This window comes from Streptomyces sp. NPDC005955 (genome assembly GCF_042871255.1).
In the GTDB taxonomy this organism is placed as follows: Bacteria; Actinomycetota; Actinomycetes; order Streptomycetales; family Streptomycetaceae; genus Streptomyces.
In genome coordinates this window covers 57672-284996 of the sequence record NZ_JBIAIF010000006.1, presented here as the reverse complement: position 1 = coordinate 284996, position 227325 = coordinate 57672, and the positions used below count along the sequence as shown (strand labels likewise).

At 72.5% G+C, this 227325-nt stretch carries 201 protein-coding genes, 9 tRNA genes, 1 other RNA gene, 3 pseudogenes and 1 CRISPR repeat array (2 of these 215 running past the window's edge); of the genes and pseudogenes, 96 read left to right on the top strand and 118 right to left on the bottom strand.

The annotated features are described in order from the left end of the window. The 8 genes from ACFYOU_RS17670 to ACFYOU_RS17635 all read left to right on the top strand — a co-directional run. On the top strand, positions 1–712 hold the 3' portion of the coding sequence (locus tag ACFYOU_RS17670; RefSeq protein ID WP_391306631.1) for a glycosyltransferase. The gene continues 632 nt to the left of window position 1, outside the view; only the last 712 of its 1344 coding nucleotides appear in the window; its start codon lies beyond the left edge, outside the window; it ends in the stop codon at positions 710–712. Positions 713–924: 212 nt separating this feature from the next. Then, positions 925–2334, top strand: a complete 1410-nt coding sequence (locus tag ACFYOU_RS17665; RefSeq protein ID WP_391306830.1) for an exopolysaccharide biosynthesis polyprenyl glycosylphosphotransferase — start codon at positions 925–927, stop codon at positions 2332–2334. Positions 2335–2337: 3 nt separating this feature from the next. Further along, positions 2338–3723 carry an O-antigen ligase family protein gene (locus ACFYOU_RS17660; protein WP_389764835.1) on the top strand — a complete coding sequence of 462 codons (1386 nt, stop codon included), beginning with the start codon at positions 2338–2340 and terminating at the stop codon, positions 3721–3723. Positions 3724–5426: 1703 nt separating this feature from the next. Continuing rightward, positions 5427–7175: a lipid II flippase MurJ gene (locus ACFYOU_RS17655; protein WP_391306829.1), complete on the top strand. Its 1749-nt coding sequence runs from the start codon at positions 5427–5429 to the stop codon at positions 7173–7175. Next, positions 7165–8094 (top strand): polysaccharide deacetylase family protein, encoded by a 930-nt coding sequence (locus ACFYOU_RS17650; protein ID WP_391306629.1) that lies wholly within the window; start codon positions 7165–7167, stop codon positions 8092–8094. Before ACFYOU_RS17655 ends, ACFYOU_RS17650 begins: the two co-directional genes overlap by 11 nt. Beyond that, complete coding sequence (locus ACFYOU_RS17645; protein ID WP_391306627.1) at positions 8091–9257, top strand: glycosyltransferase; 1167 nt, start codon at positions 8091–8093, stop codon at positions 9255–9257. Before ACFYOU_RS17650 ends, ACFYOU_RS17645 begins: the two co-directional genes overlap by 4 nt. A gap of 106 nt (positions 9258–9363) precedes the next feature. Beyond that, positions 9364–10020, top strand: coding sequence for a lipopolysaccharide biosynthesis protein (locus tag ACFYOU_RS17640; RefSeq protein ID WP_389764829.1), 657 nt, complete (start codon positions 9364–9366; stop codon positions 10018–10020). Beyond that, on the top strand, positions 10017–11243 hold the full coding sequence (locus tag ACFYOU_RS17635; protein WP_391306625.1) for a GNAT family N-acetyltransferase: 1227 nt from the start codon (positions 10017–10019) through the stop codon (positions 11241–11243). The genes ACFYOU_RS17640 and ACFYOU_RS17635 overlap by 4 nt, the downstream gene beginning before the upstream one ends. 119 nt (positions 11244–11362) lie before the next feature. Here the strand turns inward: ACFYOU_RS17635 and ACFYOU_RS17630 are convergent, their stop codons facing one another. After that, a complete protein-coding gene (locus tag ACFYOU_RS17630) occupies positions 11363–12826 on the bottom strand; it encodes a glycosyl hydrolase (protein WP_391306624.1) in 1464 nt (487 codons plus the stop codon). A 161-nt stretch (positions 12827–12987) separates the two neighbouring features. Here ACFYOU_RS17630 and ACFYOU_RS17625 point away from each other — a divergent pair, with 161 nt between their 5' ends. Genes ACFYOU_RS17625 through ACFYOU_RS17615 form a run of 3 tightly spaced genes read left to right on the top strand, consistent with a single transcriptional unit; the run spans position 12988 to position 16041 of the window. Then, complete coding sequence (locus tag ACFYOU_RS17625; protein WP_391306622.1) at positions 12988–14229, top strand: ATP-grasp domain-containing protein; 1242 nt, start codon at positions 12988–12990, stop codon at positions 14227–14229. Then, entirely contained in the window at positions 14229–15503 is a 1275-nt protein-coding gene (locus ACFYOU_RS17620; RefSeq protein ID WP_389764822.1) for an NAD(P)-binding domain-containing protein, read from the top strand. The genes ACFYOU_RS17625 and ACFYOU_RS17620 overlap by 1 nt, the downstream gene beginning before the upstream one ends. A 37-nt stretch (positions 15504–15540) precedes the next feature. Further along, positions 15541–16041, top strand: coding sequence for a tetratricopeptide repeat protein (locus tag ACFYOU_RS17615; RefSeq protein ID WP_389764820.1), 501 nt, complete (start codon positions 15541–15543; stop codon positions 16039–16041). 43 nt (positions 16042–16084) lie between these two features. Here the strand turns inward: ACFYOU_RS17615 and ACFYOU_RS17610 are convergent, their stop codons facing one another. From ACFYOU_RS17610 to ACFYOU_RS17600, 3 genes are all read right to left on the bottom strand, one after another. Next, entirely contained in the window at positions 16085–17278 is a 1194-nt protein-coding gene (locus ACFYOU_RS17610; protein ID WP_391306620.1) for a chaplin family protein, read from the bottom strand. A 135-nt stretch (positions 17279–17413) separates the two neighbouring features. Continuing rightward, positions 17414–17671, bottom strand: coding sequence for a chaplin (locus tag ACFYOU_RS17605; protein ID WP_389764958.1), 258 nt, complete (start codon positions 17669–17671; stop codon positions 17414–17416). A 364-nt stretch (positions 17672–18035) separates the two neighbouring features. Further along, positions 18036–18446, bottom strand: a complete 411-nt coding sequence (locus ACFYOU_RS17600; protein ID WP_385484632.1) for a rodlin — start codon at positions 18444–18446, stop codon at positions 18036–18038. 371 nt (positions 18447–18817) lie between these two features. Here ACFYOU_RS17600 and ACFYOU_RS17595 point away from each other — a divergent pair, with 371 nt between their 5' ends. Further along, a complete protein-coding gene (locus ACFYOU_RS17595; protein ID WP_391306618.1) occupies positions 18818–19300 on the top strand; it encodes a hypothetical protein in 483 nt (160 codons plus the stop codon). A gap of 162 nt (positions 19301–19462) precedes the next feature. After that, entirely contained in the window at positions 19463–19873 is a 411-nt protein-coding gene (locus ACFYOU_RS17590; protein WP_389764813.1) for a rodlin, read from the top strand. A gap of 132 nt (positions 19874–20005) precedes the next feature. On the opposite strand, the gene ACFYOU_RS17585 is transcribed toward ACFYOU_RS17590, so the two are convergent. Then, positions 20006–20305: a hypothetical protein gene (locus ACFYOU_RS17585; RefSeq protein WP_389764812.1), complete on the bottom strand. Its 300-nt coding sequence runs from the start codon at positions 20303–20305 to the stop codon at positions 20006–20008. Between the two features lie 159 nt (positions 20306–20464). Between ACFYOU_RS17585 and ACFYOU_RS17580 the strand changes: the two genes are divergently transcribed. The 5 genes from ACFYOU_RS17580 to ACFYOU_RS17560 all read left to right on the top strand — a co-directional run bounded on the left by ACFYOU_RS17580 (position 20465) and on the right by ACFYOU_RS17560 (position 25328). Next, a complete protein-coding gene (locus tag ACFYOU_RS17580) occupies positions 20465–20872 on the top strand; it encodes a rodlin (protein ID WP_389764956.1) in 408 nt (135 codons plus the stop codon). Between the two features lie 134 nt (positions 20873–21006). Next, positions 21007–22131: a helix-turn-helix domain-containing protein gene (locus ACFYOU_RS17575; protein ID WP_391306617.1), complete on the top strand. Its 1125-nt coding sequence runs from the start codon at positions 21007–21009 to the stop codon at positions 22129–22131. Between the two features lie 63 nt (positions 22132–22194). Next, the gene (locus ACFYOU_RS17570) at positions 22195–22518 is read left to right on the top strand and encodes a DUF6191 domain-containing protein (RefSeq protein WP_389764809.1); all 324 of its coding nucleotides are present in this window, start codon (positions 22195–22197) and stop codon (positions 22516–22518) included. Positions 22519–22579: 61 nt separating this feature from the next. Continuing rightward, positions 22580–24382, top strand: coding sequence for a prolyl oligopeptidase family serine peptidase (locus tag ACFYOU_RS17565; protein ID WP_391306615.1), 1803 nt, complete (start codon positions 22580–22582; stop codon positions 24380–24382). Positions 24383–24488: 106 nt separating this feature from the next. Then, positions 24489–25328, top strand: a complete 840-nt coding sequence (locus ACFYOU_RS17560) for an SURF1 family cytochrome oxidase biogenesis protein (RefSeq protein WP_391306614.1) — start codon at positions 24489–24491, stop codon at positions 25326–25328. On the opposite strand, the gene ACFYOU_RS17555 is transcribed toward ACFYOU_RS17560, so the two are convergent. The 7 genes from ACFYOU_RS17555 to ACFYOU_RS17525 form a co-directional block, all read right to left on the bottom strand. Next, entirely contained in the window at positions 25301–26599 is a 1299-nt protein-coding gene (locus ACFYOU_RS17555; protein WP_391306612.1) for a hypothetical protein, read from the bottom strand. The two genes, ACFYOU_RS17560 and ACFYOU_RS17555, sit on opposite strands and share 28 nt — an antisense overlap. Positions 26600–26724: 125 nt before the next feature. Further along, complete coding sequence (locus ACFYOU_RS17550; protein ID WP_391306610.1) at positions 26725–27393, bottom strand: SigE family RNA polymerase sigma factor; 669 nt, start codon at positions 27391–27393, stop codon at positions 26725–26727. 386 nt (positions 27394–27779) lie between these two features. Beyond that, entirely contained in the window at positions 27780–28832 is a 1053-nt protein-coding gene (locus ACFYOU_RS17545; RefSeq protein WP_389764799.1) for an aspartate-semialdehyde dehydrogenase, read from the bottom strand. Continuing rightward, complete coding sequence (locus tag ACFYOU_RS17540; RefSeq protein ID WP_385484678.1) at positions 28829–30112, bottom strand: aspartate kinase; 1284 nt, start codon at positions 30110–30112, stop codon at positions 28829–28831. Before ACFYOU_RS17540 ends, ACFYOU_RS17545 begins: the two co-directional genes overlap by 4 nt. 305 nt (positions 30113–30417) lie before the next feature. Beyond that, a complete protein-coding gene (locus tag ACFYOU_RS17535) occupies positions 30418–31077 on the bottom strand; it encodes a DUF5063 domain-containing protein (protein WP_385484680.1) in 660 nt (219 codons plus the stop codon). Beyond that, on the bottom strand, positions 31070–31669 hold the full coding sequence (gene recR / locus ACFYOU_RS17530; RefSeq protein ID WP_385485175.1) for a recombination mediator RecR: 600 nt from the start codon (positions 31667–31669) through the stop codon (positions 31070–31072). Before recR ends, ACFYOU_RS17535 begins: the two co-directional genes overlap by 8 nt. 141 nt (positions 31670–31810) lie before the next feature. Beyond that, entirely contained in the window at positions 31811–32152 is a 342-nt protein-coding gene (locus tag ACFYOU_RS17525; protein WP_385484683.1) for a YbaB/EbfC family nucleoid-associated protein, read from the bottom strand. Between the two features lie 424 nt (positions 32153–32576). Here ACFYOU_RS17525 and ACFYOU_RS17520 point away from each other — a divergent pair, with 424 nt between their 5' ends. Next, a complete protein-coding gene (locus tag ACFYOU_RS17520; RefSeq protein ID WP_385484686.1) occupies positions 32577–33335 on the top strand; it encodes an SLATT domain-containing protein in 759 nt (252 codons plus the stop codon). 351 nt (positions 33336–33686) lie between these two features. Here the strand turns inward: ACFYOU_RS17520 and ACFYOU_RS17515 are convergent, their stop codons facing one another. Continuing rightward, positions 33687–34502 (bottom strand): NAD(P)H-binding protein, encoded by an 816-nt coding sequence (locus tag ACFYOU_RS17515; protein ID WP_391306608.1) that lies wholly within the window; start codon positions 34500–34502, stop codon positions 33687–33689. A gap of 86 nt (positions 34503–34588) precedes the next feature. Here ACFYOU_RS17515 and ACFYOU_RS17510 point away from each other — a divergent pair, with 86 nt between their 5' ends. Continuing rightward, a complete protein-coding gene (locus ACFYOU_RS17510; protein WP_385484691.1) occupies positions 34589–35005 on the top strand; it encodes a winged helix-turn-helix transcriptional regulator in 417 nt (138 codons plus the stop codon). Here the strand turns inward: ACFYOU_RS17510 and ACFYOU_RS17505 are convergent. The 3 genes from ACFYOU_RS17505 to ACFYOU_RS17495 form a co-directional block, all read right to left on the bottom strand. Further along, on the bottom strand, positions 35002–35652 hold the full coding sequence (locus ACFYOU_RS17505; RefSeq protein ID WP_385484694.1) for a hypothetical protein: 651 nt from the start codon (positions 35650–35652) through the stop codon (positions 35002–35004). The genes ACFYOU_RS17510 and ACFYOU_RS17505 overlap by 4 nt on opposite strands. 127 nt (positions 35653–35779) lie before the next feature. After that, a complete protein-coding gene (locus ACFYOU_RS17500) occupies positions 35780–36517 on the bottom strand; it encodes a GntR family transcriptional regulator (RefSeq protein ID WP_385484697.1) in 738 nt (245 codons plus the stop codon). Between the two features lie 163 nt (positions 36518–36680). Beyond that, positions 36681–38081: an aminotransferase class III-fold pyridoxal phosphate-dependent enzyme gene (locus ACFYOU_RS17495; protein ID WP_391306606.1), complete on the bottom strand. Its 1401-nt coding sequence runs from the start codon at positions 38079–38081 to the stop codon at positions 36681–36683. Between the two features lie 287 nt (positions 38082–38368). On the opposite strand from ACFYOU_RS17495, the gene ACFYOU_RS17490 reads away from it, so the two are divergent. Both ACFYOU_RS17490 and ACFYOU_RS17485 read left to right on the top strand, forming a co-directional pair. Continuing rightward, the gene (locus tag ACFYOU_RS17490; protein WP_391306604.1) at positions 38369–38995 is read left to right on the top strand and encodes a DJ-1/PfpI family protein; all 627 of its coding nucleotides are present in this window, start codon (positions 38369–38371) and stop codon (positions 38993–38995) included. After that, complete coding sequence (locus tag ACFYOU_RS17485; RefSeq protein ID WP_391306603.1) at positions 38988–39551, top strand: MarR family transcriptional regulator; 564 nt, start codon at positions 38988–38990, stop codon at positions 39549–39551. Before ACFYOU_RS17490 ends, ACFYOU_RS17485 begins: the two co-directional genes overlap by 8 nt. Positions 39552–39613: 62 nt before the next feature. Here the strand turns inward: ACFYOU_RS17485 and ACFYOU_RS17480 are convergent, their stop codons facing one another. Together ACFYOU_RS17480 and ACFYOU_RS17475 are read right to left on the bottom strand one after the other, a co-directional pair. Next, positions 39614–39904, bottom strand: coding sequence for a hypothetical protein (locus ACFYOU_RS17480; RefSeq protein ID WP_385484711.1), 291 nt, complete (start codon positions 39902–39904; stop codon positions 39614–39616). Positions 39905–40068: 164 nt separating this feature from the next. Further along, on the bottom strand, positions 40069–41352 hold the full coding sequence (locus tag ACFYOU_RS17475; RefSeq protein ID WP_387003444.1) for an adenylosuccinate synthase: 1284 nt from the start codon (positions 41350–41352) through the stop codon (positions 40069–40071). Positions 41353–41536: 184 nt separating this feature from the next. Between ACFYOU_RS17475 and ACFYOU_RS17470 the strand changes: the two genes are divergently transcribed. Next, on the top strand, positions 41537–42382 hold the full coding sequence (locus ACFYOU_RS17470; protein WP_391306601.1) for a diacylglycerol kinase: 846 nt from the start codon (positions 41537–41539) through the stop codon (positions 42380–42382). A gap of 143 nt (positions 42383–42525) precedes the next feature. Continuing rightward, a CRISPR array of direct repeats spans positions 42526–43103; the repeat unit is 29 nt; unit sequence GGGTCCATCCCCGCGTGCGCGGGGAGCAG. A gap of 922 nt (positions 43104–44025) precedes the next feature. On the opposite strand, the gene ACFYOU_RS17465 is transcribed toward ACFYOU_RS17470, so the two are convergent. From ACFYOU_RS17465 to ACFYOU_RS17430, 8 genes are all read right to left on the bottom strand, one after another. After that, the gene (locus ACFYOU_RS17465) at positions 44026–44904 is read right to left on the bottom strand and encodes a glycosyltransferase (protein ID WP_391306599.1); all 879 of its coding nucleotides are present in this window, start codon (positions 44902–44904) and stop codon (positions 44026–44028) included. 71 nt (positions 44905–44975) lie between these two features. Then, positions 44976–45779 carry a nucleoside phosphorylase gene (locus tag ACFYOU_RS17460; RefSeq protein WP_391306597.1) on the bottom strand — a complete coding sequence of 268 codons (804 nt, stop codon included), beginning with the start codon at positions 45777–45779 and terminating at the stop codon, positions 44976–44978. Then, positions 45776–47578: a radical SAM protein gene (locus ACFYOU_RS17455; protein WP_391306595.1), complete on the bottom strand. Its 1803-nt coding sequence runs from the start codon at positions 47576–47578 to the stop codon at positions 45776–45778. The genes ACFYOU_RS17460 and ACFYOU_RS17455 overlap by 4 nt, the downstream gene beginning before the upstream one ends. A gap of 15 nt (positions 47579–47593) precedes the next feature. Continuing rightward, a complete protein-coding gene (locus ACFYOU_RS17450; protein WP_391306593.1) occupies positions 47594–48802 on the bottom strand; it encodes a DegT/DnrJ/EryC1/StrS family aminotransferase in 1209 nt (402 codons plus the stop codon). A 42-nt stretch (positions 48803–48844) separates the two neighbouring features. Further along, on the bottom strand, positions 48845–49351 hold the full coding sequence (locus ACFYOU_RS17445) for an RpiB/LacA/LacB family sugar-phosphate isomerase (protein WP_391306591.1): 507 nt from the start codon (positions 49349–49351) through the stop codon (positions 48845–48847). A gap of 291 nt (positions 49352–49642) precedes the next feature. Then, on the bottom strand, positions 49643–50251 hold the full coding sequence (locus ACFYOU_RS17440; RefSeq protein WP_391306589.1) for a hypothetical protein: 609 nt from the start codon (positions 50249–50251) through the stop codon (positions 49643–49645). Between the two features lie 39 nt (positions 50252–50290). Further along, the gene (locus ACFYOU_RS17435) at positions 50291–51544 is read right to left on the bottom strand and encodes a helix-turn-helix domain-containing protein (RefSeq protein ID WP_391306588.1); all 1254 of its coding nucleotides are present in this window, start codon (positions 51542–51544) and stop codon (positions 50291–50293) included. Between the two features lie 256 nt (positions 51545–51800). Continuing rightward, on the bottom strand, positions 51801–52295 hold the full coding sequence (locus ACFYOU_RS17430) for a GbsR/MarR family transcriptional regulator (protein WP_389764767.1): 495 nt from the start codon (positions 52293–52295) through the stop codon (positions 51801–51803). Positions 52296–52390: 95 nt separating this feature from the next. Here ACFYOU_RS17430 and ACFYOU_RS17425 point away from each other — a divergent pair, with 95 nt between their 5' ends. The 3 genes from ACFYOU_RS17425 (at position 52391) to ACFYOU_RS17415 (ending at position 55926) form a co-directional block, all read left to right on the top strand. Continuing rightward, the gene (locus ACFYOU_RS17425; protein ID WP_391306586.1) at positions 52391–53302 is read left to right on the top strand and encodes an ATP-binding cassette domain-containing protein; all 912 of its coding nucleotides are present in this window, start codon (positions 52391–52393) and stop codon (positions 53300–53302) included. Next, positions 53299–54921, top strand: coding sequence for an ABC transporter permease (locus ACFYOU_RS17420; protein WP_391306584.1), 1623 nt, complete (start codon positions 53299–53301; stop codon positions 54919–54921). The genes ACFYOU_RS17425 and ACFYOU_RS17420 overlap by 4 nt, the downstream gene beginning before the upstream one ends. A 75-nt stretch (positions 54922–54996) precedes the next feature. Beyond that, positions 54997–55926 carry a phosphotransferase gene (locus tag ACFYOU_RS17415; protein ID WP_391306583.1) on the top strand — a complete coding sequence of 310 codons (930 nt, stop codon included), beginning with the start codon at positions 54997–54999 and terminating at the stop codon, positions 55924–55926. A gap of 41 nt (positions 55927–55967) precedes the next feature. On the opposite strand, the gene ACFYOU_RS17410 is transcribed toward ACFYOU_RS17415, so the two are convergent. The 5 genes from ACFYOU_RS17410 to ACFYOU_RS17390 all read right to left on the bottom strand — a co-directional run bounded on the left by ACFYOU_RS17410 (position 55968) and on the right by ACFYOU_RS17390 (position 61140). Then, positions 55968–56633, bottom strand: coding sequence for a response regulator (locus ACFYOU_RS17410; RefSeq protein WP_385484743.1), 666 nt, complete (start codon positions 56631–56633; stop codon positions 55968–55970). Next, positions 56630–57949, bottom strand: a complete 1320-nt coding sequence (locus ACFYOU_RS17405) for a histidine kinase (protein WP_391306581.1) — start codon at positions 57947–57949, stop codon at positions 56630–56632. The genes ACFYOU_RS17410 and ACFYOU_RS17405 overlap by 4 nt, the downstream gene beginning before the upstream one ends. Before the next feature lie 144 nt (positions 57950–58093). Then, positions 58094–59014, bottom strand: coding sequence for an alpha/beta fold hydrolase (locus ACFYOU_RS17400; RefSeq protein WP_391306579.1), 921 nt, complete (start codon positions 59012–59014; stop codon positions 58094–58096). Between the two features lie 406 nt (positions 59015–59420). Beyond that, on the bottom strand, positions 59421–59876 hold the full coding sequence (locus ACFYOU_RS17395) for an NUDIX domain-containing protein (protein ID WP_391306826.1): 456 nt from the start codon (positions 59874–59876) through the stop codon (positions 59421–59423). 31 nt (positions 59877–59907) lie between these two features. Next, positions 59908–61140, bottom strand: coding sequence for a helix-turn-helix domain-containing protein (locus ACFYOU_RS17390; protein ID WP_391306578.1), 1233 nt, complete (start codon positions 61138–61140; stop codon positions 59908–59910). 236 nt (positions 61141–61376) lie between these two features. Between ACFYOU_RS17390 and ACFYOU_RS17385 the strand changes: the two genes are divergently transcribed. Genes ACFYOU_RS17385 through ACFYOU_RS17365 form a run of 5 tightly spaced genes read left to right on the top strand, consistent with a single transcriptional unit; the run spans position 61377 to position 64739 of the window. Beyond that, positions 61377–62351, top strand: a complete 975-nt coding sequence (locus ACFYOU_RS17385) for a radical SAM protein (RefSeq protein ID WP_391306577.1) — start codon at positions 61377–61379, stop codon at positions 62349–62351. Continuing rightward, positions 62351–62986 (top strand): dTMP kinase, encoded by a 636-nt coding sequence (locus ACFYOU_RS17380; protein WP_391306575.1) that lies wholly within the window; start codon positions 62351–62353, stop codon positions 62984–62986. The genes ACFYOU_RS17385 and ACFYOU_RS17380 overlap by 1 nt, the downstream gene beginning before the upstream one ends. Beyond that, positions 62979–63488 carry a hypothetical protein gene (locus tag ACFYOU_RS17375; protein WP_391306573.1) on the top strand — a complete coding sequence of 170 codons (510 nt, stop codon included), beginning with the start codon at positions 62979–62981 and terminating at the stop codon, positions 63486–63488. The genes ACFYOU_RS17380 and ACFYOU_RS17375 overlap by 8 nt, the downstream gene beginning before the upstream one ends. Next, entirely contained in the window at positions 63485–64276 is a 792-nt protein-coding gene (locus ACFYOU_RS17370; protein WP_391306571.1) for an STM4013/SEN3800 family hydrolase, read from the top strand. The genes ACFYOU_RS17375 and ACFYOU_RS17370 overlap by 4 nt, the downstream gene beginning before the upstream one ends. 22 nt (positions 64277–64298) lie before the next feature. Beyond that, positions 64299–64739 (top strand): NUDIX domain-containing protein, encoded by a 441-nt coding sequence (locus ACFYOU_RS17365; RefSeq protein WP_391306570.1) that lies wholly within the window; start codon positions 64299–64301, stop codon positions 64737–64739. A gap of 48 nt (positions 64740–64787) precedes the next feature. On the opposite strand, the gene ACFYOU_RS17360 is transcribed toward ACFYOU_RS17365, so the two are convergent. Then, the gene (locus tag ACFYOU_RS17360; RefSeq protein WP_389764753.1) at positions 64788–65099 is read right to left on the bottom strand and encodes an EthD family reductase; all 312 of its coding nucleotides are present in this window, start codon (positions 65097–65099) and stop codon (positions 64788–64790) included. Positions 65100–65291: 192 nt separating this feature from the next. Here ACFYOU_RS17360 and ACFYOU_RS17355 point away from each other — a divergent pair, with 192 nt between their 5' ends. Beyond that, positions 65292–65585, top strand: a complete 294-nt coding sequence (locus ACFYOU_RS17355; RefSeq protein ID WP_391306824.1) for a winged helix-turn-helix transcriptional regulator — start codon at positions 65292–65294, stop codon at positions 65583–65585. Between the two features lie 153 nt (positions 65586–65738). Here the strand turns inward: ACFYOU_RS17355 and ACFYOU_RS17350 are convergent, their stop codons facing one another. The 3 genes from ACFYOU_RS17350 to ACFYOU_RS17340 are packed head-to-tail and all read right to left on the bottom strand — an operon-like array spanning position 65739 to position 66734. Then, complete coding sequence (locus tag ACFYOU_RS17350) at positions 65739–66305, bottom strand: GNAT family N-acetyltransferase (protein WP_391306568.1); 567 nt, start codon at positions 66303–66305, stop codon at positions 65739–65741. Next, positions 66298–66525, bottom strand: a complete 228-nt coding sequence (locus ACFYOU_RS17345) for a hypothetical protein (RefSeq protein ID WP_391306567.1) — start codon at positions 66523–66525, stop codon at positions 66298–66300. The genes ACFYOU_RS17350 and ACFYOU_RS17345 overlap by 8 nt, the downstream gene beginning before the upstream one ends. Beyond that, positions 66522–66734: a hypothetical protein gene (locus ACFYOU_RS17340; protein WP_391306566.1), complete on the bottom strand. Its 213-nt coding sequence runs from the start codon at positions 66732–66734 to the stop codon at positions 66522–66524. Before ACFYOU_RS17340 ends, ACFYOU_RS17345 begins: the two co-directional genes overlap by 4 nt. A gap of 630 nt (positions 66735–67364) precedes the next feature. Here ACFYOU_RS17340 and ACFYOU_RS17335 point away from each other — a divergent pair. From ACFYOU_RS17335 to ACFYOU_RS17325, 3 genes are all read left to right on the top strand, one after another. Then, positions 67365–68204: a Scr1 family TA system antitoxin-like transcriptional regulator gene (locus ACFYOU_RS17335; RefSeq protein ID WP_391306822.1), complete on the top strand. Its 840-nt coding sequence runs from the start codon at positions 67365–67367 to the stop codon at positions 68202–68204. Then, positions 68201–68410 carry a DUF397 domain-containing protein gene (locus tag ACFYOU_RS17330; RefSeq protein ID WP_391306564.1) on the top strand — a complete coding sequence of 70 codons (210 nt, stop codon included), beginning with the start codon at positions 68201–68203 and terminating at the stop codon, positions 68408–68410. The genes ACFYOU_RS17335 and ACFYOU_RS17330 overlap by 4 nt, the downstream gene beginning before the upstream one ends. Before the next feature lie 170 nt (positions 68411–68580). Beyond that, positions 68581–69219 (top strand): DUF6518 family protein, encoded by a 639-nt coding sequence (locus ACFYOU_RS17325; RefSeq protein WP_391306562.1) that lies wholly within the window; start codon positions 68581–68583, stop codon positions 69217–69219. Between the two features lie 114 nt (positions 69220–69333). Here the strand turns inward: ACFYOU_RS17325 and ACFYOU_RS17320 are convergent, their stop codons facing one another. The 9 genes from ACFYOU_RS17320 to ACFYOU_RS17280 form a co-directional block, all read right to left on the bottom strand. Then, a complete protein-coding gene (locus ACFYOU_RS17320; RefSeq protein ID WP_391306560.1) occupies positions 69334–70542 on the bottom strand; it encodes an aminotransferase class V-fold PLP-dependent enzyme in 1209 nt (402 codons plus the stop codon). Then, positions 70539–71489, bottom strand: a complete 951-nt coding sequence (locus ACFYOU_RS17315; RefSeq protein ID WP_391306559.1) for a tryptophan 2,3-dioxygenase family protein — start codon at positions 71487–71489, stop codon at positions 70539–70541. Before ACFYOU_RS17315 ends, ACFYOU_RS17320 begins: the two co-directional genes overlap by 4 nt. Before the next feature lie 184 nt (positions 71490–71673). Next, positions 71674–72087, bottom strand: a complete 414-nt coding sequence (locus ACFYOU_RS17310) for a DUF3151 domain-containing protein (protein WP_389764734.1) — start codon at positions 72085–72087, stop codon at positions 71674–71676. Between the two features lie 209 nt (positions 72088–72296). Continuing rightward, positions 72297–73319, bottom strand: coding sequence for a class II fructose-bisphosphate aldolase (gene fbaA, locus ACFYOU_RS17305; RefSeq protein ID WP_385484776.1), 1023 nt, complete (start codon positions 73317–73319; stop codon positions 72297–72299). A 216-nt stretch (positions 73320–73535) separates the two neighbouring features. Further along, positions 73536–74084 (bottom strand): orotate phosphoribosyltransferase, encoded by a 549-nt coding sequence (gene pyrE, locus ACFYOU_RS17300; protein WP_391306556.1) that lies wholly within the window; start codon positions 74082–74084, stop codon positions 73536–73538. A 59-nt stretch (positions 74085–74143) separates the two neighbouring features. Further along, positions 74144–74944, bottom strand: a complete 801-nt coding sequence (locus ACFYOU_RS17295) for an aldose 1-epimerase (RefSeq protein ID WP_391306555.1) — start codon at positions 74942–74944, stop codon at positions 74144–74146. Positions 74945–74966: 22 nt separating this feature from the next. Continuing rightward, a complete protein-coding gene (locus ACFYOU_RS17290; protein ID WP_391306553.1) occupies positions 74967–75947 on the bottom strand; it encodes a carbon monoxide dehydrogenase in 981 nt (326 codons plus the stop codon). A 91-nt stretch (positions 75948–76038) separates the two neighbouring features. After that, a complete protein-coding gene (locus ACFYOU_RS17285; protein ID WP_391306551.1) occupies positions 76039–77712 on the bottom strand; it encodes a polyamine aminopropyltransferase in 1674 nt (557 codons plus the stop codon). 113 nt (positions 77713–77825) lie between these two features. Continuing rightward, positions 77826–78344, bottom strand: a complete 519-nt coding sequence (locus ACFYOU_RS17280) for a DUF2617 family protein (RefSeq protein WP_387003355.1) — start codon at positions 78342–78344, stop codon at positions 77826–77828. A 565-nt stretch (positions 78345–78909) separates the two neighbouring features. Between ACFYOU_RS17280 and ACFYOU_RS17275 the strand changes: the two genes are divergently transcribed. From ACFYOU_RS17275 to ACFYOU_RS17265, 3 genes are all read left to right on the top strand, one after another. After that, on the top strand, positions 78910–79053 hold the full coding sequence (locus tag ACFYOU_RS17275; protein WP_389764725.1) for a hypothetical protein: 144 nt from the start codon (positions 78910–78912) through the stop codon (positions 79051–79053). 200 nt (positions 79054–79253) lie between these two features. After that, positions 79254–80531, top strand: a complete 1278-nt coding sequence (locus ACFYOU_RS17270) for an aminotransferase class I/II-fold pyridoxal phosphate-dependent enzyme (RefSeq protein ID WP_391306548.1) — start codon at positions 79254–79256, stop codon at positions 80529–80531. Positions 80532–81014: 483 nt separating this feature from the next. Beyond that, positions 81015–82334 carry a hypothetical protein gene (locus ACFYOU_RS17265; protein ID WP_391306546.1) on the top strand — a complete coding sequence of 440 codons (1320 nt, stop codon included), beginning with the start codon at positions 81015–81017 and terminating at the stop codon, positions 82332–82334. A 43-nt stretch (positions 82335–82377) separates the two neighbouring features. On the opposite strand, the gene ACFYOU_RS17260 is transcribed toward ACFYOU_RS17265, so the two are convergent. The 4 genes and pseudogenes from ACFYOU_RS17260 to ACFYOU_RS17245 form a co-directional block, all read right to left on the bottom strand. Then, the gene (locus tag ACFYOU_RS17260) at positions 82378–82923 is read right to left on the bottom strand and encodes a YbjN domain-containing protein (RefSeq protein ID WP_385484796.1); all 546 of its coding nucleotides are present in this window, start codon (positions 82921–82923) and stop codon (positions 82378–82380) included. A 230-nt stretch (positions 82924–83153) separates the two neighbouring features. Continuing rightward, positions 83154–85748, bottom strand: a pseudogene (gene clpB, locus ACFYOU_RS17255) (ATP-dependent chaperone ClpB); the annotation flags it as partial. 228 nt (positions 85749–85976) lie between these two features. Continuing rightward, positions 85977–86324, bottom strand: coding sequence for a hypothetical protein (locus ACFYOU_RS17250; RefSeq protein WP_385484798.1), 348 nt, complete (start codon positions 86322–86324; stop codon positions 85977–85979). Then, a complete protein-coding gene (locus ACFYOU_RS17245; protein WP_391306544.1) occupies positions 86321–86566 on the bottom strand; it encodes a hypothetical protein in 246 nt (81 codons plus the stop codon). Before ACFYOU_RS17245 ends, ACFYOU_RS17250 begins: the two co-directional genes overlap by 4 nt. Before the next feature lie 181 nt (positions 86567–86747). Here ACFYOU_RS17245 and ACFYOU_RS17240 point away from each other — a divergent pair, with 181 nt between their 5' ends. After that, positions 86748–87704: a helix-turn-helix transcriptional regulator gene (locus tag ACFYOU_RS17240; RefSeq protein WP_387003328.1), complete on the top strand. Its 957-nt coding sequence runs from the start codon at positions 86748–86750 to the stop codon at positions 87702–87704. Positions 87705–87761: 57 nt separating this feature from the next. Here the strand turns inward: ACFYOU_RS17240 and ACFYOU_RS17235 are convergent, their stop codons facing one another. From ACFYOU_RS17235 to dnaK, 5 genes are all read right to left on the bottom strand, one after another. Further along, complete coding sequence (locus ACFYOU_RS17235; RefSeq protein WP_389764713.1) at positions 87762–88739, bottom strand: LuxR C-terminal-related transcriptional regulator; 978 nt, start codon at positions 88737–88739, stop codon at positions 87762–87764. Between the two features lie 518 nt (positions 88740–89257). Then, a complete protein-coding gene (locus ACFYOU_RS17230; RefSeq protein WP_389764952.1) occupies positions 89258–89707 on the bottom strand; it encodes a heat shock protein transcriptional repressor HspR in 450 nt (149 codons plus the stop codon). Positions 89708–89721: 14 nt separating this feature from the next. Next, positions 89722–90915 carry a molecular chaperone DnaJ gene (gene dnaJ, locus ACFYOU_RS17225; protein WP_391306541.1) on the bottom strand — a complete coding sequence of 398 codons (1194 nt, stop codon included), beginning with the start codon at positions 90913–90915 and terminating at the stop codon, positions 89722–89724. A 33-nt stretch (positions 90916–90948) separates the two neighbouring features. Then, the gene (grpE, locus tag ACFYOU_RS17220; RefSeq protein WP_389764709.1) at positions 90949–91683 is read right to left on the bottom strand and encodes a nucleotide exchange factor GrpE; all 735 of its coding nucleotides are present in this window, start codon (positions 91681–91683) and stop codon (positions 90949–90951) included. Next, positions 91680–93530, bottom strand: coding sequence for a molecular chaperone DnaK (dnaK, locus tag ACFYOU_RS17215; protein ID WP_391306539.1), 1851 nt, complete (start codon positions 93528–93530; stop codon positions 91680–91682). Before dnaK ends, grpE begins: the two co-directional genes overlap by 4 nt. A gap of 351 nt (positions 93531–93881) precedes the next feature. Here dnaK and hrpA point away from each other — a divergent pair, with 351 nt between their 5' ends. The 3 genes from hrpA to ACFYOU_RS17200 all read left to right on the top strand — a co-directional run bounded on the left by hrpA (position 93882) and on the right by ACFYOU_RS17200 (position 98486). Further along, positions 93882–97889, top strand: a complete 4008-nt coding sequence (gene hrpA, locus ACFYOU_RS17210) for an ATP-dependent RNA helicase HrpA (protein ID WP_391306537.1) — start codon at positions 93882–93884, stop codon at positions 97887–97889. 170 nt (positions 97890–98059) lie between these two features. Beyond that, positions 98060–98134 (top strand) — tRNA-Asp (locus ACFYOU_RS17205). Positions 98135–98297: 163 nt separating this feature from the next. Further along, positions 98298–98486: a DUF6274 family protein gene (locus tag ACFYOU_RS17200; RefSeq protein ID WP_391306535.1), complete on the top strand. Its 189-nt coding sequence runs from the start codon at positions 98298–98300 to the stop codon at positions 98484–98486. Between the two features lie 878 nt (positions 98487–99364). On the opposite strand, the gene bldC is transcribed toward ACFYOU_RS17200, so the two are convergent. Beyond that, a complete protein-coding gene (bldC, locus tag ACFYOU_RS17195) occupies positions 99365–99571 on the bottom strand; it encodes a developmental transcriptional regulator BldC (protein ID WP_003949541.1) in 207 nt (68 codons plus the stop codon). A gap of 757 nt (positions 99572–100328) precedes the next feature. Further along, a complete protein-coding gene (locus ACFYOU_RS17190; protein WP_391306533.1) occupies positions 100329–101243 on the bottom strand; it encodes a hypothetical protein in 915 nt (304 codons plus the stop codon). A 144-nt stretch (positions 101244–101387) separates the two neighbouring features. Between ACFYOU_RS17190 and ACFYOU_RS17185 the strand changes: the two genes are divergently transcribed. The 3 genes from ACFYOU_RS17185 (at position 101388) to ACFYOU_RS17175 (ending at position 103453) form a co-directional block, all read left to right on the top strand. After that, positions 101388–102476: a Glu/Leu/Phe/Val dehydrogenase dimerization domain-containing protein gene (locus ACFYOU_RS17185; RefSeq protein ID WP_391306531.1), complete on the top strand. Its 1089-nt coding sequence runs from the start codon at positions 101388–101390 to the stop codon at positions 102474–102476. A gap of 378 nt (positions 102477–102854) precedes the next feature. Next, positions 102855–103115: a DUF3073 domain-containing protein gene (locus tag ACFYOU_RS17180; RefSeq protein WP_385484818.1), complete on the top strand. Its 261-nt coding sequence runs from the start codon at positions 102855–102857 to the stop codon at positions 103113–103115. A gap of 191 nt (positions 103116–103306) precedes the next feature. Then, positions 103307–103453, top strand: coding sequence for a hypothetical protein (locus ACFYOU_RS17175; RefSeq protein ID WP_391306529.1), 147 nt, complete (start codon positions 103307–103309; stop codon positions 103451–103453). Positions 103454–103483: 30 nt separating this feature from the next. Here ACFYOU_RS17175 and purM read toward each other — a convergent pair whose 3' ends face one another. The 10 genes from purM to purS form a co-directional block, all read right to left on the bottom strand. Beyond that, entirely contained in the window at positions 103484–104560 is a 1077-nt protein-coding gene (gene purM, locus ACFYOU_RS17170) for a phosphoribosylformylglycinamidine cyclo-ligase (RefSeq protein ID WP_391306527.1), read from the bottom strand. A gap of 52 nt (positions 104561–104612) precedes the next feature. Continuing rightward, positions 104613–106139 carry an amidophosphoribosyltransferase gene (gene purF / locus ACFYOU_RS17165; RefSeq protein ID WP_389764696.1) on the bottom strand — a complete coding sequence of 509 codons (1527 nt, stop codon included), beginning with the start codon at positions 106137–106139 and terminating at the stop codon, positions 104613–104615. A 66-nt stretch (positions 106140–106205) separates the two neighbouring features. Further along, positions 106206–107129: an META domain-containing protein gene (locus ACFYOU_RS17160; RefSeq protein ID WP_391306525.1), complete on the bottom strand. Its 924-nt coding sequence runs from the start codon at positions 107127–107129 to the stop codon at positions 106206–106208. A 98-nt stretch (positions 107130–107227) separates the two neighbouring features. Beyond that, entirely contained in the window at positions 107228–107779 is a 552-nt protein-coding gene (locus ACFYOU_RS17155; protein WP_391306524.1) for a DUF3515 family protein, read from the bottom strand. A 60-nt stretch (positions 107780–107839) separates the two neighbouring features. Further along, a complete protein-coding gene (locus ACFYOU_RS17150) occupies positions 107840–108631 on the bottom strand; it encodes a sterol carrier family protein (RefSeq protein ID WP_391306522.1) in 792 nt (263 codons plus the stop codon). A 166-nt stretch (positions 108632–108797) separates the two neighbouring features. After that, on the bottom strand, positions 108798–109754 hold the full coding sequence (locus ACFYOU_RS17145; protein ID WP_391306521.1) for a peptidoglycan DD-metalloendopeptidase family protein: 957 nt from the start codon (positions 109752–109754) through the stop codon (positions 108798–108800). 32 nt (positions 109755–109786) lie between these two features. Beyond that, positions 109787–110425 carry an ArsR/SmtB family transcription factor gene (locus ACFYOU_RS17140; RefSeq protein ID WP_391306519.1) on the bottom strand — a complete coding sequence of 213 codons (639 nt, stop codon included), beginning with the start codon at positions 110423–110425 and terminating at the stop codon, positions 109787–109789. Between the two features lie 182 nt (positions 110426–110607). Then, positions 110608–112863: a phosphoribosylformylglycinamidine synthase subunit PurL gene (gene purL, locus ACFYOU_RS17135; RefSeq protein WP_391306516.1), complete on the bottom strand. Its 2256-nt coding sequence runs from the start codon at positions 112861–112863 to the stop codon at positions 110608–110610. Next, positions 112860–113552, bottom strand: a complete 693-nt coding sequence (gene purQ / locus ACFYOU_RS17130) for a phosphoribosylformylglycinamidine synthase subunit PurQ (RefSeq protein WP_387003278.1) — start codon at positions 113550–113552, stop codon at positions 112860–112862. Before purQ ends, purL begins: the two co-directional genes overlap by 4 nt. Further along, positions 113549–113860 (bottom strand): phosphoribosylformylglycinamidine synthase subunit PurS, encoded by a 312-nt coding sequence (gene purS / locus ACFYOU_RS17125; protein ID WP_389764685.1) that lies wholly within the window; start codon positions 113858–113860, stop codon positions 113549–113551. Before purS ends, purQ begins: the two co-directional genes overlap by 4 nt. A 325-nt stretch (positions 113861–114185) precedes the next feature. Between purS and ACFYOU_RS17120 the strand changes: the two genes are divergently transcribed. The 8 genes from ACFYOU_RS17120 (at position 114186) to ACFYOU_RS17085 (ending at position 119738) form a co-directional block, all read left to right on the top strand. Beyond that, positions 114186–114515 (top strand): histone-like nucleoid-structuring protein Lsr2, encoded by a 330-nt coding sequence (locus ACFYOU_RS17120; protein WP_391306514.1) that lies wholly within the window; start codon positions 114186–114188, stop codon positions 114513–114515. A gap of 547 nt (positions 114516–115062) precedes the next feature. Further along, positions 115063–115134 (top strand) — tRNA-Gly (locus tag ACFYOU_RS17115). 79 nt (positions 115135–115213) lie between these two features. Then, positions 115214–115286 (top strand) — tRNA-Gly (locus ACFYOU_RS17110). Positions 115287–115554: 268 nt separating this feature from the next. Beyond that, entirely contained in the window at positions 115555–116649 is a 1095-nt protein-coding gene (locus ACFYOU_RS17105) for an ATP-binding cassette domain-containing protein (RefSeq protein WP_391306512.1), read from the top strand. An 86-nt stretch (positions 116650–116735) separates the two neighbouring features. After that, positions 116736–117479, top strand: coding sequence for an ABC transporter permease (locus ACFYOU_RS17100; RefSeq protein ID WP_391306820.1), 744 nt, complete (start codon positions 116736–116738; stop codon positions 117477–117479). Positions 117480–117577: 98 nt separating this feature from the next. Beyond that, entirely contained in the window at positions 117578–119017 is a 1440-nt protein-coding gene (locus ACFYOU_RS17095) for a histidine kinase (protein WP_391306818.1), read from the top strand. Next, complete coding sequence (locus ACFYOU_RS17090; protein ID WP_391306510.1) at positions 119014–119643, top strand: response regulator; 630 nt, start codon at positions 119014–119016, stop codon at positions 119641–119643. Before ACFYOU_RS17095 ends, ACFYOU_RS17090 begins: the two co-directional genes overlap by 4 nt. Before the next feature lie 22 nt (positions 119644–119665). After that, positions 119666–119738: transfer RNA gene (locus tag ACFYOU_RS17085), tRNA-Gly, on the top strand. Positions 119739–119828: 90 nt separating this feature from the next. On the opposite strand, the gene ACFYOU_RS17080 is transcribed toward ACFYOU_RS17085, so the two are convergent. From ACFYOU_RS17080 to ffs, 6 genes are all read right to left on the bottom strand, one after another. Then, positions 119829–120728 (bottom strand): phosphoribosylaminoimidazolesuccinocarboxamide synthase, encoded by a 900-nt coding sequence (locus ACFYOU_RS17080; protein WP_389764677.1) that lies wholly within the window; start codon positions 120726–120728, stop codon positions 119829–119831. A 108-nt stretch (positions 120729–120836) separates the two neighbouring features. Then, positions 120837–122405: a N,N-dimethylformamidase beta subunit family domain-containing protein gene (locus ACFYOU_RS17075; protein ID WP_389764675.1), complete on the bottom strand. Its 1569-nt coding sequence runs from the start codon at positions 122403–122405 to the stop codon at positions 120837–120839. Between the two features lie 250 nt (positions 122406–122655). Next, on the bottom strand, positions 122656–124647 hold the full coding sequence (locus tag ACFYOU_RS17070) for a hypothetical protein (RefSeq protein WP_391306507.1): 1992 nt from the start codon (positions 124645–124647) through the stop codon (positions 122656–122658). Between the two features lie 378 nt (positions 124648–125025). Beyond that, positions 125026–126279: a phosphoribosylamine--glycine ligase gene (gene purD, locus ACFYOU_RS17065; protein ID WP_389764673.1), complete on the bottom strand. Its 1254-nt coding sequence runs from the start codon at positions 126277–126279 to the stop codon at positions 125026–125028. Positions 126280–126475: 196 nt separating this feature from the next. Then, positions 126476–128716, bottom strand: a complete 2241-nt coding sequence (locus tag ACFYOU_RS17060; protein ID WP_391306505.1) for a DNA polymerase III subunit gamma and tau — start codon at positions 128714–128716, stop codon at positions 126476–126478. Positions 128717–128777: 61 nt separating this feature from the next. Next, an RNA gene (ffs, locus tag ACFYOU_RS17055) (signal recognition particle sRNA small type) lies at positions 128778–128874 on the bottom strand. 72 nt (positions 128875–128946) lie between these two features. On the opposite strand from ffs, the gene ACFYOU_RS17050 reads away from it, so the two are divergent. Further along, positions 128947–129034 (top strand) — tRNA-Ser (locus tag ACFYOU_RS17050). Between the two features lie 63 nt (positions 129035–129097). On the opposite strand, the pseudogene ACFYOU_RS17045 reads toward ACFYOU_RS17050, so the two are convergent. Continuing rightward, positions 129098–130122: pseudogene (locus ACFYOU_RS17045) on the bottom strand (tyrosine-type recombinase/integrase); the annotation flags it as partial. A gap of 413 nt (positions 130123–130535) precedes the next feature. Between ACFYOU_RS17045 and ACFYOU_RS17040 the strand changes: the two are divergent. Then, complete coding sequence (locus ACFYOU_RS17040) at positions 130536–130841, top strand: HAD hydrolase-like protein (protein ID WP_391306503.1); 306 nt, start codon at positions 130536–130538, stop codon at positions 130839–130841. Positions 130842–130980: 139 nt separating this feature from the next. Here the strand turns inward: ACFYOU_RS17040 and ACFYOU_RS17035 are convergent, their stop codons facing one another. Together ACFYOU_RS17035 and ACFYOU_RS17030 are read right to left on the bottom strand one after the other, a co-directional pair. After that, a complete protein-coding gene (locus ACFYOU_RS17035) occupies positions 130981–132102 on the bottom strand; it encodes an RNA-binding domain-containing protein (protein WP_391306501.1) in 1122 nt (373 codons plus the stop codon). 96 nt (positions 132103–132198) lie between these two features. Next, complete coding sequence (locus ACFYOU_RS17030) at positions 132199–133326, bottom strand: hypothetical protein (protein WP_391306499.1); 1128 nt, start codon at positions 133324–133326, stop codon at positions 132199–132201. Between the two features lie 719 nt (positions 133327–134045). Between ACFYOU_RS17030 and ACFYOU_RS17025 the strand changes: the two genes are divergently transcribed. Next, positions 134046–134309: a hypothetical protein gene (locus ACFYOU_RS17025; protein WP_391306497.1), complete on the top strand. Its 264-nt coding sequence runs from the start codon at positions 134046–134048 to the stop codon at positions 134307–134309. 244 nt (positions 134310–134553) lie between these two features. Here the strand turns inward: ACFYOU_RS17025 and ACFYOU_RS17020 are convergent, their stop codons facing one another. The 3 genes from ACFYOU_RS17020 to ACFYOU_RS17010 all read right to left on the bottom strand — a co-directional run bounded on the left by ACFYOU_RS17020 (position 134554) and on the right by ACFYOU_RS17010 (position 136465). Next, positions 134554–135039 carry a hypothetical protein gene (locus ACFYOU_RS17020; RefSeq protein ID WP_391306496.1) on the bottom strand — a complete coding sequence of 162 codons (486 nt, stop codon included), beginning with the start codon at positions 135037–135039 and terminating at the stop codon, positions 134554–134556. Continuing rightward, entirely contained in the window at positions 135036–135362 is a 327-nt protein-coding gene (locus ACFYOU_RS17015) for a hypothetical protein (protein WP_391306494.1), read from the bottom strand. Before ACFYOU_RS17015 ends, ACFYOU_RS17020 begins: the two co-directional genes overlap by 4 nt. A gap of 71 nt (positions 135363–135433) precedes the next feature. Further along, positions 135434–136465, bottom strand: a complete 1032-nt coding sequence (locus tag ACFYOU_RS17010) for a helix-turn-helix domain-containing protein (RefSeq protein WP_391306492.1) — start codon at positions 136463–136465, stop codon at positions 135434–135436. Between the two features lie 138 nt (positions 136466–136603). Between ACFYOU_RS17010 and ACFYOU_RS17005 the strand changes: the two genes are divergently transcribed. Then, a complete protein-coding gene (locus ACFYOU_RS17005; RefSeq protein ID WP_391306491.1) occupies positions 136604–138061 on the top strand; it encodes an erythromycin esterase family protein in 1458 nt (485 codons plus the stop codon). Here ACFYOU_RS17005 and ACFYOU_RS17000 read toward each other — a convergent pair. Together ACFYOU_RS17000 and ACFYOU_RS16995 are read right to left on the bottom strand one after the other, a co-directional pair. Then, positions 138058–139395: an MFS transporter gene (locus tag ACFYOU_RS17000; protein ID WP_391306488.1), complete on the bottom strand. Its 1338-nt coding sequence runs from the start codon at positions 139393–139395 to the stop codon at positions 138058–138060. The genes ACFYOU_RS17005 and ACFYOU_RS17000 overlap by 4 nt on opposite strands. Next, positions 139392–140630, bottom strand: a complete 1239-nt coding sequence (locus ACFYOU_RS16995) for an aminotransferase class V-fold PLP-dependent enzyme (protein WP_391306486.1) — start codon at positions 140628–140630, stop codon at positions 139392–139394. Before ACFYOU_RS16995 ends, ACFYOU_RS17000 begins: the two co-directional genes overlap by 4 nt. A 95-nt stretch (positions 140631–140725) precedes the next feature. Between ACFYOU_RS16995 and ACFYOU_RS16990 the strand changes: the two genes are divergently transcribed. Both ACFYOU_RS16990 and ACFYOU_RS16985 read left to right on the top strand, forming a co-directional pair. Continuing rightward, positions 140726–141001 (top strand): CopG family transcriptional regulator, encoded by a 276-nt coding sequence (locus ACFYOU_RS16990; protein ID WP_389764660.1) that lies wholly within the window; start codon positions 140726–140728, stop codon positions 140999–141001. Continuing rightward, positions 140998–141423 carry a hypothetical protein gene (locus ACFYOU_RS16985; RefSeq protein WP_391306484.1) on the top strand — a complete coding sequence of 142 codons (426 nt, stop codon included), beginning with the start codon at positions 140998–141000 and terminating at the stop codon, positions 141421–141423. The genes ACFYOU_RS16990 and ACFYOU_RS16985 overlap by 4 nt, the downstream gene beginning before the upstream one ends. A gap of 33 nt (positions 141424–141456) precedes the next feature. Here the strand turns inward: ACFYOU_RS16985 and ACFYOU_RS16980 are convergent, their stop codons facing one another. From ACFYOU_RS16980 to ACFYOU_RS16955, 6 genes are all read right to left on the bottom strand, one after another. Next, entirely contained in the window at positions 141457–142179 is a 723-nt protein-coding gene (locus ACFYOU_RS16980; RefSeq protein ID WP_391306482.1) for a type I-E CRISPR-associated protein Cas6/Cse3/CasE, read from the bottom strand. Beyond that, positions 142176–143051, bottom strand: a complete 876-nt coding sequence (gene cas5e / locus ACFYOU_RS16975) for a type I-E CRISPR-associated protein Cas5/CasD (protein WP_391306481.1) — start codon at positions 143049–143051, stop codon at positions 142176–142178. The genes ACFYOU_RS16980 and cas5e overlap by 4 nt, the downstream gene beginning before the upstream one ends. Beyond that, on the bottom strand, positions 143048–144421 hold the full coding sequence (locus tag ACFYOU_RS16970; protein ID WP_391306479.1) for a type I-E CRISPR-associated protein Cas7/Cse4/CasC: 1374 nt from the start codon (positions 144419–144421) through the stop codon (positions 143048–143050). Before ACFYOU_RS16970 ends, cas5e begins: the two co-directional genes overlap by 4 nt. Continuing rightward, positions 144418–145017, bottom strand: coding sequence for a type I-E CRISPR-associated protein Cse2/CasB (casB, locus tag ACFYOU_RS16965; protein WP_391306478.1), 600 nt, complete (start codon positions 145015–145017; stop codon positions 144418–144420). Before casB ends, ACFYOU_RS16970 begins: the two co-directional genes overlap by 4 nt. 2 nt (positions 145018–145019) lie before the next feature. Beyond that, on the bottom strand, positions 145020–146537 hold the full coding sequence (locus tag ACFYOU_RS16960; protein WP_391306476.1) for a type I-E CRISPR-associated protein Cse1/CasA: 1518 nt from the start codon (positions 146535–146537) through the stop codon (positions 145020–145022). 230 nt (positions 146538–146767) lie between these two features. Further along, entirely contained in the window at positions 146768–146944 is a 177-nt protein-coding gene (locus tag ACFYOU_RS16955; protein ID WP_387009370.1) for a hypothetical protein, read from the bottom strand. Positions 146945–147107: 163 nt separating this feature from the next. On the opposite strand from ACFYOU_RS16955, the gene ACFYOU_RS16950 reads away from it, so the two are divergent. Then, the gene (locus tag ACFYOU_RS16950) at positions 147108–150848 is read left to right on the top strand and encodes a hypothetical protein (RefSeq protein WP_391306474.1); all 3741 of its coding nucleotides are present in this window, start codon (positions 147108–147110) and stop codon (positions 150846–150848) included. On the opposite strand, the gene ACFYOU_RS16945 is transcribed toward ACFYOU_RS16950, so the two are convergent. After that, complete coding sequence (locus tag ACFYOU_RS16945) at positions 150827–151816, bottom strand: helix-turn-helix domain-containing protein (RefSeq protein WP_391306472.1); 990 nt, start codon at positions 151814–151816, stop codon at positions 150827–150829. The genes ACFYOU_RS16950 and ACFYOU_RS16945 overlap by 22 nt on opposite strands. Positions 151817–151887: 71 nt before the next feature. Between ACFYOU_RS16945 and ACFYOU_RS16940 the strand changes: the two genes are divergently transcribed. Together ACFYOU_RS16940 and ACFYOU_RS16935 are read left to right on the top strand one after the other, a co-directional pair. Then, positions 151888–152220, top strand: coding sequence for a cupin domain-containing protein (locus tag ACFYOU_RS16940; RefSeq protein ID WP_389764645.1), 333 nt, complete (start codon positions 151888–151890; stop codon positions 152218–152220). 135 nt (positions 152221–152355) lie between these two features. Further along, on the top strand, positions 152356–152991 hold the full coding sequence (locus ACFYOU_RS16935; protein WP_391306469.1) for a lipoprotein: 636 nt from the start codon (positions 152356–152358) through the stop codon (positions 152989–152991). A gap of 7 nt (positions 152992–152998) precedes the next feature. Here the strand turns inward: ACFYOU_RS16935 and ACFYOU_RS16930 are convergent, their stop codons facing one another. Both ACFYOU_RS16930 and ACFYOU_RS16925 read right to left on the bottom strand, forming a co-directional pair. Then, on the bottom strand, positions 152999–153595 hold the full coding sequence (locus ACFYOU_RS16930) for an HAAS signaling domain-containing protein (protein ID WP_391306468.1): 597 nt from the start codon (positions 153593–153595) through the stop codon (positions 152999–153001). Next, positions 153592–153963 (bottom strand): PadR family transcriptional regulator, encoded by a 372-nt coding sequence (locus ACFYOU_RS16925; RefSeq protein ID WP_389764639.1) that lies wholly within the window; start codon positions 153961–153963, stop codon positions 153592–153594. Before ACFYOU_RS16925 ends, ACFYOU_RS16930 begins: the two co-directional genes overlap by 4 nt. Before the next feature lie 196 nt (positions 153964–154159). Between ACFYOU_RS16925 and ACFYOU_RS16920 the strand changes: the two genes are divergently transcribed. The 3 genes from ACFYOU_RS16920 (at position 154160) to ACFYOU_RS16910 (ending at position 157883) form a co-directional block, all read left to right on the top strand. Beyond that, the gene (locus ACFYOU_RS16920) at positions 154160–155533 is read left to right on the top strand and encodes a hypothetical protein (RefSeq protein WP_391306465.1); all 1374 of its coding nucleotides are present in this window, start codon (positions 154160–154162) and stop codon (positions 155531–155533) included. Between the two features lie 134 nt (positions 155534–155667). After that, positions 155668–156153 (top strand): hypothetical protein, encoded by a 486-nt coding sequence (locus ACFYOU_RS16915; RefSeq protein WP_391306464.1) that lies wholly within the window; start codon positions 155668–155670, stop codon positions 156151–156153. 593 nt (positions 156154–156746) lie between these two features. Then, the gene (locus tag ACFYOU_RS16910) at positions 156747–157883 is read left to right on the top strand and encodes a hypothetical protein (RefSeq protein ID WP_391306462.1); all 1137 of its coding nucleotides are present in this window, start codon (positions 156747–156749) and stop codon (positions 157881–157883) included. A 19-nt stretch (positions 157884–157902) separates the two neighbouring features. Here ACFYOU_RS16910 and ACFYOU_RS16905 read toward each other — a convergent pair whose 3' ends face one another. Beyond that, positions 157903–158289, bottom strand: a complete 387-nt coding sequence (locus ACFYOU_RS16905) for a hypothetical protein (protein ID WP_391306460.1) — start codon at positions 158287–158289, stop codon at positions 157903–157905. A gap of 39 nt (positions 158290–158328) precedes the next feature. Next, positions 158329–165882 carry a tetratricopeptide repeat protein gene (locus tag ACFYOU_RS16900; RefSeq protein WP_391306458.1) on the bottom strand — a complete coding sequence of 2518 codons (7554 nt, stop codon included), beginning with the start codon at positions 165880–165882 and terminating at the stop codon, positions 158329–158331. A gap of 285 nt (positions 165883–166167) precedes the next feature. Here ACFYOU_RS16900 and ACFYOU_RS16895 point away from each other — a divergent pair, with 285 nt between their 5' ends. Beyond that, entirely contained in the window at positions 166168–168372 is a 2205-nt protein-coding gene (locus ACFYOU_RS16895; RefSeq protein WP_391306456.1) for a CHAT domain-containing protein, read from the top strand. Here ACFYOU_RS16895 and ACFYOU_RS16890 read toward each other — a convergent pair. Next, the gene (locus tag ACFYOU_RS16890) at positions 168363–168680 is read right to left on the bottom strand and encodes a DUF6980 family protein (protein WP_391306455.1); all 318 of its coding nucleotides are present in this window, start codon (positions 168678–168680) and stop codon (positions 168363–168365) included. The genes ACFYOU_RS16895 and ACFYOU_RS16890 overlap by 10 nt on opposite strands. A gap of 71 nt (positions 168681–168751) precedes the next feature. After that, the gene (locus ACFYOU_RS16885) at positions 168752–172009 is read right to left on the bottom strand and encodes a BTAD domain-containing putative transcriptional regulator (protein ID WP_391306454.1); all 3258 of its coding nucleotides are present in this window, start codon (positions 172007–172009) and stop codon (positions 168752–168754) included. Between the two features lie 317 nt (positions 172010–172326). Between ACFYOU_RS16885 and ACFYOU_RS16880 the strand changes: the two genes are divergently transcribed. From ACFYOU_RS16880 to ACFYOU_RS16870, 3 genes are all read left to right on the top strand, one after another. Continuing rightward, on the top strand, positions 172327–173133 hold the full coding sequence (locus tag ACFYOU_RS16880) for an SDR family oxidoreductase (protein ID WP_391306453.1): 807 nt from the start codon (positions 172327–172329) through the stop codon (positions 173131–173133). Further along, positions 173123–173743 carry an NAD(P)H oxidoreductase gene (locus ACFYOU_RS16875; RefSeq protein ID WP_391306452.1) on the top strand — a complete coding sequence of 207 codons (621 nt, stop codon included), beginning with the start codon at positions 173123–173125 and terminating at the stop codon, positions 173741–173743. Before ACFYOU_RS16880 ends, ACFYOU_RS16875 begins: the two co-directional genes overlap by 11 nt. Positions 173744–173925: 182 nt before the next feature. Further along, positions 173926–175515 (top strand): MFS transporter, encoded by a 1590-nt coding sequence (locus tag ACFYOU_RS16870; protein ID WP_391306450.1) that lies wholly within the window; start codon positions 173926–173928, stop codon positions 175513–175515. Between the two features lie 81 nt (positions 175516–175596). Here ACFYOU_RS16870 and ACFYOU_RS16865 read toward each other — a convergent pair whose 3' ends face one another. Then, positions 175597–175929 (bottom strand): antibiotic biosynthesis monooxygenase, encoded by a 333-nt coding sequence (locus ACFYOU_RS16865; protein ID WP_391306448.1) that lies wholly within the window; start codon positions 175927–175929, stop codon positions 175597–175599. A gap of 309 nt (positions 175930–176238) precedes the next feature. Here ACFYOU_RS16865 and ACFYOU_RS16860 point away from each other — a divergent pair, with 309 nt between their 5' ends. Continuing rightward, positions 176239–177123, top strand: coding sequence for a glycosyltransferase (locus tag ACFYOU_RS16860; protein ID WP_391306446.1), 885 nt, complete (start codon positions 176239–176241; stop codon positions 177121–177123). A gap of 25 nt (positions 177124–177148) precedes the next feature. Here ACFYOU_RS16860 and ACFYOU_RS16855 read toward each other — a convergent pair whose 3' ends face one another. Next, positions 177149–177469: a hypothetical protein gene (locus tag ACFYOU_RS16855; protein ID WP_391306445.1), complete on the bottom strand. Its 321-nt coding sequence runs from the start codon at positions 177467–177469 to the stop codon at positions 177149–177151. Between the two features lie 238 nt (positions 177470–177707). Between ACFYOU_RS16855 and ACFYOU_RS16850 the strand changes: the two genes are divergently transcribed. After that, complete coding sequence (locus ACFYOU_RS16850; protein ID WP_391306443.1) at positions 177708–178022, top strand: 4a-hydroxytetrahydrobiopterin dehydratase; 315 nt, start codon at positions 177708–177710, stop codon at positions 178020–178022. Here the strand turns inward: ACFYOU_RS16850 and ACFYOU_RS16845 are convergent. The 6 genes from ACFYOU_RS16845 to ACFYOU_RS16820 all read right to left on the bottom strand — a co-directional run bounded on the left by ACFYOU_RS16845 (position 177976) and on the right by ACFYOU_RS16820 (position 183862). After that, positions 177976–178500: an ion channel gene (locus ACFYOU_RS16845; protein ID WP_391306441.1), complete on the bottom strand. Its 525-nt coding sequence runs from the start codon at positions 178498–178500 to the stop codon at positions 177976–177978. The genes ACFYOU_RS16850 and ACFYOU_RS16845 overlap by 47 nt on opposite strands. Before the next feature lie 89 nt (positions 178501–178589). Further along, positions 178590–179582, bottom strand: a complete 993-nt coding sequence (locus ACFYOU_RS16840; RefSeq protein WP_391306440.1) for an FUSC family protein — start codon at positions 179580–179582, stop codon at positions 178590–178592. Next, complete coding sequence (locus ACFYOU_RS16835; protein WP_391306438.1) at positions 179579–180970, bottom strand: M20/M25/M40 family metallo-hydrolase; 1392 nt, start codon at positions 180968–180970, stop codon at positions 179579–179581. The genes ACFYOU_RS16840 and ACFYOU_RS16835 overlap by 4 nt, the downstream gene beginning before the upstream one ends. Before the next feature lie 4 nt (positions 180971–180974). Further along, the gene (locus tag ACFYOU_RS16830; RefSeq protein ID WP_389764599.1) at positions 180975–181412 is read right to left on the bottom strand and encodes a hypothetical protein; all 438 of its coding nucleotides are present in this window, start codon (positions 181410–181412) and stop codon (positions 180975–180977) included. Then, the gene (locus tag ACFYOU_RS16825; RefSeq protein WP_391306436.1) at positions 181409–182950 is read right to left on the bottom strand and encodes an amino acid permease; all 1542 of its coding nucleotides are present in this window, start codon (positions 182948–182950) and stop codon (positions 181409–181411) included. Before ACFYOU_RS16825 ends, ACFYOU_RS16830 begins: the two co-directional genes overlap by 4 nt. Positions 182951–183049: 99 nt before the next feature. Continuing rightward, complete coding sequence (locus ACFYOU_RS16820; RefSeq protein WP_391306434.1) at positions 183050–183862, bottom strand: TetR/AcrR family transcriptional regulator C-terminal domain-containing protein; 813 nt, start codon at positions 183860–183862, stop codon at positions 183050–183052. A gap of 95 nt (positions 183863–183957) precedes the next feature. Between ACFYOU_RS16820 and ACFYOU_RS16815 the strand changes: the two genes are divergently transcribed. Together ACFYOU_RS16815 and ACFYOU_RS16810 are read left to right on the top strand one after the other, a co-directional pair. Continuing rightward, positions 183958–186297 carry an ATP-binding cassette domain-containing protein gene (locus ACFYOU_RS16815; RefSeq protein WP_391306432.1) on the top strand — a complete coding sequence of 780 codons (2340 nt, stop codon included), beginning with the start codon at positions 183958–183960 and terminating at the stop codon, positions 186295–186297. A 113-nt stretch (positions 186298–186410) separates the two neighbouring features. Further along, entirely contained in the window at positions 186411–187145 is a 735-nt protein-coding gene (locus tag ACFYOU_RS16810; RefSeq protein WP_385484971.1) for a siderophore-interacting protein, read from the top strand. A 114-nt stretch (positions 187146–187259) separates the two neighbouring features. Here ACFYOU_RS16810 and ACFYOU_RS16805 read toward each other — a convergent pair whose 3' ends face one another. Both ACFYOU_RS16805 and ACFYOU_RS16800 read right to left on the bottom strand, forming a co-directional pair. Continuing rightward, positions 187260–187844 carry an HhH-GPD-type base excision DNA repair protein gene (locus tag ACFYOU_RS16805; RefSeq protein WP_389764590.1) on the bottom strand — a complete coding sequence of 195 codons (585 nt, stop codon included), beginning with the start codon at positions 187842–187844 and terminating at the stop codon, positions 187260–187262. Between the two features lie 63 nt (positions 187845–187907). Then, on the bottom strand, positions 187908–189458 hold the full coding sequence (locus ACFYOU_RS16800) for a helicase HerA-like domain-containing protein (RefSeq protein WP_391306430.1): 1551 nt from the start codon (positions 189456–189458) through the stop codon (positions 187908–187910). 130 nt (positions 189459–189588) lie between these two features. Here ACFYOU_RS16800 and ACFYOU_RS16795 point away from each other — a divergent pair, with 130 nt between their 5' ends. Both ACFYOU_RS16795 and ACFYOU_RS16790 read left to right on the top strand, forming a co-directional pair. Beyond that, the gene (locus ACFYOU_RS16795; protein ID WP_003949502.1) at positions 189589–189885 is read left to right on the top strand and encodes a type II toxin-antitoxin system VapB family antitoxin; all 297 of its coding nucleotides are present in this window, start codon (positions 189589–189591) and stop codon (positions 189883–189885) included. A 114-nt stretch (positions 189886–189999) separates the two neighbouring features. Continuing rightward, positions 190000–190668, top strand: coding sequence for a LytR C-terminal domain-containing protein (locus tag ACFYOU_RS16790; protein WP_391306428.1), 669 nt, complete (start codon positions 190000–190002; stop codon positions 190666–190668). Between the two features lie 82 nt (positions 190669–190750). Here ACFYOU_RS16790 and upp read toward each other — a convergent pair whose 3' ends face one another. Next, positions 190751–191386 carry a uracil phosphoribosyltransferase gene (gene upp / locus ACFYOU_RS16785; RefSeq protein ID WP_387009299.1) on the bottom strand — a complete coding sequence of 212 codons (636 nt, stop codon included), beginning with the start codon at positions 191384–191386 and terminating at the stop codon, positions 190751–190753. 117 nt (positions 191387–191503) lie between these two features. On the opposite strand from upp, the gene ACFYOU_RS16780 reads away from it, so the two are divergent. The 10 genes from ACFYOU_RS16780 to ACFYOU_RS16735 all read left to right on the top strand — a co-directional run bounded on the left by ACFYOU_RS16780 (position 191504) and on the right by ACFYOU_RS16735 (position 197766). Next, positions 191504–191707: a hypothetical protein gene (locus tag ACFYOU_RS16780; protein ID WP_389764584.1), complete on the top strand. Its 204-nt coding sequence runs from the start codon at positions 191504–191506 to the stop codon at positions 191705–191707. A 364-nt stretch (positions 191708–192071) separates the two neighbouring features. Beyond that, entirely contained in the window at positions 192072–192614 is a 543-nt protein-coding gene (locus ACFYOU_RS16775; RefSeq protein WP_391306426.1) for a hypothetical protein, read from the top strand. Positions 192615–192734: 120 nt separating this feature from the next. Further along, entirely contained in the window at positions 192735–193166 is a 432-nt protein-coding gene (tadA, locus tag ACFYOU_RS16770) for a tRNA adenosine(34) deaminase TadA (protein ID WP_385484986.1), read from the top strand. 73 nt (positions 193167–193239) lie between these two features. Further along, positions 193240–193324 (top strand) — tRNA-Ser (locus tag ACFYOU_RS16765). Between the two features lie 291 nt (positions 193325–193615). Beyond that, complete coding sequence (locus ACFYOU_RS16760; RefSeq protein ID WP_387009293.1) at positions 193616–193855, top strand: type II toxin-antitoxin system Phd/YefM family antitoxin; 240 nt, start codon at positions 193616–193618, stop codon at positions 193853–193855. Then, entirely contained in the window at positions 193852–194298 is a 447-nt protein-coding gene (locus ACFYOU_RS16755; protein WP_391306816.1) for a PIN domain-containing protein, read from the top strand. The genes ACFYOU_RS16760 and ACFYOU_RS16755 overlap by 4 nt, the downstream gene beginning before the upstream one ends. Before the next feature lie 353 nt (positions 194299–194651). After that, positions 194652–194825, top strand: a complete 174-nt coding sequence (locus tag ACFYOU_RS16750; protein WP_385484989.1) for a hypothetical protein — start codon at positions 194652–194654, stop codon at positions 194823–194825. A 55-nt stretch (positions 194826–194880) separates the two neighbouring features. Continuing rightward, a complete protein-coding gene (locus ACFYOU_RS16745) occupies positions 194881–195174 on the top strand; it encodes a Dabb family protein (protein WP_389764581.1) in 294 nt (97 codons plus the stop codon). 626 nt (positions 195175–195800) lie between these two features. Continuing rightward, positions 195801–196604: an RNA polymerase sigma factor SigF gene (locus tag ACFYOU_RS16740; protein WP_389764946.1), complete on the top strand. Its 804-nt coding sequence runs from the start codon at positions 195801–195803 to the stop codon at positions 196602–196604. A gap of 244 nt (positions 196605–196848) precedes the next feature. Further along, positions 196849–197766 (top strand): RNA polymerase sigma factor SigF, encoded by a 918-nt coding sequence (locus tag ACFYOU_RS16735; RefSeq protein WP_389764579.1) that lies wholly within the window; start codon positions 196849–196851, stop codon positions 197764–197766. A 192-nt stretch (positions 197767–197958) separates the two neighbouring features. Here ACFYOU_RS16735 and ACFYOU_RS16730 read toward each other — a convergent pair whose 3' ends face one another. Then, entirely contained in the window at positions 197959–198171 is a 213-nt protein-coding gene (locus tag ACFYOU_RS16730) for a hypothetical protein (RefSeq protein ID WP_391306423.1), read from the bottom strand. Positions 198172–198489: 318 nt separating this feature from the next. Here ACFYOU_RS16730 and ACFYOU_RS16725 point away from each other — a divergent pair, with 318 nt between their 5' ends. Together ACFYOU_RS16725 and ACFYOU_RS16720 are read left to right on the top strand one after the other, a co-directional pair. Then, entirely contained in the window at positions 198490–198969 is a 480-nt protein-coding gene (locus ACFYOU_RS16725) for a MarR family winged helix-turn-helix transcriptional regulator (protein ID WP_389764577.1), read from the top strand. A 62-nt stretch (positions 198970–199031) separates the two neighbouring features. Further along, positions 199032–200732, top strand: coding sequence for an MFS transporter (locus ACFYOU_RS16720; RefSeq protein WP_391306420.1), 1701 nt, complete (start codon positions 199032–199034; stop codon positions 200730–200732). Between the two features lie 33 nt (positions 200733–200765). Here the strand turns inward: ACFYOU_RS16720 and ACFYOU_RS16715 are convergent, their stop codons facing one another. From ACFYOU_RS16715 to ACFYOU_RS16680, 8 genes are all read right to left on the bottom strand, one after another. After that, the gene (locus ACFYOU_RS16715; RefSeq protein ID WP_391306419.1) at positions 200766–201596 is read right to left on the bottom strand and encodes a TetR/AcrR family transcriptional regulator C-terminal domain-containing protein; all 831 of its coding nucleotides are present in this window, start codon (positions 201594–201596) and stop codon (positions 200766–200768) included. 110 nt (positions 201597–201706) lie between these two features. Beyond that, positions 201707–203335, bottom strand: a complete 1629-nt coding sequence (locus ACFYOU_RS16710) for an MFS transporter (RefSeq protein WP_391306417.1) — start codon at positions 203333–203335, stop codon at positions 201707–201709. A gap of 159 nt (positions 203336–203494) precedes the next feature. Next, positions 203495–204232, bottom strand: coding sequence for a response regulator transcription factor (locus ACFYOU_RS16705; RefSeq protein ID WP_389764570.1), 738 nt, complete (start codon positions 204230–204232; stop codon positions 203495–203497). Between the two features lie 118 nt (positions 204233–204350). Further along, on the bottom strand, positions 204351–205316 hold the full coding sequence (locus tag ACFYOU_RS16700) for a DUF2797 domain-containing protein (RefSeq protein WP_391306415.1): 966 nt from the start codon (positions 205314–205316) through the stop codon (positions 204351–204353). Positions 205317–205416: 100 nt separating this feature from the next. Continuing rightward, the gene (locus ACFYOU_RS16695; RefSeq protein ID WP_391306414.1) at positions 205417–207570 is read right to left on the bottom strand and encodes a tetratricopeptide repeat protein; all 2154 of its coding nucleotides are present in this window, start codon (positions 207568–207570) and stop codon (positions 205417–205419) included. Then, positions 207555–207977: a hypothetical protein gene (locus tag ACFYOU_RS16690; RefSeq protein WP_391306412.1), complete on the bottom strand. Its 423-nt coding sequence runs from the start codon at positions 207975–207977 to the stop codon at positions 207555–207557. Before ACFYOU_RS16690 ends, ACFYOU_RS16695 begins: the two co-directional genes overlap by 16 nt. Before the next feature lie 435 nt (positions 207978–208412). Beyond that, a tRNA-Arg gene (locus tag ACFYOU_RS16685) sits at positions 208413–208485 on the bottom strand. 282 nt (positions 208486–208767) lie between these two features. Further along, positions 208768–208858 (bottom strand) — tRNA-Ser (locus tag ACFYOU_RS16680). A gap of 313 nt (positions 208859–209171) precedes the next feature. Between ACFYOU_RS16680 and ACFYOU_RS16675 the strand changes: the two genes are divergently transcribed. Together ACFYOU_RS16675 and ACFYOU_RS16670 are read left to right on the top strand one after the other, a co-directional pair. Further along, positions 209172–209651, top strand: a complete 480-nt coding sequence (locus tag ACFYOU_RS16675) for an SSI family serine proteinase inhibitor (protein ID WP_391306410.1) — start codon at positions 209172–209174, stop codon at positions 209649–209651. 249 nt (positions 209652–209900) lie between these two features. Next, entirely contained in the window at positions 209901–214388 is a 4488-nt protein-coding gene (locus ACFYOU_RS16670; RefSeq protein ID WP_391306409.1) for a PAS domain-containing protein, read from the top strand. Between the two features lie 90 nt (positions 214389–214478). On the opposite strand, the gene ACFYOU_RS16665 is transcribed toward ACFYOU_RS16670, so the two are convergent. Then, positions 214479–216116 carry a long-chain-fatty-acid--CoA ligase gene (locus ACFYOU_RS16665; RefSeq protein ID WP_391306814.1) on the bottom strand — a complete coding sequence of 546 codons (1638 nt, stop codon included), beginning with the start codon at positions 216114–216116 and terminating at the stop codon, positions 214479–214481. A gap of 386 nt (positions 216117–216502) precedes the next feature. On the opposite strand from ACFYOU_RS16665, the gene ACFYOU_RS16660 reads away from it, so the two are divergent. Further along, positions 216503–217165: a SigE family RNA polymerase sigma factor gene (locus tag ACFYOU_RS16660; protein ID WP_391306407.1), complete on the top strand. Its 663-nt coding sequence runs from the start codon at positions 216503–216505 to the stop codon at positions 217163–217165. 112 nt (positions 217166–217277) lie between these two features. After that, positions 217278–218156 (top strand): bifunctional DNA primase/polymerase, encoded by an 879-nt coding sequence (locus tag ACFYOU_RS16655; RefSeq protein WP_389764561.1) that lies wholly within the window; start codon positions 217278–217280, stop codon positions 218154–218156. 42 nt (positions 218157–218198) lie between these two features. Here ACFYOU_RS16655 and ACFYOU_RS16650 read toward each other — a convergent pair whose 3' ends face one another. Continuing rightward, the gene (locus tag ACFYOU_RS16650) at positions 218199–218858 is read right to left on the bottom strand and encodes a histone deacetylase (RefSeq protein ID WP_391306405.1); all 660 of its coding nucleotides are present in this window, start codon (positions 218856–218858) and stop codon (positions 218199–218201) included. A gap of 161 nt (positions 218859–219019) precedes the next feature. Between ACFYOU_RS16650 and ACFYOU_RS16645 the strand changes: the two genes are divergently transcribed. Further along, positions 219020–219598 carry an NUDIX domain-containing protein gene (locus ACFYOU_RS16645; RefSeq protein ID WP_391306404.1) on the top strand — a complete coding sequence of 193 codons (579 nt, stop codon included), beginning with the start codon at positions 219020–219022 and terminating at the stop codon, positions 219596–219598. Here the strand turns inward: ACFYOU_RS16645 and ACFYOU_RS16640 are convergent. Next, positions 219531–220547 carry a zinc-binding dehydrogenase gene (locus ACFYOU_RS16640; RefSeq protein WP_391306402.1) on the bottom strand — a complete coding sequence of 339 codons (1017 nt, stop codon included), beginning with the start codon at positions 220545–220547 and terminating at the stop codon, positions 219531–219533. The two genes, ACFYOU_RS16645 and ACFYOU_RS16640, sit on opposite strands and share 68 nt — an antisense overlap. 93 nt (positions 220548–220640) lie before the next feature. Between ACFYOU_RS16640 and ACFYOU_RS16635 the strand changes: the two genes are divergently transcribed. Then, positions 220641–221057 carry a winged helix-turn-helix transcriptional regulator gene (locus ACFYOU_RS16635; RefSeq protein ID WP_389764556.1) on the top strand — a complete coding sequence of 139 codons (417 nt, stop codon included), beginning with the start codon at positions 220641–220643 and terminating at the stop codon, positions 221055–221057. 95 nt (positions 221058–221152) lie between these two features. Here ACFYOU_RS16635 and ACFYOU_RS16630 read toward each other — a convergent pair. Further along, positions 221153–221239: transfer RNA gene (locus tag ACFYOU_RS16630), tRNA-Ser, on the bottom strand. Between the two features lie 43 nt (positions 221240–221282). Further along, positions 221283–222992: a trypsin-like peptidase domain-containing protein gene (locus ACFYOU_RS16625; protein ID WP_391306400.1), complete on the bottom strand. Its 1710-nt coding sequence runs from the start codon at positions 222990–222992 to the stop codon at positions 221283–221285. Between the two features lie 303 nt (positions 222993–223295). Between ACFYOU_RS16625 and ACFYOU_RS16620 the strand changes: the two genes are divergently transcribed. From ACFYOU_RS16620 to ACFYOU_RS16610, 3 genes and pseudogenes are all read left to right on the top strand, one after another. Further along, the gene (locus ACFYOU_RS16620) at positions 223296–224144 is read left to right on the top strand and encodes a glycerophosphodiester phosphodiesterase family protein (RefSeq protein ID WP_391306398.1); all 849 of its coding nucleotides are present in this window, start codon (positions 223296–223298) and stop codon (positions 224142–224144) included. 198 nt (positions 224145–224342) lie between these two features. Continuing rightward, positions 224343–224864: pseudogene (locus ACFYOU_RS16615) on the top strand (ATP-binding protein); the annotation flags it as partial. A 364-nt stretch (positions 224865–225228) separates the two neighbouring features. Next, positions 225229–226200: a DUF5926 family protein gene (locus ACFYOU_RS16610; RefSeq protein ID WP_391306396.1), complete on the top strand. Its 972-nt coding sequence runs from the start codon at positions 225229–225231 to the stop codon at positions 226198–226200. Between the two features lie 1046 nt (positions 226201–227246). Here the strand turns inward: ACFYOU_RS16610 and ACFYOU_RS16605 are convergent. After that, positions 227247–227325 carry the end of a bifunctional DNA primase/polymerase gene (locus ACFYOU_RS16605; protein WP_391306395.1) on the bottom strand. It continues 584 nt past the right edge of the window, so 79 of the gene's 663 nt are visible here — the last part of the coding sequence; its start codon lies beyond the right edge, outside the window — the gene reads right to left on this strand; it ends in the stop codon at positions 227247–227249.

Sequence of the window (227325 nt, the reverse complement as noted above, 5' to 3'; positions counted from 1 at the left end):
CGACCCCGCGCCCCCTTCGGCGGAGCCGTCCCCTTCGGCGGAGCCGTCCGCGGCAGCGGGGCCGACGGTGTCAGCGGGTGTGTTGCCCGCGCCCCGGGGCACGCACGACCTGCGTCGCGCGCTCCCCGCGCTGGCGGACACGGCTCCCGACGCGCCCCTCGTGGTGTGCGTGGCGCGGCTGTGCCGGCAGAAGGGGCAGGACGTCCTGCTCCGGGCGTGGCGGGAGGTGGCACGGGTCGTCCCCGAGGCCCGACTCCTTCTTGTGGGGGACGGCCCGGACAGTGCCGCGCTCCGCGCCTCCTCACCCGAAGGGGTGATCTTCGCGGGCGCCGTCGACGACCCGCGCCCCTGGTACCGGGCCGCCGACCTGGTCGTCCTCCCCTCCCGGTGGGAGGGCATGGCCCTCGCCCCGCTGGAGGCGATGGCCTGCGGGCGCCCGGTGCTCCTCACCGATGTGGACGGCGCGCGCGAAAGCCTGCCGCCCGGTCACGCGCCGTACTGTCTCGTGCCTCCCGGGGACCCCGGCGCGCTGGCGCGCGCGACGGCCCGGCTGCTGCTCGACGCGCCGCGGCGCACGGTGCTCGGCCAGGAGGGTCGCCGGCACGTCCTCACCACCCACGATGTGCGGCAGTCCGCCGACGCCGTCGCGGCCGTGTACCGCGAACTGCTCGGCGTGGAGCGCACCCAGTGCAGGGAGTCCATCAACTCGTGACCGCGGACAGCATCGTTCCTCCGCCCGTGGGACAGCCACGGGCGGGACGCGGCGTCACCTCCCCACCGCCGCCCACCCCGTTCCGACCGACGGCCCCGACCCAGCCCACGGCCCCCACCCGCCCCACGGCGACCACCCGATCCACCACGTCCGTCCGATCCACCACGTCCACCCGGTCCACGGCGTCCGCCCGGTCCACGGCGTCCGTCTCGGTGCTCGCCCCGCGGCAGCCCGGCGGCGGCGGGGTCAGCAGCAAGACGGGTACCGGAACCCGCCGCGCACGCCCCCGCCTGGACGTTCCCCTGCTCGCGCTCGACGCGGCGGCGGGCCTACTGGCCTCGTTCGCGCTCACCGCACCGCAGCGCCACCCCCTGCTGGTGGCGGGGCTCGCCCTCGGGATCGGCGGCTGGCACGCGCGCACCGCACTGCGCCGGCGCGCGGTGACCGTACCCGCCGTCCTGGCGGAAGCACCCGCGCTGGCCGGGCGGACCCTCGTCGGCTGGGCGCTCCTCGGGGCGTTCCTGGCCGCGCTCTCCCCCGGACACGCACTGACGCTCGGCGCCCTCACCCTCGGGTGCACCGGGCAGGCGCTGGTCTCCTGCGCGGGGCGTGCCGTCGTGTACGCGCGCCGTCGCGCACAGCTCGTGCGCCAGCCGCACGCCGCCCTCGTCATCGGGGACGGTCACACCGTGCGCCGGGTGACCTCGGCCCTGCTCCGGCAACCGGGCTGCGGGGTGCGCCCGGTCGGGATCGTCGCCGCCGGACCCGTACCCGCGTCGGAGGAGCCGGAGGCGGAGGCCGCGACGGGGCCCCCGGTCCTGACCACCACCGAGGAGGTGCGCCGGGCCCTCGTCCAGAACGGGGTGCGCCACGTGCTGATCGCCGGGCCCGAGGCGCACCGCACCCACGCCCCGCTGCTGCGGACGCTCACCGGACTCGGCCACCGGCTCTGGTGCGTCGCCCCCGACGCGGACGCCCCCGGGCGCACCGGCCCCCGACTCGCCGGCTTCGTCTGCGCCCCGCTCCCGCCGGGCGGCGCCCGGCGCGTCCCCGTCCGCAAACGCGCCCTCGACATGACGGTGTCCGGTGCGCTGCTGCTGGCCGGTTCACCGGTCCTGGCGGTGTGCGCGGCCCTCATCCGGATCACCGACGGCCCCGGCGTGCTGTTCCGACAGGAGCGGATCGGCCGCGGCGGACGACCCTTCACCCTGCTGAAGTTCCGCACCCTGCGCCCCGCCGACGCCCGGGAGGCGGCGACCCGGTGGAGCGTCGCGGACGACAGCCGGGTGGGCGCCCTCTGCCGGTTCCTGCGCCGCACCTCGCTCGACGAACTCCCCCAACTGTGGAACGTGTTCCGCGGGGACATGAGCCTGGTCGGCCCGCGCCCCGAACGCCCCTACTTCGTACGGCAGTTCTCCCGTACGTACGAGGGGTACGCGGAACGGCACCGGATGCCGTCCGGGATCACCGGCCTCGCCCAGGTGGAGGGGTTGCGCGGGGACACCTCCATCGAGGACCGGGCCCGCTTCGACAACGCCTACATCGACACCTGGTCGCTCTGGCAGGACGTCTGCATCCTGCTGCGCACGGCGGCCGTCCTCGTCCGACCGACGGGGAGCTGACCCGTGACCGAGACCACCGCCCTCGCCACCGCCCGGGGCCCCGCCCCCGCCGTGCCCGGGCCCTCCCCCGCCGCCGCGTTCCTCGCCCTGCTCGGCCGGTACGCACCCGTGCTGCCGGTGCTCGCCCTCATGGCGCTGCTCACCCTGCCGGTGTCCGGTGCGGGGACCGCCACCGCCGGGCGGGGCGGCGACGGGTGGACCCCCGCCGACGCGATGTCCGGGGTGCTGGTGCTGATCGCCGTCCTCGGCGCCGTCCGACGCGCCCGGCGCCCCCTGACCCGGACCGCCGCCCTCGTCCTCGGGCTGCCGGTCGTCGCGATCGCGGTCGCCGCGACCGGGGCGGCCGACGTCACGGCGGGCGTCACCGGACTCGGGCGCTACCTCCAGGTGTTCGTCCTGGTCCCGCTGGCGGTGCTGCTGCTGGTCCGGGACCGGGCCGACCTGCGGGTGGTCGCCTGGGCGTTCATCGGGCTCGCGCTGTTCCAGGGCGGGATCGGGGTCCACCAGTACGCCACCGGGACGGGCGCCTCGTACATGGGCGCGGACGTCCGGGCGGTCGGCACCTTCGGCCCGACCGATGTGATGGGCATGGCGACCGTGGTCTCCTACGGGGTGCTCTGCGCGGTGGGGCTGGCGCTCGACGCGGGCCGGGACCCGCGGGGCGCGGCGGCCCGGCGGGGGGTCGCGCTGCTGTGCGCGGTGCTGCTGCTGGTGCCGCTGGCGCTGTCGTTCAGCCGGGGCGCGTGGATCGCCACCGCGGCCGCGGTCACCGCGCAGTTGCTGTTCGCCGGGGTGCGGCGGGCCCTGGCGGTGTTCGCCGTGGTGACCGCGACCGCGATCGTGCTGGTCGGCGGGGCGGGGCTCGGCACCGCGATGCTCCAGGAGCGGGTCGGCAGCATCACCCGGGTCGCGGACGCCCCCGACCAGTCGGTGACCGACCGGTACACGATGTGGGCGGCGGCGGTCGGCATGTGGCGCGAACGGCCGGTGACCGGGGTCGGGCTGAAGAACTTCCCCGCGCACCGCGACAGCCACGCCTCGCTCGCGCTGTCCTCCGGTAGCGACACGGCGGGCGCGGGCTCCGCGTATCTGCGTCAGCCGCTGCTGTCCCCGCACAACATGTACCTGCTCGTCCTCAGCGAACAGGGGTTGCTGGGGCTGCTCGCCCTGGTCGGCGGCTGGGCCGCGCTGCTGGTGCTGACGGTGCGGCGGTTGCTCGCCGCGCGGCGGCGGGGGCGGGTCGCGGACTGCGGGTTGCTCGCCTGCGGGCTGCTGGTCTGGCAGTTGGTCGACTTCGGGTACGCGGACATCGGTGGGCCCTCGACCGTGCTGACCGCGGTCGCGCTGGGTGTCGTCGCCTGGTGGGCGCTCGGGGCTGACGCCCGGTGACCCCACCCACCGGTCCCGTGGGGCCCACGGGATCGGTCAGCCCGGTGGGGCCGGTGGGACCGGTCGGTTCGGTCGGCCCGGCTGGTTCGGTCGGCCCGGTCGGCCCGTCGGGCCCGGACGGCACGGTCAGCCCCTCGGAGCCGGACGGCACGGTCAGCCCCTCGGGGTCGGTGGGACCCGTCGGTCCGGTGGGACTGGTGGGACCGGCAGGGCCGGTCGGACCCGTTGGACTAGTGGGACTGGTGGGCCACCTGGGACCGGTCAGTCCGGTGGGACCGGCGGGCCCGGTTGGGTCCTCGGGACCGGTCAGCCCCCTCGGCACGGTAGGCCCTTCGGGCCCGGGCAGCACGGTCAGCCCCTCGGAGCCGGTGGGTCCGGTCGGTCCGGTCGGTCCGGTGGGTCCGGTGGGACTGGTCAGACCCGTTGGACTGGTGGGACCGGTAGGCCATCTGGGACCGGTCAGTCCGGTGGGACCGGTGGGCACGGTCGACCCTTCGGGCCCAGGCAGCACGGTCAGCCTCGTCGACCCGCTAGGCCCAGTCGGCCCGGTGGGGCCAGTGGGCCACGTGGGCCTGGTGGGACCGGTCAGTCCGGTCAGCCCCGTCGGACCCGTCGGACCGGTGGGACCGGTGGGACCGGTGGGACCGGTCAGCCCGGTCAGCCCGGTCAGCACGATGGGACCGGCGGGCCCGGTTGGGCCCTCGGGACCAGTCAGCCCCGTCGGACCGGTCAGCCCGGTTGGCCCCGTTGGCCCCGTCGACCCGGTAGGCCCGGCGGGACCGGTTGGCCCGGCGGGACCAGTCAGCCCGGTTAGCACGGTTGGCCCGGTCAGACCCGTCGGACTGGTGGGCCCAGGCGGTCCGGCGGGCCCGGTGGGTGTGGTGGGACCGGTCGGCGGCGGAACGGGCCCGGCCGGCGGCGCAGTAGGCCCTACCGGTGTGGTGGGCCCGGTCCAGCCCGCCGGGGCCGTCGGCTCTGCCGGAACCGCGGTCCCCGCCGGACCAACCGGACCCGCCGGAAGGGTTCCGCTGGTCGAACCGGGCGGATCCGGGACGGCCGTACCCGCCGGGACCGCCGCGACGGTCGGGCCCGCCAGGGTGCGCCGGACCCCGGGACAGGCCGGAACAGGCGGACGGGTCGGACCCGCCGCGACGCCCGGCACCGTGACGGCGGTCGGGACCGTGGCGACGGCCGGACCCGCCGGGGCGAACGGAACCCCCGGACGAGCCGCAGCAGTCGGACCCACCGGACCCGGGACGGTCGGACCCGCCGGAACGGTCGGGACCGTAGCCGCGGTCGGACCCGCCGGGACGGCCCCGGCCTGGGGACGAGCCGAATCCGCCACAGCAGCCGCAGCAGCCGCACCCGGACCGCTGGCCGGACCCGCGGGGACCGTCGGGGTACCCGGAGCCACCAGTCCCGCCGGGGCGAGCGGGACCCCGGAGCGGGCCGGACCCGTCGAGCCCGCCGGACCCGCGGAGTCGGTCGGGACCGCCGAACCGGTCGCCCCGGCCCGACCCGTCGGACCCGCGGGGCCGGACCGACGTGAGGGCTTCGGCGGGCCACCCCCCGGACCCCCACCGGCACCACTGGTCCCACCAGCACCGCGGACACCCGCCGACCCCCAGACGCGCCCCCCGACGCGCCCGGCGCCACCCCCCGCCGGGCGCCCCGGCGGCGGGTTCCTGGCCCGGGCGGCGCTGCTGACCGGAGTGCTCACCGCGGCGGGCGCCCTGCTCGGACTGTTGCGGGACCAGACCCTGGCCCACCTCTTCGGCGCGGACGGGTCCACCGACGCGTTCCTGGTCGCCTGGACCGTCCCGGAGTTCGCCTCGACGCTGCTCATCGAGGACGGCATGGCCCTCGTACTCGTCCCGGCGTTCAGCATGGCGCTGGCCCGCCGCGCGCGGGGCGCGCACACCGGCGCCGACCCGGTGCGTGCGCTGGTGCGGACCTCCCTGCCCCGGCTGGGCCTCGCGCTCGCCGCGGTCTCGGTGCTGGTGATCGCGGCGGCACCGCTTCTGGTGGACCTGCTGGCACCGGGGCTGCCCGATCCGGGACTCGCCGTGGACTGCACCCGGCTCACCGCGACCTGTCTGCTCTCGTTCGGACTGAGCGGCTACTGCGGCGCCGCCCTGCGCGCCCACGGACGCTTCCTGGTGCCGGCGGCCATCTACGTCGCCTACAACACCGGCATCATCACCGCGATGTTCGTGCTCGGCGGCCACTGGGGGGTGCGGTCCGCCGCCGTGGGCGTGGCCGTCGGCGGGCTGCTGATGGTCGTGGTGCAGGCACCCTCGCTGTGGCGCCGACTCCGGGACGTCCCGCCCCCCGGACGCCCCCCACAGGACCCGAGCGCCCCGGACACCCCACACGCACTGGGCACCCCGACCACCCCCCACACACCGGACACCCCGGGCACCGCACACGCGCCGGGCGCAGACGCGGGCGCGCGGTTGGCGGGGGGCGCCCTCATCGCCTCCGTCCTGCTGTTCGGCGTGTTCCGACAGTCCCAGGTCCTCATCGAACGATTCCTCGGCTCCTCGCTGCCCGCCGGCGCCATCTCGCACCTCAACTACGCCCAGAAGGTGGCGCAGATGCCGATGGTGCTGTCGTTGATGCTGTGCACCGTCACCTTCCCGGTGGTGGCGCGGGCCCTCGCCGACGGCGACACCGACACCGCCCGGCGCCGCGTGGAACGCGACCTCACCCTCGCTGCGACGGTGGTCCTGTTCGGGGTCGCGGCGCTCGTCGCCTGCGCCCCCGCGCTCGTCGCGCTCCTGTTCCAACGGGGCGCGTTCACCGCCGACGACACCGCGGCGACGGCGGGCGTGATGCGGGTGTACGCCCTCGGGCTGCTCGGGCACACCCTGGTCGGCGCGCTGGTCCGCTCCTACTTCTCGGCCGGGCGCGCCACCTGGTACCCGTTGGCCGCCATGGTCCTCGGGGCCGTGGTGACCGCCGTGCTGGGCGCCCTCGCCGTCGGGCCGCACGGGGTGCGCGGGATCGCCGCCGCCAATGCGACCGGCATCAGCCTGACCGCCGTGCTGCTGCTGTGCGGAACCGGGGAGCGCAACGTCCCGGTGCGCCGGTGCCGGATCGCCCGGCAACTGGCCCGGACGGTGCTCGCGGCGGGCTGCGCGGCCGGGGCCGGGGCGCTGTGCGCCGCCTGGGCCGAGGGGCCGCGCGCCGCGATCGGCGGGACCGGCGGGGCACTGTTCGCCGTGCTGGCCGCCTCGTTGACGGTCGCCGCGGTGTTCGCCCTGGCGTTGCGGCTGCTGGGGGGCCTACCGGGGCACGAGGACGGCGCCCCGCCGTCCGAGCGGCCCGCCGCCTCCCAGGCACCGCCCGCCCGGACCGACCCCGCCCGCCCGGACGGGCACCGGGCCGCCCGGGCCGTCCGCACCCTCCGTTCCGTCACCCGCACACGAAAGGGCACCGATGCGCGCTGACCCGACCCGTCCCCGGCCGAACCCCCCGCGCCGCACCGCACCCGTGGCCCCCGGCGCGGCCACCCTCGCGGCCCCCCGTCCCCGTCCCGGCCCCGCCACCCTGCTGCGGGCGCCCGAGTGGATCGCGATGTACCACTCGGTCACCCGCGTCGGCGACGACCCGTACCGGATCACCGTGACCCCCGAACGGCTCGACGACCAGCTCGCCCGGCTGCGTCGACGCGGGCTGCGGGGCGTCTCCGTACGGGAGTTGATGGCCGCCCGGGCGGCCGGCCGGGCGCGCGGGCTGGTCGCGCTGACCTTCGACGACGGGTACGCCGACTTCCTCGACCACGCACTGCCCGTACTGCGCCGCCGGGGGTGCGGGGCCACCCTGTTCGTCCTCGCCGGACGGCTCGGCGGCGACAACGCCTGGGACCCGCTGGGCGTCCGCAAGCCGCTGCTCACCGCGGACGGGGTGCGCGAGGCGGCGGCGGCCGGCGTGGAGATCGGCTCGCACGGGCTGACCCACCTCGACCTGACCCGCGTCGACGACGCCACCCTGCACGCCGAGACCCACGACAGCCGCGTCCGGCTGCGGGAGCTGACCGGGACCGAGGTCTCCGGCTTCTGCTACCCGTACGGGACCCTGGACGCCCGGGTGGTGGCGGCCGTCCGCACCGCCGGGTACCACTACGGCTGCGCCATCGCACCCGGCGCCCTGGCCGGCGAACTCGCCCTGCCCCGGGTGCACATCGGGCAGGAGGACACCGGGCTGCGACTGGAGCTGAAACGTGTCCTCAGCCCACTGCGCCGCCCCATGCCGTCCCCGGAACCGGCGCCGGTCCGCGCCGGCAGACCCGGGGCCCCGCGCAGGGCCGTCCCCCGCACCGGCGCCCGCCGGGCGCCCGCCGCCCCCGTCCCCCCGGAGTCACCGTGAAGGCGCTGCACATCATCACCGGCCTGGGCATCGGCGGCGCCGAACAACAGCTACGCCTGATGCTCCGTCACCTCCCTTTCCCCTGCGACGTGGTGACCCTCACCAACCCCGGGCCCGTCGCGGAAGCCCTCACCGCGGACGGGGTCCGCGTCACCCACCTCGGCATGACCGGCAACCGCGACCTGCGGGCGCTGCCCCGGCTCGTCGCCCACATCCGCGCCGGCGACTACGACCTCGTCCACACCCACCTCTACCGGGCCTGTCTGTACGGCCGGATCGCCGCCCGGATCGCCGGGGTGCCGGCCGTGGTCGCCACCGAACACTCCCTGGGCGACGGGCAGATGGAGGGCCGGGCACTCACCCCCGGGGTCCGGGCGCTGTACCTGGCCGGCGAACGCCTCGGGCACGCCACCGTCGCCGTCTCCCCCACCGTCGCCGACCGGCTGCGCCGCTGGGGGGTGCCCCGGCAGCGCATCCACGTGGTGCCCAACGGCATCGACCCGGACGCCCTGCGCTACGACCCCGGGGCCCGGCGGCAGGTGCGCGCCCGGTACGGCCTGCCCGAGGACGCGTACGTCGTCGGCGCGGTCGGCCGGCTGGTGCGCGGCAAACGCTTCGACCAGCTGGTCACCGCGCTCGCCGCGCTGCCCCCCGACGTCCGGCTGCTGATCGTCGGCGCCGGCCCCGAGGTGACCGCGCTGCGCCGCACCGCCCTGCGGGCCGGGGTCGCCGACCGGGTGGTCCTCACCGGCGAGGCCCGCCCCGCCGCCCCGGACGCACCCGCCGCGTCCGCCGTGTACGGCGGCGCCCCGGACGGCGCCGGCACCTGCGAGCCGCCCGCGCTACCGGCCCTGCTGTCCGCGATGGACGTGCTGGCCTCCCCGTCGCCCGAGGAGGCGTTCGGGCTCGCCGTACTGGAGGCCCTGGCCGCCGGCCTGCCCGTGCGGTACGTGAACTGCCCCGCACTGGACGACCTGCCGCCCGGCTCGACGGGCGACGCACGACGCCTCGCCCCCGGCGCCGGGTCCTTCGCCGCGGCCCTCGGCCGGCTGCGGGACGCGGGCCCCCGCGAACGGACCGTCCCCCCGGCCGTCGCGCACTACGCCATCGCCCGCAGCGCCGAACGCCTCGCCGGGGTCTACGCCTCGGTCGTCCGCCCCTGACGCTCCTGACGCTCCTGACGCCCTTGACCGCCCCGACCACCCCCGTGGCCGTTGTCCACCCCGCCCCCGGGCCCCGCCCGGGCACCGACCCCCTACGGAGACACCGATGACCGACACCCCCGGCGACGACCAGACCGCCCGCCGTCCGCGGCGGCTCACCCGACTGCGGTGGCTGCCCGCCTGGCTCCTGCTGCCCGGCTGCGTCCTGGCCGGCGCGGCGGCCGGCGGCGCGTACGGCAAGCTGAAGCCGCCCGAGTACACGGCCACCAGCTACGTCATCGCCGTACCGACCGAGAAGTCCGACCCGGCGACCGCCCTCGGTTTCGCCCAGGCGTACGGCCGGGTCGCCACCCAACTCGCCGTCCTCGGGGACGCCCAGGTCGCCGCCCGCGTCCCGGTCGCCGAACTGCGGCGCAGCGTCCGGGCGGCGACCTCGCCGGACGCCCCGATGGTCGCGATCTCCGCGACCGCCGGCCGACCCGCGCGGGCCGCGGACATCGCCAACGCCGTCTCCCGGGCCCTGACCATCAACGCCAACCAGACCGAGGACCGCACCCACGTCCAGCTGCTCCAGTTCACCCGGGCCATGAAGCCCGGCGCTCCCAGCTCGGCCGGCCCGATCGTCACCACCCTGGTCGGGGCCAGCGCCGGCGGACTGCTCGGCGGGCTGGCGCTGCTGGTGCGTCCGCGCCGGCGCGCTCCGGAGCCCGTGGTGACCGTGCCCGTCCCCGCCCCGGCCCCGGCGGCGGACCTGAAGCGGTGACCCCCGCAGCCGAGGCGCCCGCCGCCCCCGTCCCCCCGGCCGCCCCGCCGCGGGCGGCCGGCCCGGCCACCGACCCGGGGCCGACCGTCGAACTCTGCCGCGACCCGGACGCGTTCGCCGCCCTCGCCGGCGCGTGGCAGCGACTGTTCGACCGCTGCCACGCGGCCACCCCGTTCCAGCACCACGCCTGGTTGCACTCCTGGTGGCAGTCGTACGGCCGGCCCGGGCGGCTGCGGGTGGTGCTGGTGCGGGAGGCCGGGGAACTCGTCGGGGCGGCCCCCCTGACCCTGGTCCGGCACCCGTTCCCGGCGCTCGTCCCGCTCGGCGGCGCCCTCGCCGACCACGGCGACGTCCTGCTCGACGACGCCCGGGCCGCCCCCGCCGCGAGCGCCCTGGCCCGCGGCATCGCCGGAGCGGCCCGGGGCGCCGTGGTGGACCTGCGCGAGGTCCGCCCCGGCGCCGCGGCCGAGCAGGTGTACGCGGCCTGGTCGGGACCGAAACGGCGGCTCGCCGACTCGGTGTGCCTGGAGCTCCCGGCGGCCCCGCTGGAGGAGCTGGTCGGACGGCTCGCCCGCCCCCGCGCCCAACGGGTCCGCGCCAAGCTCCGCAAGCTCGACGCCCTCGGCGTACGGAGTCGGGTGGTGACCGCCGGGGAGGTCCCCGGGGCACTGGCCGCCCTGGTCGCCCTGCACCGCCTCCAGTGGCAGGGCCGCAAGGTGACGCCGGAACACCTGCGCCCCCGGTTCGCCGCGCACCTGGAGCGCGCCGTCGTGCCCATGGTCCGGTCCGGCCACGCGGCGGTCACCGAGTTCCGTCTCGACGGGGAGGTGGTCGCCGTCGACGTGACGCTGCTCGCGCCCGGGTTCGCCGGGGCCTATCTGTACGGGGCGCACCCCGGGTTGCGGGAGCGGAAGGCGGACGTGGCGACGATGCTGCTGCGCTCCGGCGCCCGGCTGCCGACCCGGGACGGTACGGGCGGCCCCGGGGTGCTGAGCCTGTTGCGCGGCGACGAACCGTACAAGCACCACTGGCGGCCCACCCCCGTCGTCAACCAGCGGTTGTTGTTGGCCCGCCGGCGGGGCGCCCCCTGGTTGACCACGGCACTGGCCGACGCCGGGGCGCGCGAACTGGTGCGCCGGGTGCGCCGGGCCCACCGCGAACGCGCCGGGGCGCGGGACGGTACGGGTGGTGGAGGGGGCGCACATGACGGCGGCGGCGCATGACGGCACCGCCGCCGTGCACCGCCGCCCGGCCAGCCCGGCCAGCACGGCCAGCCCGGCCAGCACGGCCAGCACGGCCAGCACGGCCAGCTCGGCGGGGCCGGCCAGCCCGGCCGGTAGTGCTACGGGCGCCGCGCCCAGCCGACCAGATCGGTGAGCCCGGGCGGACTCCACGGCCGGGAACCGTCCCGCGGCGCCAGCGGATGCCAGGGCTCCGCCGGCGCTGCGGACCGTGCGGGTTCCGCTTCACCGCCGCCCTGCGGGACGCACAGCCCGTCCAGCCACTTCCCGAGCACCCCGCCGAGGCCCACCGGGGTGCACTCCGACGCCGCCGGCGCAGGGGCCGCGGGCGCCTCGGCGGGCCCCGTCGCACTCGGCTCGACCGGCGCGACGGGCTCGGTCGGCTCCACGGGCACCGCCGGCTCGACGGGAACCACCGGCTCGACCGGCTCGGGCTCCAGCGGCAGCTCGGTCGACGGACCGTCCGACAACAGCTCCCGGTAGACCGCCGCCGCCTGCGGATTCGCCCCGCACTGCCACACGCCGTGCGGGCAGTAGTCGGAAATCGTGTGGTAAACGGGCCGGTGCCGTTCCACCCACTGGATCATGCGCCGCATGTAATCGGCATTGTCGCCGTTTCGGAACAGCCCCCATTCCGGATACGAAATAGGCTTGCCGTGGGCCCGTGCGAAATCCACGTGATGCTGGAGACCGTACGGTTCACTCACCTGCTCGTCGAAGGTGAGACCGCTCGGCTGGTCATACGAATCCATTCCGATGATGTCGACCGAGTCGTCACCCGGATAGCACGCCGTCCACCCGATGGCGTCCTTCCCTCGACTCGGCGCGAAATCGAAACGGAACTCCTGACCCGACACGGAACGCATGGTGGTGACGATCCTCTTCCAGTACCTCTTCCACGCGCCCGGGTCCGGCGCGCAGCGATGGCTGTACGTCGTCCCGTTCATCTCCCAGCCGAGGACCAGGACGGTGTCCTGGAGCCCGAGCCGGACCAGCCGCTCCGCGAGCTTGCGGAAGTGCCCGTCGTACCAGCCGAACGCACCGCGCCACAGGTCCGAGCGGACCTGGAAGTCGCTGAGCCGCTGCTCGTTGCGGGCGGACATCGGCACGTTCAGCACGAACATCCGGTCGCGGTCGGCGCTGCGCCAGCCCGCCCAGTCCGCCAGGAAACCGACCTCGCCCTCGATACCCGCCCAGCTGTCCCCGGGCAGGTAGCTGTGCCCCACCTTCAGCTCCGCGCCGCCGAGCCACCGGCTCAGCTCCGCCATCCGCTCCACGCCCCGCGGCCCGTAGTCCAGGTACGCCCCGAACGGCGACCGCTCACCCGCGGGCGCGGGCTCGACCTCGGGCACCGGCTCGGGCACGGCCCCGGACGCGGGGTCGGGAGCCGGTTCGGCGGCGGGTTCGGTGGCCGCCGGGGCGGACGGTACGGGGTCCGCCTCCGGCCCGGCGGCGTGCGCCGTACCGGAGACGAACGCCACCCAGGCGACGGCCGACACCGCCACCGAACGGAAGCGTCCACGGGCCGCCCGTCCTCGAACCGTCCGGCATTGCTGAGGGACCATGCGCCGCTCCTAGCGAATTCGTCTTAGCGCGCCTTCCTTGACCTTCTCGACCCTGTCGCCCGAGAAACGGGGTCACAAGTATCCCTAGTGCGCCGAACGGGGGTTCAACCCCCTGCGCGCGACCGTCCGCCCACTTGGGTGAGTGAATGTGGAGGCGTTCCGTGTCGATATTGGACCCCGGGGTTCCCGCCGTTCTGCTGCGCATCGACCCGAACCCGTTCCACCACGGCACCCTCGGAGCCGTACGGTCATTGGGCCGGGCGGGTGCCGAAGTGCACGTCATCGCGGAATCCGCGGCGAGTCCCGTACCGACGTCGCGTTATCTGCACCGCACGCACCGCCCGCCGCCGCCCGACGCGGACCCCGCCGCCGTCACCGAGGTGCTGCACCGGGTCGCCGCGCGGATCGGCCGGCCGGCCGTGCTCGTCCCGCTGGACGACGCCGGTGCCATCGCCGTGAGCCGGGCGCACCGGGACCTCACCGGGCCGTACCTGCTGCCGGGCCGCCCCGGCGCGCTCGCCGAACGGGTCGCCGACAAGGCCCGGCTCGCCGAGGTCTGCCGCACCCTCGGCATCCCGCACCCGCGGACCGTGCAACCCGACAGCCCCGAGCGGGCCGCCGCCGCGGCCGAACGGCTCGGACTGCCGGTGGTCGCCAAGTGGAGCCGCCCCTGGCTGGTGCCCGCGGAAGCCGGACTGCGCTCCACCCTGCTGCTGCGCTCCCCCGCCGAGGCCGCCGCCCTGCACCGCCGCTCGGCGGAGGCGGGCAGCCCGCTGCTGCTCCAGGCGTACCTGGCGCCCGGGCCGCGCCGCGACTGGTTCTTCCACGGTTACGCCGACCGCAACGGCACCGTGCGCGGCGGCGGCTCCGGGTGCAAGGACCGGGCGTGGCCGCCGGGCGCCGGGCTCACCGCGGTGGGCCGCTGGGCACCCAACCCCCGACTGCACGAGACGGCCCGCGAACTGGTGCGGGTCCTCGGCTACCGCGGCGTCCTCGACCTCGACTTCCGCCACGACCCGGGCACCGACGCGTACCACCTGCTGGACTTCAACCCGCGGCCCGGGGCGCAGTTCCGGCTCTTCGCGGACGGCCACGGCATCGACGTGGTGCGCGCCCTGCACCTGGACCTGACCGGCCGTCCGCTGCCCGACCCGCGGCCGCTGCCCGGGCGCTCCTACGTGGTGGAGAACTACGCACCGCTGACCGCCCTGGTCGCCCCGTGGCGCTCGGCTCCCCACGAACTCGCCTGGTGGGCCCGCGACGACCCCGGCCCCGGCCGGGCGATGGCCCGGCTGTGGCCCCGGCACGCGGCGCTGCGCGCCCTGCGCCGACTGACCGACCGTCGCCGGCGAGCCGGCACCGACACCCCCCACGATCCGCACGAGAAAGCGAGCAGCCGCTGATGGACGACCTCTTGGTGGTGGGAGCGGGCCCCTACGGCCTGTCGATCGCCGCGCACGCCGCCGCGGCCGGAATGGACCTGAGGGTCTTCGGCCGCCCGATGGCCTCCTGGCGGGACCACATGCCGCCCGGCATGTTCCTCAAGTCGGAGCCCTGGGCCTCCCACCTCAGCGACCCCGACCGCCGGCACGGCCTGGACGCCTACTGCGCGTCCCGCGGCCTGCCCGCCCGACACGGCGTGCCGCTCCCGGTGCGCACCTTCGCCGAGTACGGACTCTGGTTCGCCGAACGGGCGGTGCCCGCGGTGGACGAACGGTCCATCGGCTCGGTCACCACCTGCCCGGGCGGGTTCCGGGCGGTGACCGAGGACGGCGAGTCGCTGTACGCCCGCGCGGTCGCCCTGGCCGTCGGGGTGCTGCCGTTCGTCGACGTGCCGGCCCCACTGCGCGGCCTCGGCCCCGAACACGTCAGCCACAGCAGCCACCACGCCGAGCTGACCCGCTTCCGGGACGGCGACGTGACGGTGATCGGGGCGGGGCAGGCGGCCCTGGAGACCGCCGCGCTCCTCGCCGAGCAGGGCACCCGGGTACGGGTCCTCGCCCGGGCCGGGGCGCTGGCCTGGAACGGTCTGCCCCCGGCCTGGGAACGCCCCTGGTGGCAGTCGGTCCGCGCCCCGCACAGCGGCCTCGGCCCGGGCTGGCGCAACTGGTCGTACAGCGAACTGCCGGGCGCGTTCCGCCGGTTGCCGGAGGCCACCCGCTCCCGGGTCGCGAAGACCGCGCTGGGTCCCGCCGGCGCGTGGTGGCTGCGGGACCGGTTCGAGCCGTCCGTGGAGGTCCTGCTCGGCCACGAGGCGGTGGGCGCGCGCACCGCGGGCGGTCGGGTGCGGCTGGAGGTGCGCGGCCCGTCGGGCGTGGTGGAGCCGCTGCTGACGGACCACGTGATCGCCGCGACGGGGTTCCGCGCCACCTGCGACCGGCTGCGGGTGCTCGCCCCCGACCTGCGGGCGGCCCTGCTGCCGTGCGCGGACGGTTCGCCGGACGTGGGACGGGACTTCGAGTCGAGCTGGCCGGGGCTGTTCCTGGCGGGTCTGGTCACCGCGTCCGCGTTCGGCCCGTCGATGCGTTTCGTGCACGGGGCTTCCTACACGGCGGACCGGCTCGTCCGGGGCGTGCGCCGGCACCTGCGGCAACGGCCCCTCGTCGAGCCGGTGGTGGTCCCGGCGCCGGGCGGTCCGGTCACGGCCGCCGCGGTGAGCGGGACCCTTCCGCGCTGAGCCGGGCGGCGGGCGGTCCACCTGCGAGAATGCGCCGGTGAACGACGAGACGCGCAACCGGTTGTTGGCCGCGGCGGTCGCCCTGCGCGAGGGCGGCCGTCGTGAGGAGGCCCGCGCCCGGCTGGTGGAACTGGCCGCCGCCCGCCCGGACGACGCGGAGGTCGCCTACCAGACGGCGTGGGCCCACGACGTACTGGAGTTGGAGGCGGCGGCGGTGCCGCACTACGAGCGGGCGCTCGCCCTGCCGGGGCTCACCGAGGAGGACCGCCGGGGCGCCTTCCTGGGCCTCGGCAGCACGTACCGGGTGCTCGGCCGCTACGAGGAGGCCGTCGCGACGCTGCGGACGGGCACGGACGCGTTCCCGGCGGACGGCGCCCTGCGCACCTTCCTGGCGATGGCGCTGTTCAACACCGGCGCCCACCACGAGTCGGCGCGCCTGCTGTTGGAGCTGGTCGCCACCACCAGCGAGGACCCGTCGGTACGGGCGTACCGGCGGGCCATCCAGCACTACGCCCAGGACCTCGACGCGGTGGTCTGAGGTCCTGGGCGCGGTCCTGTCCCCTCCGGGGGGCCGGGGGGTGTCAGCGGCGGGCGGCGCGGGCGGCCCGCCGGTACAGCACGCCGCCGCCGACGAGCAGCGCGGCGGAGGCCGCGGCGATGCCGAGCGTCGCCGCCCCGGCACCGGTGTCCGCGAGGGCGGGGGCGCCGGGCGTCGCCCGGTGTTCGTGCGCGGGGGCGATGCGCGGCGGGGAGGTGCTCTCCGGCGAGCCGGGCCGGCCGGGTGCACCGGGGTGTCCGGGCGTCCAGGGCGAGCCGGGCGTCTGGACGTGCGGCGCCTCGCGCGGCGGGGTGACGGACACCGAGGGGCCGGTCGGCCGCTGCGGCGGGACGGTCACCCGGGGCGGCGGGTTGTGGGTGGCCCCCGCGGTGTTGGCGCAGACGGTGCCGAACACCGGGTTCAGCAGGGCGATGACGTTGACGGTGTTCCCGCACAGGTTGACCGGGACGCTCACGGGGAGCTGACCGAGGTTGCCGGCGAGGACGCCGGGCGAGCCCACGGCCGCGCCCTCGGCGGAGCTGCCGCCCGCCCGGGTCACGGGGGGCACCGAGCGCAGTCGGTCCGCGGGGGCGTTCGCCGCGTGTTTGGCCGTCTTGGCGTGCTTCCCGGACTTGGCGGGCTTCGCCGCCTTGGCGGGGGTCGCCTTCGCCGGGGTGCCCTTGGCGGAACCGGCCTTCGCGGGGGCGCCCTTGCCGGGGGCCGCGTGCTTGGCGGACGCGGCGTGCTTGGGCGCCGTGCGCTTGGGAGCGGCGTGCTTGGCACTCTGCCCGGACTTGCCCGACCCGGCGGAACGGGCGGGGGCCGACTCGGGTGCGGGCGCCGACCTGCTGGTGGGCTCCGCGGGCGCCCGGGCCGGACGGTGCTGGGGGGTGGCGGGAGCGCCGCCGGGCCCGCCGGTGGCGTACGGGTCGTACGGGGAGCCAGCCGGGTAGTCGACGGCCGCCGGGTGCGGTGCGTCGGCGACGGAGCCGTGCCCGGTGGTGTTGGCGGCGCCGTTCCCGAAGGTCGGGTTCAGCAGCGAAGCGCCGTTCACGCTGTTGCCGCTGACGTTCACCGGCACCGTGATCGGCGCGGAGACGGTGTTCCCGGAGACGACCCCGGGCGAGCCGACGGCCGCGGCGTCCGCGTCGGCGGCGAGGGCCTGACCTCCTGGCAGGGACAGGATGCTCGTCGCGGCTGCCGCCGTGAGCATGCCCTTGCTGAGGGCCTGTCGCATGGGAGGGGTCTCCTGTTCGCCGTAGGGACGGGGCGCACTCGGCACCCGCAAGAGGGGCGCCGGCCCCGGGCCCGTCGACGGACGGTCCCGGGGGCCGGCACAGGCACGGTCCCGCGAGGGTCCGTGCCGAGCGCGTCAGTTGTTGACGCAGACGTTGCCGAAGGTCGGGTTCAGCAGCGCGATGATGTTCACGCTGTTGCCACAGACGTTGATCGGGACGTGGACCGGCACCTGGATCACATTGCCGGAGAGCACCCCGGGGGAACCGATCGCGGCACCGTTGGCGCCCGCGTCGGCGAGCGCCGGCGATGCGGCACCCAGGGCCAGGAGCACTCCGGCGACCGCGGCCGCCGTCTTCTTGAGCTTCACGCGTTTTCCCTTCTCTGCGGTCAGGCCGAGGTGTCGGTAGGAACCGAGCGGGTCCGGTTCTCGGGACCCGCGCCATGACCGGTGGCCTGTCAAACGACCACGGCCGGGGGAAGAAACCGAGAGCCGCGCTCTTTCCTCCGGCATTCACCCGAACAACCTGAATCACCCGGACCGCGGAAGGGATCTCGGGAGCTGTGGGAATCGGATGGCCCCCATCGGTTCGAGGGAGGAGAACCGGTGCGGGAGAAGGAGGGGGAGAAAGGGGGGAATTCCCCTGGACGGCCGGTGGAACGGTCCGTACGGCCGGCCCGGGCGGCCCCGCTCACGAGGAGCGGGAGGGGGGTCGCCCGGAGCCGTACGGACCGTGCGGTGACCGTGCCGGGGCCGGTCAGCTGTTGCCGACGCCGTTGCCGGACAGGACCGGGATGTCGCTGAGGATGTGCGACAGCGGCTCGTCGCCCTTGATCTGCGAGGAGTTCTCGGCGCACTGCTGGTTCTGCGGGGAGGACAGGACGTTGACGTCCTGGACGGTGATCGGGATCAGGCCGATCAGCGAGCCCACGTTCGCCTTGACGGGAACGCCGAGGCAGAGCTTGTTCAGCGACCCCTGGACGGCCCCGAACTGCGGGCTGCCGTCACCGTGGGTCTTGGCGTTGCCGTACGCCTGGGTCGAGCCATTGCCGTTGACGGTGGTGGTGCCACCGTCGTTGCCAATGGCCATCGCGGGAGCGGCAGCGGCGGCGGTGAAGCCGACCACGGAGGCAGCGACACCGGCCGCGGCCATGACCTTCTTGAGCATGCGAGAGTTCCTTTTCTGACCAGGTTGCTGGTGCCTGCTGGACAACTGCCGCGCGCCGAAATGGTTGCGGGTCTTCACCCGGTCGGCTCGTGTCGCCCGCCCGGGGCAACGGATCGGCGTCCGCGGGGTCGTGCAGCGGGTTGACCACGGAATGCGGAAACCCGCGCGTCAGACGCCCCGCACGGTGAGTATCTGATTATCCTTTCGGCCCGGTTCTGTTCAGAACACTGCGCCGCCCGGACGCCTTCTCCCTGGGCTCGGAGTACAGGGAGTACACGAAGTACACCGAGCACACCGAGTACTCGGGGTTTCTCCCGGACCACCGGGGGCGTTCCTCCCGCGGCGGGCGCTGAAAGGATTCCGTGAAGCGCGTGATCAGCAAGCCCGACCAGCCCAGCGGACCCGAAGACGACAGCGGTCGGGTCGCCGTCCGCCCGCCGCGCGCGTGGTCGGAGCGGGAACTACGGCTCGTGGACCGGCTCGCCACCGTCCACGAGGAACTCGACGCACTGCACCGGGAGCGGGCCGCCCTCGTCGCGTACGTGTCGCGGCTGCACGCGGGCCGGGTCACCGCCCCCGATGCGACGGGCCGACGGACCGTGCAGGTGGACACCGCGGTGGGCCGACTGAGCTGGCGGATCTCCCCCGAGGACGTGGACCTCGTCGTCGAGGACGGGAGCGGCGGGCGGGGCGGGCGCGCAGCGGGCGCCGGGGACCGGGACACCGTCACCCGGCTGTCGTTCCTGCACCTGCACCGCCGCCCGAACCGTCCGACGCGGCTCGCCCCGCGGCGGCGCGCCCGGGGTCAACACCCGGACGCCGTCGCACCGGGTGCGCTTAACCCGTCGGAGTGAAGCGCAGCAACCAAGACCTGCGGCGGCAGTTGGGCAGGGCGCTCCGGGACGGGCAGAGCGCCACGGGACCGGCGTTTCCCGGGGAGCCGCCCGCACGGGCATCCCGGGGAGCGACACAGCGAAAAACGCCGCACAGCAAGCGAAGTACGAAGGGGATATCCCGTGTTCAAGAAGGTCATGGCCGCCGCGGCCATCTCCGCCTCCGTCATCGGTGCCTCGGCTGCCGCCGCCGCTCCCGCGATGGCGATCGGCAACGACGCCGGCACCACCACCGTCAACGGCAACGGCGCCACCCAGGCGTACGGCAACTCCGCCACGCACGGCAAGTTCAGCCCGCAGTTCGCGCTCATCCAGGGCTCGCTGAACAAGCCCTGCATCGGCCTGCCGGCCAAGGTCAACGCCGGCTCGCTGATCGGTCTCATCCCGATCACCGTCCAGGACATCAACGTCCTGTCCTCGCCGCAGAACCAGCAGTGCGTCGAGAACTCCTCCCAGGTCAAGGGCGACGAGCCGCTGTCGCACCTGCTCAGCAACATCCCGGTGCTCTCGGGCAACGGCGTCGGCAACAACTGATCCACCGCACCACCCGGCGGTGCCCTCCGGGGCGCCGCGACGAACGGGCCGCCGTGACTCCACGGCGGCCCGTTCCGCGTGTCCGGGCCTGCGGACCACCGGACCGGGCCGCCGGGTCACCGATTCACCGGTTCACCGGGGCCAGATCTCGCGCCGCACCAACGACTCCCACTCCGGGTCGGGACGGCCCGGCACCGTGCGGCCCTCGCGCCGCCAGGTCTCTTCGAGCCGCCGGTACTCGGGCTCCGGGGCGCCCGTGTAGCGGGGCGTCGGCCCGGCGGGCCCCGGAGCCGGGCGGCCGGGCGCCCGGCCGCCCGGCGGACGCCCGGCCGGGACGTCCCCGCGGGCGGTGCGGTCGGGAGCGCGGTCGGGGGCCCGCCGGCTCACCGGAATGAATCCCTGTCTCTTCCAGCCACCCTGTGCGTCAGCCATGTCCGGTCCAACGCCCGGACCGGCGTCCCTGTCATGGGCAGCGCTCCCACTGCGCCCGAGCGCTCCGCCATTCGGGTCAACTGCCGCAACCCCCGGCTCGAACACGCAGTTGATCATCATGCGGTTCCACCACGGGAGCCCGCTTTCGAAAGGGTGAGAATCATGAAGAAGCTGTGGGCAGCCGCGGCTGTCGCCGCCTCCGTCGCCGGAGTTTCGGCCGCCGCCGCCCCCGCGATGGCGATCGGCAACGACGCCGGGACCACCACCGTCAACGGCAACGGCGCCACCCAGGCGTACGGCAACTCCGCCACCCACGGGGACTGGAGCCCGCAGTTCGCGCTCGTTCAGGGTTCGCTGAACAAGCCGTGCATCGGCCTGCCGGCCAAGATCAACGCCGGCTCGCTGATCGGTCTCATCCCGATCACCGTCCAGGACGTCAACGTCCTGTCCTCGCCGCAGAACCAGCAGTGCGTCGAGAACTCCTCCCAGGTCAAGGGCGACGAGCCGCTGTCGCACATCCTGGAGGACATCCCGATCCTGTCCGGCAACGGCGCGGGCAACAACTGATCGACCCCCCATCCGGGGCCGCGAAGGGGCCGACCGACGTACCGGTCGGCCCCTTCGTGCTGCCCGCCGTCCGACGGGTCCGTCACGCCGATGCGTTAAAAAGGCGTCAAGGATTCATCGATACGGGGGCGCCCATGACGGACGAGAACGCGACCGCGTACAGGGCACCCGCCCCCGCCGCGGCCGACGACGCACGCGGCGGGATACCCGCCCACCTGCTCGACCTGGACGGATACGCCCGCACCCTCGCCGACGTCGCCGCGACCGGCCGGCGGCTGACCCGGGACGAGCTGGGCCGGCGGCGGGCCCTCGGCGAACAGGCGGCCGAGGCGGGCTTGCGGATCAGGCCGCTGATCTCCGCGCACCTCGCGGCCACCCGCGAGCACTGGCCGCTGGCCACCGGATCGCCGGACCGGGTCCTCGCCGCCGTCGAACAGGCCGTCGACGCGGTCGCCGAGGGCCACGAACGGGCCCAGCGGATCGCCGTCCGGCAGGAGGCGGCGGCCCGGCGCGAATTCGTCGACGACCTGCTGTACGGGCGCAGCGACGTGGGACGGCTGGCCGCCCGGGCGGAACGTTTCGGACTGCGGTTCTCCTCCGCCCACGCGGTGGCCGTGGCGGCCGGCCCGACCGCGTACGAAGAGGGCGACACCGTGCCCCGCCGGGTCGAACAGGCGCTGATCGCCCGCTTCGGGGACCGCACCGTGCTGGTCACCACCAAGGACGGACTGCTGGTGTGCGTGGCGCCCGGCGACCAGGACGACGCGCTGACCTACTTCGCGAAGCAGGCGTACGCCGCCACCGGGGGCTCCCGGGTCGCGGTGGGGCGCCCGCAGCCCGGGGTGGGCGGCGTGGTGCACTCGTACGAGGAGGCGCTGAACGCCCTTGACCTCGCCGAGCGGCTCGGCCTCGAAGGCCCCGTGCTGCGCGCCGCCGACCTGCTGGTGTTCCCGGTGCTGACCCGGGACCGGCAGGCCATGACCGAGCTGGTGCACCACACCCTGGGCCCCCTGGAGCAGGCCCGGGGCGGGGCGCGTCCGCTGCTGGACACGCTGACCGTCTACTTCGACGCCGGGTGCGTCACCGCCGAGGCGGCGCGGCGGCTGTCGCTGAGCGTGCGGGCGCTGACCTACCGGCTGGCCCGCATCCACCAGCTGACCGGCGCGGACCCGGCCGACCCGGTGCACCGGTACACCCTCCAGACCGCGGTGATCGGCGCCCGGCTGCTGGACTGGCCGGCACGCCCGACCACCCCCTGACCCACGCGAACGATCACGACCGAACTCACCCGCTCCACACGGATGTTCGTGCACACTGGGGGAATGGAGTTCGTCTTCTTCGCGACCTTGCCGGGGCTGGTCGTCCTGCTGACCGCGATCGCGATCGTGGACCAGGTGCTGCTGCACGCCGGGCGGGCCGGCATCCTGCCCTGGCGCGGCCCGGGCCGGGCGGGCCAGGTCTCGGCGACCGGGTTCGAACAGCTCCACGGCGCCCTGTCCCCGGGCAAGCAGCACGAGCTGAAGGAACGGGCGTCCGCCCTGGTGCTGCGCGACGACGAGGAGGACGGCGCCCCGCCGAACCGCACCCGGGTCGATCTGGACGGCGGCACGGCGATCGTCCGGCTGCCCGCCCGGGGCGGTCGCTGAACCGTTCGACCAGGCCGGGCCGGACCGGGCCGTACGGCGCCGGGCCCGCACAATGGGCAGCATGACTGACGAGATGCCCGACTGGGAGAAGCGGTTTCGTGCGGCCCGGGTTTCGCTGCCCGAGTGGGCCGAGGATGCTCCACAGCGGTCACTGTTCGCCTCGAACGCCACGGGGACGTTCGAGCTGTACGCCTGGGACCGGGACTCCGGGTCGCAGCGCAAGGTCACCGAGCGGGCCAACGGGACGACCGACGGGGTGCTGTCGCCCGACGGCGAGTGGATCTGGTGGTTCGACGACAAGGACGGGGACGAGTTCGGGATCTGGCGGCGGCAGCCGTTCGCCGGGCACCCCGAGGGGCACACCGGGCCCGACGCACCCGCGGTCCCCGGGCTCGACGCCTCCTACCCGGCGGGCCTCGCGATCGGCCGGGCCGGCGGGCCGGTCGTCGTGGGCCGCTCCACCGACGACGACGGCTCCACGATCCATGTGGTGGGCGCGGACGGCACCCCGGTCGAGGTGTACCGGCACCGCCAGTCCGCGGGCGTCGGCGACCTCTCGCACGACGGGACGCTGATCGCCGTCGAGCACACCGAGCACGGTGACGCCATGCACGCGGCGCTGCGGGTGATCCGGCCGGACGGCACCACCGTGGCCGAGCTGGACGACACCGCGGGCGGCACCGAGGAGCTGGGCCTCGAAGTGCTCGGGTTCGCGCCCGTCACCGGGGACACCCGACTGCTCGTGGGCCACCAGCGGCGCGGCCGCTGGGAGCCGATGGTGTGGGACGTGGCCACCGGCCGGGAGCACGACCTCTCGCTCGACCTGCCCGGCGACGTGTCCGCCGAGTGGTACCCGGACGGGTCCGCGCTGCTCGTCGTGCACGGCTTCGAGGCCCGCAGCGACCTGTGGCGCTACGACCTGGGCTCCGGCGCCCTGGAGCGCATCGCGACCCCGCGCGGCACGGTCTCCGGGGCCACCGCCCGGCCGGACGGGAGCGTCGAGTACCTGTGGTCGTCGGCCGCCGAGCCGCAGGCCGTGCGCTCCACGTCCGGTGCGGTGGTCCTCGACCCGCCGGGCCTGCGCGCCCCGGCCTCGGTGCCGGTGGAGGACGTGTGGGTGGAGGGGCCCGGCGGACGCATCCACGCCCTGGTGCAGAAGCCGGCGGGGGCCACCGGGCCGCTGCCCACCGTCTTCGACATCCACGGCGGCCCGACCTGGCACGACAGCGACGCGTTCGCCGCGGCGCCGGCCGCCTGGGTCGACCACGGGTACGCGGTGGTCCGGGTCAACTACCGGGGTTCCACCGGTTACGGACGGGAGTGGACGGACGCCCTCAAGCACCGGGTCGGCCTGATCGAGCTGGAGGACGTCGCCGCGGTCCGCGAGTGGGCCGTGACCTCCGGGCTCGCCGACCCCGACCGGCTCGTCCTCACCGGCGGCTCCTGGGGCGGCTACCTCACCCTGCTCGGCCTCGGCACCCAGCCCGACGCCTGGTCGGTGGGGATCGCCGCGGTGCCCGTCGCGGACTACGTCACCGCCTACCACGACGAGATGGAGGCGCTGAAGGCGATGGACCGGACCCTGCTGGGCGGCACCCCCGAAGAGGTGCCGGAGCGGTTCGCCGCCTCCTCCCCGCTCACCTACGTCGACGCGGTGAAGGCCCCGGTGTACGTCTCCGCCGGCGTCAACGACCCGCGGTGCCCGATCCGGCAGGTCGACAACTACGTCGACCGGCTGCGGGCCCGCGACGCGGTCCACGAGGTCTACCGCTACGACGCCGGCCACGGGTCCCTCGTCGTCGACGAACGCGTCAAGCAGGTCGGTCTCGAACTGGACTTCGCCCGGTCCCACCTGCGGCCGTAGGGCACCCCGGGGGGCGTCGGCCGGGCGCCGGACGCACGGGTCCGGCGCCCCCCGGGAGGCGACCCCTGTGCGGGGGCGGGCGCCGGGCCCCCGTACCGTGGGACGGGTGTACCGGTTTCTGCTGACTCCGCGCTGGTGGGGGATCAACCTCTTCGTCGTGCTGGCGATCCCGTTCTGCCTGTTCATGGGCTCCTGGCAGCTGGGCCGGTTCGAGGACCGGGTCGAGGACCACCGGACGGCGAGCGAACGCTCCGGCTCCGAGTCCCGCGCCGAGGCCCGCCCGCTCGCCGAGCTGCTCCCCGTCACCAAGGAGACGTCCGGGGCGCGCGCGAGCACGACCGGCCGGTACGTCGAACAGTTCCTCGTCCCGGAACGCAAGCTGGACGGGACGAGCGGCCACTACGTACTGGGACTGCTGCGCGCCGGTGACGGCCCCGCGCTCCCCGTGGTCCGCGGCTGGCTGCCCGGCGAGCCGGAGCCCTCGAAGGTGCCCGCCCTGCCGGACGGCGAGGTGACCGTCACCGGGGCGCTCCAGGCGTCCGAGAGCCCGGGCAGCGACGGGGCCCGCACCGCGGGCGGACTGCCGCCCGGGCAGGTCGGCATGATCAGCGCGGCGACGCTGGTGAACCTCGTCCCGTACGAGGTGCAGAACGCCTGGGTGACCCTCGATCCGGCCGACTCCGGGATGACCGCCGTGCCCGCGACGGCACCCCAGAACACCGGACTCGACCTGAAGGCGTTCCAGAACCTCGGGTACACCGGCGAGTGGTTCGTCTTCGCCGGGTTCGTGGTCTTCATGTGGTTCCGGCTGCTGCGCCGGGAGACCGAGGCGGCCCGGGACGTCGCCCTCGGGCTGGCCGCCCCGGACTCCGTACCGTCCGCCGCGGGGGCGGACGCGGAACGGGAAGCGGGTGCGGTTCAGGAGGCGGGCAAGGCTCCCGTGTAGTACACCGTCCCCGCGCAGGCGTCGGGGATCGTCGTCGAGGCCGAGGGGGCGCCGGGCTCCGCCGTGTGAGAGACCGCGACGCTGCCCTCCACCGGAACGCCCTCCTGGCCGCCGAGCTGCGGCGCGGCGCCGCCACCCGTCTCCGACTCCCCGCCGCCACCGGCCCCGGACGTGGTTCCCGAGGAGGTCGACGGGTCGGGGGACGGGCCGCCGGTGCTGCCGCCGCCCTCAGTGGGGCAGGTCGCGGACGGCACCCAGGCGAAGCGCACCTCGTAGGCCATGCCCGGCTTCAGGATCAGCTGCGCCGGTTCCGAGGACGGTGCCGGCAGGCCCGTCGCGGCGTCCCCCGCGGTGTGGGTGAGCGAGCCGACCTGCGTGGCGTCGGCCGCGCCCTGGGCGGCGACGACGACGCTGCCGCCGCCGTCGACGGTGCAGTTGCCCGACGAGACGTTGGCCACCCGGAAGGAGCCGTAGACGGCGCCGTCGGGGCCCGGGGCTCCGACGTTGGCGCCCGCCGAGCCCAGGTCGGTGGGGCCACAGCTGGGCGAGGAGGCGTTGTCGGAACCGGTACCGGGGTCGGCGCCCGGGCCGGAGCCGGTGGGGCCGCCGCCGGTCGCGCCGCCGGAGCCGCCGCCGGTGGTGGCCCCACCGCTGGTCGCGCCCTGGACCGGCTCGCCCGGACCGCCCGTGCGCTCGCCCTTCTCGGTGCGGCTGGGCTTGCCGGAGGGCTCCCGGCTGCCCGACCGGGACGGGGTGCTCGACTGCTTCTCCGACTCGGCGCCGTCGCTGCCGCGGGTCTGCTGGCCGTGTCCGACGTGCGACACGGTGGTGTCCGTGGAGCTGGGCGAGTTCGCGACGTGGACGAGTGCGGGGACCGCGGTGCCGATCAGGACGGCCGCCGCGGCGACGCCGACGACGGCCTGCCGCTTGCGGGCGCGGCGGGCCGGGACGGCGCGGCGCAGGTGCTCCAGGGTGCCGTCGGTGGGCTCCAGGTCCCCGACGCTCCCGTGCAGCAGCGCCCGCAGGTCGAACTCGTCGCTGCTGCTGCCGTCGTCGCCGGGGCGGTGCGTGAGGTCCGTGAGGTCCGTGCGACCCGTGTCTTCGGTGCTGCCGGTGGTGCCGGTGCTGTCGGTGGTGCCGGGGCGCGGGGCCTCGGACGCGCCGTCCGTACAGCCGGTGTCCGGACCGCAGGCGTCCGGACCGCCGGTGCCGGTCGCCCGGTCCGGAGTCGACGAGCCGTCGTCGGGTCCGGTGGAGGGGCTGTCGTTCACAGTTGCGTTCCCAGCGTCTCGCTCGTTCTCGTTCCGGGCCCGACCGCCGCCGCCGTTCACGTCGTCCGGCCGGTCGGCGCGTGACGAACCGGCGGGCGGGCCGTCGTGGCCCCGGCGTTCGCCGCTCACTTCTTGGCCCCCATGGCGACCCGTAGGGCGGCTATCCCCCGGGACCCGTACGCCTTCACCGAACCGAGGGAGACGCCGAGCGTCTCGGCGACCTGGACCTCGGTCATGTCCGCGAAGTACCGCAGGACGAGGACCTCGCGCTGACGGCGCTGAAGGCCCTTCATCGCCTGGATCAGGGCGTCGCGCTCCAGCAGGTCGTACGCGCCCTCCTCCGCGCTCGCCATGTCCGGCATGGGCTTCGAGAGCAGTTTGAGGCCGAGTATGCGGCGGCGCAGCGCGGAGCGGGAGAGGTTCACGACCGTCTGGCGCAGGTACGCGAGGGTCTTCTCCGGGTCGCGGACGCGTTTGCGCGCGGAGTGCACGCGGATGAACGCCTCCTGGACGACGTCCTCGCAGGAGGCGGTGTCGTCGAGGAGCAGGGCGGCGAGGCCGAGCAGCGAGCGGTAGTGCGCGCGGTAGGTCTCGGTGAGGTGGTCAACGGTCGTGCCCTCCGCGGGCACGTCCTCGGCGCCCTGGCGCGGGGAGGACACCGGCGTGGGACGGGTCGCGGGCACGGGCGCGATCACCGGCATGCCGCCGGGCGCGGCGACCGCGCGGGGGCGCCGGGGCGGTCGCAGGACACTGCCGCGAACCGGGACCGCTGTGAAATCGAGTACCTCTGCCACGCCAGTTGGACACGCTCCCCCGGGTGAGGGTTGTACGCACCGGGCCTCGGATTGTTTCCGGGCACTCTGTCTGACATGGCGTCATCTGCCCACATGCGTACCAGCTCTTCCCTTGACCCCGATTTGTCCGCGCCCCCCGCGCCCACCTGGTAGGCCCTGACGCCCCCGAGGGCGTACGCGCGAAGACGCGGACCGCGGTGCCCTTGGTTGCGCGCCGCGGGGGAGGAGATCCGGTGAGCCGTGGTGGTCCTGTGGGACTTACGGTGATCCTACAAATGAAATCGGGCTTGAACAGGTGTGATTTTTTCTGACCGGTCGTGCCTTGGATGGTTTTGGGCTCCGCGTGGGATCGCCCGGGCCGCGCAGCGGGCGGGGGCGACCCGGCGTCAGGTCCGGCCGGCCGCGACGAGTTCGGCGATCTGGACGGTGTTGAGCGCGGCGCCCTTGCGCAGGTTGTCCCCGCAGACGAAGAGCTCCAGGGCGGCCGGGTCGTCGAGGTTGCGGCGGACGCGTCCGACCCAGGTGGGGTCCGTGCCGACGACGTCGACGGGCGTCGGGAACTCGCCGGCCCCGGGGTCGTCGAAGAGGACGACGCCCGGCGCGGTCGCCAGGATCTCCCGGGCCCGGTCCACGGTGACCTCGTCCTCGAAGCGGGCGTGCACCGTCAGGGCGTGCGTGGTGACCACCGGGACCCGTACGCAGGTCGCGGTGACCTTGAGCTGCGGCAGGTCGAGGATCTTGCGGGACTCCTCCCGCACCTTCATCTCCTCCGAGGACCACCCCCCGTCCCGTACCGAACCGGCCCACGGGACGACGTTCAGGGCGACCGGCTCGGGGAACGGCCCGGTGCGGTCCCCGACCGCGCGGCGGACGTCGCCGGGTGCCGTGCCCAGTTCGGTGCCGGCGACCAGGGCGATCTGCTCGCGCAGCGTCTCGACGCCCGCGCGGCCCGCACCGCTGGCCGCCTGGTAGGCGGAGACGATCAGCTCGCGCAGGCCGAACTCGGCGTGCAGCGCACCGATCGCGACGATCATCGACAGGGTGGTGCAGTTGGGGGTGGCCACGATGCCGCGCGGCCGGACCCGTACGGCGTGCGGGTTGACCTCGGGGACGACCAGCGGGACGTCCGGGTCCATGCGGAAGGCCGCCGAGTTGTCGACGACCACCGCGCCCTTGGCGGCGGCGATCGGCGCCCAGCGGGCGGCGACCTCGTCGGGCACGTCGAACACCGCGACGTCCACCCCGTCGAGGGCCTCCTCGGTGAGCGCCAGCACCTCGACCTCCTCGCCGCGCACGGCCAGCTTGCGGCCGGCCGAGCGCGGTGAGGCGAGCAGACGGATCTCGCCCCAGACGTCCGCGTGCTGGGACAGGATCTGGAGCATGACCGAGCCGACGATCCCGGTCGCCCCCACGACCGCGAGCGTCGGACGGCCGGTCATCGCCCGGTGCCCCCGTAGACGACCGCTTCGTCCGAGTCGGAGTCGAGGCCGAAGGCGGTGTGCACGGCCCGGACGGCCTCCTTGACGTCATCGGCGCGGGTGACCACCGAGATGCGGATCTCGGAGGTCGAGATCAGCTCGATGTTCACCCCGGCGTCGCTGAGCGCCTCGAAGAACGCGGCCGTGACCCCCGGGTTGGTCTTCATCCCGGCGCCGACCAGGGAGATCTTCGCGACCTGGTCGTCGTAGCGCAGGGAGTCGAAGCCGACGCCCGCCTTGGTGGACTCCAGGGCGTCGATCGCCTTGCGGCCCTCCGCCATCGGGAGGGTGAAGGAGATGTCCGTCAGACCGGTGGACGCGGCCGACACGTTCTGCACGATCATGTCGATGTTGATCTCGGCGTCGGCGACGGCACGGAAGATCGCGGCCGCCTCGCCCGGCTTGTCGGGCACCCCGACGACGGTGATCTTCGCCTCTGAGGTGTCATGGGCGACACCGGAGATGATGGCCTGCTCCACGTTGCGCTCCCCCTTGCCAGGGTGTGGTTCGTTGTTGCTGACCCAGGTGCCCTGGAGTCCGGAGAAGGACGAACGGACGTGGATCGGGATGTTGTAACGGCGGGCGTACTCCACACAGCGGTGGAGCAGCACCTTCGAGCCGGAGCTGGCCAGTTCCAGCATGTCCTCGAAGGAGATCGAGTCGATCTTGCGGGCCTTCTTCACGACGCGCGGGTCGGCGGTGAAGACCCCGTCCACGTCCGTGTAGATCTCGCAGACCTCGGCCTCCAGGGCCGCGGCGAGCGCCACGGCCGTGGTGTCCGAACCGCCCCGACCGAGCGTGGTGATGTCCTTCTTGTCCGCCGAGACGCCCTGGAAACCGGCGACGATGGCGATGTTGCCCTCGTCCAGCGCCGTCCGGATGCGGCCCGGGGTGACGTCGATGATGCGGGCCTTGTTGTGGACGGAGTCGGTGATGACGCCGGCCTGGCTCCCGGTGAACGACTGGGCCTCGTGACCCAGGTTCTTGATCGCCATCGCCAGGAGCGCCATGGAGATGCGCTCCCCGGCGGTCAGCAGCATGTCGAACTCGCGCCCGGCGGGCATCGGCGACACCTGCTCCGCGAGATCGATCAGCTCGTCCGTCGTGTCGCCCATCGCGGAGACCACGACAACCACCTGGTTGCCGCTCTGCTTGGCCTCGACGATCCGCTTGGCGACGCGCTTGATGCCCTCGGCATCGGCTACGGAGGAACCTCCGTACTTCTGCACGACAAGGCCCACTTGCGTACGCTCCTCGCTCGCTCCGGTGGGTCCGCCTGGTGGCGACCGGATCGGTCAGTTGGGGGGTGCAGGACAGTTTAACTAGCAGGGGTGAATCACCCCGGTCGGATCGCATCCTGAGACGCGGAGACCACAGGGTGATCAGCACGTCACCTGCCCACCCGGCTCCCCCTGCACGCGCAAAGTGGGGCGCCTCACACCCCGCACCGACCCCGTCCGCACCGCCGGTCACCCGCAGCGCACCGCCCGTCACCGGCAGCGGTTCACCGGTCGCCCACAGCGGCTGCGGGACGCCCCGCAGCGGCTCAGCTCGGGCTGCGCAGTCCCAGCGGGTGCGCGATCTCCTCCGTCATGACGCGCCCCGCCTCCTCGGCGAGCACCTCGTCACCGAGGTCCTGGTCCGTGTCGAGCCCGTCCAACTCCTGGAGCGGCTGCCCCAGCCGCACATGGGCCACCAACGACTGGAGCGCCCGCAGCGCACCGGACGCGGTCGACCCCCAGTTGGAGAAGTACGAGAACTGCCACCACCACAGCGCCTCGGTGGTGCGCCCCGCCCGGTAGTGGGCCATGCCGTGCCGCAGGTCCGCCATGACGTCCGCGAGGTCGTCGGAGATCCGGCACGGCACCGGCGCCTTGCGCGGCTCGTACGGGTCGAAGACCTCCGAGTAGACGTCGATCGGCTCGAGCAGCACCGCGAGCCGCTGCCGCAGCTCGTCCACGTCCGGCTCCGGACCGAGGTCCGGCTCGTACCGCTCGTCGGGGACGATGTCCTCGTGCGCCCCGAGCCGTCCCCCGGCCAGGAGCAACTGGGAGACCTCCAGGAGCAGGAACGGCACCGCCGAGTCCGGCTCGTCACCCTTCGCGACCTCGGTGACCGCGACCAGGAAGCTCGCGATCTGGTCGGAGATCTGGACCGCGAAGTCATCCGGGTCCTGGGTCGTCGAGTGCAACGTCACATCAGACATCTAGGAGTCGTCTCCCCTCAAAGGCGCGGCCCAGAGTCACCTCGTCCGCATATTCCAGGTCTCCGCCCACGGGAAGGCCACTCGCCAGCCGGGTGACCCGTAGCCCCATGGGTTTGATCATGCGCGCGAGGTACGTGGCCGTGGCCTCGCCCTCCAGGTTGGGATCGGTCGCCAGGATCAACTCGGTGACCGAACCGTCCGCGAGGCGGGCCAGCAGCTCCCGGATGCGCAGGTCGTCGGGGCCGACGCCCTCGATCGGGCTGATCGCGCCGCCCAGTACGTGGTAGCGGCCCCGGAACTCCCGGGTCCGCTCGATCGCCACGACGTCCTTGGGTTCCTCGACCACGCAGATCACGGACAGGTCCCGGCGGGGATCACGGCAGATGCCGCACTGCTCCTCCTGCGCCACGTTGCCGCAGACGGAGCAGAAACGGACCTTCGCCTTCACTTCCATCAGTGCCTGCGCCAGCCGACGGACGTCCGTCGGTTCCGCCTGGAGGATGTGGAAGGCGATCCGCTGCGCGCTCTTGGGACCGACGCCGGGCAGCCTGCCCAACTCGTCGATGAGGTCCTGGACCACGCCTTCGTACAACGGATCAGCCTTTCCCACGTGCCGGCCCCGTCCGGGGCCGTGCGCTCGGTGGTGGACACGAGCCGGGTGCGGCCCGTGTTCCTCCGGTCATCACCGTAGTTGCCCGCGGGCCGCCGCAGAAGCTCCGGGCCTCCTCGCGTCCTAGAAGGGCAGGCCGGGGATGCCTCCGCCGCCGAGGCCCTGGGCCAACGGGCCGAGCTTCTCCTGCTGGAGCCGCTGGGCGTTCTCGCCCGCGGCCTGGACCGCCGCGACCACCAGGTCGGCGAGGGTCTCCGTGTCGTCCGGGTCGACGGCCTTGGGGTCGATGACGAGGCCGCGCAGCTCCCCGGAACCGTTCACCGTGGCCCGGACGAGGCCGCCGCCCGCCTGACCCTCGACCTCGGTCCGCCCCAGTTCCTCCTGGGCCCGGGCGAGGTCCTGCTGCATCTTCTGGGCCTGCTGGAGCAGCTGCTGCATGTTGGGCTGGCCACCACCGGGAATCACGATCAGCTCCTGTTGCCGACACCTGGTGCGTCGGCGGACGACGGTACGACGATCGGGCGGTTTCGCCCGCCTGGCACGAGCCTACGTGCTCCGGGAGCCACTCGCCCCAGCACTCTTTCGGGTGACACGGCCGCCCCGCCCATATCCGACCGGGCGGCTCGCCGAAGCGCGTATCCCGTGAACAGGTGCCCGTAAACCACCCTTGGGGCGGTAGGCAGGGGGCCGACCGGGTGCGCGGGGCACCCCGCCCGCGTCACGTACGGTCACCTCGCGCACACGTGACGTCCGAGGGCGGTCGGGCACCGCCGACGGCAGGTACGAACACGCGGGCGACCCGCGGACACCCGAGCACGGGACGCGTGGGCCCGGAACGCGCGCACACGGGCAGGGACCGCGACGGACGAGGGAACAAGGGGAGTGCCGGGTGAGCCAGCCGGAGATGCAGCCCGAGGGGACGTCCGAGGGGAACACCCCGGACGACCGCGGCGGGGGCAGGGGCCTGCGGCCGGGCGATCTGGTGGGACGGCGGCTTCCGCACGGGGACTGGGGCGACCCCGCGGACCGGCTCGACGAGCTGTACCAGTGGGTGGAGCGCGGGGCGCTCGACATGGCCGAGTGGTACCTCGCGGACCGGGTGTGGAAACGGCGCTGCGCGCGGGCGCTGCGGGGCGGGGCGGCTGCGCTGGCGCTGATCGGCGTGGTGCTGCCGCTGGCCGACCCCGCGGGGACGGGGGGCCCGGTCGCCCGCTGGGGGTACCTGGCGCTGCTGCTCTCCGTCGCGTGCGTCGGGTGCGACCGGTTCTTCGGGCTGACCTCCGGGTGGATGCGGGACGTGGCCACCGCGCAGGCGGTGCAGCGCAGGCTCCAGGTGCTCCAGTTCGACTGGGCCTCCGAGTGCGTGCGGGAGGTGCTCGGGCCGGCGGAGGGGACCGCCTCGGAGGCGGTCGAACGGTGCCTGGGGGTGTTGCGGCGGTTCTCCGACGACGTGTTGGAGCTGGTGCGGGTCGAGACCGCGGACTGGATGGTGGAGTTTCGTGGGGGGCCCGCGCCGTTGGGGCTCCAGGTGGGTTCCGCGGGTGGGGGCGTCCGGGGGGACGCCCCCGTGCAGAGGGTTGCTCTTGCGCATCCGTCTGCTGGGGCGCGGCCCAACATGCCTCGGCAGCGGCCGCCTGAGCCCCGCTGAGGTTTGGTCCCGCGCAGTTCCCCGCGACCCCTTCCGGTGCGTCCTGCTCGGGGTGCGCTGCTCGGTGCGGGTGCGCGGTGGTTTTGCGCAGTTCCCCGCGCCCCTGATCGGGTGCGACCCGCTCGGGGTGCGCTGTCCCGTGCCGTGCGACCCGGGTTCGCGCAGTTCCCCGCGCCCCTATCGGGGCGCCCTGTGGATCGAATCGGTCGAAGCCCCGTCAGGGGCGCGGGGAACTGCGCGGGTGACCCACCACGGACCCGCAGGGGGCCACGGACCTGGTCAGGGGCGCGGGGAACTGCGCAGCACCGGAGCGCACGGTGCGGGACAGTGGACGGTGAGCGGGGCGTACCTTCAGCGCGGCGTGGCCGGAGGGGGGACCGCTGCGACCGCCGCGGGGAGGGGGTTGTGCGGGGCGCGGGCGAGGAGGGACGCGAGGTCCGGCGCCGTACCCGCGAGGAACCCGTGTCGGACGGCCGTCGCCAAAGACACGAGCATCGGCGGCTGGAACGGCAACAACCCCTCGGCCGAGAGGAGCCCACCCCGGTACGCCGCCAGGTCGACGTCCCGGAGGGGCACCCGAAGCCGCGCAGCGACATCCGCAGCGGTCACGGGCGCCCCGACGAGCTCGTACGTGCGCCCCGCGTGCAGCCCGGGCGCCGCCGCGACGACCGCCGCCGCCGCCGCGAGGTCCCCGCGGACGACCGCGGCCAACGCCCCTTCTCCGAAGGGGGAGTTCAGCGCCCCGTCGGCGGACCGCGTCAGCAGCGCACCGAACAGTTCGGCGTACAGCCCGTTGCGCAGCACGGTCCACGACAGACCGCTGTCCCGCAGCAACCGCTCGGTCACCCGGTGGGCCAACGCGAAGCCCAGGTGGTCGCCCGCACCGGTCAGGCTCGTGTAGACGACGTGCCGCACCCCGTCGCGCACCGCGGCGTCCAGGACGGCCCGGTGCCTCCGTACGACCCGGTCGTCCTCCGCGTACCCGGCGGAGACCAGGACCAGCGTGTCCACCCCGACGAGGTCGAGCCCGGCGGGGTCGTCGAAGTCGAGGCGCCGCATCCCCGCCCCCGGGGTACGGCTGCCCCCCGTGGCGGCCGCACCGCGCTGCTCCAGCGAGGCCAGTACCGCCGAGCCCAGGTTCCCGTTCGCCCCGGTCACCAGAATCATGTGCGCGCAGCCCTCCGTCGTGGTTCTCTTCGGTAACTGCAGTCGATCCTGCTGCGCCCGTCCACCGCCCACAAGGAGGCAGTTCGATGTCACCCACGCACACCGGAGTAACCACCGCGCCCCTGGAACCCTGCGGACGCGAGGAACACCAGGACTGCGGCATCCGCGACGTACTGGACCGCGTCGGCGACAAGTGGTCGGTCCTGGTGGTCGTCGAACTCGCCCAGGGCGTACGCCGGTTCAGGGAGCTCCAGCGGGCGATCGACGGCATCTCGCAGCGGATGCTCACCCTGACGGTGCGGCGGCTGGAGCGGGACGGGCTGGTCGTCCGCACCGTGCACGCGACCGTCCCGGCGCAGGTCGACTACCGACTGACGGATACCGGGGCGAGCCTGACCCACCTGGTCAAGGCGCTCGCCGACTGGTCGCTCACCCATCGCGGGGTCATTGCCGAGGCCCGGGGCCGGTACGACCGGGAACACCCGGACCACGACATCCGCTAGCTGAAGATGATCATCGAGCCCTGCGCGAGGCTACGGGTGGCCGCGGCGTGCAGGCCGAGCCACACGTGGCGTTCCCGGGCGAAGGGGTTGTCGTCGAGGGGCGCCGGGGCGGCGGGCTCCTCCAGCGCGGTGGGGCCGGCCGGGGGCAGCGGGGCCAGGGGCGGGTTGCGCGGGTCGATGCCGATGGCCGGGGCCACGTACTCCAGGTCCCGCAGCAGCCCCTGGGCGGAGCCCAACGGTCCGCCGCCGGCCAGGAGTTCGTCGTTGGAGAGCGGCTGCGGGAAGTCCAGCGGGACGTAGGCGCCGGCGTGGTCGTAGTGCCAGACGAGGTGCGACTGTTGGGCGGTCGCCTCGAACATCTCCAGGAGTTGTTCGTAGTCGCCCCCCAGCGCGTCCACGGGGGTCACCGCCAGCCCGCACAGTTGGAGCAGGTAGGCCCGGCGCAGGAAGTGCAGGGCGTCGTAGTCGAACCCGGCGACGGGGGCGACGTCCCCGGACAACCCCGGCATGTACGCGTACACCGGTACCGGGGGGAGCCCCGCCTCGGCCAGTGTCCGGTCGTAGAGCGCGAGTTCCTCGGCGAAGGGGTTGTCGGGACTGTGGCAGAGCACGTCGACGAGCGGGACCAGCCAGAGGTCACAGGCCAAGGGTGGGCTCTCCTTGCATTATCCGGCGGACAGGGCGGCTCGGGACGCACCGTGCGGTGCGCACCCTGGTCATCGGAAGGGTAGTGCGCACGGGCCGTTCCGGCTCCCGGTCGGTAGGGGCCGGTGCTCAGGAGGACGGCGGCGGCCCGGCGGCCAGCGACTCGATCAGCTCCAGCGCATGGGCGTTGTACGCGGCGAAGAGCGCACGGGAGGCCGCCTGGTCCCGGCCGGCCAGCGCGTCCACCAGGTCGGTGTGCGCGGCCCACAGCTTGCCCGCCAACTCCCCCTCGCGGCGCAGCAGCGGCACGGCACAACTCCAGGACTGCACGCGCAGCCGGTGCAGGAAGTCGGTGAGGTAGGGGTTGCCGAAGATGGCGCCGAGTTCGCGCCAGAACCTCAGGTCGTAGCCGATGAGGACGTTGAGGTCGCCGGCGAGCGCGGCCCGCCCGGCCTCCTCGCCGCGGCGGCGCACCCCGCACAGCGCTTCCTCGACCTCCGCGCTCCAGGCGGCGCCGGTCAGCCCGCGGAAGAGGGCGTCGGTGACGAGGGCACGGGCCTCGACCATGCCGCGGAAGTCCGCGAACGAGTACTCGTGGACCTGGAAGCCGCGGTGCTGCACGGCGTCGAGGAGCCCTTGCGCGGACAGGTCGACGAGCGCTTCGCGCACCGGGGTGGCGGACACCCCGTACTGCTCGGCGATCTCCTTGACGGTGAACTCCTGCCCCGGTTGGAGGCGGCCCGCGAGGACCTCGTCCCTCAGGGCGTCAGCGATCTGTTGGCGCAGCGTGCTCCTGGTCACGGCGGCGTTCGTCCCGGTGCCGTGACCTCTCGTACCGTCGCTGCTACCGGTTCCCGTGCCGGACATGTGCGCGTCCCTCCCCCGCGTGACGGGTGCGAAATCGCTCTGACGAGCGGAGGTAACCCTACGCGGTCGGCGGGCCCCCGGGCTCCCGGGGAACCCGCCGGTGTTCGGCCGGGTGTTCAGCCAGACGTCCGGCCGGGTGTCCGGCCGGGTGTCCGGCCGGGCGTCACGTCGTGTGCTCGTCGGCCACCGTCAGCGCGGCGTCCAGCGCGGCGAGCCCCTCCGCGGCCTCCTCGTCGGTGAGGTTGCAGGGCGGCACGACGTGGGTGCGGTTCATGTTGATGAACGGCCACAGTCCGTGGCGTTTGGCAGCGGCGCCGAACGCGGCCATGGGGGCGTTCGCCTCGCCGGTCGCGTTGTAGGGGACGAGCGGTTCGCGGGTGGCGCGGTCCCGGACCAGTTCGAGGGCCCAGAAGGCGCCGGTGCCGCGCACTTCGCCGACGCTGGGGTGGCGGGCGGCGAGGTCGGCGAGCCCGGGGCCGAGCACGTCGCGGCCGAGCCGGGCCGCGCTGCCGACGACGTCCTCGTCCTCCATCACCTCGATGGTGGCGACGGCCGCCGCGCAGGCCAGCGGGTGGCCGGAGTAGGTGAGGCCGCCGGGGTAGGGGCGGCGGGCGAAGGTGTCGGCGATCTCGGGCGAGATCGCGACGCCGCCGAGGGGTACGTAACCGGAGTTGACGCCCTTGGCGAAGGTCAGCAGGTCGGGGACGACGTCGAAGTGTTCGGCGGCGAACCACTTCCCGGTGCGACCGAAGCCGGCCATGACCTCGTCGAGGACGAGCACGACCCCGTACTCGTCGCACAGGGCGCGCACCCCGGCGAGGTAGCCGGGCGGCGGGGTCATGATGCCGGCGGTGCCGGGGATCGTCTCCAGGACGATCGCGGCGACGGTGCCCGGACCCTCGAAGGCGAGGGTGTCCGCGAGGTGCGCGAGGGCGCGGTCGCGCTCCTGCTCCTCGGTCTCGGAGTGGAACGGGGAGCGGTAGAGGAAGGGCGCCCAGAAGCGGACGACACCGGCGGAACCGTTGTCGGAGGGCCAACGGCGCGGGTCGCCGGTCAGGTTGATCGCCGCGGCGGTGGCCCCGTGGTACGAGCGGTACGCGGAGAGCACCTTGGGGCGCCCGGTGTGCAGCCGGGCCATCCGGACGGCGTTCTCGACGGCTTCGGCGCCGCCGTTGGTGAAGAAGATCCGGTCCAGGTCGCCGGGGGTGCGCTCGGCGATGAGGCGGGCCGCCTCGGAGCGGGCCTCGACGGCGAAGGCGGGCGCGAAGGTGGTGAGCCGGGCGGCCTGCTCCTGGATCGCGGCGACCACCCGGGGGTGCTGGTAGCCGATGTTGGTGAAGACGAGTCCGCTGGTGAAGTCGAGGTAACGGTTGCCCTCGTAGTCCCAGAAGTGCGCACCCCGGGCGCCCGCGACGGCGAGCGGGTCGATGAGTTCCTGCGCCGACCAGGAGTGGAACACGTGCGCCCGGTCGGCGGCCTTCACGGCGGCGCCCTTGGCGGGGTCGGGCTGCGGGGCTCCGGGGGTACCGGGCGCCTGAGGCGTCTGAGGGGTCTGAGGGGTCATGGCCGGAGCGTAGGCGGCGGGGCGCGGGGGACGGTATCGGCGCCTTGTACGGGTCTCGGGGCGTCGGGCGGACAGTTCGTCCAGTGGTCGCACGGTCGGGGGCGGGCGGGTGCGTCTTCGCAGGCGGGTGGGTATGTCTTCGCGGGCGGGTGGCGCGTGATCGGGGGCGGGCCGGTGGGCGTGTGATCGGGGGCGGGTGGCGGCTGGAGCTTGATTGACAGCATGCTGTCGTCATGACAGCATGCTCACATACAGCGCATCGTGCGCGGTCCGAACTGGAGGTCGTCATGACCGGTCCGCAGACCACCCCCCGCCAGCCCGTGCACCTCGCCGTCTACGACACGTTCGCCGACTGGGAGACCGGGCACGCCACCGCGTTCCTCGCCCGCGGCGGCTACGAGGTCCGTACCGTCGGCGCCACCCGCTCCGCGGTCACCAGCATCGGCGGGCTCCGCGTGCAGCCCGACCTCGCGCTCGACGGACTCGACCCCGCGGACGCCGCACTGCTGATCCTCCCGGGCGCCGACCGCTGGGACACCGGCGACGAACTCGCCCCCTTCGCCGGGGCGGCGCGCGCCTTCCTCGACGCCGGGGTGCCGGTCGCCGCGATCTGCGGCGCCACCGCCGGGCTCGCCCGCGCGGGCCTGCTCGACGACCGCGAGCACACCAGCGCCGCGGCGCCCTACCTGGCGGCCACCGGTTACGGGGGCGCCGCGCGGTACGTGGAGCGGGACGCCGTCACCGACCGCGGGCTGATCACCGCCGGGCCCACCGAGCCGGTCGCCTTCGCCCGTGAGGTGCTGGGCCTGCTGGGCGTCTTCGAGGGCGAGCTGTTGGACGCCTGGTACCGGCTGTTCCACCACTCGGACCCGGCCGCGTACGCGCAGCTCAGCGCGGCCGACGGCGATGAGTGAGCGCGAGGGCGGGGCGACCGGGGCCACCGGGGAGGACGGTCTGACCTCTCGGGAGCGGCGGGACCTGCTCAGCGCCACCGCCCTCGGCGTCTTCCGGCTGAACGGCCAGTTCCTCGCCGTCTCCGACGAGCTGGCCGCCCCGGCCGGGCTGTCGGCGGCCCGCTGGCAGGTGCTGGGCGCGGTGCTGCACGAGCCGTTGCCGGTCGCCGGCATCGCCCGGGCCATGGGCATCACCCGGCAGAGCGTGCAGCGGGTCGCCGACGTGCTCGCAGGTCAGGGGCTCGCCGAGTACGTGCCCAACCCGGCCCATCGGCGCGCCAAGCTGCTGCGGCCCACCGCGGCGGGACGGGCGGCGGTCGCCCTCATCGGTCCCGGGCACGCGCGTCTCGCGCAGCGGCTGGCCGCCGAGCTCGGGGACGAGGAGTTCGCCGCGACCGTCCGGGCCGTGGAACGGCTGTCCGCGGCGCTGGACCGGATCGCCCGGGACGCGCCCGGAGACGGTGACTCCCGGGACGCGCCCGCACCGGCGGACGGTGCGCCCGCGGACGGCGACTGACGCGCAGGCGGATGCGGTGCGGTGGGGACGGGCGCGGCGGAGTGGGCTGGGGTGGGGCGGGGTCAGTGGAGCTTGCCCAGGCCCCGCTGGAGGTCCTCGGCGTTCATGATCGGCAGGACCTCCACCTCCGCGCCCAGGTCCGTCAGGAACGGCTCCCCCAACGGCACCAGGTCGGAGCTGTCCGCCATGTCCAGGACCATCAGACAGGTCCGCCGGCCGCCCATCGGCAGGAAGTACGCCGCCTCGGGCTTCAGCTCGTCCATCGTCTGCTGGATCATCTCGGACAGCTTCCCGTTGCGCCGGAGCTCGTTGGTCTTCTCGGTGTCCAAAGTGGCCCGGAGCATCACACGCATCGCTCTCACCTCGGCAAACGGCCGTAGAACCGTTGGAACGCTGCCCCCCTTGCACGGTCCAGCCTATTCCGGAAAACGCAACACGCCCCATGATCGATCAGTGACCGATCACGGGGCGCGTCAGCTACACGGCCGCTCGGCCGTGCTCAGCTTATCGGCCGTGCTCAGAGGAACGAGTTGATCTCGATCGTCTGGGTCCGGCCCGGGCCGACGCCGATCGCGGAGATCGGAGCGCCCGACATCTCCTCCAGCGCCTTGACGTACGCCTGCGCGTTCTTCGGCAGGTCGGCGAACGTCTTGGCCTCGGTGATGTCCTCGGTCCACCCGGGCAGGTTCTCGTAGATCGGCTTCGCGTGGTGGAAGTCCGTCTGCGAGTACGGCAGCTCCTCGACGCGCTTGCCGTCGATCTCGTACGCGACGCAGACCGGGATCTGCTCCCAGCCGGTGAGCACGTCCAGCTTGGTGAGGAAGAAGTCCGTCAGACCGTTGACCCGGGTCGCGTAACGCGCGATCGGCGCGTCGAACCAGCCGCAGCGACGGTCCCGGCCGGTGGTCACGCCGCGCTCGCCGCCGATGCGCCGCAGCGCCTCGCCGTCCGCGTCGAACAGCTCGGTCGGGAACGGACCGGCGCCGACCCGCGTGGTGTACGCCTTCAGGATGCCGATCACCCGGCTGATCCGGGTCGGACCCACACCGGAACCCGTGCAGGCGCCGCCCGCGGTCGGGTTGGACGAGGTCACGAAGGGGTACGTGCCGTGGTCGATGTCCAGGAGGGTGCCCTGGCCGCCCTCGAACAGGACGACCTTGTCCTCGTCCAGCGCCTGGTTCAGGATCAGCGTGGTGTCGGCGACGTAGCCCTTGATCTGCTCCGCGTAGCCGAGCAGCTCCTCCACGACCTGGCTGACGGCGATCGCGCGGCGGTTGTACAGCTTCGCGAGCACCTGGTTCTTGAAGTCGAGCGACGCCTCCACCTTCTGGGTGAGGATCGACTCGTCGTACAGGTCCTGGACCCGGATGCCCACGCGGTTGATCTTGTCCGCGTACGTCGGGCCGATACCGCGTCCGGTCGTGCCGATCTTGCGCTTGCCGAGGAAACGTTCCGTGACCTTGTCGACGGTGACGCTGTACGGCGTGATGATGTGTGCGTTTCCGCTGAGCAGCAGCTTGGACGTGTCGACACCGCGGTCGTTCAGGCCGCTCAGCTCGGAGAGCAGGACCGACGGGTCCACGACGACACCGTTGCCGATGACGGGAACACAGTCCGGTGAGAGGATTCCGGAGGGGAGCAGGTGGAGCGCATACTTCTGGTCGCCGACGACGACCGTGTGGCCGGCGTTGTTGCCGCCCTGGTAGCGCACCACGTAGTCCACCGAGCCACCGAGCAGGTCGGTGGCCTTCCCCTTGCCCTCATCACCCCACTGAGCACCGAGCAGCACAAGTGCGGGCACAGGCGTACACCCCTTCCGGGCGGGGCATGTCCAGGGTCAGGGGCGTACGTGTCGCACACCCCGGCGACCCTCGTCGGCCGCACACCCGTCGGACCGGTGCCCCGGAATAGACGAAGCCCCTGGCGCAATAGCGCAAGGGGCTCTTGCACAAAGATGCTACCCGAGGAAGCGAGGCAGGACCGAGGTGTCGGTTTCCGACCAGCTGCTGGTCCTCGTCGATCCGGTCGCCCGGCGCCACGACGGGGAGTCGGTCCGGATCGCGAAAGACGTGCTCAGCGCGGGTGCGGGCCTGAAAGTGTGCCTGCCGAACAACCCCGAAGAATTCGCCCGATCCCTGGCCAGACGCGGCAATCGTCGCCTCGTCGTGATCGGCGACGACCACGCTCTGCTACGGACCGTGACCCTGCTGCACCGGGAACGGGTGCTGGCCACGACCGTGCTGTCCCTCGTCCCCATCGGGCACGAAGTCTCGCTCGCCAAGTCGCTGGGCGTGCCCACCGAGGCGGTCGGCGCGGCGCGCGCGGTGCTGGAGGGGGCCGGGCGCCGGCTCGACCTGCTGGTGGACGACAGCGACGGCGTGGTCCTCGGCGGGCTCCGCATTCCGTGCGGCGACGGGACGCCCGCGGTGGCGGCCGGCGGCGGACCGCTGCGGGCCCTCCTGGCGCGGGTGCGGGGCGGCGGCGCCGGCGTGTGGGGTGCGGGGACCCCGGTGGCGCGGGCACGCGGTCGGGGTCAGGACCGGGTACGGGGGCGGGTGCGGGTCGAGGTGGACGGGCGGACCGTGGTGGACCTCGGGGAGGTCGTCGAGTCGGTCGGGGTGACGCCGGGTGCGGGCGGGCTGTGCGAGGTGGAGGTGCGGTGGGCCGATGCGGGGGTGGGGGCGCGGGTGCGGAGGGCTCGGGGGCGGGTGGTGAGTGTGTCCGGGGCGGACTTCCGGTACTACGTCGACGCGGTGGCCTCCGGCCCGGTTCGGCGGCGGACCTGGAGCTGTCGGCCGGGTGGGTGGAGTCTGACGTTGCCTGGGGGGTGAGGGGGGCTTGGGGGGCTTGGGGGTGAGGGGTCGGCGGGGCGCGTGGGGGTCCGTGGGGCTCGGGGGTGCCTGCGGTTCGGGGTGCCTGGGGCTCGGGTTCCGGGTTGCTCTTTCGGTGGGCCGTCCGGTGCGGCGACTTGGCGGATGGGATCCCCGCGGGGGCGGGGAGCAGCGGAAGCCAGTGCGAGTGCTGGGTGCAGGGTCGGGTCCATCCCCGCGTGCGCGGGGAGCAGTTCCCTCCGCTTCCGCCTCCCTCGAACGTCGAGGGTCCATCCCCGCGTGCGCGGGGAGCAGGCCGTTCAGCAGCCGGAGCCGGCCCGGGCCGTGGGTCCATCCCCGCGTGCGCGGGGAGCAGGTCGTCATCGCCCTCACCCTCGTCGTCCTCGCGGGTCCATCCCCGCGTGCGCGGGGAGCAGGCCGCCCAGGAAGTGGGCATGACCACCAGGGAGGGTCCATCCCCGCGTGCGCGGGGAGCGGGCCCACCCGGGCCGCCTGATGGTCAACAACAAGGGTCCATCCCCGCGTGCGCGGGGAGCAGATCGCGACCCGGGCGCGGTCGGCGATCCCGCGGGGTCCATCCCCGCGTGCGCGGGGAGCAGGTCGAGGAGGGCCGGGCGAGCCACAGCTACCGGGGTCCATCCCCGCGTGCGCGGGGAGCAGGGCTGCCGCGTCGTCCCAGGAGTAGCCCGGGAGGGTCCATCCCCGCGTGCGCGGGGAGCAGAGGAGCTGACCTGCGACGTTAGCCGGCCGAAGGGCCGTTTTCATTAACAAGTCGAGAATCCGACCAGTCACCCAAAGCAGCTGAAAAGGTGAGCACGAGTTTCGCCTGCTGCACTTGTGAATCCTCCCTCTGTCGAGACGCTTCTGCGCAGGGTCAAAGTATGGCGGCTGTCTAGCGGTTGGTGCCCCGTCGGGCGCGGTTCTGGGTGCGGCAGGGGCACGGGCAAGGCAGAGGTCGGTCGCGTAGGTGGAGTCGTACACGGCCCCGGTGGAACACAGGGCTGGTGGGGGTCCAGAGGTGGCAGGTGTGTTCGGGTAGGCCGAAGATGCGGGCCTTCAGGCAGGGGGCGCAGGGTGTGGTGGCGGGGATGCAGTGGTGGTGGAAGTGGAGGGTGGTGCCGGGTCCGGAGTCGGAGTAGCTGAGTAGGTGGGTGCGGCGCTGCCAGGGGCGGATGGGTTGTTGGCAGCGGGCGCAGTGGAGGCGGGTGCGGCGCATGGGTGTCCCTTGGGTGACGGACGGAGGGTTCGGCGGCTGGATGAGGGACGGCCGGCATAGGGAGAAACCGGCGAGGGACCGCGGGCGAAAGGACCTGTCCGGACGGTTCAGGAGGGCGACAGCTCGGGAGCGGGGAGCGTGCCGCACAAGGGGCAGCGAGGCGTGCAACCCGCGCAAGGACATAAGGGGCCTGCGCAGCCACGGAGTACACGGCGTCACCCACCAACTCACGCCTGTGCGGGCGAAGATCAGCGTTGAAGTCCTGGTCCGCGCAGGCAGAGGGACGAGCAGCATCATTCGCGCTGGACAGCAGGGTGCACGCAGCAGGGTTGGGTCCACCCGCAAACAAGTGCCACCCGACATACGGCAGGCGACTGCCAGGGCCTCTCGAACGTTGGTCGCCGATGGCGGACGAACCCTGCGCGGCTCAGAAGATCGGTGGTCTCCCCGCGCGGGTGAGCCGCGCGACCGTACGCCAGCTCATCGGTACTCGCTCTCCCTGACCACCCCGGAGCCCCTCTCTGAATCCGACGACGGAGAACCTAAGGGCAGCCCTGTCCCGAGTTCTCCAGAGAGTGAGAAGCGCCCAGGTGATGAGGTTGAGTGGCACGAGGGGACAGGGAAGGTTCCGGCGAGCGAGCCACACCCTGTTGCGGACGTTGAGCCGGTAGAAGGTGGCATGCCGTGCCGGGTCGGTCGCCGGGTGGTGGACGGTGATCTCAGGCAGGTAGCGGCCGGTGTATCCGTGGTTCCAGAGCCGCCACGCAAGATCGATGCCTTCGTGGAACAGGAAGAAGTGACCGGGCCATCCCCCGGCTGTGTCGAAGGCCGAGCGTCGGATCATGACGACGCCTTCGGCCATCACGGTCACGATGCCTGGCCTGGCAGGGTCCGAGGCACGAAGGCGAGGTACCCAACGGCGCAGGGTGACACCGCTGTCGGGGTCAGTGATGCGGGGTTGTGCGTACGCGAGGGCATGGTCGCGGCGGAGTTCAGCTGCCAGCCGGGCCAGGGCGTCGGTGGTCGGCAAGACGGCGTCGTTGTCGAAGAAGAACAGGTAGTCGCCCGTGACGTTCGCGGCTCCGACGTTTCGGCCCTCGGGGATACCGACGTTCTCGGTCAGAGTGACAGTTCGTACGCCGGGTGGTACCTGCTCGGGCACGCAACCGTTGCCGACCACGACGACGTCCAGGCTGATGCCTTGCTGCGCGAGCAGCGAGGCCATGGCCCGGGGGAACTCCTCGGGTCGGTCGTTCATGGTCAGGACCACGGCGCCGACGGTAGGTCGGTTTGCGCCAGTGCTCACGAGGTGGGTCCTTTGCTGATCGGGCGTGGGCACGCAGGCCCGTCATCGCCGCGTCACCGTGCGGAGGCGGCCTACCTTAGCCTCGACGCCGGAGGCTGTGAGTCGGTACGGAGGGTGCTCAGGACAGCTTCCAACGCGATGTGCAGGGCGTTCCGGATGCCGGGGTGGTCCTGGCGAGGGCGGCGGTCGAGCAGGGAGTCGGCGACGACGAAGACTGCTGCCGCCTCGATGCTGCGGTGCTCAGCAACCGCGAAGACACCGGCAGCCTCCATGTCAGCGGTCAAGACGCCGAGTCTGCTGTATCCGGCGATCTCAGCAGCAGTTTCCCGGTAGGGGGCATCTGTGGTCCACCCGGACCCCAGTCGGAGCGGGATCTCCAAGGTGCGAAGGCTGTCGACGAGACGGCCCGTCAGGTCCGACGACGGGGAAATGTGCGCCTGGGGTGGCAAGTAGTGGTAAGAAACTCCTTCATCCCGCAAGGCACTGTCGCATACGACCAGGTCGCCGGGACGTAGATCCGCGCGGAGTGAAGCAGCGGTGCCGATGGTGATGACACGCCGGGCGCCCAGGGCGACGAGTTGTTCCAGGACCAGGGCCGCCGCCGGGGCCCCGGGGCCGAAGCCTCCACAAATGCCCACCTCACCGCCCGGGTGGGAAAGGACGCGCAGATCGGCCCGTACCCAATCCAGGCGGCGGGCAAAGTAGCGGGAGGCAGCGTGGTCGATCATGTGCGTCTGGTAGACCAGAATTACCCCGCCGAGGTCGTCCAGCGTGGCCGTCGGCTCCCGTTCGCGAACGTAGGCGGCATGTTCAGCCGGATCGGGCACCGTGGGCAGGGCGTGTTTGCCCGGATGAAGCGGCAGGCGCCCTTTCACTTCTGACCCTCCCGTGTAGCGAGGGCAGCTGCGAACTCCCGTTCGGCGGCCTCGTTGACGTGATTGACCGTGTGCCACGGGAGTACGGGGTCGTCCATGTACCGCAGATGGCGGTCGTAGTCCAAGCCCCGTTTGACCAGTGCGTCCCGCAGCTGGTTCTTGCTCAAGGTCCCCAGATCGGTTCCGGCGTCGTACAGGTCCTCCAGGACGTGGCCGATGCGCCGGTCCCCGCGCGAGCAGACAACTTCGAGGTGCATCCGGCTCGTCTCGCCGTAGAGCACGCGATAGTGCTGCTCGTACTCCGCTTCACCGACCAACTCACGCAATCGCTCGCCGATCTGGTCACCGTAGGTCTTGACCACGTCGGGGTCGGTCATTCGCAGGCGCTGGCTCGGGGTGCCGGGCTTGGGCATGAACTGGTGGAGCTTCACGATCACGGTGCCGTCCGGGTGGCCGAGCCTGACCCGGACGGCATGGGCGTAGTCGGCGATGGCAAGACGGTCGGCCGGGCGTTCGCCGGGTGCCCCGACGATGAAGTACAGCATGATCGTGTTGACGTGTTCGCTCTGTCGGCACAGATCGACCGCCTTGTTCACACGTTCGCGTTTCTGGGTCTTGCCATAAAGGGCGACGAGGTCGGAGGCAGCCCATTCAGGGGCGATGGTGATGATGCCTCGGGCACGGGCCAAGTTCAGCTCGGTGAACAAGTGGCCAAATTCACCGAGTTCGGTAACGGCTTCGAGGTAGTCGGCGTTGATCTCGTCGGCGCGGATGGAGCCGATGATCGTCGTGACCTTCTCCCCCTCGGCCGCCGCCCGGTCGGCGTAGGCACGGATGTGCTCCAGAAGAGCCCGACGGTGCTTGTACTGGGTGAACGTCGGTGCGCTGATGATGATCTGCCGAACACGGTGATGTTCAAGGCGGTCAATGTAGTCGGTGAGGAGGCTGAGGGGCGTCTGTCGAAAATCGGGTACACCGAGGTTGCAGAAGCCACAGGTGTGTTGGCACCCGAGGACGGGATGGATTCCAGCAGCAGTGCCATCGGTGATGGGGTAGCAGAAGTGGGCCGGGTGCAGGTCGGCAACAGTGAGGTACTGGGCGCGGACGGCCGCGGGGACGGTGCGCTTACGGGGTCGGATCGCGCTCACCCCGCCGCCGGGGAGAAAGTCGCACGCGTACATCGAGGGCACGTACAGGCCGGGGACACGCGCGAGTCGCTCGTGGAGCGAAGCCTCCCCGCCGTGATTGGTGCGGTGGGCATGGATGATGCGGAGTAGTTCGGGAAGGGAATGTTCGGCTTCGCCGAGGGCCACGACGTCCAGGTAGTCAGCCAGGGGTTCGGGATCGGCCAGGCCGCTGTTCCCTCCGACTACCAAGGGGTGGACGCCGAGGGTGCGATCGGTGGTTCGGCGGGGGATTCCTGCGAGGTCCAGGAGACGAAGCACGCTATGGAGGTCGCCGGAGTTGACGACAGAGATGCCCACGACGTCGGCTTCTCCAACCGGGGCAGCCGATTCGATGCTGCGGTACGGCTCGCCATCGGGAGTGGTGAGTCGATTCCCCTCTCGGACCAGGCATTCGTACTGGATGGCACGCTCCGCGATCGCGGGAACTCGGGGGGTGCGGTTGATGAGGTCGTACAGGCTCATCGGCCCGTTGCACATCAAGCTGTACGCATGCCCGAAAGGCATGAGAAACACCATGCGTAGCAGTCCGGTGGGGTCCTTGGGCGGGTAGGGGTCGGCGACGGAGATCTCTCGCGACCGAATGTCGTCAGTTTCTTCCTGAAGCAGAGACATGAGGCGGGCGTCCTTTCACTCAGTGATGCCTCGGGTACGGGCTACGTACTCGGTGGCCCGCTGGATGGCTTCGCAGACGGCTGCTTCGTCCTCGGGCGTCATGCGGGGGTGAAGGCAGGGGCACAGCAATCGAGCCGCAAGGCCCTCAGCCCTCGGGCAGTACTGGCCGGCGGTGTGATCACGGATCAGGCGATGGCCGAGGTAGGTCACCGGGTCGCTGACGATGCTGCCGAGGCCGTACCGATCAGCAAGCACGTTCATCAGTTCGTCCCTGCCCTGACCCGCCCAGGTCTCCGGCACGAAGAGGTTGTGCCGGTAGTACAAGTGCTGCCGGTCGTGCTGAGTGGGGGGAAGGACCAACTCGGCAACGCGGGACAAGCGTTGAGTACGGCGGTGGGCACGGTCGATACGGACGGCGTTCATCTCGTCCAGACGAGCCAGCTGGACCAGGCCCACCGCGGCCTGGGTCTTCGTCATCATTTGATTGGTACCCCAGAGGTCACTACCGCCGTAGGTACGCACAGCACGCAATCGGCCTGCGAGTGCATGGTCGTTGGTGGTGACCATGCCGCCCTGGCCCAATGTGGTCATAAGCTTCTTCGACTCGAAGCTGAAGACCGTCGCCCATCCCTCCGCTCCGACCGGCAGGCCGGCCGGAGTCCGTCCACCACAGCACCGCGCAGCGTCCACGATGACGCGGGGCGGACCGTGCACGGGGTGGGGGTGGCGTTCGGCAAGGGCGAGGAAGGGCCGCAGGTCGGCTGCGGCACCGTTCCAATGGGTGACGAGGATCGCTCTGGTGCGGAGTGTGATCACCCGTTCGGTGTCGATCACATCCAAGTTGAGGGTGTTCGGTTCGGGCTCGGCAAGGATCAACTCGCCACCGCGACCGATGATTGCGAGGTGCGGGCCGACGAAGTTGATCGCACACGAGATCACTTGGTCACCGGGCGAGAGCTGGAGGCAGTGCAACACCATCTCCAATGCGGTGCCACCCGAGTTGAACGCGACCGCATGGGAAGTCCCGGTGCAGGAGGCAAAGGCATCCTCGAAGACGCCGGCGGTCGCAGCTGACTTCCAGCCGGTCCGCCAGTCGTCGGACTCGGTCAGCACACGACGGACGGCTTGGTGCTCAGCCTCGGTGTACCAACCGCCTTGGGCCGGTTCCACGGGCCAGCGCAGGTGGGCAACCGATCGAGGCACCGTGGCGGGATTCGTAGGCATCGAAGAGCTCCTTCCATGCGTGGAGTGCGAGGGGCGTGCGGTTCAGTGAGGTTGATCCGGTGGGCACTCAGCCGGGCTGTGCAGGTACTCGAAGGCGCGGATCGTGCCGAGCTTGGCGACGGCCGAGGGCGGGTCGTCGAAGTGATGAGCGAGCCATTCCACGGTCAGGCGCCTGGCCAGAGCGAGCCCGATGACCCCTTGGCCGAGGGCAAGTACCTGGGCATTGTTGGAAAGCACCGAGGCACGGACGGACAGCGGATCGTGGGCGGTGACCGCCCGGACACCTCGGACCTTGTTGGCGGCGATCGCCATGCCGAGGCCCGTGTGACATACGAGCAGCGCACGATCCGCCCGGCAGTCGGCGATGAGCTTGCCGGCGGCGATGGCCACCTCTGGGTACGCACTGCGGGTTTGGCCGTCGAGCCCGATGTCGATCACAGAGGCGACCAGTTCACTCGCGCGCATATCAGCAGCGAGAGCGTTCCCGTACTCGCGGCCTGCCCCATCAGAGCCGACGACCAAGCGGAACTTCTTGCGATGCGCGTGCATGCGAGTCTTCCTCGATCAATTCGGAGGGGGCGCGGATCATCAGCGAGGAGGCCGAGAACACTCAGCCCTCACGTTGCGGCGGCTCACAAGGCACGCCTGCCGCGCGAGTAGTCGCCCGCATCGCGTCTTGGGCCTGCGACGCGGAGTCCGGGCACGAGACGATCCACAGCCGGGCCTCAGCCGCGTCTGCTGTGCTCGGGGCGAGGATCACGACGGGAGGCAGCAAGCCGACGAGACCAAGTAGCGCCAGTGCCCGCCCGAGCCTCGGCTCGTCGGGCGCGTGCCGGCCGCTCATCGCCCCACCGCTTGCCACGCGGACAGAGGTGCCCAGGAGAACAGGACCCGAACACCGTGCCCCTGGAGCCGGACCATCTCGGCTCGGCGCAGATCAGGGTCAGCGCTGATGACGCTCGGCCAGCGGACGATTGCTACGGAGACTCCGCCGCCCTCTGCCAGCGCCCGTACACGCAGCCAGCCGCCACGACTCCCAGGATCAGGCTCACCACAGGGGTCGGCGATCTCAGCCAGGATGCGCAAGGCCCGTTGCTGAGCGAACGCGCGGCCCTCCTGGACCGCACGTTCCTCAGCGAGCGCGTGGGCACCCGGACTGCGCTCGACGCAGACGTAGAGCACCGCAGAAGATCCGCTGTCGTTGCTGACGGTTGCCGAAAACGTCAGCCGGACGGCGGGCGCGGTCCAGCCTCCCCCGCCCCCTTCCGCACTGAGCTGGTAGGTAGTGGTTCCCGTATCTTCCGGTAGGGCGGTCACGACACCGACACGGTGTTTGCCGGTGTCGTAGACCAGGTCTCCGCGCTGGGGTTCACAGCCGAGACCGGTGACGTCGTCCGCCATCGAGTGGCGACGTCGGGAATCCTGAGGGGTGCGTCGTCCTTCCGACATGCAACGGACGGTAAGGAAGCCGTCACCGGCGAATATGAATCAGGAGAATAGCCCCTGGTCATCCAGGTGAAAACGGCTGGACATGCCGCGCAACTCCTCGCGTGTGGAGGCCCGTTCGGCGTAGACGATCTGTCGAAGGGTCGCCCTTGCGATGGGGTGGTTCCGTACCAGCTGCGGGGCCAGCTTCTCGGCCTTCCGCAGCTCGCCGAGGGCCTTGTGGCGGTCACCGTCCCAGAGCCATGCGCGCGCCAGGTCCATCCGGTGATGCCCCTGGCGCGAGTTCGGCAGAGCGGCGATCTCCGCCGGTCTCGTCTGCTCGTTCAGCCGCAGTGCCTCACCCTGGTCACTCATCTCCAGCGCGACGCTGATCGCGTGGACGGTGACGTTGCCCGCGGAGAAGGTCAGGGAGTGCCGGTCCCGGACCGGCTCGCCACCCGGGCCACCCATGCGGTCGGACGCCTGCCGGGCCAGACCGAGGCGGTGGCCGGCTTCAGCTGCGTTGCCCGCACGGGCCGCGGAGACCGCCGCCCGCAGTTGGAGGCTGCCCCAGGCCCGTACGGCGAGCGCGTCCCCGCGCTCGTACTCGGGGTCGATCCCGGTCAGTGCCTTGTCCGCGAGCGCCACGGCATCGGCCCAGTCAGCAGTGGCCCACATGTCCCACATCCGCATCCAGTCCGCCACCGCCGGAAGCACCGGGTCGCCGGAAGACCGGGACGCCCATGCGGCTCGTTCGCACGCCATGGCCACCAGTTCCGAATGCCCCAGGGCATGGGCGGCCGTGTGGGCGAACTTGCAGCAGACCGCGTAGATGCCGAACGCTTCCTCCCGCTCGTGGCCGGTGGCCGCCTCGGCCAGGGCGCTCGCTTCCCTCAGCAGATCGGGCAGGCTCCGCAGGATCGCCACGTTCGCCGCCGCGTCCCGTAGCCGGTGCAGCCGTGTCATCTCCTGCCACAGTGCGTCCGCGGAACGTGGAGTGCCCTCGAAGGCCGGCGTCAGGTCGTAGCGACGCAGCTCCCGCAGGATGGACGCGGCGGCCAATTGCCACTGGTTGTCCGGCGCCGTGCCGACGTACGGGCGGTCGATCAGGTCGTTCGGGTGGCAGTGCAGTGCGGCGGCGATGCTGTTGATCAGCGCGGCCCGGTCCAGTTCGATGTGCCCCTTCTCGACCTTGGACACCCAGCCCTGTGACTTGTTGATCGCGGCACCGAGGTCCGCTTGGGGCATCCCGAGGGTGAGCCGGCGGCGCTTGATCCGGCGGCCGATGGCCTCTTGCTCTTCCCGTTCGTACGGCATACACGTCGTCCCATCCCGTGGAATTGAGCCTCCGTCGGAACGGTACTCACCCAAGAGGGCGCGCCTGAACCCAAGAGGGTGCCCCCTCGATTCCCATAGGTGCGCCCCGCCTCCCAAGGTGCGCCCCCAAAGGGGCGCGGGGAACGGCGCGAGCAACCCAAGCGCACCCGCACGGACAGCGCACCGAACAGCCCACCGCAGGTGAACGCCCCAACCGCAAGGCGCGCCGACCCGCAGGGCGCCCCGACCCGCAGGGTCAGAGTTCCAGTGAGCGCCGGTGGGCCTCCCACCGGGTCATGAGCTCGGCCACCTCCGACTCCAGGAACTCGAAGAACAGCAAGGTCTCGGCCAACCGGCGCCCGGCCGGCGACCCCGCCCCCAAGCTGGCGACCCCTTCGCGCATCGCCTCGGCCCACCGCTTCAGCACCGCGTCCCGGTTGGTGAGCGCCTGGAACCACTGGGTGCCGTGCACCACGTACCGTTCGCGCCGCGAGCCGGGTTCCCGTTCGCGGGACACCATGTGCTGCTGCGACAGGTACCGCACCGCGCCCGACACCGCGGCGGGGCTGACCCGTAGCTGCTCCCCCAGTTCCGCGGAGGTCATGTACCCCCGGTCGGAGGAGAGGATCGCCGCGAACACCCGGGCCGGCATGGACGGCATGCCCGCGCTGACGAGTTGCGCCGCGAAGTGCTCGACGAAGCGGTTGACCTTGGCCTCGTCGCGTTCGGCCCCCCGGTCGTTCTCCGCCATGCCCCGATCATCTCCCCGTGTCGCGCAGCACCCGTAAGGAGGTTATACGGTTTCCTATCTTCACAAACTTCTGAAAGAAGCGTACGTTCCGAAGCATGACGAAGGCAATCAGCGTGGCCGGGCTGCACAAGTCCTTCGGCCGCACCAGGGCGCTGGACGGACTCGACCTCACCGTGGAGACGGGCGAGGTGCACGGCTTCCTCGGACCCAACGGCGCCGGGAAGTCCACCACCATCCGGGTCCTCCTCGGACTCCTGCGGGCCGACGGCGGCAGCACCCGGGTGCTCGGCGGCGACCCGTGGCGCGACGCCGTCGACCTGCACCGCAAGCTCGCCTACGTGCCCGGGGACGTGACCCTGTGGCGCAACCTCAGCGGGGGCGAGGTCATCGACCTGTTCGGGCGGCTGCGCGGCGGGCTCGACCGGAACCGACGCGACCGGCTCGTCGAACGCTTCGAGCTCGACCCGACGAAGAAGGGTCGCACCTACTCCAAGGGCAACCGGCAGAAGGTCGCCCTCGTCGCCGCCCTCGCCTCCGACGTGGACCTGCTGGTCCTGGACGAACCGACCTCGGGCCTCGACCCCTTGATGGAGGAGGTGTTCCAGGACTGCATCGGCGAGGAACGCGACCGCGGCCGCACCGTGCTGCTCTCCTCGCACCTGCTCAGCGAGGTGGAGACGCTGTGCGACCGGGTGAGCATCATCCGGCAGGGCCGCACCGTCGAATCGGGTTCGCTGGCCGAACTGCGGCATCTGACCCGTACCAGCGTCAGTGCCGAACTGGCCACCCTGCCCGGCCCGTTGGAGCAACTGCCCGGAGTGCACGACGTGGAGGTGCAGGGCCACCGGGTCCGCCTCCAGGTCGACACCGACCAGCTCGACGGCGTCCTGCGCGCCCTCACCGGGTCCGGGGTCCGCTCGCTGACCTCGACCCCGCCCACGCTGGAGGAACTCTTCCTGCGCCACTACCAGGACGCCGGGTCCACGGCCGGGGCGGTGGCCCGATGAGCGCCGTCGCCCCGGCCGCCGGGACCCGTACGCGGACGGTCCGCGGGTCCGGACCGTTCACCGGCACGGGCACCCTGCTGCGGCTCGCCCTGCGCCGCGACCGGCTGACGCTGCCGGTGTGGGTGCTCGTCATCGGCGCGATGGTCGTCAGCATCCCCGGCACCCTCGCCGACCTGTACGACACCTCCGCCGAGCGCGCCGAGTTCGCCCGGTCGATCGCCGCGAACAGTTCCCTGCGGGCGATGTACGGGCCCTCCTTCGGCGACTCGATCGGCGCGCTCACCGCCATGCGCGTCGGCGTCTTCGCCGCCCTGTTCGCCGGGATCATGAGCCTGCTGCTGGTGGTCCGGCACACCCGCGACGAGGAGGAGAGCGGACGTCAGGAACTCGTGTCCTCGACGGTCGTCGGCCGCCGCGCCCCGCTCACCGCCGCCCTGCTGACCGCCGCCGTCGCCAACGCGGCGCTCGCCCTGCTGATCACCGCCGGGCTCCGGGGCGAGGGCGGGGCCGGCGCGCTCGCGCTGGGGCTGGGCATCGGCGGCACCGGACTGGTCTTCGCCGCCACCGCCGCGATCGCCGCCCAGCTCACCGAGAACGGGCGGCTCGCCAAGGGCCTGACGGCGGGGGTGCTCGGCGCCGCGTTCGTGCTGCGCGCCGCCGGGGACTCCGGCACCGCCGACGGCTCGTCCCCGCTGACCTGGCTCTCGCCCCTCGGCTGGACGGAGAACCTGCGCGCCTTCGCCGGCGAACGCTGGTGGGTGCTCGCCCTGCTGGGCGCGGCCGTCCTCGTCCAGGGCGCGGTGGCGTACCGGCTCGCCGACCGGCGGGACCTCGGCATGAGCTTCCTGCCCAGCCGACCCGGACCCGCCCGGGGCGAACTGCGCACCGTCGGGGCACTGGCCTGGCGGCTCCAGCGCGGCAGCCTGTGCGGCTGGGGCGCGGGCTTCCTGGTGAGCGGGGTGGCCTTCGGCGGCATCACGGCCGGCGCCGGGGACCTCGTCGGGAACAACGAACGGACCCGGGAGATCATCCAGCGGATGGGCGGCGCCTCCGCGATCACCGAGGCGTTCCTCGGCACGATGGCCGGGATCTTCGGGCTGGTCGCCGGGCTGTACGTGGTCTCCTCGGTGCTGCGGCTGCACGGGGAGGAGACCTCCGGGCGCGCCGAACCCCTGCTGGCGGCACCCGTGAGCCGCACCGGCTGGGCGGCCGGCCATCTGCTGGTCGCCTTCGGCGGGTCCGCGCTGCTCCTGCTGCTGAGCGGGGCGGGGCTCGCCCTCGGTTACGGGAAGGACCCGGGGCAGGCGCTGGCCGCGTCCCTGGTGCAGGTGCCGGCGGTGTGGGCGGTCGGCGGGCTCGCCGTGCTGCTGACCGGGGCGTCGCCGCGGTGGGCGGCGGGGTCCTGGGCCGTTGCGGGCGCGGTGCTGCTGATCGGCTGGCTCGGTCCCGCGCTGGAACTCCCCTCCTGGGTACTGGACTTGTCGCCGTTCGGGCATCTGCCCAAGCTGCCCGGGGAGGAGCTGCGGTGGGCGCCGGTCCTGGTGCTGACGGCGCTCGCGGCGGGGCTGGTCGCGGCGGGGCTCGCAGCACTGCGGCGCCGGGACCTCACCTCGTCCTGACCCGTGCCACCAGGACCCCCGGGGTGGCGGACGGCGTTCTGTCGCCCGCGCCGCACCGCCGCTACCGTGCGGACCATGACGACGCCGGCCGCGCCCGAGGGTTCCGTGCCCGACCGTTCCGAGTCCGACCGTTCCGGGTCCGACCGTTCCGGGTCCGTCCTGGAAGTCGCCTGCCGGGCGGCCGGGTTCACCGCCCGGGGGGCCGAGCCGGTCCGGCTCGCCGAGAACGAGATCTGGCGCCTGCCCGGCCGGGTGATCGTACGGATCGTCCGCCCCGGGCAGGGCGCCGCCGCCGCACGGGAGGTACGGGTGGCCCGCTGGCTCGCCGAGCAGGGGGTGCCCGCGGTGCGCCCGCTGCCGGTGGCGCAACCGGTGGCGGCGCTGGGGCACCCGGTGACCTTCTGGGAGGAGCTGCCGCCGCACCGGCGCGGCACCACCGCGGACGTGGTCGACCTGCTGAAACGGCTGCACGCCCTGCCGCTGCCGGACTGGGAACTCGGCCGGCTCGACCCCTTCGTCCGGGTCCCCGAACGGATCGCCGCCGCCACCACGACCCCCGCCGACGACCGGGCCTGGCTGCACCGCCGCTACGAGGAGCTGCGCGCCCGGTGGGCCGCGCTGCCCGCGGGGCTGCCGCACTGCGTGGTGCACGGGGACGCCTGGCTCGGGAACGTCGTCCTGACCCCGGACCCGGTGCTGATCGACTTCGAGCGGGCCTGTGTCGGACCGCCCGAGTGGGACCTCGTCGCGACCGCCGCGAAGATCGGCACGGTCGGTACGGTGACCTCCGCCGAGTACGCCGACTTCTGCACGTCCTACGGGACCGACGTCACCGCCTGGGCCGGGTACGAACTGATGTCCGCGGTGCGGGAGTTACGCATGGTGTCGTACGCCGTCCGGTACGCGGTGGGCCGGCCCGGCTGGCACGCCGACGCCCAACAGCGGGTCGACTCCCTGCGGGGACGGCGCGGCCCGCGCCCCTGGAACTGGCGCACCATCCTGTGACCGTCCGCCAGGACCCGTCCACACCGCGGGCCCACGGGACCTCAGCCCGGGGTGACCAACCGGGCCTCGTACGCGAAGACCGCCGCCTGCGTGCGGTCCCGCAGCCCCAACTTGACCAGGATGCGACTCACATGGGTCTTGACCGTCGATTCGGCGACCACCAGCCGCGAGGCGATCTCCTGGTTGGACAGGCCCTGCGCGATCAGCACCAGGACCTCCGTCTCCCGCTCGGTCAGCTCCCCGTACGCGCTCTGCGTCGTGACCAGGGACCGCGGCTCGCCCGACAGCTTGGAGAACTCGGTGATCAACCGCCGGGTGACGCTCGGCGCGAGCAACGCCTCGCCGGCCGCCACCACCCGTACCCCGTCCGCGAGTTGCCGGGCCGAAGCGTCCTTCAGCAGGAAGCCCGAAGCGCCCGCGCGCAGCGCCTGGTACACGTACTCGTCCAGGTCGAAGGTGGTCAGCACGAGGACCTTCGTCCCGCCGCCCGCCGCGACGATCTCCCGGGTCGCGTCCAGCCCGTTCAGCTCCGGCATCCGGATGTCCATCAGGACGACGTCCGGCGCCAGCTCCCGCACCCGCTCCACCGCCTCGCGGCCGTTGACCGCCTCCCCGACGACCTCGATGTCGGGCATCGCGTTGAGCAGCACCGAGAAGCCCTCGCGCACCATCATCTGGTCGTCGACGACCAGCACCCGGATCGTCATGCCTGCTCCTCCACGGCCCGGACGGGAAGGAACACCGCGACCTCGTAGCCGCCGTCCTCCTGGTCGTCCGCCGTCATCTCGCCGCCCAGCATCGCCACCCGCTCCCGCATCCCGGTGATCCCGTGGCCGGCCCCCGGGGACGGCTTCACCAGACCCCGCGCGGGCCCGTTCACCACCCGCAGTCCGAGGCCGCCGAGCACGTAGCCGACCTCCACCCGGGCCGCCGCGCCCGGCGCGTGCCGCAGGCTGTTGCTCAGCGCCTCCTGCACGATCCGGTACGCCGACAGTTCGACGCCCGGCGGCAGCTCCCGCACCGCGCCCGTCACCGTCTTGGTGACGTCGAGACCCGTGTCCCGGACGTTGGCGAGCAGGGCGTCCAGGTCGGCGAGGGTCGGCTGCGGGGCGTCCGGCGCCTCGTAGTCCTCGGCGCGGACCACCCCGAGCACCCGGCGCAGCTCGGTGAGGGCCGCCACCGCGTTCTCCCGGATGGTGACGAACGCCTGCTCCAGCTCCGGCGGCGGGTTCTCCACCCGGTACGGGGCCGCCTCCGCCTGGATCGCGACGACGGACATGTGGTGCGCGACCACGTCGTGCAGCTCGCGGGCGATGGTGGTGCGCTCCTCCAGCAGGGTGCGCCGGTCCCGCTCCACGGCGGTCACCGTGCGCTCCGCCGCCACCACCTGCTTGGCCTCCCGCCGCACGTGCCACAGGGTGACCAGCAGCACCAGCACCCCCGACATGAACGTCATCGCCCAGGAGTCCGGGTTGTAGTCGGCGTCCAGGTACCCCACGACCATGGAGAACAGCGTGGTCAGCACCCACATCCACAGGGCCGTACGGGTCCGGGTCCGGATCGCGACCACCGTCACGATCACCAGGTGCGCGAAGAAGCCGGCCCCGGTCCACGGCCAGGTGCCGCCGCTGAAGCCGCTGATCGCCACGATCACGGGCACCGAAGCCAGCGAGGCGAAGAACGCGAGGACCGGGCGGACCAGCGTCAACAGCACCGCCAGCGCGGGCAGCAGGCCCATGATCAGCGCGGGCAGCTCCGCGACCCCGTACGCGGACACCGAACCCGCGAACCAGGTGAACCCGGCGAGCGCGACGACCAGAGCGTGCAGCGCCCACTTGCCGCGCCCACCGAACCAGGTGGCGATGCCGCGGTCCGCGCTGAGCGGGGCGAGGGGACGGTAGGCGAAGGCGTTGTCGAACAGGTCCTCGCGCAGCCCGCCGAACACGTCCTTCACGAGGTCGTACTCGGGGCTGGAGGAACCGGCGGCCGGCCTCGGGCTCGGTATCTGCTGGGTCTGCGTCACCCTACGAAGGTAAGCGTCCGGCCGGAGCCGGTCGTCCCCTGCGAGACGGGTTCCCCGGGGTCCCCCTCAGGTACTACGTGGCTACACGGCCTACGCGGCGCTCCCGGGCCCATGGGTCGGAGGTCGGGGGTCGGGGCCCGGGGATCACCAGGCGAGCTGGGCGATCTCCTCGGCGACCACCGCACAGGCGTCCGCCGCCGGGTCGATCAGCGGGAAGTGCCCGACGCCCGGCAGCACGGTGAGCCCCACCTCCTCGCCGGCCCGCGCGGCGGCGTCCGCGTAGGCGTCGGCGACCGCGCGGGGCACGTCCCGGTCGGTGGCGCCCTGCACCAGGACCGTCGCGATCCCGGTGGGCAGCAGGGCCGCCGGATCGGCGTACGGCAGCCGCGCCTCGAAGAGGGTCGGACCGCCCAGGAACTGGCGGGCCGCGTCGGAGCAGGCACCGAGCGCGGCGGCGGTGCGCAGGTCCGCGAGCGGGGCGAGCGCGACGACCCCGCGCAGGGCGGGGGGCCGCTCCAGGAACCAGGGCGCGTCGGGCGGCAGCGCGTGCCGGGACGCGGCCCACAGCGCGAGGTGGCCGCCGGCGCTGTGGCCGGTCAGGACGGTGCGGCGGACGTCCGCGACGGGCAGCAGCCACGCGACGAGCCCGGGCAGCGCGTCCAGGGCCGCGGCGACGTCGTCCAGGGTGTCGGGCCAGCGGCCGGCCACCGGTCCGGCGGGGGCGCCGGTCTCCGTCCGCTGCGCGGGCAGCGGCGCCGGGCCCCTGCGGTACTCGACGGAGGCGACGGCGAGACCGGTCCGCGCCAGGTGCGCGACGAACGGACTCAGGTGCGTGCGGTCGTACGGGGCCCGCCAGGCGCCGCCGTGCAACGCGACGACCAGGGGTGCGGACGCGGGGCCGCTGGGGTTCCGCTGCGCGGTGGGGGCGTAGAAGTCGATCACCTGGTCGGGGTGGGGGCCGTACGCGGCGGTGGCGTCCGGGGGGACGGTCGGGTGCGAGAACGCGGACGCTTCCTCTGCGGCGGCTGCGGCTGCGGCTTCTGGGTCGTCGTCTTCGTCCGGCATGCTCGGCCCTCCGTTTCGCGCGGAACTGATCGGCGGGACCGTACCAGGGACTCCCCTCGCCCCTTCGGGACGTTCCCCTGCGGGGTCCCGTGCGCTGTCCCGTGCGGGTGCGCGGGGGTTGGCCGCGCCGTTCCCCGCGCCCCTTTCCGGTGCGTTGTCCCGTGCGGGTGCGTGGGGGTTGCTCGCGCCGTTCCCCGCGCCCCTATCGGGGCGTCTGCCTGCGAGGGCGGCGCGCTGCTCCACGCCCACAACCCCGTTGTACGAGCGCGGTGACCGTCGCCGCGTCGAGCACGGTGTGCGGTGCGCCCCGCACACCCGACCGGTGGGGGCGGGCGCCGGCCGTCCAGTGCGGGTGCTTGGGGATTGGCCACGCCGTTCCTCGCGCCCCTTTCGGGGCAGTCCCGGGTCAGGGCCCCGCTTGGGGCGGCTCGCCATGTTCCAAGTAGACGGTCTGGCCGTCGGCACGGGCCTGGATGGCAGAGGTGATTCGGCGTACAAGGCGCGGAATGGTCAGGTCCGGCAACCGTTCGGGGTGGTGGAAGTCGTAACTGCGGATCTCGTCGGCCTGCAGTACGACCTGATGGCGGTGTTCTGCGCTGAGACGGCCGCCGTCGAAGAGGTAGAGGACTTTGTCTCCCTCTCCTAGGTTCGGGGCCCAGTCAACGACGAGCAGGCGGCCGATGCTGGGTTTGATGCCCAGTTCCTCGTGGATCTCTCGCGTGCAGGCTTGCAGGGGTGACTCACCCTGTTCGACGTATCCACCCGGGATGTCGCGGTAGTCCTTGTAGGACGGTTCGAGCAGCAGGACGCGATCGGCTTCGTCGAAGAAGAGAGCGCCGGCTGCCATACGGGGGTGGGCCATCTTCGCCTCGTGCTCGTTCACGGGGTGGACTCTAACCGCCTGCGATGATGTGGAGCCTGCAGGCCAGGTCCGCCAAGGGCTGGGACGGGCGGCCTCTCGTGCCGCGAATCCAGCCGATGACCAGTTCCTTGCCCAGATAGTGATGGCGCACCTGTTCGGGAGCGTCCTGTTCGGCGTTGAGCAAGACGGACAGAGCTTCGTCGGCCCGGTTCCAGGCGCTGAGCGCACGGGCGACTTCGAGGCTGTGCCGTACCCGCCGCTCCACCGGCATGCCGCTGGTGTCGATTCGCGGCCCGAGGTCAGCCGCGATCTGTAGGTCCCCGAGCTCTCTGGCCGTTGCCACGCAATGGATGGCCACGTTGGTCGGGCCGAAGGCCGTCCACATGTGGTTGGCGTCGGCGCCCATCCGGTGTGCCGATTCATCAGCTTCCCGAAGGAAGGTCCGCACTGTCGCTCGGTCCTCTGCTCTTGCAGCCGCCATCGCCCCGGCAAGGAAGAGGGTGCCGTACACCGAAAGGAGCTCGTCGTCCGCACCGCCCAGTTCCGGCTGCATCACGGCTGCTGCGTCGTTCACCAGCCGGATCGCTGAGTTGAAGCGGCCGGTGGCCAGAAGGCAGTGTGCGACCGACCGAATGAGCGAGCCCGTCACCGCGCTCCGGCCGCTATGCTGCGCGGCTGCCAACCCGCGGTCGGCAGCGATCCACGCCAACTCTGCTTCCCCGACCTTGCCCAGCACCATTGCCGCACCCTGGTAGGCCAGGGCAAGCAAGGCATGGGCCTCCTCCCGTTCATGCCCCGAGTACGCACGGGATGCGGCGAGGGCATCGGCAAGGACGCAGGGAAGACGTCGAGTGGCGAAGCCGTAGCGCGATGCCTGGAAGACGTCGAGGACCTCCCTCACGTCGGCCCGGAGAGCCTTGAGAGTGGGAGGTTCGTCATCAACAGGAGACCCCAGCACGGGCGCGAGTTGCTTGTAGTCCACGAGCGCTTCGCGCAACGCGGGGACCGTGTGGCTGCCACTGTCGCCGGACCGATCCCAGAGGGTCGGCTCAGCAAGCAAGTCACCGAGAGAAACATCGAGAACCTTGGCGAGTGAGGTGATCACCGAGAGCCGGTCGAGTTCGATCCGGTTGTTCTCCACTCTGCTCAACCAGTCCGTGGTGCGTCCGACAAGGCCGGCAAGGACCTCCTGGGAGAGTCCGCGTCGACGCCGGTACCAGGCAACGCGTTCGCCGGTGGTCAGACTCCCTGTCGTCCCTCGCATGTCCTGAGTATCACCTCGTGGCCAGAAGGGACCCCGGAAGGTTTTTCCGGGGTGCTCCGGGGTGCTTTGTCTACTGTCGCAGCAGACCGAGAAGATCGCCGGAGAATCCGTCAACACCTGATTACGCCCACCCGCGCATCGGGTTTCCGGGCCGTTCGTGCACCACAAACCCCTGGGAGATGCCAGTGAGGACCACACGGCCCGCAGTCGATGCACCAGCGGTCGACTGGACTGCCTTGCGCAACTTCGCCGCTCTGCGGGGGCAGTTACGGGTGTCCTTGACTCCTCGATGCAACATCGCGTGCTTCTTCTGCCACAACGAGGATGATGTTCCGCCGCCGCTGACCCTTACGGATCGTAGCCAGCAACCTCGTGCGCGTGCGTACCGGGCGGAGGACTTTCTGACGGTCATCTCCTCGATGATGACGGCAGGACTCAAGCGGGTGTACTTCACGGGTGGTGAGCCCCTGAACTCGCCCATGGCCCGCGATGTGCTGACGGCCCTGCCGCCCTCCGGGCCTGATGGCTCGTACACGCTGATCACGAACGGCACTCGGGTCCGGGCCCATCAGGAGTGGCTCGCCCGGACACCGCTGGACAAGATCAAGGTGTCGCTCCACTACTTCTCTGACGAGTCCCTGCGCGCCATTGCGGGCACTCGCACCGGCATCGACACGGTGCTGGACGGTATTGACGCGTCCCGGGAGACGTTCGAACGGGTCGAGCTGAACTGCCTGCTACTCAAACAGAACACGCATGAGGTCAAGTCCATCCTCAAGTTCGCGCTGGACCGGCGGATGCCGGTTCAGTTCATCGAACTGGTACCGACGGACTTCAACGATGGCCACGCCGATACTGCCGTCTCGGCCGAGGGAATCGTCAGGCATCTGAGGACCCTCACCCAGGACGAGCACGTAGAGGTGACCGGGGTTGGTCAGGGGCGGCGGGTCTTTCGGGTCGACGGGGTGGAGATCGACGTGATCCACCGCGATCTGGGCCGCCACCACGTCGGCCAGTGCGGTACCTGCCCGGTCCGCACCAAGTGCGTCGAGGGATTCTGGGCCCTGCGCGTGGACCACGCCGGTGGCGTCCAGCCTTGCCTGCTCCGCGGGGACCTACGCCTGGACGCCAAGGACCTGGTCAAGGAGCCCGACCGGCTCGCCGCCGCCGTTGCCGGACACATTGCGCAGTTCACCGAGGGGACCTTGTGATGCTGCCTACCGCATACCGCCCCATCCCACACGTCGAAGGCCGTCAAGGCCCGTTCGTCGTCCTGGAAGGCGTTTCCGGTATCGGCAAGTCCACCTTGACCGCTCTGCTAGCCCGCCGCATGCATGCGACCAGCCTGCACACCCTGCCCCACCCGCACACCGGATGGAGCCCAGAAGCGAACAAACAGCTGAGGGCCCTGCCCCAGTTCGCGTTCTACCTCTCTGGCTTGCTGCACGCTTCCGATCGCGTTCGTCAGGCCGTAACCACCGGCCCGGTCATCGCCGATCGCTATGCCTCCTCGGTGGCGGCCTGCCATGCCGCCGTGCACGGCCTTGACCCCGCCGAAGTGGGTGTACTGATCGACCCCTTCCGCCCCTACCTGATCGTCCCCGATGCCACGTTCTACCTGACCTGCTCCGAGGCGACCCTGCGTAGCCGCATGGCCGGCAAACACGACATCAAGCAGGACGACACTGATTTGTTCGACGTGGCCGGCCGCTACAAACAGCTCCTGGAGAACTTCGAGCAGGTTGCTACCAGTGACCCCACGGCCGTGGTCCTTCCCAGCGATGACCAAAGCCCCGGCCAGCTCGCCGACACGATCGCGGCACACCTGGAGAAAGCCCGTGTTTAACCCCATCGACGCCGAGACCGTGGTCCGCGACAGTGGAGCACACGGCCAGTTCCCCGGCCAGATCCACGCCGGAGTCGCCTGGTGGATGGCAGCCTGCTTCGTCGTCACCGTGCAGGCCGGCCGCCTAGTGGTCGCCCACGACGGGAAATCCGCCTCCGCTCAGTTCTTCGACCGACTGTGCCAAGGTGCCGTCAACGCCCAGCACTACGCCTGCCAGGTCTTGGATCGTGGCCAAGCCGACGAGGTCTCGCTGCTGGCCGCCATGCGCCAGGCCGGAGACGCCCCCGGCATCCTCGTCACCACCAGGGAAACCGGCGGCCACACCGTACAGATCACGATCGTGCTGTACGGCCGGGACGGCAAACCTCTCGATGAACCGGGCGGACTCGCGGCGATCCGACGGATGATCGCCGAAGACCGGGTGCCGATCCCTGTCAACGACACCTCCAAGGGCAGAGTCCAGCCCTACACGACGGCGAGCGGTGAGGACACGGTCAAGTGACCAATGCGGCTGACGTCGTACTGACCGGTACGAACATCCTGTTCGTCACCCTCGACTCGCTACGCTACGACGTCGCTCGTACCGCCTTGGACGAGGGCCGCACTCCCCACCTCGCCCGACTTCTGCCCGGCGGGGGATGGGAGCTCCGGCAGACTCCCGGCACGTTCACCCTTCCCGCTCATATGGCCCTCTTCTCGGGGTTCCTGCCCAAGCTTCCACAGCCCGAACAGCCCTCTCGCCTGTGGGAGTGTCGCCCGCCGTCGTTCAAGAGCGTGCCGTCACAGACATTCGTGTTCGACGCCCCCAATCTCCTCGAAGGGCTGAACCGGCATGGCTACCGCACGGTGTGCGTCGGCGGTGTCACCTACTTCTCCCGCGAGACCCCACTCGGCGGCGTACTTCCGGACATGTTCGACGAAGACCACTGGCGACCGGAGTTCAGCTCACCCGAACCGGACTCCACCCGCCACCAGGTCGACGAGGCCCTCGGTCTGGCCAACCAGCACTCCGGCCGTCCGCTGTTCCTGTTCGTCAACATCTCGGCCACTCACGTACCCCACGGCTTCTACATCGGGCACAGCACGGACAGCGTTCGATCCCAGATCGCTGCCCTCGCCTATGCCGACACCCATCTCGGACGGCTGATCAACACGCTGACTCGCGAACGGAAGTGGCTGATCATCATGTGTGCCGACCACGGTGACGCCTTCGGAGAGAGCGGCTACTGGGGGCGGGGGATTGTTCGCCCGGAAGTCACCAACGTCCCGTTCGCCGCCTGGCTGTCCTGACACACCGCTACTCTCGCGTCGCATGAGCGACGACAGCACCGGCACTCCTACCCGTGACGCATCCGTGGTCGTAGCCGTGGACGGGGAGGGACGGGTGGCGATCCTGTCCGCTCACTTCCCCACCCACGGTGGCGAGTACCTGTTCCTGCCGGGCGGGCGCCGGGAGGACGGCGAGACCCCCGAGCAGTGCGCCCGGCGAGAGCTCGCCGAGGAGGCAGGGATCACCGCCGAGGTGTGGAGTCCACTCGGCTCGTACGCCATCACCCTGGCGTCGCCCGCCCGCGTCCACCTCTTCGAGGCACGTCGGCTCTCCCTGGGGCCGCAGCAACTGACCCCCAGCGAACTGGATTTCAAGCTGACGTGGTGGCCCATGGACGAAGCCCTGCAAGCCGCCGAGGAGGGTCGCTTCCTTCTCCCCGCCGGGCCCCTCGCACTCCTGCTGACTGCTCGGGCAGGTGCGTGACGAAGTCCGCGCGCCTGACGGGGCCGTCCCGAATGGGGCTGGGCTGCCTCAACCGGTGCCGTCCTGCACCGGATAGTCGAGGACGAGCAAACCGCCCGTGGCGTAGTTGACGACATCGGCGGCCACCCGCTGGCCCTGCGGCGACGCCCGCGCCGCGGCCAGGGCGGCGGCGTCGGCGAAGTCCGCTTCGAAGACCGCGAAGTACGGTGTTTCTCCCTCGGTCGCCGTCACGTCGAAGCTGTAGCGCCACGCAAGCAGGCCGGGCCAACTCGCCACCAGGGGAAGGTGGTCGTTCACGTAGTAGTCGCGGAAGTGGTCAGGGTCGGCGGGCTCGTAATACAGGACCAACGACCTATGCATGACGGCCTCCGTCCAGGGACGTCAGCCGACTGCCCGACTCGTAGCCGCGGCATCGACCCTCCCATCGCGTACGTTTCGAAATCAGAAACACCGAATGGACGCTAGTGTTTCGAATAAAGAAACGCAAGGAGGGTCATGCCGACGCCACGCCCAGGAACACCGGTTCGCGGATCGACGACCGGCCGTCCCCTCATGGCCGCGATGGACCTGTTCGGCCGTCGGTGGGCGCTGCGCATTCTCTGGGAGCTGCGTGCGGGTCCGCTCGGCGCCCGCGCACTGCTGGCACGGTGCGAAGGACTGTCATCCAGCGTCCTCTACCAGCGGCTCCGCGAACTCACATCGAGCGGGATCATCGCGCCCTCGGCCGATGGCTACGAGCTCACTCGGCTGGGGACAGCGCTCCGCGACGCCCTTCGTCCGCTCGACGCATGGGCGAGCACCTGGGCCCAGGAGCAAGAACACGACCAGGAGCCCACGGAGACGTGAAGGCCACGCCCCACCAGGTGGAGCGGTGACGCGACGGCCGCCGACTCGTCGCCACGCAGAGGGGTGAAGGCGACGCGGGGTCGTGCGGAGTGCACGGTGGTTGCCCGCGCCGTTCCCCACGCCCCTGACGGGGCCGTCCCGGATGAGGGTGGGTCACGTACCGAGGGCGGTGGCCACGGCGGACGTTCCGGGGAAGTCCTCGGGTACGGCGTCCATCAACAGTTCGTCCACGGGCTTGCCGAGCCAGTACCCGGACCGCCGGAGCCGGCCGCCGGGACGGAACCCCGCCTTCTCGTACGCGCTGGCTCCGGCCGCGTTGGGCTCCAGCACCTTGAGCCACACCATGCGTAGGTGGGCGAGGTGGAACGCCCAGTCCAGCGTCAGGCGAGCCGCCTCCGCGGCGTAACCCTTCCCGCGCTCCTCGGGGGCGAGGACCATCACGAACTCGGCCGTGCGTACGTAGGTGTTGACCTCCAGGATCGTCATCCCCACGGGCGCACCGTCGTCCAGCCGGACCACCTCGAACTGCTGGAAGCGCTCGTTGCCGCGCTGACGCTCGTAGCCGGCGGCACGCACCTCCCAGGGCTGCGCCCACTGGTTCCCGTACCCGCTGATCGTCCCGGGGTCGTTCTCCCATGCGTGGTACTTGGGCAGCATGTCCTGGCGCGGCATCGCGAGGGCGAGCGCTTCACCGCTCAACAGGATGTGCGGATCACTCATGGTCGTACTCCTCCGTGAGCCCGTGCAACGGTACGTCGTGGTTCGCGGTGCACGGTCCCGTGGTGTTCACGTGGCGGGGGCAGACCCGGTGCGTGACGAAGTTCGCGCCGCTCTGGCTGCCGTACCCGATCACCACGGGAGCCGTGGTCCAGCAACCGCAGAGGCAACAGTGCGCACCGGACTCGGCGGGCGGCCCGCCGAGCAGCGCGTCACGTGTCACCGCACCGCCTGCACGCGGAGCCCCCGCAACACCCGCCCCGGATACGGGCTCACGAACGACCCCCGCACCGTCCGCCCGCGCCGCGGGGTGCCGACGACCACCAGGGTCCGGTACGCGCACCGGTCCACGACCCCGGCCACGTACAACGGCACCGGGTCGTCCAGCACCGCCGGCCCACGCCGACCCCTGCGCGGACGCTGACCGATCACGTCGTCACCCCCGGCAACGCCCCCGGGTCCACGTCTGGCGGCGGGTCCCACTGCACCGTCTCGAACAGCGCCCGATCGAACCGACGATGACCCGTCTCCCGGAAATGCCGCTCCGCCCACCGCAACGAACCCTCGTCCGACCGACTCTCCGGCCCCGGCGGCGGCACCGCACCACACGACGGCGACCCCGACACGCACTGCACATACGCACGCGCCCCCCAGAAGTCCAACCGCCGCAAGGTCCACTCGATGTGACGAAACCTCCGACTCACCGCAGCCCACCACCCCGGCTGCTGCATACGTTCGACTCCGCCAACGCGGGCCGCAACCGGTCCACGACCGTCGCCGCACGCACGTCCTCACGACGCACGTGCCACTCGACCCCACCCCCCGGCGGACGGAGATACACCGGACCCCACGTCACGTCCATCACCACCCCCACGACACCCCGCACGGTGTCGAACGCGAGGGCCCCGACGACGAGTTCGTCTGACTGCCCTTGCGGCACTACGGTCTCACCGCACACGACCGCTCCTCTCCGTAGCGACTCTGCTACCAAGCGCTTCGAGAGTGGCCCAGGGTCGGGTTGCCTTCAACTTGGCCCAACAGAAGGAAGGGTTGGAACGGATCTTGAACCGAAAGTCGCTGAACCCGGACGATGGCCCAGTAGCGGCGTACGGCGCACGTCTACGCAGTGCACGCGAGGCACGGAGCTGGACCCAGGAGCAGCTGGCCGAGGAGATGAAGTGCTCAAGTCAGCACATCTCGGCCTTGGAAACTGCTCGGAAACCTCCAACCCTTCATAGCGCGAGGAAAGCTGACGAGGCATTTGGCCTGCTGGGTACGGCCCCCGAGTCGTTCGAGCGCGCCTACCGGGACATGAAGAACGGGAGTCTTCTTGAGGGCTTCCCCCAGTACGTCCGCTACGAGGCGCGAGCCGCGGAGATCCGGCTCTTCGAGGTGGGCGCCATCCCGGGACTCCTTCAGACACCCGAGTACGCGACGGCCATAGAGCAGAGCGTCGTCACCCACGGCGCGATCCCGCCGGAACAGGCGGCTGAGCGGATCGAGTTCCTTGCGGAGCGTCAAGCCGCAGTGGTGCGCCCGGTACCGCCCGTCGTGATCGTCGTGCTGGACGAGAGCTGCATTCGCCGGTTGGTGGGAGGGCTCCAGGTGATGGACGGGCAATTGGCAAGCCTGATCAAGTTCGCCGAGCAGCCACACACCGTGCTGCAAGTCGCGCCCTTCAGTTTGGGCGAGCGTCGCCCCTTCAAAAGGCTGGTGAACCTGCTGACCATGCCAGATCGATCCGTGATGTCCTACGTCGAATCGGAGACGCAGGGACTTCTAGACCGCGAACTGACCTCTGTCCTACCGCTGGTGAGGACCTACCATCAGCTTCAAGGCGTCTCGCTCTCACAAACGGCGTCCGTAGACATGATCGATCAGGTACGAAAGGGCATCTCGTGACCGTAGAAGTCCATGTCTGGATCAAGTCCTCCTACAGCGGACAAGGCGGCTCGTGCGTCGAGTGGGCGCCCGCACACGCCACCGCAACCGGCACGGTCCCCGTACGCGATTCCAAGAACCCCAGCGGACCCGTACTGCACCTCCCCGCCCACGCCTTCGCATCCTTCGTCACGAGCGTCAAGACCGGGGAGTTCGACGCCGCCTGATCACCAGGGCCGACCACTGCACCACTCCCGCGGACAGACCCTCACGACCCCGTCGATCCCATTCAGGAACGACGGGGTCTTCGCGCGCCAGGACACACCGCCCAGGGCGTGCCCGGACCCCTGCAAACGACTATACATTGAGCGTATACACCACGTGTATAGTCCTGGGCATGGCTCTTGTGACCGCATCCCGTTACGACGCCCCTGTCACCGTCCTGACCGCGACCGGCGTCTTCGGATTGCTGCTCGGCTGGGCAACGTACGCCCTGCACGGAACGACACCCCTGTTGGAGCGGGTGACCAACTCGACGTCCACCTGGATCATCTGGACCGCCCTGGCCGGTGTGCTGATCCGAGACCGGCGGCTCGCCGTCTGGGGCGGGGCGTTGATGATGCTCACCACCTGCGGCGGTTACTACGCGGCGTCCACTCTTGGAGACACCTTCGGGAGCGGAGCGCTCGGAACTGCCGCCGTGTGGTCGGTGGCGGGGCTGGTCGGAGGGCCCATTCTGGGATGGGCGGGGTGGACGGTACGACGAGGGCGGGGCGACCTGCGGCCGGTAGCCGGGGCGGTCATCGCGATGGTGGTGCTGGGCGAGGGGTGCTGGCTGGGGCTGGCGCTCAACTACTGGGGAGAAGCGGTCGCCTTCCTGACGGTCGGCGTGCTGCTCACCGCCCTCCTGACCGTCTACCTGGCACGCGCCGGGGTGCGCCGGTACTGGCTGTGCGCCGTGCTCGCTCCCGTGGGCGGTCTCGTCTTCTACCTCGCCGAGAAGGCCATCCTCAACGGTCTGCTCGAATCGGTATGACGCTGTCCGACCTGTCCGACTCCTCACGCGACCGCAGGTGGGCGTCCCGATAGGGGCGCGGGGAACGGCGCGGGCAACCACAGCGCACCCGCGCCGAACAACGCACCGCAGGACCTACGCCAACGCCCCCGCGAGGACCCGCGCCGCCCGCTCCGTCTCCGCGAAGCCCACGTACAACGGGGCGAACCCGAAGCGGAGGACGTCCGGGGGCCGGTGGTCCCCGATCACCCCCCGCTCACCGAGCACCCCCATCACGGCGGCAGCGCCTTCGCAGCGCAACGCGACCTGGCTGCCCCGCTCGCCGTGCGGCACGGGCATGGCCACCTCGACGCGGCCGGACGGGACGTACTCCGTCACGCACTCCAGGAAGAAGTCCGTCAGGGCGAGCGACTTCGTGCGGACGGCCTCGACGGTGACGCCGTCCCAGACGGTCAGCGCCTCCTCCAGCGCCAGCAGGGACAGCACGTCCGGCGTGCCGACCCGCCCGCGTCCCGCGCCGGGCGCCGGCTCGTACGCGGGGCGCATGCCGAAGGGTTCGCGGTGGCCCGTCCAGCCGGGCAGCGGGGAGTCGAACCGCGGTTGGAGGTCGCGGCGCACGTAGAGGAACGCGGGCGCGCCCGGGCCCCCGTTCAGGTACTTGTACGTGCAGCCGACCGCGAGGTCCACCCCGTGCAGGTCCAGGTCGACCGGCAGCGCCCCCGCACTGTGGCACAGGTCCCAGACCGCGTACGCGCCCGCCGCGTGCACCGCCCGGGTGAGGCCCGGCAGGTCGTGGAGGCGGCCCGTGCGGTAGTCGACGTGGTTGAGGAGCACCGCGGCGGTGCGTGGGCCGAGCACCGCGGGCACCTCCCCGGGCGGCACCGGGCGCAGCGCACAGCCGGTCATCCGGGCGGCGGACTCCGCGAGGTAGCCGTCCGTGGGGAACGTGGTGGAGTCGACGACGAGTTCGTCCCGTACCGCACCGCCGGGGTCCGCGCCGCGTGCCATGCGGACCGCCGCGACGACCGCCTTGAAGACGTTCACGCTGGTGGAGTCCGCGACGACGACCTGTCCGGGGGCGGCGCCCACCAAGGGGGCGATCCGGTCGCCGATGCGCTCGGGGGCGTCCCACCAGCCGCTCCGGTCCCAGGAGCGGATCAGCAGTTCGCCCCACTCCCGGCGGATCACCTCGTCGATGCGACCGGGCACCGAACGGGGCAGCGCGCCGAGGGAGTTGCCGTCCAGGTATGTGACGTCCTCGTCGCGGACGAAGCGCTCGCGCACGGCGCCCAGCGGGTCGGCGGCGTCCAGGGCGGCGGCCTTCCCCTCCAGTGCGGGCCTCACACCCGGCTCCGGGCGGTCCACAGCTCGGGGAAGACGTTCTTCGCGGCCCGCTTCTCCAGCCAGGCCACGCCCGCCGAACCGCCGGTGCCCTGCTTGGCGCCCATGGCCCGGCGGGTGGCGGAGAGGTGGTCGTTGCGCCAGCGCCAGACGAGTTCCGCCACGTCGGTCAGCGCCTCGCCGAGCCGCAACAGCTCCGGGTCGGGCGGCGGACCGTCGCCGGCAGCGGACTCCGGACTACCGGTGGGCTCCGGACTACCGGTGGGCGCCGGGCTGCCGGTGGGCGCCGGGCTGCCGGTGGGCTGCTCGGCCGCGTAGAGGGACGTCCACACGTCCTCGACCTGCGGCGACGGCTCGTAGCGGGTGGCGGGGTCACGGTCCAGGACGGCCGCGGGGACGGGGTGGCCGCGGCGGGCGAGCAGCCGCAGCACCTCGTCGTAGAGGCTCGGTGCGTGCAGCGCCTCGTCGAGTTCGGCGTGCGCGCGGGGCGCGCCGCGGTGCGGGACCAGCATCGACGCGGACTTCTCGCCGAGCAGGAACTCCATCCGCCGGTACATCGCGGACTGGAAGCCGGAACCCTCGCCTAGGGCGTCCCGGTAGGAGTTGAACTGCGCGGGGGTGAGTCCGCTGAGCGGGCGCCAGGACGCGTTGAGGGCGTCGAGTTCCCGGACGGACCGCTTCAGCGCGGCGGTCGCGGCGGGCACGTCGTCGCCGCGCAGGGCCGCCGACGCGGTCTCCCACTCGTGGACGATCACGGTGAACCACAACTCCATGACCTGGGTCGTCACCAGGAAGACCATTTCCCCCGGATCGTCGGACAGGGGTTGCTGGAGATGGGTGAGCACGTCCGCGCGGACGTAGTCCTCGTACGGCGTCGTGCCGTGGAAGTCGAGGTGCGGCGCTCCGGGCGCCCCCGGGGCGGCGCCGCCCTGCTGTGCCTGGTGGGACATCGCTGTCTCCGTGCGTGTTCCGGGTAGCGGTCCGCCCCTGCCGTTTCGACAGGGCGCCCCGGTCCCCACCGGCATCCTCCGCGATCACCCGGAACACGGCAAGGCCCGCCCGGGCCGGAGAGCGGCGGGCGGGCCGTGCGGGCCGCACCACCACGGCGGGGGCGGGCCCGGTAGCGCGGGCGGGTCAGCCCAGGGTCTGGGCGGCCGTCGGGGAGGAGTCCTTCAGGAACTGCGCGCAGCGCGCGTGCTCCTCCTGCTCGCCGATCGACTGCGCGGCGCGCGCGAGGGCGTGCAGGGCGCGCAGGAAGCCGCGGTTCGGCTCGTGCTCCCACGGCACCGGGCCGTGGCCCTTCCAGCCGCTGCGGCGCAGCGCGTCGAGGCCCCGGTGGTAGCCGGTGCGGGCGTACGCGTACGACTCCACGACGCTGCCCCGCTGGAACGCCTCGTCGGCGAGCTGCGCCCAGGCGAGGGAGGAGGTGGGGTACTGGGCGGCGACATCGGCGGACGCGGTGCCCTGGGCGAGCAGTTCGCGGGGGCCGGGGTCGTCGGGCAGATGGGTCGGGGGCGGTCCCCCGAGCAGGTTCTCGTGAATGGCCATGGGTTCCAGTCTCCCAGGTGCCCCGGGGTGGTGCGGGGGGTGTGACGGGATGTGGGTGCCCTCACCCAGCGTGTGCGCGGGGGCGCGCACCGCGCGCGGGGGAAGCGCTTCCGTTTCCTGCACTACGGCTCCCCACCCGGGGAGACCGGACACGACGGAGGTCCGGCCCCCACCCGGGAGCCGGACCTCGGTCGTACGCGGGTGCGGAACTACTTGATGCGGGTGCCCGTGGAGCGCAGGTTGGCGCACGCCTCGGTGATCCGCGCGGCCATGCCGGCCTCGGCGAGCTTGCCCCAGGTGCGCGGGTCGTACTGCTTCTTCGCACCGACCTCGCCGTCGACCTTGAGGACGCCGTCGTAGTTCTGGAACATGTGGGCGACGACGGGACGCGTGAACGCGTACTGGGTGTCGGTGTCGATGTTCATCTTGACGACGCCGTTCTCCAGCGCGGTCGCGATCTCCTCGACGGTGGAGCCCGAGCCGCCGTGGAACACGAAGTCGAACGGGTCCTGCTGGCCGAACTTGGCGGCGACGCCCTCCTGGAGGTCCTTCAAGAGCTCCGGACGGAGGACGACGTTGCCCGGCTTGTACACGCCGTGCACGTTGCCGAAGGACGCGGCGAGCAGGTAGCGGCCCTTCTCGCCCAGGCCCAGGGCCTCGGCGGTGCGGATCGCGTCGTCGACGGTGGTGTACAGCTCGTCGTTGATCTCGTGGGTGACGCCGTCCTCCTCGCCGCCGGTCGGGGTGATCTCGACCTCAAGGATGATCTTGGCGGCGGCGGCCTTGGCCAGCAGCTCCTGGCCGATGGCGAGGTTGTCCGCGAGGGTCTCCGCGGAACCGTCCCACATGTGGGACTGGAACAGCGGGTTCACGCCGCGCGAGACCCGCTCGGCGGAGATGTCGATGAGCGGCCGGACGTAGGTGTCCAGCTTGTCCTTCGGGCAGTGGTCGGTGTGCAGCGCGACCGTGATGTCGTACTTGGCGGCGACGATGTGCGCGAACTCGGCGAGCGCGACCGCGCCGGTCACCATGTCCTTGCTGTACTGCCCGCCCGCGAACTCCGCGCCACCGGTGGAGATCTGGATGATGCCGTCGCTCTCGGCCTCCGCGAAACCACGGAGGGCGGCGTGCAGGGTCTGCGACGAGGTCACGTTGATGGCCGGGTAGGCGAACTTGCCTGCCTTCGCCCGGTCGAGCATCTCGTTGTAGACCTCGGGGGTTGCGATGGGCATCTGTCCGCTCCTCGATGCTGTGCGGGATGTGGTTCTGACCGACCCCGACCTAGGTACTCCGGACCCGGACACCGCCGCGTCGTCAGGCGCTGCTCCGGGGTGGCGACGTCATCGTCGTACCCATCCTTCCAGATGCGGAAGGCCACCCCAGTCCGGGGTGTCCCGGCGAAACCGGGTCACACCGGACACAGCAGTCACTCGGGCGGTGCGACGGGGTCAGTCGAGGCCCAGCTCGTCCTTGCCGAAGGCGTACAGGTACGGCACCGAGGCCCCTGCGGTGATCTTCTCGGCGGCGCCCGTCGCCCGGTCCACGATGGTGGCGACGGCGACCACCTCGGCGCCCGCCGCGCGCACCGCCTCGACGGCGGTGAGCGGGGAACCGCCGGTGGTCGAGGTGTCCTCCACCACCAGGACGCGACGCCCCTTGATGTCCGGGCCCTCCACCTGGCGCTGCATGCCGTGCGCCTTGGCGGCCTTGCGGACCACGAACGCGTCGAGCCGCTGACCGCGGGCCGCGGCGGCGTGCAGCATCGAGGCGGCGACCGGGTCGGCGCCCATGGTGAGCCCGCCGACCGCGTCGAAGTCCAGGTCGGCCGTGAGGTCGAGCATCACCGAGCCGACGAGGGGCGCGGCCTCGCCGTCCAGGGTGACCCTGCGCAGGTCGATGTAGTAGTCGGCCTCGATACCCGAGGAGAGGGTCACCTTGCCGTGGACCACGGCCTTGTCCTTGATCTGCTTCAGCAGGGCGTTTCGTGCGTCGCTCATGCCGCCAGCTTAGGCCGGGCCCCGGGGTGCGCCGCGCGCTCCGGGGCCCGGCCGCCGGCTCACGGGCGGCGCCAGGTCCAGGTGGTGGTGGCCTCCAGCGGCTGCACCGGGGTGACGAGCCGGGGGGCGGTGTTCAGGCCGTTCGGGGGGCCGGTCTGCGGCTCCACGCACACGGCGGCCTCCTGCTCGTCGTACACCACCACCCACTGTTCGCGGGAGGTGACGGTGAGGTCGAGGCGGCCCGGCCAGCTCAGGGTGACGTCCACCCCGTCGGGCATGCCGAAGCAGTCGTCCCACGGGCCGGGCAACGGGTCGATGCGGCGTCCGGTCGGCAGGTGGTCGGCGCCCCGCTCCTCCTGCCAGGCGGCGTCGAACGCGATCTGAACGGGGGCGCCGTCCGGTTCGAGCTGCCGGTTGAACCAGGGGTGCCAACCGACCTGCGCGGGGAAGGACGAGTCGTACGTCTCCACGGCGAGGCCCAGCGTCAGCGAGTCGGGGGTCAGTTCGACCGTCTGCGTGACGAGCCCGGGGTACGGCCACGGTTCGGCCAGCTGGTGGGTGATGACGGCGCGGTCGGCGGTGAGGCTGTTGCGGGCGGTGCGCCAGGCGCCGTCCCGGGCGGTGCCGTGGATGGCGTGCGGGGCGGCGTTCAACGGCATCTGGTGGACCTCGGCGCCGTCCCGGAACCGTCCGTCGCGGATGCGTCCGCACCAGGGCACCATCGGGAACGAACCGTAGCGCTCGCCCTGGCGCAGCAGCTCCGTCCCGTCGATCCGCAGACTCCCGATCCGGCCGCCGTCGCCCGGCAGCACGGTCACCTCCGCGTCGCCCGCGGTCAGCGTGATCTTGTCGTTGCTCACGGTCCGACCCTACGGTCAGCGGTCACCGTCGCCGGCGCAGGGCCCGTCCCACGACGATCGCGGTGGCCACCGCCAGGGCGGCGGCGGGCGCGGCCCAGCGCAGGGTGGCACCCTGGGCGGTGGCCTCCGGCGCGGGCACGGGGGCGTACCGTCCGCGCGGGGGCGCGTGGTCCACTTCCTCGGCGCTGCGGCCGATCATCGTGCGCCGGGCGTGCGCGGCCTCCACGGGCGGGGCGTCGGCGTGCGCGACGTCCAGCCCTTCGAGGTCCCCGACGCTTCCGCCGCCCTCGATGTCCTCGATGTTCTTGATGTCCTCGATCCCCTGGTCCTCGGGGGCCTCGTCGACGCCGTCGGTGTCTTCCGCGGTGCCGGCGTCGGGCTCGTCCTCGGCGTCCGCGGGTTCGCCCCCGCCGTCCCCGTCGGTGCCGTCGGTGCCGTCGGCCCAGGTGCTGGGTTCGACGCCGACGAACTCCGGGTCGGGGGCCGTGGGCCGCGCGTCCGTCCCGGCGGCGGCGCTCGGGTCGTCGCCGTCGGACGCCCCGGCCCCGCTGTCGACCGCGTCCGCGCCGAGCTCGGTCGTCAGCGCCTCGGCGAACCGGTTCAGCAGCCGTACGCCCGCGGACTCCAGCGCGTCCGCGGCGAGCTCCGCGGCCCGGCCGTCCCCGCTGCCGGTGACGGTGAAGACCGCGTTGGTCCCCTCCCCGGTGGGCGTCAGGGTCACCGTGACCGTGACGTCCACGGCGCCCGTGCCGCGCACCTCCGTGCCCTCGGCCCGGACAGTGACGCCCTCGGGGTCGCCCGGGTCCTCGGGGGGACCGCCGATCCGGAAGGCGCCCCGGTACGTGATGGTGGTGCCGCCGGCGCGCAGCTTGAGCCGGCCCGTGCCGGGTGCGTCCCCGGCGTCCTGTTGGAAGCCCGGGACCGCACGGGTCACCGTCGTCGGGTCGGCGAGCGCCGCGCGCAGAGGTTCTACCCCGAGCGGAAGGAACACCTCGTGCTTCATGGCACCCGAGCGTACCGACGTCCTCCGCCCCGGGCCGCCGGACCGCCGGATCGGTTCCCCCGGATCGGGTGCCGGGCGCGTCCGGGAACCCTCAGGCGTACCGCGGGTGGACCAGGGTGGAGACGGACGCCCCGGCCGGCCGCTCGCGTGCCGCGCGCCGCACCGCGTCCGCGAGCGCCCGGGCGGTGAGCGCGGTGGGCGGCGCCCCGGGGGTCCTCGGGCGGACCGCGGCGGGCGGTGCGCCGGGGGTCGGCGCCCGGCGCCCGGCCAGGACGACCGCCCAGCCGCGCACCCCCGCCGCGGGCGAGGCGTACGGGACGGTCCGCAGCCCGGCGGCCCGTACGGTCGCCTCGACGGTCCAGAACGTGCGCGGGCCCTGGGCGCCGTCCTCCGGGCCGCCCGCCCGGACGGCCAGCCGTCCGCCGTCCGCGAGCATCCTGCGGGCCAGTTCGTAGAACTCCCGGGAGTACAGCTTGGCGCTCTCGACCCGGCCGGGCCCGGGCAGATCGCAGATCACCACGTCGTAGCGGCCCCGCCCGGCCGGCCCCGCCCGGCCCGCGCGCAGCCAGTCGAAGACGTCCGCCGTGGTGGTCCGGACCCGCGGATCGTGCAGGGCGCCGCCGTTGAGGGCGGTGAGCGCCGGATCGGTACGGGCCAACCGGACGAGACCGGCGTCGGGTTCCACCAGGTCGAGCCGGCGGACCCCCGGGTGCGCGAGGACCTGGCGGGCCGCCAGCCCGTCGCCGCCGCCCAGGACCAGCACCCGGGCGTGCGGCGCGGCCAACGCGGGCCGCACCAGGGCCTCGTAGGGCTCGTGGGAGCGGGGGGCGTCCCCCGCGGCGAACCGCGGCCGGCCGTCGACGTAGAGGTGCACGGGACGGTCGCCGCCGCCGGTGAGGACCACCTCCTGCTGTCCGGTCCAGGCGGTGGAGCGCACGTCGTCCCCGTACATCGTGCGCCGCGCGGTCCGTTCGAAGTCGTCGACGAGGAGGGCCGCGGCGGCGAGCAGCGCCAGGGCGATGACGTTGGCGGCGAGCACCAGGCGGCGGGCCCGTCGGGTCAGGTCCCGGTGGAACAGCCCGAGGACCAGCAGCCCGCCCGCGACGGCGTTCACCACGCCGGTCAGCAGCGTCCCCGTGAGCTGGCCGAACACGGGCAGCAGCAGGAACGGGAAGGCCAACCCGCCGACCAGGGCGCCCACGTAGTCGGCGGCGAACAGGTCGGCGACGGCGCCGCTGGCGTCCTGGCGCCGGATGCGCTGGATGAGGACCATCAACAGGGGCACCTCGGCGCCGATGAGCACCCCCATCGCGAGGGAGAACCCGACGAGCAGCACCCGGTGGTCCTGCGCCCAGGCCGCGGGCCCGCCGCCCGCTCCGGCTCCGGGGCCGCCCGTCCAGGTGAACGCCGCGTAGAGGGCCATGCCGCTGCACCCGCCGATCAGGGCGAGGACGGCTTCGATGAGCCCGAAGCCGACCGCGGCCCGGCTGCGCAACCGTTTCGCGGCGAGCGAGCCGAGGCCCATCGCGAAGACCATCACGGACAGCACCAGGGACGCCTGGGTGACCGAATCGCCCCACAAGGAGGAGGCCACGGCCAGCAGTTCGAGTTCGTAGGCGAGCCCGCAGGCCGCGCAGACGAACACGCCCACCAGGACGAGGAACCGGGCCGCGCCCGCGGGAACGGGCAGCGGTGTCCGGCCTTCCGCTCGGGGGGACGCACCGGGCGGAACGGCGACCGGGACCGGCGGGGGCGATTCGATCACGTTGCGACGGTACGTCACCGTTTCACCAGGGCTGGTCACCCACACGTGTGGACCTGCGGTGGGCGAGCTGTCGTCCCGGACCCCGACCCGGACCCGGCCCGGACGCCGCGCGCCTAGAGCGTGGCGGCGACCCGTACGCCCACCCGGGTACGGGTCGCGACGAGTTGGCCGTCCTGCGGGTACGCGTGCCAAGTCCGCCAGTGCACATGGCCGTTGTGGAGCTGGGCGAGCATCGCCGTGAAGGCGTGCGGATCGCCGGGGAAGACTCCCGCGAGACCGTTGGGGTGGTCCGAGACGAGCGCGATGAGTTCCTGCGCCCGACCGGCGAACTGCCCGCCGGACAGGGTCTCGACGCGGGCCGCGAACTCGTACTCCCAGTCGCCGACCCGCTCCGCCACTCCGAGCGGGAGGGGGGTGCTGCTGCCGGGGATGCAGGCGACCGTCTCCGAACAGGTGCCGCGCTCCTCCTCCAGCAGGACCTGGTGGGACGCGCCGAGCAGGCGCAACTGGAGCTTGGCGCCGGACAGTTCTAGGTCGAGGGTGGCCAGGGCGGGCAGCGGCTCCCGGCCCAGCGCCCAGGCGAGGTCGGTGGCACTGGTGTCGGTGTAGGAGGTTTTCAGGGTCGTGAGCATGGGTCGGCTCCGCTAGCACACAAAGGGAGAGGGGGCCGGCGGGGCGCCCGCGGTGGGCGCGGGGGATACGGTCCGGAGCGGTTCCGGGCGATCTGCATGCCGGCTCGTGCCCACGAGGTGTCCGAGGGCTGCGTTGACGTTAAGAGGGAATCATGAACTTCAGCGCCACCACAGCGTTTTTACCCAAGTTCATGCGCATTCCATCCCCCAGAGGGCTGCCCTGCTCACGTGTTCAACCGCCGTTGCGGGAACCGGTGATGACGGAACGACACTCATGGGACGGACGGTGCGCGACGGGCTCCCGGACCGGGGAGTGCACCGAGTTCGCACGCCCCCCTCACGCATCGGGCGCCTTCTGCCGGGCCGGACACGGCGCAGCGCCCGCCGGCCGGAGCCGACGGGCGTTGCACGGTGTGCGCGGGCGGACGGACCAGCTGCCCCGTGTCAGCTGCCTCCGCCCCCGCCGCACCCACCCCCGCCCCCACCGCAGGATGAGGAACTCCCACCGCAGGAAGACCCGCCGCTGGAGCAGGAGTGCCCGCCCCCGCCCCCGCCCCCGTGGTTGGTGCTGCTGCTGCCCGTGTACCAGCTGCGGCTGTTGCGCCGCGCCGGACGCTGGGTCCTGCTGGCGGTGATCACCGCGATGGCCGCGATCACCACGACTCCCGTGATGACCAGGATGCCCACGACCATGACTCCCCCTCCCTGACCCCGCGCGCGGGGCCCTGCCGGGGTGGTCCGCCGCCGACCGGCGACGCCCGCCCCGGGCGCGTTGTACGTTTCGCGCCGATTCTGACTGTTCCCCCGTGAGCGGCCCCGGGGAGGGGCCCGCTCGCCGTGTGCAACGGAGATGCCCCCGCCGGGGACGGGCCAAAGCGGAGTTGAGGAAGTCCAGAGGTTCGGCGCAGGATGGCGCCCATGACCTCGTCCCCCGGCCCCGCCGCCCGCCCGCTGCTCAACCGCCGCCTCGCCGAGTTCGGCACGACGATCTTCGCCGAGATGTCCGCGCTGGCCGCCCGGACCGGGGCGATCAACCTCGGCCAGGGCTTCCCCGACACGGACGGGCCCGAGTCGGTGCGGGAGGCGGCGGTCCGGGCGCTGCGCGACGGTCGGGGCAACCAGTACCCGCCGGGCGACGGCGTGCCGGAGCTGCGCACCGCGATCGCCGCGCACCAGGCCGACCGCTACGGGCTGGCGTACGACCCCGGCACCGAGGTGCTGGTCACGACCGGCGCCACGGAGGCCATCGCGGCGTCCCTGCTGGCCCTGGTGGAGCCCGGGGACGAGGTGGTGGCCCTGGAGCCGTACTACGACTCGTACGCCGCGAGCATCGCGCTGGCGGGTGGCACCCGGGTCCCGGTCACCCTGCGCCCCCGGGACGGCCGGTTCCGGCTGGACCTGGACGAGCTGCGGGCCGCCGTGACCCCGCGCACCCGGCTGCTGCTGATCAACACCCCGCACAACCCGACGGGCACGGTGCTGACCCGGGACGAGCTGACCGAGATCGCCCGCCTCGCCGTGGAACGGGACCTCCTCGTCCTCACGGACGAGGTGTACGAACACCTGGTCTTCGCCGAGCCGGCGGGTTCGGCGGACGGGGGCGAGGGGGCGGACGGGGGCGAGGGGGCGGACGGGGGCGAGGGGGCCGACGCCGGGAGGCACGTTCCGCTGGCCACGCTGCCGGGGATGCGCGAGCGCACGCTGACGATCTCCTCCGCGGGCAAGACCTTCTCCTTCACCGGCTGGAAGGTCGGCTGGGTCACCGGTCCGCCCCCGCTGGTCGCCGCCGTCCGCTCGGCGAAGCAGTTCCTCACCTACGTGTCGGGGGGCCCGTTCCAGTACGCGGTCGCCGAGGCCCTGTCCCTGCCGCGCGCGTACTTCGACGGGCTGCGCACCGAACTGCGGGCCAAGCGGGACCTGCTCGCCCGGGGCCTGACCGAGGCGGGCTTCGAGGTGTACCTCCCCGCCGGCACGTACTTCATCACCACCGACGTCCGCCCCCTCGGCGAGCGGGACGGCTTCGCGTTCTGCCGCGCCCTGCCCGAGCGCGCGGGCGTCGTCGCCATCCCGAACGCCGTCTTCTACGACGACCGGGAGGCGGGCGCGCCGTTCGTGCGGTTCGCGTTCTGCAAGCGCGAGGAGGTCCTGCGCGAGGCCGTCCACCGCCTCAAGCGCCTCACCGCCTGAGCCCGTGCGGGTGCGTCGTGGTCACCCACGCAGTTCCCCGCGCCCCTAACGGGGCGTCCCAGTGGACGGGTCCCGGCGGGCGGGCGGAACTGCGACGACGAGGCGCGCCCCATCAGGGCCGCGGGGAACTGCGCAACGCCACCCGTGCGCCGGATCGGGTGGGCCTGGACGGAGCCCCGCCGGGGTTTCGGGTCGCTGCGGGTGCGTCGTGGTCACCCACGCAGTTCCCCGCGCCCCTAACGGGGCGTCCCAGTGGACGGGTCCCGGCGGGCGGGCGGATCCGCGACGACGAGACGTGCCCCGGCAGGGGCGCGGGGAACTGCGCAACGCACCAGCGCACCCGCACACGCAAGCGCAGGCCCACCAGGACGCACCCGGAGGGGACGCGGGCCGACGCCACCCGTGCGCCGGATCGGGTGGGCCTGGACGGGACCCCGCCGCGCCTCGGCCACCGGACGGGGCGCGGGGCGCCAAGGTTCCCGTGTGAGCCACCCCAGCACCCTCGCACCCCCGGCCCCCCGGCCCCCCGCCGCCGGGCCGGACCTCCCCCGCCCCCTGCGGCCCCTGCGGCGCCTGTGGCGGTCACAGCGGCTACCGCCGGTCGTCTCCGCGCTCGGACTGTTCGCCGCGGTCCGGCTCGCCGGCGTGCTCGCGGTCGCCGTCGCCGCCTTCGCGACGGACCGGCCGGTGCTCCGGATGCTCGGCCGGTCCTGGGACTCCGCCTGGTACCTGGGGATCGCGGTGTACGGCTACGGGCACCGGACCACCCACTACCGACCCGGGGTCGTCTTCAGCGACCTGGCGTTCTTCCCGCTGTACCCGGGGCTGGTGCGCGGGGTGGAGACCGTGTTGCCGGTGTCCTGGGGCGCGGCGGGACTCCTGGTGGCGTGGACCGCCGCGGCAGCCGCGGCCTGCGGCATCTTCACCCTCGGCAGCCATCTGTACGGCCGGCCCACCGGAGTGGTCCTGGTGCTGCTGTGGGGAGTGCTCCCGCATTCCGTGGTGCTGTCGATGGCGTACACCGAGCCCCTGCTGACCGCGTGCGCCGCCTGGGCGCTGTACGCGGCGCTCACCGGACGCTGGGTGTGGGCGGGCGCCCTGGCCGCGCTGGCCGGGCTGTCCCGGCCCAACGGGTTCGCGGTGGCGGCGGCGGTGCTGGCCGCGGCGGCCCACGAGCTGTGGCGCCGTCACCGGGAGGCACACCCGCGCAAGGTCGGGGCGCGCGGGCCGCGGCCGGGGGAGGCGGGCGTACGGGGGGCGGGAGCGCGGGCGTGCGGGGCGCAGGGGCGCAGCTCCGTCCACAGGCTGTGGACGGGGGCGCTGCTCGCGCCCGCCGGCTGGTGCGGGTACGTCCTGTGGGTGGGTCAGCGCCGGGGCGACCCGCTCGGCGGCTACTTCGACGTGCAACGGGACTGGGGTTCCCGCTTCGACTTCGGGCAGGGCGCGTTCGCCTTCGTCGGCGTGGTGCTGGCCCGGACCAGCAAGTTCGTGTACCCGATGGCGCTGCTGATCGTGCTGCTGGCGGTGCTGCTCTTCGTGCTGCTGCTGGTCGAACGGACGCCGTTGCCGCTGGTCGTCTACTCCGGGGTGCTGCTGGCGGTGGCCCTCGGCGGCGCCGGGTTCTTCGAGTCCAAGCCGAGGTTCCTGCTGCCCGCCTTCCCGCTGCTGATCCCGTTGGCGCGGGCGCTGGCCCGCACGGCGAGAGCCCGGCCGGGACCCGCGATCGTGGTGATCGCGTTCCTGACCGGGCTCTCCCTGTCCTACGGGGCGTTCTTGATCGCCTTCGGCCGCGCCCCCTTGTGACGGGCGGGGCGGACGGGGCGGACGAGACGGGCGGGGCGACCGACTACTTGTCGTCGCCGCCGTCGGCGTCGTCGCCGGAACCCTCGGCGGAGTCGACGTCCTTCTCCAGGCCCAGGTGCTCGACCAGCCAGCGGTCGAACTCGATCGCGGCGCGCACCCAGCTCACCGTGGAGGAGACGAAGTGCTCCAGGCTCACGCCGGTGCCGATGAGCATCTGCGCCTCACCGATCAGCCGGACGGTGCCGTCGTCGTGCGTGTGGCTGTAGACCTTGGGCCACAGCGTGCGCCGGTTCCAGTCGTCGATGGACTCCAGCAGCGCCGGCTTGTCCTCGATGGCGTGCGCCCGGTCGTAGAACGTCCGCACGGAGAAGACCTGCTGCTCGTCCTCGCCGCGGAACATGAAGTACGTGCGGAACTCCTCCCACGGCGCCGCGAGGTCACCCTCGTCGTCGACGACGTACTTCAGCTCCATCTGCTCCAGGAGCTGCTTCACGAGGTCCTGATCCGGAACGACGGGGCCGGCCGGCCCGCCGGGCTGCGGCTCGGGCTGGCCCCCGAAGTTCGGAATCGAGGACGGGTCGATGCTCACCGTGTATTTCCCTTCGAACGGATTGAGTCATCCTCCCTCATGCCGGGCGGGTACTGGCAACCCCCGCCCGGTTGGCTTTGCGCGTCCGTGGCCGAATTCGGCCACCGGGCCCCCTCGGGGTTCGCTCAGAGCGTCTTTCCGCCCGTCGCGGACCCCTCCCGCGGAGCCTCGGAATGCGCCGTTCCGCCCGGCTCGGCCGTTCCGTCCGGATCAGCCGTTCCGTCGGGCGCCCCGCCGGCGCGGCCCACGAGCAGGCCGTCCCCGAAGACGTCGACCCGGACGGTGTCGCCGTCGCGGACCTCGCCCGCGAGGATCTCCCGGGCGAGCCGGTCCCCGATCGCGGTCTGCACCAGCCGGCGCAGCGGCCGGGCACCGTACGCGGGGTCGTTGCCCTCCTCGGCGAGCCAGGCGAGCGCCTCCTCGCTCACCTCCAGTGTGAGCCGTCGCTCGGCCAGCCGCCCGGCGAGCCGACCGACCTGGAGGCGGGCGATCCGGGTCAGCTCCTCCCGGCCCAGCGCCGTGAACACCACCAGGTCGTCCAGACGGTTCAGGAACTCCGGCTTGAAGGAGGCCCGGACCACGTCGAGGACCTGGCGCCGCTTCTCGTCCTCGCCGGTCAGCGGGTCCACCAGGTACTGGCTGCCGAGGTTGGAGGTGAGGATGAGGATGGTGTTGCGGAAGTCGACCGTGCGGCCCTGGCCGTCGGTGAGCCGCCCGTCGTCGAGGACCTGGAGCAGCACGTCGAAGACCTCGGGGTGCGCCTTCTCCACCTCGTCCAGCAGGACGACGCTGTACGGGCGCCGGCGCACCGCCTCGGTGAGCTGGCCGCCCTCCTCGTAGCCCACGTAGCCGGGGGGCGCGCCGACGAGCCGGGCCACGCTGTGCTTCTCGCCGTACTCGGACATGTCGATGCGGACCATGGCCCGCTCGTCGTCGAAGAGGAAGTCCGCCAGCGCCTTCGCCAGCTCCGTCTTGCCGACCCCGGTCGGGCCGAGGAACAGGAACGAGCCGGTGGGCCGGTCGGGGTCGGCGATGCCGGCCCGGGTGCGGCGCACCGCGTCGGCCACCGCGCGCACCGCCTCGGCCTGCCCGATCAGGCGCCGGCCGAGCTCCTCCTCCATCCTCAGCAGCTTCTGCGTCTCCCCTTCGAGCAACCGTCCGGCCGGAATTCCCGTCCACGCACCCACCACGTCGGCGATGTCGTCGGGGCCGACCTCCTCCTTGACCATGGTGTCCCGGGCCGCCTGCTGCTCGGCCGCCGACGCCTCCGCCAGGTCCCGTTCCAGGTCGGGGATCTCCCCGTAGAGCAGCTTGGAGGCGGTGTCGAAGTCACCGTCGCGCTGGGCCCGTTCGGCCTGTCCGCGCAGGTCGTCGAGGCGTTCCTTCAGCTCGCCGACCCGGTTGAGGGACTGCTTCTCCTTCTCCCAGCGGGCGGTCAGCCCCCGCAGCTCCTCCTCCTTGTCGGCGAGGTCGCGGCGCAGCTTCTCCAGGCGCTGGCGGCTGGCCGGATCGGTCTCCTTGGCGAGGGCCAGCTCCTCCATGCGCAGCCGGTCGACGGCCCGCTGGAGCTCGTCGATCTCGACGGGCGAGGAGTCGATCTCCATCCGCAGTCGGGACGCGGCCTCGTCCACCAGGTCGATGGCCTTGTCCGGCAGGAACCGGGAGGTGATGTACCGGTCGGAGAGGGTGGCGGCGGCGACCAGCGCACTGTCCGCGATCTGCACCTTGTGGTGAGCCTCGTAGCGGCCCTTGAGCCCGCGCAGGATGGCGACGGTGTCCTCGACGGTCGGCTCGGCGACCAGCACCTGCTGGAAGCGGCGTTCCAGCGCGGGGTCCTTCTCGATCCGCTCGCGGTACTCGTCCAGCGTGGTCGCGCCGACCATGCGCAGCTCACCGCGGGCGAGCATCGGCTTCAGCATGTTGCCGGCGTCCATCGCGGAGTCACCGCCGGCGCCCGCACCGACGACGGTGTGCAGCTCGTCGATGAAGGTGATGATCTGCCCGTCGCTGTCCTTGATCTCGGCGAGGACGGTCTTCAGGCGCTCCTCGAACTCGCCCCGGTACTTCGCCCCGGCGACCATCGCCCCGAGGTCCAGCGACACCAGCCGCTTGTTCTTCAGCGACTCGGGCACGTCGCCCTTGACGATGCGCTGGGCGAGCCCCTCCACCACGGCGGTCTTGCCGACGCCCGGCTCACCGATCAGCACGGGGTTGTTCTTGGTGCGGCGGGACAGCACCTGGACGACCCGGCGGATCTCCTGGTCCCGGCCGATGACCGGGTCGAGCTTGCCGTCCCGGGCGGCGGCCGTGAAGTCGGTGCCGAACTTCTCCAGGGCCTTGTACGAGCCCTCCGGATCCGGTGTGGTCACGCGGCGCCCTCCCCTGTTCTCCTCGAAGGCGGCCAGCAGCTTCTTCGCCGTCGCGCCCTGCTCGCCCAGGATCTCACCGGCCCGGCCGCCCTTCGCGGCGAGGCCGATCAGCAGGTGCTCGGTGGAGAGGTACTCGTCGCCCAGGTCCTTCGCCCGCTGCGCGGCGTCGGTGATGACGGCCAGCGTCTCGCGGCTGGGCTGCGGGGGCGCGACGGTGGACCCGGTCACGCTGGGCAGCTCGGCGAGCAGCCGCTCGGCGCCGGCGCGCACCGCCGCCTGGTCGGCTTCCACCGCGGCCAGCAGGTCGATGATGTTCTCGGCGGGGCGGGTGCCGTCCCCGTCGAGCAGGGCGAGCAGTAGGTGTGCGGGGGTGAGGTCCGGGTGCCCCCCGGCGACGGCGCGGCTGCTCGCCGCGTTGAGGGCGTCCCTGCTCCGGTTCGTCAGCTCGGCGTCCACGTGCGCTGTCTCCTCCTGTCGCTCGTACCTGACCTAACCAACTTACACAAAGTTGAGCCTATTCCACTCACCCCGGAGGACGACGAACGCCCCGGCCCGGTGAAGGGCGCGGGGCGCAGCGTGACGGGCGGGGGGACGACGACAGCGGCGCCACCGTGTTTCAGGTCCACGGTGGCGCCGCTGCGGGGGGAAGTACCCGAGGCGATCTATAACGACGGGGGAATCGCCTCAGGCACTGCGGGGGGTGGCGGAGATGGTCGTCGGGGTGTCGTGCAACGGAGTGTCGCGGTCCACCAGTTGTTCATGGTCGCGCTGGTCGAGATTGACGAAGATCATCCCGTATCGGATGGCGCACCGAACGGGCCGTGGTGCGCCCCGCGGCCTGCGCAGACAGCGGTACGCGCGGACGTCCTCGTCCTCGTCCCGCACGACGACGACCGGCTCCCCGAACAGGGTGACCATGAGTGAGTCACCCTGGTGGGGAATGGCCGTGACCAGGTCGATGAAGTGCCATCCGGAGCGGTAGGCGGTGGCCATCTCGCGCCGGAAGGAACGATCGTCGGGCGGCGTGCTCATGATCCCCAGCCGGTGTCGGCGGGCTTGCTGATGACGGGGCCGCCCTTGGTCGGGACGAACGTGCCCCAACCGGTGTCGGCCGGGGCGAAGGTGCCCCAGCCCGTGTCGGCGGGCCTGACGGTGGCCGAACCGCTCTTGGTCGGGGCGACCGGGCCCCAACCGGTGTCGGCGTGAGCGGTCGTGGCACCGAGTGCGCCCGCGGCCACCACCACGGAGAAAGTCGCCAGCACTGAGCGAAGCATTCTCTTGAACATAGTCGGCTTCGTCCTCACCTGATGAGTCCTCTCCCCCGGTGCAACAAGACGATGGCTCATTCAGGCACGTCAACACCACTGAAGCGATGCATCATGTTCCTGCACGTTCAAGACCCTGGGGGGTGGAGATTTGCCCATAACCAACACACATCCGACACATCACCACTCCATGGCCGAGCTGTGCGCCGAGGGAGGGCAGCTCTACGCCAGCGCACTGAGTGCCGGAAGAATCGCCCGGGCGGAGGTTACGGCCGCCCCGTGCCTCCTGGAATTCGCGCTACTCCACCCGGATCCGGACGATGCGAACTGGCTACGGCCCGTCCCCCCGTCGGTGGCGCTGGCCCAACGGCTGCATCCCATAGAAAGGGAGATCCTGGACAGGCGGCGGCTGTCCATCGAACTGACCGAATCATTTGAGCCGTTCATGGCCATCAGTGCGCAGAGCCCGGCACCCACCCATGCGATCACCGTGCTCGAAGGGATCGACCGGATCAACGCGGCACTGAACGTCGCCACCGCCGAGGTCCGCTCGGAGGTGCTCACCATCCAGCCGGGCGGGCGCCGCAGCGAACACATCCTCAGCCAGGCCCTCGAACGCGACCGCCCGCTGACCGACCGGGGCATCCGGATCAGGACCCTCTACCAACACACCGTCCGCCACAGCCAGGGCACCATGGCGTACGTGGACCGGATGGCCGACGGGCTGATCGAGATCCGCACCCTGGAGGAGCTGATCGAGCGGCTCATCGTCTGCGACGACACCGTGGCCTTCATCCCCGCCGGGACCGACGGCAGCGGCAAGGACGACGTGGCGCTCGAACTGCGCCACCCCGGGCTGGTCCGCTATCTGGTCCGGGTCTTCGAACAGCTGTGGCGGCGCGCGACCCCGCTGCTCGACGAGGTGCCCTACCGGTCCACGCCCGACGGCATCACCGGCGTCCAGCAGTCCATCGCCAAACTCCTGGTCGAGGGGTACGTGGACGAGGCCATCGCACGGCGCCTCGGCATGAACGTCCGCACCTGCCGCGCCCACATCGCCAAGCTCGCCTCCGCGCTCGGCAGCGGCAGCCGGGCCCAGCTCGGCTATCTGATCTCCCGGTCGGGCATGTTGGAGCACGACCAGTGACGGACCGCCCGACCGGTCACCCCCGCACCCGCACCCGCACCCGCACCCGACGGTCCGTCACGGCGTGGGCGGACGCGGCGGGGTGTCCAGGCCGGCCTGCGCGATCCGCACCCCGAGCTGGGCACGACTGGCGGCGCCCAACTCCTCGGCCAGCTTGCGGATGTGGTGGCGGGCCGTCCGCACGTTGATGCCGAGGCGCTGCGCTATCTCCGCATCGGTGTGCCCCTCGGCGAGCAGCGCCGCGATGGCCCATTCCCGACGGGTGATGCCGGTGACCCCGGAGCCGGAGGGCAGCGGCTCCACCAGCGGGTGCCCCAGCCGCCAGAACCGCTCGAAGACGATCGCGAGGAACCCCACCAGACCGGGGTGGCGCAACTCCAGGGCGACCGTCCGGTCTTCGGTGGCCGGCACGAACGCGACCTTCCGGTCGAAGATCAGCAGCCGTTCGAAGACCTCGTCCAGGGTGCGCACCTCGGCGGCGCCGCCGACCCGCTCCACGTACTCGAAGAGGCCCTGCCCGTGCCGCGCGGCATGGGTGTACAGGGTCCGCATGCGCACCCCGCGCTGCGCCATGTCCAGCGCCAGCGGCAGGGCGTCGTTCAACACGTTCTCGCGGCGCACCCCGCCCGGCTGGACGGCCAGGTGCTCGACGACGCACCCGTCGGACGCCTCGGCGATGGCGTCCCGGATGCGGGGCTTGCTCTCCAGCACCCGGATGCCGTGCCCCGCCGAGGGCAGGTCAGGACCGGCGCCCGTGTACCGCTCGGCGAGCAGGGACACCGCGGTCGCCCGCGCATGGCTCTGCGCCAACTCGTCCCGCAGGCCGCGGGTCAGCCGGGCGATCACCTCGCCCGGCGACTCGGGCACCAGCCACGCCGCGTCGTCCGGGTCCGAGTACAGCAGGCCCAGCGTGACCAGGCAGGGCGCCCCGGCCGCCGCGGTCCGCTCGATGCGTCCGCCCTTGAGGGCGGCCCCGTACACGCGCTCACCCTCCTCACAGAGCTGATCCACTCCGTGCGTGTGCGCCTCAGCCATGTCCCCGCCCCCACCTAAGGAGTAGCTTTCCTGCCGATTCATCCGCTTCTTCCCCCTTGCGTCCCCCCTCCTCTTGGCGCAGTGCAACAAGATGACGGTGGTGTCACCGTCCCGTGACCGGCAAAGTGGGTGCACGGGGCGAGGGGAGGGGAATTCTTAGTCGCCCCCGGGTTGTCCCGAGTCGGCCAATCCCCCTGGCCGACCCGGGGCGCCCGCACCCGGGCGCCCTCGACCCGACGCTCCGACCGACGACGGTCGGCCCGAGCGACTCCGTGGACCACGCGGGGAGCCGTTGATCCGGCAGACGCGCCGCCCACCGGCCGTAGCCCCGACCTTCCCATGGATCACCTGAGTCCGAGCGAGTACGTCAAGACTCGCACACCTCACTGACAGTCACACCCGGGTTATCCACAGGGGGGTTCACCGGGGTGTGCCGTCCGGCTCGTCCGGACACGGCCGAGGGGCCGGAAGGTTCGCCTTCCGGCCCCTCGGCCGCGTGCGTGCACGGAACCGGACGCTCAGTCCTGCCGCTTGGGACGCCACACGACCAGCGCACTGGTCTGCTGGACCTCCTGGTAGGGCACGAGGTCCCGCCGGTACGAGGCGTGGACGGCCGCCTCCCGCTGCTGGATGGCCGCCGCAGCGCCCTCCACCGCGTCCTGGAGTTCCGCGACCCGCGCCGTGAGCGCGGCCACCTGGCCCTCCAGCTCGATGATCCGCTTGATCCCGGCGAGGTTGATGCCCTCGGTCTGCGACAACTGCTGCACCTGACGGAGCAGTTCGATGTCCCGGGCCGAATACCGCCGGCCGCGGCCGGCGGTCCGGTCCGGAGAGACCAGGCCGAGCCGGTCGTACTGCCGCAGGGTCTGCGGGTGCAGCCCGCTGAGCTGGGCCGCCACCGAGATCACGTACACCGGCGTCTCGTCGGTCAGCTGGTAGGGGTTGCGGCGCCGACCGCCCGTGCCCATCCCGTCCATGGCGTTCATGCTCCCTTCGCGGCCTCGAACAGCTCCGCCCGCGGATCGACGTCCGCAGTGGCCTCCCGGTACGCCTCCAGGGCGTCCCGGGCCTTGCCGGTCACGTCCTTGGGCACCGCGACCTCCACCGTCACCAGCAGATCGCCGCGGGTGCCGTCCTTGCGGACCGCGCCCTTGCCCCGGGCCCGCATCGTACGGCCGTTGGGGACGCCCGGCGGCAACTTCAGCGTCACCGCGGGACCGCCCAGCGTCGGCACCTTCACCTCGCCGCCGAGGGCCGCCTCCGCGAAGCTGACGGGCACCGTGACGGTGAGGTTGTCGCCCTTGCGGCCGAACACGGGGTGCGTGCCGACGTGCACGACGACGTACAGGTCACCGGCCGGGCCGCCGCGTTCGCCCGGGGCGCCCTTGCCGCGCAGCCGGATGCGCTGCCCGTCCGAGACGCCCGCGGGGATGCGGACCTGCATGGTCCGCGAGGACTTGGCCCGCCCGGACCCCTTGCACACCTCGCAGGGGGTCTCCGCGATCAGTCCGCGGCCCTTGCAGTCCACGCACGGATCGGTGAGCGAGAAGCCGCCCCCGCCGCCCCGGGACACCTGCCCGGTGCCGACGCAGGTCGGGCACACCCGCGGGGTGCCGTTCTTGTCGCCGGTGCCCGAACACGCCTTGCAGGGCGCCTGCGAGGACATCCGCAGCGGAACCGTCGCACCGTCCACCGCCTCGGTGAAGCTCAGCGTGACCTCGGACTCGATGTCCTGGCCGCGCCGCGGCTGCACCCGGCTCCCGGTGGTGGTGCCGCCCCGGTTGAACAACCCGCCGAAGACGTCACCGATGCCGCCGCCGAAACCACCGGCCGCCGTACCGCCGCCGGGACCGCCACCGCCGCCGCCGAAGAGGTCACCCAGGTCGAAGTTGAACGAGCCGCCGCCACCCGCCCCGGGGCCGGGGCGGAAGCCACCGTTCCCGAAGAGGGTGCGCGCCTCGTCGTACTCCTTGCGCTTCTTCGGGTCACCGAGGACGTCGTTCGCCTCGGAGATCTCCTTGAAGCGCTCCTCCGCCTTGGCGTTGCCCTTGTTGGCGTCCGGGTGGAACTCGCGGGCGAGCTTCCGGTACGCCTTCTTGATCTCGGCCTCGGTGGCGTCCTTCGGGACGCCGAGGACCTTGTAGTAGTCCTTCTCGATGAAGTCCTTGGTACTCATCCTCGACGTCCCTCCTCTCCGTGCGTGACGCGGTCAGCCCTCGTCCGGGGCACCGCTGTCCTTGCCCTCGGCGCCCGGGGAACCCTCGGCTCCCTTGCCGCCTTCGGCGCCCTTGCCGGCCGCGGACTGGTCGGACTCGGACTCGCCGTCCGCCTTCGCGGGCTGCGCCCCCGGCTGCGGTTCGGCCACCGCCACCCGCGCGGGGCGGATGGTGCGCTCGCCGATCCGATACCCCGGCTGGAGGATCGCCACGCAGGTCGTCTCCGTGACGTCCGGCGCGTAGCTGTGCATCAGGGCCTCGTGGATCGTCGGGTCGAAGGGCTCGCCCTCCTTGCCGAACTGCTGGAGGCCCATCTTCGCGGCCACCGTCTCCAACGACTCGGCCACCGACTTGAAGCCGCCGACGAGCTCGCCGTGGTCACGGGCCCGGCCGATGTCGTCGAGGACGGGCAGGAGCTCGGCCAGCAGGTTCGCCACGGCGACCTCCTTGACCGCGATCCGGTCGCGCTCGACCCGACGACGGTAGTTCTGGTACTCGGCCTGAAGTCGCTGGAGGTCCGCGGTGCGCTCGCCGAGCGCGGTGCGCACCTGGTCCAGTTCGGCGGTCAGACCGACGTTCTGTGCTTCTACGTCCCCGGCCCGGCCCGCCGGGCCCTCCTTCGCGGAGGGCTCGGCGGGGGCGGCGTCGGCCGCGCTCTCGGAGGCGGCGCCGTCGGAGACGTCAGCGGGCTCGTCGTTCTCGTCGAAGCCCGGGGTCTCCTCGGTCACGCCGCACCGTCCTTGCGGTCCTCGTCGACGATCTCGGCGTCGACGACGTCGTCGTCGGCCTTCGCACCGGCACCGGCGGCGCCTTCGGCACCCTCGGCACCGCCCGCGGCGCCCTGGGCGTCCGCGTAGAGGGCCTGGCCCAGCTTCTGGGAGACGGCGGCGACCTTCTCCGTGGAGGTGCGGATCGCGGCCGCGTCCTCGCCCTTGAGGGCCACCTTGAGCTCGACGACGGCTTCCTCGACCTCGGTCTTCACGTCACCGGGGACCTTGTCCTCGTTGTCCTTGAGGAACTTCTCCGTCTGGTAGACGAGCTGCTCGCCCTGGTTGCGGCTCTCGGCGGCCTCGCGGCGGGCGTGGTCCTCGTCCGCGTACTTCTCGGCCTCTTCGCGCATCCGGTTGACCTCGTCCTTCGGCAGCGAGGAGCCACCGGTGACGGTCATCTTCTGCTCCTTGCCCGTGCCCAGGTCCTTCGCGGTCACGTGCATGATGCCGTTGGCGTCGATGTCGAAGGAGACCTCGATCTGCGGGACGCCGCGCGGGGCGGGCGGCAGACCGGTCAGCTCGAACATCCCGAGCTTCTTGTTGTACGCGGCGATCTCGCGCTCGCCCTGGTAGACCTGGATCTGCACGGACGGCTGGTTGTCCTCGGCCGTCGTGAAGATCTCCGACCGCTTGGTCGGGATCGTGGTGTTGCGGTCGATCAGCTTGGTCATGATGCCGCCCTTGGTCTCGATGCCGAGGGACAGCGGGGTGACGTCGAGGAGCAGGACGTCCTTGACCTCGCCCTTGAGGACACCGGCCTGGAGCGAGGCACCGATGGCGACGACCTCGTCCGGGTTGACGCCCTTGTTGGCGTCCTTGCCGCCGGTCAGCTCGCGCACCAGCTCCGCGACGGCGGGCATCCGGGTGGAACCGCCGACCAGGACCACGTGGTCGATCTCGGACAGGGCGATGCCCGCGTCCTTGATGACGTTGTGGAACGGGGTCTTGCAGCGCTCCAGCAGGTCCACGGTCAGCTGCTGGAACTGGGCGCGGGTGAGCTTCTCGTCCAGGTGCAGCGGGCCCTCGGCGGACGCCGTGATGTAGGGCAGGTTGATCGAGGTCTCGGTGGACGAGGACAGCTCGATCTTGGCCTTCTCGGCGGCCTCGCGCAGGCGCTGGACGGCCATCTTGTCCTTGCCGAGGTCCACGCCGTGACCGTTGTTGAACTGCTTGACCAGGTAGTCCACGACCCGCTGGTCCCAGTCGTCACCACCGAGGTGGTTGTCACCGTTGGTGGCCTTCACCTCGACCACGCCGTCGCCGATGTCCAGCAGCGAGACGTCGAAGGTGCCGCCGCCGAGGTCGAAGACGAGGATCGTCTGGTCGTCCTTGTCGAGGCCGTACGCGAGGGCGGCGGCCGTCGGCTCGTTGACGATGCGCAGGACGTTGAGGCCCGCGATCTCACCGGCCTCCTTGGTGGCCTGGCGCTCCGAGTCGTTGAAGTACGCGGGGACGGTGATGACCGCGTCGGTGACCTTCTCGCCGAGGTAGGACTCCGCGTCGCGCTTCAGCTTCTGCAGGATGAACGCGGAGATCTGCTGCGGGTTGAACGCCTTCTCGTCGATGTCGACGCGCCAGTCGGTGCCCATGTGGCGCTTCACGGACCGGATGGTCCGGTCGACGTTGGTGACGGCCTGGCGCTTGGCCACCTCGCCGACGAGCACCTCGCCGTTCTTGGCGAAGGCGACGACGGACGGCGTGGTCCTGGCGCCCTCTGCGTTGGTGATGACGGTGGGCTCGCCGCCCTCCAGAACGCTGACGACGGAGTTAGTCGTGCCCAGGTCGATGCCGACCGCACGTGCCATTTCGGTTCCTCCAGAGAACTTGCATCGGACTGACTGCGCTCCGCCCGGGTTCGACGAAGAACGAACCTGAGCGGGACAGGCTCAAGGATGCACGAAGCCCCCGGCTCGGTCAACAGACCTGAGTGGAGACCGCTCAACTTTTATCTTCCGCTTACTTCAACCAGCCCGCTGACCTGCACTTCCTTCAAGGTCACGGACACGGCAACGACGCGCGGGAAGCCTCCCCGGAGCCCCCGAGGAGCCGTCGAGCGGCCTGCGAACGGCCTGCGAACGGCGCGGAGGGAGCCTCCGGGAACCTCCGGAGAAAAGGGTTCGTCGGTGTTGCGGGCGAGGTGAGATCCTGGGGGGCGTATGTCTACGCAGCCCGCTCCCGCCCACGGCGCCCGAGACGACCTCGGCCGACGTCTCGCCGAGCTCCCCCTGAAGGACGCCCACCGCCTGGGCCGCCGGCTCGACGGCGCCCGACGCATCCGCGCGCCCGAAGCCCGCCGGACCGTCCTCGCCGAGATCACCACGGAGGTCGAACGGGCCGAGTCGCGCATCGCGGCCCGCGCCGCCCGCGTCCCCGCGGTCACCTACCCGCCGGAACTGCCGGTCAGCCAGAAGAAGGACGAGATCCTCGCGGCGGTCCGCGACCACCAGGTGGTGATCGTCGCGGGCGAGACGGGCTCCGGCAAGACCACCCAGATCCCCAAGATCTGTCTGGAACTGGGCCGCGGCGTCAAGGGCATGATCGGCCACACCCAGCCCCGCCGCATCGCCGCCCGCACCGTCGCCGAACGCGTCGCGGAGGAACTGCGCACCCCGCTCGGCGAAGCGGTCGGCTGGAAGGTCCGCTTCACCGACCAGGTCGGCCAGGACACCTTCGTCAAGCTGATGACGGACGGCATCCTGCTCGCGGAGGTCCAGACCGACCGCGACCTGCGCGCCTACGACACGATCATCATCGACGAGGCCCACGAGCGGTCCCTCAACATCGACTTCCTGCTCGGCTACCTGGCCCAGCTGCTCCCCCGCCGCCCCGACCTCAAGGTGATCATCACCTCCGCCACCATCGACCCGGAGCGCTTCTCCCGCCACTTCGGCGACGCCCCGATCGTGGAGGTCAGCGGCCGCACCTACCCCGTGGAGGTGCGCTACCGGCCGCTGCTGGAGGACGACGCCGAAGAAGCGGACGGGGGCGACCGCGACCAGATCACCGCCATCTGCGACGCCGTCACCGAACTCCAGGGCGAAGGCCCCGGCGACGTCCTGGTGTTCCTCTCCGGCGAACGGGAGATCCGGGACACCGCCGACGCCCTGAACAAGATGTTCGCCCGCTCCCCGGCCGTGCTCCGGCAGAACACCGAGGTGCTGCCGCTGTACGCCCGGCTGTCGCACGCCGAACAGCACCGGGTGTTCCAACCCCACGCGGGCCGCCGGGTCGTCCTCGCCACCAACGTCGCCGAGACCTCCCTGACCGTCCCCGGCATCAAGTACGTCATCGACCCGGGCACCGCGCGCATCTCCCGCTACAGCCACCGCACCAAGGTCCAGCGCCTGCCGATCGAGCCCGTCAGCCAGGCCAGCGCCAACCAGCGCAAGGGCCGCTGCGGACGCACCTCGGACGGCATCTGCATCCGGCTGTACTCGGAGGACGACTTCGACGCGCGGCCCGAGTTCACCGACGCCGAGATCCTGCGCACCAACCTCGCCTCCGTCATCCTCCAGATGACCTCCGCCGGGCTGGGCGAGATCGAGAAGTTCCCGTTCATCGACCCGCCGGACCACCGCAACATCCGCGACGGCGTGCAACTCCTGACCGAACTCGGCGCCCTCGACCCCGCCGAGAAGGACCAGCGCAAACGCCTCACCCCGCTCGGCCGGAAACTGGCGCAGCTCCCCGTCGACCCGCGCCTGGCCCGCATGGTCATCGAGGCCGACCGCAACGGCTGCGTCCGCGAGGTCATGGTCATCGCCGCCGCCCTGTCCATCCAGGACCCCCGCGAACGCCCCGTCGACAAGCAGACCCAGGCCGACCAGCAGCACGCCCGGTTCAAGGACGAGACCAGCGACTTCCTCGCCCTGCTCAACCTGTGGCGGTACGTCCGCGAGCAGCAGAAGGAACGCGGCTCGTCCTCGTTCCGCCGCATGTGCAAGCAGGAGTACCTGAACTTCCTGCGCATCCGCGAGTGGCAGGACATCTACGCGCAACTGCGGTCGGTCACCAAGACCATGGGCGTCGTCGTCAACGACACCGACGCCTCCGACCAGGCCGTCCACACCTCCCTGCTCGCCGGACTGCTCTCGCACATCGGGCTCAAGGACACCGAGAAGAACGAGTACCTGGGCGCCCGCGGCGCCAAGTTCGCGATCTTCCCCGGCTCCGCACTGTTCAAGAAGCAGCCCAAGGTCGTCATGTCGGCCGAACTGGTGGAGACCTCCCGGCTGTGGGCCCGGGTCAACGCCAAGATCGAACCCGACTGGATCGAACCCCTCGCCGAACACCTGCTCAAGCGCACGTACAGCGAACCGCACTGGGAGAAGGACCAGGCCGCGGTGATGGCCTACGAGCGGGTCACCCTCTACGGGGTGCCGGTCGTCGCCCACCGCAAGGTCAACTACGGCCGGATCGACCCGGAGACCTCCCGCGACTTGTTCATCCGCAACGCCCTGGTCGAGGGCGACTGGCGCACCCACCACAAGTTCTTCGCGGACAACCGCCGACTGCTCACCGAGGTCGAGGAGCTGGAGCACCGGGCCCGCCGCCGCGACATCCTCGTGGACGACGAGACGCTGTTCGACTTCTACGACCAGCGGGTGCCCCCGCACGTGGTGTCCGGGGCGCACTTCGACTCCTGGTGGAAGCGCAAGCGCCAGGAGGAGCCGGACCTGCTCGACTTCGAGCGGGAGATGCTGATCCGGGAGTCCGCCCAGGCCGTCACCAAGGCCGACTACCCGGACTCCTGGACCCAGGGACGGCTGAAGTTCCGGGTGACCTACCAGTTCGAGCCGGGCGCGGACGCCGACGGCGTCACCGTCCACATCCCGGTGCAGGTGCTCAACCAGGTCACCGACGAGGGCTTCGACTGGCAGATCCCGGGGCTGCGCGAGCAGGTCGTGACGGAGCTGATCCGCTCCCTGCCCAAGCCGGTGCGCCGCCACTACGTGCCCGCACCGGACTTCGCCGGCCGGTTCCTGGCCCGGGCGACCCCGCTCCAGGAGCCCCTGGAGGTGACCCTCGCCCGAGAGCTGCACGCCCTGGTGCGGGTGCCCGTCTCCCCGGACGACTTCGACTGGTCGAAGGTCCCCGACCACCTGCGCATCACGTTCCGGATCGTCGACGAGCGCCGCCGCAAGGTCGCCCCGGACGCCGAGGACAAGGACCTGGAGGCGCTGCGGCAGCGGCTGCGGCCCAAGGCCCGCCAAGCACTGTCCAAGGCCGCCGCGGCCAGCGCCGAGCGCTCCGGGCAGGGCGCCGTCGAACGCTCCGGGCTCACCGACTGGACGATCGGCTCGCTGTCGCGGGTCTTCGAGGCCAAACGCGCCGGCCAGCCCGTCAAGGCGTACCCGGCGCTCGTCGACGACGCCGCCGACGCCGCTGCCGGGAGCGGCGCCGACACGGTGTCCGTGCGGCTCTTCGACTCCGAGGCGGAACAGGCCGAGGCGATGCGGCGCGGCATCCGGCGGCTCATCGTGCGGAACATCCCGGTGAATCCGGCCAAGTTCGCCCTCGACAAGCTCGGCAACGCCCAGAAGCTCGCCCTGTCCGCCAACCCGCACGGTTCGGTGCAGGCCCTCTTCGAGGACTGCGCCACGGCCGCCGCGGACCGGCTGATCGCCGACTTCGGCGGGCCCGCCTGGGACGAGGAGTCGTACCGCAAGCTGTACGAACGGGTGCGGGCCGACATCGTCGACCTGACGGTGCGCACGGTGGACCAGGTGCGCCAGGTCCTCGCCGCCTGGCAGGCCGCCGAGCGGCGGCTGCGGGCCACCACCAGCCCCGCGCTGCTCGCCAACACCACGGACGTGCGGGAGCAGCTCGCCGCGCTGGTGAAGCCCGGTTTCGTCACCGAGACGGGCATCGGCCGGCTGCCGGACCTGATGCGCTACCTGGTGGCCGTCGACCGGCGGCTCCAGCAGATGCCGGCCAACGTCCAGCGGGACACCACCCGCATGGAGAAGGTGCACGACATGCGCGACGAGTACGCGTGGCTGCTGGAGCAGTTGCCCCGGGGACGTCCGGTGCCGCAGCCGGTGCGGGACATCCGGTGGATGATCGAGGAGCTGCGGGTCAGCTACTTCGCGCACTCGCTGGGGACCGCCTACCCGGTTTCGGACAAACGGATCGTGAAGGCGATCGACGCGGCGGTGCCCTGAGCGGATGCGGAGGCCGGTGCGGGGGGTGCGACGGATGCGGGAAGGGTGCGGTGACGCATGCCGAACGGCCGGTAACGACCCCCGCACCCTGAGTGAGTTCGACCGCACGGCCGGCCCTGCTGTACAGTCCTGTTTCGCAGCGCAACGCAGTACCAAGCGCCGCGAAACCTGGTCCTGTGGAGCAGTTTGGAGTGCTCGCCACCCTGTCAAGGTGGAGGCCGCGGGTTCAAATCCCGTCAGGACCGCGCAACGGCCCACATCCCCTGCGGATGTGGGCCATTCTGCTGTTCCGCCCACCCCGCACGGCCGCGCCCGGAGGACGCCCGGGCCGCGCCGGGTTGACGACGGGCTCCCGGATGGGTACCTCCTCATCAAAGGACTCCCCCGTGGGGCACCGGAGGTGGGCGCATGGCACCTGTCGCTCGACACGAAACGCGGGCGCTGCTGCGCGCCCACCTGTCGGCGGCCTCCCGCTACCGCCACCGGGTCCGACACTGCCCGGTGTGCACCGCACTCCAGAAGCTGGCCATGGAGCCCTCTACACACCCCACGGAGCCGAGGGAAGACCCCGAACGGGAGATTCCCCCGAACGAATGACGTGTACGAGGTCACCGGCCGCCACGGGGGCACCAGGCAGAAGCATGGACGGGAACGGCGGACCGGGGGCGCCCCACGAGGCCGGTCCACTACCGCAGTTGCCCGTCGGGCAACAACCGACCACGCATGTGACGGGTGTCACCGTAAGAGTTTCGGGAACCCCCGGGCTTACCACTGTCCTACAAACGGTCAATTTAATATGTGCAATTGCACCGGCATCCGGGACAGTTCACGGAACATCCGGCACCACCCCCGCAAGCCCCGCAGAGTCCGACAAGCGGACCGCCGCACCGGGCCCCCGCCCCCGCCCGGAGATCGCCCGAAGGTCGCTCGGAGATCGCCGGGAGGTCATTGAGAGGTCGCCGGGAGGTCGCCCGAAGGCCGTTCGAAGGCCGTTCGGGCTCCCCAGGGACGTCAGGGCGGCGCGGCGGCGCCCTGAGGGGCCGTCAGGGACCCGTACGGAGCGCGCGAGCCGGGAAGAGGCCCCGACCCGCGCGTCAGCCCCACACGGGGCCGTGAGAGCGCCTGAGCGGCTCCGGAACCTCGACCGACGCCGCCCGAGGCGGCCGGGGACGCCACCAGGGCGCTCACCAGGGGCTGTTGGGGGGGCGGAGAAGAGCAGCCGAGCGGGCCGGCGGGCGCGGCGCACCCCGCGTCACCACGGAATCCGCACAACGGGAGCCGTGGAATCCGCACAAAGAAAAATCGCGCTGGACCCGGCGGAGTCCAGCGCGATCGACGTCACGGCCTCGACGTACTGCTCACTCGTCCCGGCACGGTCCTGTTGGGGCAGGACCGACGTCATGTGTGGCTGTGTCGTGCGGTGGGCGTGCGCACCGAGTGGGGGACCCGGTGAATCGGCCCGGTCGTGCGGTTGTTCAGGCTTCGCTGCGCTGCTGGGGAATGCCCGCCAGTAGCGCGCGTACCTCGGCTTCGCGGTAGCGGCGGTGTCCGCCGAGCGTGCGGATCGACGTGAGCTTGCCAGCCTTGGCCCAGCGCGTGACCGTCTTCGGGTCGACGCGGAACATCGTGGCGACCTCAGCCGGGGTCAGCAGCGGCTCGGCATCAGGGGTGCGAGCTGTCATGAGCGGCCTCCTCGGGAGAACCGAACCTTCTCGGTTCTTTCCTCTAAATTCTGCACCTTGACACGCGTTGCCCGAAATGGCGGACGCGGGTCGAGTCGGTTATAGGACGAACGGCTTGTCCTCGGCACTACAACTACACCATCCGTCCAGCCGCGTCGGCCAAACCGATGGAATTGCCCTCCCAGGTGTTCATCACCGACGGATGCCGATGGACCGCCCCATAGCGGACAGTCACACCCCCGTGACAATCTGTCACAGAGTGAGCAGAGGTCAACAGACCCCCCATAGCGTGCAATGCGGAGCATTCTGCCCAGACTCGGATGGATGGAGCCCTCCCCGGACTCCTTGTCCTATTTTGGCACGAGGACGGGTGATGGGCGCAAGGCCCGGGATAGTGCGGTCCGTCACGCTTGACGCAAAAGACCGGATCAGGACCTACGTCCCGACCCGTCTTTACCTCCGGCCCCGCGCTCCCCGCACCGCCGGCCCGCACCGCCGACGACGCGCACGGCCGACCCGCGCGCCGAGCGCCAGGCGCCACGCGCACCGGAACCCACACGTCCCGGCAACGGAATCCGCAGCGCCGCACTCCGCACCGACCCGCGCACCGGGCCGGTGCCGCCCCCACCATGCCAGGAAACAGCTTGTCAGGACACCGCGACCGGTTCCCGCACCCCCCGCGCGAACACGACCGAATCCGTGGCCCCGGCACGGACCGACCGCCCCGTACGGATTCCCCCGAGCAACGCCGCCCCGCTCAGCTCGCCGACTGCCGGTCCCGCACCACCCGCCACCGCGCGGCCAACCGCCCGTACGCCTCCCCGGCCGCGTCCCCGTCCCCCCGGCGCAGCGCCTCGATGCCCTCCGCCACGTCCGCCGCCGAACGATCGGCCGCCAGGTGCGCGGCCGGCAGCACGTGCACCAACCCCCCGTAGTCGAGTTCGACCAACGACCGCGGATGGAACTCCTCCAGCCACGACCCCACGTCCACCAACGCGTCGATCTGCGGCCCCTCGCCCAACGCCGCCCGCAACGCCTTCAAGCCACGCGCCACCCGCCGCCGCGCCTGGACCATCTGCGTCCGGTACCGCAACACCGGCACGTCCCCGGCCAACTCCGACAACTCCGACAACTCCGAGGACTCCGACAGCGCTGCCGACTGCGGGGGCTCCGCCGGCTCCACCCCCTGGTGCTCCCGCTCCTCGTCGACCACCAGCACGAACCAGGCCAACGGCACCTGCCAGGTCGCCGTACGGATCCACGGACGGGCGTCGGGATTGCGCGCCCGCCACCGCTCGTAGTCGTCGGCGCTCTCCTTGCGGACGACGGGCGGCAACACCGCGTCGAGCACCGCCGGCGGCAACCGCCCCCCGGACGCCAACGCGTCGAGCGCCTGCCAGCCCCGCAACCGGGTCCGCCACGGACACACGCACAGCACCCCGTCGACCTCGGCCACGAACGCGTCGTCGCTCTCGTGGACCGGCACCGCGACCGGCGGGGTGGGCAACAGGTCCGCCAGGGAACGCCGCAGCTCGTCCTGGTAGGACGGCCGGTCGACCCGCCGGGCATAGCGCGCCCAATGGCCGCGCTCCGGTTCCGGGAAGGCCGCGAGCGGTTCGTACACCCGCAGATAGGACGCGTACGGCACGATCACCGAGGACACCTTGGGCACCCCTGCTCCCTCCCCCGCGGACCGACGCGGAAACCTCCCGCGAACCGGCCACCGTGACACCGAGGCCCTACGCTCGTCCCACCCGGCCCACCACCTGAACGGGTCCGGGCCACCACCGCCGCTACGCACCCGGGAGTCACCACCGTGACCGAAGTATCCGACGGCGTCCTGCGCACCCTGTTCCACTCGGACCAGGGGGGCCACGAACAAGTAGTGCTCTGCCAGGACCGGGCCAGCGGCCTCAAGGCCGTGATCGCCCTCCACTCCACCGCCCTGGGCCCCGCCCTCGGCGGCACCCGCTTCTACCCGTACGCCGACGAGGCCGAGGCCGTCACCGACGCACTGAACCTCGCCCGCGGCATGTCGTACAAGAACGCCATGGCCGGACTCGACCACGGCGGCGGCAAGGCCGTCATCATCGGCGACCCCGAGCAGATCAAGACCGAAGCGCTGCTCCTCGCCTACGGGCGGTTCGTCGCCTCCCTCGGCGGCCGTTACGTGACCGCCTGCGACGTCGGCACCTACGTCGCCGACATGGACGTGGTGGCCCGCACCTGCCGCTGGACCACCGGCCGCTCCCCCGAGAACGGCGGCGCGGGCGACTCCTCGGTGCTCACCGCGTACGGCGTCTTCCAGGGGATGCGGGCCAGCGCCCGACACCGCTGGGGCACCCCCTCGCTGCGCGGCCGGACGGTCGGCGTCGCCGGGGTCGGCAAGGTCGGCCACCACCTGGTGCAGCACCTGCTCGACGACGGCGCCGAGGTCGTGGTCACCGACGTCCGCGAGGAGTCCGTGCGCCGGATCACCCGCCTGCACCCCGGGGTCCGGGTCGTCGCCGACACCGACACCCTGATCCGGGTCGACGGACTCGACGTGTACGCGCCCTGCGCCCTCGGCGGAGCACTGGACGACGACACCGTGGCCGTCCTCACCGCCGGCGTGGTGTGCGGCGCCGCCAACAACCAGCTCGCCCACCCCGGCGTCGAGAAGGACCTCGCGGACCGCGGCGTCCTCTACGCCCCCGACTACGTGGTCAACGCGGGCGGCGTGATCCAGGTCGCCGACGAACTCCACGGATTCGACTTCGAGCGGGCCCGGGCCAAGGCGTCGAAGATCTTCGACACCACGCTCGACATATTCGCACGTGCGAACAGTGACGGCATCCCGCCGGCCGCCGCGGCCGACCGGATCGCCGAACAGAGAATGGCCGAAGCGCGCTGCACGGACGGCTGATCCGCCCCACCCGCGACGAGGCGCGCCCGACGCTCCCGGGCCCCGGCACCACCCGGCCGGAACCCGGGCGTGTCGGGGCCCGGCACGGCTCCGGAGCACGGCGCGGGAGGGGCCGCGCGGCGGCTGAGACATGAGACTCACAGCCCGTCGGCGGGTCGCCTGCCAAGAAGAGGTTAAAATCGCGGTTGACCAGCGAGGACGGGGCGCCTCGCGGGTCCAGCGCACACGCGCGTCCTGCGGGCGACGTACCGGATGGCCGCAGGAGCAGGTACCGTGGAAGCCCTACGGACCGGTCTCTCCACGGAGAGTCCGTTCCAGATCATGAACGCGTGTCAAGACTCTGGGGCCGTCGAGCCCCGTCACCGAGGGGGTCGAGCCATGGGGCGCGGCCGGGCCAAGGCCAAGCAGACAAAGGTCGCCCGCCAGCTGAAGTACAACAGCGGCGGAACGGACCTGTCACGTCTGGCCAACGAGCTGGGCGCATCGACTTCGAGCCAGCCGCCGAACGGCGAGCCGATCGAGGACGACGAGGACAACGACCCGTACGCACGGTACGCGGATCTCTACAACGTCGATGACGACGAGGACGAGGGCGACGAGCCCGGTTCCCCGTCGCAGTCGCACCGTCGCGGCGCTTGACGCCACGGCCGCGCACGTTCTCCTCAGCAGCCTGTAGTCCACAGCAGTCGGCACCGCCGTCGACCGGCACGCCCGCGCGAGCGGTCACTCCGGTCGGGGCACCGCCGACCCGTCGCACCAACCCCGGTCCGGGCCAGCAACACCGGACCGGGTTTCGTGCTGCTCCCGCACACTGAGCCCCACCCGGGCTGATGCAGCCGGTGCCGAGCGGGCTGCCGGTACTGCTCGGGCTGTCCGCGCCACCGGTGCCAACCGTGCTGTCCGCGCTACGGGTGCTGCCGGTGACCGCCGCGGAAGCCGCCGCGGTCACCGTCGCCAAGAAGATCATCGGATCGTGAGGGTCCGTGGGTCCGTGGGTCCGTGAGGACCTACTTCGCGTAGTCCCCGACCAGCGCCGCGCCCGTGGCGTGCGCACCGCGCTCGGTGATCTCGCCGGCCTCCCAGGCGTCCACGCCACGGTCCGCCAGCAGCGTCAGCGCCACCTCCACCGACTCGGCAGGCACCACCGCCATCATGCCGACCCCCATGTTCAGGGTCTTCTCCAGCTCCAGACGCTCCACCTGCCCGGCCGAGCCCACCAGGTCGAACACCGCGCCCGGCGCCCAGGTGGAACGGTCCACGACGGCGTGCAGCCCGTCCGGGACGACCCGCGCCAGGTTCGCCGCGAGCCCGCCCCCGGTGATGTGGCTGAAGGCGTGCACCTCCGCGGTACGGGCCAGCGCCAGACAGTCCAGCGAGTAGATCCGGGTCGGTACCAGCAGCTCCTCGCCGAGGGTCCGCCCCAGCTCCTCCACATGGCTCTCCAACGCGAACCCGGCCCGGTCGAACAGGACGTGCCGGACCAGCGAGTACCCGTTGGAGTGAAGGCCCGAGGAGGCCATCGCGATCACCGCGTCGCCCGTGCGAATGCGATCGGGACCGAGCAGCTGATCGGCCTCCACCACGCCCGTACCGGCACCGGCCACGTCGAAGTCGTCCGGTCCGAGGAGCCCGGGGTGCTCGGCCGTCTCGCCGCCGACCAGGGCACATCCCGCGAGGACACAGCCCTCGGCGATGCCCTTCACGATCGCCGCGACCCGGTCCGGGTGGACCTTGCCGACGCAGATGTAGTCGGTCATGAACAGCGGCTCCGCGCCGCACACCGCGATGTCGTCCATGACCATCGCGACCAGGTCGTGGCCGATCGTGTCGTAGACGCCCAGCCGACGGGCGATGTCGACCTTGGTGCCGACGCCGTCGGTCGCCGACGCCAGCAGGGGACGCTCGTAGCGCTTGAGGGCGGAGGCGTCGAAGAGCCCGGCGAAACCGCCGAGACCGCCGACGACCTCGGGGCGCTTCGTCTTGCGCACCCACTCCTTCATCAGCTCCACCGCGCGGTCGCCCGCCTCGATGTCGACACCCGCGCTCGCGTAACTCGCGCCGGAACCGGAAACGGGGGTGCTCACAGGGGATTCACCAGACATGCGTGCGGAACCTTCGTGTGGGTTCTTCGGGGGATCACGGGCGACGGAGCGCGTCGACCGCGGCGGTGGCCGCGGGACCCGCCGCCAGCTCGGTCTCCAGCAGCTGCTTGCCGAGCAGCTCGGGGTCGGGCAGCTCCATCGGGTACTCACCGTCGAAGCAGGCCCGGCACAGATTGGGCTTGTCGATGGTGGTGGCCTCGATCATGCCTTCGAGGGAGATGTACGACAGAGAGTCGGCACTCAGCGACTTGCCGATCTCCTCGACGGTCATGCCGTTGGCGATGAGTTCGGCACGGGTCGCGAAGTCGATGCCGAAGAAGCACGGCCACTTCACGGGCGGCGAGGAGATCCTGATGTGCACCTCGGCGGCACCCGCCTCGCGCAACATCTTGACCAGGGCGCGCTGGGTGTTGCCCCGCACGATCGAGTCGTCCACGACGACCAGCCGCTTGCCCCTGATGACTTCCTTCAACGGGTTCAGCTTCAGCCGGATGCCCAGCTGGCGGATCGTCTGCGAAGGCTGGATGAAGGTCCGGCCCACGTACGCGTTCTTCACCAGACCGGCGCCGAACGGGATGCCGGACTCCTCCGCGTACCCGATCGCGGCCGGGGTCCCGGACTCCGGAGTCGCTATCACCAGGTCCGCCTCGGCAGGCGCTTCCCGCGCGAGGCGACGCCCCATCTCCACCCGGGAGAGGTAGACGTTGCGCCCGGCGATGTCCGTGTCGGGACGGGCCAGGTACACGTACTCGAAGACGCACCCCTTGGGCTTCGCTTTCGCGAATCGCGAGGTGCGGAGACCGTTCTCGTCGATGGCGACGAACTCGCCGGGCTCTATCTCCCGGACGTACGTCGCACCGCAGATGTCGAGGGCGGCGGACTCGGAGGCGACGACCCAGCCGCGCTCCAGCCGACCCAGCACCAGGGGCCGGATGCCCTGCGGATCACGCGCGGCGTACAGGGTGTTCTCGTCCATGAAGACGAGCGAGAAGGCGCCCTTCACCTCGGGCAGCACCTTCGCGGCGGAACCCTCGATCGTCAGCGGCTTCCCGTCGTCGTCGGTCTGCCCCGCGAGCAGGGCCGTGACGAGGTCGGTGTCGTTGGTGGCGGCGACCTGAGTGGCGCGGCCCTCCCGCTTGGGCATGTCCGCAACCATCTCGGCGAGCTGGGCGGTGTTCACCAGATTGCCGTTGTGGGCGAGTGCCAGAGAGCCGTGCGGGGTGGCGCGGAAGGTCGGCTGGGCGTTCTCCCAGACCGATGCGCCAGTGGTCGAATAGCGTGCGTGTCCCACAGCGATGTGGCCCTGGAGGGCGCTGAGGGAGGTCTCGTCGAAGACCTGGGAGACCAAGCCCATGTCCTTGAAGACGAGGATCTGGGAGCCGTTACTGACCGCGATTCCTGCGGATTCCTGGCCCCGATGCTGGAGGGCGTAGAGCCCGAAGTACGTGAGCTTTGCGACCTCTTCGCCCGGAGCCCAGACACCGAAGACGCCACAAGCGTCCTGGGGGCCTTTCTCACCGGGGAGCAGATCGTGATTGAGTCGACCGTCACCACGTGGCACGGCACCGAGTGTAGGCGAGATCGACCACTGGTCCGAATTGGGGACGCCATCCGTAAGACGAATCACTTACCGGCCGGTTCGGCCGGTAGCCCCGCCCGTGGACGGGGCGGCGGGTGCCGCGGTGGCCACTGCACCCCTCCCATCAGGGGCGATGAGCCTGAGGGAGTTCCCCTTCACCTCGTAATCGACCTCCGCACCGCCGAACAGCCGGGAGAGCGCCCGCTCCGTCCGCATCGCCCGGTCGTCACACAACATGCGGGTCATCGCCGGATCGGAGAGCGTCAGCGTCCCGTCGTCCCCGATCTTCACCTTGGCCGAGAAACGGTTGCACCCGAGGGCGCCGCTGACCTCGCCGCCCTTCCCGAACGTCAGGTGCGCCGCGGACGCCGCGCCCCCGGGGACCGAGACGCTGCTCCCGCCCTCGACCAGGGTGTTCACCACCCACTTCGGCCCGGTCAGCGGAACGTCCCGCGGGGCCTTCCCCGCGGTCAGGTCCACGTGGTCGCCCTTCGCGGTCGTCAGGGTGAGCGCGTCGCCCTCGCGCGCGAACTCCAGCGCACCGGCGCGGAGCGTGGCGGCGAGACGGTCCTCGAAGTCGGACGCCGCCCGGTCGCACCCCAGGGTGGTGGACTCCTGGTCACGGAAGGTGACGTTCCGCCCGGTGACGGTGACGTCGGCGTCGAAGGTGTTGCAGCCGTAGCTGCCGCTGGCGCGGGACTTCCCGTCGAACGTCAGGTGCGCGTCGGTCGGCGGCCGGTACGCACGGCCGTCCGCGGTCAGGCTCTTGACGGTCCAGCGGGTGCCGGTGAGCGGGCCCGTCCCTTCGGTGGCGTCCGCGCGGTCGGCGCCCTGCGCACGGTCTGCGCTCCCGGCAGCGCCGTCACCATCACCGTCACCGTCACCGGAGTTCACCTGGTTGCCGCAGGCCGTGCTGGCGACTGCCAGGAGACAAGCCACTGCGGTCGCGGTCAGGGGGGTGCGCCGTCGCATGTCCATGCCGATGTGACGGGACGGGCCCCGTCGCGGTTCCGTCGCGGTTCCGTCGCGATTGCCGGAACGCCCGACGGGGTCGGGGGTCGGGGGTCGGGTCAGACGTCGTCCAACCCGATGCACTTGCGTTCGCGGGGCAAGTCCCTGACCACGTCGGCCAGATCGGTCAGGGCCGCGGCGGCTTCCTCCTTCGCCCCCTCGTGGACGAACTCCACCGCGGGGGAACGCCCGTAGGTGGTCAACACGCTCACCCCGTCCCGATCCAGCCGCTCCTCGTCCAGGACCCAGTCGACGCCGTTGACCGATACGCACAGGTCCGGGGTCGGCGGCAGTTCCGCCACCCCGCACCGCAGCACGGAACCGCCCCGGCCCCACGCGACGGTGCCCTCGTTGAACGTCCACTTCCGGGGTTGACCCGCGAGGGAGTTCGGGGCCCGGTCGACGACCCCGCCGCACCGTTCGTGCGAGGCGTGCGGTGCCGGGGACACCCAACGGACCTGGTACGCGGCGAATCCGGCGACCAGGACCACCACGGAGGCGCAGATTCCCCACACCTTGCGGCGCGACACCCTGCGGTTCGTCGGGGCGGTCGGGGTCGTCGGGTTGGTCGGCCCGTTCGGCCCGTTCGGCTCGTTCGGCTCGTTCGGCATGGGTCGCCCTCCTGGCGTCCGGGTGCGGGTCCGGGTGTGGTGGGGCGCGCCCTCGGTGCCTCAGCCCAGCAGGGGCAGCAACTCCGCGAGGTCCGCCCGCTCCCCGCTGGCGGAAACCGTGGCCGCACCGAGCTCCGCCGCCCAGTCGGTGCGTCCCGTGGCCAACCGGATCCAGGTCAGCGGATCGGTCTCCACGACGTTCGGCGGGGTGCCCCGGGTGTGCCGCGGCCCCTCCACGCACTGGACCACCGCGTACGGCGGGACGCGTACCTCCACCGCCCCGCCCGGTGCCTTCAGTGCGAGCACGTCGGCGAGGAAACGGGTGGTGATCGCGAGGGCCTTGCCGTCGATCGGAACGGCCGGCCCGATCGCGTCGTTGAGGTCGTCGGTGTGGACGACCAGCTCGACCACCCGGGTCACCAGGAAGTCGGGCAGCCGCATCGCACCGAACCGGGTCGGGACGATCCGCTCGTCGGGGACGCCGGCCAACGCCTCCTCGACCCGGTCGGCCGCGCGGGCGAACAGTTCCTCGGCGTCCGCTTCGGCAGCGGTGCTGCGGGCCAGGGTGTCGACGGCTCCGGCCACCGTGGACGTGGCCGCCGGGTACGCGTCGAGGGTGAGTTCCTGCCGCGGGGGCTCAGGCAGCTCCAGGTTCCGTGCGACGGACCCGAGGACGAGCGAAATGTGCGCGGCGAGTTCCCGTACCGTCCAGTCCCCGAGCCGGGTCGGTTCGGCGAGTTGCTCCGGCGTGAGCTCCGCGACCGCCGCGCGGACGTGGCGGTACTGCGTGAGCACGGCGGCGCGGGTCCGGGCCGGGTCGAAGGAACGAACGCGTTTGCTGGCTGGCGGCATGCAGCGAGCCTATCCACCGGGCCTGTTGCGGTGAGTGGGGGACGGGGGTGGGGTCCAGGTGGGGGACCCGCCGAGCACTTGGGGGGCCTCCCCCCTCCCCCTCCCCACCCCTCCCACGTTCCCTCGCCCCGCACGCCCCGCACGCCCCGCACGCCCCGGCTCACTCCTACTCTGCCGCGGCCTTCGCCTCCACAGCGGTCTCCGTCTCCGCAGCAGCGTCCACCGTGAACGTCTCGCCGTTCGCCGGGAGCCCCACGCCCCGCCAGCGGAACGGCACGCCCCTGGCCGCGTCCAGCTCGGGCGAGTCCATCAGCTGGAAGTGGACGTGCGGTTCCGTCGAGTTGCCGGAGTTGCCGCAGTCGGCGAGGACCTGGCCCACCCGGACGCGGTCGCCCGGACGCACCTTCAGCGAACCCCGGCGCAGGTGGCAGTACATCGCGTAGGTGTCGTCGCCGAGATCGAGGATGACGTAGTTGCCGGTGACCCGGGTGGGGCCCACCATGGCGCGGGCCATGCCCTCGACCAGCATCAGGTACGCCAGCATCGGGAGCGAGGTACGGCTCAGGTGGTCCCGTTGGGTGTCGGAGGCGCGGACCACCGTGCCGTCGGCCACCGCCAGGAGCGGGGCGCCGAAGGCCGGGAAGGCGTCCGGGCGGCGCACCAGCGGCCAGAGCCAGTTGAAGGCGGGGCGCAGTCCCTCGGCCGGGGGGCCGGTGGGGTCGCCCGTGCGGTCGGCGGGCCGGTCGTCGGGTATGCGGTCCGGCTCCGGTTCGGCGACCACGTCTATGGCGTAGGTCTGCCCGTAGCCGTGGGTGCCGTGGCTGGGGACCTTGTCCGCGGGGCTGTTCAACGCGGTCCAGCGGCCGATGACCGGTGGCGCCACCTCGACCGGCTCCCTCGCCGGTTGGCCGTTCCTCGCGGGGCGGACCAGCCGGGTGACCAGGAGCAGGAGCAGCATGGTCACGCCCAGCAGCGGCCAGAGCAGCGGGAACGGGGGCTCGTCCAGCGGGTCGAAGACGAAGCTTCCGATGATCAGGGCGCCCAGGGTCAGCCCGGTCAGGCGGTAGCTGATGGACAGGTAGGTGACGGCGCTGCGGCGGGTCGGGTGGGTTCGGCTCGGCATCTTCGTTCCCCGGGGGGTGGGCTGTCGGGTGGTCATGGGGACTTCGCCAGGCTCAGGGCGACCAGCAGGGGGACCACGCGGGTGGACGGCACCTCGTACCGTCCGCGTCCCTGGGTGTGGAGCCAGCCGGCCGCGGTGAGTTGGCGCAGGTGGTGATAGGTCTGGCCGGTGGTGCCGAGGCCGTCCAGGCTGGTCAGCTCGGCGGCGGTGCGGCTTCCGGTCAGGACCTCCTGCAGCAGTCTCAGCCGCACCGGGTGGCCGAGGGCGGCGAACGCTTCGGCCCGCTCCGACCAGTCGGCTTCGATGAGCCGGCCGGTGAGCTCGCCGTACTGCCACTCGTACCGCTCGCCCCAGGGGAGGGCGACCGCACCGGTGAACAGGACGCCGCCGTCCTCCGCGACCGGGCCGGCCTCGGCGAGTTGCTCCTTGAAGCCCTCCAGTGCCCAGAAGTCATCGCGGGGGGTGCTTTCGTTCGTCGGCTGCTCCCGGGAGGGCCCCGGCGACCCCGGCGCGGGCGGCACCGACCGCACCGACGGCGCGGGTGGCACCGGCTCCTCGGGCGCCACCGGATCGTCGGGGGTGCGGGAGGCGCTCGGCCCGCCGGGTTCGTCCGCGTGCTCCAGGGCGGCCAGTCGGCGTTCCAGGGCGGTGACCCGCTGCTCCAGTTCCATGGCTCCATATTACGTAGTTACGTAATGGCGAACAATACTTCGTACGGGTGGCTTGGGAGGGGGTGGGCCGGGGCACGACTGAGCCCTCCGACCCGGCGGCTGCCGGACGGAGGGCTCAGTGGGAACAGTGGGGAACGGTGGGGAGCAGTGGAGGGGAACGGTGGAACGGCGGGGCCGGCCCGTCAGGCCAGCAGTGCCGGGATCGTCTCCTCGTGGGCGGACTTCAGCTCCGCCAGGGACAGCGTGAACTCGCCCTGCACCTCGACCGCGTCGCCGTCGACGACACCGATCCGGGTGGCGGGCAGGCCCCGCGCCCCGCACATGTCGGTGAAGCGCAGTTCCTCCGACCGCGGAACGGCGACGACCGCGCGCCCCGTCGACTCGGAGAACAGGAAGGTGAACGCGTCGAGGCCGTCGGGGACGACCAGTCGGGCGCCGTTCCCGCCGCGCAGGCAGGACTCGGTGACCGCCTGGACGAGCCCGCCGTCCGAGAGGTCGTGCGCCGCGTCGACCATGCCGTCGCGGGAGGCCGAGATCAGGATGTCGGCGAGCAGCCGCTCCCGCTCCAGGTCGACCACCGGCGGCAGTCCGCCCAGGTGCTCGTGGACGACCTGGGACCACGCCGATCCGCCGAACTCCTCGCGGGTGTCGCCGAGGAGGTACAGCAGCTGGCCCTCCTCCGCGAACCCGACCGGCGTGCGGCGCGTGACGTCGTCGATGACACCGAGGACCGCGACGACCGGGGTCGGGTGGATCGCGGTGTCACCGGTCTGGTTGTAGAGGGAGACGTTGCCGCCGGTGACCGGGGTGCCGAGCACCTGGCAGGCGTCGGCGAGACCACGGGTGGCCTCCGCGAACTGCCACATCACCGCGGGGTCCTCGGGCGAACCGAAGTTCAGGCAGTTGGAGACGGCCAGCGGCTTCGCACCGGTCGTGGCGACGTTGCGGTACGCCTCCGCCAGCGCGAGCTGTGCACCCGCGTAGGGGTCGAGCTTGGCGTACCGGCCGTTGCCGTCCGTGGCGACGGCGACACCGAGGTTGGTGTCCGCGTCGATGCGGATCATGCCCGAGTCCTCGGGCTGGGAGAGGACCGTGTTGCCCTGCACGAACCGGTCGTACTGGTCGGTGATCCACGCCTTGGACGCCTGGTTGGGCGAGGCGACGAGCTTGAGGACCTGCTCCTTGAGCTGCGCGGCGTCGGCCGGGCGGGGCAGCTTGTTCGCGTCGTCCGCCTGGAGGGTGTCCTGCCAGTCGGGGCGCGCGTACGGGCGCTGGTAGACGGGGCCCTCGTGGGCGACCGTGCGCGGCGGCACGTCGACGATCTGCTCGCCGTGCCAGAAGATCTCCAGCCGCTCGCCTTCCGTCACCTCACCGATGACGGTGGCGATGACGTCCCACTTCTCGCAGATCTCCAGGAAGCGTTCGACCTTGCCGGGCTCCACGATCGCGCACATGCGCTCCTGCGACTCGCTCATGAGGATCTCCTCGGGCGAGAGGGTCGCGTCGCGCAGCGGCACGGTGTCCAGGTCGACGCGCATGCCGCCGGAACCGGCGCTGGCCAGCTCGCTGGTGGCGCAGGACAGGCCCGCGCCGCCGAGGTCCTGGATGCCGTGGACCAGCTTCTCCGCGAAGATCTCCAGGGTGCACTCGATGAGCAGCTTCTCCTGGAAGGGGTCGCCGACCTGGACCGCGGGGCGGTTGGCCGGGACGCCGCTGCCGGCCTCGAAGGTCTCCGAGGCGAGCACCGAGACGCCGCCGATGCCGTCGCCGCCGGTGCGGGCCCCGTAGAGGATGACCTTGTTGCCGGCGCCGGACGCCTTCGCGAGGTGGATGTCCTCGTGCTTCATCACGCCCACGCACAGGGCGTTGACCAGCGGGTTGCCCTGGTAACAGGCGTCGAAGACGACCTCGCCGCCGATGTTCGGCAGGCCCAGGCAGTTGCCGTAGCCGCCGACGCCCGCGACGACGCCCGGCAGGACGCGCTTGGTGTCGGGGTGCTCCGCGGCGCCGAAGCGCAGCGGGTCCATGACGGCGACCGGGCGGGCGCCCATCGCGAGGATGTCGCGGACGATGCCGCCGATGCCGGTGGCCGCGCCCTGGTAGGGCTCGATGTACGAGGGGTGGTTGTGCGACTCGACCTTGAAGGTGACCGCGTACCCCTGGCCGACGTCCACGACGCCCGCGTTCTCGCCGATGCCGACGAGGAGGGCGTCCGTCTGCGGGGCCTTCTCGCTGAACTGGCGCAGGTGGACCTTGCTGCTCTTGTACGAACAGTGCTCGGACCACATGACCGAGTACATGGCGAGTTCGGCGCCGGTCGGGCGGCGGCCGAGGATCTCGCGGATGCGGTCGTACTCGTCCCGCTTCAGGCCGAGCTGCTGCCAGGGCTGCTCGGCTTCGGGGGTGCCGGTCGCGTGCTTGACCGTGTCCAGCGTCATGCCACGGCTCCCTTCCGCACCAGGTTGTTCAGGATCGAGGTGAAGAACCCGAGGCCGTCGGTGCGGCCGGTGCCGATCAGTCCTTCGACGGCGTGCTCGGGGTGCGGCATCAGGCCGACGACGTTGCCCGCGGCGTTGGTGACGCCCGCGATGTCGCGCAGCGATCCGTTCGGGTTGACGTCCAGGTAGCGGAACGCGACCCGGCCCTCGGCCTCCAGCTCGTCGAGGGTGCGCTCGTCGGCGACGTAGCGGCCGTCGATGTTCTTGAGCGGGACGGAGATCTCCTGGCCGGCGGTGTAGTCGGCGGTCCAGGCGGTGGCGGTGGTCTCGACGCGGAGCTTCTGGTCGCGGCAGATGAAGTGGAGGTGGTTGTTCCGCAACATCGCGCCGGGCAGCAGATGCGTCTCGGTGAGCACCTGGAATCCGTTGCAGATTCCGAGCACCGGCATTCCCGCCTTTGCCTCCGCGATGATCGTCTCCATCACGGGCGAGAACCGGGAGATCGCTCCCGCGCGCAGATAGTCGCCGTACGAGAATCCGCCCGGGAGGACGACGGCGTCGACCTGCTTCAGATCCTTGTCGCGGTGCCACAGCGGAACGGCCTCGGCTCCGGCGACCCGGACGGCGCGCTGGGTGTCGCGGTCGTCCAGGGTGCCCGGAAAGGTGACGACACCGATACGGGCGGTCACTTCGTTCCGGCCTTTCCGGCGGCGGCACCCGCAGAAGACCCAGCGGACTCGGCGGGCGCGGCGGCCCCGTCAACCCTGACGACGAAGTCCTCGATCACGGTGTTGGCCAGGAACGTCTCGGCCATCTCGTGAATGCGTGCGAGGGCGGCTTCGTCCACCGGCCCTTCGACCTCGAGTTCGAAACGCTTTCCCTGACGTACGTCGGCGATGCCGTCGAAGCCCAGGCGGGGCAGCGCGCGCTGCACGGCCTGCCCCTGGGGGTCGAGGATCTCCGGCTTGAGCATGACGTCGACTACGACGCGTGCCACTGGCACTCCCGGTGTGTGGTGCTGAGCAGGTCGCTTCAGACTACCCGTACGAAATTTCTACCCGCGTAGATTCGTAGGTACCTACGTGACGGCCCTCACCCCGTCCAGACAGGGTAGTCAACCTTCACCGAAAATCCCGGAAAAGACCGTCCCCGCAATAGACACGACACGTACCGGACACGCTGAACGCAATAAAAGGTCTTCCCCGTTCAATGCCCTGCCCTGTACAAAGGAAAAGGCAATACCGATACTTTGCCTCAAGCAGCCGGACAGTCGGCATCACCGCACCTCAATGCGGCGAGGTCGCACGAAGGGACCGATATTCGTGGCGCAGCGTGTCGTAGTCACTCTCCACGACGACATCGACGGCGGAGAAGCGGCGGAAACGATCGCCTTCGGGCTGGACGGGAAGTCGTACGAGATCGATCTCAATCAGGCCAATGCGAGGAAACTGCGTAAGGCCCTGGCCCCGTATGTGCACGCAGGTCGCAAGGCCCGGGCGGGGGCCCATCCGACCCCCCAGGTGTACCGGCACACCGCGTTGACGCCCGCCCCTTCGGCGGTCCGGGCCTGGGCCCGGTCGCACCAGATGAACGTGCCGCCGCGGGGACGCATCCCCAAGCGGGTGTACGAGGCGTTCGAGGCGGCCAACTGACCGGCTGGGCAGTCAACCGGCGGGCTCGGCCCGGGACTTGCCCGCCCGCGGCCGGGCAGCGCAACGACCGGGCACCCCGGGCCCACCCCGGCGCACCCCTGCACTCCCGGGCAGCCGACCGGACCCTGCGATCCGATCAGGGATCCGGTCAGCGCTCTGTTCAGCGGTCCGGTCAGCAGTCCGGTCAGCGGTCCGTCCAGGGAACCGGTCGGAGGTCCGTTCGGTGATCGCTCCGGTGGTCGGTGCCGTGGCCCTTCGGGCGGGCGGGCCCGCGACCCGTCCGGGTGGTGGTCCGCCGTCGGGCGGGGTGCGGAGCGCCTTCGGGTGTAGCGGGCGACGGGACCCCCGCCCGGGAAACGGGCGGGAACCGGGAGCCCGCCGCCGCCCCACCGACGCCCCGACGCCGCCCCTTGCGCCCCCCGCCGCCACCCCGACGACGTCCCGTCAACGTCCGTGCGGGGCACCGACTTGCGCAGCACCCCCCGTGATCCGTTAGAGTTTGGGCACGCCAACGGGGCGGGGCAGAAAAGCCCAGCTCAGAGGTCGTGCGGGTGTAGTTCAGTAGTAGAACATCCCCCTTCCAGGGGGAAGGCGCAGTGTGCAATTCCTGTCACCCGCTCTGCATCGCTTACCGACCACGCAAGTGGATCAGGTAGGGTGGTGCTCGCGCCGATCGGTGGAAGCCGGTCGGATGCCATGCGGACGTAGCTCAGTTGGTAGAGCGCAACCTTGCCAAGGTTGAGGTCGCGAGTTCGAGCCTCGTCGTCCGCTCAGGTCGTACTTCGTACGGATTCATCAAGCAAACCCCGGTCACTGGTAGTTGACTGGGGTTTCTTGCATGTGCGGCACCGTCCGCACCACCGCGCGCCCTTCCCGGCCGCATCGCCGCCCCTCCTTCCCGGCCACATCGCCGCGCACTTCTCCGTCGCCGCTCGCCCCTCGCCGTTCCCTCCCGTCTCCGCGACGTCTGACATTTGTCATGCTCAGTGATGACACCCCACATCGGTTTCCGGACCCGCTCCGGGCGAAAATCGATGACATGACTACCGAAGCGACCGAAGAGCGCGTGATCGACGTCACCGATCTGCGTCGCGTCTACGGGGGCGGTCCCTCCGGGCGCGGAAAGACCGGCAAGAACGACGGGCCCGGCGGCCCCGGCACCGCCGCCGGGAGCGGCCGGGGCGGGAGCGGCCCGCAGGACAAGACCTTCGAAGCCGTCCGGGGCGTCACGTTCTCCGTGCGGCGCGGCGAACTCTTCGCCCTGCTCGGCACGAACGGCGCGGGGAAGACCTCGACCCTCGAAGTGCTGGAGGGCCTCGCCACCCCGGCCTCCGGGCAGGTCCGCGTCCTCGGCCACGACCCGTACACGGAACGCGCCGTCATCCGCCCGCGGATCGGGGTGATGCTCCAGGAGGGCGGCTTCCCGTCCGAGCTGACGGTCAACGAGACGGTCCGCATGTGGGCCGGGTGCACCAGCGGCGCCCGCCCCGTGCACGAGGCCCTCGACCTCGTCGGCCTGCTCAAGCGCGGCCCCGTCCGGGTCAAGCAGCTCTCCGGCGGCGAACGTCGCCGGCTGGACCTGGCGCTCGCCCTGCTGGGCCGGCCCGAGGTGCTGTTCCTCGACGAGCCGACCACCGGTCTCGACGCCGAAGGCCGCCGGGACACCTGGGAGTTGGTGCGCGAACTGCGCGACCGCGGCACCACCGTGCTGCTCACCACCCACTACCTCGAAGAGGCCGAGGACCTGGCGGACCGGCTGGCCATCCTCCACGAGGGGCGCATCGCCGCCGAGGGCCGCGTCGCGGACGTCGTCGCCTCGCAGCCCTCGATCATCGCCTTCCAACTCCCCGACGGCTACCACGTGGGGGACCTGCCGCCCCTGGGCCAGCTCGGGATCGCCGACCACGACGTCAACGGGCGGACCGTACGACTGCGCACCCATGAACTCCAGCGGGCCGCCACCGGTCTGCTCGTGTGGGCCCAGCAGCAGTCCCTGGAACTGCGCGGGCTGGACGTCCGCTCCGCCTCCCTGGAGGAAGCGTTCCTGCGGATCGCGCGGGAAGCCGAGGGGCTCAGCGGCTCCACCACCGCCCCGACCAGCCAGAACCCCCACCCGAAGGAGCCGGCGCTGTGAGCACCGCCCCGCCCCGGTCCGCCGATCCGACGGACCGCGTCACGCCCCGCAACGACGCCCGGGCCACCACCACCGCCACCGGGCGCATGACCGCACTCGCCCGGGCCGAGCTGACCCTGCTGGTGCGCAGCAAGGGCACCCTGTTCGCGGCGGCCTTCGTCCCGCTCGTCCTGCCGTTCAGCGTGCGCGGCGCCGCCGAGAACATGGACCTCGAAGGCACCGGTCTGTCCATCGGGACGATCCTGCTGCCGGCGTCCATCGGCTTCTCGCTGCTGTTCGCCGTCTACATGGCGCTCACCGGGATCTTCGTCACCCGCCGCGAGGAACTGGTCCTCAAGCGGCTGCGCGTCGGTGAGCTGCGGGACGTGGAGATACTCGGCGGCGCGGCCCTGCCCTCGGTGTGCATCGCCCTCGTCCAGACCCTGGTGCTCGTCACCGGCTGCATGGTCCTGCTGGACGTGGGCCTGCCCGAGGCCCCGCACCTGGCCGTCCTCGGGCTGCTGCTCGGGATCGTGCTGTGCGCGGCGCTCGGCGCCGTGACCGCGGCGTTCAGCCGCAGCTCGGAGAGCGCACAGGTCACGGTCATGCCGCTGGTGCTGGTCTCGATGATCGGTTCCGGGATCACCGTGCCGCTGGAGATCTTCCCCGACGGCCTCGCCCGGGTCGGTGAACTGCTGCCGCTGACCGGTGCGATCACCCTGGTCCGCGGCGGCTGGACCGGGGCGCTGTCCGGCGGCGAGACCCTGACCGCCCTGGCCACGGCGGTGGCCTGGACCGCGCTCGCGGTGTTTGCTGTACGCCGGTGGTTCCGTTGGGAACCACGGCACTGACCGCGGGGGCGCGCCCGCCGGGCCCGTCCGTCGCCGGGCGCGCCCGGCGGTCTACCGGACGGGTGAGAAGGGGCGGGGTGAGGGGGGTGAGCAGGGCGATGCGCCGACCGGACGCCTGGTGGCGTGACAAGAGCACGACGGCGAAGGTCGAGTCGTACACCCGCGGGTCCTTCCACCTGTTCGCACTGATCGAGATCGCCGTCGCCGGGTTCGTGCCCCTGACCAGCATGCCGCGGACCGCGGGAGTCGTGGTGCTGGTGTTGGTGCTGGTGCACGCGGGGCTGATCTCGCTCGCGGTGTCCCGTTCCCTCGACTGGGTCTGCGGGACCCGCGGCAAGCCCGGCGGCGCCCTGCTGCTGCTCTCCGCGGGCACCGCCGTGATCGCCGTGACCGCACTGCTGCTCGCGGTCTGGGGCATCGACCTGGACAGCCAGGCCCGTGCCGAACAGGACCGCATGTCCGCGGGCGGCGCCTACTACCTCACGATCGTCTCCTTCGGCGCGGGCACCCTCGCGCTCGGCATGCGCGGGACCCGGCAGGTCCTCACGATGGTCTGCACGGCGGGCGCCCTCGCGGCGGGCGGCGCCCTCGCCGTGGGGTTCACGCCGGCGCAGGCGCTGGTGATGGGCCTGATGATCACGATCTTCAGCGGGTTCGTCGCCCTGACCTCCTCGTTCTCCATCTGGCTGCTGACCGTCGTCATCGAGCTGGACGAGGCCCGCGAGACCCGGACCCGGCTGGCCGTCGCCGAGGAGCGGCTGCGCTTCGGACGGGACCTGCACGACGTGCTGGGCCGCAATCTGGCCGTCATCGCGTTGAAGAGCGAACTGGCCGTGCAGTTGGCCCGTCGGGAGCGGCCCGAGTCGGTGGAGCAGATGGTGGAGGTGCAGCGGATCGCGCAGGAGTCCCAGCGGGAGGTGCGCGAGGTCGTCCGGGGCTACCGGGAGGCCGACCTGTCCGCCGAACTCGCCGGGGCCCAGGGCGTCCTCACCGCCGCCGGGATCACCTGCCGGGTGACCGGTTCGGCGGCCGGGCTGCCCCCGCAGGTGCAGTCGGTGCTCGGCTGGGTGGTGCGGGAGGCCACCACGAACGTGCTGCGGCACGGTGACGCCGGACGGTGCGCGATCGGCCTCGTACGGGAGGGCGCAACGGTGACCCTGACCGTGGAGAGCGACGGGGTGGCCCCGACCGCCGGGGCCACCGGGGCGGATGGGGCCACCGGGACGGGCGGTACCGGGCTCGCCGGGCTGCGGGAGCGGTTGGCCCGGGTCGGCGGCACCCTGGAGGCCGGGGCCGCCGAGCGGGTCGGGGGGCGGGTGTTCCGGGTCGCGGCCCGCGTACCCCTGACTCCGGACGGAACGGATGGGTCCGGTGGGGACGATGGGGACGATGGTGGCGATGGTGCCGCTGCGTCCGGTGAACGGGACACGGTCGGTGCGGTCGGTGAACGGGGTGCGGTCGGTGCGGACCGGGTGTCGGGGGACGCCCGTGGACGGCGGGGCGGCGCCACGTCGACCCCTCAGGAGGCAACGGAATGAGCACGCCAGACGGGAGCCCCGGCGTACGGGTGCTGCTCGCCGACGACGAACACCTGATCAGGGGCGCACTCGCGGCCCTCCTCGCCCTGGAGGACGACCTCCGGGTGATCGCCCAGGCGGCGTCCGGCCCCGAAGCGCTCGCGATGGCCCGTGCCCACCGCCCCGACGTCGCCGTCCTGGACCTCCAGATGCCCGGCGCGGACGGTGTGAGCGTGGCCACATCCCTCCGGGCGGAACTCCCCGACTGCCGGGTGCTCATCGTCACCAGCCACGGCCGCCCCGGTCATCTGAAACGGGCCCTCGCGGCGGGCGTGCGGGGCTTCGTCCCGAAGACCGTGAGCGCCCAGCGGCTCGCCGAGATCATCCGCACCGTCCACGGGGGAAACCGCTACGTCGACCCCGAGTTGGCGGCCGACGCGATCTCCGCCGGGGACTCCCCGCTGACCGCCCGGGAGGCCGAGGTGCTGGAGCTCGCCGCCGACGGGGCGCCCGTCGCGGAGATCGCGGAGCGCGCCGCGCTGTCCCCGGGAACGGTCCGCAACTACCTGTCGTCGGCCGCGACGAAGATCGGCGCGGAGAACCGGCACACCGCGGTGCGGCTCGCGCGCGAGCGCGGTTGGGTATAGTGGGCTCCGCCCTCGGGCACCGGCGGACGTAGCTCAGTTGGTAGAGCGCAACCTTGCCAAGGTTGAGGTCGCGAGTTCGAACCTCGTCGTCCGCTCAGGATCGTACGCAGTACGCGGGTGAAGCCCCGGCCGACCACATCGGCCGGGGCTTCACCCGTTCCCGGGGCCCCGGAGGGCCGTGCCGGTCACTGCCAGGACGTGCCCGTCAGACGTTCGTACGCCTCCACGTACTTCGCCCGGGTCGCCGCCACGACCGCCTCGGGCAGCACCGGCGGCGGCACCTCGGCGGCCCGCTCCCACCCGGACGCGGAGGACGTCAGCCAGTCCCGTACGTACTGCTTGTCGTAGGAGGGCTGGGCGTGGCCCGGCTCCCAGGTCTCGGCCGGCCAGAAGCGGGACGAGTCCGGGGTCAGCACCTCGTCCGCGAGGGTCAGCACCTCCCCGTCGAACCCGAACTCGAACTTGGTGTCCGCGAGGACGATGCCGCGCGAGCGGGCGACGTCCCGGGCGCGGGCGTAGACGGCGAGGGTGGTGTCCCGCAGCGCCTCGGCGGTGTCCGCGCCGACCTGGCGGACCACCTCGTCGAAGCTGACGTTCTCGTCGTGCTCGCCGACCGCCGCCTTGGTCGCCGGGGTGAAGATCGGCTCGGGCAGCTCGGAGCCGTCGCTGAGCCCCTCGGGCAGCGGGATGCCGCAGACCGTGCGGGACTGCTGGTACTCGACGAGCCCGGAGCCGGTGAGGTAACCGCGGGCCACGCACTCCACCGGGACCATCCGCAGCGACTTGCACACCAGGGTGCGGCCCGCCCAGTCGGCCGGCGCGCCCGCGGGCAGCTCGGTGCTCAGGACGTGGTTCGGGGCGAGGTCGGCGAGCTGCTCGAACCACCACAGGGACAGCCGGGTCAGGACACGCCCCTTGTCGGGGATCTCCGTCGGCAACACCCAGTCGTAGGCGGAGATCCGGTCACTGGCGACCATCACCAGGTCCCCCGCGTCATTGCGGTACAGGTCCCGCACCTTGCCGGTGTGTAGATGCACCAGCCCCGGAACCTGAAGCGGTTCGGGCTTTTCGACGAATCCGGACACGAGGCCTCCCCGTGGTTCTGTACGAGTGCTGCCGTGATTGTCCCGTACCGGTGCGGTGGACCTCGGGGCGGGGCGCGCGGGGGCGTGACAGCGGTGGCGTGCGCCGGCTCAGTCGCGCTTGCAGATGCGGTCGAGGAGGTTCGCGGTGGCCCGCTGGACCCGCGGGTCGACGTGCCCGGGCCGGTCCAGCGCGGGTGACCAGGCGAAGGTGCCCGAGGCGAAGACCAGCGCCCCGGACGGTGCGCGGTACAGGGAGGTCTCCTGGTGGCGCCGGCCGCCCTCGGTGTCCCGGTACGGGGAGTGCGCGAGCAGGACGCGCTCCTGGTGCCCGGGGAGCGGGGCCCGCGGGAAGTAGCGGTCGGCCTCCCCGGCGACCAGACCCGGCAGTTCGTCGCCCTCGTGCGCGCCGGTCGCCTCCCACAGCCAGTGGCCGGCGTTGCGGACGATCAGCGGTTGGGGTTCGGGGACCCGGCCCGCGTACTGGATGCCGATGAGCTGCTGCTCGGGCCGGTCGGCCTCCCGCCACAGCGCGGACTTGCCGGGCCCCCGGCGCTTGCGGCAGACCAGCAGCCGGTCCGGGGTGCCGGACGCGGACGGGCTCAGCTCGACCTGCCAGTACATGGTGTTGGCGGACAGGAACACCAGCGAGGTGCCCTGCTCCCGGGCCAGTTCGGTGGTGCGGCGCATGTTCGCCGACCAGTACTCGTCGTGCCCCGGGAACACCAGCCCCCGGTACCGGCTGGGGTCCACCCGGCCCGCGTGCAGATCGGTGGCGTCCGCGTACGCCAGGTCGTAGCCGTACCGCTCGGCCCAGCGGATGAAGTCGTAGGCGTGCCCCACGTGCAGGGGCAGCCCCGCGCCGGCGAACGGCCGGTCGAAGGAGACGGTCGTCGCGGCTTCCGACTCGCCGAGCAGCCGGCCGTCCCCGTCCCACGCGTGGTAGAGGCTCGCGCCCGTCCGGCCGTTCTCCGGGTACAGGTTGTACGCCTGCCAGGTGATGTCGGGCAGCAGCAGGAGCAGGTCCGCGGGACGGTCGTCGCGCACCGTGAACGGGATGTGCGAGCGGTACCCGTCGACGGTGGTCAACACCGCGACGTACGCGCCCGGGTTCCAGTACGAGGGGACCTGGAGCCGCCAGGACAACCACCAGTGGTGACAGGAGACCGTGCGGTCGGCGGTGAGCGGGGCGGGCTGGACGATGCCCGACAACCGGGGACTGGTGGCGATCTTCGAGGCGCCGTCACCCGCGTAGTGACCGATGCGGTAGACGTCCACGCTGAACTGCTGCGGCGGGTTGACCGTGATGTGGAAGTCGATGGCCGCGCCGGGGGCGACCGCGGCGGTGGACGCGAACCCCTTGATCTGACAGCGCACGTCGTCGGCGGTGCGCAACCCCGAGGACGAACGGGGCGCGGGCACCCGGGCACCCGGCCGGGCGGTACGGGCCGGAGCGGGAACGCCGGGACGGTCACGGAGGCGGGCCGCGTCCGGCGGGGTGTCGACGTACCAGGGGACGACCTGTCCCGTGTCGTCGAAGAAGTGCTCACGGCCCCGCAACCAGGGGAGGGGGCCCAGACCGAAGGGGTCGTTCACCGCGTGGGCGAGGGCACCCGACTCCCAACGGCTGATGTGCCGCGGCTTCTCGCGCGGGGTCTGTTCCTCGTCCTTCGGCGCCATGCGGTCCCCTCCCTGAGTCCCCCGGGCCCGGTCCTCCGCCCGGGCGCTGCGCCGCGGGGCGGACCCAGCACATCACATTACGCACGCGTTCCGTCACCGTTCGTCGTTATTTGGCGGTGTTCCATGCGTCCTGAGCGGGTACAGGGCACGTACGGGGGACGGCTCCGCCCTCCGCTGCGCCCCCTTGTCCGGCGTTCACGCGTTCGCCGAGTGCCGTGGGCCGGTCAACCGGGCCGTACGGAACGGGCGTTCAGACCAGGCGCAGCGGCTTGTCGGTACGGACGCACCGCTCGCTGAGCCAGCCGCGCAGGGGTGCGGGGTCGCCCCGGTCCACCAGGGTCAGGACCCGGGCCGGGAGGTCGGCCACCCGTTCTCCGGCGATGAGCAGCGAGGGGCCGTCCAGCCAGTCGAGGCCGGGGGCCGCGCCCGCGGTGTCGACGGCCGCGCAGCACACCGTCGCCAGTACGTGCTCGGCGAGCAGGTCCCGGCCGCTGCGCGGCGGCTGGAGCGGGAAGAGGGGCAACACGCCCTCGTTCCACAGGACCTCGTCGGCGGACCGGCTGGCGGGGGCGCCGGAGCGGGCCGGGCCCTCCTCGCGGGCCAGTCGGGCGGTGAGCGCCGCGGCCAGTTCCCCGGAGCGGGGGGTGCCGGGGGCTTCGTCGTCGCCGACCCCGTCGTACGCCGCGTCTTCGTCGAACGCCGCGTCCTCGTCGTACGTTCCGACCTCGTCGTACGCCGCCTGGTCGGTACGCGCCGCATGGTCGGTGTGCGGCTCGTGGTCGGTGTCGTCGTGGGTACGGGGGTGGGTGGCGTCGTCGGGGTCGGCGGCGCCGGAGCGGTCGTCGGGGACGCTGCTGGTCGGGGCGTTGCCGGTGGGGGTGTGGTCGGTGGGGTCCGGGGGGAGGTGCCCCGGTCCGGCTATCGGTGCGGGGGCGGTGGGCTGCCCGGGGTCGGACGGTGCCGGGGCCGGCAGGGTCAGGTGGTCGAGGACCCGGGCCAGCGTCGGACCGCCGCCCCGCGGCACGCCCGCCGCGTCCAGGACCCGGTGCAGCCGGGCCGCCTCCGTCCGCCAGGTGCGGTCCACGACCTCTTCGGGGTACGCCTGCCAGGCCACGGGGGCCCAGTCCCGTCCCGTCTCGGCGGGCCCGCCGTGGAACAGCCGCGCGGCGAGCAGCGAGGCTGCCTCGTCGACCGCCCCCGGTTCCTCCAGCAGGTCGCAGGCGGGGCGTTCGCCGAGCCGGGCCGCGAACCCCTCGGCGAGCCGGTCCCGTCGGGAGAGTTCCGTCAGCGCGGCGACGACCCCGGCGTCGAGCCGGGCGGGCCAGCGGCCGACCCGCCACGCGGGCAGCGCCACCCTGGTCAGCAGTCGGTCCCAGCCCGCGTACGCGAGCCCGACCTGTTCCTGCGCGACGATCCGCAGCCCGTAGTCGACGTCCTGCGCACGCTCGGCCGCCGCCGCGGCGACCCCGCGCTCCATCTCCGTGGCGTCCGTGCGGCAGGCCCGCAGCATCAGGCGCGCGATGCCCCCCGTCACCCCGAGCGCGAGCCGTGCGAGCGGGCCGCGGCCCGGTTCGGAGGCGACGGCGACCGCGGCGTCGAGCCCGCGGACGAAGCGCCGGGCGGCGGCGATGTCGGGGTGCGCGGAGGGGCCCGTGCCCGCGACGACGGGGGCGAGGACGGCCCGCAGTTCGGCGACCCGCATCCACCACAGGAACGGTGACCCGATGATCAGCACGGGGGCCTCCCGGTCCCCCGGGGGCTTGCGGTGCCGTGCCGTGCCCCCTCCGGTGGGGCCGGTGGCCGGGTCCGTGCCGGGGGAGGGCTTCTGCGAGCGGTGCGTACGGTCCTCCAGCCAGCTGTCGCAGTCGGGGGTGAGGGCCACCGCCGAGGGCGCGGGCACGCCGAGACGGTCCGCGAGGTCCCGGACCAGCCGGTACAGATCGGGCGCGGAAGCCTCACTGATCGGGACGGTCGGACTGACCGCCGGTCGGGACCGCGTCACGACCAGTCCGATGCCCGCCGCCACGAGCAGCACCGCGACGGCCGTCCCCGTGAGCACCCAGCGGGCCACGTCCCAGCCGCCGCCCCGGGCGAAGTGCCCGCTCACCTGACCCGCGAACAGCACGACCGCGGCGGCGGCGGGCAGCAGGGCGACGGCCGTGGCCCTGCTGCGGACCCGCAGTACGGCGAGGGCCCGGGAGCGCGCGGACAGCGCGGTCACCTCCACACCCGTGTCGGACACGACCGGACCTCACCCCCTACCGTCCGCCCGGGGCGATCCGGCGACCGGACCGCTTCGGGGCTCCCTTGGCGTTGTTCACTCCCCCACTGTGGCACCGCCCCACGACATCGCAATGCCGCTGGGCCAAGTGCCGGAACGCATGCGCCGCACCCTAGTTGGGCCCCCGGCCGTCGTCAGCCGTATAGACCATTGGTCACTCGATGGAATGGCTTTGGGCAGAGGTGGCTGGCAAATGCTGGCGGCAACACGAACACGTGCCCGAGTGCGTACGGCTCCTCCGGACGCCTCCGGACGTGCGACGGCCCCGGTGCGGTACGGGGTGCGTACCGGGCCGGGGCCGGGCGGAGGGTCACCGGGCGGTGGGGCCGGGCGGGGTGCTCACGCGTCGGCCGCCGCCTTCGCCGCGATGTCGGTGCGGTGCTGACCGCCGTCGAGCCCGATGCGCCCGACCGCCGTGTACGCGCGTTCGCGGGCCTGCGTGAGGTCGGTGCCGGTCGCCGTCACCGACAGGACGCGTCCACCGGCGCTGAGGACCCGGTCCCCGTCCTGCGCCGTGCCCGCGTGCAGCACGTACGCGTGCGGCGCGTCCTCGGTGGCGACCGCGTCCAGCCCCTCGATGGGGTCACCGGTGCGCGGGGTCCCCGGGTAGTTGTGCGAGGCGACGACGACGGTGACCGCCGCGTCGCCGCTCCAGCGCAGGGGCTCGATGTCGGCGAGGGTGCCCCGGGCGGCGGCCCTCAACACCCCGGCGAGCGGGGTGCGCAGCCGGGCGAGGACGACCTGCGTCTCGGGGTCGCCGAAACGGGCGTTGAACTCGATGACCCGCATCCCGCGCGAGGTGATCGCCAGCCCCGCGTACAGCAGTCCGGAGAACGGGGTGCCGCGCTTGCGCAGTTCGTCCACGGTCGGCTGGAGGACGTGCTCCAGCACCTCGGAGACCAGCTGGGGGTCGGCCCACGGCAGCGGCGAGTACGCGCCCATGCCGCCGGTGTTGGGGCCTTCGTCGCCGTCCAGCGCCCGCTTGAAGTCCTGGGCGGGCTGGAGCGGGACGACGGTCGTCCCGTCGGTGATCGCGAAGAGCGAGACCTCGGGACCGTCGAGGAACTCCTCGATGACGACGCGTTCGCAGGCGGCCGCGTGCTCCCGGGCGGCCGTCAGGTCATCGGTGACGACGACGCCCTTGCCGGCGGCGAGCCCGTCGTCCTTGACCACGTACGGGGCGCCGAACGCGTCGAGCGCCTCGTCGGCCTCCTGCGGGTCGGTGCACACGTAACTCCGGGCGGTGGGCACCCCGGCGGCGGCCATGACGTCCTTGGCGAACGCCTTGGAGCCCTCCAGTGCCGCCGCCTCGCGCGAGGGGCCGAAGCAGTCGATGCCCGCGGCGCGCACGGCGTCGGCGACCCCGGCCACCAGGGGCGCTTCGGGGCCGACCACGACGAGCTCGGCTTCGAGGCGCACGGCGAGCGCCGCCACGGCGGCCCCGTCGAGCGCGTCGACCGCGTGGAGTTCCGCCACCTCGGCGATGCCTGCGTTCCCGGGCGCGCAGTGCAGGGAGGTGACGTCGGGATCGAGGGACAGTGAGCGGCACAGGGCGTGTTCGCGGGCGCCGCCGCCGATGACGAGGACCTTCACGCCCGCCAGCCTAACCGCCGGCCCGACCCGGCTCGTGCGGGTGTCCGATGCTCGGACGCCCCCGGACTGGGAGGTTCCTACGAACCGCGGCCCAGCGGAGGGCCCTTCCCTCGCGGCTCCTCGGGTCCCTCGGGTTCTTCGGGTCCCTCAGGTCCTTCGGGTCCTTCGGGTCCTTCGCCCGTGGTCGCCCGCCGGCTCACTCGTTGGAGAACTCCTCCAGGACGGTCGCGCCCAGTTCGCGGACGATGAGGTCGTGGCCGGAGAGGGCGGACTCGTCGAGGTCGGGGTCGTCGTCCTCGGGGACGTCGTCCTCCGGCGCCACGGAGTGCACCGGTTCCGGCGCGTGGGGGCGGGCCGGTGGCGGCGGGGCGGCGGGTGCCGGTCGGCCGCCGGCTCCCGGGGCGCCGCCCGGGGACTGCTGCGGGGCGGGGGGCGCGGACTGCTGCGGGGCGGGCGGCCGGGGCGCCGCGGGAGCGGAACCGTAGGCGGGCGGCGCCCCCTGGGGAGCGGGGCGTCCGCCGAAGTTCCCCGCGGCGGGCGGCGGTGCGGAGCCTCCCGAGGGGTCGACGATCGCCTCGACCCGCCACTGGACGCCGAACTGCTCGCTGAGGGCCTGCCGCAGGACGTCCTCGCTGCCGCTGCTCGCGAAGTTGTCGCGCGCGCCGGCGTTGACGAACCCGAGTTGGATGGTGGTGCCGTCGAAGCCGGCGACCTGGGCGTTCTGGCTGAGCAGGATCCAGGTGAAGCGGCGCCGGTTCTTGACGGCTTCGAGGATGTTGGGCCACAGGGCGCGGGGGTCGAGCCCGCCGGCGGGCGGCGCCGTGGGGGCGGGCGCGGCGGGTGCCCGGGGCGGCTGGGCCGCGGGCGCCGCAGCGGTGGGCTGGGCGGGCGGCGCGGGGGGACTGGCCGCCGGCGCGGGGCCGCCGCCCGCGGCGGCGGGGGTGGGCCAGCCGCCCGGGCGCCGTGCGGCGGGGGCCTGCGGCGGGGCTGCGGGGGTCGCCGGGGCGACGGGTGCGGGGCCCGGCTGGGCGGAGCCCTGCGGTACGGGGGCGGGCTCGGCGGGGGGCGCGGTCGGGACGTGGGGCGCCGGGCCGGGCGGGGCCTCGGGGGCGAGGTCGGGGGCGGGCTGCGGCGGAGCGGAGTGCGGCGCGGCGTACGGGGCGGGCTGCACGGGCGGGGGCTGCACGGGCGGGGGTGCGGGTGCGGGTGCGGTGACCGCGCCCGCCCCACCTGCCCAGGCGGCACCGCCCGTACCCATGGCCCCGCCGAGGCCGGCGGCGCCGTTGCGCTCCAGCCGTTCGAGCCGGGCCATGACGGAGCGCTCGTCGTCGTAGGCGGCGGGCAGCAGCACGCGGGCACAGATCAGTTCGAGCTGGAGCCGGGGCGAGGTGGCCCCGCGCATCTCGGTGAGCCCCTCGTAGACCAGGTCGGCGGCCCGGCTCAACTCGGCGCCGCCGAAGACGCCGGCCTGGGCGCTCATCCGCTCGATGACATCGGCGGGGGCGTCGATGAGGCCCTTCTCGCTGGCGTCGGGAACCGCGGACAGGATGACCAGGTCGCGGAGGCGTTCCAGCAGGTCGGCGACGAAACGACGGGGGTCGTTGCCGCCCTCGATGACCCGGTCGACGACCTCGAAGGCCGCGGCGCCGTCCCCCGCGGCGAAGGCGTCCACGACGGAGTCGAGCAGCGAACCGTCCGTGTACCCGAGGAGCGAGGTGGCCATCGCGTACGTGACGCCCTGCTCGTCGGCGCCGGCGAGCAGCTGGTCCATGACGGACATGGAGTCACGGACGGAACCCGCCCCGGAACGGACGACGAGGGGGAGCACGCCGTCGGCGACGGGGATGTTCTCCCGGCCGCACACCTCGCCGAGGTAGTCCCGCAGGGTGCCGGGCGGCACCAGACGGAACGGGTAGTGGTGGGTGCGCGAGCGGATCGTGCCGATGACCTTCTCGGGCTCGGTGGTCGCGAAGATGAACTTGAGGTGCTCCGGCGGCTCCTCGACGACCTTCAACAGGGCGTTGAAGCCGGCCGTCGTGACCATGTGGGCCTCGTCGATGATGTAGATCTTGTAGCGGCTGCTGGCGGGCCCGAAGAACGCCTTCTCCCGCAGGTCACGGGCGTCGTCCACACCACCGTGGGAAGCGGCGTCGATCTCGATCACGTCGATGGAGCCGGGTCCGCTCCGCGCGAGGTCGCGACAGGACTGGCACTCGCCGCAGGGGGTGGGCGTGGGGCCCTGCTCGCAGTTCAGACAGCGGGCGAGGATGCGCGCACTGGTGGTCTTCCCGCACCCGCGCGGACCGCTGAACAGGTACGCGTGGTTGACCCGGTTGTTCCGCAGGGCCTGCTGCAGGGGCGCAGTGACATGCTCCTGCCCAATGACCTCGGCGAACGACTCCGGGCGATAGCGGCGGTACAGCGCGAGAGACGACACACCTACGAGGTTATAGGCGCCCACCGACAACCCGGACCGGAAGCCCGTCGCGCCCACCCCACGCAAACGCCCCCCACGCACCCGCCAGAGCCGACCTACCCTTGCTGCCTTCCGGCCCTGGGGGAGTTCAGTCAGATAGCGCCACGTGAGGGGCTGCGCACAGAGTACCCGATCCGGGGGGCGCCGAACGAGTTCGCGAGCACGGCTCGGCGTCATGTAATGTCTCCAGCGGAGGATTCGCCTAGTGGCCTAGGGCGCACGCTTGGAAAGCGTGTTGGGGGCAACCCCTCACGAGTTCGAATCTCGTATCCTCCGCCATTGCTCTCACCGGGCAATACGTCGAAGGGCCCCACCGCAAGGTGGGGCCCTTCGACGTTGTCCTCAGACCCCGTTGTCCTGGTTTTTGTCCACAGCGGGTGTTCCCGGGGGCCCCAGATGGCATCGGCGATCTTCCGGGCCACGTCCTTGAGCATGGCGTCCGGCACGTGGAGGTACCGCGCCCGCATGCTTGCGGACGTGCCCGGCTCCCACCCCATGATCTGGTCGATGACGCGGTCCGGGACACCGAGCAGCATGAGCACGGTGGCGGCCGTGTGCCGGGCGTCGTGCAGCCGGGCGTCCCGAACCCCCGCGTCTTGCAGCAGTCGCTTCCAGTCGTGGTAGTCCGTGTTCGGGCTCAGCGGGCCACCCAGCGGCTTGGTGAACACGTAGTCCGACTCGATCCACAGGTTGCCGGCCGCCTTGCGTTCGCGCTCTTGCTTCTCGGTATGCGCACGAAGCATGGCGACCAGCGGGCCCGGCAGGGGTACGGCACGTCGGCCCGCTCGGGATTTGGCGTTCTTGGTCTCGCGCCGGACCTGCACCCTGTCCGGGCAGTACCCCGCCTTCCGGCCGCACGGTGAGGCCTCCGGGCATCCGTGCTCGTACCGGGGCCGCAAGCGGTTCCTCCGCAGCTTCAGGTACTCGTTGCCCAGGTCGACGTCAGACCAGCGCAGCCCAAGCGTCTCGCCCTGCCGCAGTCCGAGCGCCAGCGCCAGCATCCAACGTGCCGTATTCCGGCGCTTATTGGCTTCGAGCAATAGACACTGGACCTCTTCCACGGAGTAGGGATCAACCTCTGATTCGTCCTCTTCCATCCGTGGCGGCTTCGCCAGCCCGGCGGCGTTCTTCGCCACGTAGCCGCGCCTTACCGCCTCCCCCAGGGCGGTTCGGGCGGTGCGGTGGGCCTGGTGGGCCGTACCGGCCTTGCGCTCCCCGTTCGCCTGCATGCGGCGGTACAGGCTTTCCAGGTGTTCCGGCTGCAATCGGTCAAGGCGGTGCTTGCCGATGCCAGGCACGAGGTGGACGCGAACGGCTACCTCGTAGCCGTCGTACGTGTTCTCACTAACGGTTGGCTTGGCGATGTCACCATCGGAAGGAACCTCGACCCTGATGGGAACTAGCAAGCTCGCCGAGATCGCCGGAGCCACCAGCGGAGTCCTGTTCGACTTCGACGGGCCGATCTGCGACGTGTTCGCGGGTCGGCCCGCCGCCGGTGTTGCACGGGAACTCTCGGAAGTCGTGACCCGGCACGACGCGACACTTGGCGGCGAGTCGGGAAGCATCGACGACCCCATGGAGATCCTGCGCCTTGCCACGCAGGGCGGGGAGCCAGTCATCCGGGCAATCGAGGAATCACTGACCAAAGCCGAGGTGTTGGCCGTCAAGGTCGCGGGCCCGCCCGTCCCCGGCGCGGTCGCTGCTCTGGAAGCCGCGCACTTGTCCGGGCGAATGGTCGCCGTGGTCAGTAATAATTCCACGGACTGCGTACGGGCTCCTGATGCTGCACGGCCTGCGTCACCTGGTGCACGAGGTCATTGGACGCGCCGCCTATCGGCCCGACCTGATGAAGCCCGACCCTCATTCGCTGTTGCTCGCCGCCGCACGACTTCGTGTGCACCCGAATCACTACACACTCATCGGGGACTCGGTAACAGACGTCGAAGCTGCTCGTGCTGCTGGAGCGATGTCCATCGGCTTCGCCAACAAGTCGCACAAGGGCCTCGCCCTGGCTGAGGCAGGGGCCGATGCAGTGGTCACCGACATGGCCACTTTGGCCGATGCTCTGGGATCGAGCCCCAGGTAGCGATCCCAACGAGGGCTGCGGTGGGTCGCGACTGAGGCCAAGGCAACAACGTGGTCGCGCGGATAGCGGCACGTGCGAGCCTCCCAGCGGGGTCAATGCCAAGGTTCCACGGCCGCGCCAAGTCGAGGCGAACGTCGTCTCAACCTTCGGACTTCATCCGGAAGATGGCTCGTGCGGCAACCAACATCGAATGAACAGATTCCGCACTCGCAGGGAACTTATCGGAGCCAATTCGTTGAGGAATAGAAAAATATGATCCCGACACTCGGCCCGATACAATTGCGCCCTTAACCAGAAACGGCATAAGCTCTTCAGGTTGCACGGGAACATACGCAACGAGCAAATCCCCTCCCTCTGCGGGCACCACTTCAACCTTAAGTCCCTCAGGGGCGGGAACTACCCTATCGGCGAGCGCCTGCATATAGGTCTGCAAATTCAACGAGCCAGTTTTGCACGGCGACAGCCGACTCAGGAGATCCCTCCCGGCAGAATCCTTTTCTGTCGACATGCCAATAACTAGAATCCCACCCGTTGGAGAGTTGGCAAATGCAGCGACATCACATGCGAATTCATATTTCTGAGAGGGGGTCGAAATCCCGTACCCTTTTCGCTTCACCTCTAACCAGTCGGACTCAACCTGCCCCAGTAGTAGATCTGACCTACCGGAGAGAATTAAAGTGTACGCCCCTAATGCCGAACTTGGGTTCGCTTGGCGCTGACTGAGAAGAATTCTCACTCCCTCGGAAACATCAGCACACCGGGCAACTGTCCAATCTTCGGGCGGAATAATCTCGATTTGCCAGGATGGCGGCGAATCAAAATCGCCAGCATAGCACTTCAATGAGTGAACTCTGACCGATAGCCTTTCGAAGTATAGCGATGTCCGCTCGACAACCTCCTCCTCGGTGCCAACATGCGGGTAGTCAACAGAAAAGCCGAAAGAGAGTTCACCTTGTTCCGTAATATCGAAAAACTCGTATTCCGTTTCCCACCTCTCGCCGCGACGAACTTCACCGCGAGGCCCGAAGAATACCCCTTGAGACTCCCGCCTCGAAGTGACACAGAAATCAATGGGGCGTCCGTTAGGGTTTTCCGTGGAAGTTACCCTTGATGAGTCTATTAACATTTCACACAGGGAGTGCAACTTTACTTTCGAGATCAATTCGCGACTGACTTCACACCTCCGCGGGAAGGTGTGGACTCCATCGTCAATCAATACGGACTTTAATTCCTCATTCCACTCAACTTTCAAGGTACTCAACCTTCTCATTCTGTATCAAAGCCCGTATGCAATATTGCGCCCCGGCCTGCCCTCTAACTACCCAGTCGGCACTGCGCCTCATCCAATACCCTCGGCTTAGAACGGTGGAACATTTTCGGCTTCTCGCACAGTCTGCGCTACCTCCAGGCATCCAGCGGCGGCGAGAGTTTTAGCGTATTCTTCATGCTTCCCATAAGGAATGCCGCGAAGTATTTCGAGCTTAAACTGTTCTTCCAGTTTATGGCCAACCAACACATCCAGGCCGGCCTTGAGGCTGTATGGGCTCTCCCCACTCACCCCTTTCAAGATTAGGTCCCTGTCTTCATTGCTTCCATTCTCATGGAAACGCTCGGCTATTTTGATCGCCTCTTCCGAGCGTCGCTCTGAACCCACAAAACGCAGAAGGGATATGGCATCTCGATCGAGCGAAGCCGCCCTGAGAAGTACAAGTGCCTGGTGAATGCCGGCGGCGGTCTGAACTCTAGACAGAGCTTTTAGGTACACCTCCACCAGGCTTCCGATTTCCGCTCGTCTCATGCCTGCAACTAGGGCTGGCGTGGATTTTGCGCCTTGGTGCCTCGCCGCGTGCGTCAGGAGTGCACCAACGGTCATGTTGTTGTCCGTGACCACCCATGGACTGCCCGTTATACCCCAAGGGTCGTTCTCCGGCTGAGGGAAGCTCAAATTGAGCACCACCAAGGTTCGAACGATCGCTTGCGGGTCGTCCTGTGAGGCACGCTCCATAAAGGAGGACACAGACATCTGAGCTTTAAGCATGGGCCCGATAACACTTGGTAGCCAAGTTTCAGTAGGGCTGTTCTGGGAGCTTTCCACAATTTCAATTAGATCGTACATCTGGGCGTGCATGAGAGCCGCAATGTTCCACGGGTTTTCGTCGCCCTTATCTTGTGGCGACGGTGCTGGCAATAAGGCTTTGGGGCTGACTTGCTTATGAGACGCCGTGACTCGCTCTCGCCAGACCCCTTGGTCTGTCTCCTGCCCCGGAAGGGGAGCACCATTAAAGCGTGCATGCTCAGCAAGTGCCTCCACGATCGACAGAATCTGCGCCAGATTAGCAGTGCTTTTGCCCGAGATTTTCTCCTGAATGGTGGATTGGGCCATAGTCCGCCCTCGACTCTGCCTGGCTATGAGGTGCTCGATCTCGCGGATCGAAGGGTTACCAGCCCGTATCCGAAGCTCCTGCAAACGAACGGCGATGCTCATCCGACGTCTCCCCCTGTCTGCGACTGTCCGGCATTGTCCGGTGGCGTCCGGTCGTTGGGGTGAAACCCTAGGCGGCCTGCGCGTTAGCTGTCCGGACTTCGTCGGATTTAGCTGGGGCTGTCGTCAACTCCGCGCCGGACGTGTTCTCTTGCCCCCGAGGAAGCCCGCCCCCTCCTCGATGGGAGGCAGGCGCAGGCTTAGGCGAGTGCCGTGCTGGAACGGCCATGAAGCAGTGGAGGAAGCAGCTCGATGAGTGCCGACAACTCACCTGTGGGGGAGCGTGGAGACGACAGCGTCCGGGGAGCCAACCGCTGGGCGTCGACCATCACGGCAGTAGCTGGGTTGGTCGGGGCGCTCGCCGCTCTGATCACTGCTCTGCGGGGTTGACGACTTGGTAACAGTGCTGGGGCATACCCAGTCCCTTCTCGACCAGCGGGCGGCGGCCCCTGGTCCCCGTCACATACCAACCGGCCCCTTGCACGGCCGGCCCTCTGCGTTCTCGCCCGCCTCGATCTTCTGGCGCAGAGACTCAAAGCCCTGCAAGTACGTGCTTCGAGGACTAGCCTGCGGCACGGCCCCTTCCCTTCTTCGCTCTCCCCGGCTGGACTCCCAGATCGGACAGAGTTCATGCGGTGGGACCCCCAGGTCATGTGTCATGGATCAGGCCGATCTCATTGGAGGAAGACGTGCCCCAGACTCACGAGGGAACCCTCGTCCCGGTGCAGCGCAGCACGGGTTCGTGGAGCATGCAGTGGCAGCTCAAGTGCCCAGCATGCGGAATTGAGGAAGTAGAGCAAGCCAAGGCCGGCGGCGACCACGAGGCAGGCACCGTCCACCCCGATCGGGACGACTACGACAGCCCACTGGGGACGAGGGGCGGCTACGTCAGCGTGGAGCTTTCCTGCGCAGCGGGCCATGGCTTCGACTTCATCATCAGCAATCACAAGGGGAACGAGTTCGTCGGGGTCATCCCCCGTACCTGACCGCTGGTGCGTTGTCCTGGTCGTTGTCCAGTTCACGGCAGAGCACTGCCGTTCATGGCGGTCCGCGCACCCCGTTTGAGCTGCCGAATGGACGTCCGTGAACTACCCCGTACGACCGTGCGCACAGTTGGAAAGCGTGTTGGGGCCAACCCCTCACGAGTTCGCATCTCGTATCCTCCGCCAGTGCCTCACCGGGCACTAACGTCGAAGGCCCCGCTGCTCGCAGCGGGGCCTTCGACGTTTCTCAGATCTGCACGACGTGCACGTCCTGGGCGTCCAATGCCTTCAAATAGGCGCTGAGGTCGGCTGGATCGCTGGTGAAGACCACAGCGCTGCCGTGTCGGGCAGCAGTCAGGGCCACCAGCGCATCCACCGCGTCCGGGCGCTTCTTCGGGGGCAGTTCTGCCGCGCCGAGGGAGCTTCCGATGCGCTGCCATTCGGTGATGTCGGGACCGGTGGCACACCGGATGCAGACCGTCTGCCCCGCGGTGGTGCGGCGCATGGCCGGGGCCGAGCTCCGGGCCTGCGGAACCGTGCACTCCTTCATGACCCCGGCGAGGGCGTGCACCACGGCAGGGTTGGGCCGCCAGACCTGAGCCAGCACCGGCCCGAGCACGAGCGCTCGATGCGGCGCGTCCTGGAGGCCCGCGTGCAGACGGACCGCCTTCGCCTTGCGATCGGCGAGCGCGATCAACATGCCGGTGTCGTACACCGGCACCCTCGTCGTCACGCGGCGTCACCGGAGCGGGCGACGGGGCCGTCAGGGCCGTAGACCAGGCCCAGGGCCTCCTGCACTTCTCTCCGCTCCTGCTCCGTGAGGTCGCCGTCGACCACTTCCGCGAGGGGCGGTAGCGCGGCGGCCTCCGACTCGGCTGCCGCAATCACCGCATCGAGTCGGGCGAACTGCGCTTCGGCCGCTTCCACCTCGGCCATCTGCCGGGTCGCCGCGTTGACGAGATAGGCGGAGACGTCCATGCCGGCCCGTTCCGCATGGGCACGAATGCGCTCGGCGTGAGCGCTCTCCAGACTGATGCTGATCCTTGTCTTGGCCACACCAGAAGTGTATGACGCGTATTACGGACTGCCAAGGCGATTCCCTGAACACGGGTGGGAGGAAGTTTTCGCTAGGACCCGGGGTGCGGGGCCGACGTCGGGTCCGGGTGCGTCGGACGGGTCTGCGCTGCGGGGCCGCTCATCGCCATCGTCGCGGTGAACGTGCGGAACGCCGTCCGGTACGTCCGCGGGCTGGTGCCCGTGAGGCGGTGGAAGTGGTGACGGAGGTTGGCGGGCGAGCCGAAGCCCGACCGGGACGCGATCTGTTCGATCGGGGTGTCGGTGGACTCCAGGAGCAGTTGCGCGTGGTGGAGCCGTGCGCGGAGCAGGTACTGGAGCGGGGGGAGGCCCGTCCGGGCCCGGAAGTGACGGGTGAGGCTACTGACGCTGAGGCCCGCGTGCGCCGCCAGGTCGTCCAGGGTGAGCGGGCGGTGGAGGTTGGCCTCCGCCCAGGCGCGGGTCGGCCCGATGTCGGTCCGGTGCGCGATCTCGCGTTCCAGTTCCTCCTGGTCGTCGGTGACCTTCTCGTACAGGGGCATGATCAGCCGGCGGGTCGTCGCGGCGGCCGTGTGCACCCCGTGGTCCCGTTCCACGAGGTCGACGCAGAGGTCGAGCCCGCCGAAGACCGCGCCCGAGGTGATGAACCGCCCGTCCTCGACCGAGGGGGAACCCACGGGCACGACGTCGACCCGGGGGTGCAGCGCGGCCAGTTCCGTGACGTGCGGCCAGGACGTGGTGGCCCGGCGGCCGTCGAGGAGGCCGGCCGCGGCGAGGGTGAAGACGCCCGTACCGATCCCGCCGATGCGGCAGCCCCGGTCCGCGCACCCGCGCAGGGCGTCGGCCACCGACGGCGGGGGCGGCTCGCGGAAGGCGTCGTGGCCGGTGACCAGGACGGTGTCGGCGTCGCGCAGGGCGGAGAGGTCCCAGGGCGTGGTGACGTCGAGCGGCGGTTCACCGGTGGTGACGGTCCCGGTGGTCGAGCAGATCCGGACGTCGTAGGCGGCCCGCCGCAGGGCGCGGGCGGCCGCGAGGAACACCATGCCCGGTGTGGTCAGTTGGTGCCCCGGCACTCCGTCCGCCACGAGCACCGCGATCACCGACATGAGCAGAATTTAGCGCACGGTGAAGCAGGTCCCGCTTTTTCGACGGTCGGGGCGGAGCACAGGATGAAGGCGCAGCGCCGGAAGCGAGGGGACGCCCGGCGGCTCGCATCCCGTACCCACGACCGAGGGGACAGCCCTGTGTTCCATCCCATCATCACCGTCCGAGCCGGCTCGTCCGGCGCCGTCCCCGGGCGCCGGGCGGTCCGGTACGCGGCCGTCGCCCTGGCCGCCGCGACCCTGGCCGCGGCGACCCCCGCCGTCGCCGCCGGCCCGCCTGCCGCCGCCGGCCCGTCCGCCGTCGCGGATGCCGTGACGGCCACCGCCGCCGCCGACCGTCCCGGGGCCCGTGACCGTGCCGAACGGACCGTCGTCGCCGGGATCGAACGCCGGGCGCATCCGCTGCGCACCGCCGCCCCGGGCGGTCCGAGCGGGGACCTGGCGGCCCTGTCCCGCATGGTCAGGGGCGTGAACATCGTCGGCGTGGGGGAAGCAACCCACGGTTCGAAGGAGTTGTTCCAGCTCAAACACCGTCTCTTCCAGCACCTGGTGGAGCGCAGCGGCTTCCGGACCTTCTCCCTGGAGGTGCACTGGTCGGCGGGCGCCCGCCTCGACGCGTACGTCAGGACCGGCGAGGGCGATCTGCGGCAGATCATGCGCGACGAGTTCCAGTTCTCCTTCGAGGACTGGCGCAACGAAGAGTTCCTGGCCCTCTTCACCTGGATGCGCGCGTACAACCGCACCGCCGCGCCCGACCGGCAGGTCCGCGTCATGGGCAACGACATCGGCGACGTGGGGCGGGAACAGTACGCGCGTCTCTTCGCCTGGGCCGCCGAGCACCGTCCCGCGCTGCTGCCCGAACTCCGGCAGCGGTATGCCGCGCTGCTCGCCCTGCCGCACTCCATGGGGGAACGGATGCGGGCCCTGGCCGGCAAGCCGCTCGCCGAACGCCGGGCCGTCGACGCCGATGCGCGGGCCGCCCTGCGACTGTTCGAACGGGCGGGTGCGGTGGACCCGTGGGTGCTCCAGGAGGCCCGTGTCGTCCAGCAGGTGACGAAGCTGTACGCCCACCTGGGCAACGGTCCCGTCGAGGAGGCGGAGTCCAACCGGCACCGCGACCGGGCGATGGCCGAGAACACGGTGTGGTGGCAGCGGCAGACCGGGGACCGGATGCTCGTCTCCGCCCACAACGCCCACCTCGGCTACGAGACGCCCTTCCCGGCGACCCATCCGAAGGTGCAGGGCGCCTTCCTACGGGAGTCGGTGGGACGCGAGTACCTGGCGGTCGGCACCACGATCCACCGCGGTGAGTACCGGGCGATGGACGACCGGACCGGGCAGTACGGGGTGTTCTCCACCGGCCCCGCCGCTCCCGGCAGCAACGAGCACACCCTCGACCGGGTCCGCCACCACGACTACTACGTCGATCTGCGCGAGGCGGGCCGCGATCCGGCCGTCGGCGGCTGGTTGTCCGGCTCCCGGCCCACCTTCGTCGTACCGGGCTCGTACCCCAACGAGCCGCTGCCCGTCTCGCTGGGGCGCACCTTCGACGTGCTCGTGCACCTGCACCGCGTACGGGCCTCGGTCCCGGTGGACTAGCCGGCGGAGCGGGCGGGTCGGGACACCGGCCCTGCCGCCGGGGCCGGTTCCTCCGGTGCCTGCGGCAGGGCGCGGAGCCGGCTGACGGGGGACAGGACGAGCGCGATCAGCACGGCGGCGGAGCCGATCGCCGCCACCGTCAGCGCGTCGTGGGCGCCGATCCGGCCGGCGAGCAGGCCCGCGGTCAGCCCGCCGAGTGCGCCGCCGCCGAACAGCAGGGTGCGGAAGACCGCCGTCATCCGGCCCATCATCGACTGCGGGGTGCTGGCCTGGCGCAGGCTGACGATGACGACTCCGGCGACGCCGAGGCCGAGGTAGGTGGTGAAGAAGGAGAGCACGAACATGCCCACCATCACCGGGCGGGGTCCGGCGGCCAGGACGATCAGCAGCGGGCCGACGAGGAGGGCCGACTGGGCGACCAGGTAGACGAGACCGAGCCGGAAGCGCCGGATGACCTTCCCGGAGACCGCCGCGCCGATCAGTCCGCCCACGGAGGCGGTGGCGAAGACGGCGCCGATGGTCGTCGAACTCAGGTGCAGGTCGCGCGTTCCGTACAGCAGGAACATCGTCCACACGGTGACCATGGAGAAGTTGCAGCAGAACCCGATCAGGGCCAGCGACCGCAGGACCGGGTTCTTCAGCACCCAGCGCAGGCCGTCGCGGAGTTCGGTCGGCAGGTGCCGTCGTGCGGCGGTCGGTCGGGGCTCGGGTTCGGGGGTGCGGATGAGCAGCAGCGAGACCAGGGACACCAGGTAGGAGAACGCGTCGACGATCAGTGCCACGGGCGCGGTCAGGGCGCTGACCAGGACACCGGCGAGCCCGGGCCCCGCCACGTCGGCCGCCGAGGAACTCATCCCCATCTTGGCGCCGGCTTCGACGTACCGCGCGGGGTCGCGCACCAGCGTGGGTACGTACGCCATCCAGCTGACGTCGAACAGCACCGAGGCGACGCCGACGGCGCAGGCGATCACCAGCAGGGTGGCCAGGCTGAGGGCGTCGGTCCAGTACAGGACGGGTACGAGGGCCAGCAGGACCATCCGGACGGAGTTGGCGCCGAGCATGATGCGCCGCCGCCGGGCCCGGTCCACCCACACCCCGAAGACCAGGGCGAGACCGAGGTACGGGACGAGTTGGAGGAAGCGCAGGACGCCGACCTGCTCGTCGGTGGCGTCGAAGGCGAGGATCGCGGTCAGTGGCAGGGCGAGGTTCGTGACCTGGGCGCCGAGCAGCGAGAGCGTCTCGCCGAGCCAGAACTTGAGGAAGTCGCCGTTGCGCCAGAGGCTTTCCCGGTGGGCCCAGGAGGGCTCGGCGGCGCGGGTGGGCGCGGCGGTCACCGTCGGCCCCGGGCGACGAGGTCCGCGACCGCGTCGGCGACGTGGTCGACCTCCTCCTCGGTGTTGTAGTAGTGCGGCGACAGTCGCAGGCACCATTCGATGCCCTTGGTCCCGAAGTCGAACTGCGCGAACTCCCGGTAGCTGAGGGCCGAGTTGATGCCGCGGGCGTCCATGGCCTCCTTGAACGGCACCGGCTGCCAGTCCGCCACGCCGAAGGTGACGAGCGCGGCGAGGCGCGGGCCGCGGTCGAGCAGGCGCACCCCGGGGAGGGGTGCGAGCCGGGCGCGCAGCCGGGCGGCGAGCGCGGGGGTGCGCTGCTCGATGGCTTCGACGCCGACCTCGCGGGCGTAGCGGGTGGCGGCGGCGCTGCCGAGGACCGTGGCGTAGGGGAACTCCCACTCCTCGAACCGGGCCGCCGTCCGCACGGGCTCGTAGGCGCCCGGTGCGGTCCAGCGGGCGCCGTGCATGTCGATGAACAGCGGTTCGTGGCCGGCGCGCAGGACGCGGTCGGAGACGTAGAGGAATCCGGAGCCGCGGGGGCCGCGGAGGAACTTGCGGCAGGTGGCGGTGAGGAAGTCGCAGCCGATCTCTTCCACGTCGATGACGAGTTGTCCCACCGACTGGCAGGCGTCGACCAGGTAGAGCAGGTCCAACTCGCGGCAGTGGCGGCCGATGTCGGCGACCGGCGAGACCAGGCCGGAGTTGGTGGGGACATGGGTGGCGGACACCAGGCGCGGGCGGTGGGTGCGCATCAGCGCGGCCATCGCCGCCACGTCCACCCCGCCCTCGGGCGTGTCGGGCGCGTGGACGATGCGCACGCCGAACCGCTTGCGCAAGGACAGGAAGGCGATCTGGTTGGAGACGAAGTCGTCGCGGGTGGTGAGGATGACGTCGTCGGCCCCGAACGGGATCGACGACAGGGCGTTGGCGTAGGCGTGGGTGGCGCTGCCGGCGAAGGCGATGTTGTCGGGGGTGGTGTTGATGAGGGCGGCCGTCTCCCGGTAGAACCCGCGGACTTCGGCGGCCCGGGTGGCCGCTGCCTCGTAACCGCCCATCTGCGCTTCGAGGTTCAGATGGTCGACCATCGTTTCGAGGACAGGGGCGGCGAGCAGCCCGCAGCCCGCGTTGTTGAAGTGGATGACCTGTCGGCACCCCGGGGTTTCGGCCCGTAGCGCGGTGACGTCCAGCTGAAGTGCTTCCCGGGTGGAGTCAGAAGCGCTATTGATGTCTCTCATGAATTACGGTAGCACTTCTCGTGTGGAGTCGACAGCCTTCGAGCGCCGCCCTCCAGAGAGATACGGGGAGCTCTACGGGGAGTATGGTTCCTTATATGGCAACCAAGAAGATGACGGTGACGATCCCCGAGGAGCTCCTCGACGAGATCCGCTCTGAGGTGGCGGAGAGGGGCCTGTCCGCCTACGTCTCGGAGGCGCTGCGCTTCAAACGCGACCGGGACCGGTTGCGGGAGCTGGCGGACTGGCTGCAAGAGGAACACGGCCCGGTGACCGAGGACGAGCACACCGCGGCACTCGCGGAGCTGGAGGACCTCGATGCCGAGCACGAGCGCCGCGCCCCCGGAGGCCACGGCGCCGAGGAAGCTGCGTGAAGAAGCGGACCGGTGAACAGCGTCCGCGGCCACTGCGCGTCTTCGTACTCGACTGCGAGGCCCTGTCCCTGGCCATGCGCGGCGACCGGAAGATGATCGCCTGGATCGACCTCGCGGCCCGGGGTGAGGCCGAGGTGGTGACGTCCCCGATGACCCTGGTCGAGGCATACGACGGAAGGACGACAGAACAGCGCTGGGACTGGGTCCTCTCCCGGCTCACCGTCGCCGACATCGGCAAGGAGGAGGCCCGCCAGGCCCGGCGGCTCCTGGCCGACGCGAAGCTGCACGGTCACAAACACGCGATCGACTCGGTGCTCGCCGTCATCGCCCGGCAGCAGAAGGGGCAGGTCACCGTCTTCACCTCGGACGTGGATGACCTGAAGAGGCTGGTCCCGGAAACGATCGTCGTCAAGAAGGTCTGACCGGGGCGTCGAAGGGCCTCCCGCCGCCCCCGTTCAGCGGACCAGGAGCAGTCCGCAGCTGTAGGCGCGGGCGTGGCCGACTCCTCGGGTGAGGGCGGTCACGAACACCTGCGGATCGGTGACGGTGAGACTCCCCTTGATCTCCGCTCGGGCGAGTTGGAGGCCCTTGTGCGGGCCGGGGCTGGAGACCCGGGGGAGCATGCGGACGGCCAGTTGCTCGGCGGGGGCGTCGGCGCCCAGCCGGGTCAGGCCGTCGGGTGCGACGGCGGGTTCGCCGGGTGGTTGGAGGCGCCGGACGAACCACGCCTTCACATGGTCCGGCCGGGTGTGCGCGACCCGCTTGCCGCGGGTCTTCTCGGGGGACCCCGGAGCGGGGGGACGGCTGTGCACGGGGTTGACCACCGTGCGGAAGTCGGCCCGGTCCCCCACGGTGAAGGTGCGGTCGAGCGTCAGGATCTCGGGTTCCGTGACGAGGGCCGCCCTCGGGAGCCGGCTCCAGTCACCCGGCAGTTGGGACTGGACGACGAGCGAGAGCCGGGCCTCGCGGAGATTCAGCGTCCAGGTCGACAGGACGCCCATCTGGGCGCGGGCGTCGCGGCTGCCGTCGTCGACCCAGCCCCGGAAGCCGCTCATCACGGTCCGGTGCATGTCCTGCGCGTCGATCAGCGACTTGGCGGCGTAGGGATGCCTGGCGTCCAGGGTCAGCAGGGTCTGGGTGGCGACGAACCTGGCGGCCGTGGCGGGGGGCGCGGTCACGGGATGATGTCCCAATCGGGTGCGGACGGGTCGATGGTGATGCGGGCCCCGGTCTCCCAGCGCGCGGCGTGCTTCGGGCCCATGGCGGGGAAACCCACCGGCTGGTCCATGATCGGGCCCGCCCCCGGTACCGGACGCGCGCTCTCGATCCAGGCCCACGGCCGGGCGGCACCCGTGCGCGGGGGCTCGTCCGAGTCACGGGGGAGCAGCGCCACCCGTGCGAAGACCTCGGCGAGCGTGCCGGGCAGGACGCCCAGGGCCAACTGCCCCGAGGGCGGGCAGGACTTCCGGCCGAGCCACAGCAGCCGCTTCGGGTGCTCCAGGGCGTGGGCGATCCGGTTCAACCACCCCGCGTCGGAGTGCTGGAGGCCCACCAGGAACGTCGCGTCGGCGAGGTACCAGCGCTCGGTGATCATCGCGTTCCGGCGCACCTCGGCGGAGACGAGCGTGCCGGCGACCGGGTCGGACGCGATCCGCTTCGGCGCCCCGTACCAGTCCTCCAGCTCGTGGTGGCCGAAGGTCTCTCCGGTCGACGTGTCCACCCTCGACGCCGCCGCCGCGGCGCGCCGGTGGTCGGTGACGAGGTCGCGGGGGCGCAGCGGATACCGGCCGGCGCCGACGGTGTGGTAGTCGCGCACCGGTTTGCCGGGGTGGTCGGCGCGCACGCCGAAGAACAGCGGGGCGAGTTCGCCGAGCGGGTCGTGACCGGGATCCTCCGGCGGGGCTTCACGCGGCAGGCCGAGCGCGGCGGCGCACAGTCCGATGACGCCCGACTTGGTGGGCCGGCTGTGGGTGTCGCGCTGCCAGAACCGGCCGGTGACGCCCCAGGACTGGAGCGGGGCGGCGAGCCGGACGAGCAGTACGTGGTTCACTGCGCCAGTTCCTCGATCGCCGTCACGGACGTCACGTCGACCCTGCCCGCTGCGAGGTGCTCCTTGAGGACGGCGTCGATCTGCGGGTCGTAGGTGAGGACCCGGGCGGTCCTCAGGTCGGGGCGGCGCTCGCTGACGAAGGCGTGGTGGTCCAGCAGTCTGCGGACCGCCGCGGGACCGGCGGGCCCCTCCCCGACCGTGCCGGTGGGGCTCTCCTCGCTCTTCCTGACGGGGCCCTCGTCGATGGGGCGTTGGAAGGCGGCGGCGTAGTTGTAGGGGCGTACGCCCTCGAAGGCGAGTACCAGGGCGGGCAGCGAGCCGGTGGAGGCCGTCGAGTTCTTCTTCGCCTCGGGGAACGCCTCCACGAAGGCGTTGACGAACTCCTTCTCGGCGTCCGCCGCGGCGTCGGCCGCCTCGGACTCGGTCATGCCGGCCGCACGGAGGTTGGTGAGCAACTGGACGCGGTCCAGCACGGCGTGCCGGTAGAAGGTGCCGGAGATCAGCGACTGGTAGCCGGTCATGCCGGCTCCGGCGTCGTCCGCGGAGTCGAGGAAGTCCAGCGCGTTGCGTTTGCGGTGCAGCTTCGCGTCGTCCGCCGCCGCGTAGAAGTCGTCGACCTGCTCGGCCTCCTGGACGGTGAAGGCGTGGCTGCTCTGCACGGCGCCGTCCACGTTCGGCGAGTCCGCGATCTCCGCCAGGAAGCGACCGTAGAGCGCGATGTCGATGGCGTCGCGCGGTGCGATGGCGAACAGCACGGCGTCGCGGTGCTGCTTCGGCAGGGCAGGCAGCGATGCCTCGGCGGTGCCGCCCGCTTCCTCGGGGGTCGGGTCCGGGTCGCTCTTCCGGGTGCCCCGCCGGGCGGTCTTCTTCCCGCTCTCGGCCTGGACCCGCAGGTAGTCGTCGCGCCAGGCCCGCAGTTCCTCGGCGTGTTCGTGGATGCGGGTCGCGATCCGGGTCCCGGCGTCGGACGGCGCGAAGAGGAGCACCTTGGTCAGATGGGCCACGGTCTTCTTGGCGGGGTCGCCGAACTTCAGGCCGGTGGCCTCGATGACCGCGCGGGCGGTGACGACGGCCTCGTCCTTGTCCCAGCCGTGGTCGTCCGTCAGCGACTTGGCGGCGATGAGCGCCCATTCACGGGTGCGCAGTCCGGTGCTCCGTCCGGCCAGCGCCCCCACCCCGGCGTTGGCGCGGTCCCGGGCGTGCACCCGTTCGGCCCGGCGCCGGGCCTGGCTACTGATCATGTGCCGTTCGACGCCGCCGTAGACCAGGCTCTTCGGTGAACCGTTCTCGTCCCGTACCGGGAGCACGGCGACGAGCGTCTCCAGCACGTGCAGGGAGAGGAACTGACTTCGCGGGGCGGCCTCGGTCACGTGCTCGCTTCCTTCTGCGTCGACTGCGGGTGCGTTCCGTCGCGTTCGCCGCCCGCGCTTCGGCGGGGCGTCGCGCCACGGTGGTGGGTGGGCGGTTGGTGGAACTCCACCGTCCACTCGTAGGCGATCCGCGCCTTGCGGTCGTGCCAGCGGATCAGGTCGTCGGTGAGCCTGGTCCAGGAGGGCGGCGGCTGGTCGCAGGCCCGCAGCCGGGTGATCGTGTGCTGGAGGTGGCGCCAGGGCACGCGGCGGCTCGCGACCACCCGGGACAGCAGGCGCTGCGCACCGGGGTTGTCGGGGCCGCGCCCCGCGCCGTCCCCGATCCTGCGCGCCGCGGTACCGAGGCTCCCCTTCCCGAGCAGCGGCGCGGAGGCGCCCTGGTGGTAGAGGCTGAAGAGGAACGCGACCCTCTCGTAGGTCTCGCGCTGTTCCCTCGTCGGGGCGTACCAGCCGGCACGGACGTGGGAGTCGGTGGGCTTGGTGCGCCGCAGTTCGGCGAGCATCCCGTACTCGCGGTTGCGCACGAGGCTCATCAGCCAGGCCGTGAGCTGTTCGCTGGGCCGCCCGTCCGGGGCGGGGTGCCTGCGTTCCGACATCTCTACCTCTCTTCCCGGAGTTCGGCGGGGGCCTTCGCATCGGCCAGGTCCGCCCGGAAGCGGTGTTCGGCGCGGGCCCGGGCGAGCAGCCCCTTGCTGTCGTGCGGCAAGGCGTCCAGCCGGTGCCGGAGGAAGTCCGCGGCGCTGGAGCGGAGGTCGCCGGCGTAGTCGCGCAGGACGGTCGGCACGTCACTCCCGCGGGCCGTCTCGTCGAGCAGGAGCAGGAACGGGCCCTTCGCCGCGGGCCAGAACTCCCGCCGGGCGTCGAACCGGGCCATCTGAGCGGCCCGGTCGGCGGGTTTCGGGTTGGGGTAGGCGACCTTCCAGGCCGCGTACGCGGACCGTTCCAGGGCCCGGGCCAGGTAGTCGGCGATGGCCGAGCCGCGACGGGACGCCTCGCAGAGCGCCTCCCCCTGGCTCGGGGCGTACGGGAAGTGGCCCTCCGTCCAGGTGGCCGCCACGGTCTTGTTGGCGATGAGTCCGACGGCCCACAGCATGCAGGGCGGACCGTCCCCGTCGTCCGGGAAGCGGAGGTGCCGCAGCCGTCCGAACAGGCCCGTCGTCTCCTGGGTGGCCGCACTGTAGAGGGCGTGCGCCTCGCGCCACAGGGCGCGGGTCGGCGAGGGCCAGAGCGGCTTGCGGTGACCGTTCAGCGTGATCGTGCTGGGGACGGCGTCCTCCAGGTCGCGCTCCGGGTCGAGGGCGAGGAGTTCACCGGCTCCGATCAGCACCCGGTCGACGTGGACGGGTTCGCCGGGCGCCGCCGGCACGGGGCGCAGCAGCACCGAGCGCCCGAGGTAGCTGTGCAGGTCGGCCGGTCCGGACGTGGCCCGGCCCACCGGCTTCGTACGGAACCCCCGGCGGGGGTTCTCCGCCGACGTCCACGACCGGTTGAAGTGCCCCGTCCTTCCGCCGGCCGCGGGGTAGAGGTTCAGCCGGAGGGTGTCGCCGAGGGTGCGGCCCTGGACCACGACCCGGATGCGTCCCTGGAGGCGTCCCGCGGCGAGGTTGGTCAGGGTGGCGCCGAGCGACTTGCCGGAGACCCGGGCCCGGCCCGCCAGTCCGTAGACGTGCTGGGACAGCAGGGCCCGGAAGGCAGCGGCGGCGGGCAGCGGCTCGGCGTGTTCGAGGTGGTGGTGGTCGAAGAACTGGCAGTAGTCGCCCGCCCGTTCGAGGACGAGTTGCGCGGGCCCGGTGCCGTTTTCGTCGAGCTGGTGTGCCAATTGACTGTTCTGCCCGAGCGGGCGCTCCGGATGGAACAGGTCCCAGTCGTCGGCGGGTTCGCTGGTCAGCCATTCCGTGACGTCGTCCAGCGGGTGTTCCTCGGCGACCCGGACCCTCCACTCCTCGGGTGACGAGGGGAGGGTCTGGGAGGCGAAGCAGATCGCCAGCAGGTACTCGATGAGGGCGACCCCCTCGCCGGGGGTCGCACAGGCGAGGGTGCTCAACTTCTCTGCACGGGCCAGGACTTCCACCAGTGACAGGTCTGCGACCTCGCCTTCGAGGGAGACGACGGGCACGCAGGGCTGGTGCCGGGGGTCCCAGGAGGGACGTCGTCGCTCACTCGGAGCAGACACTGCACGCAAGATCCGGCTACCACTCTCATCGGCGACCACATACGGTGACCGATGAGACGGTAGCAGTGAGAGGAAGGGCGCGCAGCGACTTGGCTTGATCGCCACCCCTGCCCCAAGAGCGCTTGGGACAGGGGCAGTTCGCTCCCGCAGGGGGACGGTGCCCCGCGCGCCGCTCACCTCGGCGGGCGGCGCCTGAGCAGGATGGTCAACGTGGCCCGGGCGTCCCGGCGGCGCTCCGGGGTACGGGCCAGGACCGAGGTGAGCGCGACGGTGGCGAGGACCGCGGTGTAGGTCGTGGCCCCGGCGGCGGCCAGGGTCGCGGCATCGAGGAGGGCGGGGAGTACGGGCACGGGTCGTCCTTCCGGTGACTGCCCGGGCCGTTCGACTGCCGGGCGGTGATGCCACTTTGGCGGGACCCGGACGACCGCGCAGGTACCCCGTTGAGGCAACACATTGACCCAGGTCAGGGTGGGTTTCGAGTAGCTGTGGCATATGCCAGTGGAGGTGATGGGAGTGACGTTCGCGAAGCCCGCGCGCGCCGAGTTCGGTCGGATGCTGACGGAACTGCGGGAACGGGACAAGACGAAGGCGAGGAAGGACGACTTCACCGCGTGCGCGGCTGCGGCGGGCGTCTCCGTGGAGACGGTCAAGCGCTGGTTCGGGGGCGAGACGGCCCCCCGGCGGGACAACACCGTGAAAGCCGAGCGGCTGGTGGTGTTCCTGAGCCGAGCAGTCGGGGAGCCGGCGGAGTTCGACGAGACGTGGCGGCAGGTCCTCCGGGCGGCGCAGCGGGAGGGCGAGGACCAGCGCGGCACCGCGGAGGGACGCGGCGAACAGCGTCGGGCAATGGCTCCCTACGGGGCCGAGGACCACACGGGACGTGCCCTGCGCGACCGCAAGGACGAAGTCGCCGTGATGGAAGACTTCTTCGACACCACGGACGAGGCGCCCACCTACCTCTGGTGGCAGGCCCCGCCACGGGCCGGTGTCTCGGTCCTGCTGACCCGGTTCCTGCTGGCGCCGCCCGCGAACGCCGATGTGGTGGGCTACTTCGTCTCCCGGGCCGGGGAGCGGAACCGGTCCCGCCACTTCGTGGGCTCGATGGTGCGCCAGTTGATGCACCTGCTGAAGCGGAAGATGCCGCGCACACCGGAAGACGTCCCGCCCGCAACGCTCCAGAGGCTCTTCCAAGCCGCGGCTCGCCGCTCGGCCAGGCGCGGGCGGAGGCTCCTGGTCGTGGTGGACGGGCTGGACCAGGACCTCGTCTGGCACGGAGCGGGGTCGGGGCAAGAGGCGGTCGGGCCCAGCATCGCCGCCCTCCTCCCCCACGCTTCGCCGCACCGGCCGTTGGGGGACGACCGGCCCAGCGGGAAGCGCACCCTCCGCGTCATCGTGTCGAGCCGTCCGGCCGTCGAGCCACCCGTCGACGTCCCGTCCGACCATCCCCTGCGCGGGGCGGACGTCGTGCGCGCGCTCGCCCCCTCCCCGCACGCCAGGGACACCGCAGCAGTCGCACGGGAAGAACTGGCCCTCCTGCGCGCGACCGAATTGGGACGCACCGTCGTCGGACTGCTCGCCACCGCAGGGGCGGGCCTGTCCGCCTCGGACCTGGCGGAGCTGACGGACGTCGAGTGCTCCGCGGTCGAGCAGCTGCTGACCGGAGACGCGGGCCGCTGTCTCGTCCCGGAGGACCTGGACGTGGGGAGTCGTGCCCTCGGGGGCGCCGAGTGGGTGCGCGTGGCGCGCGAAGAGAGCGGTCAGGAGCTGCTCGCACGGTGCGCCGGGCTGCTGCACCGCTGGGCGGACTCCTGGCGGGCACGGGCCTGGCCACCCTCCGCGCCCCGCTACCTGCTGTCGCACCATCCGCGGCTGCTGCGCGGCGACCCGGAACGCGTCGAACGGTACGTACTCGATCCGCACCGACACCTGCGGATGGTGGCGGAGGGACTGGCCGACGAGGCGCTCGCGCAGCTGGACCTCGCGACGGACGGAAGTGACGGCCTCGGGGTGGCCGCACGGGTCTCGTTCGCCCGGACCGTGCTCACCCAGCGGGCCCGCCCCGTACCGAGGGAGTTCCCCCGGCTGTTCGCGCTCGCCGGGGACGTCGACCGGGCCCGCGCCCTGGCCCGGTCACCGGCGCGGGAGGCGGCCAGGGCGGTGCGACTGGCCCACGTGGCCGCGGTGCTGCCCGCCCGTGGGAAGGCGGCGGACGTGGCGCGCGAGGCGGCGGAGCTGGCGGAACGGGCCGTGGCGGACGTACCGCAAATCGCGGAGTCGGACGCCGACCTGGAGGCGTTGGCAGAGGCGGGCCTCGTGCTCCGCGCCTGCGGTCAACGCCAGTTCGGCGACGCCGTGCTGCGTGCCGTCCTGTCCTGCGAGGCGGTGGGGTGGGGGCACCGGGTGCGGGCCGCGAAGGCCCTGGGCGACCCGCGGGACGTCAGCTGGCTGGTCGGAGTGGCAGAGTACGCGGAGTCGCTGAGCGTGATGGGGCCCCATGAACGCGCCGAGGCCATGGAGATCTGGGGCGAGCTGGCCGCGGAGGTCCCGGACAGTGACAAGGTGATCCGCGCGCGCGTCGCGGACTTCTGTGACCTGGAACCCGTACGGGACCAAGTGGGCCTGGGCGCCGCCGCGATCCGGCAGCGGATCGAGGTCTACTGTGCCGGCCTCACTCCCGCTTCGGACGTGACGCACGTCGACCTGCTCGCGCTCGGCGCGGCTGCGCTGCTGTCGACCCGGCGGGCGAGGGCCGAGAAGCTGGCCCTGTCCGCGGAGCGCGCGCTGCGCGCAGCCCTCGCCGACCCCGGCGCCCTCTCCCCCGCCGACCGCGCCCACCTGGACCTGGAACTGTCCACCACGCTGGCCCGTGTCGTCCACGCCCTGTACAAGGTGGGGCAGACGACGAAGGCCGCCGGGCTTTTGGACGCGGTCCCGGAGGAGCTGCGCCGGGACGTGCTCGGTGAGGACGTCCGGGAGCAGGCCCGCACCGTGGTGCGCGAACGGACGGCCGCCGCGTCCACCGAAGGGGCCAACACCCCGGAGGTGGAAGAGTTCCAGGCCGTCGAGGACGCGTTGGCGGTCCATCCGCTGCGCGGCCGTCAGCTGCTGACGGCGGCCTTCGAGCGCTGGGAGGGGCGGGCGGCCCCGGTCGGCACCGGGGGGTGGGGGCTTCCGCTGGCCCAGGCGCTCGCCACGACCGGTCACGCCGAGACGGCGGCACGGCTCGTGGGGCGCTCGGGCGAGGCCGCCGAGCAGGCGGGTTCCCTGGCCCTCGTGTCGATGGGCTGCGCGGCGGGGCAGTACCGCGCCGAGGCCGTGCAGTACGCGCAGGAAGCCGCCCGGGCGGCCGCCGACCTGTCCGATCCTGCCGTACGCGGCCTCGTCGCCCAGGCGTTCGCGCATGCCGGGCTCGTCGGGCCCGCGGTGCGGTGGGCCGGCGGGGACGGCGCGACGGGTCGGGAGCGTCAGCAGGGCGAGCGGGCGCGGGCCGCCGTGGCCGTGGGCCTCGCCGCGCACGACCCCGAGGTCGCCGCGGGGATCGTTGAGGAACAGCTCGCGGGGGTGGGCGGGACGGCCCGCCTACCGGGTCGGGAACGGCATCTGCCCCGGGTGCTGGGGCTGCTGCTCGCCCTGCCCGATCCGCGTCGCCCCGGTGCCCGTCTGCTCGCGGCGCTCCGGGCCCTGTGTGCCCGTCCCGACGAGGACGTCCTCGGCTGGGACCTGCACGCCGTCCTGCTGCACGCACTGCTCGACGCCGGCCGGGGCGACGGCGGGGGCGGTCTCCGGATCGACCCCGGGCTGCCCGTGCTGGGGGACCGGCTCGTCCGCTGGGAGGAGTACGTGACCCGTACGCCGCTGCCCGAAGGCGTACTGCCCCTCGCCGAATGGGCCGTTCTGCACGCCGTGCGGGGCGATGTCCCCGGGGCGCTCGCCACGGCCGGGCGGGCGGGGTCCGCCCGGGCCCGCGCGGCGGCCCTCGCCGCGGTGGCGACCTACCTCGCGGGAGTCACGGTGACCGTCCCCGCCGCGGACGGACGGACTCCGCAGCACGTCTCCGTACTGCGCTTCCTCGCACTCGCCGACGCACTCGGTACGGATCGCTCCCGCGACGTGGACGAGGCCCGCCGACTGGTGCGCCGGGTGCTGGCGGGCGAACACTGGCGGTACGCGCTGCCGCTGCTGCCGCGGCTCGCTCCGGAGTGCGTCCCCCTGCTCGGGGAGTCGGCCCTCGGCTACGCCGACGGCGGTCGGTGAGGGCCCGTGGACGTCCGCGGGGGCGGATCGGTGCGGAACGCCCGGCGGTAGGCGCCCGGGGTGGTGCCGAGGACGTTGCGGAAGCGTCGGCGGAGGTTGGCGGGCGAGGAGAGGCCGGTGCGGCGGGCGACCGCGTCCAACGGCAGGTCGGAGCCCTCCAGCAGCTCACGGGCCGCGGTGATCCGTTGGGCCAGCAGCCAGCGTCCCGGGCTGGTGCCGAGTTGGTCGGCGAACCGCCGGGCGAGGGTGCGCGCCGATACGCCCGCGTGCGCGGCCATGGCGTCGAGGGTCACCGGTTCGCCGAGCCGTTCGGCGGCCCACTCCAGCAGCGGGGCGAGCGTGCCGTCGATCTGGGTGGGGTGCGGCGGGCCCGCGTACTGGAGTTGCCCGCCCTCGCGATGGGGCGGCATGACCATGTTCCGTGCGACCTGTGCGGCGTAGCGGGCACCCTGGTCGCCGCGGACGAGGTGCAGGCACAGGTCGATGCCGGCGCCGGCGCCCGCGCTGGTGGCCACGTCGCCGTGGTCCACGTACAGCACGTCGGGGTCGAAGCGGACGGCCGGGAAGCGCGCGGCGAACTCCGCGGCCAGCGCCCAGTGGGTGGTCGCGCGGCGCCGGTCCAGCAGCCCGGCGGACGCCAGCGCGAGGGCACCGGAGCAGATGCTGACCATCCGCACCCCGCGGGCGTGCGCCCGGAGCAGGGCGGTGACGACCGCGGGCGAGGGCGGTTCCCGGGCGGGCGGCCAACCGGGGACGACCACGGTGTCCGCCCGTTCCAGCGCCTCCAGCCCGTCCGTCACGAGCATGTCGTACCCGGCGCGGGTGGGGATCGGGCCGGGGTGCTCCGTGCACACGCCGAAGTCGTACCGCACCGGCAGTTCACGCCGCTGGATGCCGAACACCTCGGCCGCGCAGGCGAGTTCGAAGGTCGACTGTGGTGGGTGGACGAGCGCCGCCACTCGATGCATGGCAGGAAAGTACCCCGGGGTGTCGATCCTGACACTCGTGGGGGGTGTGGCCGGCCGCCAGGCTGGTTCCCATGACGACAGAACAGAACCAGCCCGGTTACGTGTGGGCCGACGTCCAGGACGCGCCGGTGCGGGAGCTCTTCCCGGGCATCCGGCAGCGCCCGTTGTGGCGCGGGGACGACGGAGCGAGCGCCCAGGTGTTGGAGATGGATCCGCACAGTTGCTGGGAGGGGATCGACGTCCACGACCCCGGGCCCGAGGAGGTCTTCGTGGTCTCCGGGGTCTTCAACGACGGTGCCCGTGACTACCCCGCCGGCTCCTTCATCCACGCCCCCGCGGGCTCCTGGCACGTCCCGCAGACGGAGACGGGCTGCACGCTGTTCGTCTTCTACCCGGCGGGCTGACCACCCGCGCGCCACCCGCGCCACCCGCGCCACCCGCCGCTCAGGGACCCGGCCGGTACCCGAACCGGGTCCGTGGAACGTGCGTCCTTCTCATCGATCACCTCACTCACACGGGCAACACAGGGGGACGACGACATGGCGAGGACGGCGAGACGTGGCGTCCGGGGTGCGGCTCCGCTCATCCTGCTGAGCGTGCTGCTCGCGGGCTGCACCAGCACCACCGTGACGGAGAAGTCGTCGGAGCCCGGTGGACGGAGCGCTTCCGTGGACGCGAACGGCGACGAGGACGGGGACGGGAGCGGGGGCGGCGCGGTCGGGGGCGCGGGGTCGGCCTGTGCGCTGCCGGTGTCGTTCGACGTGGCCCGGGGGTGGGAAGCGGGGGCCACCGGCGCGTCGCAGGACCCGAAGGTCTCGTTCTCCCTGGTCTGCGAGGTCGAAGGGACGACGACCCCCGGACTCCTGCGCGTGTGGGCGGGCGGACGGTCCGGTGACGATCCGGAGCGGGCCCTGCGGGCGTTCGTGGAGGACTTCGTGATCAGGCTCGCGCGGGCCGAGTACGCCGGGGTCGAGGCCGGTGAGTTCACGGGTGCGGAGGTCGTGTACACCGAGGAGGACCAGGCGGGGACGGCGCTGCCGCAGAAGTCGCGGGCGTTCGCGGTGGGTTCCGGCGAGGGGGTCGTCATCGTCCACCTCTGGGGGACCGCGGACGCCGGGGCGGGGATGCGCACCGCGTACGAACTGGCGAAGAGGACCGTACGCCCCTCGGCCTGAGTGCGGCTCAGGCGGTCGCCGCCGGACGCGCCTTCTGCCACAGGTACAGGCTGCCCAGGGTGGGGACGCTCAGCGCGGCGGCCGCGGTGGCCATGATGGTCATGACGTCGAGCCGGCCGAACGCGGAGAGGCCGGCCATGCCGAACAGGATGACCGGAGTGGCGAGGACGGCGGCCGTACCGATCGCCTTCTCGGAGTTCTGCCACTCGGACGCGCGCCACAGCAGGACGACTCCGACGAGGACGGCGACCCCGCCGAGGGCCAGGTTGCCCGCGGTGAGCACGCCGGTGAGGGCGAGCAGGATCAGCAGGCGCTTGGTCCGGACCCTGGAGGTCGTGGCCGCCGCGCCGTCCGGTCGGGCCGCCGGGGCCGGCTCCTCCGCGAGGGCCGCCGTCGCGACGGTGCGGGGGTCGCCGAGGGCGTCGAGCACCTGCTTGACCTCGGCGTCGGTGGCCGGGTGGCCGACGGAGACGGTGATGTGCTCGCTGAGGTCCGCGATCAGTTCGTTGCGCCGCGCGGCGGACAGGGAGGCGCACTCCCGGTCGAGGGCGTCGAGGTAGGCGCGGACGAGCGGGTGGTCGAGGGTCGTCGGTACGGCGTTCATGAGTGGGTCCCCCCGGAGGTGATGAAGTGGTCGACGGCTTCGCGGAAGGGCGGCCAGCTCGCGGTGAACTCCGCGAGGGCCGCGCGTCCGGTCGCGGTCAGGGTGTAGTAGCGGCGCGCGGGCCCGCTGGGTGACTCGCGCAGGAAGGTGTCCACCGACCGGTCGCGGCGGAGGCGGGTGAGCAGCGGGTAGATGGTGCCCTGGCTGGTCGTCATGACCTTGACCGAGGAGAGGCCGTCGAGCAGTTCGACGCCGTAGCGGGGCCCGTCGCGCAGTTGGGCGAGGACGCAGTACTCCAGTACGCCCTTGCGCAGTTGGCTCACCACCTTTCCGTCGACCGACTCCGTGCTTGCCTCGCCTTGTTCCATGCAATGCAAGGTACCTGGTGGAGGAAGTGTCAGGCAAGATCCCGCGGGCGACGGGTCCGCTTGTGACACGGCTGTGAAGTTCCGGTCACCCGGTCGGGCCGGGCCGGGTCGCGGGGCGCCGCCGCGCGCGTGAGCCTGACGGGCACAGGCGTGTCCCCGAACAGCCAGGGGCCGGCCCGCACGGCGAGGAGGGCCCATGGCCAGTGGAGAGGGGCCCGGGGACCACACCCCCGGGCACGGCGACGGTGGCGGGGGCGCGCACGCCGGCGGGGGCGGGCGCAGTGACGCGCACACCCGCCCGCACGGCGCGGACGCCCCCCACGGTGACGGTGACGGTGCTCAACTCGACGCGCTGCGGGCCCGGGTGGCGGCGCTGGAGGCGGGCCGGGGCGAGGACCGGCACCACCGGGTCCGGAGTTTCTTCGCCGCGCTGCTGATCACCGTCGGCTGCGTGCTCGCACCGCTGTCCGTCCTGTCCTCCTGGGCCGCCGACGAGGTCGGGAACACCGACCGCTACGTGGCCACCGTCGCCCCGCTCGCCTCCGACCCGGACGTCCAGGAGGCGGTGGCCGACCGGGTCACCACCGCACTGATGGACCACCTCGACCTGACCGCCCTGCTGTCGGAGGCCGCCCCCGCCGACCGGCCCCGGCTGGAGAAGGCCCTCGGTCGGCTCGGCGGCGCGCTGGAGGGGGCCGTGCAGAGCTTCGTCCACGACAAGGCGCTCGCCGTGGCGCGGTCGGACGCGTTCGCCCAGGTGTGGACCGAGGCGAACCGGCGCGCCCACGACTCCGTGGACAAGGCGCTCACCGGCAGCGGGGGCGGAGCCGTCCACCTGACCGACGACGCCGTGACGGTGGACCTCGGTCCGGTCGTGGACCGCGTCAAGCAGCGGCTCGTCGCCGACGGGCTCACCGTCGCCGGGAAGATCCCCGAGGTGCACACCGAGCTGACGGTGGCCCGCTCCGAGGACATCGGGAAGGTCCGCGTCTGGTTCCGGGTGCTCCAGGTGGCGGGCGACTGGCTGCCCGTGATCGCGGCGGTCCTGGTCGCGGGCGGGGTGCTGTTGGCCCGGCGGCGCCGGCGGGCCCTGGTCGCCGGGGCGCTGGGCGTGGCGTTCGCGGTGGCGGTCCTCGGCGTCGGACTCACCGTCTTCCGCGCGCTCTACCTCGACGCGCTGCCCGCCCACGTGTCGCAGGGCGCCGCCGGGTCGGTGTACGACGCGCTGGTGCGGTTCCTGCGGTCGTCGGTGCGGGTGGTGGCGGCGCTGGGCGTGGTCGTCGCCTTCGCCGCGTGGGTCACCGGGGGCGGACGACGGGCCCGGTTCGTCCGGGAGGTGTGGGCGGACGGGATCGGCGCGGCCCGGGGGCTCGCCGACCGGGCCGGGTTCCGGTCGGGGCCGGTGGGCCCCTGGGTGCGGCGGTACCGGGTGGCGCTGGGCTGGGGGCTGGTGGGGGCGGCGGCGCTCGCCCTGGTCCTGTGGTCCTGGCCGACGACGGGCGTACTGGTCGGGCTGGGCCTCGGGCTGCTGTTCGCCCTCGCAGTGGTCGGGTTCCTCGCGGGACCCTAGGCGGGTGCGGGGCCGTCCCGACCGGGGTCGGTGCCGGCGGCCGGGGGTCACCCGATCGGCGTCGCCCGTGTGGCGGTGCGCAGCGGACCGGACCACGTTGGAACCCGAGGTTCCGCACGAGGAAAGGGTCTCCCATGAGCCACGACACGCCTCCGCCCGCGGGGGACGCGGGCCGACCGCAGGGCGCCGGGGGCACCCCCTGGGACCACGGGCGGGCTCCCGCGCCCGATCCGCACGGTGGATGGGTCGCCGGCGGGGTGCTGTTCGCCGGGGTGCTGCTGCTGTGCAACGGGGTCCTGGCGATCCTCCAGGGGATCTCCGCGATCGCCGAGGACGACGTGTACGAGCGGGTGGGCTCGTACGTGTACGACATCAACCTCACCGGTTGGGGGTGGGTGCTGCTCGTGCTCGGCGTCATCGCGGCGGTGACGGGGTGGGGTCTGCTCAGCAACGCGAACTGGGCCCGGCTCGTCGGTATCGTGCTGGCGTCGTTGAGCCTGGTCGCGCAGTTCCTGTTCCTGCCCTACTACCCGGTCTGGGCGGTTGTCGTCATCGCCATCGACGTCTTCATCATCTGGGCGCTGGTGTCCGACCGGCCGGGCGTCACTCCCGTGGGTTAGCCGGTCTGTCGGGGCGCGGTGTCCCGTGCGGGTGCGATGGGGTTGCTCGCGCCGTTCCCCGCGCCCCTGTCGGTACGTCCCGGTGGGCGTGCGCTGTCCGCTCCAGGTGCGCTGAGCTGCCGCGCAGTTCCCCGCGCCCCTATCGGTACGTCCCGGTGCGGGTTCAGCGTTCCGTGCGGGTGCGCGGTGGTTGTGCGCAGTTCCCCGCGCCCCTATCGGGGCCCGACCCACTCCCGCTGGGCAGCGCACCCCGGCAGGGGCGCACCCCAGGGGCGCGGGGAACTGCGCGGGCAACCACGACGCACCCGCACGGGACACCGCACCCGACAGGGGCGCGGGGAACTGCGCGAACGCGGGACGCACGCCCACCGGACAACGCACACCCACCGGGACGCACCTCAGGGGCGCGGGGGACTGCGCGGGCAACCACGGCGCACGCCCACCGGGACACGCGGCGCATCGGCCGATCGGGCGACACCCGGGTCCACCGGGCGGTGGGTCTTCGGGAGCCGGGCCGCTGATCCGGGGGCCCGCCCCGGGAGGCAGGGTGGGAGGTGGCACCCATGAGCCACGGCCCACGACAGGAGTGAACGATGCGCGCCAGGTACACGACGGTGGCAGTGCTGGTGGTCGGCGTGCTGCTCGGCGGCTGCGCCCAGGCGGCGGACGGCGGAGCCGCCCCCTCCCGCCCCACGGCCTCCGAGGCACCGGGCGCCGCGAACGGACCCGCGCCGAAGGATTCCGCGCCCGGGGTCACCACCCCGTCCGGGACGCTGCTCGTCGCGGACTTCGGCGCGGACACCGTCACGTTCCTGCACCCCGAGGACGGCCCCTTCGCCTCCGTCCGGGTCGGCACCGCCCCGTACGGACTCGCGCTCGGGGCGGACGGCCGGGCCTGGGTGGCCACCGCCGAGGGCGTCGCGGTCGTCGACACCCGGACCCGCAAGAACCTCGGCCGCATCCCGTACCGCACCCCGACCGGGCCGGTGACGGACGGCGAGTACCGCGGGGGCGGCATGGGCATCGCCCTGGCCCCGGACGGGCGGCGGCTGTACGTCGGGGTCAACGTGCCCGACGGACCGGGCGTCCTGGAGGTGATCGACACTGCGGAGCGCGAGGTCACCGACGTGGTGCCGGTGGGGCGTCGGCCCTTCGACGTGGACGTGGCCCGGGACGGCTCCGCGGTGTACGCGACCAACCACGACTCGTTCGACGTGACCGCCGTGCGCACCGACACCCTGACGACCCGCCGCTTCGAGGTCGCGCCCTACGGCACCGAGGGCGGCCTCGGCTCCTGGCTGAAGCCGCACTACGCGGCGGTCCGGGACGACGGGCGGCTGCTGCTGCCCTTCGAGGGCGAACGGCTCGCGGTGCTCGACCCCCGGACCGGGCGGGTCACCGTCGAGCGGATGACCGCCGACACCCACCAGCACGGCGCCGCCCTCACCGCCGACGGGACGCTGCTCGTGGTGGGCACCGGTCCGGTGGGCGAAGCGACGGGCGGGCCTTCGCTGACGATCCGCGCGCCGGACGGCACCGAACGGCTCGTGCCGCTCGACGGGCCCCACGAGGACGTGACGGTGTCCCGGGACGGGCGCACCGCCTACGTCACCGCGGGGTTCACCCGCGCCGGGTACCGGGACGGGGTCACCGTCGTGGACCTGGCGCGGGGCGAGACCCGCTGGCTGCCCGGCGGACAGCGCCCGTTGGGTGCGGTGGTGCTGCCCTGACCCGGAGGCGTGACCCGGGTCAGCCGCCCAGTGCGGTGTAGATGCCGACCGCCGTGCCGAACGGGGCGAGCGTTTCGCCCGCGTCGGCGAGGATGTCGCGGACGTTGCGGGCGAAGCGGCGCAGCCGGCTGCGCTGAGGCTCCTCCTGGCCGGCCTCCTCCGCCAACTCGGCCACCGCGGCGTCGAGTTCCGTCGCGTCCCGCTCGGGCAGCTGGGCCCGGACCTCGGCGATCTCGGTGCGCAGCTGCTCGATCAGGGCGAGCAGGGTCGGGGCGTCCGCGGCGGCGGGGGCGGTGCCGTCGTTGACGGTGCCCGTGCCGTCGCCGACGTTGCCGATGTTCACCTTCGCGCCGTCGCCGGACACGCTGCCGACGGGGCCCTGGAAGGTGTTCTGTACGTCTGCCATGGGTGGTGCCTCCTGGAGGGTGGGTGCTGCACGGGTGGGTCAGGGATCGGGTGGGGTCTCGGGGTCGGCGGGCGGGCCGGGGGCGCCGACGGAGCCGACGTCGATCCGGGCGCCGTCGCCCGTCACGGCGCCCACCGGCCCGGTGTAGCGGGCGCGGCGCTGCTCGGCGCGGCTGGTGGCGCTGTTCTGGTTGATGACGGTGACCGTGCCCGCGGGCGCCGCCGGGTCGGGTTCCGCGGGCAGGGTGCCGCGCAGCTTCTCCGCGAGGGCGCCCGGGGTGGTGATCCAGGGGGTGCGGGGCTCCTGGAGCACGGCGAAGAGCACCATGCCGACCTCGCCGCGGACCAGCACCTTCGTCGTGGAGTCGGGTGCCGCGGGGTCGGTCGTCCAGGGCAGGCGCCGTTCCGGCTCCAGGAGTTGGTGGAGCAGCGCGGCCAGCGCCACCGTGTCGTGCTGCGGGGTGCGGGGTGCGCCCGGTTCGCACTGGGGACCGTAGTAGACGGAGTCCCAGGTGTGCGGGACCTCGCCGGGGCGGGCCGGGTCGGCGGCGCCGCTGTGGCCCCAGCCGGTGATCCGCACCTCGCCGTCGACGAGGGCCAGGTGGTCGGGGTGGACGTCGCCGTGTGGAATGCCCCAGCCCCGGTGCACCGCCTCCAGCGCCACGCAGGCGTCGACGATCCAGCGGACGGCCTGCTCGGGGGCGACGGGCTCGTCGGGGTTGAGGAAGCGGTCGAAGGTCCGGCCGCCGACGTCCTCCTGGAGCAGCCACCGTCCGCAGGCCCGCCAGTGCCGGGGCAGTGCGGTGACGGTCCGCGCGGCCTCGGCGAACCGGTCGACGGTGGCCCCCGGGTCGCCCTCGCGCAGGAACGTCCCCCGGTACTTCCGGCCGTGCGCGTCCCGGACCCGGGCGACGGGGTGGCCGCCGCGCTGGTCCGTGCCGAGGACCTGGAGGGCCTCCCGTTCCAGCATCGCCCGCTGCGGGTCCTGCTCCACGGACTCCTGGTGGCGGCCCCCGTCGAACCAGCGCTCCACGATCGGGTTGACCCAGGCGAGGCTGGCGTCCTTGCGGCGCAGCAGCCCCAGGTCGATGTAGTCGGTGAGCTCGTCCACCTTGGCGTTGCTCCAGCCCGCCTTGACGTCGCCCTCCAGGCGGCTGTCCTTGAGCCGGTCGGCGACCTCGAACAGCAGCGGCGGCACCTTCTCCTGCGCGTCGTACTGGTCGAGCAGCCCGGTCACGGCTCCCTCGCCGGTGACGACCCCGCGCACCGCCTCCTCGACCAGCCCCGGGTCGACCACCCGCCGGCCCCGGGCCCCCAGGAGTTCCGCCAGGGCCTCGCCGAGGAGGTGCAGGTGGTAGGGGTGGCCGAGGGTGGCCTCGTACGCGGTGATCGCCGACCGGTCCAGCACCTCGACGCCGAAGCCGTCCCGGTCGTCGTGGAAGCCCTGGTGGATGACCTGCATGGCCGCCATCGGGTCCAACAGTCCGATGGGCAGCGGGCGGGGCATGTCGGTGCCGATGGGGGTGCCCTTCAGCAGTTCCTGCAACTGCGCGTAGGTGCAGGAGCCGCTGAACAGCAGGGCGATCTCGCCGCGCTGGCTGAGGTCCCGCAGCGCCCCGGTGGCCTGGCGCTTCGCCCCGTTGTCGTCCTGGTAGCCGCGCAACAGCTCCTGGCACTCGTCGATGATGACCAGGGGCTTGACCCGTTCGTCGGGCCACACCTCCCGGCGCACCTGTTCCCACCAGGCGGCGAACACCGTGACGAGGCCCGCCTGCGCGCCCGTCCACTGGGAGAGTTCCAACGCCCGGGCCAGGCCGCGGTGCGGGTAGAGGCGGCTGAGCTGGTACTCGGCGTCCGCGGCGATCAACGGCAGGACGTTGCGCACCGGGTGGGCCGCGGACTGTCCGCTGACCAGGACCGGGAACAGTCGGGGCACCGGCCAGTCGGCGGGCTCAAGCAGCGCACCGGTGGTGGGGTTGTGCAGCCGGCGCAGGTCCTCGATGAGGGAGGTCTTGCCGGCCCGGCGGGAGCCGGTGATCAGCAGCGGGCCGACGGGGGCGTGCGCGGCGTTCGCGAACCTGCCGCGGATCTCCTCCTTCTCCCGCTGGCGGCCCACGAACATCTCCTTGCCGGTGCAGATCTTCGGGGTGAACCGCTGCCGCAGCGTGTCCCGCCGTTCCAGGAACTCCACCTCGACCTCGTAGCGGACCGGTTCCGACCAGCCCTGGTCGGGGAACTGCCAGCGCAGCGCCAGGGTCACCCGTTCCACGGCGCCCTCGGCGGTCGGCGCCGGCGCCTCCACCACCAGGGACCCCTTCTTCGCGTCCTGGGCCGACAGTCCGTGGCCCTCCCACTCCTGGGTGGCGCCGGCACAGCTGACGGCGGCGGTCCGCGGCTGCTGCTGTCCGGTGCGCAGTTCGAACACCACCTCCACGGGCCCGTCCCCGATGCGGGTGGCCCGGGGTCCCGCCAGGACGGGCGCGCCCTGCCGCAACTGCTGCTTCGCGGTGCGCTGCCAGTGCGCGCGCAGCCCCGTCTGCACGGTGACGACGCAGTCCAGGTAGGGGCTCTCGCGCAGCAGCAGGTCCTCGGCGAGGTGGTGGCTCTCGGCGAGGGTGGCGGCGGTGCGGGCGATCAGTCCGGCGATGGAGTCGGGGGCCGCGCAGGGGTCGGCGTCCGTCGGGTCGGCGGGGGCCGGGGCCAGCCGGGCGGTCGCCAGGACGAGTCGGGTCAGCCGGTCCCAGCAGCCGGCGAGCCGGCGCACCACCACCCCGGTCAGCGGGTCGACCCCGGCGGCCAGCACGCTGGTGAAACGGGCGACCCGGTCGGGCAGTTCGACGTCGAGCGGGGTGTCCTTGACCTCGTGGGCGAGGTCCGCGGCGGCCCGGGGCGCGGGGCGCCGCTCGGCGGGGGCGTCCCGCTGGACGAGCAGGCTGCGGGCCCGGCCGGCCGGGTCGGGGTCCCCGTGCCGGGCGCACAGCTGTTGGAGCGGCGCCATGACCTGCGCCTTGCTCGCCCCGTGGTCCGCGGCCTCCCGGAGCCGGACGACTCCGGCGCCGATGCGGCCGGCCGCCACGTACACGTCGAACAGGTGGAGGCGGCGGGCGACCAGTTCGCGGCGCTGCTCCGGGCCCTTCTGTCGGCTGTGGTGGCTGGTGCGGCGCATGAAGGACAACAGCCGGAACGGGTCGCCCTTCAGGTGGGCGGCGATCCGGTCGATCTGCGCGGCCGGCAGCACCGGGGCGCCCGCCGAGTTGAGGACCTCCGGGAGGTCCGCGGCGAGCGCTTCGGTGACCAGTCGTTCCGGTGCTCCCTCCCCGGCCGCGGCCCGCCGGTAGACGGCGAGCGCGGCATCGGTGAGCTCCGGGGCGCCGCCCCGGTCGGCGAGGACCACCGCGACGGCCGCGGCCCGTTTCCCCGACGGACCGGGGCACAGCCTGCCGTACTCCAGGAGCAGTTCCGCCGCCTCGACGGGCCGTCCGCACATCTCGGTGCCGGCCCGTAGCCCGGCCCGGGCCCAGATGTCGTCCTCGTTGTGCCACCAGCGGGGCGCCCCGGTCAGCAGGGCGTCGGCCTCGGCGTACCGGGCCCGGGCGTAGGCGAGTTGCACCAGGATCTCCAGCCGGACCTGGAGGGTGCCCGCCATCTCGGACAGTCCGCGGATCTCCCCGTCGATCTGCTCCTTCTCGGTGGCGGACAGCTCCGGCAGGTCGCGCAGCCGGATCAGGCACATCGCGGCGGCGTTGGCGATGCCCGCGTGCCAGGGCCGCTCGGCGACCAGTTCCCGGGCGTGGGCGGCGGCGCTCTCCCAGTCCTCGGCCTCCGCCGCGGCGATCATGTCGGCGGCGTCCGCGAGCAGTTCGTCCGGTGCGGCCCGCCGCCCCAGCCGGGCCCGCTTGTGCTCGCGCAGGGCGGTCAGCAGCGCGGTGCGGCCGGGGGTGGGCCGGTAGCGGGTGAGGGCGTACCGGTCGAGGAAGCCCACCGTGCTGCGGTACGCGTCGGTGAGCAGGGCGACGGCCTCCGCGCGCGGGGTCGACGCGTCCAGCGTCACGGTTCCCGGAGCGGCCTGCACCGCGCGTTTGGCCCGCTTGCTCTGCGGGCCGAGGAGGTACGCGGCTTCGGCGCAGCTCGGGTTGCGGGCCAGGGCCTGTTGCGCGTAGCGGGCCCGCCCGGTGGTGTCCTTCAGTTCGTGGGCGGCCTTCGCGAGGGTCAGGTAGTGCTCGAAGCCGACGTCGGGGCGCAGGTGCCGCAGCAGGGTGTCCCGGACCTGGTGGACCATGCCGACCTTGCGGGCGATGCGCACCGCCGGGCCCAGCAGTTCGGGGTGGGCCGCGGTGTCGTCGATCCAGCGGGCGAGCAGGGCCCACGCCTCGGCGGTGAGCCCCGCGGTCTCCAGGACCATCACCAGGGCGGCGGCGGTGGCCGGTTCGGGGGTCTGGAGGGTGAACAGTTCGCGCAGGGTCGCCGCGTGCCGGTCCTGGTGCGCGCGGTCGAGACGGATCGCCTTGCGGACCGCGTCGGCGGCGAGCCGGAAGTGGTGGGTGGTCGGCTCGTTGCGGCACTGGGCGACCAGTCGGGCGGCCGTCGACTCGGCCTCGGTGACGTGCAGCGCGGCCCGCGGCGGGCGGGGTGGCGCGATCCCGGGGGCGGCCCGCCGCGCCACGGGCGCGGACCGCAGCGCGGGCCGCGGCAGGGCCCGGCCGAGCGCGTCGAACAGGGCCCTGAGTTCGAGCTGTTGCCGGGCGGTGAACGGTCGGGTGGTGACCCGGGTCTGGTAGACGAAGGTGTCGGCGGCGGCGGTGAGCCGGCCGGTCGCCGCGTAGGCGCAGCCGAGGTTCCAGGCGGCGCCCGCGGTGAGCCACAGGTCGTCGGCGTAGGTGCTGTGCAGCCGCAGCGCGTCCTCGGGGCGCCCGGCGAGGATCAGCTGGCCGAGGGCGTTGCCGAGGCAGACCGGATGGGCGTGCACGGCGTCGATCCACAGGTCGGCCCTGTCGTTCGGGGTGGCCGCGGCGGGCGGGTTCTGGGCCCGCCAGACGGCGACGAGCGAGGCTTCCGGTTCCACGATCAGGGACATGTGCGGCTGGATGTCGTGGCGGTCGGCGCGCACCGGGCTGCCCGCGTCCTCCCGCACCGGCGGGCAGGGCGGGTTGAGTTCCTCCAGGATGCCGCCGGCCCGCGCGGCCCGGTCCCGCAGGTGCAGCACGCGCGGCAGCCGCTCCGGGGAGATCCACAGCACACAGCTCTGGAGGACCTCCACGGCCTCGTCCCAGTACCGGTTGTCCATCAACCAGGTCGCCAGGTCGCGGGCCGCGAAGTCGTCGCGGACCTCCATGACGGCCTTGATGACGAGGTTCAGGGTGCCCGGCGGCGGCACGCTCAGCTGCATGGTCCGCAGGTGCGCGAAGACCGTGCCGAGGTCCCGGCCGGGACGCGGGGTGCCGGAGCGGGCCTCTTCGAGGAGTTCCGGGAGCCGTCCCTCCAGGAGCGCCTGCGCCACCCCCGGCTCGGTGGTGCGCGGCCCGTAGCGCACCGGGCCGCCCGCCGCCGGGGTCGGTGCGACGAGTTCGGCGGGCCCCCGCTCGGAGGCCCGTTCCAGGCGCTCCTCCAGCGGCTGGGTCCACAGCGGTCCGGCGCCGCCCGCCCGGGCCCGGGCGAGTTGTTCGCCGGCCACCTCCAGGTCGGTGCAGCGGCGGTCGAGGGCGACCCTGGCCAGCTCCACGTGGTGGCGCCAGCTCAGCTCGCCGCGGGCCTCGGCGATCCGGCGCACCACCTCGCGGGCGGACGCGAGGTCGCCGCGCTCGCGGTGGATGCGCATCAACAGGTACGCGGCGGGGGCGGACGGGTTCGCGGTGAGCAGTTCGTCGAGCAGCCGCACGGCCTCCTCGGTGCGGCCGCCCTCGTGGAGTTCCTTGGCGCGGGCGGCGAGCGCGGGTTCGTCCCCCGGGTCGCCCTGCGGTCCGCCGGCGGCGGGCGACGGGGCCGGCGCGGGTACGGGGGCGGGGGCGGCCAGCGGCGAGGGGTGGCCGAGCCGGGCGCAGTAGTCCGCCAGGGCGGCCCGCTGGTCGGGGTCGGCCGCGCCGGGCAGGATCCGGGCGAACACGGTCAGGGACGCCAGCGCGGCGTCGTCGTCGCCGACGGCCGCGTAGGCGCAGGCGATGTTCCACACGGCGGCGGCCCGGAAGTACTGGGCGTGGGCGTAGCGCCGGTACAGCTCCAGGCCGGCGCCGGGGTCCCCGGCCCGTACGTACCAGCCGACGGCCCAGCCCAGGGCGACCGGTGAGCCCTCGGCGACGGCCCGCGCGAAGTGGGCGGCGGTGTCGCCGGGCGAGGCGTCGACCGGGCCATTGCCCGCCGGGTCGTCCAGCAGCGGGACCAGCGGCAGCGCCGCGTAGGGCAGGGCCGGCGGGCGGTGCCCGGGCGGCGGGAGCGGGGGCCGCCCCAGGGCGAACACCGCATCGGCGCCCGGGGCGTCGCCGGCCGCCCGCAGCTCCAGGGCGAGTTCCTGCCAGAGGCGGGAGCGGTGGGTGTGGTCGAGCGTCGCGCGCAGGGCGGCGCCGTGCCCCGGCGAGCTGCGGTCGAGCAGGGCGGCGGCGCGCAGCACCGGGTCCTCGGGCGCGGGCGGGAGCACCGGGGCGGGCGGGGGCGGAGGTGGCGGCGGAGGCGGGGGTGGAGGGGGCGGCGGGGAGGTCGGCTCGGGCCGGGGCTCCAGGCCGCGTTCGACGACGTCGAGGTACTGCTCGGCGGTGTCGAGTTCACCGGCCGAGGCGTACATCCCGGCGGTGCGCAGGTGCAGCCGCAGCAGGTCACGCCGCTCGTCGTGCTCCGGCGGACCGCCGTCCGGCGCGGCGCCGAGGACCCGGCCGGCCTCCCGCAGTCGACGGGTCACCTCCACCCGCCGGTGCTCCTCCGCGAGGCGCTCGACGGCCTCCTCGGCACGGTCGACGTCCCCCCGGTCCAGGGCGTCCGCCACGGCGTCCCGGAGCGGACCGAGCACCACGGCGGCGGCCGGCTCCGCACCGTCGAGCAACTCCGCGGCCCAGGTCCGCAGCTCCTCCAAGGGGGCCAGGTGCGGCGCGAGTTCGTCCTCGTCGAGACCCCAGTCACGGACCGCCCCGGCGACCCGGTGCACGTGCCGGGCAGCGGTGGCGTCCAGCGCGGCCCGGGACAGGGCGACGAGGACGGGCACCCCGTCCTCGGTGTGCGGCGCGTCCGGGTCCGGCCCCGGCTGGAGCGCCGCCGCGGCGACCCGGGCGAGGACGCCTTCGAAGTCATCCGTCCCGGTCAACGGCTGCCCCGGCCCGTCGCCGTCCCACAACCGGAGGGTGCTCAGCAGGAGTTCGGCGAGGTCCGGCGCGTCCGCCCGGTGCGCCTCGTCCACCAGGCGCAGCAGCAGCCCGCCGTCGCCGGACGGTACGGCTGCGTCCTGGGTCCCGGCGCGCCGCAACACCCTCCGGCGCAGGGCGAGGACGGCGGGGACCGCGATCCGGCCCAGTTCCTCCGGCGCGAACCGCACCTCGTCCACACCGTCGTGCAGGAGGAACGCGGCCAGGGCACGGCCCGTGTCCCGGATGTCTTCGCCAGACCAGCTGAGCAACCGAACCCCCGCGCAGCGATCGCCGTTTGCGTACCGATCCTATCCAGCACGGCCGGATGTCGACCCCGGGTCACGGCGATCCCGATGACCGCGGGGTGCCCGGACGTCACGCAGGGGGACGCCCGCCGGCGCGGCACGGTTGCACCGGGGCACCCCGCTCGTCGCCCTGCGCCGGGGTGCCGCCCGGCACTACGCTCGGTACGGGGTCGGTTCCCCCGGGTGGTCGGCGCGTGCCGGCGCCCCGGGACGGTCCCGCGCCCAGCACGCCCGATCGGGGGAGAGCACGTGAGCGGCAGTCGGCCCCTGCGGCCCGAGGACCGCGCGGCGTTCGAACGCGTCTTCGACGACGCCGTCCGGGTGCTGCGCAGCTCCGGCGCCGTGCCCGACCACGTGGACGACGCGGAGCTGCACGCCCTGGTGGTGGAGGCGGTGGACTCCGTCAACGCGGCGGCGGCCGCGGCGTACGACGCGTACCGGTACCTGAGGGAGCACGCGGAACGGGGGCGGCTGCGCCGGGCGATGGCCGAGGCGGCACCCCGGTTGGACGAGGTGTACGGCGCGGGCTGGACCCGCTGGGCGTTACGGGAGCACGCCGGCCCGCACCCGCCCTCCGAGCAGTGGCTCGCCGAACGGGTGGTCCCCGCGGCCCGCGCCCGCTGGGAACGGGACCTGCTGTTCCTGGGGTTGCTGCCGCTCCTGGTCCCGGCGTTCCACCCCCTTGAGGCGCTCGCGGACGTGGACTTCAGCAGCGCCCGGACCGCGCCCCCCGTCAGCCCCGGGGCCGCCCCGGGCGGGACACCGCACCCCGGACCGGCCGGGGACGCCGAGCCGTCCCCCGAGCCGGACGCCGGACCCGACGTGACCTGGCACGGGGGAACGACGAAGACGGGCATCGTCCGCCCCGCGGAGCCCGCGTATCCCACGTACCCCCCGACCCCGGTGACCCCGTACGGCAGTCCCCCCGCGCAGGCCGTCTTCCCGCGCACCGTGCCGGACCCCGAGCCGCAGCCCCCGCCCCCCGACCCGCGGCGCATGGTCGTGGAACTGGTCGACCAGGCCCCGCCGAGCACCCACGTCCCGCTGCACGTGCAGTTCGTCCGGGACGGGCCGGGCCGCACGGACGGGGTGCCGCTGCGGGCCTTCGCCGTACCGCCCGAGGGGGCCCGGCTCCTGGTCACGGTGTACGCCCCCGGGCTCACCGTGCTGGGCGACCTCCAGCAGGAAGTCACCGTCCGACCGGGCGCCGACTCCGACGTACTGAGGTTCGGACTGCGCACCACCGCACCCGGACTGCGCACCGTGACCGTGCGGGCCTTCCACCGCGGCACGTTCCTCGGCGAGGTGCGCGCCCAGGTGTCGGTGGGCACCGGAGCACCCGTACGGGACGGGCCGCCCCGCACCGCCGCCCTGGGCACGGTCGCCTTCGACCCGGGCGAGGTCACGCTCCAGGTGCTGCGCGGCGCGGACGGCTCGTACAGCTTCCAGCTGATCGGCGAGACCTGCTACGCACCGGAGTCGTTCCGCACCCTCGGCGGGGACCCCCGGCTGATCTCCGAGCGCGTGTACCGGGAGCTGCGCCAGGCGGCGGCCGACGCCGGTCCTGGCGGCGCGGACGGGGCCGCGGGCACCCGACGGCTGCGCAACCTCGGTGTCGAACTGTGGGCGTCCGCGGTGCCGGAGGCGGTGCGCCGACAGTTCTGGGCGGAAGCGGACCGCGTCACCTCGGTGACCGTCCTCGGCGAGCACGACCTCGTCCCCTGGGAACTGCTGTACCCGGTGGACGGGTCGTCGATGGGCCCGGGGTTCCTGGCCGAGTGGCTGCCCGTGGTGCGTCGCACCTTCGGCCAGCAGCGGGTGCGTCGACTCGCGCTGCCCGAGGTGACGTTCGTCGTGCCGCCGGGTTCGCCGCCGGAGGCCGCCCGGGAGGTCGACACGGTGCGACGCCTGTTCGACGCGGGGGCGAGCGGCGCCCGCGTCCTGGACGACCGCGCCTCGGTGGCGGCCCTGGTGGAGGACGGGTACCGCGGTCTGCTGCACTTCGCGTGCCACAACGCGTTCACCACGGAACGGGGTTCGGTGGTGTCGATGGCCGACGGCCCGTTCGACCCGGTGGACCTGGCGTACGCGACCCATGCCGGCACCCTGCGGGAGTCCGGGCCGCTGGTGTTCTTCAACGCGTGCCGCAGCGCCGGCCAGATCGACTGGTTCGCCAGCACCCTCGGCTGGGCCCCGCAGTTCCTGCGGGCCGGAGCGGGAGCGTTCATCGGCACCCTGTGGCCCGTGCGCTCCGACGCGGCGCAGGACTTCGCCCGCGCCTTCTACTCATACTTCCTGGAAGAGGGCCGCCCGTTGGGCGAGGCGTCCCTGTGCGCCCGGCGCAACCTTCGCCGCGGGGACGGCGACCCCACCTGGCTGGCGTACGCCGTGTACGGCAGCCCCGCGGCCCGCGCCGCGCCCCCCGAACCGGCAGCGACGACCCGTCAGCCCTGAGGGGGCGCGGTGAGCCAACGCCCGTCCCGGAACTCGGCGGGCACCTGGTCCCCGAACGGTTCGATCCCGCGGCGCTCCAGCTCGTCGAACCAGGCGTCCCGCTGCGATGCGGGCAGCCGCCGACCGCACCAGGGACAGAAGTCGATCGTGACGCCCGCCCCGCCCCCGTCCCGCACCGGCAGCCCGTACTCCTGGAAGCTGGCGCTGAACTCGACCAGCGCGTCCGGGCAGACGGCGGGGTGCACATGGTCCTCGCAGTGCGGGTGCACGGCGTCGTCCATCGCTTCGCAACAGTGGTGGTCGGTCACGGCCCGGTGTCCCCTCGATCGTCAGTACGCCCCCGTAGGGGACCACATTCCCGGGTGCTGCCGCCGGGCCCTCAACCCGCGCCGGCCGCCCGGACGGCCTCCTCGGGGGTGAGCCGGCCGCCCCCGCCGAACACCTCGGTGAAGCCGGCCTCGCCCAGTCCGGCGCGGGCCAGCGCGGACGCCCGGTCCACGTCCCCGTGTTCGGCGCGGGACAGCGGCGCCCCGGTCGACTCCCGGGCCGCCGCCGCACAGCCCAACAGCAGGGCCGCACCGGCCGGGTTGCCGGGGGCGACGGCACCGGCCAGGCCCTCCAGGGCCAGGGCAACCGCCCGCGGATCACCCGTGGTGAGCGCCACCCGGTACCCCTCGCAGTGCAGCCGCAGCGCCGCCGGGGTGTCGCCCCGCAGCTCCGCCACGAACCCCAACTCGGCCAGGACCAGGGCGTTGGCCCCCTCCAGACCGACCTCGCGGTGCCAGTCGAGGACCTGCCGCAACTGCCACTCGGCCTCGTCGAGGCCGCCCTCGCGGCGGGCGCCGAGCCCCAGCCCCAAGCGGGCGTTGATCTCCCCGGCGCGGAAGTCCAGCGCGGCGGCCTCCCGCAGCGCCTGCCCGTGCCGGGCCCGTGCGGTGTCGAAGTCCCCTTGGAGCAGGGCGATCCGGCCGAGCCCGGCGAGCAGGTCGGCGGCGAGGGTGGACAGCCCGAACCGGCGGGCCGTCGCGAGCGCCTCCTCCTGCACCGCACGGGCCTGCTCGTAGTCGCCGTGGATCTCGGCGACCGAGGCCCGCGCGTACACCGACCACACCTGCCCGCAGGCGTCCCCGAGCGCGGCGAACAGCCCGGCGCCGCGCACCGCGTCGTCCGCCGCGCCCGTCAGATCGCCCCGGAGCAACCGTTGGGCCGACCGGTCGGACAGCGCCGCCGCCTCGCCCCACCGGTCGCCCAGGGCCAGGAAGCCTTCGAGGGCGGGCCCGGTCAACGCCTCGGCGGCGCTCAGGTCGCCCGTGCCGGCGAGGCTGTGGCCGAGGAACCAGCGCGCCCGCACGGCGCCCGCCCCGGTCGGCCCGCCGTCCAGGGCGTCGGTCTCGGCCAGCGCCGCCGCGATCCGCACCGCGCGGTCGGCCCCGTCCCCGGACATGATCCGCACACCGGTCAGCCACACCGCGGCGCGGGCCCGGGCCGCGGGGTCGCCGCCGGGCAGGTCCCGCGCGGCGGTCAGCGCCCGGCGGGCCTCGCCGAGCCGGCCGCGCAGCACCCAGTACCAGGCGAGCGCGTCGCACAGCCGCAGGGCGTGCGCCGCGTCACCGCGGGCCAGTGCCGTGTCCAGGGCCCAGCGCAGATTGGCCCGCTCGGTGTCGAGCAGTTCCAGCGCCCCGGCCTGGCGTCCGTCGCGCAGTCCCGGCACCGCGGCCTCGGCGAGGGCCGTGTCCCGGGCGAGGTGCCGCTCGTGCACCGCGTCGAGTTCGCCGGCCTCCACCAGCCGTTCGCGGCCGTAGGCGGCGACGGACTCCAGCAGCCGGTACCGGGAGCCGTCCGCACTGACCTGGACGAGGGACCGGTCCACCAGCCGGGCCAGCAGGCCGAACACGTCCGCGGGCTCGACGCCGTCGCCCGCGCAGACCGCCTCGGCGCCCTCCAGCGCGTACCCGTCGGGGTGCGGGGCGAGCCGGCGCAGTACGGCCCGCTCGTCCTCGGCCAGCGGCTCCCAGCTCCAGTCGATCACGGCGCGCAGGGTCCGCTGCCGGGCGGGCGCCCCCCGCTGACCGCCGTCGAGCAGCCGGAACCGGTCGTCGAGGCGGGACAGCAGCCGCTCGACGCCGAGCGCCCTGACCCGGGTCGCGGCGAGTTCCAGGGCGAGCGGGATGCCGTCGAGGCGACGCACGACGGACTCGACGGCTGCCCGGTTGGCGTCGTCGAGCACGAACCCGGGCGCCGCCGAGGCCGCCCGCTCCGCGAACAGTTGCACGCCGCCCGCCGGGTCGAGCGGCGGCACCTGCCACAGCGTCTCGGGGGCCAGGGCCAGGGACTCCCGGCTGGTGGTCAGGACCACGACCTCCGGGGCCCGTCGCAGCAGCGTCTCCACCAGCCCCGCGACCTCGTCCACCACGTGTTCGCAGTTGTCGAGCACCAGCAGCGTCCGGGTCCCGCGCAGCGCGGCGGCCAGTTTCTCCGCCGGGCCGCTGGGTTCCTGGACGCCCCACACGCCGTCGTCCCGCAGGCCGAGCGCCGCGGCGACCGCCTCGACCGGTTCGCCGTCGCGGGCCAGCTCCACCAGCCAGGTGCCGTCGGGGAAGGCGTCGCGGGCGCGGTCGGCGACGGCCAGCGCCAGGCGGGTCTTGCCCACCCCGCCGGGACCGGTGAGGGTGACGAGCCGCCGCCCCGTCAACAACTGCGCCACCTCCGCGACGGCCGCCTCCCGACCGACGAGTTCCCCGGGCGGGACGAACAGGTTGGTGCGCGGGGCGACCACGGCCCGGGCGGGGGCGGGGGGCGCACTGAGTTCGGGGTCCTGACGCAGTACGGCGCCGTGCAGGGCGGCGAGTTCGGGGCTCGGGTCGACGCCGAGGTCGTCGGCGAGCCGGTGCCGCAGCCGTTCGTAGGCGGTGAGGGCGTCGCCCTGCCGCCCGGCCCGGTACAGGGCCCGGACGTGGACGGCGGTGAGCCGTTCGCGCAGCGGGTGTTCGGCGACGAGGGGGACGAGTTCGGTGGCGAGCGCGAGGTGGTCCCCGGCGTCGAGCCGGGCCGCGGACCGCTCCTCGACCAGGGTGAGCCGGTCCTCCTCCAGCCGCTCGACGGCCGTCCTGGCGAAGGTCTCCTCGGCGAAGTCCGCGAAGGCGGGGCCCCGCCACAGGTCCAGCGCCCCGGCGAGCAGCGCCGCGCGGGCGTCGGCGTCCGGCACCTGCCGGGCCCGCTCCGCCAGCTCGCGGAACCGGTCGGCGTCCAACGCACCCTCCGGTACGAGGAGTTGGTAGCCGGGAGCCCGGGAGGCGAGGTGCGCCCGCCCGCCCGGTCGCACCTCGTCGAACACGCGGCGCAGTTGGGACACCTTCGCTTGGAGGGCGCGCAGCGGGTTGCCCGGCTGTTCCTCGCCCCACAGGTCGTCGATGAGCCGGTGGGCGGCGACCGGACGGCCCGCGTCGACCAGATGGGCGGCGAGCAGCGAGGCGAGCAGCGCCCGTACCTTCAACTCCGGTACGCGCACCGGGTTGTCGTCGCCGTCGAGCACCGCGATCTCGCCGAGCACCGCGAACCGGATGCCGCTGCCCGTCGCCGTGCCGGGTGGACCCGGTTTCCCGTCCGTCTCCGTGTTCCGGCCGTGCACCCCGTTCACGCCGCCGCCCCCTCGTCGTCCGCTCGTCGGGGGGAGCCCGACGGCACCCCCTTGCACCCTGTCACACGCCCGGCGCACGCCGACGGTGCTGCCGGGCCGCGGCGCCGAGTTGGCGTCATCCTGCCGATCTCGCCCCCCGCTGGACGGGCCGCCCCTCCCCACCGGACCGTTCCGCCCGCGCTCCCGTCGGACCGTGCCGCCCCCGAACCGCATCCGAACCGGACCCGAGCCCGACCCGAGCCGGCGGGCTCCACTCTGTGACCACAGCGGACGGGACACCTCAAGTCCCGCCCCCCGCAGTCCCGGAGGACACGATCATGGAGCACGTCAACGACACGGCGCAGACCACCACCGCGGCGGCCGCACGGGTCACCGGGCGGCGGCTCGCCGGCAAGACCGCGCTGGTCACCGGCGGCAGCCGGGGCATCGGCCGGGCCATCGCCCTGCGGCTGGCGGCCGAGGGCGCCCGGGTCGCGGTCCACTACGGCACGAACGGGGCCGCGGCGAAGGAGACGGTGCGGGCGATCGAGGAGGCGGGCGGCTCGGCGTTCGCGATCGGCGTCGCACTGGGGGTGCCCGGCGACGCGGACGCCCTGTGGGCCGCGTTCGACGAGCACGCCGACGGGGTGGACGTCCTCGTCAACAACGCGGGGATCGCCGGCCCCGGCACGATCCACGACGTGACCGAGGAGAGCTACGACCAGGTCTTCGCGGTCAACGCCAAGGCCCCCTTCTTCATCGTCCAGAAGGGCCTGTCCCGACTGCGCGACGGCGGCCGGATCGTCAACATCTCCTCCGGCGTCACCAAGGTGGCGTTCCCCGGCATGACCGCGTACGCCGCCACCAAGGGCGCCGTGGAGGTGCTGACGCTGACCCTGGCGAAGACCCTCGGCGAGCGGGGCATCACGGTGAACGCCGTGTCGCCGGGCACCGTCGAGACCGACATCCACCCGTGGATGGCGGACCCCGCGGCCAAGGCGGCGGCCGCCGCGTACTCGGTGTTCGACCGGGTGGGCCGACCGGACGACGTGGCGGACGTCGTCGCCTTCCTCGCCTCGCCCGACGCCCGCTGGGTGACCGGGCAGAACATCGACGCGAGCGGCGGGTCCGGCCTTGGCCTCTGACCGCGCCCGCGGGGCGCCCCGCCACACCCTGCTGGTCCTCGCCCACCCCCGGCAGGACGCCCTGACCGCACAGGCCGCGGTCCGGCTGCGCGACGCACTCACGTCCCGCGGCGGCCACGTCGACGTGCTCGACCTGTACGCCGAGGGCTTCGACCCCCGGCTGACCCCGGTCGACGAACCCGACTGGGAGCACCGCGACAAGCGGTACTCCGACGAGGTCCACGCCCACATGGACCGGATCGCCGCCGCGGACGACCTCGTCGTCGTCTTCCCCGTCTGGTGGTTCTCCGTCCCCGCCGTGCTGAAGGGCTGGATCGACCGCGTATGGAACTACGGTTTCGCCTACGGACGCGGGACGCCCCGGCTGGCCGGCAAGCGGATGGTGTGGCTCGGCCTGGCGGGCAGCACCCGGGAGCACTACGCGACCTCCGGCCTGGGCGCGGCCCTGGACCTGCAACTGCGCGTGGGCGTGTCGGAGTTCTGCGGCATCGAGGACGCGCGGGTCCAGGTGCTGTACGGGGCGGAGCTGTCCGGGGTGGCGGAGCACCGCCGCCCGGACCGCGTCCGGCACCTGCTCGACGAGGCGCAGCACGCGATCGCCCACCTCTGACGCACCACCGTCCCCACCCCCCCGATACCCCACGCAACGCCGTACGGCACTCGTCGCCGTACGGCGTTGCCTGCGTGCGTCGGGGTGTCGGTTCCGTACCCGGCGGGGACCCGAAGCGCACCCGGAGGCGGCCCGAACACGGCCCGAACCGTTCCCGAGACGGTGGGGCCGAAGCTCCTGCCATGACCTCCGAAGAGACACCCCGAGCCCAAGCGGCACCCCCCGCAAAGGCCGCCCGCCCCGTCCGGCACCCCTGGCTGGGCCTCGCGGTCCTGCTGCTGCCGGTCACCCTGATGACCGCCGACCTGGGCGTGCTCTGGCTCGCCACCCCCTACCTCGCCGCGGACCTCACGCCCAGCGGCAGCGAACTGCTGTGGATCACCGACATCTACGGCTTCCTCACCGCCGGCACCCTCGTCGTCATGGGCACCCTCGGCGACCGCATCGGCCGCCGCCGGCTGCTGCTGTTCGGCTCGCTCGGGTTCATCGCCGCGTCCGTGCTCGCCGCGTACGCCACCGACCCGGGGACGCTGATCGCGGCCCGCGCGGCGCTCGGCATCGCCGGGGCGGCGGTGCTGCCGTCCACGCTGTCGCTGATCAGCCACATGTTCACCGACGCCCGACAGCGCGCCAAGGCGATCGCCCTGTGGGTCACCGCACTCTCCGTGGGACTGGCCGTCGGACCGATCGCCGGGGGCGTCCTGCTGAACCACTGGTGGTGGGGCTCGGTGTTCCTGATCGGCGTCCCCGTGATGCTGCCGGTGCTGCTGCTGGCGAAGGCGCTGCTGCCCGAGTACCGCGACCCCGACCCCGGTCGGCTCGACCTGCTGAGCGTGGCCCTGTTCCTGCTCGCCGTGCTCCCCCTGATCTACGCGGTCAAGGACACGGCGGCGCACGGACCCGGTCTGACCCCCGCCCTCGCACTCACTGCCGGTACCGCCCTGGCCGTCGCGTTCGTCCGACGCCAGAACCGCCTCGCCGACCCGCTCCTCGACCTGCGGCTCTTCCGCGACCGGACGTTCACCGGCGCCCTGTTGACCCTGCTGCTCGGCATGACCGCGCTCAACGGCGTCGAGTACCTCGTCCCGCAGTACCTCCAGTCCGTCGCGGGGCTGTCCCCGCTGGCGGCCGGGACGTGGCTGCTGCCGGGCGCCGCCGGACTGGTCGCCGGTTCCCAACTGACCCCCGCCCTCGCCCAGCGCACCCGCCCGGCCCATGTCATCCTCGCCGGACTGGCCGTGGCCCTGGCCGGGTACGCCGTCACCACTGTCGTGGAAGGGGTCGTACCGGTCTCGCTGGCCCTGGCCGTGATCATGTTCGGGGTGGCCCCGATCAGCGTCCTCGGCACCACGCTGGCGGTCGGCGCGGCCCCGCCGGAGAAGGCGGGCGCGGCGGCGGCGACCGGCCAGACCGCGTACGACCTGGGCCTGGCCCTGGGCATCGCGGTGACCGGCAGCGTCGCGACCGCCGTGTACCGGGCCGAGATGCCCTCCGACGCCCCTGCCGGGGCCCGCGACACGCTGGGCGCGGCGCTGGACCTCTCGGCTCGGCTCCCCGCGGACACGGGCGAGTTGGCGCAGCTCGCGAAGTCCGCTTTCACCTCGGGCCTCCAGACGGCGTCGGCGCTCAGCGCGGGGTTCGCGGCGGTGACGGCGGTCCTGGTGTGGACGCTGCTGCGGGGCGTTCCGGCGACGGGCACGGTGCCCGCCGCCGAGGAGGGCGCCGCCGGGGCTCCCGGTTCCGATCGGGTGCGCGACGGGGCGACCCGCTGACCGGCACGGCGGCACCCCGGCACCGGGCGGCGGTACGGAACTCCCGTACCGCCGCCCGCCGGTGTGCGCCCGGCGCGGGGGTCACCGCGGGTGCACGGACTCGACCCGGAACAGCCGCGGCTGCACGTCCGTCGCGATCGCCGCGGCCTGGTCCATGTGCACCCGGGCCTCCGGGCGGGCCAGCATCGCCCGGTAGTGCTCCTCGGACTCCCACTGGGCGTAGTTGATGACCCGCTGACCGTCCTGCGACGCGTGGAAGTTGGCGCAGACGAAGCCCGGTTGTCGCTTCATCGTCTCCTCGGTGGCCCGCGCCAACAGGGCGAGCAACTCGGCCTGGCGTTCCGGGGCGACGGTGAACACATTGATGAGCGTCGCCACGGGGCGGCTGCTGTCGATACTCGCGGTAATGGTCATACCGAGCCATTTCCCCTTACAGCGGGCGATCGATCGCCCCCAGCCCCGCAATCCCCCGATCGGAGTCGAACCGACACGGGATCGGACGCCGGAGACCGCTCCGCTCCCGCGGGGTCAAGCTCCCCTTCCCGGACGCGCCGCCGTACGACGTCATGGTCCTCACCCTGCGGCAGCCGAGTACCGAGCGACGGAGCGACCGAGCGACCCAACGTCCCGACCGCGCACCGCGTTCCCGCACCGGCCGGACGGAGCCCCGGTGGTGCCCCGATAGGATCGCCCGGTCGAACGGTGTACGGACGGAGTTCACTCATGGGTCATCTGGGTCATCCGCGGATGGGCATCGCGATCCTCACCATGGGCAACCGCCCGGTCGAGCTGCGGGCCCTCCTGGACTCGGTGGCCCGACAGGACCTCGCGGCCACGCGGATCGTCGTGGTCGGCAACGGCTCCCCGCTGCCCGAGCTGCCGGACGGCGTGCACGGCGTGGAACTCCCGGAGAACCTGGGCGTGTCCGGCGGACGCAACGTCGCCATCGAGGAACTGCGCCGCCTGGGCGACGTGGACGTGGTGGTCGACCTGGACGACGACGGCCTGCTGGTCGACACCGGCGTCCTCAGCCGCCTCGCCCGGATGTACGGCGAGGACCCCCGCCTCGGCATCGTCGCGTTCCGCATCGCCGACGAACACGGGGAGACCCAGCGCCGGCACGTGCCCCGGCTCCGCGCCTCGGACCCGCTGCGCGGCGGTGAGGTCACGACCTTCCTCGGCGGCGGTCACGCCCTGTCCATGCAGATGCTGGACGAAGTGGGCGTCTGGCCGGACGAGTTCTTCTTCACGCACGAGGAGACCGACCTGGCCTGGCGGGCGTTGGACGGGGACTGGCGCATCGTCTACGAGCCCGCGCTGCTGCTGCAACACCCCAAGACCTCCCCCGCCCGACACGCCGTCTACTACCGGATGACCGCCCGCAACCGCGTCTGGCTGGCCAAGCGCAACCTGCCCGCCCCGCTCGTCCCCGCCTACCTCGGCACCTGGACGCTGCTCACCCTGGCCCGGACCCGCTCCGGCGACGGCCTGCGCGCCTGGGCCGGCGGCTTCTGGGAGGGCGTCCGCACCAACGGCGGCCCCCGCCGCCCCATGCGCTGGCGCACGGTCGCCCGCATGACCCGCCTGGGCCGCCCCCCGGTGATCTGACCGCCGCCGTGCGACCGGGTGGTCGCTAGGCCCCGCGCGAACCGACCCGGTCACCGTTCGGATCGGGCAGCAGCTGACTCGCCGCGATCAGGGCGAGCCCCGCGAACAGCAGGACGTTCCCGCCGATGAAGCGGACCTCCCAGGACGCGTCCGGCAGCACGTCGAAGTCGATGAGTCCGTGCACCACCAGGGACATGCCCATGAGCAGGGCGCCCGAGCCGTGGAGCCGCGGTCGGGCGCCCGAGCGGCGCACCCCGGGCAGGGCCCGCCCCGTCACGATCATCACCAGGCCCGCGGCCATCGCCAACCCGCCCACGAACACGGCCGCGCCCACTACCCACTCCATGCGGCTCTCCTCTTCGCGATCGCACGGGACCGGGGACGCAACACCCGGTCCGCTGGGGGCACATGGTCGCCCGCTTGTTCGTGTGCCGGCAATGCCGCCCTCCGGCAACCTTCGACGCGCTCCGGCTGCCGTGCCCGGTGCGGTCCACCTCCCCGCGGGGCCGGAGGTGTACAACAGCAGGGGCGGCCGGCCCGCGCCGCCCGACCGACCGCGCGACGCACAGCCGAGGAGCCGTCCGATGCCCAGCACCCCCCTCACCCCCGCCGAACTGGAAGCGGCCCTGTCCGACCTGCCCGGCTGGTCGGTGCGCAACGGCGAGCTGACCGCCTCCTTCACCGTCGACCGCGGCGACCTGCCCGCCCTGTACGCCGCGGTGGCCGCCGTCGAGGACCAGGCGAACCACCACGCCGCCGTCCGCATCCTGTACGCCACCGTCGAGTTCGGGCTGAACACCCATGACGCGGGCGGCGCCGTCACCGCGAAGGACACCGCGCTGGCCGCCCGGATCAGTGATCTCGCCGACCGCCACGGTGCCCGCCCGAGCGGTTCGTGAGCTGCGAGCGGATGCGGGTCGACACCGCGGTGGCCGCCGCGGTGAGGAACACGAACGTGTAGACGATCTGGAGGATCACCACCACCCGGGCCGACTGGCCGTGCGCGGTGATGTCGCCGAAGCCGACCGTCGCGAGCGTCACCACCGTGAAGTACAGCGCGTCCACCCGGGTGTACAGCCCCTCGAACTCCCCCGGGTCCCGCGCCAGCGCCAGGTACGCCACGGCGAAGACCAGCACCGTCACGCACATCAGCACCAGGATCGCGAACGCCGGGTGGGTGCCCTCGCGTTCCAGCAGCACGTCCCGGATGTGCTTGAGGATCAGCCAGGCGATCACGAAGAGGGACACCGCGAACGCCGTCCAGCTCACCAACGGGTGCTCGGGGCCGAAGGCGCGCGCCGGGATCAGGAAGTACACGGTGACCAGGACGAGCACGGTGCCGCCGATCGCCGCCCAGCGACGCAACGGGTCCGGCACGCGGTGCGGGGCACGCCCCGCACCACCCGCACTGCCCGCACCACCCGCGCCCTCCGCGCCCTCCGCACCGTCACGCGAGCGACCCCCCGTCACGACCGCTCACCGGCCCGCCCGGCACCGTCCCCGCGCCCCACCGTCCCGGCCAGGTACGCGATCGAGACCCCGGCGAGCGTCGCGACCGTCCGCTCCCAGAACCGTCCGCCGGCCGCCCCCCGGTCCCCCTGGAACAGGAGCAGCAGCACCAGGAAGGTGGTGAAGCCGCCGAGCACGTACCAGCGGCTGCCCTGCACCCCGCCCGCGCAGCCGAGGGTCAGCAGGCACAGCGCCCCGTACACCCCGTCCGGTGGCGAGGTGCGCAGCACCGCCAGCGCCAGCACCCCGCCGACCAGCACCGACACCGTCCGGCCCACGGCCCGGCGGCGGACCATCTCCGGGCGGGGCCGCATCACCATCAGGGCCGCGACCACCGGCCAGCCGGGGTGCGTGGGCGCGAGCGCGAGTCCGACGACGGTGGCCGCCGCGCCCGCCGCACCGAGCCGCAGCCCGTAGCCCAGGGCCTCGTCCCGGCCGAGCGGCAGACTGGGGTGCCGGCCGGGCAGCGGGCGTTCGGGCCAGACCAGGGAGACCAGCCAGGCGTAGGCCGAGCCCACGGCGATCAACGCGCCGACGGCCAGCGCCCCGGACACCTCCGGGTAGCTGAAGCCGACGCCGAGCAGCGGCACGCACAGCGCCATCGCCAGGACCCCGCCCGCCCGCCGGGCCGCGAGCAGCGCGGCGCCCACCGCGAGCACGAACACCCCGGCGACGGCCAGCCAGTCCCGGTACACCAGCAGCGCCCCGAGGACGACGGACACCCCGGCGGCGCAGCCGACCAGCACGATCAGCGCCCGGTGGCGCCGGGTCGCCGGCAGCACCAGGGCGACCGCGGGCAGCCCGCCGAGGGTGAGGGCGAGCCCCCGTTCCGGGTCGTCGAACGCGGCGACGAGCCCGCCCGGCAGCGCGTACAGGACCCCGCGCACCGCCGCGCCCCCGTGCCACGCCAGCGCGGGGAGCACGGGCGTCGCCCGCGGGGGTCCACTCACGTCCGGCGCCGGGCCGCTGTGGCGTAGTGGCGCAGGAAACGGGCCTCCACCTCCGCCATGTGCTGGATCTCGGCGGGGTCCACGCTCTCGTTGGGGGCGTGGATGAGGCACTGCGGCTCCTCGACGCCCATGAGGACGATCTCCGCGCGGGGGTACGTCCGGGCGAGGACGTTGCACAGCGGGATGGAGCCCCCCTGGCCCAGGAACTCCATGGGGCGGCCGTAGACCTCGGTCATCGCCCGGTCGAGCGCCGCGTACGCCGGTCCGTCGGTGGCGGCCCGGAAGGGGGCGCCGCCGCTCTCCGCCTCGACGGTCACCCGGGCGCCCCACGGGACGGCCCGTTCCAGGTGCGCGGTGAGCGCGTCGCGGGCGGTGTCGGGGTGGATGCCGGGCGGCACCCGCAGGCTGACCCGGGCCCGGGCGGTCGCGGGCACCGCGGCGGAGGAACCGACGACGGGCGGGCAGTCGATGCCGAGCACGGTGACGGCGGGCCGGGCCCACAGCCGGTCGGCGACGGTGCCGGACCCGGTGAGGCGGACCCCGTCGAGGACCCCGGCGTCGCGACGGAACTGCTCCTCGTCGTACCCGGCGCCCGTCCAGGTGCCGTCGGCGGGGAGCCCGTCGATCCGGGTGCCGCCGTCGTGCGGGTCGCGCAGCGAGGCGAGGGCCTGGACGAGGGCGCCCAGCGCATCGGGGGCGGGGCCGCCGAACATGCCGGAGTGCACCTCGCCCTCCAGGGTGCGGACGGTGACCACGAGGTCGGCGAGGCCGCGCAGCGAGGTGGTGGCGGTGGGGACGCCCACGGCGGCGTTCCCGGTGTCGCAGACCAGGAGCGCGTCGGCGAGGAACTCCTCGGGATGGGCGGCGACGTACGCCTCCAGGCCGCCGGTGCCCTGCTCCTCGGACCCCTCGGCGACGAACTTGAGGCCCACCGGGATCGCGTCCGCTCCGAGCGCGCGCAGGGCGGTGAGGTGCATGACGACGTTGCCCTTGCAGTCCGCGGCGCCGCGCCCGTACCAGCGCCCGTCGCGTTCGGTGAGGGTGAACGGCGGGGAGTGCCAGGCGTCCTCGCCCAGCGGCGGTTGCACGTCGTAGTGGCAGTAGAGCAGCACGGTCGGGGCGCCGGGCGGGGCGGGTCGGTGGCCGAGCACGGCGTGGCTGCCGTCCGGCGTCAGGGCGAGGTGGACGTCGTGCAGCCCGGCGTCGGCGAAGGCGTCGGCGACCCAGCGGGCGGCCCGTTCGCACTCCTCGGGCGGGTACTGGCGGGGGTCGGCGACGGAGCGGATGGCGACGAGTTCGGCGAGGTCGGCGCGGGCGCGGGACATCAGGTCGGCGACCGCGGCGCCGAGCCCGTCGGGGTCCGTGGTTCCGTTGGTTCCGTTGGCCATGGGGTCACCGCCGTACCGTGTCGGAGGTCTTCAGTTCGTCGATGCGGTCCTGGATCTGCTTCAGCTGGTCGGGGCAGTACACGCTGAGCACGATCGCCTCGGCCTCGACGACCTGACGGTCGGAGATCACCGGACGCTGACCGGGGCCGGTGGTGCCGTTGGAGAGGTTGGTCTTCCACTGGGCGGACTTGAGGGCGGAGTCGGGGTCCTGGCAGACGATCCCGCCGTCGGTGCCGAGGGCCCGGGCGACGGCGGCGGTGTCGGGGCGGCGGAAGCCGTCGGCCTCCAGCATGTCGGCGAGTTGGTTGGCCTTCTTGGTGGCCTCGTTGCTGCTGCGCACCGCCTCGTAGCGGAGGAGTCCGATGACCACGAAGGCGACGAGCAGCACGATCGCGCCGATGTAGATCCACTTGTGCTGGGCGGCGAAACGGGTGGGGCTCACGGGGCGCTCCTCCCTTCGTCGGAACCGGAACCGGAACCGCCATCGGCATCCGAACCGGGCACGGTGCTGCGCCAACTCGGCCGGCGGAACACCAGGAAGGCCACCGGGATCACCAGTCCGAGGATCACGAGCCCGCCGCCGACGATCCCGACGTACACCCAGACGCTGCCGCCGCCGAACTGCGAGGGCGGCACGAACCCGATGGCGAGCGCGGCGAGCGAGGCGAGCAGTCCGACCCCGCACAGCAGCGGCAGCGCGGGGGCGCGGAACCCGCGCGGATGGTCGGGCTGGGTCCGGCGCAGTCGTACCGCGGCGACGAACATCAACAGGTAGACGATCAGGTACACCTGCGTGGTGATCACCGAGAAGATCCAGTACACGCTGGAGACGTTCGGGATGAAGGCGTACATCAGGGCGATGGCGGTGGTGACGACCCCCTGGGTGACCAGGATGTTCTGCTGGATGCCGTGCTGGTTGAGCCGCTGGAGGAAGGGCGGCAGGTAGCCCTCCTCGCGGGAGATCAGCAGCAGGCCCTTGGACGGCCCGGCGAGCCAGGCGAGCATCCCGCCGAGGGACGCCGCGATCAGCGCGACGGCCGCCACCGGGGTGAGCCAGCCGATGTGGAAGTAGGAGAAGAAGGCGTCGAACGCCTGCATGACCCCGGCGGTGAGGCTGAGTTGGTCGGCGGGCACGACCCAGCTGATGGCCAGCGCGGGCAGGATGAAGATCAGCAGCACCAGCCCCATCGCCAGGAACATCGTCTTGGGGAACTCCCGCGGCGGGTCCTTCAACGAGGAGACGTGGACGGCGTTCATCTCCATGCCGGAGTAGCTGAGGAAGTTGTTGACGATCAGGACCAGACTGGCGAGCCCCGCCCACTGGGGCAGCAGGTTGGCGGCGTCCATCGGCGCGGCGGACGGATTGCCCTGGCCGAGGAAAACCAGCCCGAGGACGACCAGCAGGGTGCCCGGCACCAGGGTGCCGATGATCAGCCCCCAGGAGGACAGCCCGGCGAGCGTCCCGGTGCCGCGCGAGGAGACCCAGACGCCCGTCCAGTACAGGATCATGATGACGACGGCGGTGTAGAGGCCGTTGGCGGCCAGCGCCGGATCGATGATGTACGCGATCGTGCTCGCGACGAAGGCCAGCAGGCTGGGGTAGTAGAAGATCGTCATCGCGAACTGGCACCAGACGGCGAGGAAGCCGAGCGGCTTCGACAGGCCCTCGCTGACCCAGCGGTAGACGCCGCCGCTCCAGCCGGAGGCGAGTTCGGCGGAGACCAGCGAGGTCGGCAGCAGGAAGACGATCGCCGGCACGATGTACAGGAACACGCAGGCGAGACCGTAGACGGCCATGGTCGGCGCGGCCCGCAGACTGGCGACCGACGCGGTGGTCATCAGGGCGAGGGTCACCCAGGTGAGGGTGGGGTTCGCGGTGCCCCGGGCCGCCCGCGCCGCCCGTTCCTGCTCCTGCTGCTCCCGCTGTTGCTCCTGTGTGAGGCCGTGCGGCCGGTCCTCCGGTACGTCCATCGCGCTCACGCGTCCACCTCGCACCGTCCGGGGAAGCAACCACCCCCACACTCCGTCGCGGTGGCCCGGGGCGCAGCCCGCGGGAGCCGTCCGGGTGACGCCGGCAGGTCAGGGGAGGGCCGGCTCCGCCTCCACCAGGGCGGCGAACCCGTCCAGCACGCACCGCAGCCCGAACGCGTAGGCGTGTTCGGCCGAGTACACGCCCCGGTAGGCGTGGGCCGCGGCGCTGCCCACCCGGGAGGCGAGCGGGAAGCGTTCGGGGTCCAGCACCTCCTCCAACAGGGGCGCGTGGGCGGCCCACCACTCGTCGTCGCTCTGGCCGGTGTCCCGGGGGATGCTCCGGGATTGGAGCGAGCCGCGGGCGACGGACTCCACGAAGCCCAGGAGGTGGCTCAGTGCGCAGTCCGTCTCCACGTCGCCGAGGCCGGTGCCCTCGAAGGCGCGCAGTTCGTGCTCGTACTTGCCCAGCACCCCGGGCCCGAGCACGGGGCGCACGGTGGCCTGCTCGGCGATCCACGGATGGCGCAGGAACAGGGCGCGGTTGTCGTCCGCGACGGCGGTGACCCGTTCGCGCCAGGGCGCCCCGGGGCCCGGGTCGGTACGGGGCATCCGCAGGTACGCCCAGTCCAGCATGAGCGTCAGCAGTTCCGCCTTGCCCGGTACGTAGGTGTAGAGGGACATGGGGGTGACCCCGAGGCGTTCGGCGACGCGGCGCATGGTCACGGCCTCGATGCCGTCCGCGTCGGCGAGCGCGACCGCCGAGCTGACCACCTCGTCCACGCTCAGCCCCTGCTTGGGGCCCCGCCCGCTGCGTTCCGCGCCGGGCTCGCGCCACAGCAGCCGCATCGTGCGGGTGGCGTCCGCCGCCCGCCCACCGCCCCGCCCGGTCTTCGACACCCGGACCTCCCAGCGCACGCCCATTATCTGCGTACATCGTATTCAATACTGTGTATCCTGTACGAAGTAGAGTACCCGGGCACTCCGTGCCCGCACGCACCAGGCGCCCGAGGAGAGTCATGCCCGCCGAGGCCGACCAGCCGACCGCACCGCACCGCAGCACCCCGCCCCCGGCGAACCCGCCCGGCCCGGTCGCCGCCGCGGACGACCACCACCTGATCGAGGTGCGCGGCGCCCGCGAGAACAACCTGCGCGACGTCTCCGTCGACATCCCCAAGCGCCGGCTGAGCGTCTTCACCGGCGTCTCCGGCTCCGGCAAGTCCTCGCTCGTCTTCGGCACGATCGCCGCCGAGTCGCAGCGGCTGTTCAACGAGACGTACACCAGCTTCGTCCAGTCCTTCATGCCCTCCGTCGGCCGCCCCGACGTGGACGGACTGCGCAACCTGAGCGCCGCGATCGTCGTCGACCAGGAGCGCATGGGCGCCAACTCCCGCTCCACGGTGGGCACCGCGACCGATGCGTACACCATGCTGCGGATCGTCTTCAGCCGGCTCGGCGAGCCCTACGCGGGCACGGCGCAGTTCTTCAGCTTCAACGGCTCCGAGGGCATGTGCCCCCGCTGCGAGGGCCTGGGCCGGACCTCCGAGATCGACGTCGACCAGGTGGTGGACCGCTCGCTCTCCCTCAACGAGGGCGCGATCCTCGTCCCCGGTTACGCCGTCGACTCCTGGCCGTGGAAGGTCATGACCAGCTCCGGCTTCTACGACCCGGCGAAGAAGGTCGCGGACTTCACCGACACCGAGCTGCACGACCTGCTGCACAAGCCGACCACCAAGGTGAAGGTCGACACCAGCAACCTCACCTACGAGGGCCTGGTCCCCCGCATCCAGCGCTCGTTCCTGTCCAAGGACCGCGAGGCGATGCAGGCCCACATCCGGGCCTACGTGGACCGGGCCGTCGTCTTCGCCGAGTGCCCCGAGTGCGGGGGCGCCCGCCTCAACCGGGCGGCGCTGGCCTCCCGGATCGACGGACGCAACATCGCCGAGTGCTCGGCCATGCAGATCAGCGACCTCGCACGGTTCGTCCGCGACCTCGACGCACCCTCCGTCGCCCCGCTGCTGGCGAACCTCGGCGGGCTCCTCGACTCGCTCGTGGAGATCGGCCTCGGCTACCTCAGCCTCGACCGCACCTCCGCCACCCTCTCCGGCGGCGAGGCCCAGCGTGTGAAGATGGTCCGCCACCTCGGCTCCCCGCTCAGCGACGTCACCTACGTCTTCGACGAGCCCACCACCGGACTCCACCCGCACGACGTCCAGCGCATGAACAACCTGCTGCTGCGCCTGCGCGACAAGGGCAACACCGTCCTGGTGGTGGAGCACAAGCCCGAGGTCATAGCCATCGCCGACCACGTGGTCGACCTCGGCCCGGGCGCCGGCACGAACGGCGGCCTGATCCAGTACACCGGTGACGTGGCGGGGCTGCGCGCCTCGGACACCCTCACCGGACGCCATCTGGGCCACCGCGCCCGGCTGCGCGAAACGGTCCGCAAGCCCGTGGCGCAGCTGTCCATCGAGAACGCCAACCTGCACAACTTGAAGGACGTCTCGGTGGACGTGCCGCTGGGCGTGCTGACGGTGGTCACCGGGGTCGCCGGCTCCGGCAAGAGCTCCCTGATCCACGGCCACCTCTCCCACCGGGAGGGCGTCGTGGTCGCCGACCAGTCGCCCATCCGCGGCTCGCGGCGCTCCAACCCGGCCACGTACACGGGTCTGCTGAACCCGATCCGCACCGCCTTCGCCAAGGCCAACGGCGTCAAGGCGGCCCTGTTCAGCGCCAACTCGGAGGGCGCCTGCCCCGGCTGCAACGGCATCGGGCTGGTGTACACGGACCTGGCGATGATGGCCGGGGTCGCCTCGGTCTGCGAGCGGTGCGAGGGCAAGCGGTACACCCCCGAGGTGCTGGAGTACCGGCTGCGCGGCAAGAACATCAGCGAGGTCCTCGGCATGTCGATCGCCGAGGCGCACACCTTCTTCCCCACCGGCCAGGCGCACACCGTGCTGGGCCGGCTGAACGACGTCGGCCTCGGCTACCTCCGGCTCGGGCAGCCGCTGAACACCCTTTCCGGCGGCGAGCGCCAGCGCCTGAAGCTGGCCATCCACATGGCCGAGAAGTCCTCCACGTACGTCCTGGACGAGCCCACCACGGGCCTGCACCTGGCGGACGTCGACAAGCTGCTCGCCCTGCTGGACCGGCTGGTCGACCAGGGCAACTCGGTGATCGTCATCGAGCACCACCTCGCGGTGATGGCGCACGCCGACTGGATCATCGACATCGGCCCCGGCGGCGGCCACGACGGCGGGCAGGTCGTCTTCACCGGCACGCCGACCGAACTCGTCGAAACCGCCGGCGGAGCCTCCCTGACGGCACGGCACCTGAAGGAGTACGTGCACGGCGCCTGACGACCCGCCGAAGATCCGGCCTCGCCAGATAGCGGAGGTTAGGCTAACCTAACTTCCAACGCCCCCGGGGTTACGAGTCACCCCGGGGGCACCACGACGGCGGGGAGCTCGCGATGGGTCACGGATGGGAGGGGGCGGTCCTCAAGCTGCTGCGCGGCAAGGACTTCGTCTTCACCGTGACCGGCACCGAGGTGGTCAACGACCGCCTGCGTCGCCTGCACCTCACCGACGGCGGCATGCTCGCCGTGACCGGCACCCACCCCACGATGTGGGTGCGGATCTGGTTCGAGAACGCGGGCAAGCCGCACCAGCGGGGCTACACCCTGGTCGACCCGGACCCGGAGAAGGGCACCTTCAGCCTGGAGTTCATCCTCCACGAAGGCGCCGCCAGCGACTGGGCCCGTGCCGCCCGCCCGGGCGACACCATCGAGGCGACCGTCCACGGTTCGGAGTTCACCCCGCCCGAACCCGCACCCGCGCACCTCTACGTCGTGGGGGACGCCGCGTCCCTCCCGGCGATCAACTCCCTCCTCGACGAAATGAGCGGGGCGTCCGCGACCATCTGGTACGAGACGGCGCACCCGCTCGACGACCAACTGCCGATGCGCCTTGACCCCGCACGGCACGATCTGCGCACCGTCCCGCGCCGGGAAACCGGCTCGGGACTCCTGGAAGAGGTCCGGTCCACCCTCCCGGACCTCCTCCGCACCCATCGGGGCACCGACGAGTTCTACGTCTGGGTCGCCTGTGACACCGTCACCACACGGTCCCTCACGGCCTACCTGCGCAAGGAACTCTCGGTTCCCAAGCCGCGCGTCAAGTCCCTCGGGTACTGGCGCCCGACGTAGCGGGGGTGGTCGCACGGCTCTTCCCAGTGAGCCGTGCGCCAGACGGCGGACCCGGGCTGTGGCGGCTCTCAGCCCGGTTCCGCCCCGTCTCCCTCTCCCGTGCACCGCGCCCGTTCACCCCCGGGCCCGCTTGGCCGCCGCCTTCAGCTCCTGCTTGTGGGCGCGCACCCGCGCCAGCGACTCCGGTCCGGTGATGTCGGCCGCCGAACGGTGGCTGCCGCGCTCCCCGTACTCCCCCGCCGCCTCCCGCCAACCGCTGGGGCGCACCCCCAACTGCTTCCCCAGCAGGGCCAGGAAGATCTGCGCCTTCTGCTTGCCGAAACCGGGCAGCTCGTTCAACCGCCGCAACAGCTCCCGCCCCGAGTCGACGCCCTCCCACACCGCCTCGGGCCGCCCGTCGTAGTGCTCCACGAGGTACTGGCACAGCTGTTGCACCCGCTTCGCCATCGACCCCGGGTAACGGTGCACCGCCGGCTTCTCGGACAGCAGCGCGGCGAACGCCTCCGGGTCGTACGCGGCGATCTCATGGGCGTCCAGATCGTCGGCGCCGAGGCGCTGCGCGATCGTGTACGGCCCGGCGAAGGCCCACTCCATGGGCACCTGTTGGTCCAGCAGCATCCCCACGAGCGCGGCCAGCGGGCTGCGCCCCAACAGGGCATCGGCCTCCGGCTGCTGCGCGAGGTGAAGGTTCACGTCCATACCCCGATCATGGGGCCCCCACCCGCACCCCGCACACGATCACCACCCGCGACCCGCGCACCGTCACCGCCGGCGGGCCGTCCCGAACAGGGACCGGCTGATCTCCCGCCCCAGCTGCGAGCCGAGCGAACGGGCCAGCGACTTGAACGCCCCGCTCCCCACCACCTGCTCCACCAACGTCGGGTCCGCCCGGCGCTCCTCGGGCGCCTTCGGGGTCTCCGCGGCCGGGCCGGGTGCCGGGGCCGGCTCCGCCCGCGCGGTCAACTTCTCGTACGCCGACTCCCGGTCCACGGCCTGCGCGTACCGCCCGTACAGCGCCGACCCCCGCACCGCCGCGTCCAGCGCCTCCCCGGACACCGGCCCCATCAGCGACTCCGGGGCCCGCAGCCGCGTCGCCGCCACCGGAGTGGGCGCCCCGCTCTCGCTGAGCACCGTCACCACGGCCTCCCCGGTGCCGAGCGTGGTCAACAACTCCTCCAGGTCGTACCCGGAGTCGGGGAACGTCCGCACCGTCGCCCGCAGCGCCTTCTGGTCGTCGGGGGTGAACGCCCGCAACGCGTGCTGCACCCGGTTGCCGAGCTGTCCCAGCACGTCGGCGGGCACGTCCTTCGGCGTCTGGGTCACGAAGAAGACGCCTACCCCTTTGGAGCGAATCAGCCGGACGGTCTGCGTGATCGCCTCCAGGAACGCCTTGGACGCCCCCTTGAACAACAGGTGCGCCTCGTCGAAGAAGAACACCAGCTTGGGCCGGTCGACGTCCCCCACCTCGGGCAGGTCGTGGTACAGGTCCGCCAGCAGCCACATCAGGAAGGTCGAGAACAACTGCGGCTTGTCCTGCACCGCGGGCAGTTCGAGGAGGGACACCACCCCCAGCCCGTCCCCGACCGTGCGCAGGAACTCGGCCGTGTCGAACTCCGGCTCCCCGAAGAACGTGCCCGCGCCCTGCTGCTCGAACGCCGTCAACGACCGCAGGACCACCCCGGCCGTGGCCGCCGACAGACCACCGATCGTCTTCAGCTCCCCCCGGCCCTCCTCGGAGGTCAGGAACGCGACCACGGCCCGCAGGTCCTTGAGGTCGACCAGCTCCAGGCCCTTCTGGTCGGCGTAGTGGAACACCAGCCCGAGCGACTGCTCCTGGGTCTGGTTCAACTGGAGCACCTTCGCCAGCAGCACCGGCCCGAAGCTGGTCACGGTGGCCCGCAACGGAATGCCGGGCCCGAGCCCGCCCAGGGCGTAGAACTCACAGGGGCGACCGCCCGCCTCCCACTCCTGCCCCACCTCGGCCGCCCGCCCCAACACCCGTTCGCTCCGCTCGCCCGGCGCCGAGATCCCGGACACGTCCCCCTTCACATCGGCCAGGAACACGGGCACCCCCTGCGCGGAGAGCTGCTCCGCGATCAGTTGGAGCGTCTTCGTCTTGCCGGTGCCGGTGGCCCCGGCGACCAACCCGTGCCGGTTGAGCACCGCCAACGGAACGCGGACCTGGGCCCCCGGCAGACAGGTGCCGTCCCACAGCAGCGCCCCGAGGTCGAGCGCGGGACCGGTGAAGGCGTACCCGGCGGCGATCTCCTGCGCGGCCGGCGGCACGGACGCGTTCGACTCGTTCTCGGTCATCGTTCGGGCCCCTGTTCCCGGTACGGCGCTTCGACTGGTACCGGTTCGTACCGCGATACGCGTTATGATCCACCTTCGCACTGGCCCGCCATGGCTGCGCCCGGAGAGGCTTGACCGGTAGGCTTTCCGTGTGATCTTCAAGCGCATCGGAAACGGCCGGCCGTACCCCGACCACGGCCGGGAAAGCACCCGGCAGTGGGCGGACGTCGCGCCGCGCCCGGTCCGCCTCGATCAGCTCGTGACGACCAAGGGCCAGCTCGACCTGGAGACGCTCCTCGCCGAGGACTCGACCTTCTACGGCGACCTCTTCGCGCACGTCGTGAAGTGGCGGGGCGATCTGTACCTGGAGGACGGGCTGCACCGGGCGGTCCGGGCCGCACTCCAGCAGCGGCAGGTCCTCCACGCCCGGGTGCTCGAACTCGACTGATCCGCGCCCCGCACACGGGACGCAGCGGGCGCCGTTGACCCTTTCGGGTAGCGCGGTTCACCCGCTAATGATCGTTTAGTAGGCATTGCCGCCGCACGGCACTACGCTGCGCACATGAGCATGCTCACACCCCCCGGCATGGGCGGTCAGTACCGCATCACAGGGGGCAAGTACCCACGGATGCGTCGGGGTCGCCGACGGGGCAGGGTCGTGCTGGCCTGCGCCGCGACCCTGACCGCCGTGGGCGTGATCGGCTGGGGCACCCTCCAGCTCGTCGACGTCTTCACCGGCGGCGGGAACGAGGCGAAGGCCGCGGGCTCCGGATGCGCACCCGCCTCCGCGAAGCCGTCCCCCGGCGCCTCGGGCGGACCGGTGGGCCGCGCCGCCGCCGGCCTCCCGAAGCCCTCGACCGTCAAGGTCAACGTCCTCAACGCGACCCCGCGCAGCGGTCTCGCCAAGAAGACCGCCGACGAGCTGCGCAAACGCGGCTTCACCATCGGCGAGGTGGGCAACGCCACCAAGCAGTACGACAAGAAGGTGCCCGGCGCCGGCCTGGTCATCGGCGCGAAGGGTGCCGCCCGGGGCGCTCTGCCGGTGCTCGCCGCGCACCTCGCGGGCGCCGGTCAGCGCACCGACGCCCGCGCCTCCGCCGACGTCGACCTGATCATCGGGACGGCCTTCACCCGGCTCGCCCCCCAGGACGCGGCCACCCGCACCCTCACGGCACTGGCGAACCCGTCCCCGAAGCCGGACCCCTCCGCCGCGGCCTGCCGCACCCGCTGACGCCCGCTCCTCCGTACACCCGCGGCCCCCGCCCCCGTTTCCGGTCGGCGGGGGCGGCCGGCAGAGGCGGCAGGAGGGGGCTCTACTCCGCGGTGCCGTACATCCGGTCGCCCGCGTCACCGAGACCCGGGACGATGTAACCGTTCTCGTTCAGACGCTCGTCCACCGAGGCGGTGACCACCCGCACCGGGGCGCCCGCCAACTCCCGCTCCATGACCGCGACGCCCTCCGGCGCGGCCAGCAGCACCACGGCCGTGACGTCGTCGGCGCCCCGCCGGATCAGCTCCTGGATCGCCGCGACCAGCGTGCCGCCCGTGGCCAGCATGGGGTCGAGGACGTACACCTGACGGCCGGACAGGTCCTCCGGCATCCGGGTGGCGTACGTGGACGCCTCCAGCGTCTCCTCGTTGCGGATCATCCCGAGGAAGCCGACCTCGGCGGTCGGCAGCAGCCGAACCATGCCGTCCAGCATCCCCAGACCGGCCCGCAGGATCGGCACGACCAGCGGGCGCGGGTGCGACAGCTTCACCCCGGCGGTGCGGCACACGGGCGTCTCGATGTCGACCTGCTCGGTCCGCACATCGCGGGTCGCCTCGTACGCGAGGAGGGTGACCAACTCGTCGGCGAGCCGCCGGAAGGTCGGGGAGTCCGTACGCCGGTCGCGCAGGGTGGTGAGCTTGTGGGCGACCAGCGGGTGGTCGACGACGTGGAGACGCATTCCTCCACAGTAACCGCGGTCACAAGCCACCCGCGCTGGCATCAAAACCACCGATCGGGGGAAAGTGGGAGGGACCGACCGGGGCCCACCAGGGGCCCCCTTTGGAGTGTGACCCCCATGCCGGAGCGATCCCGGGACGACCGGGAGGACCCCGAGAACCTCCCCGAGGCCCCCCTCACCGACGCCGAACGCCGAAGGCGCCGCGCCCAGTTCCTCCGCGATCTGGCCGAAGCGCGCGAACTGCGACGCCGGGTGCAACCGCGCCGCGTCCGTGCGGCACGCATGCGACAAGCGATGCGCATGCGGACGTTCCGGGGGTGATCCCCCGGCCGCCGCCACCCGTCCCGAGGCCGTGGCGAAAGTGACACCCGACACGTTCTGAGGCGTGCGCGACGCCGCCCGGAGCACCGCACACACCGCTCCCCCACCGTGGATCAAGGCGCTCCCACCCCGGCGGGAAGCGGCTCGCGACGGGCGCGCGCCGGGGGCACGACAGCGGTCGCCCGAGGTGGCGCACACCCCGGGCGGAGCACGCGACGCGCACACAGCAGGCGGAAGACCCCTCCTCAGGCCGTGGTTTCTGCCACGATTCCGATGGGCGGGGCACTCGCACCGTACGGCCCGCCCACAACCTCCGCCGGGGGGAACCCCAAGCGGCACGCCTCAGACCAGTGGGAGAGTCACGGTGTACTTCGCCGCACTGCTCGCGCGCACCGAAGACGGGTGGGAAGCGAGCGACACGGAGCTAGACGATGTGGAGTCCCTGTCGGACCTGGCCGAACTGGCCCGCGAAGCCTCAACCGACGACGACACCGTCCTCGTCCTCCTCGAACAGGAGGACGCATGGTTCGGAGTCGTCCGCGTGGACGGTGAGGAAGACCCCCGCCTGTACGTGTCGGACGCCGTCGCGGCGTCCCGCAGCTCGTACGGGGAGATCCTGATGAACGAGCTGATCGGACGGGAGTACGGGGACGACGACGTCGACCTCGACTCCCTCGATCTCGACGGTACGGAGGACGGTGAGCCGGAGGGCTCGACCTCCGACGAAGACGGGTCCACCGGAGCCGACGGCCCGGACGCCGTCGCCTCCGGGCCGCTCGGGGACGCGGAACTGCTCGGCGACCTCGGGGTCCCCGGCCGGGAACTGCGGACCCTGGAACCGGGCGACGCGCTGGGCGGCATCGCCGAGGCCCTGGGTGCTTCGGAGATGCTCGAAGCAGTGCGCTAGCGCACCGCCGGGTGCGCGGCGGTGCCCCGTCCGGCACCCCGCGCCCCGCGGCGCCCGCCCGCGCCGCGTCGGTAGGTTGGACCCGTGAACGATGCGGTACGAGGCCCCTGGGAAGGGGTCATGAGGGTGGCCCTGGACCAGGCGCGCGAAGCGCTCGCCGGGGGTGACGTGCCGGTCGGCGCGGTGGTGGTCGGCCCCCGCGGCGACCTCATCGCCACCGGCCACAACGACCGGGAGGCCACCGGCGACCCCACGGGGCACGCCGAGATCGTGGCGATCCGACGGGCCGCCACCGCCCTCGGCGAGTGGCGGCTGGCCCACTGCACCCTGGTCGTCACCCTGGAACCCTGCACCATGTGCGCGGGCGCCCTCGTCCAGTCCCGCCTCGACCGGGTGGTCTACGGCGCCCGCGACGAGAAGGCGGGCGCCGCGGGCTCGCTGTGGGACGTCGTACGGGACCGGCGGCTGAACCACCGGCCGGAGGTCGTCGCCGGGGTGCTCGCCGAGGAGTGCGGGCGGCTGCTCACCGACTTCTTCCGCGCCGGCCGCTGAGGCGTCGAGGTGCGCGGCCGGAGCCCGGATATCGATTTCGGCGCACGGCACACCTTGGGGTAGGGTCTCTCCCGGTAGCGTGTCCGAGCGGCCGAAGGAGCTCGCCTCGAAAGCGAGTGTGGGGAAACTCACCGAGGGTTCAAATCCCTCCGCTACCGCTTCTAGCACCCCCCTGATCTGCGGAAACGCGATCAGGGGGGTGCTGTGCGTTCCGCCGCCGATGCCGTGCGGGCCCGCCTCCGGGCGAATCTTCCCCACGCGCCCCCTCGCAGGACACGCTCCCCACGGCGACCACTCCAGCCCGGAGGGCAACCACACCGCCAGGCGTCAGTGCCGCCCCGTCCTTGCGGGGTTGGTCCCGCGAGGGCACGCCCCGGGTGCAGTCAGGCACCTTGCCCACATCGCCGCTCACCACCTCGACGTGGCCTCCATGTAGTAACATGTAATACATGGAGGCCACCGCACGGGAGTTCAACCAGAAGTCATCGCAGATCCTCGCCGCGGCAGCACGCGGAGAAACCGTCACCGTCACCAAGAACGGCGTAGCGGTCGCTCGGGTGGTACCCATCAGCGACGAGGTCCCGCCCTACCCGACCGACCCCATGGGCACCATAGACCTTCCTGACCTGGGGCTACCCGATCTCACCGATGAGGAGATCGATGACGTACTCAAGGGCATGGGGACCTGATCTTGATCGCGATTGGCGACACCAACGCCCTCTACCGCCTTCTCGATGCACGCCTCGCGGAACACGAAGCGCACAAGAAGGCCCTGGCCACGATTAGCCACCTCGTCATCTCACCCATGGTGCTCGCCGAGCTGGACTACCTGATCTCGACCCGCGGGGGTGCGCGCAAAGCCCTGACCGCGGCTCGGTTCATCGAGCAGAACACCGCTACCCGCAGGTTCGAAGTGCCGTCCGTCGCCACGCACCTGAGCGCGGCGATCGCCGTCGCCGAAGGCTATGCGGACGCGGACGGAAGGCAGGGCATCGGACTGACGGACGCCATGAACGTCGCCCTCGCTGCGGCTTACCGCACCGACGTCCTGTTCACCACGGACCGCCACTTCCGCATGGTCCGACCGCTGACGGGCCACCAGGCGTTCCGGCTGCTTCCCGACGACCTGTAGAGGAACCCGACACACGGAAAGGGCGCGTGTCCTCCGCCCCACCGGAGGACACGCGCCCTGGCCTGGCGGGAGGAGCGGCAACGGGGGGAGTGCCACCCCTCCCCTGAGGACGTTCCCCAAGTCCGGCCCGCATCAGGGGACAAGCGGTGCGAACCGGACCCCGCAGTGGGGTTCGTCCCTGAACCCCGCGGGGATTCCTGCCAGATCCCGCCGGGCTCACACCCAGCCTCCCGCGCCGCATCCGCCCCCGGCGACGGACAAAGGGCCCGGATGGGCGGGTCGTTGGTCCCGGGATACACTGCACCGCCGATGGCGGGGGACGTACGAGGCTGGTCGACAGGGGAGGGCGCCCGATGGTGCGCACGAAAATGATCGCGCTGTACGTCGTCATCGTCTTCCTGCTCTACGTGATCATCACCGACCCCGCCAAGGCCGCGGACTACGTCCAGATAGGCTTCGAAGGCATCTCCAACGCCGCTCATGCCATCGGCGACTTCATGACCTGGGTCGCCAACGCCGGCGGGTAGCCGCACCGCCACCCCGCTCACCCGGCACGCGGCCCCGTCACGCCAAGGAGCCCCCGTGATCCGTCACCTCGTCCTGTTCAAGCTCAACGACGGCGTGCAGCGCGACGACCCGCGCGTGGTCGCGGGCGCGGAGGCGTTCCGCGCGCTGGGCGGACAGATCCCGGAGCTGGCGTTCTGGGAGTGCGCGTGGAACATCAGCGACCGGCCCATCGCCTACGACTTCGCGATCAACTCGGCCGTCGCGGACGCCGACGCCCTGAAGCGGTACCTGGAGCACCCCGCCCACCAGGCCGGAGTGGCCCAGTGGCGCGAGTTCGCGACCTGGGTCGTCGCCGACTACCCGTTCTGACCCGGCACCCCCGCCCGGCCGCACCCCTCCGGGCGGCGTACCGACGGCACCCCGCCACCCCGGACGTGCCCCGCCCCGTCCCGGACGCACGCCACCCGGAACACCCCGACGCTCGACACCCCGACGCCCCGACGCCCTCCACGGTCACCGTGGAGGGCTTTCTTATCGGATATATGTCCCTCAACACGGTGTTTTAGGGTGCTTGCACACAGTGCACATGTCTTGTGATGCTATGACCGCTTTTGCAGGATGAGTTGACCTGTGTGAACCCGCGCGTCGAAGGGGTGGCGTTGACCGTGCCGGCCAGTACTGCGCCTCAGGCTCCGCCCCAGGAAGCCGCGGCACCCGAGCCCAACGACCCCGACCGCGCCCCGACGGAAGCGACGGCCCCCACCAGCACCGCCCCCACCGGCACCGCGCCCGGCGGGATCCCCGCAGCCGCCGCACCCGAAGCACACCCCGCGCCCCACGAATGCTCCCCCGTGCTCCCCGAGCACCGGCCCGCGCCCCCCGTCCGCCCCGGTGCTCCCTGCGAACCCCGGCACGCCCCCCATGACACCGACCCGCGCCCGACCGCCTCGCGAGCCCCCCTCAGCCGGGCCACCACGGCCGTCGCCGGACCCGTCGTGCCCCACGCGCCCGCCCCTCCGCCCCCCGCCCCGCGCAGCCGCGGCGCCGACACCCGGGCCCTCACCCAGGTGCTGTTCGGGCAGCTCAGGCACCTGGAACCCGGCACCCCCGAGCACACCCGGGTACGGGGCGCGCTGATCGAGGCCAACCTGCCGCTGGTGCGGTACGCGGCGGCCCGGTTCCGCAGTCGCAACGAACCCATGGAGGACGTCGTCCAGGTCGGCACCATCGGTCTGATCAACGCCATCGACCGCTTCGACCCGGACCGCGGCGTGCAGTTCCCGACCTTCGCCATGCCGACCGTCGTCGGCGAGATCAAACGCTACTTCCGCGACAACGTCCGCACCGTGCACGTCCCGCGCCGGCTCCACGAGCTGTGGGTCCAGGTCAACGGGGCGACGGAGGACCTGACCACCAGCTTCGGGCGCTCGCCCACCACGGCCGAGATCGCCGAGCGGCTGCGGATCACCGAGGACGAGGTGCTCGCCTGCATCGAGGCCGGGCGTTCGTACCACGCGACCTCGCTCGAAGCCGCCCAGGAGGGTGACGGACTGCCCGGCCTGCTGGACCGACTGGGCTACGAGGACCCCGCCCTCGACGGCGTCGAACACCGCGACCTCGTGCGCCACCTCCTAGTCCAGTTGCCCGAGCGCGAGCAACGCATCCTGCTGCTGCGCTACTACAGCAACCTGACGCAGTCACAGATCAGCGCGGAGCTCGGCGTCTCCCAGATGCACGTGTCAAGATTGCTCGCGCGAAGTTTCGCCCGACTGCGATCCGCAAACAGGATCGAGGCGTAGCTCGAACGGCTTGACCCCCTTGTGCGCCGGCTACCGACAAACAGGGCACACAAAGGACCAAAACCCCCCTTATCCTGCACCCGGGCGACCACTCGATGTCGACAAGTCACTACAGCGTGTTGCCGACATGTGACATTCTGCGGAAAGCGCGTTTGCCGGGGCCCAGGCTCCGGTATTCAGGTGGAGGCTACGTTCCACGGAGGAACGGCCGGCCGCCGACCGTCAGCGACCTCAAGGGGGTGGCATGTCCGCAGAACAGGGCAGCTCGAAGGTGCTCACGCTCATGAAGAGCGAATCCGCGCCCGACGAGCTTCACGGCTCCGAGACCTCACAAGCCCTCGCCGTCCCCGGACCCGTCACGGTCGCCGAGGTCCCCGAGGTCCTCCCCGCCCCGGGTGCCATCGACACCCGGACCCTCTCCCGTTCCCTGTTCCTGCGGCTCGCCGCGCTCGACGAGAACAGCCCCGAACGCGTCTACGTGCGCGACACCCTGATCGAGCTGAACCTGCCGCTCGTGCGGTACGCGGCGGCCCGGTTCCGCAGTCGCAACGAGCCGATGGAGGACATCGTCCAGGTCGGCACCATCGGCCTGATCAAGGCGATCGACCGCTTCGACTGCGAACGCGGCGTCGAGTTCCCGACGTTCGCGATGCCGACCGTCGTCGGGGAGATCAAGCGGTTCTTCCGGGACACCTCCTGGTCGGTGCGGGTGCCGCGGCGCCTCCAGGAGCTGCGGCTCGCCCTCACCAAGGCGAGCGACGAACTGTCCCAGAAGCTCGACCGTTCGCCCACCGTCCCCGAACTCGCCGCGGTGCTCGGCGTGTCCGAGGAGGACGTGGTCGACGGGCTCGCCGTGGGCAACGCCTACACGGCCTCGTCCCTCGACTCCCCGGCCCCCGAGGACGACGGCGGCGAGGGCTCCCTCGCGGACCGCCTCGGTTACGAGGACACCGCCCTGGAGGGCGTCGAGTACCGGGAGTCCCTGAAGCCGCTGCTCGCCAAACTCCCGCCCAGGGAACGGCGGATCATCATGCTGCGGTTCTTCGCGAACATGACGCAGTCGCAGATCGGCGAGGAGGTCGGGATCTCCCAGATGCACGTGTCCCGGCTGCTGACCCGTACGCTCGCCCAACTCCGCGACGGCCTGCTCATCGCCGACTGATCGTCCGTTGATCGCCCACCGATCGCCTGCCGATCGCTGGCCGATCACTCACTGATCACCGACTGACCGGCGGCCCCGGAGGCCGACCGGACCCACACGAGCGCGCGCCCGCTCGACGGGCCCCCTGAGGGCCGCGTCGGACGGGCGCGCGCTCGTTGTCGTACCGGTCCGCTTCGATCCGCTCCGGGAGGATCAGCCCAGCGCCAGCCAGGCGACGCCCGCGAGGACGGCGATCGCCACGACGACGCCGAGGATCAGGCCGACCCGGGGCCCGGACGAACCGGGACTCTGGGCGGAGACCTGAGGGGTGCCGCCTTCGTCGACGAAGGCGCGGAACATCTGGGTGTTGCCCGCGGGGTCGTGTCCGCCCTGGGGGCCTTGTGGGGCTTGGGGGTTCTGTGCCATGGGGCAGGACACTAGCCGAATTCGGGCAGCTCCCCCAAGGGCGGGGTGACCTCCCGGGCGCCCCGTCGACGACCCGCCGCCCGGCCCACCTCCGCTCCACCTCCGCTCCACCGATCGCTCCGCGCCGTGCCGACACCCCCCAGCGACTCCCCACCGACTCCCCACAGCAGCACTCACTCCCCCCACACCCCCTCCCACCTGCGCCTTTCCCCTCCCGCTCAGGCGTTTGCCAGGTTTTTAGCCGCCTCATGACCCTTACATTGCCTGCGGCAACCAATTACCCCTTATGGTTGCTCTAAGCAACGAAAGGGGAGGGTCATGGCCGCACGGTCCGCGTACGCGGAACTGGTCCGGCAGTTGAACGCCGTGGGGGCCGTGAACCGGGGACTCGCCCGGGCACTGCCCGCCCAGTGCCCACCGGGCGCGGCCACCGTGCTGCACGTCCTGTCCCGCGAGGGCGAGATGCGGCTGAGCCGGTTGGCCGAACTCCTCTCCGTGGACGTCTCGGTGACCAGCCGTCACGTCGCCCACGTCACCGAACGCGGCTGGGTGGACCGCGCACCCGATCCGGACGACCGACGCTCGCGCCTACTGCGGCTCACCCCGTCCGGCGAAGCCCAACTCGCCGATCTGCGCGAACGCTGCACGGGAGCCCTCGCGCACCGGCTGGGCGACTGGTCCGACGAGGACGTCACCCAGCTGACCGCCCTGCTCGCCCGGCTCCGCACCGGCTTCGGTGACTGCCGCGCCCCCTCCGGACGCCAGCCGCACCCCCCGGAACGGCCCGTGTCCGGATGAACCGCACCGAGCACGCACCACCCGGCCCCCAGCGCGACGAGAGAACAGGAGCGGGCACGCAGATGGCGACGACCACACCGTCCGGGGTGCGGAGCGGCGAAGGGTCGGGCCCCCCGGGGACCCGGGCCGGGGCCGCCTCCGACGACGGCCACCCGCAGATGACCCACCGACAGATCATGGAGGCGCTGTCGGGCCTGATGCTCGGCATGTTCGTGGCGATCCTGTCGTCCACGATCGTCACCAACGCCCTGCCCCAGATCATCGGCGACCTCGGCGGCGGCCAGAGCGCGTACACCTGGGTCGTCACCGCGGCCCTGCTCGCCATGACCGCGACGACCCCGCTGTGGGGCAAGCTCGCCGACCTCTTCTCCAAGAAGCTGCTGGTCCAGATATCCCTGGTCATCTACGTGGCCGGATCGGTGGTCGCCGGACTCGCGCAGAGCCCGGGCATGCTGATCGCCTGCCGGATCGTCCAGGGCGTCGGCGTCGGCGGACTGTCCGCACTCGCCCAGATCGTGCTGGCCGCGATGATCTCCCCGCGCGAGCGGGGCCGCTACAGCGGCTACCTCGGCGCCAACTTCGCCGTGGCCACGGTGGGCGGCCCGCTGCTCGGCGGAGTCATCACCGACACCCCGTGGCTCGGCTGGCGCTGGTGCTTCTACGTCGGGGTGCCGTTCGCCGTACTGGCGCTCGTCCTGCTCCAGAAGACCCTGCGGCTGCCCGTGGTGAAGCGGGACGTCAAGGTCGACTGGACCGGCGCCTTCCTCGTCTCGGCCGCCGTCTCCCTGCTGCTGGTGTGGGTCACCTTCGCCGGCGACGCCTACGCCTGGTGGTCCTGGCAGTCCGTGCTGATGGTCGCCGGTTCGCTGCTGCTCGGCGCCGCCTTCCTGCTGGTGGAGACCCGGGCCGCGGACCCCGTCATCCCGCTGCGCCTGTTCCGGAACCGGACGATCACCCTCGCCTCGCTCGCCTCGCTGTTCGTGGGGGTCGCGATGTTCTCCGGGACGGTGTTCTTCAGCCAGTACTTCCAGTTCGCGCGGGGCCAGTCACCGACGATGTCCGGGGTGCTGACGATCCCGCTGATCGCCGGTCTGTTCGTCTCCTCGACCGCGTCGGGGCTCATCATCACCCGGACCGGGAAGTGGAAGGCGTGGCTCGTCTCCGGCGGGGTCCTCCTCACCGCCGGGCTGGGGCTGTTGGGCACGATGCGCCACGACACCCCGTACGCGTACCTCGCCCTGTACATGGTCCTGACCGGGCTCGGCCTGGGCATGATGATGCAGAACCTGGTCCTGTGCACCCAGAACCAGGTGGGCCCCGAAGACCTGGGCGCCGCCAGTTCGGTGGTCACGTTCTTCCGGTCGCTCGGCGGCGCGGTCGGCGTCTCCGCACTCGGCGCGGTGATGGCCGCCCGGGTCAGCGAACACACGCGCAACGGCCTCACCGCACTCGGCCCCGAGGGCGCCCGCCTCGGCCACGGCGGCACCGAGGGCGGCGGCATCCCGGACTTCGACGCGCTGCCGGAACCGGTGCGGAACGTGGTGGAGGGCGCGTACGGGCACGGGATCGGGGACGTGTTCCTGCTCTCCGCCCCGCTGGCCGCACTGGCGTTCCTGATCACGCTGTTCATCAAGGAGGTGCCGCTCAAGGGGCGCCGCAGGTCCGGCGCGGAGGCACACGGCACGGGACCCCACGGCACGGGACCCCACGACGGGACGGCCGCCGCCCCGGTGCCGGTGCCGGTCACGTCCGAGAAGGCGTGAAGGTCGAAGGCGTAAGGGTCGAAGGCGTCACGGTCAGGGGGCGGCGTCTTCCCCGGCCCCGCCGCGTCCACGCGCGGCCATCGCCTCGATCCCGGCGATGAGCAGCTCCAACGCGAAGACGAAGTCCGCCTCCCGCATCTCCTCGACGGTGTCCCCCGCGCGCGCCGCCATCATCTCCGACACGTCGTCCAGCATCGGGGCGGCGCTCGGCGTCCCGGCGATCGTCCGCATCGCCTCGCGGTGGAACTCGTCCTGGCTCACCCCCGCCTCCGCGCACCGCTGCCGGAAGTGGCCCTCGATGGTTCCGAAGCCGTACACGAACTGGAAGACCGCCGAGATCGCCCCCGTCTGTCCGTACGCGGGCACCCCCGTCCACCGGATGACCTGGTGCACCGTACGGGAGAACTCCAGCGACCGCGGACCGATGTTGAGGAAGTGTCCGGCGAGCGCGGACAGCCAGGGGTGGCGCACCAGCAGCCCGCGGTACTCGCCCGCGGTGGCCCGCAGCAGTGCGCGCCAGTCGACGGACGCCTCCTCGACCGTCCCCGGCTCGGGCACCTCGGGCAGCCGCAGTTCACCGTAGGCGGCGTCGACGGCCAGCTCCAACAGGTCGTCCTTGGTGTCGACGTACCAGTACACGGACATCGCGGTGACGTTCAGCTCCGCGGCCAGTCGGCGCATCGAGAACTTCGCCGGCCCGTCCTGGTCCAGCAGCCGTACGGTGGTCCGGGTGATCACGTCCCGGTCCAGTCCGGACGGGGACGGGTGGGCGCCGCGGCGGGACGGAGCCTGGCGCCGCCCGTCGTCCAGCAGCCAGACGCTCGATCGCGCCGGACGTCCGCCCCGGTCGTCGGTCTTCCCCATCGCGCACCTCTCTCCGTCCCGGGGCCCGTGACGGCCCCCTCAGCACCCGCACACCGCGCACCGTCAGCGGGCGCCGCGCACGGCACCCGCTGACGCATGGTAGGCACGGGTCACCCTGTCCTCGTGGCCCCGCTCCCCTTGACCGCACCGTCCGCACCGCCGGCGTCGACCGCCCCGTCACCGTGCGGCGCACCGGAGTCGGGGTCCGCGTCGAGGACCGGTACGGGGGCCTCCGCCGGGGCCTGCGCGGGGGCCACCGGCTGGGTCCGCTCCGCGCGCCGGAGCAGTGCCGCCGCCAACAGCCCGCCGAGGAACACGGCCGCGGCGCCCACCAGTTGGCTGGTCTCCAGGCCGGAGGCGAACGCATCGGCGATCGCGCGCCGTTCCTGCGCCGATCCGGCCGCGGCGAGCGCGGCCGGCAGGGAGGCCGCCGACACCGAAACCAGCGCGAAGAAGCGGGCGTTGAGCACAGCGCCGAGGATCGCGACCCCCAGCCCGTTGCCGAACTCGGCCATGGTGCCGTTGATGCCGGCACCCACCCCGGCCTTCGCCGGCGGTATGGCGCTCATCAGGGCGTTCGCCATGGCGGGCATCGCCATCGCGATGCCCGCGCCCATCATCACGAGACCGAGGAACACCCCCGCGTACGTGCCGTCCGCACCGCCGGACAGCAGGGCCACCGAGGCGAGCCCGGCGGCCAGCAGGGACATGCCGCTGAGGATGGTCGCGGGGGTGCCGAGCCGGGGCACCAGGCGGGCGCCGAGCCCGGTGAGGTTGAGCAGCACCACCGTGATCGCCAGCGGGGCGGTCCGCATCCCGGCCTCCAACGGCCCGTAACCGAGGACGAACTGGAGGTGCTGGGTGAGCAGGAACAGCGAGCCGCCCAGCCCGAACGAGACGAGCACCGCGCCCGCGATGGCGCCCACGAACCGCTGGTTGCGGAAGAAGTGCATGTCGAGCATCGGGTACGGCGCCCGCAGCTCCCACAGCACGAACGCGCCCAGCACCAGCACCCCGACGGCGGCCGGGACGAGGACCCGGTCGGAGGTCCAGCCGTGTTCCGGCCCGGAGATGATCGCGAAGACGGCGCCCGTCATGCCGATGGTCGACAGGACCGCGCCGCCCAGGTCGGGCCGGTCGCCCTGCGGGTTCTTGGACTCCGGCACCATCCGGACCACGGCCCACAGGCCGATCAGGGCGACGGGGATGTTGATCAGGAAGATCGCGCCCCACCAGAAGTGGTCCAGCATGATCCCGCCGATGAGCGGCCCCGCGGCGAAGCCGAGGGAGTTGACGGTCGACCAGAGGCCGATCGCCTTGACCCGTTCGGAGTCGTCGAAGATCTGCACGACGACGGCCAGGGTGGTCGTCATCAGCAGCGCGCCGCCGACGCCCATCCCGGCCCGTGCGGCGATCAGCTGTCCGGAGCTCTGGGCGAGCCCCGCCGCGAGCGAGCCGACGCCGAACACCGCGAGTCCGGCGATGAGCAGCTTCCGGCGCCCGTAGCGGTCGGCCGCGCTGCCGGCGGTCAGCAGCAGCCCGGACTGCACCAGGGAGTAGGCGTTGATCATCCACTGTATGTCGGCGGAGGAGGCGTCGAGCTCGCGCGTCAGCGAGGGGATGGCGACGTTCAGCACGGTGTTGTCGAGCAGCACGGTCAGCTGGGCCAGCAGGATCACCCCGAGGATCAGCCACCGCTGGGGGTGCCCCTGGGACACCTCAGGGGATCGCACGGTCATCCACTCACTCCTTCTACAGCGTACGGCTAACCGTCGTACACTGTAGAACACTCCGCTATACGCCGTACAAGGCTTTTTGTCGTTCGGCGTTTCCGCAGCTCAGGCGGCTGGGTTCGGGGGCGGGGAGCGGATGGCCGGAGCAGATGGCGGGAGCGGGTGTCACAGCGGGACGGCGGGCTTGATCAGATATCCCGCGCCGCGGCGCGTGTGAATCATCGGTTCCCGCCCGGCGTCGATCTTCCGCCGCAGGTACGAGATGTACAGCTCGACGACGTTCGCCCGCCCGCCGAAGTCGTAGCTCCAGACCCGGTCGAGGATCTGCGCCTTGCTGAGCACCCGGCGCGGGTTGCGCATCAGGTAGCGCAGCAGCTCGAACTCCGTGGCCGTGAGGTGGATCGCGGTGCCGCCCCGGGCCACCTCGTGACTGTCCTCGTCCAGGGTCAGGTCCCCCACGACCAACACGGAACCCCCGTACGAGCCCACCACGCCCGCCCGCCGGATCAGCCCGCGCAGCCGGCCCACCACGTCCTCCAGGCCGAACGGCTTGGTGACGTACTCGTCGCCCCCGGCCGTCAGCCCCGCGATCCGGTCCGGCCCGGAGTCCTTCGCGGTGAGGAACAGCACCGGCACACCGGGGTGCTCCTGCCGCAACCTGGCCCGTACCGAGAGGCCGTCCAGATCGGGCAGCGCCACGGCGAGGACGACCGCGTCGGGCCGGAACTCCCGTGCGGCCCGTAGCCCGCCCTGCCCGTCGGCGGCGCTGCGTATTCGCCACCCCTCGCTGTGCAGGGCGATCGACAGCAGCTCGGTGAGGGACGGGTCGTCATCGACGACGAGCACCCGGACCGGCTTTCCGGCCGGCCGCAGCATGTCCGTGCGTTCCTGGGTGGCGGTCATGACGGCCACCCTGGTGCCGAGCCCTGAAAGACGACTGTGCCCGATCTATGAAAACCCTGAGAATCCCCCGGTCGGCCGCGGCCAGCTGCCCCACGGCGCCCACGTAGAACGGTCCCCGTCAGAACAGTCCGCCCTGCACGGCCGACACGTCCCGCACCGGCACGCTCACCACCCCGCCCTCCCCGCCCTCTCCCCCGTGCCCGTTGTCCCCGTCATCCCGCACGAGTTCCCACCCCGCCATCAACCGACCGTCCACCACCACGACACCGTTGCTGGTACCGGGCTTGTTGCTGTTGCTGTTGCTGTTGCTGTTGCTGTTGCTGTTCACGAGGAGGTGCAGATCGGGTCCCGCGGCGGCGAGCAGGGTCCCCCGCACCACCCCGCCGTCCCGCAGTTCGGTGACCACCGCCGTCGCCGGAGGCAGCCCGACGAGCCCGAAGACCCCGCCGTGGTCCACGACCACGCACTCCGCGGCCCGCTGGAGCGACTCGGGCCACCCCGGCAGCCCCACCGCGACCCGGTGCACCTCCCGCAACGCGCCCGCCCGGACCTCCGCCGCGGGCAACTCGGCCCGCACGGCACGCTTGCGGTCGTACGGGATCCGGTCCGGCACGCCCAGCGCGGCCCGCAACAACTCCTCCGTGCGCCGCGCGGCCATGAGCGGTCCGGACCCGAGCCAGGCGAACGCGACGGCACCCTGCTCCAGCAACCGCGCCGACCCCCGTTCCACCCGGGTGATCCCCACCTTGAGCAGGCCGTCCCCGAACCAGGCCAGGTACACCCGGTACGGACGGGGGTCGTCCACGTAGGTGTCCGCGGCGACGGACCTGACCCGGTCGAGCCGCGCGCAGTCCGGACACTGGGCCCGGGTCGTCCGCCCTCCCAGCACCGCGGCCCCCGCGCAGTCCACCCACCGCCCGCCCCGCCACACCCCCGCACAGCGCCGGGCGCCCACGGCCCGGAACCCCAGCACCTCCCCGTACCTCAGCTCACGTTCCCGGCCGACGCCGGTGTCCCCCCGCCACCCGAGCACGGGCCGACCCGCCCCCGCGTCCCACCGCACCCCGGTACTCCACCACGTCACCCCTCGACGCTACCGGGCCCCACTGACACGGGGGCGGCGCCGGCAGCAGTGGGCGCCGCCCACCCGTACTGCCGCACACCGCCACGGTGCTGGGGTGGGATCAGGCGTCCCCGAGCTTCGCCAGCTCGCCCTCGGCCAAGAGGGTCCACGGATGTCCCGGGCCGAGCACCAGCGCGCGAACGGTGGCAACCGTCTCGTACTGCTCCCTCGCTTCAGCCTGCTCACCCAACACCGACAGCGTCCGGGCCAGCGAGGACCGCGCGGCCAGGGTGATCGGGTAGTGGGACCCGTAGCTGCTCTCATGCGCCGCGACCGCGGACCGCAGCCACGGGAGGGCTTCGGCGGGCCGACCGGTCTCCGTGAGCGCCCACCCGTAGTCGAGTTCGGCAGCGAGGCTGATGGGGTGGACGGGCCCCATGACGTCGCGACAGTCAGTGACGAGGGAATCCCCCGTGGCGACCGCCTCCTCCAGCGCTTCGCCTGGTGTCTCCAGCAGGTAGAGCTTTGCTATCAGGGTCAGGGGTGCCGTCGGGCCCAAGGAGGCGGTACGGCCCGCCACGGCCCGCCGCGCCAGTGTGACGGATTCCGCCGTACGCCCCGTCTGCCCGAGCAGACGGGAAAGCTGGAGGGCGCTCGTCAGCGTGTCGGCCGCGCTTTCACCGAATGCCCGTTCACAGTCCGCGAGCGTCCTGCGATGCAGCGCTTCCGCTTCCTCGTTCCTGGCCAGCCGGTAGAGCGCACACCCCGCCCGCTGGCGCAGACGGAGGACGATCGGGTGGTCCTCGCCCAAGCGCTGCGGGGCGAGTGCACCGCACTGTTCGGCCAGGGCGAGGGCACCGGAGTAGTCACCCCAACGGTGCAATGCGGTGGTGAGCCGCAACGCGCACTCCATGGCCTCTTCAACGACCGGTTGGCCGACGGCGGGTCCACTCACCGCCTTCTGCAACAGCGCGAGCACATGGGGGGTGGTCAGACGAATCCGCGCGTCCGGTACTCCCCGGTGTGGCACTTCCGGCAACACCGCCCCCATCAACCGGGCGGCGACGGCGACGAGCGCTTCACGCTCCTCGGACGGAGTGCCTGCCGAAACGCTGTCCAGCAACACCCCGTGGGTCCGCAGGCAGCGCACCTCCCCCGGCACCAGTTCGATGAGCGACTGCTCCAGCAGTCCACGTAGGGCGGGTTCCAACCGGCCGGGCGGGAAGCCCATGAGCTCATCGGCGCCCACCAGGAGTGAGACGGGAAGCGGGTCGCCCGCCCAACAAGCCAGCAGACGGAGCAGGGCGATGGATTCCGGCAGCCCCTGAGTGGCAAGGGTGTCCAGCGACAACTGCCACGTGGTGCGCACCAGATGACGGGAGTCCTGGCCGCCGAAGGCCGCCGCGCCCCGGTCGAGCAGGTCGACCGGATCGAGCTCACGGTTGCCGTCGAGCACCGTGCCGTAGCGGGTCATCGTCCACGGCTCGATGACCTGATGAGCCAGGAACCCACCGGCGAGGGTGAGCGCGAGCGGGAGGCGGCCCAGCCGATCGGCGACGTCGGCCGCTTCCTCCGGGGTTCCCGTACCGGGCGCGAGGTCGCAGAGGACCTGGGCGGCCTCCTCCCGCGGCAGCACACCCACGTGTAGGAATCGGGCATGGGGCCACCACTCTCGACCGGCCTGACGTGTCGTCACCAGGACGGTGCCCCGCGAGCTGCTGCGGAGCCATGATCCATCGCGCAGAACAGCCGGATCGTCTGCGTTGTCGAGGACCAGTAACCATCGCTGGTCCGACCTGTCGAGGTGGTCCCACACCAGATCGGCGGCTGCCCTGAGCCCGCTGCGTGCCGCCGCCAACTCTCCCTCGCCGGCTCCGCGATCGGCGGCCACAGCCAGCATGCCGGCTCGCAGCGAGGCGGTGTCGGATGCGTTGACCCAGAGGCCGACGCGACCGGCGTCGGTCGTGGCGTGCTGAAACAGGGTGTACGCGACAGCCGTCTTGCCGCACCCCCCGAGACCGTGAAGGACGTAGACCTCGCCCCCGCTGTCCGGAGCCACGGCGGCTCGAAGCCGCTGCATCAGCTCCTTCCGATCCCGCAGGACCACGGGGGCTCTGCCCACAGCAGGCCGCCGGACCGAATCCGGCCCGACCCACGACGGGCCGTGATGATGATGCTCGACGATGTGCTGATCTCCGGAAGCCTGGTACACCCGTCCGTGACCGTCAGCTCGCCCACTCGCCTCGTACTGGCCTTCAGTCACTGCTGACCCCATCGCATGTCACGGCCTGCCTGATAGACACGAGCGTTGCCGGAAGCAGTGGCCCGCTGGCTGTTCACAGGTACGACACCGGGAGCCTCCGGCGCCAGCTCGGCCAGGAGCAGCCGCAGCTCCGCGACCATCTCCGGCTCCGCAGTGAGCAAACGACGCACTCGCGCCTGCCATTCGGCTGCCAGCTCCTCCTGGGTCTTCGCCACCTCGTCGCCGTCAGCATCCGCGGCGAGCAACAGATCACCGCGGGCGGCCTCGAGCTCTGCCACGACGGCCTCGGTCCGTTCGGGACGGGCACGCTGCCAGAGTGCAGCAACCCGGTCCCTGGCTGTCTGCCAGGCATCCGTCACCAGCAGAGCCACGATCGTCGTACCTGCCGTACTAGCAAGTGCAGCGATTTCCGGATCCATGAGCCCCCCGTCTCGTCCAGTAACTACCAGTGACCCTAGAACACGAGGGCCGTCTGTAGCCGTTTCCAAGACACCGTCTGCTGACACCAAGATCGCGGGCGAGGAGCAGCGTCCTCATGAGGGCGCGGAGCGCATGACGGGCCACCGGGGCTGCTGTCGGGACGCCCACGGGCAGCACGCCGGCCTGCGGTGCGCGCCCGGCGGCAGTGGGGGAGACCTACAACCCCAGGCACCCGTTCCGGCCGGGTGATCGCCTCGTCGGCGCAACAGGCCCCCCGAGACCCATGACGTGCTGATGCGACCCCGGACCGTCCCGGTCCAGCAAGCGGCTGACGCCGTCCTCTCACACGTGAGCCTCCGGCCGCCGCTCCGAACGGGCGTCCACGCAAACACCGAAGGCCCCGTGGATTGATCCACGGGGCCTTCAGCTCGATGTGCACTCGGCAGGATTCGAACCTGCAACCTTCTGATCCGTAGTCAGATGCTCTATCCGTTAAGCTACGAGTGCTTGTGTTCTGTTGTGCTCTTCGCTCTTCCGCTCCGGCTTTGGTGGCCGGTCGGCGTTGCGGGAACAACATTACATGACCGGCGCCGTGAGGCGAAATCCATTAGGCACACCCACCCTGACCTGCGGTTTTACGGTTCCACGGTAGGGGCGCACGGTCGCTCTCCGCGCCCCCTGACAGCGGCCCGGGGGCCGAAAAGGGGTCGGCTCGTACCGCGTGGTCCGTACGGGCCCGGGAACGGCCGAAGCCCCGGCCACAAGGGCCGGGGCTTCGGGTACACGGTGCGGAGGCGGAGGGATTTGAACCCTCGATGGGCTTTAAGGCCCAAACCGCATTAGCAGTGCGGCGCCATAGACCGGACTAGGCGACGCCTCCCGCACAACCCCCCGCGCGAGCGCGAGTGGTGCGTGCAGATGATGACACAGCCGAGCGGGCTGTCACCAATCGGCCCCTACGGTACTAGGAGGGCCGCCCACAGGGCAAAGCCTCGTCCGGGCCCGGTGCGGACCGTGCGGAGGGCCGTCCGGGGGCCGCTCGGAGACTCGTCACCACGGCGTGCGTACCGGCGGCCGGAGCGCCGGGCGGGGGCGCGTGCGCAACCCGTGCCGCCCCCGCGCGTTAGACCCGGCGGGCCACCCCCGCCCGGCACCACGTCGCCGGACCGTTTCCGCACCGCCGAAGGACCCCCATGCCGCAGCGCCTCCTCCGTACCGCCGCAGCCGCCCTCACAGTCGTCTCGGGGCTCGCCGCAGCCCCCGGCACCGCCCAGGCCCTGGACCGGGTCTCCCTGGAGCAGGTGCCCCTGGAGCAGTTCTCGCTGCCGCCGATCTTCGCCGCGCCCGACCGGCTCACCGTCGAGGTGACCGGCACCGGGCGGGCCGTCGACGGCTCGTACCGTCTGGAGTGCGGGCCGGCCGGCGGCACCCACCCGGAGGCCACCCGGGCGTGCGACCGGCTGACGGACCTGTCGGCCGACGGGGGCGACCCCTTCGCCCCCGTGCCGTCCGGCGCCGTCTGCACGCTCCAGCACGGCGGGAACGCCACCGCCCGGATCACCGGCCGTTGGCACGGCCGGTACGTCGACGCCGAGTTCTCCCGGACCGACGGGTGCGAGATCTCCCGTTGGAACGGTCTGGTGCCCGTCCTGCCCGGCACCGGTCCGGCCTGACACGCCCTCGGGAAACGGGTGCGACGGGATCCGGCCGAACACCCGACGCGGCCCGGCGCAGGCCGCCCCTGGTCAGCCCGGGGTCGCCGGACGGGGACCGGATCCCGCGCGCACTCCGCGCGCCGACTCCCCCTCATCCGCCGTCGCGAGCGCAACCCGGGGTCGTAGACTCCGGCGTGACACGTTGCGGACCGCGCGGCAAGATGGCCTCGGTGGTCGGCAGGATGCGTAACAGGGAGGAAGCGTCTCGTGAGCAGCAGGCCGTCCCGAGGCGCTGCTCGCCTCGCAGCCATACTCGACGCTCTCCCGGACGCGTTGGTACTGGTCAACGCCAACGGAACCGTCGTCAACGCGAACACCATCGCCTTGGAAGCGTTCGAGGCTCCGGGCACCGCGCTGGTGGGCCGCGGGCTGTTGGACCTGCTTCCCGAGTTCGATTCGCGACTGATCCCCGGCTCGATGCGCCGCCCGGCGACCACGGACCCCCGTGGCCGCACCAAGCCGAAGCGGATGACCGCCCGCCGCACGGACGGCGGCGAGTTCCCGGTCGAGGTCACATCCGCGAATCTTGAGAACGGTCAACAGGCGTACGACGGGCACGGCTACACGGGTGACGAACTGCTGATGCTGGTGGTCCGGGACCTGTCCGGCACCGTCGACACCGAAGCGGAACTGGCACGTTCGCAACGGCAGACCGAGATGATCCTGCGGGCCGCGTCCGAGGGGGTCATCGGCACCGATCTGGACGGGCGGATCGTGCTCGTCAACCCGGCCGCCGCGCAGATCCTCGGCTACCGGGCGAACGACCTGGGCGGCAAGGAACTGCACACCCTCGTCCTCCATTCGCGCGATGACGGAGAGCCGTTCCCCTACGAGGGCTCGCCGCTCGCCGACACCCTGAAGTCCGGTCGCAAGCACCGGGTGCGCGGCCAGGTCCTGTGGTCCAAGAAGGGCGACAAGGTCCCCGTCGACCTGACCACCGCGCCGGTCCGCGACGGCGACCAGCTCGTCGGCGCGGTCATGACGTTCACCGACCGCAGGCCGTACGACGCGCTGGCCCAGGAGAAGGACCGGGCGGAGCGGGAGCACACGGCCGAGCTGGCGCGGCTGCGCGAGGGCCACACCGCGGAACTCGCCGAGCACGCGGAACTGCACGCGGAGGAGATCGCGGCCGAGAAGGACCGGTACGCGGCGCTCGCCGAGCGGGAGCAGGACCGCCACGAGGCCCAGGGCGCCCGCTACGAACAGTTGCTCGCCGTGCTGGACGGATCGCTGCGGGGCCCGTTGGACGAGCTGCGCCACGAACTGGCCGGGCTCGCCGCGGACGACGCCGGGCAGTTGTGGCCCGAGGCCAACCAGATCCTGCACCACCTCGCCGCCGGGTACTCCCGGATCACCACCCTGGTCGACAACGTCCTGCGCTACCAGCGGCTCGACTGCGGTGCCGAACGGCTGACGCGACGGCCCGTGATGTTGGACGCCGTCGTCGCGGCCGGGGTCGACGGCGCCGTGGAGCTGATCGGCCCGGGCCGGGCCCAGTTCGCGGTGCACGCCCCGCCGATCGAGGCCGAGGTCGACCCCGAGCGGCTGGCGACGGCCCTGGCGCATCTGGTCGCGGACGTCGCGGGCGTCGACTCCACCGGCAACGCGCCGGTCGCCGCGGACGGCTACATGGACTCCACGATCGTCGTCGCCGCCGCCCAGCGCGGTGAGGTCGTACGGATCGAGGTGCGCGGGCCCTACGGGGGCGGCGACCCGGTCCACGAGCCGATCGTCCGGGGCATCGTGCGGGCCCACGGAGGGGTGCTCCAGACGCACGAGGTGCCCGGGGCGGGCGGCAGCGCGTTCGTCCTGGAAGTACCGATCGGCGGCGGTGCCGGAGCGGTGCCCGCCGGTGGGCCCGCGCACGACCCGGTCGGGGCCGACGCCGGCGACGGGTCCGGGCCGCCCGTCGGTGGCACCGACGGTTCGGGGTCGACCGACGGCGGCACCGGCGGGGGTCGGCGCCGGGCCCGCCGGGGCTCCACCGACGCCTTCCTGGAGGGCGCCCATCCGCACGGCAGGCCCGACGACGGTACGGAGGACGGCGCGGACGGGACGCCGACCGGACGCCGCCGTGGACGCCGGGCGGCCGAGACCACACCGGACGACCGGGACGAACGGGCCGCGCTCGCACAGGCGTCCGGCGGCACGGACGGCACGGGCCGTCGGCGCGGCCGACCCAGCGGCGCCCAGGACACCGCCCACGCTCCTGCCCACGCCCCCGTCGACCACCCCGTCAACGGTCCCGTCCCCCAGGGCTACCCGAACGGGCCGGCCGGACTCGGACAGGTGCCGCCCGGTGGACAGCCCGGTGGACAGCCTGGTGGCCAGGGCGGTGGACAGTCCGGAGGTCAGGGCGCGCAGGTGGCGCTCAGGTCCGGACCGGGGACCGGCGGACGGGAGGGCGGCGGTGCCGGGGTCCCCGCGCTACCGCCGGCCGCGGCGGACGGACCGTCCGGCCCGCAGCCCGTGAACCCGGCGGGCCTCTCGGGCCACCCCGGTCAGCCCCCTCATCCGAACCACCCCGGTCAGCCGGGCCACCCGGGTCAGCCCGTGCCGCCGGGCGGGGCGCAGCAGAACGGGCGGCGGACCCGTCGCGCACTCGCCCCCGCGGCCGACGGCCCGACGGAGGAGGCCCAGGGAGGTCCGCGGAGCGCCTTCGCCCTGCCCCCGGCCGAGGCTGACCGACCCGTGGACCACATGTACACCGGCCAGGCGGGCCGCGACCGGCGGGTTCCCGGCGGTGGTTTCGACCCGGCAGCGCAGCAGGGCAGCGCCCCGCACGATCCGATCGAGGAGCACACCCCGCCCCAGCCCCATCCCACCGAGCGGCCCACCGGACGGCGACGTGCCGTGGGGCCGGGGGTGAGCGGGGTGCCGGAGGAACGCACGGACATCGGGGTGTCCCGGCCGGGCGAGGACGCTCCCGCCGCGCCCCCGTACGGCTTGCCCGCGCCCGCTCAGCCGCAGGTCGCCGGGTATCCGAGCACCGTGGCCGTCCCGCACGGTGCGCACGGTGCGCAGGACGGTCCCGTACCGCCGCAGGGCATTGCGTCGGGCGGCTTCCCCGCTCAGGGCGTCCCCGCCGACGGGATTCCGCTCCGGCCGTCGGCCCCGGGACAGCCGCATGCCCCGTCGGCCCCGCCCGTTCCGAGCGCGCACCGCGCGCAGGGGGGACCGGTGCCGGCCGGGGGGCTCCCGTCCCAGGCGGCTCCGCCGTACGCCCCGCAGGCGCCGACGGCCACCGAGGGCGCGGGCGTGCCCGTGCAGCTGCCGCACGCCCCTCAGGGCGGCCAGCCGCTGCCCCCCGCGGAGCCCGTTCCGGGGACCCACCCGGTTCCGGCCGGGCAGCCCGCACAGCCGGCCCAGCCCACCGGTTCCACGTGGGGAACGCCGGCGCCCGGTGCTTCGCTGCCCCCGCAGCAGGTGGCGCCCCCGCCGGCGCCGGGCACGGAGAGCCAGAGCGGTACGGCCCGGGACTCCCAGGTGGTACAGGACTCCCCCGGGGCCCAGGACCCGCACGCCACTGCCACGCAGGGCCGCGCGTTCAGCGTGCGCACGCTCGGGCAGGGAGTTCCCGTGGCCCGGTCCAGCGCCGAGGCACAGCCCGCTGCTCCGGTCGCCGGCGGTCAGGGCCAGCCCGCCGGCGGTGGCGCCGCGAACGGCTCCGGACGACGACGCAAGCTCGGTACGCGACCGGACGCCTTCGCCGACGAGCCGGACGGCTCGAGTGGCTCGGGCGGCCAGAGTGGCCCGAGCGGCCCGGCCGGCCCGGGGCGCCCGTTGCCGCCCCAGCAGTCCGCCCCGGCGGGCGCCCCGCAGCGGCTCGCGGGCCCGGCCACCGGGCCCGGGCGGTCGTACGCCATAGGGGCACCGGATCAGCACGCCGCCGAAGGGCCCGAGCCGCTGGACGGGCCGGGCGGTGCCGTGGAGATCGCCGACCAGCCGCACCCGCGGCCGATGGACGACGAATTGCCTCCGGAGCCGCTCGACAACCCCCGGCGGCTGTTGGTGTGGCCCGCCCCCGACATGAGCACCCAGCAGGCGCTGAGCGACCGGGGCTACCGTCCGGTCATCGTGCACTCCCGTGAGGAGGTGGACGCCCAGATCGCCGCCTTCCCGGCCGCGCTCTTCGTCGACCCGCTCACCGGACCGATCACCCGGACCGCGCTCCAGTCGCTACGGCAGGCCGCCGTCGCCGCCGAAGTACCGGTGCTGGTGACGGCCGGGCTCGGCCAGGCGACGCGGGAGGCCGCCTACGGGGCCGATCCGGCCGTGCTGTTGAAGGCCCTGGCCCCGAGGGACAGCGAGCAGCACCCCTCGCGCGTGCTGCTGGTCGAGGAGCACCCGGAGATCGCGCTGGCGTTGACGTCCACGCTGGAGCGGCGGGGCATGCAGGTCGCCCGGGCGGTGACGGACGCCGATGCGGTGACCCTGGCCACGCAGATGCGGCCGAACCTCGTGGTGATGGACCTGATGCAGGTGCGGCGGCGCCGGGCGGGAATCGTCGACTGGCTGCGGGCGAACGGGCAGTTGAACCGTACGCCGTTGGTCGTTTACACCGCTGCCGTGGACCACACGGAACTGCCCCGACTGGCGGCCGGGGAGACCGTGTTGTTCCTCGCCGAACGGTCGACCAGTGCTGAGGTGCAGAGCAGGATCGTGGACCTGTTGGCGCGGATCGGCACCAACTGAACGGAAGTGGGGGTGTTTCACGTGAAACACCCCCACTCGGCGTAGGCGACCGCCGCGGCCGGTCCCGGTCAGCGCTGGGTGACGTCCGGGTCAGAGTTGGGTGACGTCCAGGTCGCCGTCCGCGTACTGCTTGCGGATGACCTTCTTGTCGAACTTGCCGACGCTGGTCTTCGGCACGGTCTGCACCACGCTCCACCGTTCCGGGAGCTGCCACTTGGCGACCTTCCCGGCGAGGAAGGCGCGCAGGGCCTCGAAGTCGGCCGTGGCGCCTTCCTTGAGGACGACGGTGGCCAAGGGGCGTTCGCCCCACTTCTCGTCGGGGACGGCGACGACCGCGGCCTCCGCGACCTCGGGGTGGCCCATGAGCGCGTTCTCCAGCTCCACCGAGGAGATCCACTCACCGCCGGACTTGATGACGTCCTTGGCCCGGTCGGTCAGGGCGAGGTACCCCTCCTGCGTGATGGTGCCGACGTCGCCCGTCTTGAGCCAGCCGTCCTCGCTGAACTTCTCGGCGGGGCGCAGCGGCTCCCCCTCAGGCCCCGGGTAGTACGCCCCGGCGATCCACGGTCCGCGCACCTCCAGCTCGCCCGCTGACCGACCGTCCCAGGGCAGGGTGTCACCGTCCGGGCCGCGCAGCCTCGCTTCGACGGAGGCCGGGAAACGCCCTTGGGTGACGCGGTAGCCGAACTCTTCGTCGGTGCCGAGGGCGTGGCCCGGGGCCCGGGCTATGGTGCCGAGCGGGGAGGTCTCGGTCATGCCCCAGGCGTGGCACACCCGCATGCCGAGGGCGTCGAACGCCTCCATCAGGGCGGGCGGACAGGCGGACCCCCCGATGGTGACCTGCCCGAGGGTGGAGACGTCGCGGGGTCGGGCCGTCAGTTCGGCGAGCAGGCCCTGCCAGATGGTGGGCACCGCGGCGGCGTGCGTCGGACGCACGGACTCGATCATCTCGGCGAGCGGTCCGGGCTGGAGGAACCGGTCCGGCATCAGCAGGTTGAAGCCGGTCATGAGCGCCGCGTGGGGCAGCCCCCAGGCGTTCACATGGAACTGGGGCACGACCACCAGGCTGGTGTCGGCGTCCGTGAGCCCCATCGACTGGGCCATGTTCACCTGCATCGAGTGCAGGTACACCGAGCGGTGGGAGAAGACGACGCCCTTGGGGTCGCCGGTGGTGCCGGAGGTGTAACACATGGCGGCGGCCCGGCGTTCGTCCAGCTCCGGCCAGTCGTACGCGGTGGGCCTCCCCGCGATCAGCTCCTCGTAGTCGTGCACCCGCGGGCGTACGCCGTCGAGCCCGGAACGGTCACCGGGTCCGGAGACCACGACGTGCTCGACCGAGCGCAGGTGCGGCAGCAGCGGCACGAGGAGGGGCAGCAGCGAGCCGTCCACCAGGACCACCCGGTCCTCGGCGTGGTTCACGATCCAGGCGAGCTGCTGCGGAGGCAGGCGCAGGTTCAGGGTGTGGAGCACGGCGCCCATCGACGGGGCGGCGAAGTAGGTCTCGACGTGCTCCGCGTGGTTCCACATGAGGGTTCCGACCCGGTCGCCCTCCCGGACGCCGAGTCCGTCCCGGAGGGCGTGCGCGAGTTGGGCGGTCCGGCTGCCGATCTCGGCGAAGCTCCGGCGGCGGGGCTCGGCGGCGTCGGTCCAGGTGATCACCTGGGACGAGGCGTGGACCGTCGCCCCGTGCTGAAGGATGCGGGAGATCAGCAGCGGTACGTCCTGCATGGTGCTCAGCACGGTGGCCTCCGGAAGGGATGTGGGTGGCACGGGAGGGGTACGGGAACGGACTGCCGATTCTGCGTTCGTACCTGCGGTCTGTCACTACCCTCGGGTGCCCGAGGCCCACGTGACGCGGCGGCCCCGGTGCCGTACCCGGGTCCGGTACGGCGACGTTCCCGTACGCCCGGCGGCAGCACCGTGGCGGACCGTCGTGGAGCCGGTCACGCGCCGTGCACGTCGGTCAGGAGTCTCGGGGCCGAACCCCTAGGCACGTCCTACCGGCCTCCACCTTCAGTAGGTGGGACGGGCTGCTTTCCTACAACCTGAGGCGGACAACCCTTCGCGACCTGCGGGCGATCCGCCGGGCCCGGGCCCGAACCTAGCGTGGAGGCATGACCGCAACCATCGCGCCTGTCTGCACCAGCGCATCGAAGCCCGTGGCACCGATGACCACGGCCCACGCGGCCCTGAACCGGGTACCGGCCGTGACGTCCGCACGGTCCGCGACCCCCGCCGCCACGCCGAGCGCATCCGCGTCCGCTCCCGTCCCGGTGTCCCATCTGACCTACCCGTCCTTCGCGTCGTACGTGCACGCCCGCGGGCCCGTACTGCTGCGTACCGCCCGGTCGCTGACGGCGAACCCGAGCGACGCCGAGGACCTGCTCCAGACCGCCCTCACCAAGACGTTCGTCGCCTGGGACCGGATCATGGACCACCGTGCGCTCGACGGCTACGTGCGGCGGGCCCTGGTGAACACGCGGACCTCGCAGTGGCGCAAGCGGAAGGTCGACGAGTTCGCCTGCGACGAGTTGCCCGAACCGGAGACGGTGCCGCCGGGCGACCCGGCGGAGCAGCAGGCACTGCGGGACGCGATGTGGCGGGCGATCCTGAAGCTGCCGGCGCGGCAGCGCGCCATGGTCGTCCTGCGGTACTACGAGGACCTGAGCGAGGCGCAGACCGCCGCGGTGCTGGGGGTCTCGATAGGCACGGTCAAGAGCGCGGTCTCCCGTGCGTTGGGCAAGCTGCGCGAGGACCCCGAACTCATCGCCGCCTGACCTCTCCCGGGTCGACCGCCCGTGGTCCGTGACGCGTCCGGCGGGTCCCGTGACACGTCCGGCAGGTCTGCGGCACCCTTCCCTTCTTCGAACGTGTGCACGAAAATGAACCATGGCCACCACCGTTCGGCACACCGCTTCCCCCTCGGCCCTGGCCCTCGCCCACGCCCTGTCCGCCGCGGCCCGCGGCCTGGCGGTCTTCCCCCTGACCCGCGGCAAGCTCCCCGCCCTGCGGTCACCGCACCGCGACGGGAGCGGCCCCTCGAACTGTCGGGGCGCGTGCGGACGCCCGGGCCACGGGGTGCACGACGCGACGACCGACCCGCACCGCATCCGCGCGCTCTTCCGCGCCGCGCCCTGGGCCACCGGGTACGGCATCGCCTGCGGCCTGGCCCCGCACCACCTCATCGGCGTCGACCTGGACGTCACCCCGGGCCCGGAGCCCTCGGCGGCCCTACGGGAACTGGCCCTGCGCCATCTGTTCTCGATCCCCGACACGGTGGTCGTCGTCACGCCCCGCGGCGGGCGCCACGTGTGGCTCACCGGCCCGCCCGACCGGGTCGTCCCGAACTCCGCGGGCCGCCTCGCCCCGGGCATCGACGTCCGGGGCGCCGGCGGGTACCTCGTCGGCCCCGGGTCCCGCTCGCAGGACGGCGTCTACGGCGCGGTGCCCGGCACGGCCCACCTCACGCCCGCGCCCTGCCCGCCCGCACTGCTGCGCATCCTGGCGCCGCCGCGCCCCCGGCACCGCGGTGAGGGTTCCGCCGCGGGGGACGCGGCCGGACGGGGGCTCGTGCAGTTCGTGCTCGCCGCGCACACCGGCCAGCGCAACACCCGGCTCTTCTGGGCCGCCTGCCGCGCCTACGAGACCGGGGCCGGCCCGGAGCTCCGGGAAGCCCTGGTGGAGGCGGCGGTCCGCACCGGCCTGACCGAACGCGAGTGCCGGGCCACGGTCGCCTCCGCCGCCCGCCTCACCGGAAACCGCCCCTGACCACCGCCACGACCGCTACCACCCCTACGGCCTCTACGGCCTCTACGACCCGATCAGCTCCGCCACCTCCCCGGGGGTCCAGCGGCCCGCCGCACCCGGCGCGCCGGCCAGGTACCGGGCGACCGCCGACGCGTCCCACGCCCCGGTGGCGAGCAGGCCCCGGGCGAGGTGGCGCAGGTACGCCGCCGACGGCCGCACCGCCGTGACCTCGTCGAGTCGCCACGGCGCGGTGCAGGTCACCACCGGGACGCCGGCCAGGAGGCCCGGGCACACCAACGTCTCGTAGCGGCCGGGGCCCAGCTCGTCGCGCCCCTCCCGCAGCACCGTCGAGAGGTCGAGGTCCGTCCCCGGGGGCCGGTACATCTCCTGGGCGGCGATGTCGGAGAACTGCCCGGCCGTGACCAGGTGGGCCCGGCCCCACACCCGGCCGTCGGCGTACGGGTCGTAGAACGCCCGGCCGCCGGTCCAGAGCGCGGACTCGGTCGCGAAGTACAGGGCGCCCGGCAGCAGCACCGCTTCGGAGCGCTCCGGCGGGCGCGGGTCACGGCACCCGGGACAGGCCCGGGCCGCGCCCGGCGGCCGACCGCCGGCGAGGTAGTGACGGAGCCTGTCCGTATCGGTGTTGGATCCGTACGAGGCGTACCAGATGCGCTCGACGGGACCCACGGGCCGCAGTGCCGTGAGGGTGCGGACGGAACTCAAGGGTGCCTCCCTGGGACGGGGCGGACGACGACCTGGGCAGCCGCTCCAGTGGAACACCCGCGCCGCGGTTCGCACCCGTGCCGGGGCCGGACCCACCGTTCGGCCGCCGTACGCCGCAGGGCATGCTGAACGTCCGGACACCGATCGGGAGGGTCACGCGCGTGCGCTGGGAAGTCCACGGGGAGCAGCAGCTCTACGGCAACGAGTGGTTGAAGCTGTGCCAGCTGGACGTCGAACAGCCCGACGGACGCCGGGTGGACTACTACGCCGTCCGGCTCAGGAACCTGGCGGTGGCCGCGGTGCTCAACGACCGCCGGGAGGTGCTGATGATGTGGCGGCACCGCTTCGTCACCGACTCGTGGGCCTGGGAGCTGCCGATGGGCCTGGTCGAGGACGGCGAGTCGCCCGCCGAGGCGGCGGCCCGCGAGGTGCTGGAGGAGACGGGCTGGCGCCCCGGTCCCGTCCGTCCCCTCGTCTACGCGGAGCCCGCCGCGGGGATCACGGACACGCAGCACCACGTCTTCCGGGCCGACGGCGCCACCCGCGTCGGCCCGCCCGCGGAGCGGAACGAGTCCGACCGCATCGAGTGGATCCCGCTCGGCGAGGTCCGCGGGATGATCGACCGCCGGGAGATCGTCAGCAGCGGCACCCTGGTCGGCCTGCTGTACCTGCTCATGACCGAAGGGGCCGCGGGCCCTGAGAACCCTGCGGGGGCTGGGGGGTCCGAGGGGGTTCGGTGAAGGAGGAGGCCGTCGGCGCCAGGACGATCTTCCCGGTGGTGCGCTTCGACTCGATCGCCCGGTGGGCCTCGGCCGCCTCGGCCAGCGGGTAGGTGCGCTGGACCACCAGCCGCAGCCGGCCCGCCTCCACCCGCTCGGTGATCCCCTCCAGCACCTCCCCGGAGGGCTGGGCGGTGACCCAGACGTAGCGCAGACCACGGGCGGCGGCCTGCTGTTCGTCGGTCCCCGGATCGATCGACGCGCCGACGAGCAGACCGCCCGGCCGCAGCACGTCGAGGGAGCGCGGCCCGTACGCGCCGCCGACCAGGTCCAGCACGGTGTCCACGGGGGCCACGGCGGTCCGGAAGTCGGTGGTGGAGTAGTCGACGAGTTCGTCGGCGCCCAACTCGCGCAGCAGTGCGTGCCGGGCCGCCCGCGCGGTGCCGATGACATGGGCCCCGAGGTCCTTGGCGAGTTGCACCGCGACGTGGCCCACCCCGCCCGCCGCCGCGTGGACCAGGACCCGGTCACCGGGCCGGACCCGGGCCAGCACGGCCAGCGCCTGCCACGCGGTGAACGCGACCAGGGGCAGCCCGCCGGCGTGCACCAGGTCGAGGTTGGCGGGGGCGGGGGCCAGTGCGTCGGCCGGTACGGCGGTGTACTCGGCGTACGCGCCGCGGCGTCGGAGCGCCGTCATCCCGTACACCCGGTCGCCCGGCGCGCACCGCGTCACCCCCGCCCCGACCCGTTCCACCACGCCGGCCACGTCGTTGCCCGGCGTCCACGGCAGGGTGACCAACTCCGGTACGCGGCCGGCCCGGAGGATCGCGTCACCCGGGTTGACCCCGGCCCCGGCGACCCGGACCAGCACCTCCCCGGGACCGGGCTCCGGCACGTCGACCTCGGTGTGGACGAGCACTTCCGGACCGCCGAACGCGGACTGGACGATGGCATGCATACGGGCGGACAACGGGACTCCTCGTCAGTGGGTCAGGGTGCGCCCATCGTCGGTCCGGGCGACGCCCGCCCGGAAGAAGGCACTTATCTGATAGCGAGGTTCCTCATGGATACCGGCTTCGACCTGAGGCGACACGGGGGCGTGGAGGTCTTCCTCCGCGACTGCCCCACCCGTGCGGTGCTGGAACTGATCGCCAGCAAGTGGACCATGCTGGTCCTGGTGGTGCTGGAGGACGACCGGCCCGTGCGGTTCGCCGAACTGCGGCGGCGGTTGGACGGCGTGACCCCGAAGGTCCTGACGCAGACCCTGCGCGCACTGGAGCGCGAGGGGCTGCTGACCCGCACGGTGTACCCGACGGTGCCGCCGCGCGTCGAGTACCGGTTGACCGACCTCGGCCGGGAGCTGGGCGCACTGGTGCAGGGCATCACCGACTGGTCCCGCACGAACCTGACCGCGCTCCGGTCCGCGCGCAAGGAGTTCGACGAGCGCACCGACCCCCCGGCCCCCGACGCCGCCCCCTAGAACGAACGCCCCGAGCACGCGGAAGGGGTGCCCCTGATGTGGGGCACCCCTTCTGAACAGCTACTTCTTCCGACCAGCTAGGTCGCTGGGCGCTGCGGAGACGGTGGGATTTGAACCCACGGTGACATCGCTGCCACGACGGTTTTCAAGACCGTTCCCTTCGGCCGCTCGGGCACGTCTCCCCGCGCCGTCCGACCGGAGCGGCGCGGGGACAAGAATAACGGGTCAGCTGCTGTCACCCTCGCGTTCGCCCAGGACCAGGTCGACCGTGCGCTCCTTGCCGTCGCGCTCGTAGGTGATTTTGACGCTGTCACCCGGCTTGTGGGTCCAGATCTCACCGATCAGGGTGGGCCCGCTGTCGATCACCGTGTCGTCGAGCTTGGTGATGACGTCGCCGGACTGGAGGCCCGCCTTGGCCGCCGGGCCGCCCGGGACGACGGAGTCCGAACCGCCGGCGCCCTCCTGCGTGATGGTGGCGCCGTCGCCGTTCTCCTCCAGGGAGACCGACGCGCCGATCACCGCGTACACGGGCTTGCCGGTCTTGATGAGCGTCTGGGCGACCGTCGTGGCCTGGTTGATGGGGATGGCGAAGCCGAGGCCGATGGAGCCCGCCTGGCCCGCGCCGCCCATGCCGCTGCCCGCGGACTGGATGGCCGAGTTGACGCCGATGACGGCGCCCCGCGCGTCCAGCAGCGGACCGCCCGAGTTGCCGGGGTTGATCGAGGCGTCGGTCTGGAGGGCGCTCATGTACGACGCCTTGCCGCTGCTGCCGCCGTCGCTGGAGGCGACGGGACGGTCCTTGGCGCTGACGATGCCCGTGGTGACCGTGTTGGACAGGCCGAACGGGGCGCCGATGGCGATGGTGGAGTCCCCGACGGCGACCTTGTCGGAGTTGCCGAGCCGCAGCGGCTTCAGATCGCCGGGGGCGTTCTTCAGCTTCAGGACCGCGACGTCGTACCCCTGGGCGCGGCCGATCACCTCGGCCGCGTACTTCTTCCCGTTGGAGAAGGTCGCGGACAGTTCGCCGCTGTCGGCCGCCGACGCCACCACGTGGTTGTTGGTGAGGATGTGGCCCTCGCGGTCGTAGATGAAGCCCGTGCCGGTGCCGCCCTCGCCGTCGCCTCCCTTGGCGTCGATCGTGACGACGCTGGGCAGCGCGGCGGCGGCGATGCCGGCGACCGAGCCGGGCTCGCGCTTCAGGTCGGCCGGGCTGTCGGAGGCGGCGACCGTGGTCGAACCGGGGGAGTCGTCGTTGTTCTTCGCCACCTGGTAGCCGACGCCTCCGCCGAGGGCGCTCGCGACGAGCGCGGCGACCGCGACGGCCACGACGAGACCGCCGCGGCGGCGTCCGGCCGGCTTGGCCCCCGGGGCGTCGGCGGGGTGACCGGCGGGGTGACCGGCGGGGTGGACCTCGGGGTACGAGGAGCCCCAGCCCGTCCCGCCGTCGTTCCCGGCGTACGCGGGCACGGTGGGCGGCGGCCAGTCGCCGACGGGCGCACCGGACGGCGCCGGGTACGCCGCGGCCGGCGGCTGCGGCGGCGGGTAGGAGGCGTACGCGGGCGCAGCGGGCTGCTGCTCGGGGGCGCCCCCGGCGTGGGTTCCCGGGGCACCGGTGGTGGGCGGCGGCGCGGTCGGCTGCTCCGGCGCCTCCTGGTAGATGCCGTGGGTGCCGTCCTGGTGCGGATGGCCCGCGGGGGCGGCGCCCGGCGGAGGCGGCGTCGCGCTTCCCCCGACCGCGCTTCCGCCGACCGGGCCGGCACTGACCGGGCCGGCACCGGCTGCGTCGCCCCCACCAGCGGGGGCCGCACCAGCGCCCGGCCCAGCGGGGGGAGCCGCTTCGGCGGGAGCCGGGGGGTGAGTCGCGGGAGCGTCCACCGGCACGGGAGGTGCGGACGGCGCCGGGGGTGCCGGGGTGCCCTCGTTCTCGGTGCTCACAGCTTCCTCTCCTCGGTCCACGACTCGGTCGACGGTTCGTCGGTCACGCCTTGACGTCCTTGCTCCACTGTCCTGATCCGCTGACGGTCACGCCGCGTTCCGTCCACGGCCGTCACCGGTCCGCGGCGGACGTGGTGCCCCGTAGCCTTTCCCATGGGGCGTCAGGGCACCATAAGCCGATCCTGTGCGTACGATGACATTCTTTATGCCGGACATCTTGGACACATTCACGGAAGGTCCCCCGGCCGGGCGAGACCCACGCCCGCGCGCCCTCCGCCCGGCCCCGGATGGCACGATGACGCGGTGACCCACGCAGACCGGCATCCGACCCGCCCCGTCCAGGTGGTGGCCCACCGGGGCGCCTCCGAGGACGAGCCGGAACACACCCTGGCCGCCTACCGGAAGGCCATCGAGGACGGCGCCGACGCCCTGGAGTGCGACGTGCGGCTCACCGCCGACGGCCACCTCGTCTGCGTCCACGACCGTCGCGTCAACCGTACGTCGAACGGCCGCGGAGCGGTGTCGGCACTCGAACTCGCCGACCTGGCCGCCCTCGACTTCGGTTCCTGGAAGCGGCGCTCGGCGGGGCGGGAGGGCCCCGGCTGGGAGGAGAGCCCCGACTGGGAGAGCAGCCCGGAGCGGACGGGCACCTCGGTGCTCACCCTGGAACGGCTCCTGGAACTGGTCGCCGACGCGGGCCGGCCGGTCGAGCTGGCCATCGAGACCAAGCACCCCACCCGCTGGGCCGGGCAGGTCGAGGAACGCCTCCTCGACCAGCTCCGACGCTTCGGGCTCGCCGCTCCGCGCTCGGCGGAGGAGTCCCCGGTGCGGATCATGAGCTTCTCGGCCCGCTCGCTGCACCGGGTGCGGGCGGCCGCTCCCGAGCTCCCCACCGTGCACCTGACGCAGTTCCTGACCCCCCGGCTGCGCGAGGGGCGGCTCCCCCGGGACGTGCGGATCGCGGGCCCCTCGATCCGGCTGGTGCGCAACCACCCGGGGCACGTGGCGAAGCTCCGGCAGGCCGGCCACCAGGTGCACGTGTGGACCGTGAACGAGCCCGCGGACGTCGACCTCTGCGTGCGCCTCGGCGTCGACGCGATCATCACCAACCGGCCGGCACAGGTGCTCGCCCGACTCGGCCGGACCCCGTAGCCCGACCGGTCCCACCGGACCACACCGGTGTCCTGACCATGGCCGGAAACCGACCCGGAAGGCGACCCGGAGCGGCGCCGTACGGGGCCGGACGGGCAGCGGGACGGCCGCGGTACGGGAGCCTCCGGCGACCGACCGGAGGGGACGCCGATCACGGGGAGTGCGCTGGCGCGTTCGCTGCGTGTCGAGGGCCCGCGAGTGCGACACCCGGGTCCGGCGGGCCGGTTTCCGGTCCAGTCCAATGGGGCATCCACACGATGGCGTGGGGCGAAGGAGGTCTCGGGGGTGGCGTTGGTGGTGACACAGGAGGTACCCACGTCGTCGAGCATGGCCGTGCCCCATGGCCCTGCGGGCGTAGGGGAAGCCAGGCGCCGGATGCAGGCGCAGCTGCGGGGCGGCGGAGTGCCGGAAGCGGTCGTCGACGACGCGGTGTTGATCCTTTCCGAACTGCTGAGCAACGCGTGCCGACACGGCCGCCCGCTCGGTGACGCGCTCGCCGGTGACGGCGACGTCAGGGCGGCGTGGCGCACGGACGCGTCCGGCCGGCTGACGGTGGAGGTGACGGACGGCGGCGGTCCGACCCGCCCGGTCCCGTCGACGCCTTCGGTCACCGCGCACGGCGGTCGCGGGCTGAACATCATCGGTGCGCTCGCCGACGACTGGGGCGTCCGCGACAACGACCGCGGCGAAGTGACCGTGTGGGTCGTGGTGCGGGACGACTCCCGTACGGGCTCCCGTAGCGACTCCGGCTCCCCCACCGATTCCCGTACCGGCGGGCGTACAGCGGATGTTCACGGCGATTTCGCTACGCGCGTCACATCACTCCGGGACACGGGCCCGTCGCTCCGGGACACGGGTGCCGCATCGCTACGGGACCCGGGGGCGTCGCGCCGGGACGCGGGCGCTGCGGAGCGGGAGTTCGACGGTTCCCGGGCTCCCGACCCGTTCGACGCCGACCCGTTCGGCCACTACGACTGACTCCGCACCGCCCCGACGCACCCCACCGGCGCGGGGCGGGCGCTGTCGGCGGGAGCGGATAGGCTCGCGGAGTTACGAGACGAGCCGTGATCGGGAGACAGGCACGATGGCCAAGAAGCGCCCCCAGACGAAGGCCACACCGCGCTCCACCAGCGCCGACGACCGGGAGGTCCCCGTCGTAGGAGCCCGCGAGCCCTGCCCCTGCGGATCGGGGCGGCGCTACAAGGCGTGCCACGGCCGCGCGGCCTCCCACGCAGCGACCGAGCTGGTCCAGCGCCCCTTCGAGGGGCTGCCAGGCGAGGGCGACTGGGTGGCGCTGCGCGAGCTGGTCCCGGCGGCGACCGTCGCCCTGACGCTCAAGGGCGGGCTGCCCGAGGGCGTGCCGTCGGTGACGCTGGCGACGGTCCTGCCGATGGCCTGGCCGGCGCTGCGCCGCGACGACGGCTCGGTGCTGCTGGGCGTGCAGAACGACACCTCCTCCGGTGACATCAGCCGGGACCTCGCCGACACCTTGGAGCGCGCCCTCGTGGCCGAGCCGGGCACCCCGGTGCAGGGCCGCCGGGCGCCGGCGGACGGACCGCGCCTCCAGGACCTGATCGAGCCCGACAGCGCCTTCGAGCCGGCCGTGCACCCGGGCTTCGAGTTCTGGGTCCCGGACGCGGAGAACGCCGCCCCGGACGTCACCGCCTCCCTGGAGCGCGCCAACGAGGCGGCCATCCCGACGGTCAAGCTCGCCGGCGTGGACGCCGCGTACTGGTGCGAGACCCCGGAGAAGAACCACCTGCGCTGGGTCATGCCGTACCCGGAGGAGCAGCTGCTGGACGCGCTGGCCCGGCTGCACGCCGCCGGCACCTCCTCGCTGGGCGAGGGCACCCGGCTGGTCGGTTCCTTCCGGGCGCACGGTCTGACGGTCCCGGTGTGGGACCTGCCGACGGGCGTCACCGCCGAGGACGTCGAGAAGCCGGCGGCCGCGTTCGCGGAGCGACTGGTGTCCGCCCTCGCCGTCGACGCGCCGTTGACCCCGGACGAGCGGCGGGCCCGCGGCGGTCTCACCAACCGTCAGGTCACCCTGAGCTGATCCGCCCGCCCGCGCGGCGCGTCGGACCGGTGGCGACACCTCCCGGTCCGACCCGCCGCGGTACCGCCGCACGGCTGCGGCCGCCGCGCACACCGCGACGTACGTCGCACGCCGCCCCGCACCCCGCGAGGTCACCGCACGGCCCCCGGTACGCCGCGCGCCCCCGCATGACGGGTACGACACCCCCGGAGCGACACGCGCCCGCCCCCCGCACGGCCCCGCACCCGTACCCGCGGACATCCGCACCCGCCCCCGTACGGACGCACTCGCACGGGCGCGCGTACGCACACCGCAGCGAACGATCCGCAGCCGTAGGTGAGGGGCGCGTCACTGACCGACCGGTCAGCATGCGGAACGGGTGACTCCTGTCACAACTACCCGCGCCCGCGCGCAAATCGCTGGCCAAATAGGCGGCATCGAATTTGCTAACCGCCGATCTCTTGTTACGGTTCGGATAGCCCGGTTGCTGGTGCATCCCCCGTCGCCAGCAACCGGGCGCTTCCATGTCCGGGCCCGCGTGCCGCACCCGCCGGCCGGCACCCATCCCCTCATCAGCGCTTTCAACTCCCCCACCGATCTACGGAGTTGTCGTGCCCCTGACTGGAGGGGGCTCGCGCACCGCATCGCCGGGCCGCGCGCCGCGACGGCCGCCGAGGGGCTCCCCGTCCTGCGGGGCTCGCCCCGCGGGGCGCGGCGCGCCCGGCCGTCCGCGAGGGCCCGCCCCTCCCGCACCGCCCCGGGTCCGCCCGTGCGACCCCGGGCCGACCCACCCTCGTCAACCGGCCATATCAACGGAGTCCGAAGCACCCGAAGTTCCCGCCGCCACCCCCGACCGGCGGCCTCCGTCCGGCAGGGCACGGCCCGCCCCCCGACCCGTCCGACCGGGGTACCGCCCCGGCCGGGCTGCCGGCCGGGCCGCCGCAACCGCGGGCCCGGACGGATCGCGGGCGGGCGAACGGGCGAACAAGACGGCGGCGGCCCCGGGTCAGCCACCCCGGGACCGCCGCGCAGTCCGTCCGCACTCCCCGCACCCGAGGCGACGGACCCTAGAGCTCCGGCGCGTTCACCTCCGCACGGATGAGGGCGTCCACGAGCCCGTCCACCACGGCCTCCACGTCCGGCACC

Excerpts from the sequence above, each read along its gene's own strand:
- ACFYOU_RS16945 (WP_391306472.1), bottom strand. The coding sequence starts at position 151,816 with ATGCATCGAGTGGCGGCGCTCGTCCACCCACCACAGTCGACCTTCGAA.
- ACFYOU_RS17420 (WP_391306584.1), top strand. The coding sequence starts at position 53,299 with ATGAGCGCCGTCGCCCCGGCCGCCGGGACCCGTACGCGGACGGTCCGC.
- ACFYOU_RS17440 (WP_391306589.1), bottom strand. The coding sequence starts at position 50,251 with ATGTCGGAAGGACGACGCACCCCTCAGGATTCCCGACGTCGCCACTCG.
- ACFYOU_RS17390 (WP_391306578.1), bottom strand. The coding sequence starts at position 61,140 with ATGCGAGGGACGACAGGGAGTCTGACCACCGGCGAACGCGTTGCCTGG.
- dnaK (WP_391306539.1), bottom strand. The coding sequence starts at position 93,530 with ATGGCACGTGCGGTCGGCATCGACCTGGGCACGACTAACTCCGTCGTC.
- ACFYOU_RS16835 (WP_391306438.1), bottom strand. The coding sequence starts at position 180,970 with ATGGCCAACGGAACCAACGGAACCACGGACCCCGACGGGCTCGGCGCC.
- ACFYOU_RS16920 (WP_391306465.1), top strand. The coding sequence starts at position 154,160 with ATGGCCAGTGGAGAGGGGCCCGGGGACCACACCCCCGGGCACGGCGAC.
- ACFYOU_RS16695 (WP_391306414.1), bottom strand. The coding sequence starts at position 207,570 with ATGGGGTCAGCAGTGACTGAAGGCCAGTACGAGGCGAGTGGGCGAGCT.
- ACFYOU_RS16935 (WP_391306469.1), top strand. The coding sequence starts at position 152,356 with ATGGCGAGGACGGCGAGACGTGGCGTCCGGGGTGCGGCTCCGCTCATC.
- ACFYOU_RS17270 (WP_391306548.1), top strand. The coding sequence starts at position 79,254 with ATGGCGCCCATGACCTCGTCCCCCGGCCCCGCCGCCCGCCCGCTGCTC.
- ACFYOU_RS17515 (WP_391306608.1), bottom strand. The coding sequence starts at position 34,502 with ATGATTCTGGTGACCGGGGCGAACGGGAACCTGGGCTCGGCGGTACTG.
- ACFYOU_RS17490 (WP_391306604.1), top strand. The coding sequence starts at position 38,369 with ATGACCGGTCCGCAGACCACCCCCCGCCAGCCCGTGCACCTCGCCGTC.
- fbaA (WP_385484776.1), bottom strand. The coding sequence starts at position 73,319 with ATGCCCATCGCAACCCCCGAGGTCTACAACGAGATGCTCGACCGGGCG.
- ACFYOU_RS17145 (WP_391306521.1), bottom strand. The coding sequence starts at position 109,754 with ATGCCGAGCCGAACCCACCCGACCCGCCGCAGCGCCGTCACCTACCTG.
- ACFYOU_RS16635 (WP_389764556.1), top strand. The coding sequence starts at position 220,641 with ATGGATACCGGCTTCGACCTGAGGCGACACGGGGGCGTGGAGGTCTTC.
- ACFYOU_RS16870 (WP_391306450.1), top strand. The coding sequence starts at position 173,926 with ATGACCTCCGAAGAGACACCCCGAGCCCAAGCGGCACCCCCCGCAAAG.
- ACFYOU_RS17545 (WP_389764799.1), bottom strand. The coding sequence starts at position 28,832 with ATGACCGGCCGTCCGACGCTCGCGGTCGTGGGGGCGACCGGGATCGTC.
- ACFYOU_RS17355 (WP_391306824.1), top strand. The coding sequence starts at position 65,292 with ATGGCCGCGATGGACCTGTTCGGCCGTCGGTGGGCGCTGCGCATTCTC.
- ACFYOU_RS17450 (WP_391306593.1), bottom strand. The coding sequence starts at position 48,802 with ATGCCTACGAATCCCGCCACGGTGCCTCGATCGGTTGCCCACCTGCGC.
- ACFYOU_RS16760 (WP_387009293.1), top strand. The coding sequence starts at position 193,616 with ATGGAGGCCACCGCACGGGAGTTCAACCAGAAGTCATCGCAGATCCTC.
- ACFYOU_RS16940 (WP_389764645.1), top strand. The coding sequence starts at position 151,888 with ATGACGACAGAACAGAACCAGCCCGGTTACGTGTGGGCCGACGTCCAG.
- ACFYOU_RS16905 (WP_391306460.1), bottom strand. The coding sequence starts at position 158,289 with ATGGCAGACGTACAGAACACCTTCCAGGGCCCCGTCGGCAGCGTGTCC.
- ACFYOU_RS17315 (WP_391306559.1), bottom strand. The coding sequence starts at position 71,489 with ATGTCCCACCAGGCACAGCAGGGCGGCGCCGCCCCGGGGGCGCCCGGA.
- ACFYOU_RS16665 (WP_391306814.1), bottom strand. The coding sequence starts at position 216,116 with ATGCAGGACGTACCGCTGCTGATCTCCCGCATCCTTCAGCACGGGGCG.
- ACFYOU_RS17575 (WP_391306617.1), top strand. The coding sequence starts at position 21,007 with ATGACGGACGAGAACGCGACCGCGTACAGGGCACCCGCCCCCGCCGCG.
- ACFYOU_RS17410 (WP_385484743.1), bottom strand. The coding sequence starts at position 56,633 with ATGACGATCCGGGTGCTGGTCGTCGACGACCAGATGATGGTGCGCGAG.
- ACFYOU_RS16610 (WP_391306396.1), top strand. The coding sequence starts at position 225,229 with ATGGCCAAGAAGCGCCCCCAGACGAAGGCCACACCGCGCTCCACCAGC.
- ACFYOU_RS17640 (WP_389764829.1), top strand. The coding sequence starts at position 9,364 with ATGACCGACACCCCCGGCGACGACCAGACCGCCCGCCGTCCGCGGCGG.
- ACFYOU_RS17430 (WP_389764767.1), bottom strand. The coding sequence starts at position 52,295 with ATGGCGGAGAACGACCGGGGGGCCGAACGCGACGAGGCCAAGGTCAAC.
- ACFYOU_RS17030 (WP_391306499.1), bottom strand. The coding sequence starts at position 133,326 with ATGAGCATCGCCGTTCGTTTGCAGGAGCTTCGGATACGGGCTGGTAAC.
- hrpA (WP_391306537.1), top strand. The coding sequence starts at position 93,882 with ATGTCTACGCAGCCCGCTCCCGCCCACGGCGCCCGAGACGACCTCGGC.
- ACFYOU_RS17240 (WP_387003328.1), top strand. The coding sequence starts at position 86,748 with ATGGCCGAGCTGTGCGCCGAGGGAGGGCAGCTCTACGCCAGCGCACTG.
- ACFYOU_RS16800 (WP_391306430.1), bottom strand. The coding sequence starts at position 189,458 with ATGACCGAGAACGAGTCGAACGCGTCCGTGCCGCCGGCCGCGCAGGAG.
- ACFYOU_RS17160 (WP_391306525.1), bottom strand. The coding sequence starts at position 107,129 with ATGCGACGGCGCACCCCCCTGACCGCGACCGCAGTGGCTTGTCTCCTG.
- casB (WP_391306478.1), bottom strand. The coding sequence starts at position 145,017 with ATGTCGGAACGCAGGCACCCCGCCCCGGACGGGCGGCCCAGCGAACAG.
- ACFYOU_RS17435 (WP_391306588.1), bottom strand. The coding sequence starts at position 51,544 with ATGCCGTACGAACGGGAAGAGCAAGAGGCCATCGGCCGCCGGATCAAG.
- ACFYOU_RS17630 (WP_391306624.1), bottom strand. The coding sequence starts at position 12,826 with ATGGTCCCTCAGCAATGCCGGACGGTTCGAGGACGGGCGGCCCGTGGA.
- ACFYOU_RS17425 (WP_391306586.1), top strand. The coding sequence starts at position 52,391 with ATGACGAAGGCAATCAGCGTGGCCGGGCTGCACAAGTCCTTCGGCCGC.
- ACFYOU_RS16880 (WP_391306453.1), top strand. The coding sequence starts at position 172,327 with ATGGAGCACGTCAACGACACGGCGCAGACCACCACCGCGGCGGCCGCA.
- ACFYOU_RS16715 (WP_391306419.1), bottom strand. The coding sequence starts at position 201,596 with ATGGGGAAGACCGACGACCGGGGCGGACGTCCGGCGCGATCGAGCGTC.
- ACFYOU_RS17415 (WP_391306583.1), top strand. The coding sequence starts at position 54,997 with ATGACGACGCCGGCCGCGCCCGAGGGTTCCGTGCCCGACCGTTCCGAG.
- ACFYOU_RS17445 (WP_391306591.1), bottom strand. The coding sequence starts at position 49,351 with ATGCACGCGCATCGCAAGAAGTTCCGCTTGGTCGTCGGCTCTGATGGG.
- ACFYOU_RS17100 (WP_391306820.1), top strand. The coding sequence starts at position 116,736 with ATGACCGCACTCGCCCGGGCCGAGCTGACCCTGCTGGTGCGCAGCAAG.
- ACFYOU_RS17495 (WP_391306606.1), bottom strand. The coding sequence starts at position 38,081 with ATGACCCCTCAGACCCCTCAGACGCCTCAGGCGCCCGGTACCCCCGGA.
- ACFYOU_RS17535 (WP_385484680.1), bottom strand. The coding sequence starts at position 31,077 with ATGTCTGATGTGACGTTGCACTCGACGACCCAGGACCCGGATGACTTC.
- ACFYOU_RS17090 (WP_391306510.1), top strand. The coding sequence starts at position 119,014 with ATGAGCACGCCAGACGGGAGCCCCGGCGTACGGGTGCTGCTCGCCGAC.
- ACFYOU_RS17040 (WP_391306503.1), top strand. The coding sequence starts at position 130,536 with ATGCTGCACGGCCTGCGTCACCTGGTGCACGAGGTCATTGGACGCGCC.
- ACFYOU_RS16735 (WP_389764579.1), top strand. The coding sequence starts at position 196,849 with ATGTCCGCAGAACAGGGCAGCTCGAAGGTGCTCACGCTCATGAAGAGC.
- ACFYOU_RS17585 (WP_389764812.1), bottom strand. The coding sequence starts at position 20,305 with ATGGCTGACGCACAGGGTGGCTGGAAGAGACAGGGATTCATTCCGGTG.
- ACFYOU_RS16925 (WP_389764639.1), bottom strand. The coding sequence starts at position 153,963 with ATGGAACAAGGCGAGGCAAGCACGGAGTCGGTCGACGGAAAGGTGGTG.
- ACFYOU_RS16860 (WP_391306446.1), top strand. The coding sequence starts at position 176,239 with ATGGGTCATCTGGGTCATCCGCGGATGGGCATCGCGATCCTCACCATG.
- ACFYOU_RS16725 (WP_389764577.1), top strand. The coding sequence starts at position 198,490 with ATGGCCGCACGGTCCGCGTACGCGGAACTGGTCCGGCAGTTGAACGCC.
- ACFYOU_RS16720 (WP_391306420.1), top strand. The coding sequence starts at position 199,032 with ATGGCGACGACCACACCGTCCGGGGTGCGGAGCGGCGAAGGGTCGGGC.
- ACFYOU_RS16675 (WP_391306410.1), top strand. The coding sequence starts at position 209,172 with ATGCCGCAGCGCCTCCTCCGTACCGCCGCAGCCGCCCTCACAGTCGTC.
- ACFYOU_RS17365 (WP_391306570.1), top strand. The coding sequence starts at position 64,299 with ATGAGCGACGACAGCACCGGCACTCCTACCCGTGACGCATCCGTGGTC.
- ACFYOU_RS17180 (WP_385484818.1), top strand. The coding sequence starts at position 102,855 with ATGGGGCGCGGCCGGGCCAAGGCCAAGCAGACAAAGGTCGCCCGCCAG.
- ACFYOU_RS16915 (WP_391306464.1), top strand. The coding sequence starts at position 155,668 with ATGAGCCACGACACGCCTCCGCCCGCGGGGGACGCGGGCCGACCGCAG.
- ACFYOU_RS16660 (WP_391306407.1), top strand. The coding sequence starts at position 216,503 with ATGACCGCAACCATCGCGCCTGTCTGCACCAGCGCATCGAAGCCCGTG.
- ACFYOU_RS17140 (WP_391306519.1), bottom strand. The coding sequence starts at position 110,425 with ATGGAACTGGAGCAGCGGGTCACCGCCCTGGAACGCCGACTGGCCGCC.
- ACFYOU_RS17325 (WP_391306562.1), top strand. The coding sequence starts at position 68,581 with ATGGCTCTTGTGACCGCATCCCGTTACGACGCCCCTGTCACCGTCCTG.
- ACFYOU_RS17245 (WP_391306544.1), bottom strand. The coding sequence starts at position 86,566 with ATGCTTCGCTCAGTGCTGGCGACTTTCTCCGTGGTGGTGGCCGCGGGC.
- ACFYOU_RS17200 (WP_391306535.1), top strand. The coding sequence starts at position 98,298 with ATGGCACCTGTCGCTCGACACGAAACGCGGGCGCTGCTGCGCGCCCAC.
- ACFYOU_RS16805 (WP_389764590.1), bottom strand. The coding sequence starts at position 187,844 with ATGGACGTGAACCTTCACCTCGCGCAGCAGCCGGAGGCCGATGCCCTG.
- ACFYOU_RS17510 (WP_385484691.1), top strand. The coding sequence starts at position 34,589 with ATGTCACCCACGCACACCGGAGTAACCACCGCGCCCCTGGAACCCTGC.
- dnaJ (WP_391306541.1), bottom strand. The coding sequence starts at position 90,915 with ATGAGTACCAAGGACTTCATCGAGAAGGACTACTACAAGGTCCTCGGC.
- ACFYOU_RS17565 (WP_391306615.1), top strand. The coding sequence starts at position 22,580 with ATGACTGACGAGATGCCCGACTGGGAGAAGCGGTTTCGTGCGGCCCGG.
- ACFYOU_RS17075 (WP_389764675.1), bottom strand. The coding sequence starts at position 122,405 with ATGGCGCCGAAGGACGAGGAACAGACCCCGCGCGAGAAGCCGCGGCAC.
- ACFYOU_RS17235 (WP_389764713.1), bottom strand. The coding sequence starts at position 88,739 with ATGGCTGAGGCGCACACGCACGGAGTGGATCAGCTCTGTGAGGAGGGT.
- purL (WP_391306516.1), bottom strand. The coding sequence starts at position 112,863 with ATGACGCTGGACACGGTCAAGCACGCGACCGGCACCCCCGAAGCCGAG.
- ACFYOU_RS16705 (WP_389764570.1), bottom strand. The coding sequence starts at position 204,232 with ATGACCGCCACCCAGGAACGCACGGACATGCTGCGGCCGGCCGGAAAG.
- ACFYOU_RS16790 (WP_391306428.1), top strand. The coding sequence starts at position 190,000 with ATGAGCATGCTCACACCCCCCGGCATGGGCGGTCAGTACCGCATCACA.
- ACFYOU_RS17380 (WP_391306575.1), top strand. The coding sequence starts at position 62,351 with ATGCTGCCTACCGCATACCGCCCCATCCCACACGTCGAAGGCCGTCAA.
- ACFYOU_RS16690 (WP_391306412.1), bottom strand. The coding sequence starts at position 207,977 with ATGGATCCGGAAATCGCTGCACTTGCTAGTACGGCAGGTACGACGATC.
- upp (WP_387009299.1), bottom strand. The coding sequence starts at position 191,386 with ATGCGTCTCCACGTCGTCGACCACCCGCTGGTCGCCCACAAGCTCACC.
- ACFYOU_RS16995 (WP_391306486.1), bottom strand. The coding sequence starts at position 140,630 with ATGAGAGACATCAATAGCGCTTCTGACTCCACCCGGGAAGCACTTCAG.
- ACFYOU_RS16855 (WP_391306445.1), bottom strand. The coding sequence starts at position 177,469 with ATGGAGTGGGTAGTGGGCGCGGCCGTGTTCGTGGGCGGGTTGGCGATG.
- ACFYOU_RS16710 (WP_391306417.1), bottom strand. The coding sequence starts at position 203,335 with ATGACCGTGCGATCCCCTGAGGTGTCCCAGGGGCACCCCCAGCGGTGG.
- ACFYOU_RS17290 (WP_391306553.1), bottom strand. The coding sequence starts at position 75,947 with ATGAAGCACGAGGTGTTCCTTCCGCTCGGGGTAGAACCTCTGCGCGCG.
- ACFYOU_RS17600 (WP_385484632.1), bottom strand. The coding sequence starts at position 18,446 with ATGCTCAAGAAGGTCATGGCCGCGGCCGGTGTCGCTGCCTCCGTGGTC.
- bldC (WP_003949541.1), bottom strand. The coding sequence starts at position 99,571 with ATGACAGCTCGCACCCCTGATGCCGAGCCGCTGCTGACCCCGGCTGAG.
- ACFYOU_RS16750 (WP_385484989.1), top strand. The coding sequence starts at position 194,652 with ATGGTGCGCACGAAAATGATCGCGCTGTACGTCGTCATCGTCTTCCTG.
- ACFYOU_RS17500 (WP_385484697.1), bottom strand. The coding sequence starts at position 36,517 with ATGTCCGGCACGGGAACCGGTAGCAGCGACGGTACGAGAGGTCACGGC.
- ACFYOU_RS17250 (WP_385484798.1), bottom strand. The coding sequence starts at position 86,324 with ATGAGCACGCCGCCCGACGATCGTTCCTTCCGGCGCGAGATGGCCACC.
- ACFYOU_RS17095 (WP_391306818.1), top strand. The coding sequence starts at position 117,578 with ATGCGCCGACCGGACGCCTGGTGGCGTGACAAGAGCACGACGGCGAAG.
- ACFYOU_RS16820 (WP_391306434.1), bottom strand. The coding sequence starts at position 183,862 with ATGGGCGTGCGCTGGGAGGTCCGGGTGTCGAAGACCGGGCGGGGCGGT.
- ACFYOU_RS17230 (WP_389764952.1), bottom strand. The coding sequence starts at position 89,707 with ATGGGCACGGGCGGTCGGCGCCGCAACCCCTACCAGCTGACCGACGAG.
- ACFYOU_RS17350 (WP_391306568.1), bottom strand. The coding sequence starts at position 66,305 with ATGAGTGATCCGCACATCCTGTTGAGCGGTGAAGCGCTCGCCCTCGCG.
- ACFYOU_RS17280 (WP_387003355.1), bottom strand. The coding sequence starts at position 78,344 with ATGCTCACGACCCTGAAAACCTCCTACACCGACACCAGTGCCACCGAC.
- ACFYOU_RS17010 (WP_391306492.1), bottom strand. The coding sequence starts at position 136,465 with ATGTCGGTGATCGCGGTGCTCGTGGCGGACGGAGTGCCGGGGCACCAA.
- ACFYOU_RS16990 (WP_389764660.1), top strand. The coding sequence starts at position 140,726 with ATGGCAACCAAGAAGATGACGGTGACGATCCCCGAGGAGCTCCTCGAC.
- ACFYOU_RS16850 (WP_391306443.1), top strand. The coding sequence starts at position 177,708 with ATGCCCAGCACCCCCCTCACCCCCGCCGAACTGGAAGCGGCCCTGTCC.
- ACFYOU_RS17360 (WP_389764753.1), bottom strand. The coding sequence starts at position 65,099 with ATGCATAGGTCGTTGGTCCTGTATTACGAGCCCGCCGACCCTGACCAC.
- ACFYOU_RS16810 (WP_385484971.1), top strand. The coding sequence starts at position 186,411 with ATGGGTCACGGATGGGAGGGGGCGGTCCTCAAGCTGCTGCGCGGCAAG.
- ACFYOU_RS17175 (WP_391306529.1), top strand. The coding sequence starts at position 103,307 with ATGCAGCCGGTGCCGAGCGGGCTGCCGGTACTGCTCGGGCTGTCCGCG.
- ACFYOU_RS17620 (WP_389764822.1), top strand. The coding sequence starts at position 14,229 with ATGGACGACCTCTTGGTGGTGGGAGCGGGCCCCTACGGCCTGTCGATC.
- ACFYOU_RS17480 (WP_385484711.1), bottom strand. The coding sequence starts at position 39,904 with ATGCGTGTGATGCTCCGGGCCACTTTGGACACCGAGAAGACCAACGAG.
- ACFYOU_RS16655 (WP_389764561.1), top strand. The coding sequence starts at position 217,278 with ATGGCCACCACCGTTCGGCACACCGCTTCCCCCTCGGCCCTGGCCCTC.
- ACFYOU_RS17610 (WP_391306620.1), bottom strand. The coding sequence starts at position 17,278 with ATGCGACAGGCCCTCAGCAAGGGCATGCTCACGGCGGCAGCCGCGACG.
- ACFYOU_RS17455 (WP_391306595.1), bottom strand. The coding sequence starts at position 47,578 with ATGTCTCTGCTTCAGGAAGAAACTGACGACATTCGGTCGCGAGAGATC.
- ACFYOU_RS16730 (WP_391306423.1), bottom strand. The coding sequence starts at position 198,171 with ATGGCACAGAACCCCCAAGCCCCACAAGGCCCCCAGGGCGGACACGAC.
- ACFYOU_RS17155 (WP_391306524.1), bottom strand. The coding sequence starts at position 107,779 with ATGCCGAACGAGCCGAACGAGCCGAACGGGCCGAACGGGCCGACCAAC.
- pyrE (WP_391306556.1), bottom strand. The coding sequence starts at position 74,084 with ATGAGCGACGCACGAAACGCCCTGCTGAAGCAGATCAAGGACAAGGCC.
- ACFYOU_RS17310 (WP_389764734.1), bottom strand. The coding sequence starts at position 72,087 with ATGGCCATTCACGAGAACCTGCTCGGGGGACCGCCCCCGACCCATCTG.
- ACFYOU_RS16865 (WP_391306448.1), bottom strand. The coding sequence starts at position 175,929 with ATGACCATTACCGCGAGTATCGACAGCAGCCGCCCCGTGGCGACGCTC.
- ACFYOU_RS16930 (WP_391306468.1), bottom strand. The coding sequence starts at position 153,595 with ATGAACGCCGTACCGACGACCCTCGACCACCCGCTCGTCCGCGCCTAC.
- ACFYOU_RS17650 (WP_391306629.1), top strand. The coding sequence starts at position 7,165 with ATGCGCGCTGACCCGACCCGTCCCCGGCCGAACCCCCCGCGCCGCACC.
- ACFYOU_RS17395 (WP_391306826.1), bottom strand. The coding sequence starts at position 59,876 with ATGGCCCACCCCCGTATGGCAGCCGGCGCTCTCTTCTTCGACGAAGCC.
- ACFYOU_RS16780 (WP_389764584.1), top strand. The coding sequence starts at position 191,504 with ATGCCGGAGCGATCCCGGGACGACCGGGAGGACCCCGAGAACCTCCCC.
- ACFYOU_RS17150 (WP_391306522.1), bottom strand. The coding sequence starts at position 108,631 with ATGCCGCCAGCCAGCAAACGCGTTCGTTCCTTCGACCCGGCCCGGACC.
- ACFYOU_RS17105 (WP_391306512.1), top strand. The coding sequence starts at position 115,555 with ATGACTACCGAAGCGACCGAAGAGCGCGTGATCGACGTCACCGATCTG.
- ACFYOU_RS16910 (WP_391306462.1), top strand. The coding sequence starts at position 156,747 with ATGCGCGCCAGGTACACGACGGTGGCAGTGCTGGTGGTCGGCGTGCTG.
- ACFYOU_RS17570 (WP_389764809.1), top strand. The coding sequence starts at position 22,195 with ATGGAGTTCGTCTTCTTCGCGACCTTGCCGGGGCTGGTCGTCCTGCTG.
- ACFYOU_RS17485 (WP_391306603.1), top strand. The coding sequence starts at position 38,988 with ATGAGTGAGCGCGAGGGCGGGGCGACCGGGGCCACCGGGGAGGACGGT.
- ACFYOU_RS16815 (WP_391306432.1), top strand. The coding sequence starts at position 183,958 with ATGCCCGCCGAGGCCGACCAGCCGACCGCACCGCACCGCAGCACCCCG.
- tadA (WP_385484986.1), top strand. The coding sequence starts at position 192,735 with ATGAGGGTGGCCCTGGACCAGGCGCGCGAAGCGCTCGCCGGGGGTGAC.
- ACFYOU_RS17400 (WP_391306579.1), bottom strand. The coding sequence starts at position 59,014 with ATGCCGGACGAAGACGACGACCCAGAAGCCGCAGCCGCAGCCGCCGCA.